This window comes from Paenibacillus sedimenti (assembly GCF_014534655.1).
GTDB classification, from domain to species: Bacteria; Bacillota; Bacilli; order Paenibacillales; family NBRC-103111; genus Paenibacillus_E; species Paenibacillus_E sedimenti.
Window position 1 is genome coordinate 1 of record NZ_JACVVD010000010.1, and the last position, 230,686, is coordinate 230,686.

The 230,686-nt window shown below is 47.3% G+C and carries 200 protein-coding genes, 1 tRNA gene, 1 rRNA gene and 11 pseudogenes (1 of these 213 cut by a window edge); 64 read left to right on the plus strand and 149 right to left on the minus strand.

Annotated elements, in window-relative coordinates; genetic code table 11:
• Together ICC18_RS23660 and ICC18_RS23665 are read right to left on the minus strand one after the other, a co-directional pair.
• Window positions 1-109 (minus strand): 16S ribosomal RNA (locus ICC18_RS23660); the annotation flags it as partial.
• A gap of 490 nt (window positions 110-599) precedes the next feature.
• A complete protein-coding gene (locus ICC18_RS23665; protein ID WP_188176934.1) occupies window positions 600-989 on the minus strand; it encodes a VOC family protein in 390 nt (129 codons plus the stop codon).
• A gap of 159 nt (window positions 990-1,148) precedes the next feature.
• Between ICC18_RS23665 and ICC18_RS23670 the strand changes: the two genes are divergently transcribed.
• Together ICC18_RS23670 and ICC18_RS23675 are read left to right on the plus strand one after the other, a co-directional pair.
• Window positions 1,149-1,427, plus strand: coding sequence for a hypothetical protein (locus ICC18_RS23670; RefSeq protein ID WP_188176935.1), 279 nt, complete (start codon window positions 1,149-1,151; stop codon window positions 1,425-1,427).
• A 147-nt stretch (window positions 1,428-1,574) separates the two neighbouring features.
• On the plus strand, window positions 1,575-3,725 hold the full coding sequence (locus ICC18_RS23675; protein ID WP_188176936.1) for a 5'-nucleotidase C-terminal domain-containing protein: 2,151 nt from the start codon (window positions 1,575-1,577) through the stop codon (window positions 3,723-3,725).
• 73 nt (window positions 3,726-3,798) lie between these two features.
• Here the strand turns inward: ICC18_RS23675 and ICC18_RS23680 are convergent, their stop codons facing one another.
• Together ICC18_RS23680 and ICC18_RS23685 are read right to left on the minus strand one after the other, a co-directional pair.
• Window positions 3,799-4,461 (minus strand): response regulator, encoded by a 663-nt coding sequence (locus tag ICC18_RS23680; protein WP_188176937.1) that lies wholly within the window; start codon window positions 4,459-4,461, stop codon window positions 3,799-3,801.
• On the minus strand, window positions 4,424-6,541 hold the full coding sequence (locus ICC18_RS23685; protein WP_188176938.1) for a sensor histidine kinase: 2,118 nt from the start codon (window positions 6,539-6,541) through the stop codon (window positions 4,424-4,426). The genes ICC18_RS23680 and ICC18_RS23685 overlap by 38 nt, the downstream gene beginning before the upstream one ends.
• Window positions 6,542-6,732: 191 nt before the next feature.
• Here ICC18_RS23685 and ICC18_RS23690 point away from each other — a divergent pair, with 191 nt between their 5' ends.
• On the plus strand, window positions 6,733-7,410 hold the full coding sequence (locus ICC18_RS23690; RefSeq protein ID WP_188176939.1) for a hypothetical protein: 678 nt from the start codon (window positions 6,733-6,735) through the stop codon (window positions 7,408-7,410).
• 76 nt (window positions 7,411-7,486) lie between these two features.
• On the opposite strand, the gene ICC18_RS23695 is transcribed toward ICC18_RS23690, so the two are convergent.
• Together ICC18_RS23695 and ICC18_RS23700 are read right to left on the minus strand one after the other, a co-directional pair.
• Window positions 7,487-8,383 (minus strand): CheR family methyltransferase, encoded by an 897-nt coding sequence (locus ICC18_RS23695; RefSeq protein WP_188176940.1) that lies wholly within the window; start codon window positions 8,381-8,383, stop codon window positions 7,487-7,489.
• Between the two features lie 14 nt (window positions 8,384-8,397).
• The gene (locus ICC18_RS23700; RefSeq protein ID WP_188176941.1) at window positions 8,398-11,112 is read right to left on the minus strand and encodes a CHASE3 domain-containing protein; all 2,715 of its coding nucleotides are present in this window, start codon (window positions 11,110-11,112) and stop codon (window positions 8,398-8,400) included.
• Window positions 11,113-11,277: 165 nt separating this feature from the next.
• Here ICC18_RS23700 and hisC point away from each other — a divergent pair, with 165 nt between their 5' ends.
• A complete protein-coding gene (gene hisC, locus ICC18_RS23705) occupies window positions 11,278-12,423 on the plus strand; it encodes a histidinol-phosphate transaminase (RefSeq protein ID WP_223192815.1) in 1,146 nt (381 codons plus the stop codon).
• Between the two features lie 73 nt (window positions 12,424-12,496).
• On the opposite strand, the gene ICC18_RS23710 is transcribed toward hisC, so the two are convergent.
• The 3 genes from ICC18_RS23710 to ICC18_RS23720 are packed head-to-tail and all read right to left on the minus strand — an operon-like array spanning window position 12,497 to window position 16,119.
• Window positions 12,497-12,745, minus strand: coding sequence for a hypothetical protein (locus ICC18_RS23710; RefSeq protein WP_188176942.1), 249 nt, complete (start codon window positions 12,743-12,745; stop codon window positions 12,497-12,499).
• Between the two features lie 35 nt (window positions 12,746-12,780).
• On the minus strand, window positions 12,781-13,947 hold the full coding sequence (gene lplT / locus ICC18_RS23715; protein ID WP_188176943.1) for a lysophospholipid transporter LplT: 1,167 nt from the start codon (window positions 13,945-13,947) through the stop codon (window positions 12,781-12,783).
• Window positions 13,948-13,965: 18 nt separating this feature from the next.
• Window positions 13,966-16,119, minus strand: coding sequence for an AMP-binding protein (locus ICC18_RS23720; protein ID WP_188176944.1), 2,154 nt, complete (start codon window positions 16,117-16,119; stop codon window positions 13,966-13,968).
• 468 nt (window positions 16,120-16,587) lie between these two features.
• Between ICC18_RS23720 and mscL the strand changes: the two genes are divergently transcribed.
• Entirely contained in the window at window positions 16,588-17,055 is a 468-nt protein-coding gene (gene mscL, locus ICC18_RS23725) for a large conductance mechanosensitive channel protein MscL (protein WP_188176945.1), read from the plus strand.
• A 24-nt stretch (window positions 17,056-17,079) separates the two neighbouring features.
• Here the strand turns inward: mscL and ICC18_RS23730 are convergent, their stop codons facing one another.
• Complete coding sequence (locus ICC18_RS23730) at window positions 17,080-17,847, minus strand: (S)-benzoin forming benzil reductase (RefSeq protein WP_188176946.1); 768 nt, start codon at window positions 17,845-17,847, stop codon at window positions 17,080-17,082.
• A 640-nt stretch (window positions 17,848-18,487) separates the two neighbouring features.
• Here ICC18_RS23730 and spoIIP point away from each other — a divergent pair.
• From spoIIP to ICC18_RS23750, 4 genes are all read left to right on the plus strand, one after another.
• On the plus strand, window positions 18,488-19,570 hold the full coding sequence (gene spoIIP / locus ICC18_RS23735; protein WP_188176947.1) for a stage II sporulation protein P: 1,083 nt from the start codon (window positions 18,488-18,490) through the stop codon (window positions 19,568-19,570).
• Between the two features lie 337 nt (window positions 19,571-19,907).
• Window positions 19,908-20,771: a cupredoxin domain-containing protein gene (locus tag ICC18_RS23740; protein ID WP_188176948.1), complete on the plus strand. Its 864-nt coding sequence runs from the start codon at window positions 19,908-19,910 to the stop codon at window positions 20,769-20,771.
• Window positions 20,772-20,851: 80 nt separating this feature from the next.
• Entirely contained in the window at window positions 20,852-21,265 is a 414-nt protein-coding gene (locus ICC18_RS23745; protein WP_188176949.1) for a MerR family transcriptional regulator, read from the plus strand.
• Window positions 21,262-21,507: a thioredoxin domain-containing protein gene (locus tag ICC18_RS23750; RefSeq protein ID WP_223192816.1), complete on the plus strand. Its 246-nt coding sequence runs from the start codon at window positions 21,262-21,264 to the stop codon at window positions 21,505-21,507. The genes ICC18_RS23745 and ICC18_RS23750 overlap by 4 nt, the downstream gene beginning before the upstream one ends.
• Window positions 21,508-21,556: 49 nt before the next feature.
• On the opposite strand, the pseudogene ICC18_RS33965 reads toward ICC18_RS23750, so the two are convergent.
• The 6 genes and pseudogenes from ICC18_RS33965 to ICC18_RS23780 all read right to left on the minus strand — a co-directional run.
• Window positions 21,557-21,640, minus strand: a pseudogene (locus ICC18_RS33965) (metal-sensing transcriptional repressor); the annotation flags it as partial.
• A complete protein-coding gene (trxA, locus tag ICC18_RS23760; protein WP_188176951.1) occupies window positions 21,639-21,953 on the minus strand; it encodes a thioredoxin in 315 nt (104 codons plus the stop codon). The pseudogene ICC18_RS33965 and the gene trxA, both read right to left, overlap by 2 nt.
• A gap of 25 nt (window positions 21,954-21,978) precedes the next feature.
• A complete protein-coding gene (locus ICC18_RS23765; protein ID WP_188176952.1) occupies window positions 21,979-24,411 on the minus strand; it encodes a heavy metal translocating P-type ATPase in 2,433 nt (810 codons plus the stop codon).
• A gap of 41 nt (window positions 24,412-24,452) precedes the next feature.
• Entirely contained in the window at window positions 24,453-24,659 is a 207-nt protein-coding gene (locus ICC18_RS23770; RefSeq protein ID WP_188176953.1) for a copper ion binding protein, read from the minus strand.
• Window positions 24,660-24,681: 22 nt separating this feature from the next.
• Window positions 24,682-25,002, minus strand: coding sequence for a metal-sensitive transcriptional regulator (locus ICC18_RS23775; protein ID WP_188176954.1), 321 nt, complete (start codon window positions 25,000-25,002; stop codon window positions 24,682-24,684).
• Window positions 25,003-25,107: 105 nt separating this feature from the next.
• A complete protein-coding gene (locus ICC18_RS23780; RefSeq protein WP_188176955.1) occupies window positions 25,108-25,968 on the minus strand; it encodes a DUF8832 domain-containing protein in 861 nt (286 codons plus the stop codon).
• 387 nt (window positions 25,969-26,355) lie between these two features.
• Between ICC18_RS23780 and ICC18_RS35060 the strand changes: the two genes are divergently transcribed.
• On the plus strand, window positions 26,356-26,694 hold the full coding sequence (locus ICC18_RS35060) for a four-helix bundle copper-binding protein (protein WP_512699404.1): 339 nt from the start codon (window positions 26,356-26,358) through the stop codon (window positions 26,692-26,694).
• A 52-nt stretch (window positions 26,695-26,746) separates the two neighbouring features.
• Here the strand turns inward: ICC18_RS35060 and ICC18_RS23785 are convergent, their stop codons facing one another.
• The 6 genes from ICC18_RS23785 to ICC18_RS23810 all read right to left on the minus strand — a co-directional run bounded on the left by ICC18_RS23785 (window position 26,747) and on the right by ICC18_RS23810 (window position 32,029).
• The gene (locus ICC18_RS23785) at window positions 26,747-27,610 is read right to left on the minus strand and encodes a DUF8832 domain-containing protein (RefSeq protein ID WP_188176956.1); all 864 of its coding nucleotides are present in this window, start codon (window positions 27,608-27,610) and stop codon (window positions 26,747-26,749) included.
• A gap of 19 nt (window positions 27,611-27,629) precedes the next feature.
• Window positions 27,630-28,421, minus strand: a complete 792-nt coding sequence (locus tag ICC18_RS23790; protein ID WP_188176957.1) for a M56 family metallopeptidase — start codon at window positions 28,419-28,421, stop codon at window positions 27,630-27,632.
• A 73-nt stretch (window positions 28,422-28,494) separates the two neighbouring features.
• Window positions 28,495-28,923 carry a BlaI/MecI/CopY family transcriptional regulator gene (locus tag ICC18_RS23795; protein WP_188176958.1) on the minus strand — a complete coding sequence of 143 codons (429 nt, stop codon included), beginning with the start codon at window positions 28,921-28,923 and terminating at the stop codon, window positions 28,495-28,497.
• Window positions 28,924-29,091: 168 nt separating this feature from the next.
• A complete protein-coding gene (locus tag ICC18_RS23800; protein ID WP_188176959.1) occupies window positions 29,092-29,970 on the minus strand; it encodes a F510_1955 family glycosylhydrolase in 879 nt (292 codons plus the stop codon).
• A gap of 110 nt (window positions 29,971-30,080) precedes the next feature.
• On the minus strand, window positions 30,081-31,133 hold the full coding sequence (gene add / locus ICC18_RS23805) for an adenosine deaminase (RefSeq protein WP_223192817.1): 1,053 nt from the start codon (window positions 31,131-31,133) through the stop codon (window positions 30,081-30,083).
• 203 nt (window positions 31,134-31,336) lie between these two features.
• Window positions 31,337-32,029: a DNA alkylation repair protein gene (locus ICC18_RS23810; RefSeq protein WP_223192818.1), complete on the minus strand. Its 693-nt coding sequence runs from the start codon at window positions 32,027-32,029 to the stop codon at window positions 31,337-31,339.
• A 121-nt stretch (window positions 32,030-32,150) separates the two neighbouring features.
• Here ICC18_RS23810 and ICC18_RS23815 point away from each other — a divergent pair, with 121 nt between their 5' ends.
• The gene (locus tag ICC18_RS23815) at window positions 32,151-32,948 is read left to right on the plus strand and encodes a Cof-type HAD-IIB family hydrolase (protein ID WP_188176960.1); all 798 of its coding nucleotides are present in this window, start codon (window positions 32,151-32,153) and stop codon (window positions 32,946-32,948) included.
• 120 nt (window positions 32,949-33,068) lie between these two features.
• A complete protein-coding gene (locus tag ICC18_RS23820; protein ID WP_188176961.1) occupies window positions 33,069-33,647 on the plus strand; it encodes a TetR/AcrR family transcriptional regulator in 579 nt (192 codons plus the stop codon).
• A 50-nt stretch (window positions 33,648-33,697) separates the two neighbouring features.
• Here the strand turns inward: ICC18_RS23820 and ICC18_RS23825 are convergent, their stop codons facing one another.
• Window positions 33,698-34,258, minus strand: coding sequence for a TetR/AcrR family transcriptional regulator (locus tag ICC18_RS23825; RefSeq protein WP_188176962.1), 561 nt, complete (start codon window positions 34,256-34,258; stop codon window positions 33,698-33,700).
• Window positions 34,259-34,308: 50 nt separating this feature from the next.
• Between ICC18_RS23825 and ICC18_RS34630 the strand changes: the two genes are divergently transcribed.
• The 10 genes and pseudogenes from ICC18_RS34630 to ICC18_RS33980 all read left to right on the plus strand — a co-directional run.
• Window positions 34,309-35,250 carry an AMP-binding protein gene (locus ICC18_RS34630; RefSeq protein ID WP_312029595.1) on the plus strand — a complete coding sequence of 314 codons (942 nt, stop codon included), beginning with the start codon at window positions 34,309-34,311 and terminating at the stop codon, window positions 35,248-35,250.
• On the plus strand, window positions 35,159-35,398 hold the full coding sequence (locus ICC18_RS33975) for an AMP-binding enzyme (RefSeq protein WP_312029596.1): 240 nt from the start codon (window positions 35,159-35,161) through the stop codon (window positions 35,396-35,398). Before ICC18_RS34630 ends, ICC18_RS33975 begins: the two co-directional genes overlap by 92 nt.
• A 7-nt stretch (window positions 35,399-35,405) precedes the next feature.
• Window positions 35,406-35,867 (plus strand): acyl-CoA thioesterase, encoded by a 462-nt coding sequence (locus ICC18_RS23835; RefSeq protein WP_188176963.1) that lies wholly within the window; start codon window positions 35,406-35,408, stop codon window positions 35,865-35,867.
• 16 nt (window positions 35,868-35,883) lie between these two features.
• Window positions 35,884-36,735 carry an SDR family oxidoreductase gene (locus ICC18_RS23840; RefSeq protein ID WP_188176964.1) on the plus strand — a complete coding sequence of 284 codons (852 nt, stop codon included), beginning with the start codon at window positions 35,884-35,886 and terminating at the stop codon, window positions 36,733-36,735.
• A gap of 377 nt (window positions 36,736-37,112) precedes the next feature.
• Window positions 37,113-37,424: a spore germination protein gene (locus tag ICC18_RS23845; protein WP_188176965.1), complete on the plus strand. Its 312-nt coding sequence runs from the start codon at window positions 37,113-37,115 to the stop codon at window positions 37,422-37,424.
• Window positions 37,421-38,992 carry a spore germination protein gene (locus tag ICC18_RS23850; protein WP_188176966.1) on the plus strand — a complete coding sequence of 524 codons (1,572 nt, stop codon included), beginning with the start codon at window positions 37,421-37,423 and terminating at the stop codon, window positions 38,990-38,992. Before ICC18_RS23845 ends, ICC18_RS23850 begins: the two co-directional genes overlap by 4 nt.
• Before the next feature lie 27 nt (window positions 38,993-39,019).
• On the plus strand, window positions 39,020-40,201 hold the full coding sequence (locus tag ICC18_RS23855; protein ID WP_188176967.1) for a Ger(x)C family spore germination protein: 1,182 nt from the start codon (window positions 39,020-39,022) through the stop codon (window positions 40,199-40,201).
• A gap of 16 nt (window positions 40,202-40,217) precedes the next feature.
• On the plus strand, window positions 40,218-41,351 hold the full coding sequence (locus tag ICC18_RS23860) for a GerAB/ArcD/ProY family transporter (protein ID WP_188176968.1): 1,134 nt from the start codon (window positions 40,218-40,220) through the stop codon (window positions 41,349-41,351).
• The gene (locus ICC18_RS23865) at window positions 41,348-41,584 is read left to right on the plus strand and encodes a hypothetical protein (protein WP_188176969.1); all 237 of its coding nucleotides are present in this window, start codon (window positions 41,348-41,350) and stop codon (window positions 41,582-41,584) included. The genes ICC18_RS23860 and ICC18_RS23865 overlap by 4 nt, the downstream gene beginning before the upstream one ends.
• Window positions 41,585-41,906: 322 nt before the next feature.
• A pseudogene (locus ICC18_RS33980) lies at window positions 41,907-42,038 on the plus strand (RidA family protein); the annotation flags it as partial.
• Window positions 42,039-42,104: 66 nt separating this feature from the next.
• On the opposite strand, the gene ICC18_RS23875 reads toward ICC18_RS33980, so the two are convergent.
• The 8 genes from ICC18_RS23875 to ICC18_RS23910 form a co-directional block, all read right to left on the minus strand.
• Window positions 42,105-44,030, minus strand: coding sequence for a hypothetical protein (locus ICC18_RS23875; RefSeq protein ID WP_188176970.1), 1,926 nt, complete (start codon window positions 44,028-44,030; stop codon window positions 42,105-42,107).
• A 471-nt stretch (window positions 44,031-44,501) separates the two neighbouring features.
• Window positions 44,502-46,232, minus strand: coding sequence for a methyl-accepting chemotaxis protein (locus ICC18_RS23880; RefSeq protein ID WP_223192820.1), 1,731 nt, complete (start codon window positions 46,230-46,232; stop codon window positions 44,502-44,504).
• 127 nt (window positions 46,233-46,359) lie between these two features.
• Window positions 46,360-47,391 carry a galactose/methyl galactoside ABC transporter permease MglC gene (gene mglC, locus ICC18_RS23885; protein WP_188176971.1) on the minus strand — a complete coding sequence of 344 codons (1,032 nt, stop codon included), beginning with the start codon at window positions 47,389-47,391 and terminating at the stop codon, window positions 46,360-46,362.
• A 20-nt stretch (window positions 47,392-47,411) separates the two neighbouring features.
• Window positions 47,412-48,929: a sugar ABC transporter ATP-binding protein gene (locus ICC18_RS23890; protein ID WP_188176972.1), complete on the minus strand. Its 1,518-nt coding sequence runs from the start codon at window positions 48,927-48,929 to the stop codon at window positions 47,412-47,414.
• A gap of 97 nt (window positions 48,930-49,026) precedes the next feature.
• Window positions 49,027-50,097 (minus strand): galactose ABC transporter substrate-binding protein, encoded by a 1,071-nt coding sequence (locus ICC18_RS23895; protein WP_188176973.1) that lies wholly within the window; start codon window positions 50,095-50,097, stop codon window positions 49,027-49,029.
• A gap of 119 nt (window positions 50,098-50,216) precedes the next feature.
• Window positions 50,217-51,200, minus strand: a complete 984-nt coding sequence (locus ICC18_RS23900; RefSeq protein WP_188176974.1) for a substrate-binding domain-containing protein — start codon at window positions 51,198-51,200, stop codon at window positions 50,217-50,219.
• A gap of 23 nt (window positions 51,201-51,223) precedes the next feature.
• Window positions 51,224-52,954: a cache domain-containing sensor histidine kinase gene (locus ICC18_RS23905; RefSeq protein ID WP_188177148.1), complete on the minus strand. Its 1,731-nt coding sequence runs from the start codon at window positions 52,952-52,954 to the stop codon at window positions 51,224-51,226.
• 60 nt (window positions 52,955-53,014) lie between these two features.
• Window positions 53,015-54,670 carry a response regulator gene (locus ICC18_RS23910; RefSeq protein ID WP_188176975.1) on the minus strand — a complete coding sequence of 552 codons (1,656 nt, stop codon included), beginning with the start codon at window positions 54,668-54,670 and terminating at the stop codon, window positions 53,015-53,017.
• Window positions 54,671-54,928: 258 nt separating this feature from the next.
• On the opposite strand from ICC18_RS23910, the gene ICC18_RS23915 reads away from it, so the two are divergent.
• The 5 genes from ICC18_RS23915 (at window position 54,929) to ICC18_RS23935 (ending at window position 59,167) form a co-directional block, all read left to right on the plus strand.
• A complete protein-coding gene (locus ICC18_RS23915; RefSeq protein ID WP_188176976.1) occupies window positions 54,929-55,429 on the plus strand; it encodes a DinB family protein in 501 nt (166 codons plus the stop codon).
• Between the two features lie 60 nt (window positions 55,430-55,489).
• Window positions 55,490-56,446, plus strand: coding sequence for an AAA family ATPase (locus ICC18_RS23920; RefSeq protein WP_188176977.1), 957 nt, complete (start codon window positions 55,490-55,492; stop codon window positions 56,444-56,446).
• A gap of 3 nt (window positions 56,447-56,449) precedes the next feature.
• Entirely contained in the window at window positions 56,450-57,577 is a 1,128-nt protein-coding gene (locus ICC18_RS23925) for a DUF58 domain-containing protein (RefSeq protein WP_188176978.1), read from the plus strand.
• Window positions 57,564-58,916 carry a DUF4129 domain-containing protein gene (locus ICC18_RS23930; RefSeq protein ID WP_188176979.1) on the plus strand — a complete coding sequence of 451 codons (1,353 nt, stop codon included), beginning with the start codon at window positions 57,564-57,566 and terminating at the stop codon, window positions 58,914-58,916. The genes ICC18_RS23925 and ICC18_RS23930 overlap by 14 nt, the downstream gene beginning before the upstream one ends.
• A gap of 80 nt (window positions 58,917-58,996) precedes the next feature.
• Entirely contained in the window at window positions 58,997-59,167 is a 171-nt protein-coding gene (locus tag ICC18_RS23935) for a hypothetical protein (RefSeq protein ID WP_188176980.1), read from the plus strand.
• Window positions 59,168-59,347: 180 nt separating this feature from the next.
• Here ICC18_RS23935 and ICC18_RS23940 read toward each other — a convergent pair whose 3' ends face one another.
• Together ICC18_RS23940 and ICC18_RS23945 are read right to left on the minus strand one after the other, a co-directional pair.
• Entirely contained in the window at window positions 59,348-61,204 is a 1,857-nt protein-coding gene (locus ICC18_RS23940) for a bifunctional diguanylate cyclase/phosphohydrolase (RefSeq protein ID WP_223192821.1), read from the minus strand.
• Window positions 61,205-61,462: 258 nt separating this feature from the next.
• Window positions 61,463-62,044, minus strand: coding sequence for a DUF5317 domain-containing protein (locus ICC18_RS23945; protein WP_188176981.1), 582 nt, complete (start codon window positions 62,042-62,044; stop codon window positions 61,463-61,465).
• 251 nt (window positions 62,045-62,295) lie between these two features.
• Here ICC18_RS23945 and hprK point away from each other — a divergent pair, with 251 nt between their 5' ends.
• Window positions 62,296-63,210, plus strand: coding sequence for an HPr(Ser) kinase/phosphatase (gene hprK / locus ICC18_RS23950; RefSeq protein ID WP_188176982.1), 915 nt, complete (start codon window positions 62,296-62,298; stop codon window positions 63,208-63,210).
• Between the two features lie 137 nt (window positions 63,211-63,347).
• Entirely contained in the window at window positions 63,348-64,298 is a 951-nt protein-coding gene (locus ICC18_RS23955; protein ID WP_188176983.1) for a hypothetical protein, read from the plus strand.
• A 342-nt stretch (window positions 64,299-64,640) separates the two neighbouring features.
• Here ICC18_RS23955 and ICC18_RS23960 read toward each other — a convergent pair whose 3' ends face one another.
• From ICC18_RS23960 to ICC18_RS23990, 7 genes are all read right to left on the minus strand, one after another.
• Window positions 64,641-66,623: a transglycosylase domain-containing protein gene (locus ICC18_RS23960; protein WP_188176984.1), complete on the minus strand. Its 1,983-nt coding sequence runs from the start codon at window positions 66,621-66,623 to the stop codon at window positions 64,641-64,643.
• A 92-nt stretch (window positions 66,624-66,715) separates the two neighbouring features.
• On the minus strand, window positions 66,716-66,868 hold the full coding sequence (locus ICC18_RS23965; protein ID WP_188176985.1) for a hypothetical protein: 153 nt from the start codon (window positions 66,866-66,868) through the stop codon (window positions 66,716-66,718).
• A 74-nt stretch (window positions 66,869-66,942) separates the two neighbouring features.
• Window positions 66,943-67,854, minus strand: a complete 912-nt coding sequence (locus ICC18_RS23970) for a helix-turn-helix transcriptional regulator (protein ID WP_188176986.1) — start codon at window positions 67,852-67,854, stop codon at window positions 66,943-66,945.
• Window positions 67,855-68,026: 172 nt separating this feature from the next.
• Window positions 68,027-68,905, minus strand: coding sequence for an aldo/keto reductase (locus tag ICC18_RS23975; protein WP_188176987.1), 879 nt, complete (start codon window positions 68,903-68,905; stop codon window positions 68,027-68,029).
• A 187-nt stretch (window positions 68,906-69,092) separates the two neighbouring features.
• Window positions 69,093-69,479 (minus strand): carboxymuconolactone decarboxylase family protein, encoded by a 387-nt coding sequence (locus ICC18_RS23980; protein WP_188176988.1) that lies wholly within the window; start codon window positions 69,477-69,479, stop codon window positions 69,093-69,095.
• A gap of 28 nt (window positions 69,480-69,507) precedes the next feature.
• Window positions 69,508-71,154: a thiamine pyrophosphate-binding protein gene (locus ICC18_RS23985; protein WP_188176989.1), complete on the minus strand. Its 1,647-nt coding sequence runs from the start codon at window positions 71,152-71,154 to the stop codon at window positions 69,508-69,510.
• A gap of 10 nt (window positions 71,155-71,164) precedes the next feature.
• The gene (locus ICC18_RS23990) at window positions 71,165-73,405 is read right to left on the minus strand and encodes an EAL domain-containing protein (protein ID WP_188176990.1); all 2,241 of its coding nucleotides are present in this window, start codon (window positions 73,403-73,405) and stop codon (window positions 71,165-71,167) included.
• 243 nt (window positions 73,406-73,648) lie between these two features.
• Here ICC18_RS23990 and ICC18_RS23995 point away from each other — a divergent pair, with 243 nt between their 5' ends.
• Window positions 73,649-73,819, plus strand: coding sequence for a hypothetical protein (locus ICC18_RS23995; protein WP_188176991.1), 171 nt, complete (start codon window positions 73,649-73,651; stop codon window positions 73,817-73,819).
• A gap of 141 nt (window positions 73,820-73,960) precedes the next feature.
• Here the strand turns inward: ICC18_RS23995 and ICC18_RS24000 are convergent, their stop codons facing one another.
• From ICC18_RS24000 to ICC18_RS24030, 7 genes are all read right to left on the minus strand, one after another.
• Window positions 73,961-75,169, minus strand: a complete 1,209-nt coding sequence (locus tag ICC18_RS24000) for a YecA family protein (RefSeq protein WP_188176992.1) — start codon at window positions 75,167-75,169, stop codon at window positions 73,961-73,963.
• A 128-nt stretch (window positions 75,170-75,297) separates the two neighbouring features.
• On the minus strand, window positions 75,298-76,365 hold the full coding sequence (locus ICC18_RS24005; protein WP_188176993.1) for an FUSC family protein: 1,068 nt from the start codon (window positions 76,363-76,365) through the stop codon (window positions 75,298-75,300).
• A 161-nt stretch (window positions 76,366-76,526) separates the two neighbouring features.
• Entirely contained in the window at window positions 76,527-77,495 is a 969-nt protein-coding gene (hutG, locus tag ICC18_RS24010) for a formimidoylglutamase (RefSeq protein ID WP_188176994.1), read from the minus strand.
• Window positions 77,492-78,793: an imidazolonepropionase gene (gene hutI / locus ICC18_RS24015; protein ID WP_188176995.1), complete on the minus strand. Its 1,302-nt coding sequence runs from the start codon at window positions 78,791-78,793 to the stop codon at window positions 77,492-77,494. The genes hutG and hutI overlap by 4 nt, the downstream gene beginning before the upstream one ends.
• Window positions 78,780-80,477: a urocanate hydratase gene (gene hutU, locus ICC18_RS24020; protein ID WP_188177150.1), complete on the minus strand. Its 1,698-nt coding sequence runs from the start codon at window positions 80,475-80,477 to the stop codon at window positions 78,780-78,782. Before hutU ends, hutI begins: the two co-directional genes overlap by 14 nt.
• Window positions 80,478-80,510: 33 nt before the next feature.
• Window positions 80,511-82,082: a histidine ammonia-lyase gene (gene hutH, locus ICC18_RS24025; protein ID WP_376745663.1), complete on the minus strand. Its 1,572-nt coding sequence runs from the start codon at window positions 82,080-82,082 to the stop codon at window positions 80,511-80,513.
• Between the two features lie 200 nt (window positions 82,083-82,282).
• Window positions 82,283-83,524, minus strand: coding sequence for an MFS transporter (locus ICC18_RS24030; RefSeq protein ID WP_188176996.1), 1,242 nt, complete (start codon window positions 83,522-83,524; stop codon window positions 82,283-82,285).
• 112 nt (window positions 83,525-83,636) lie between these two features.
• On the opposite strand from ICC18_RS24030, the gene ICC18_RS24035 reads away from it, so the two are divergent.
• Window positions 83,637-84,578, plus strand: coding sequence for a LysR family transcriptional regulator (locus ICC18_RS24035; protein WP_188176997.1), 942 nt, complete (start codon window positions 83,637-83,639; stop codon window positions 84,576-84,578).
• Here ICC18_RS24035 and ICC18_RS24040 read toward each other — a convergent pair.
• From ICC18_RS24040 to ICC18_RS24145, 22 genes are all read right to left on the minus strand, one after another.
• A complete protein-coding gene (locus tag ICC18_RS24040) occupies window positions 84,506-85,765 on the minus strand; it encodes an alpha-L-fucosidase (RefSeq protein WP_223192823.1) in 1,260 nt (419 codons plus the stop codon). The genes ICC18_RS24035 and ICC18_RS24040 overlap by 73 nt on opposite strands.
• An 88-nt stretch (window positions 85,766-85,853) precedes the next feature.
• Window positions 85,854-87,638: an extracellular solute-binding protein gene (locus ICC18_RS24045; RefSeq protein WP_188176998.1), complete on the minus strand. Its 1,785-nt coding sequence runs from the start codon at window positions 87,636-87,638 to the stop codon at window positions 85,854-85,856.
• Window positions 87,639-87,734: 96 nt separating this feature from the next.
• Window positions 87,735-88,631 (minus strand): carbohydrate ABC transporter permease, encoded by an 897-nt coding sequence (locus ICC18_RS24050; RefSeq protein WP_188176999.1) that lies wholly within the window; start codon window positions 88,629-88,631, stop codon window positions 87,735-87,737.
• A 27-nt stretch (window positions 88,632-88,658) separates the two neighbouring features.
• Entirely contained in the window at window positions 88,659-89,615 is a 957-nt protein-coding gene (locus ICC18_RS24055; RefSeq protein WP_223192824.1) for an ABC transporter permease, read from the minus strand.
• A 370-nt stretch (window positions 89,616-89,985) separates the two neighbouring features.
• Window positions 89,986-90,897 (minus strand): DMT family transporter, encoded by a 912-nt coding sequence (locus ICC18_RS24060; RefSeq protein WP_188177000.1) that lies wholly within the window; start codon window positions 90,895-90,897, stop codon window positions 89,986-89,988.
• Entirely contained in the window at window positions 90,894-91,601 is a 708-nt protein-coding gene (locus tag ICC18_RS24065; RefSeq protein WP_188177001.1) for an ABC transporter ATP-binding protein, read from the minus strand. The genes ICC18_RS24060 and ICC18_RS24065 overlap by 4 nt, the downstream gene beginning before the upstream one ends.
• Complete coding sequence (locus tag ICC18_RS24070; protein ID WP_188177002.1) at window positions 91,598-92,383, minus strand: ABC transporter ATP-binding protein; 786 nt, start codon at window positions 92,381-92,383, stop codon at window positions 91,598-91,600. Before ICC18_RS24070 ends, ICC18_RS24065 begins: the two co-directional genes overlap by 4 nt.
• Entirely contained in the window at window positions 92,380-93,621 is a 1,242-nt protein-coding gene (locus ICC18_RS24075; protein WP_188177154.1) for a branched-chain amino acid ABC transporter permease, read from the minus strand. Before ICC18_RS24075 ends, ICC18_RS24070 begins: the two co-directional genes overlap by 4 nt.
• A gap of 9 nt (window positions 93,622-93,630) precedes the next feature.
• The gene (locus ICC18_RS24080) at window positions 93,631-94,617 is read right to left on the minus strand and encodes a branched-chain amino acid ABC transporter permease (protein WP_188177003.1); all 987 of its coding nucleotides are present in this window, start codon (window positions 94,615-94,617) and stop codon (window positions 93,631-93,633) included.
• Window positions 94,618-94,643: 26 nt separating this feature from the next.
• Window positions 94,644-95,882 (minus strand): branched-chain amino acid ABC transporter substrate-binding protein, encoded by a 1,239-nt coding sequence (locus ICC18_RS24085; protein WP_188177004.1) that lies wholly within the window; start codon window positions 95,880-95,882, stop codon window positions 94,644-94,646.
• 878 nt (window positions 95,883-96,760) lie between these two features.
• Window positions 96,761-97,477 (minus strand): alpha/beta fold hydrolase, encoded by a 717-nt coding sequence (locus tag ICC18_RS24090; protein WP_188177005.1) that lies wholly within the window; start codon window positions 97,475-97,477, stop codon window positions 96,761-96,763.
• A 478-nt stretch (window positions 97,478-97,955) separates the two neighbouring features.
• Window positions 97,956-98,879, minus strand: a complete 924-nt coding sequence (locus ICC18_RS24095) for a C40 family peptidase (RefSeq protein ID WP_188177006.1) — start codon at window positions 98,877-98,879, stop codon at window positions 97,956-97,958.
• Window positions 98,876-99,976, minus strand: a complete 1,101-nt coding sequence (locus ICC18_RS24100) for a dipeptide epimerase (protein WP_188177007.1) — start codon at window positions 99,974-99,976, stop codon at window positions 98,876-98,878. The genes ICC18_RS24095 and ICC18_RS24100 overlap by 4 nt, the downstream gene beginning before the upstream one ends.
• Window positions 99,977-99,995: 19 nt before the next feature.
• Window positions 99,996-100,925, minus strand: a complete 930-nt coding sequence (locus ICC18_RS24105; RefSeq protein WP_188177008.1) for a S66 peptidase family protein — start codon at window positions 100,923-100,925, stop codon at window positions 99,996-99,998.
• A 67-nt stretch (window positions 100,926-100,992) separates the two neighbouring features.
• Window positions 100,993-102,624 carry a peptide ABC transporter substrate-binding protein gene (locus ICC18_RS24110; protein WP_188177009.1) on the minus strand — a complete coding sequence of 544 codons (1,632 nt, stop codon included), beginning with the start codon at window positions 102,622-102,624 and terminating at the stop codon, window positions 100,993-100,995.
• A 27-nt stretch (window positions 102,625-102,651) separates the two neighbouring features.
• Complete coding sequence (locus ICC18_RS24115; RefSeq protein WP_312029597.1) at window positions 102,652-103,698, minus strand: ABC transporter ATP-binding protein; 1,047 nt, start codon at window positions 103,696-103,698, stop codon at window positions 102,652-102,654.
• Between the two features lie 4 nt (window positions 103,699-103,702).
• Entirely contained in the window at window positions 103,703-104,620 is a 918-nt protein-coding gene (locus tag ICC18_RS24120) for an ABC transporter permease (RefSeq protein WP_188177011.1), read from the minus strand.
• Window positions 104,621-104,622: 2 nt separating this feature from the next.
• Window positions 104,623-105,555 carry an ABC transporter permease gene (locus ICC18_RS24125; protein WP_188177012.1) on the minus strand — a complete coding sequence of 311 codons (933 nt, stop codon included), beginning with the start codon at window positions 105,553-105,555 and terminating at the stop codon, window positions 104,623-104,625.
• Window positions 105,556-105,570: 15 nt separating this feature from the next.
• Complete coding sequence (gene dppA / locus ICC18_RS24130) at window positions 105,571-106,395, minus strand: D-aminopeptidase DppA (RefSeq protein ID WP_188177013.1); 825 nt, start codon at window positions 106,393-106,395, stop codon at window positions 105,571-105,573.
• A gap of 124 nt (window positions 106,396-106,519) precedes the next feature.
• Entirely contained in the window at window positions 106,520-106,876 is a 357-nt protein-coding gene (locus ICC18_RS24135; protein WP_188177014.1) for a DUF3870 domain-containing protein, read from the minus strand.
• 189 nt (window positions 106,877-107,065) lie between these two features.
• Window positions 107,066-108,220, minus strand: coding sequence for a serine hydrolase domain-containing protein (locus ICC18_RS24140; protein ID WP_188177015.1), 1,155 nt, complete (start codon window positions 108,218-108,220; stop codon window positions 107,066-107,068).
• A gap of 125 nt (window positions 108,221-108,345) precedes the next feature.
• Window positions 108,346-108,816: a DinB family protein gene (locus ICC18_RS24145; protein ID WP_188177016.1), complete on the minus strand. Its 471-nt coding sequence runs from the start codon at window positions 108,814-108,816 to the stop codon at window positions 108,346-108,348.
• Window positions 108,817-108,983: 167 nt separating this feature from the next.
• Between ICC18_RS24145 and ICC18_RS24150 the strand changes: the two genes are divergently transcribed.
• Both ICC18_RS24150 and ICC18_RS24155 read left to right on the plus strand, forming a co-directional pair.
• A complete protein-coding gene (locus ICC18_RS24150) occupies window positions 108,984-110,555 on the plus strand; it encodes an SWIM zinc finger family protein (RefSeq protein WP_188177017.1) in 1,572 nt (523 codons plus the stop codon).
• Window positions 110,552-113,479: a DEAD/DEAH box helicase gene (locus ICC18_RS24155; RefSeq protein ID WP_188177018.1), complete on the plus strand. Its 2,928-nt coding sequence runs from the start codon at window positions 110,552-110,554 to the stop codon at window positions 113,477-113,479. The genes ICC18_RS24150 and ICC18_RS24155 overlap by 4 nt, the downstream gene beginning before the upstream one ends.
• Window positions 113,480-113,535: 56 nt before the next feature.
• Here ICC18_RS24155 and ICC18_RS24160 read toward each other — a convergent pair whose 3' ends face one another.
• The 7 genes from ICC18_RS24160 to ICC18_RS24190 all read right to left on the minus strand — a co-directional run bounded on the left by ICC18_RS24160 (window position 113,536) and on the right by ICC18_RS24190 (window position 123,878).
• Entirely contained in the window at window positions 113,536-115,809 is a 2,274-nt protein-coding gene (locus tag ICC18_RS24160; RefSeq protein WP_188177019.1) for a cellulose biosynthesis cyclic di-GMP-binding regulatory protein BcsB, read from the minus strand.
• 33 nt (window positions 115,810-115,842) lie between these two features.
• Complete coding sequence (locus tag ICC18_RS24165) at window positions 115,843-117,120, minus strand: glycosyltransferase family 2 protein (protein ID WP_188177020.1); 1,278 nt, start codon at window positions 117,118-117,120, stop codon at window positions 115,843-115,845.
• Window positions 117,113-118,837 carry a polysaccharide deacetylase family protein gene (locus ICC18_RS24170; protein WP_188177021.1) on the minus strand — a complete coding sequence of 575 codons (1,725 nt, stop codon included), beginning with the start codon at window positions 118,835-118,837 and terminating at the stop codon, window positions 117,113-117,115. Before ICC18_RS24170 ends, ICC18_RS24165 begins: the two co-directional genes overlap by 8 nt.
• Before the next feature lie 28 nt (window positions 118,838-118,865).
• Complete coding sequence (locus ICC18_RS24175; protein ID WP_188177022.1) at window positions 118,866-119,729, minus strand: GGDEF domain-containing protein; 864 nt, start codon at window positions 119,727-119,729, stop codon at window positions 118,866-118,868.
• Window positions 119,710-120,858, minus strand: coding sequence for a glycosyl hydrolase family 8 (locus ICC18_RS24180; RefSeq protein WP_188177023.1), 1,149 nt, complete (start codon window positions 120,856-120,858; stop codon window positions 119,710-119,712). Before ICC18_RS24180 ends, ICC18_RS24175 begins: the two co-directional genes overlap by 20 nt.
• A gap of 262 nt (window positions 120,859-121,120) precedes the next feature.
• Window positions 121,121-123,001: a molecular chaperone HtpG gene (gene htpG / locus ICC18_RS24185; RefSeq protein ID WP_188177024.1), complete on the minus strand. Its 1,881-nt coding sequence runs from the start codon at window positions 122,999-123,001 to the stop codon at window positions 121,121-121,123.
• A gap of 133 nt (window positions 123,002-123,134) precedes the next feature.
• A complete protein-coding gene (locus tag ICC18_RS24190; RefSeq protein ID WP_223192825.1) occupies window positions 123,135-123,878 on the minus strand; it encodes a Fic family protein in 744 nt (247 codons plus the stop codon).
• A 243-nt stretch (window positions 123,879-124,121) separates the two neighbouring features.
• Here ICC18_RS24190 and ICC18_RS24195 point away from each other — a divergent pair, with 243 nt between their 5' ends.
• The 5 genes and pseudogenes from ICC18_RS24195 to ICC18_RS24215 all read left to right on the plus strand — a co-directional run bounded on the left by ICC18_RS24195 (window position 124,122) and on the right by ICC18_RS24215 (window position 129,718).
• Window positions 124,122-125,612, plus strand: a complete 1,491-nt coding sequence (locus tag ICC18_RS24195) for an NCS1 family nucleobase:cation symporter-1 (RefSeq protein WP_188177025.1) — start codon at window positions 124,122-124,124, stop codon at window positions 125,610-125,612.
• Between the two features lie 102 nt (window positions 125,613-125,714).
• Window positions 125,715-127,160 carry a sigma-54 interaction domain-containing protein gene (locus ICC18_RS24200; protein WP_188177026.1) on the plus strand — a complete coding sequence of 482 codons (1,446 nt, stop codon included), beginning with the start codon at window positions 125,715-125,717 and terminating at the stop codon, window positions 127,158-127,160.
• 109 nt (window positions 127,161-127,269) lie between these two features.
• Window positions 127,270-128,652 (plus strand): lysine 2,3-aminomutase, encoded by a 1,383-nt coding sequence (kamA, locus tag ICC18_RS24205; protein ID WP_188177027.1) that lies wholly within the window; start codon window positions 127,270-127,272, stop codon window positions 128,650-128,652.
• Window positions 128,653-128,726: 74 nt separating this feature from the next.
• A pseudogene (locus ICC18_RS24210) lies at window positions 128,727-129,200 on the plus strand (ATP-binding protein); the annotation flags it as partial.
• Window positions 129,201-129,355: 155 nt separating this feature from the next.
• Complete coding sequence (locus tag ICC18_RS24215; protein ID WP_188177029.1) at window positions 129,356-129,718, plus strand: nuclear transport factor 2 family protein; 363 nt, start codon at window positions 129,356-129,358, stop codon at window positions 129,716-129,718.
• A 57-nt stretch (window positions 129,719-129,775) separates the two neighbouring features.
• On the opposite strand, the gene ICC18_RS24220 is transcribed toward ICC18_RS24215, so the two are convergent.
• From ICC18_RS24220 to ICC18_RS24250, 7 genes are read right to left on the minus strand one after another with little or no spacing between them, the layout of a single operon-like run.
• A complete protein-coding gene (locus ICC18_RS24220; protein WP_188177030.1) occupies window positions 129,776-131,197 on the minus strand; it encodes an aldehyde dehydrogenase family protein in 1,422 nt (473 codons plus the stop codon).
• 21 nt (window positions 131,198-131,218) lie between these two features.
• Entirely contained in the window at window positions 131,219-132,586 is a 1,368-nt protein-coding gene (gene gabT, locus ICC18_RS24225; RefSeq protein WP_188177031.1) for a 4-aminobutyrate--2-oxoglutarate transaminase, read from the minus strand.
• A complete protein-coding gene (locus tag ICC18_RS24230) occupies window positions 132,567-133,886 on the minus strand; it encodes a peptidase (protein WP_376745664.1) in 1,320 nt (439 codons plus the stop codon). The genes gabT and ICC18_RS24230 overlap by 20 nt, the downstream gene beginning before the upstream one ends.
• Before the next feature lie 19 nt (window positions 133,887-133,905).
• Complete coding sequence (locus tag ICC18_RS24235; protein WP_188177032.1) at window positions 133,906-134,568, minus strand: 3-oxoacid CoA-transferase subunit B; 663 nt, start codon at window positions 134,566-134,568, stop codon at window positions 133,906-133,908.
• A complete protein-coding gene (locus ICC18_RS24240; protein ID WP_188177033.1) occupies window positions 134,535-135,263 on the minus strand; it encodes a CoA transferase subunit A in 729 nt (242 codons plus the stop codon). Before ICC18_RS24240 ends, ICC18_RS24235 begins: the two co-directional genes overlap by 34 nt.
• A complete protein-coding gene (locus tag ICC18_RS24245) occupies window positions 135,260-136,615 on the minus strand; it encodes an aspartate aminotransferase family protein (protein WP_188177034.1) in 1,356 nt (451 codons plus the stop codon). The genes ICC18_RS24240 and ICC18_RS24245 overlap by 4 nt, the downstream gene beginning before the upstream one ends.
• A 32-nt stretch (window positions 136,616-136,647) precedes the next feature.
• Window positions 136,648-136,911 carry a YokU family protein gene (locus ICC18_RS24250; RefSeq protein WP_188177035.1) on the minus strand — a complete coding sequence of 88 codons (264 nt, stop codon included), beginning with the start codon at window positions 136,909-136,911 and terminating at the stop codon, window positions 136,648-136,650.
• 280 nt (window positions 136,912-137,191) lie between these two features.
• Between ICC18_RS24250 and ablB the strand changes: the two genes are divergently transcribed.
• Window positions 137,192-138,049, plus strand: coding sequence for a putative beta-lysine N-acetyltransferase (gene ablB / locus ICC18_RS24255; protein WP_188177036.1), 858 nt, complete (start codon window positions 137,192-137,194; stop codon window positions 138,047-138,049).
• A 1-nt stretch (window position 138,050) separates the two neighbouring features.
• Here ablB and rpoN read toward each other — a convergent pair whose 3' ends face one another.
• The 7 genes from rpoN to ICC18_RS34830 all read right to left on the minus strand — a co-directional run bounded on the left by rpoN (window position 138,051) and on the right by ICC18_RS34830 (window position 151,151).
• A complete protein-coding gene (gene rpoN, locus ICC18_RS24260) occupies window positions 138,051-139,379 on the minus strand; it encodes an RNA polymerase factor sigma-54 (protein ID WP_188177037.1) in 1,329 nt (442 codons plus the stop codon).
• Window positions 139,380-139,700: 321 nt separating this feature from the next.
• Entirely contained in the window at window positions 139,701-140,441 is a 741-nt protein-coding gene (locus ICC18_RS24265) for a stalk domain-containing protein (protein ID WP_188177038.1), read from the minus strand.
• 467 nt (window positions 140,442-140,908) lie between these two features.
• Window positions 140,909-141,103, minus strand: coding sequence for a DUF3934 family protein (locus ICC18_RS24270; RefSeq protein WP_188177039.1), 195 nt, complete (start codon window positions 141,101-141,103; stop codon window positions 140,909-140,911).
• Window positions 141,104-141,263: 160 nt separating this feature from the next.
• Window positions 141,264-142,469, minus strand: coding sequence for a DNA-binding protein (locus tag ICC18_RS24275; RefSeq protein WP_188177040.1), 1,206 nt, complete (start codon window positions 142,467-142,469; stop codon window positions 141,264-141,266).
• A 12-nt stretch (window positions 142,470-142,481) separates the two neighbouring features.
• A complete protein-coding gene (locus tag ICC18_RS33985) occupies window positions 142,482-150,089 on the minus strand; it encodes an immunoglobulin-like domain-containing protein (protein ID WP_512699405.1) in 7,608 nt (2,535 codons plus the stop codon).
• A gap of 330 nt (window positions 150,090-150,419) precedes the next feature.
• Window positions 150,420-150,911, minus strand: coding sequence for a CYTH domain-containing protein (locus ICC18_RS24315; protein WP_188177041.1), 492 nt, complete (start codon window positions 150,909-150,911; stop codon window positions 150,420-150,422).
• 54 nt (window positions 150,912-150,965) lie between these two features.
• The gene (locus tag ICC18_RS34830; RefSeq protein WP_376745665.1) at window positions 150,966-151,151 is read right to left on the minus strand and encodes a DUF6199 family natural product biosynthesis protein; all 186 of its coding nucleotides are present in this window, start codon (window positions 151,149-151,151) and stop codon (window positions 150,966-150,968) included.
• A gap of 150 nt (window positions 151,152-151,301) precedes the next feature.
• Between ICC18_RS34830 and ICC18_RS24320 the strand changes: the two genes are divergently transcribed.
• Both ICC18_RS24320 and ICC18_RS24325 read left to right on the plus strand, forming a co-directional pair.
• Entirely contained in the window at window positions 151,302-152,441 is a 1,140-nt protein-coding gene (locus ICC18_RS24320) for a Fic family protein (RefSeq protein WP_188177042.1), read from the plus strand.
• Window positions 152,442-153,143: 702 nt separating this feature from the next.
• On the plus strand, window positions 153,144-155,969 hold the full coding sequence (locus ICC18_RS24325; RefSeq protein WP_188177043.1) for an S-layer homology domain-containing protein: 2,826 nt from the start codon (window positions 153,144-153,146) through the stop codon (window positions 155,967-155,969).
• Window positions 155,970-156,397: 428 nt separating this feature from the next.
• On the opposite strand, the gene ICC18_RS24330 is transcribed toward ICC18_RS24325, so the two are convergent.
• The 3 genes from ICC18_RS24330 to ICC18_RS34400 all read right to left on the minus strand — a co-directional run bounded on the left by ICC18_RS24330 (window position 156,398) and on the right by ICC18_RS34400 (window position 159,396).
• Window positions 156,398-158,137 (minus strand): GTP-binding protein, encoded by a 1,740-nt coding sequence (locus tag ICC18_RS24330; RefSeq protein ID WP_188177044.1) that lies wholly within the window; start codon window positions 158,135-158,137, stop codon window positions 156,398-156,400.
• 1 nt (window position 158,138) lies between these two features.
• Window positions 158,139-159,062 (minus strand): sulfate adenylyltransferase subunit CysD, encoded by a 924-nt coding sequence (cysD, locus tag ICC18_RS24335; protein WP_188177045.1) that lies wholly within the window; start codon window positions 159,060-159,062, stop codon window positions 158,139-158,141.
• Between the two features lie 199 nt (window positions 159,063-159,261).
• Window positions 159,262-159,396 (minus strand): hypothetical protein, encoded by a 135-nt coding sequence (locus ICC18_RS34400; RefSeq protein WP_262495894.1) that lies wholly within the window; start codon window positions 159,394-159,396, stop codon window positions 159,262-159,264.
• A gap of 144 nt (window positions 159,397-159,540) precedes the next feature.
• Here ICC18_RS34400 and ICC18_RS24340 point away from each other — a divergent pair, with 144 nt between their 5' ends.
• Together ICC18_RS24340 and ICC18_RS24345 are read left to right on the plus strand one after the other, a co-directional pair.
• Complete coding sequence (locus ICC18_RS24340) at window positions 159,541-160,134, plus strand: hypothetical protein (protein ID WP_188177046.1); 594 nt, start codon at window positions 159,541-159,543, stop codon at window positions 160,132-160,134.
• A 555-nt stretch (window positions 160,135-160,689) separates the two neighbouring features.
• Window positions 160,690-160,824, plus strand: a pseudogene (locus tag ICC18_RS24345) (NADAR domain-containing protein); the annotation flags it as partial.
• Between the two features lie 316 nt (window positions 160,825-161,140).
• On the opposite strand, the gene ICC18_RS24350 reads toward ICC18_RS24345, so the two are convergent.
• The 5 genes from ICC18_RS24350 to ICC18_RS24370 form a co-directional block, all read right to left on the minus strand.
• The gene (locus tag ICC18_RS24350; RefSeq protein ID WP_188177047.1) at window positions 161,141-161,398 is read right to left on the minus strand and encodes a hypothetical protein; all 258 of its coding nucleotides are present in this window, start codon (window positions 161,396-161,398) and stop codon (window positions 161,141-161,143) included.
• A gap of 144 nt (window positions 161,399-161,542) precedes the next feature.
• The gene (locus tag ICC18_RS24355) at window positions 161,543-162,055 is read right to left on the minus strand and encodes an ATP-binding protein (protein WP_188177048.1); all 513 of its coding nucleotides are present in this window, start codon (window positions 162,053-162,055) and stop codon (window positions 161,543-161,545) included.
• A 2-nt stretch (window positions 162,056-162,057) separates the two neighbouring features.
• Window positions 162,058-162,795: a tRNA(His) guanylyltransferase Thg1 family protein gene (locus tag ICC18_RS24360; RefSeq protein WP_188177049.1), complete on the minus strand. Its 738-nt coding sequence runs from the start codon at window positions 162,793-162,795 to the stop codon at window positions 162,058-162,060.
• Window positions 162,796-162,961: 166 nt separating this feature from the next.
• A complete protein-coding gene (locus ICC18_RS24365; RefSeq protein ID WP_188177050.1) occupies window positions 162,962-165,547 on the minus strand; it encodes a metallophosphoesterase in 2,586 nt (861 codons plus the stop codon).
• A gap of 3 nt (window positions 165,548-165,550) precedes the next feature.
• Window positions 165,551-166,816 carry a class I SAM-dependent methyltransferase gene (locus ICC18_RS24370; protein ID WP_188177051.1) on the minus strand — a complete coding sequence of 422 codons (1,266 nt, stop codon included), beginning with the start codon at window positions 166,814-166,816 and terminating at the stop codon, window positions 165,551-165,553.
• A gap of 635 nt (window positions 166,817-167,451) precedes the next feature.
• Between ICC18_RS24370 and ICC18_RS24375 the strand changes: the two genes are divergently transcribed.
• Both ICC18_RS24375 and ICC18_RS24380 read left to right on the plus strand, forming a co-directional pair.
• On the plus strand, window positions 167,452-169,050 hold the full coding sequence (locus tag ICC18_RS24375) for an ATP-binding protein (RefSeq protein WP_188177052.1): 1,599 nt from the start codon (window positions 167,452-167,454) through the stop codon (window positions 169,048-169,050).
• Window positions 169,031-171,172 carry a hypothetical protein gene (locus ICC18_RS24380; RefSeq protein ID WP_188177053.1) on the plus strand — a complete coding sequence of 714 codons (2,142 nt, stop codon included), beginning with the start codon at window positions 169,031-169,033 and terminating at the stop codon, window positions 171,170-171,172. The genes ICC18_RS24375 and ICC18_RS24380 overlap by 20 nt, the downstream gene beginning before the upstream one ends.
• Window positions 171,173-171,308: 136 nt before the next feature.
• On the opposite strand, the gene ICC18_RS24385 is transcribed toward ICC18_RS24380, so the two are convergent.
• Complete coding sequence (locus ICC18_RS24385; protein ID WP_188177054.1) at window positions 171,309-172,241, minus strand: DUF4928 family protein; 933 nt, start codon at window positions 172,239-172,241, stop codon at window positions 171,309-171,311.
• Window positions 172,231-173,343, minus strand: a complete 1,113-nt coding sequence (locus ICC18_RS24390; RefSeq protein ID WP_188177055.1) for a DNA cytosine methyltransferase — start codon at window positions 173,341-173,343, stop codon at window positions 172,231-172,233. Before ICC18_RS24390 ends, ICC18_RS24385 begins: the two co-directional genes overlap by 11 nt.
• A gap of 212 nt (window positions 173,344-173,555) precedes the next feature.
• Between ICC18_RS24390 and ICC18_RS24395 the strand changes: the two genes are divergently transcribed.
• Window positions 173,556-173,993: a very short patch repair endonuclease gene (locus ICC18_RS24395; RefSeq protein WP_188177056.1), complete on the plus strand. Its 438-nt coding sequence runs from the start codon at window positions 173,556-173,558 to the stop codon at window positions 173,991-173,993.
• 763 nt (window positions 173,994-174,756) lie between these two features.
• Here the strand turns inward: ICC18_RS24395 and ICC18_RS34835 are convergent.
• The 5 genes and pseudogenes from ICC18_RS34835 to ICC18_RS24415 form a co-directional block, all read right to left on the minus strand.
• Window positions 174,757-174,884, minus strand: a pseudogene (locus ICC18_RS34835) (VOC family protein); the annotation flags it as partial.
• A gap of 17 nt (window positions 174,885-174,901) precedes the next feature.
• On the minus strand, window positions 174,902-175,528 hold the full coding sequence (locus tag ICC18_RS24400) for a type 1 glutamine amidotransferase family protein (RefSeq protein WP_188177057.1): 627 nt from the start codon (window positions 175,526-175,528) through the stop codon (window positions 174,902-174,904).
• A 113-nt stretch (window positions 175,529-175,641) separates the two neighbouring features.
• Window positions 175,642-176,604: a helix-turn-helix transcriptional regulator gene (locus tag ICC18_RS24405; protein WP_188177058.1), complete on the minus strand. Its 963-nt coding sequence runs from the start codon at window positions 176,602-176,604 to the stop codon at window positions 175,642-175,644.
• A 192-nt stretch (window positions 176,605-176,796) separates the two neighbouring features.
• On the minus strand, window positions 176,797-178,287 hold the full coding sequence (locus ICC18_RS24410; protein ID WP_188177059.1) for a recombinase family protein: 1,491 nt from the start codon (window positions 178,285-178,287) through the stop codon (window positions 176,797-176,799).
• 2 nt (window positions 178,288-178,289) lie between these two features.
• Window positions 178,290-178,445: a hypothetical protein gene (locus tag ICC18_RS24415; protein ID WP_188177060.1), complete on the minus strand. Its 156-nt coding sequence runs from the start codon at window positions 178,443-178,445 to the stop codon at window positions 178,290-178,292.
• 309 nt (window positions 178,446-178,754) lie between these two features.
• Between ICC18_RS24415 and ICC18_RS24420 the strand changes: the two genes are divergently transcribed.
• Entirely contained in the window at window positions 178,755-179,504 is a 750-nt protein-coding gene (locus tag ICC18_RS24420; protein ID WP_188177061.1) for a class I SAM-dependent methyltransferase, read from the plus strand.
• 46 nt (window positions 179,505-179,550) lie between these two features.
• Here the strand turns inward: ICC18_RS24420 and ICC18_RS24425 are convergent, their stop codons facing one another.
• The 11 genes from ICC18_RS24425 to desA all read right to left on the minus strand — a co-directional run bounded on the left by ICC18_RS24425 (window position 179,551) and on the right by desA (window position 189,145).
• On the minus strand, window positions 179,551-180,399 hold the full coding sequence (locus tag ICC18_RS24425) for a hypothetical protein (protein WP_188177062.1): 849 nt from the start codon (window positions 180,397-180,399) through the stop codon (window positions 179,551-179,553).
• A 58-nt stretch (window positions 180,400-180,457) separates the two neighbouring features.
• Window positions 180,458-180,628 (minus strand): hypothetical protein, encoded by a 171-nt coding sequence (locus ICC18_RS24430; RefSeq protein ID WP_188177063.1) that lies wholly within the window; start codon window positions 180,626-180,628, stop codon window positions 180,458-180,460.
• A gap of 71 nt (window positions 180,629-180,699) precedes the next feature.
• Window positions 180,700-181,077: a helix-turn-helix domain-containing protein gene (locus ICC18_RS24435; protein ID WP_188177064.1), complete on the minus strand. Its 378-nt coding sequence runs from the start codon at window positions 181,075-181,077 to the stop codon at window positions 180,700-180,702.
• The gene (locus ICC18_RS34840) at window positions 181,061-181,246 is read right to left on the minus strand and encodes a helix-turn-helix domain-containing protein (protein ID WP_223192845.1); all 186 of its coding nucleotides are present in this window, start codon (window positions 181,244-181,246) and stop codon (window positions 181,061-181,063) included. Before ICC18_RS34840 ends, ICC18_RS24435 begins: the two co-directional genes overlap by 17 nt.
• A 735-nt stretch (window positions 181,247-181,981) precedes the next feature.
• Window positions 181,982-183,907 (minus strand): TRAP transporter permease, encoded by a 1,926-nt coding sequence (locus ICC18_RS24445; protein WP_188177158.1) that lies wholly within the window; start codon window positions 183,905-183,907, stop codon window positions 181,982-181,984.
• A 31-nt stretch (window positions 183,908-183,938) separates the two neighbouring features.
• Window positions 183,939-184,505 (minus strand): DUF1850 domain-containing protein, encoded by a 567-nt coding sequence (locus ICC18_RS24450; RefSeq protein WP_188177066.1) that lies wholly within the window; start codon window positions 184,503-184,505, stop codon window positions 183,939-183,941.
• Entirely contained in the window at window positions 184,502-185,509 is a 1,008-nt protein-coding gene (locus tag ICC18_RS24455; protein WP_188177067.1) for a TAXI family TRAP transporter solute-binding subunit, read from the minus strand. The genes ICC18_RS24450 and ICC18_RS24455 overlap by 4 nt, the downstream gene beginning before the upstream one ends.
• A 236-nt stretch (window positions 185,510-185,745) precedes the next feature.
• On the minus strand, window positions 185,746-186,189 hold the full coding sequence (locus ICC18_RS24460; protein ID WP_188177068.1) for a HEAT repeat domain-containing protein: 444 nt from the start codon (window positions 186,187-186,189) through the stop codon (window positions 185,746-185,748).
• A 94-nt stretch (window positions 186,190-186,283) separates the two neighbouring features.
• Window positions 186,284-186,883 carry a response regulator transcription factor gene (locus tag ICC18_RS24465; RefSeq protein ID WP_188177069.1) on the minus strand — a complete coding sequence of 200 codons (600 nt, stop codon included), beginning with the start codon at window positions 186,881-186,883 and terminating at the stop codon, window positions 186,284-186,286.
• Window positions 186,880-188,016, minus strand: a complete 1,137-nt coding sequence (locus ICC18_RS24470; protein ID WP_282559207.1) for a sensor histidine kinase — start codon at window positions 188,014-188,016, stop codon at window positions 186,880-186,882. Before ICC18_RS24470 ends, ICC18_RS24465 begins: the two co-directional genes overlap by 4 nt.
• Window positions 188,017-188,089: 73 nt before the next feature.
• A complete protein-coding gene (gene desA / locus ICC18_RS24475; RefSeq protein ID WP_188177071.1) occupies window positions 188,090-189,145 on the minus strand; it encodes a Delta(5) desaturase DesA in 1,056 nt (351 codons plus the stop codon).
• 344 nt (window positions 189,146-189,489) lie between these two features.
• Between desA and ICC18_RS24480 the strand changes: the two are divergent.
• Both ICC18_RS24480 and ICC18_RS24485 read left to right on the plus strand, forming a co-directional pair.
• A pseudogene (locus ICC18_RS24480) lies at window positions 189,490-189,948 on the plus strand (IS1595 family transposase); the annotation flags it as partial.
• A 77-nt stretch (window positions 189,949-190,025) separates the two neighbouring features.
• The gene (locus ICC18_RS24485) at window positions 190,026-190,493 is read left to right on the plus strand and encodes a GNAT family N-acetyltransferase (RefSeq protein WP_188177072.1); all 468 of its coding nucleotides are present in this window, start codon (window positions 190,026-190,028) and stop codon (window positions 190,491-190,493) included.
• Between the two features lie 390 nt (window positions 190,494-190,883).
• Here the strand turns inward: ICC18_RS24485 and ICC18_RS24490 are convergent, their stop codons facing one another.
• The 5 genes from ICC18_RS24490 to ICC18_RS24510 all read right to left on the minus strand — a co-directional run bounded on the left by ICC18_RS24490 (window position 190,884) and on the right by ICC18_RS24510 (window position 194,057).
• Complete coding sequence (locus tag ICC18_RS24490) at window positions 190,884-191,228, minus strand: DUF805 domain-containing protein (protein WP_188177159.1); 345 nt, start codon at window positions 191,226-191,228, stop codon at window positions 190,884-190,886.
• A gap of 127 nt (window positions 191,229-191,355) precedes the next feature.
• Window positions 191,356-192,372, minus strand: a complete 1,017-nt coding sequence (locus ICC18_RS24495) for a hypothetical protein (protein WP_188177073.1) — start codon at window positions 192,370-192,372, stop codon at window positions 191,356-191,358.
• A gap of 217 nt (window positions 192,373-192,589) precedes the next feature.
• The gene (locus tag ICC18_RS34845; RefSeq protein ID WP_188177074.1) at window positions 192,590-192,850 is read right to left on the minus strand and encodes an ATP-binding protein; all 261 of its coding nucleotides are present in this window, start codon (window positions 192,848-192,850) and stop codon (window positions 192,590-192,592) included.
• A 2-nt stretch (window positions 192,851-192,852) separates the two neighbouring features.
• Entirely contained in the window at window positions 192,853-193,560 is a 708-nt protein-coding gene (locus ICC18_RS24505; RefSeq protein ID WP_188177075.1) for a DNA alkylation repair protein, read from the minus strand.
• A gap of 56 nt (window positions 193,561-193,616) precedes the next feature.
• Window positions 193,617-194,057: an Lrp/AsnC family transcriptional regulator gene (locus ICC18_RS24510; RefSeq protein WP_188177076.1), complete on the minus strand. Its 441-nt coding sequence runs from the start codon at window positions 194,055-194,057 to the stop codon at window positions 193,617-193,619.
• 175 nt (window positions 194,058-194,232) lie between these two features.
• Here ICC18_RS24510 and ICC18_RS24515 point away from each other — a divergent pair.
• A pseudogene (locus tag ICC18_RS24515) lies at window positions 194,233-195,295 on the plus strand (oxidoreductase); the annotation flags it as partial.
• Window positions 195,296-195,333: 38 nt separating this feature from the next.
• Here ICC18_RS24515 and ICC18_RS24520 read toward each other — a convergent pair.
• Window positions 195,334-195,996, minus strand: coding sequence for a class I SAM-dependent methyltransferase (locus tag ICC18_RS24520; RefSeq protein WP_223192826.1), 663 nt, complete (start codon window positions 195,994-195,996; stop codon window positions 195,334-195,336).
• 70 nt (window positions 195,997-196,066) lie between these two features.
• Between ICC18_RS24520 and tnpA the strand changes: the two are divergent.
• From tnpA to ICC18_RS24535, 4 genes and pseudogenes are all read left to right on the plus strand, one after another.
• Window positions 196,067-196,174 (plus strand): annotated as a pseudogene (gene tnpA / locus ICC18_RS35010) (IS66 family insertion sequence element accessory protein TnpA); the annotation flags it as partial.
• A 9-nt stretch (window positions 196,175-196,183) separates the two neighbouring features.
• A pseudogene (locus ICC18_RS33995) lies at window positions 196,184-196,462 on the plus strand (IS66 family transposase); the annotation flags it as partial.
• Window positions 196,463-196,842: 380 nt separating this feature from the next.
• On the plus strand, window positions 196,843-197,400 hold the full coding sequence (locus tag ICC18_RS24530; RefSeq protein ID WP_188177078.1) for a hypothetical protein: 558 nt from the start codon (window positions 196,843-196,845) through the stop codon (window positions 197,398-197,400).
• An 18-nt stretch (window positions 197,401-197,418) separates the two neighbouring features.
• Window positions 197,419-197,550, plus strand: a pseudogene (locus ICC18_RS24535) (IS66 family transposase); the annotation flags it as partial.
• Between the two features lie 272 nt (window positions 197,551-197,822).
• Here the strand turns inward: ICC18_RS24535 and ICC18_RS24540 are convergent.
• Together ICC18_RS24540 and ICC18_RS24545 are read right to left on the minus strand one after the other, a co-directional pair.
• Complete coding sequence (locus ICC18_RS24540; protein WP_188177079.1) at window positions 197,823-198,368, minus strand: histidine phosphatase family protein; 546 nt, start codon at window positions 198,366-198,368, stop codon at window positions 197,823-197,825.
• Window positions 198,365-198,745, minus strand: coding sequence for a winged helix-turn-helix transcriptional regulator (locus tag ICC18_RS24545; protein ID WP_188177080.1), 381 nt, complete (start codon window positions 198,743-198,745; stop codon window positions 198,365-198,367). The genes ICC18_RS24540 and ICC18_RS24545 overlap by 4 nt, the downstream gene beginning before the upstream one ends.
• A gap of 222 nt (window positions 198,746-198,967) precedes the next feature.
• Here ICC18_RS24545 and ICC18_RS24550 point away from each other — a divergent pair, with 222 nt between their 5' ends.
• From ICC18_RS24550 to ICC18_RS24560, 3 genes are all read left to right on the plus strand, one after another.
• Complete coding sequence (locus ICC18_RS24550; RefSeq protein WP_188177081.1) at window positions 198,968-199,501, plus strand: NAD(P)H-dependent oxidoreductase; 534 nt, start codon at window positions 198,968-198,970, stop codon at window positions 199,499-199,501.
• A 325-nt stretch (window positions 199,502-199,826) separates the two neighbouring features.
• Complete coding sequence (locus ICC18_RS24555) at window positions 199,827-200,174, plus strand: hypothetical protein (protein ID WP_188177082.1); 348 nt, start codon at window positions 199,827-199,829, stop codon at window positions 200,172-200,174.
• A gap of 451 nt (window positions 200,175-200,625) precedes the next feature.
• Window positions 200,626-200,937: a hypothetical protein gene (locus ICC18_RS24560; RefSeq protein ID WP_188177170.1), complete on the plus strand. Its 312-nt coding sequence runs from the start codon at window positions 200,626-200,628 to the stop codon at window positions 200,935-200,937.
• Window positions 200,938-201,209: 272 nt separating this feature from the next.
• On the opposite strand, the gene ICC18_RS24565 is transcribed toward ICC18_RS24560, so the two are convergent.
• Complete coding sequence (locus tag ICC18_RS24565; protein ID WP_188177083.1) at window positions 201,210-201,398, minus strand: hypothetical protein; 189 nt, start codon at window positions 201,396-201,398, stop codon at window positions 201,210-201,212.
• 202 nt (window positions 201,399-201,600) lie between these two features.
• Between ICC18_RS24565 and ICC18_RS24570 the strand changes: the two are divergent.
• Together ICC18_RS24570 and ICC18_RS24575 are read left to right on the plus strand one after the other, a co-directional pair.
• A pseudogene (locus ICC18_RS24570) lies at window positions 201,601-201,846 on the plus strand (recombinase family protein); the annotation flags it as partial.
• A 15-nt stretch (window positions 201,847-201,861) separates the two neighbouring features.
• On the plus strand, window positions 201,862-202,356 hold the full coding sequence (locus ICC18_RS24575; RefSeq protein WP_188177085.1) for a hypothetical protein: 495 nt from the start codon (window positions 201,862-201,864) through the stop codon (window positions 202,354-202,356).
• 13 nt (window positions 202,357-202,369) lie between these two features.
• Here ICC18_RS24575 and rlmD read toward each other — a convergent pair whose 3' ends face one another.
• The 4 genes from rlmD to ICC18_RS24595 form a co-directional block, all read right to left on the minus strand.
• Window positions 202,370-203,773: a 23S rRNA (uracil(1939)-C(5))-methyltransferase RlmD gene (gene rlmD / locus ICC18_RS24580; RefSeq protein WP_223192827.1), complete on the minus strand. Its 1,404-nt coding sequence runs from the start codon at window positions 203,771-203,773 to the stop codon at window positions 202,370-202,372.
• Between the two features lie 174 nt (window positions 203,774-203,947).
• Window positions 203,948-204,937: a diacylglycerol kinase gene (locus tag ICC18_RS24585; protein WP_188177087.1), complete on the minus strand. Its 990-nt coding sequence runs from the start codon at window positions 204,935-204,937 to the stop codon at window positions 203,948-203,950.
• A gap of 8 nt (window positions 204,938-204,945) precedes the next feature.
• Window positions 204,946-205,719, minus strand: a complete 774-nt coding sequence (locus ICC18_RS24590; protein ID WP_188177088.1) for a sirohydrochlorin chelatase — start codon at window positions 205,717-205,719, stop codon at window positions 204,946-204,948.
• Window positions 205,720-205,861: 142 nt separating this feature from the next.
• Window positions 205,862-206,152 (minus strand): YerC/YecD family TrpR-related protein, encoded by a 291-nt coding sequence (locus ICC18_RS24595; protein WP_188177089.1) that lies wholly within the window; start codon window positions 206,150-206,152, stop codon window positions 205,862-205,864.
• A gap of 237 nt (window positions 206,153-206,389) precedes the next feature.
• Here ICC18_RS24595 and ICC18_RS24600 point away from each other — a divergent pair, with 237 nt between their 5' ends.
• Window positions 206,390-206,986, plus strand: a complete 597-nt coding sequence (locus ICC18_RS24600) for an aminotransferase (RefSeq protein WP_188177090.1) — start codon at window positions 206,390-206,392, stop codon at window positions 206,984-206,986.
• 76 nt (window positions 206,987-207,062) lie between these two features.
• Here the strand turns inward: ICC18_RS24600 and ICC18_RS24605 are convergent, their stop codons facing one another.
• The 5 genes from ICC18_RS24605 to ICC18_RS24625 form a co-directional block, all read right to left on the minus strand.
• Complete coding sequence (locus ICC18_RS24605; protein WP_188177091.1) at window positions 207,063-208,136, minus strand: DUF3048 domain-containing protein; 1,074 nt, start codon at window positions 208,134-208,136, stop codon at window positions 207,063-207,065.
• Window positions 208,137-208,673: 537 nt separating this feature from the next.
• Window positions 208,674-209,315, minus strand: a complete 642-nt coding sequence (locus tag ICC18_RS24610) for a hypothetical protein (RefSeq protein WP_223192828.1) — start codon at window positions 209,313-209,315, stop codon at window positions 208,674-208,676.
• A 477-nt stretch (window positions 209,316-209,792) separates the two neighbouring features.
• Window positions 209,793-209,995 (minus strand) — tRNA-Ala (locus ICC18_RS24615).
• Between the two features lie 60 nt (window positions 209,996-210,055).
• Window positions 210,056-210,439 (minus strand): Ig-like domain-containing domain, encoded by a 384-nt coding sequence (locus ICC18_RS24620; RefSeq protein WP_188177093.1) that lies wholly within the window; start codon window positions 210,437-210,439, stop codon window positions 210,056-210,058.
• A 40-nt stretch (window positions 210,440-210,479) separates the two neighbouring features.
• The gene (locus ICC18_RS24625; RefSeq protein ID WP_188177094.1) at window positions 210,480-212,561 is read right to left on the minus strand and encodes a LuxR C-terminal-related transcriptional regulator; all 2,082 of its coding nucleotides are present in this window, start codon (window positions 212,559-212,561) and stop codon (window positions 210,480-210,482) included.
• Between the two features lie 160 nt (window positions 212,562-212,721).
• Here ICC18_RS24625 and ICC18_RS24630 point away from each other — a divergent pair, with 160 nt between their 5' ends.
• The 3 genes from ICC18_RS24630 to ICC18_RS24640 all read left to right on the plus strand — a co-directional run bounded on the left by ICC18_RS24630 (window position 212,722) and on the right by ICC18_RS24640 (window position 214,425).
• On the plus strand, window positions 212,722-213,279 hold the full coding sequence (locus ICC18_RS24630) for a cupin domain-containing protein (RefSeq protein WP_188177095.1): 558 nt from the start codon (window positions 212,722-212,724) through the stop codon (window positions 213,277-213,279).
• A 23-nt stretch (window positions 213,280-213,302) separates the two neighbouring features.
• Complete coding sequence (locus tag ICC18_RS24635) at window positions 213,303-213,713, plus strand: cytochrome-c oxidase (RefSeq protein ID WP_188177096.1); 411 nt, start codon at window positions 213,303-213,305, stop codon at window positions 213,711-213,713.
• Window positions 213,714-213,999: 286 nt separating this feature from the next.
• Window positions 214,000-214,425, plus strand: a complete 426-nt coding sequence (locus tag ICC18_RS24640; RefSeq protein ID WP_188177161.1) for a thiol-disulfide oxidoreductase DCC family protein — start codon at window positions 214,000-214,002, stop codon at window positions 214,423-214,425.
• A 15-nt stretch (window positions 214,426-214,440) separates the two neighbouring features.
• On the opposite strand, the gene ICC18_RS24645 is transcribed toward ICC18_RS24640, so the two are convergent.
• Window positions 214,441-214,992 carry a hypothetical protein gene (locus tag ICC18_RS24645; RefSeq protein WP_188177097.1) on the minus strand — a complete coding sequence of 184 codons (552 nt, stop codon included), beginning with the start codon at window positions 214,990-214,992 and terminating at the stop codon, window positions 214,441-214,443.
• Window positions 214,993-215,067: 75 nt separating this feature from the next.
• Complete coding sequence (locus tag ICC18_RS24650) at window positions 215,068-215,850, minus strand: DODA-type extradiol aromatic ring-opening family dioxygenase (RefSeq protein WP_188177098.1); 783 nt, start codon at window positions 215,848-215,850, stop codon at window positions 215,068-215,070.
• A 133-nt stretch (window positions 215,851-215,983) separates the two neighbouring features.
• Here ICC18_RS24650 and ICC18_RS24655 point away from each other — a divergent pair, with 133 nt between their 5' ends.
• Window positions 215,984-216,757: a VOC family protein gene (locus ICC18_RS24655; RefSeq protein ID WP_223192830.1), complete on the plus strand. Its 774-nt coding sequence runs from the start codon at window positions 215,984-215,986 to the stop codon at window positions 216,755-216,757.
• Window positions 216,758-216,950: 193 nt separating this feature from the next.
• Here ICC18_RS24655 and ICC18_RS24660 read toward each other — a convergent pair whose 3' ends face one another.
• The 13 genes from ICC18_RS24660 to purE form a co-directional block, all read right to left on the minus strand.
• Window positions 216,951-217,106 carry a hypothetical protein gene (locus tag ICC18_RS24660; protein ID WP_188177099.1) on the minus strand — a complete coding sequence of 52 codons (156 nt, stop codon included), beginning with the start codon at window positions 217,104-217,106 and terminating at the stop codon, window positions 216,951-216,953.
• Between the two features lie 170 nt (window positions 217,107-217,276).
• The gene (purD, locus tag ICC18_RS24665; RefSeq protein ID WP_188177100.1) at window positions 217,277-218,536 is read right to left on the minus strand and encodes a phosphoribosylamine--glycine ligase; all 1,260 of its coding nucleotides are present in this window, start codon (window positions 218,534-218,536) and stop codon (window positions 217,277-217,279) included.
• Between the two features lie 98 nt (window positions 218,537-218,634).
• Window positions 218,635-220,182: a bifunctional phosphoribosylaminoimidazolecarboxamide formyltransferase/IMP cyclohydrolase gene (gene purH, locus ICC18_RS24670; RefSeq protein WP_188177101.1), complete on the minus strand. Its 1,548-nt coding sequence runs from the start codon at window positions 220,180-220,182 to the stop codon at window positions 218,635-218,637.
• A gap of 500 nt (window positions 220,183-220,682) precedes the next feature.
• Complete coding sequence (gene purN, locus ICC18_RS24675) at window positions 220,683-221,294, minus strand: phosphoribosylglycinamide formyltransferase (RefSeq protein ID WP_188177102.1); 612 nt, start codon at window positions 221,292-221,294, stop codon at window positions 220,683-220,685.
• A gap of 3 nt (window positions 221,295-221,297) precedes the next feature.
• On the minus strand, window positions 221,298-222,338 hold the full coding sequence (purM, locus tag ICC18_RS24680; RefSeq protein WP_188177103.1) for a phosphoribosylformylglycinamidine cyclo-ligase: 1,041 nt from the start codon (window positions 222,336-222,338) through the stop codon (window positions 221,298-221,300).
• A gap of 83 nt (window positions 222,339-222,421) precedes the next feature.
• Window positions 222,422-223,954 carry an amidophosphoribosyltransferase gene (gene purF / locus ICC18_RS24685; protein WP_188177104.1) on the minus strand — a complete coding sequence of 511 codons (1,533 nt, stop codon included), beginning with the start codon at window positions 223,952-223,954 and terminating at the stop codon, window positions 222,422-222,424.
• Window positions 223,939-226,185, minus strand: a complete 2,247-nt coding sequence (gene purL, locus ICC18_RS24690; protein ID WP_188177105.1) for a phosphoribosylformylglycinamidine synthase subunit PurL — start codon at window positions 226,183-226,185, stop codon at window positions 223,939-223,941. The genes purF and purL overlap by 16 nt, the downstream gene beginning before the upstream one ends.
• A complete protein-coding gene (purQ, locus tag ICC18_RS24695) occupies window positions 226,160-226,858 on the minus strand; it encodes a phosphoribosylformylglycinamidine synthase subunit PurQ (protein ID WP_188177106.1) in 699 nt (232 codons plus the stop codon). The genes purL and purQ overlap by 26 nt, the downstream gene beginning before the upstream one ends.
• Window positions 226,859-226,922: 64 nt before the next feature.
• Window positions 226,923-227,162, minus strand: a complete 240-nt coding sequence (gene purS / locus ICC18_RS24700; RefSeq protein WP_188177107.1) for a phosphoribosylformylglycinamidine synthase subunit PurS — start codon at window positions 227,160-227,162, stop codon at window positions 226,923-226,925.
• A 22-nt stretch (window positions 227,163-227,184) separates the two neighbouring features.
• A complete protein-coding gene (locus tag ICC18_RS24705; RefSeq protein WP_188177108.1) occupies window positions 227,185-228,090 on the minus strand; it encodes a phosphoribosylaminoimidazolesuccinocarboxamide synthase in 906 nt (301 codons plus the stop codon).
• Between the two features lie 3 nt (window positions 228,091-228,093).
• Complete coding sequence (gene purB / locus ICC18_RS24710; RefSeq protein WP_188177109.1) at window positions 228,094-229,386, minus strand: adenylosuccinate lyase; 1,293 nt, start codon at window positions 229,384-229,386, stop codon at window positions 228,094-228,096.
• 25 nt (window positions 229,387-229,411) lie between these two features.
• A complete protein-coding gene (gene purK / locus ICC18_RS24715; protein ID WP_188177110.1) occupies window positions 229,412-230,590 on the minus strand; it encodes a 5-(carboxyamino)imidazole ribonucleotide synthase in 1,179 nt (392 codons plus the stop codon).
• Window positions 230,587-230,686: the 3' end of a 5-(carboxyamino)imidazole ribonucleotide mutase gene (purE, locus tag ICC18_RS24720; protein ID WP_188177111.1), read on the minus strand. Its footprint extends 386 nt past the window's final position; 100 of the gene's 486 nt are visible here — the last part of the coding sequence; its start codon lies beyond the right edge, outside the window; the stop codon is at window positions 230,587-230,589. Before purE ends, purK begins: the two co-directional genes overlap by 4 nt.

Here is a 230,686-nt window from a genome sequence, read left to right on the forward strand (position 1 = left end):
CTACGTGTTACTCACCCGTCCGCCGCTATCCCCGAAGGGACCGCTCGACTTGCATGTATTAGGCACGCCGCCAGCGTTCGTCCTGAGCCAGGATCAAACTCTCCAAAAAGGATGAATCTGAATAGCTCATTTAAAGCTGACGAGATTGTTAATCTCTTAAAGTTTAGAGTCGATTTCTCGACCGTGCTTCTTCACTCGTTGTTCAGTTTTCAAAGAACAATTTCTTTCGTTTTCCGACTCGCTCTCGCGGCCGGACTTACAATGTACCACAGTTTCGACATCAATTGCAAGCTGTTTTTTCTTGGAAGTTTTAGTCGTTTAATTTTGAGATCACATCGTAACATTTTGCTGCTCGACCGCTTTTTCTAGTAATCATGTCTGCTTTCGAGGCAACGAGAAATAATGTACCACGATCCGAAAGTAATTTCAACTCTTTTAAAAATGTTCTACAATTCCAACTGTTTTGATTGTTTCTACATCTATATATGTAACGGCCAGTCGAAACAGACTTGGATTTTCGCATAAAAAAAGGCACCTTGTGCACTAGAATCATCAATTCTAGCAAAAGATGCCGCGATATACCATGTTCTTATAACCAATCAACGAGTAGATTGAAAGAATTCGATGCGCTCCCCGTCTAATCCATTAAAAAAGAAATATCTCGAACCATTAGGCAATGTTGTAATCTCAGCATCTAGCTGTTCTACTTGAAGCCCTTTGATTCTGGCGAATTCCGCTTCCGCATCATCCACGGTAAATGCCAGATGGTGAACCTTGCCTTCTTGCGGCAGTCCGGCATTGTAGCCTTCAATCAGCTCGACTTCCGTTTCCCCATTTACATCAAACCCCAGAAAACCTAATCGAATCACGCCGTTCGTGTGGATCAGTGTTCCTTTGTGTTTAAGACCGATAACTTCTTCATAAAATCGGATCGAAGCTTCAAGATTGGCGACCATGACGCCGACATGCTCCATTTTCAAAACTGCCATATGTACATACCTCCCATAATTACTCTCTCAATTGTATCGAAAAAGAAGAGGAAGAGCTAGGATATTGATCGTATTTATTAGGTTGAAAGATTTCGCTATTAGCTGAAAGAAGAGGTATACTGGTGTAAGAAGAAATGTCAGTCTAAGGAGGTTTTATGAATGAGAGTGTTAAAGCTTCTGCAAATTTACGAAGTAGATGGAATTACACCCAAACATCGTTCCGAACGATTCGATTTTGACGAGATTCAAGGGCAGACCTTTCGTGAGATGAAGCCGACCGAGATCGGATGCCCGATGATTCTATCAGGAATTGATAAATATGTACCTTTTAAAACAACCAGAGTTCAAGCTATAGATCGAGATGGTCCCGATTTTCGAGTGCTTACACGTAATACGATCTATCATTTTGAAGTTTATACCGATCGAAGAGCCACTTAACTTTTTGGAAAGTTAGTGGCTTTTTTTGTTGTTTCTACTAATAAATAATTTCTTAACTTCTCAAACTCTATCAATCTCCCTTATACTAAAAGTTGGGATTTAATTTACCAACGTTCTATTTATATAAGGGAGGAAATTTGAAACACTATGAAAAAAACACTCAAGACTCGCCTTACCGCTTTAGCTCTTGTAACTGTTCTTACCAGTTCCTTCGGTAGCAGCCTCGCATTTGCCGAAACGTCAGTTCCCGCTACCTCCGTTAAATTGAAGTCCGATATGCAGCTTGCTATTGATAACGGTGCTGTTGAAGGATATGGCGACACCGATTATCGCGGCGCTAATGCCGCTACTCGCGCTGAAGTAGTTACCATGATTAACCGCGCGGCTAAATTGAAAGATGCTGACCTTGGATCCGTTACGTTCACTGACTTGGCTAGCTGGCAAAAACAAGCGGTAGCCAACGCCGTTGCAGCTAAGCTCATTAGCGGTTTTGCAGATGGCACATTCCATCCGAATGCTCCCGTGACACGCCAAGAGCTTGCCGAATTGGTTGTTAAAACCGTTACTGGCGGCCAATTGCCGAAAGTGAATGAGAATGTACTGAACTATTTTAAAGATAACAGCTTAATTGCCAAAGAATCCCGTCCATATGTAGCTTATGCGGTTATTAGCGGTATCTTTGCTCCAACCTTGGATGGTAATTTCAATCCAACAGCGGAAGTGACTCGCGACGAAGCGGCGAAAGCTCTTAAGCCTATCCTTTTTAAAGTAGTAGATATTTTGACAACGAACGATATTCACGGAAAAATCGAAGTCGGTTTCGATAAGAAACGTAATCAAGGCCAAGGCGGTATGGAGACGCTGGGCGGTATTGTGAACGATTTCCGCGCGGTGAACCCGAAAGGAACTGTCGTCGTGGACGGTGGCGACGCATGGCAAGGTACGCTCATTTCCAATACAACCAACGGTCAATCTGTGATAGATACGATGGCTGAGGTTGAATACGATGCGGCTGCTATCGGCAACCACGAATTTGATTTCGGTCGTGATGTGCTCATCAACAACATTAAAAATGCCAAGTTCCCGATTCTCGGCGCGAACATTATCGAAGACAAAACAGGTAAACGCGTTGATTGGACGCAGCCTTACGTCATCGTTGAAAAAGACGGATTAAAAATCGGTATTATCGGCTTCGCAACTCCACAAACTACAACAACAACCAAATCAACGAATATTGAAGGACTCAGTTTCACAGATCCGATTCCTTTGGCCAAAGATCTATCGGCTGAGCTGCGTGCTAAGGGTGCAGACATCATTATGGTTACGTCTCACCTGCCTGGCGAACAAAATCAAAAATCCCAAGAAATTATGAGCGAGCTGGCTGATCTAGCAAACGGCACAGGAAACGGTACGCTGGACGCGATCGTTGGCGGTCATTCTCATATGCGCGTATCCGGTATTGTGAACGGCATTCCTGTCGTGGAAGCTCAAAGCTGGCTATACGCGGTTGGCCATATTCAATTATTTGTAGACAAAAATACGAAGAAAGTCGTTTCCTCCAATGCTAGTCTGCTTGAAACTTACACCAACTTGACTACAGCAGATGAAGAAGTTCAAAAAACCGTTAAGGACTATCAATCTAAAATTTCCGTAAAAGCCAACGAAGTTGAAGTTGTCGTTGCAGAGCCGCAGACTCGCAAGTCATTCCGTTTCGCGACAAACGGCGGGGTCGATCGCGACGGTACTTCCCAGCTCGGAAACAGCATTACCGATGCTATGCGCGCTTCAGAAAAATCGGATATCGCTTTCACGAACATCGGCGGTATTCGCGCCGACCTGGACAAAGGCGATTTGACTTACGGCAAAATGTTTGAAGTTCTTCCTTTCGGGAACTATAACGTAACAGGAACGATGACGGCTGAACAAGTTAAGAAAGCTCTGGAAGTCACTGATAAATACTCCAAGCTTCCTGCCATTCAATTCTCCGGTTTGAAAGTGGAGTGGGATGCAACGAAACCTGATGGTCAAAGATATTCCAAAATTACGCTTGTCGACGGTACTCCGGTTTATGTAGACGGCAAATTCAACACAAGCCGCACATTCAAAGTAACGACAAACGATTTCATGGCAACCGGCAGCGGTGACGGCTTCACCGTGTTTGGAGAAGTGAAAGACTGGAAAGACGGTGCGATTATGCTCGATGCATGGGTAAGCTACGCCAACTCTCTGAAAGCTGCAGGCAAAACATTGTCGGTACAAGACGATGGCCGCGACGTGCGTTTGGATCTGAAGAAGTAATTGATCGTTGAAAAAAGAGCCCTTGCTCTTCCGATAAGGAAGAGCGAAGGGCTCTTTCGCATTTAATCAGGGGTCAGTCTCCGCCAAGTCCTGCTTCACGGGCAAGCATAATGGCTTGAGCGCGGTCTACAACCTGAAGCTTATTTAATATATTAGAGACATGATTACGCACTGTCTTGAGTGTTAAGCCTAGTTTGCGGGCGATATCGGCATTGGAAGCTCCCCTAGTGATCAGCTCCAACACTTCCCGCTCCCGATCTGTGAGCTTAGGGAAAATAGGGCTGGCGGACGGCTTGCTTGTTAAGGTGTCAAAGTAATACATCATCTTTCGGGCAATAGAGGCGCTGAATATGGCCTCGCCGCTGCCCACCACGGTGATTGCCCGTACGATTTCTGTCTTGTGTGCTCCCTTTAGCATATAGCCTCTTGCCCCGGCGCGCATCGCAGAAAATACAGAGGTATCATCATCAAACATCGTCAGCATGAGAATGCCGATATGCGGACTTGTGCGAACGATCTCACGCGTGGCTTCAATGCCATTCATGCCCGGCATGCTCACATCCATGAGTATGATATCCGGCTGTACGATTTCCGCGAGCCGAACGGCTTCCTCACCGTCCTCAGCAACGCCGACCACTTCAAATTCCGCAACGGACTGCAGCGTGGAAAGCAGACCCTCGCGAAACATCGGATGGTCGTCAACCAGCAAGATTCTCAGCTTCTCCGCTTCCAGCATGGCTGTCTCCTCCCTCCAGGACAGGTAATTGAATCGATATTTGCGTACCTTGGCCGGGCTCGGAACGAATGACGAACGTTCCGCCCAGCTCTTCCGCTCTTTCCCGCATCGAGCGGATGCCGATGCCGGGCTTCGGCTGCTGCGGCAAGCCGCAGCCGTTATCGGTTATGTCCACGTGCAGCAGATCCCCCTCTGCACGCAGCCGTATGACGCACTCGCTGGCACCGGCATGACGAACGGCGTTCGTCAATGCCTCCTGCGCGATACGGTAGAGGGCCACCTCTGCAGCCGCGTGCAGCTGCAGCCCGCGATCAAACCCATCCAGCGTCACGCGCATGGATGGGTCCTCGAGCTGCATCGCCAGCTCCTGCATGGCGAAGGCGAGACCGAATTCGTCCAGCGCAGGCGGACGAAGCGCGTAGACCAGGCGGCGGATATCGGCGATCGCCGCCCGCATTTGGGCTTGCACGAGCTCTAGTGCAAGCCGCGACTTATCCGGCTCCGCCTCGTGCAGGAGCAAGGCTTCGTCGAGACGAAGCATCATGCTCGCCAGGCCGGAGCCGAGACCGTCATGGAGATCGCGCCGCAATCTCCGCCGCTCTTCCTCCCGCGCGGTGACGAGCCGCTCGCGCGAACGGTGCAGCTCGCTGGTCAGGCGCTCCGCTTGAACAGCAATGCTGACTTGACGAATGAGATCGTCAAGGAGATGACGCTTATCGGGCGGCAGCGCCCCGTGCAGATCATCGATACCGAGGATAAGCTTGCCCACGGGTTCGCCCTGTACGTTTAAGGGGATGCTGCTTACCTGCCCAGCGGCGTACTTGTTATCGCCATAGGAGGCTAATTTCTCCGTTCCCCGCTCCGTCTGAGCTTCAATTGCCACATAAGGCAGCCTAAGCGCATGTGCGGCATTTTCCACGATGGATGAGAGCAAGGATCGCTGCGTCAAAGCACTTTCGAGCCGCTCCGTTAATCCGGAAAGCACTTTATAAGGATCGTCTCGTTCGCCGTAAACAAGATGGTTAACCGCTTTTTGCACCTTTTCCCGCAAGGGGTGGAACATGACCGCAACTAAGCCGGTAGCGAGCAATGCAATGACCATGTTCACTTTGCCTTGCAGCATGACGCCGCAAATTCCGACGATCATGGCATAAAACAAGACGGTCATCGTACTGAGCACGATATAAACCAACGTACGGTTAAAAGCGATCGACATATGGCGAAGCCTCGTTTCCAGCACCACAATACCAATGGAAAACGGCATAAACAGCAGACCTGAATACATAATGCATTGGCAAATCAATCGCGTAATCCCATTGTCCACAACTGGCTCCAGAGCCCCGAAAACGCCCCCAACGCTGTAACATGCCATTCCCCAAGCAAACCACTGGATTTGTCGGCGCTGCTCTACGGAAGCGGTTTGAAAATATCGAACAAACTGCGCGGCGACAACTAGTCCGTGCATAGTCAGCATGTATGCATTTCTGATTAAAGGCGGCCACAGCCCCGAATTCAAGAATGGAAATACAGGGAGCAGAATGCTTGTAACCATTATAAGTACCCAAACTAAAGCAGGAATCATCGTCCATCGCGGGACAAATTTGCCGTATGGAAATAAGAACAAAAAGAAGATATACATGGAACCGAACGTGTTCAAAATTATGAAGCCAGTTTTGAGCAGCGAAGCATCATCAAACAGCATGTCGTCCGTACTGAATATCGTCCCTGTCACGATAAGCAGCAGAGATGCTGTTACGCAGTAAATGTCTTTCCACCCATAACGGTACAGCAGAAAACCTACGGCCCACGAAGATAAATTCTGTATGGCCAGCAAAATAACCGTTAGTCCGCCGAATAGTTCGGGGGTCAATCCAAGCTTGCCGATCTGGGCGAATTGTTCCGCATTCAATTGAAAATAGCTAACGCATCCGTCACCGCTGCAAGGAACGTTGTAAGCGCCAATGCCGTACCAATGACTGAATATCGATACATAAACGGATAAAATGGCTGCCAGCCACCAAGCGAGGTGAACAGCAACGTTCAGCGACCGATGCAAGCCCCTGCTCCGGATTCGATCCATGTTCTTACGTCCCTTCGAATTGTACATGTTTCCAACAGTATATCATGCTCCCGTTCCCGACTGATCGGGAATCTTGCGATATAAGAATTTCCCGGGCAGCTCGGGAATAACGCCCTTGTGGGCGGGACGCCTGGGAAACTATCATCAGGAACATCAAGTTCATTTCAAAAAGCGAAAGGAAGTGTCAAGTTTTGATCACTGTACCACAATCATTCTTGCGTTTCAGCGGCTGGATGCTGCTGTTAGCCGGCGTCATCATCGGCATTGTGCAGGCCGTCCACCTCGAGGATATTCCAGCAGGCATGGAGGAAATGTCCTACTTTGTGGATGTCGCCGTCTGGACGCACATCGCCTTATACATCGGCATTACGATGCTTTTAATGGGGTTGGCTGGCTTATATTTGCGTCAAGCTCATGCTTTAAAATGGTGGGGCTGGATTAGCTACGGCTTTATCTTCTTCGCATACATGGTGGATCTGACCCATGCGGCCATTCAAATTTTCGACTATCCCGTTCTGTTCGCCGACATCCAAACCGAGGAGCAGTTGAAAGCCGCTTCAGACGCCGTCTTGAAAGTGCAAATGAGCGATGGGCCCGGCTCTATGCTGATGGCAGTCGCATATCCGATGCTTCTGCTCGGTGCACTGCTCATGAGCATCTCCATGCTGCGAGCCAAGTTGCTGACCAAATGGCCAGCGATCATGAACCTCGTCTTCTTATTCTTCATGTTCTTACCCTACGGGCCTGTCACCAAGTACCTCTTCGCCTTATCTTTCCTCGTCTATTCGTGGTACGGCGCCATTCTCGCCTTTGAGAAAAGAACACAACCACAAATCCCCGCTGTGACACATGGCGCTCCTATCGTCTAGTTGCCCTTCATAGCCTCTTCTACCTCCCCGCAAGCGATCTCTAACTTAGTCCCCCATCAATAAAAGAACAGCCCCTTCATATGTGAAGTGGGCTGTTTTCCTGCGTTTTTCTTTTGCGGTACAGCTTTTCGACCTGATCAACAACCTCATAATGCCCAAAGCAATCGACAAAGGTTAACGACTCCTTGCTGCCTAATCCCAGAAATCCTCCAACGCTAAGACTTTCATGAAACAGTTCATGCGCCCGATTCTGCAAGGTCACGTTGAAGTAGATCAGCACATTGCGGCAAAGAATCACATGAAATTCGTTAAATGAACGATCCGTAACGAGATTATGTTGAAAAAATGTGACGTTCTGCATAAGGGCCGAAGCAAAAAAGGCATGCTCATCGTTCGTTGTATAGTAGGCTGAAAATTCACGGCTTCCTCCTGCCTGCAGGTAGTTCTTCGTATAAGTCTGCATACGGGACAACGGGTAAGCTCGTGTTCTGGCTTTTTCGATAACAGTTGCATTCATATCCGTAGCGAAGATGCGCGTCTTATGCAGCAGCCCCTCTTCTTCAAGCAGAATGGCCATCGACAATACTTCTTCTCCCGTTGAACAACCTGCATGCCAAACTCGAATAGCGGGCAGTTCCCTTAAGCTAGGCACCACCACGGTGCGGAACGCGCGAAAAAAGCTGGGATCCCGGTACATCTCCGTCACATTGATCGAAAAATCCTTCATTAAACGCTGCGCGACCCGTTCGTCGTGGAGCGCTCTCTCCAACAGAGCCGTAATCGATGGCAACTTCTCAAGCTTCATTCGGTTCTGAATCCGACGGCGGATCGACGTTCTCATATAATTACGGAAATCATACCCATAAAGCCGATATATACCTTCGAGCAAAAGATCGACTTCTAGTGCTTCCCGTTCCGTTTCCGCCGTATCTTCAAATTCTTCTGAAAATTCCGGGCCGGGTGAATTCAGCATCGCATCGCCTTCCCTTATTTAGTTAGCCATACTCGCATCAATGAAAACAGTTGGCTTAGGCTGAGAGGTTTACTAATATAATCTGAAGCTCCAGCTTCCAGACAGATTTCCCGATCCTGTTTCATCGCTTTTGCGGTTAAGGCAATGATAGGCATGTGCTCATAGCGTGCATCTTTTCTTATCGCCCGCATCGCCTCATAACCGTCCATCACAGGCATCATAATATCCATAAGAATCAAATCCACCTCAGGATCTTCCGCTAAAATTTCCAGGCATTCCTGACCATCGTGCGCGGCAATGACAGTTATTCCTTCATTTTCCAATGCATTGCTTAACGTAAACACATTTCTCACATCGTCATCGACAACGAGTACCTTTTTGCCTTTAAAAGCGTTCGGCTCACCGGAACTATCCGGCATAGCTTGCACTTGTTCCAAATGGTCTGAACCATACAGAGCCGCAGAATAGGCGGCTGCCGCTTCCTTTCGAAACGATACGAATTTGCTGATTTCCTTATCCAGTGTTGGAATATAGAGTGTAAAAGTGCTTCCTAACCCTTCAACGCTTTCCATCGTCAGACAGCCTCCTAGCAGCCCGGCCAGCTCTCTGCAAATGGAAAGCCCCAAGCCGGTCCCGCCATACTTGCGGTTCGTGGTACCATCCGCCTGACGGAACGGCTCAAAGATCAATTCCTGTTTGTCCTTAGGGATCCCGATACCTGTATCACGCACGGATACGGCAAGAACTTGCCTATGGCTAATCGCCGGAAGCAGAGCAGCGGCCTTTTCAGGCTCGCACATCGTCAGCTCAAGCTGGACGGAACCTTCGTGCGTAAATTTAAAGGCATTGGAGAGCAAATTCTTCATGATTTGGTAGAAGCGCTGCTCATCCGTATAAAAAGTGTCCGGAACCGATGAATCCTGCTTTATGATGAAGCCTATATTTCTTTGTTCTGCGATCTTCCCAAACTGACTCTTGAGTACGTCCGGAAGCTCATTTAAATTCATGCTGTCAATATGAATCTCCAACTTGCCCGCTTCAACTTTCGACAAGTCCAGAATATCGTTAATCAGCAGCAAAAGATCATTACCGGCACTATGAATGACCCCCGCATACTCTTGTTCTTCCTTCGTTAGCGTGCCCCTTCCGTTTTCCGCGAGCATTTGCGATAAAATCAATACGCTGTTAAGCGGCGTACGAAGCTCATGGGACATATTGGCCATGAACTCGGATTTGTATTGTGAGCTTTGCTGAAGCTGCTTGGCATACTCTTCGAGCGATACTTTAATGTGCTCAAGTTCCTTCGATTTCTCTTCCGCATAGCGGTTCTGCTCTTCCAATTGCTCGTTGGTGATTCGCAGCTCCTCTTGTTGGGTTTGAAGCTCTTCAGCTTGTGTCTGCAGTTCTTCGGTCAGCATCTGCGATTCTCGCAGGAGCCGCTCTACCTCGACACGCGTCTGCACACTATGAATAATGGTGCCAAGAACTTCGAGGATTTCCTTCAGCAAATCCATATGCAGAGGTGTAAAGACATCCAAAGTAGCCAGCTCCATCACGGCAATGGCTTCATTGTTGTATTCCACCGGAACGATCAAAATGCTGCGCGGATTCGTATTTCCCAGTCCTGAAGCAATAGATATGTAATTGTCCGGCACTTTGGTCAAATGATACATCCGTTTCGCTGCGGCACTCTGGCCGACCAGGCCTTCGCCGACCCGAAACTTAAATACCCCTATTTCATCCGAATCCCCCATGGCTGCATACGAAGCCAATTTCACCATGTATCTGTTATTCTCTTGATTACGCAAGTAAAATACGCCATAAGAAGCTCCGAATAAATCTGCCGCCTTGGTAATAAAAGTTTTGCCTAACGTCTCCAGATTAGAGATCCCCTGCAGCATACTGATAACTTCCGTTAACCTTTTCTGCTGCCATTGAATTTCCTGATGGCTCTCGAGCAAAATATTGGTGGCATCGGCAAGGTCCTTCACTTCATCATTCACATTTACACGGATGCGATGAGACATCTCACCTTTTGATGAGGCCAGCTTGATAATCGTTTTGTTCACTTGTCTCATCGTACCGACAATCGATTGAGAAATCAGTAAGGCTATCGCAAGCGAGAAAACAGAAACGATCGACAGCATAATGATTAAGGATGTACTAAGTCTCTGATGTTGAGCATCAAGCTGCTCGGACCTTTGCTTGGTCAAGCCCTTTTCTAACTTACGAAACGTTGCGAATTGAGAACGAATTTCTTCGATATCATCTTTTCCGGGATCTACCTGATACGTCTCTGTGAGAGCGCCGGACAAATTCTTCTTTTTCATCAAAATGGAAGGATCTCCAACCTCCATGATCCAATGCTCGATAGACGCCTTAATCGCTGTAAGATTTCTCAACTGACCGGGGTTATCGGAAATGAGCAGACTCAGTTCATTGTACGATTCTCTCCATTTGAGTTCGCTGTTCTTGTAAGGTTCAAGATAAGTAACGTCTCCGGTAAGTAAGTAGCCCCACTGCGCGCTTTCCATATCCATAATCAATTTCTCAATTCGATTGGTCTCTTCATGAACGGCCAAATCATGTTCGACAATATAATTTCTATCTTTTTGAATAGATGCAACCTGTTTGTTGATTAGAATAAATGAAATCATCAAACATAAAATGATGAACAGATAGCCGAGCATAATCTTTAAGCGAATGCCAAACCTCTTTTTCCTGAGCATGCTTTGAGATCCCTTCCCTTTGCCGGATTCCTTATATAAATCTATTATACTATGCATCCATATGATGCAATAGTTAAATGCATGCTATTTTACTTTACTAAATTAACGCGTTAATATATTATTTAATTATCGCATTGAAGTATAATGATTAAAGGAGTGTACTCTATGATGTCCGACAACATCCAGCCGATCCGGCCGCGTCAAGCTTTAAAGCAAATGAAGCCCTACTCGCCAGGCAAACCGATCTGGGAAGTAGAGCGAGAGTATGGCATTGAGAGAGTGACGAAACTGGCCTCCAACGAGAATCCTTTGGGGCCATCCGCCCAAGCAGTGGCCGCGATTCAGGCCTACCTGGGCGAAATCCATCGTTATCCGGATGCGGACACGGTAGATCTAAGGCTTGCTCTGGCAAATAAGCTGGGCGTGACTCCCGATCATCTCATCGTGACGAATGGCGCCGACGAACTTATCACGCTTCTATCGGAGACATTTCTGGAACCGGAGGATGAAATTATCGTGCCGTCTCCAACCTTTAGCGAATATGAGTTTGGCGCCAATCTCATGGGCACGAAAGTCGTCCCCGTTCCCCTGCAGGAAGGATATGTTTATGATGTGGATGACATACTGGCTGCCGTTACCGAGAGAACCAAGCTGCTTTACATCTGCTCGCCGAACAATCCGACAGGCACTTATATGACCCGAAACCATTTGCAGCGGTTGCTAAAAGAACTACCATCACGCATTCTTGTGATCTTTGACGGCGCGTATAGTCATTTTGTTACCGCAGATGATTACTCGGACGGATTGGAGTTTGTCCGTATGGGTTATCCCATCATGGTAACGCAAACTTTTTCCAAAATATACGGGCTTGCCGGCATTCGTGTTGGTTATGGCGTGGCGGCTCCCGGCATTATTCACACGATCCGTCAAGTGAAGGAACCGTTCAACGTTAATGCTTTGGCGCAGGTCGGCGCCATTGCAGCATTGGCCGATGACGCTCATCTTGAAGCTACCCGAGAAATGAACGCACAGGGCCGAGAACAGCTGTATAAACAGCTGCAGCAGCTTGGGATACGCTTCACGCGAAGCATGAGTAATTTCGTTCTCGTCGAACTCGGTCCCGACGCCAAAAGAATCTACGAGAAGTTGATGAGTAAAGGGATCATCGTCCGCTTCGGCGGTGGATGGAATCTTCCCGAACATATCCGGATTTCGGTAGGAACGCCTGAGGACCACGAAGCTTTAATCAGCGCATTGGTAACTGTAATGGAAGAGATTGAGCTTGAAAAGAAGCTCGGTTCATTGAAGTAATCTCAACTAAAAAAGTATTTGCCAAAGCCTCGCATAAGCGGACTCCGGCAAATACTTTTTGTATTTCTATCGGCTACTCTTGATTCATACTCGTATGCACCGTTACACTTGGACCGCTCGTACTCCAATTACCGGATGCGTCACCGGCCTCTACCATAAATGTATAATTTGTATTTACTTCTAAATCTGAGAGTGTAACTTTCTTCTCGTATTCGCTTGTTGAAGCTAAGACTTTGCCTCCTGCGACGATACGGTATCCTGTAACGCCTACAAAGTCGTCCGCAGCCAGAATGACGTAATTCGAGGGGCACCGGATCTGCATCCGGAGAGCCCCGCTTTTCGAGCTTGAAGATAGGGTTAAACGGTTTTTAACTGTTTGCGTTGAACCATGAGATAAGCCACAAATGCAGCCAATATCGCAGCTATCCCTGTAATTGACAGATCTGCTGAAATACCCGATTTGGAAATCTGCGTATACGTGCCGACACCGATCAGCATTAATGTATTTTCTATGAAGTTTTGGACGGCGATCGTTTTGCCTGCCCCGATCATCCGTTGGCCCTTGTCCTGAAGTACGGAATTCATCGGTACAATGAATACGCCGCCGCTGAAACCGACGAGCAGCAAAAGCGCAATCGTGAGATACAGATTCGATATGAGTGTAAACAACAGAATCGAAACTATCATGATGATGCCGAACACGTAGGAATTATAATATTTTCGCGCGGGAATCAGCTTAGGCGTCATGAGTGCGCCGATCATAATGCCGATTCCTGTGACGGCCACCAGCATAGAAATTTGATCGACGGCGTGTATCCCTAAATGCGCCGGGACCCATGCGATGATGGCCAGCCGAACGACGGACGATGCCATCCAGAAGGAACCGGTGCCAACGAGCGAATATCGGGTAGAACGGTCTCTCATAAGGACGAGTAGATCGGAAGCGAACGCCTTGGCTTCTCTTGCATATTGAATAACCGGATTACCCGGGATTCTAGGAATCATGAACGTCATCGCCAAAGAAATCAAATACAGAGCCAGACATACCGCGATCGATCCGGTTAACGACAATTTGGCTAAGAACCCTCCGCATACGGAACCCGTCAAAATCGCCAAGATCGTATAGCCCTCAATGCGGGCATTCGCACGCAGCAGATCTGTTTCCGAGCGAGTTAGCGAAGGCAGGATGCCATATTTGGCCGGGGAGTACACAGCGGCTCCAATTCCAACAATCCCATAGCTTACCGCCGGGTCAAGGTTGAAGAATAAAGCCAAGATTCCAATCGCCTTGATGGCATTGCCCACGAGCAGCACCCCGGCCTTCGAATGTTTATCCGCGAACGCTCCTACCAAGGGGGCCAAGACCACATAAGCGAATAAAAAGGAGGCTTGCACAACGCCAATGTAGAAACCAGGCAGAGCTTTCTGCTCAATAATGGCGAGCGTGATAAAAAGGATCATATTATCGGCGAATGCAGATAAAAACTGAGTAGAGTACAGCGTTTGCAGCGGCTTCAATTTCATTGGGGGGAACTCTCCTTTTTATAGCCCGGCATCTTGCTGCGCCATTTTTTTGATCGAAACATAATCGATTTTTCCGCTTCCGAGCAGCGGCAATTTCTCGACATATCTAAGTTCTGACGGCATGTAGATGGGAGAATGGCCCTGCTGCTTCATGAATTCTTTCACATGCTGAATATGGGCGTTGGGGTCATTGTGATAAATGACGATCCGTTCGCCTTTTTTCGGATCCGGCACACTTACGGCAGCGCATAAAGCCTGGGACATGGCGGATGCGACCAGTTCCTCCACCATAGGCAGAGATACTTTCTCCCCGCCTATCTTGGCAAAAGACTGCAGCCTCCCCTGAATCGTGATAAAACCCTGCTCATCCATATGCACGACGTCTCCGCAGCTGTACCATTCCGGACAAGGGACAAAGCCTTTTTCGTGGATCAAATAGCCTTGCATCACGTTAGGGCCTTTCACGAGCAGGTTCCCTCCGTGTTCAATGCCTTCTACGGTCTCGATGCGGTATTCCATGCCCGGGAGGATGCGGCCGACGGAACCTTTTTTCATATGGATCGGCGTGTTCAACGAAATGACCGGCGCGGTTTCCGTCGTTCCGTAACCTTCAAGGATGCGGATGCCGAACTTATCCATCCAGATTTGGCGGACTTCTTCCTTCAGCTTCTCGGCACCGGCGACCACATAGCGGAGCGAATAAGCGTAATCATACGGATGAGCGGTCCGGGCATAAGCCGAAAGGAATGTCGATGTGCCGAACAGAATCGTTATATTCCTGTCATATACCAGCTCCGGAATGACCTTGTAATGGAGCGGATTCGGATACAGTACGACTTTCATCCCGCTCAGAACCGGAAGCATCGTGCCAGCCGTCAAGCCGAAAGAATGGAATATCGGCATCGCGCCGAGTATAACATCGGTCGAGTTGAAAGCAATCACCGTCCGCGCCTGTTGAATGTTGGCATAGACGTTCCGGTGCGTTAAGACAACGCCTTTGGGCTTGCTTTCGCTGCCCGAGGTGAACAGAACGATCTCGTTCTTGCCTTCGCCCACTGGCCCCTTTGCTTTAATCAAGTAATGGCCGAATCCTGTCATTTTGTCCGCGAACCGGATGCTTGCTTTGACATCCTCCAAAAAGAGAACCGTATACCGGCCTTGTGCCGTTTGAATAAAATCGGCCAATCCCGCTTTTTCAACAAAAGCTTTGGACGTAATGATCGTCTGTACGGAAGCTGTCTCGCAGGCATCCAACATCGTTTGTTTGCCCGCTGAGTAATTCAAGATGGCCGGCGTTACGCCTAGGCGGAACATGGAGAAAAGAGTGACGACCATGGCCGCCGCGTTGGGAAGGAGGATTGCTGTACGCTGCTGCCCTTGTAAATCCCGATTCAGACGTGCAGCCATCACATAGGATGTGATGAGCAGTTTTTTGTAGCTTAGTTCGGCTTGAAGTATAAGGTCTTCACATATCGTGAAGGAAGAACCGTGCAGCTTGGCGGCTGATAGAAGCTCATTAAACAGATTCAGCTCCGGCTTCATCCGGCTATCGAACAAGCAATTCTGCATGCGGGTGCGGATCCATTCCGTCGCCCGTTCCTTTTGCAAGCGCATGGATTGTCCCTCGGTCATCTCCACTTGAAACGGCTCTCCGATCGAAATGCTGACAGCCGGGAACCAGATCAGTTTGAGCTTGCCTTTCATGTATGAAAGCTTGGAGTATTCCAAGCCATTGATCGCAACCGGCACCATACGTGCGTGCGATTTCAAAGCAATGTATCCGATACCGCCGTATACTTTCATCATCGCGCCTGTTGTCGTCACCCTGCCTTCAGGGAACACGACGAGCGGCGTTCCGGCTTGCACGGTTTTCAGCATTTTTCTGACCGAATATGGATTTAACGGATCAACGGGAATATGTTTCCGGAACATCAGGATCCAGGAGAATCGCTTGGCTATTTTGGTATTGACGACGAACGCGACCTCCTCAGGTAAAATCAGCGCCAGCAGCACAGCGTCCAGCAAGGAAACGTGATTCGGAATCAAGACGGTATGCTTGGAAAAATCCAGATGCTCCGTCCCGCTAACGCGAAGTCTGAAACAAGCCTTAATCATCGGGCTCAGAATGGGTAGAAGAAAACGCAAACCGATATAAAACAGATGTTTGAACATGGCGGCATCCCCCTAAGAGTTTTCGTAAGAAAACTGACTTCGTAAGCATAAGCATTGAGTTTAAAAACTCAGTTCGTCAAGGCATTTGACGGTACATCTTAATACCAGGTCTTAATTACATTGTATGCCGTTCTGCGATGGCGAGTAGTACTAACTTTATCTAGTACCGTGATAACGCTTTCGGATCATGCTTTATTTTATTTTGCCGGGCCTCGATATGTTCGCTTTCTGCGGGTGAAAGTTCAGGTATTGTTGAGAGATATTGGTTGGAGATACAGTGGCGGGAAGGTAAGGCAGGAAAGAATTTACTGAACACGATAAGGGGTTTGCCGGCAAAAATGCAGGGAAGAAAAACGCCTTGCTATGAAAATGGTAAAAAAATGCTAGATATAGTCGCCCCCGTAAATTTGGTAGAGACCTTCAAGTTATGCTACAATGCTAACAATTCAAGTCTTCTGGAGGTTCACCATGTTAAAAGAGTTTAAAGATTTCGCATTCAAAGGAAATATGGTTGATCTAGCGGTTGGGGTCATTATCGGGGGAGCTTTCGGTAAAGTCATCACATCGATCGTGAATGATTTGATTATGCCGCCGCTCGGTCTACTGATGGGAAAAGTGAATTTCAATGAGATGTTTATTGCTTTTGACGGCGGTCACTATGAGACGAGGGAGGCAGCCAAGCTAGCTAATGTGGCTACTTTCAATTACGGGGCCTTCATCTCTACTTTTCTTGATTTCCTTATTGTCGCTTTCGTTATCTTCATTGTTGTAAGACAGCTATCCAAATTCCGCAAAAAGGAAGAGCCGAAAGAAAAAGCGCCCGCGACTAAAGAATGTCCGCATTGCTTGTCCGACATCCCAGTGCAGGCAACGCGCTGCAAGTTCTGTACCTCGGAGCTCGCATCCGGCTCCACAGTGTCAGGCAGCATTCAATGACAGCAAAAGCCCGAATCCTCTAAGTTATGAGGATTCGGGCTTTTTCGTTCTTAGATCGGCGATCTCGCCCTGCGCGAAGGCGCAGGCTTGAAGCAGCCTAAGCAGCTGCTGCGCAGTCGCTTCCGGCGTCTGCAGATCGCCCTGCTCCTTAAGCTGGATGAATCGGCTCACCTGCGGGAAATCCGTCTCGGATGCAGCGCGAATTTCACGCTGCATATCGGTGTCCACAACACCCGGAGCGATGGAGTATACCTCCACCGGGTACGCTTGCCCCTCCTGCTCGACGCCAATGCAGCGAGTCAGCATGTCCAACCCGGCTTTGGCGGTGCAATACGCCCCCCAGCCGGGATAGGGCTTCTTGCCCGCGCCGGAGGAGATCTGGACGACCCGCTTCACGACCGGCAGCGCCTGCGTCTGCCGGATGAAGCTGTTCGTCAGCAGCATCGGCGCGACGAGATTGACCTGCATGCTGCGCTGCAGGTCCTCAGGGGCTGCTCGGCCGATCGACGTCATCGGCTCGAGCATGCCCGCATTATTGATGAGCGTGACGGAGTCCGCCTCATCGAGGCCCGCACGGCTGAGGATTCGCTCTAGGAGCGAATCCAGGCCGTCCGTTTGCGCCAAGTCGCACGCGTGGAAGGTCAGCGACCCTTCCGAGCGAAGCGCCTCTTGGCGCAAACGTTCATTTTCGCTGCGAGCGATGCAATGAATCGCAGCGCCTTGCTGCAGGAGCTGCGAGACGATCGCAGCTCCGAGGCCTTTGGAGCCTCCAGTGATGATATAGATATGCATAGCGGCCGAGACCTCTTTCCATCGTATGGTAAGACTAGTTTAGCATACTCCCGTATACGCCCGCAGCGAGTATTATGGAGCATTATTTTACCGATTTCAGCAAGTTAAGCGAAACGTGATATTTTTTTGTTTTATAGGTTTAAGTTACAATCTATATATAAGGACAAAATAATAACTGCTAACAGGGCTTGTATTGTCACTGGGTACCAAGTGAGGCTTGTTCAGGCACTATTGGATCCTGTTGAAACTAATGCTAACCATCCTTGCCACTATCGGCTTGCTGGTACATATGCAGCCAATTAGCTACTTAGCACGCGTTGCAGCAGAGACAACATTGTCTAGTAGTGATCTCAGCGTGCAGATCCAACTCGTGGTCACCGCCGGTGCCGCACTACTGGTGTTGTTCGTAACCACAACGCTCGCGGTGTATAAGCCGCGGGGCCTAACTCGATACGGGTGGCGTAAGCAGAACGAGCAGCGTAAGGACTCGTAGCTGTAGGTGTAGCGACTCCTGCTCAGCCAAAATAATTATAATCGGACCGCTTCCAAAAATGGAGCGGCTCTTTCTTTGGGTTCTATCAATCGTCCTTACTTCATAGAATAGTTAATAGATATTAATTGTTCTCCGGAGGTATAACCGATGAAATGGTATATCCTGCATCATAAAATTAAGCGATTTCTTCGTGATCTTACAATAAATTCACGAATATTTTTATTTCTATCGGTATTTTCATTCACCCTTTTTATTTTTCTTGGCATCTCTATTCTACTGCAGAGTAAGGTTTCTAGAACGCCAATTGCTAGTATGCATTCATTAATCTCAAATACTTCTCACTCTTTCTTTTATTATTTATTTTCGATGGAAGTTCCTAATAACGCCTCCGATGTCCAGAATGATACGGCAAAATTATTGGTTGGAGAAAATACATTTGACAATGATTATCCTTTAGATAATAACGATGCGCCCGCTGATGCACTTAAAACAAAACCCTCTTCCCCTCCAGAAACAGAAAAGAGTAACGACCAACTAACAGAACAAACTGAACCGCCTAGTAAAGAAGTAATGGCTTCAAAAGGCAAAGCTGTCCTTATTTACCACACCCATAATCGTGAGTCTTGGTTACCTGAATTAAAAGGTGTTAAAAACCCTGATTTTGCACTCGATCCGAATAAAAACATAACGCTTGTTGGGGAACGAATTCAGCAAAAACTTGAAAAGCGTGGAGTAGCAACCTTACATTCTGATAAGGATTACCCTTCTTCTGTGAAAGACTTTAAATATCCAAGTTCGTATAAATACTCTAAAAAAACCGTACAAGAAGCGTTTAGTTCACATCCAAACATCAATTATTTATTCGATATACACAGAGATTCACAGAAGCGTTCAAAAACCACAAAAAGGATTAACGGCAAAGATTACGCGCAAATTTATTTTGTTATTGGTGAAAAGAATCCTAAATGGGAACGAAATTTTGAATTTACGAAAAAAATTCATGATCAGTTAAATGAAAAATACCCAGGGATATCGAAAGGAATTTATCAGAAAAACTCTAATGGCAATGGTGAGTACAACCAATCTATGAACCCCAATAGCACATTAGTTGAAATAGGTGGAGTGGAAAATACAATAGCTGAATCTTACCGGACTGCCGACATTTTAGCGGAAGTTATATCCAACATTTATTTTGATGCTTTAGGAGTGAATGCCGTTGTAAAAAAATAATCGCGTGTAACGATAAGAAAAGGACAGCCTCACCTTTTACCTTTTAGGGCTGTCCTCTTCTTATTTTTTTAATCTATACCCAGTATCGATAAATCACATATACAACAACAAGGAAAATTGAATACACAGAAACTACAAGAATTACATTCCTAAGGTTCGAGCCGAGCAAATAACACAGCTAAAAATGGGTTGGCTTCAAATGTTTTTGTAAAGAATTCAACTTTCCGGTATCGGGAATCCGGTTTATTTCACTCTTGTGATCATTTATATTTTTACGAAAACTTGTACATATTGTCCATATACCCTCCATATGTATCCTATATAAGGAGGAGATACGATGACCGGATCCCTAATATTTATAACTGAATATTCCTTGCTTTCCATTTGGGTCGTAGCCTTTGTTATCCGATTTAGATCCCGAATTACCTGCATGGTAGGAATGATGAGTGCCATGTGTCTTGGCATGACGATTGGTCTTGGAGTAGGGACACTCGTTGCTGCACTATTTCCTGGTCACTTTTTTCAAGCATGTATGATTAGTATGTTACTTGCCGGCTTTATTGGCGCTATGGCGGGGATTCCAATCAGCACCATGGCTGTACTTGATGGTTTGCTATCGGGCATTATGGGCGGAATGATGGGAGCCATGCTAATTGCAATGTTACCAGCTGCGTATATTACACCCACGCTTAAAATTACAGGAGTTTTCACTGCAAGCATTATTTTTATTTTACTCATTATGCTTATAGGTGAAGTTAAGGACTTGGGTTCAAAACCACGATCACGGTTGTTCTTCTTACCGCAAACCATGTTTGCTGTTGATATTCTTTTGTTTATCTCTCTTCTCTTTTCCCACCCTCTCCCCACCCATATGGATAACATGAGCCCAGAAAAGCACCATCATAAAAAGTCAAATAGCAACTACACAAAAGAACTTGTCATCACAGCTACCGACTTTGCATTTACACCTCAAAATCTTACGATCAGGGCTCACGAAAATGTAAAAGTTACATTAGCAAATACCGGGAAAGCAGAGCATGATTTTGAAATTGAAGGTGCGAACGTCCATATCCATGCTATGCCGGGATCAAAAGATAGCGATGTCATTCGTATTGATAAACCAGGCATCTATAAAGCTGTCTGCACGCTCCCTGGCCATAAGGAATCTGGAATGGTCATCACGCTTACTGTAACTCCCTAAGACCTACAATAATGAATAGAAATAACAGATTGACTCTGTACCTTGGTACAGGGTTTATAATAAAGAAAAGGAGGATAACGATGAAAAGGTTAACGGTAAGCCAAGTAGCAAAAGCATCTAACGTGAATATAGAAACAGTTAGATATTATGAGAGGCGAGGGCTTATATCTGCCCCTCCTAGAACCCATTCAGGATACAGAATGTATGCTAACGAAGCTGTTGATGACATTCAATTTATTAAACGAGCACAGGATCTAGGATTTAGCCTTGAAGAAATAAAACATCTTTTATGCGTTTACAAAAAGGAGGACTACTTTCCGATTGAGGAAATGTCCCAATTTGCTGCGGTGAAAATTCAAGAAATCGAAGAAAAAATACATCAATTAAATAACTTTAAATCTTTGTTAGAGTCAGCAATTTCACGCCAAGAATCTGACCTTCCAAAGAATCAATGTCCGATTATTAAAAAATTATCTGAAAGTGGGGATTTATGATGGCTAAAGTCGAAATATTTACAGCCGATTGTTATTTATGCGATGATGTCGTCCAACAAGTAAATGATTTAGCATGCTCCAAATGTGAGGTTGTCGTTTATGACTTGAATAAAACAACGGTTACATCCGAATCTGAGGATAAAGCCAAAGCTTACGGCATTCAATTTGTTCCGGCTGTTGCGATTAACGGTAAGCTAATCGACCTTGAATTGCTGAAACGCAAAGACGCCCGACTAACCTGAAAAAATAAAGTGCGAAATGCTTTAAGCTAAGCATATCGCACTTCCGTATCTGTATTGATGCGATCTGATTCAGCACATCGACACAATAAGTATCTTTCTCAATCAGGCGTTTCAAGCCTCTAACCTGCCCTTCAGATCAATTGATTTATGGCAGCTTCCAGCTGGTTTTTAGGAACAAATCCCGTTACTGTTCCAACCAGCGAACCGTCTTTATAGAAGAATAATCCAGGCAAGCTTAATACGTTCAATTCCGTGGAGATCACTGTTTCTGTCTCTACGTTTATTTTTGCAATTTGTACAGCACCGTTATATTGGTTGTCTAATTCCTCCAAGATAGGTTCGAGGAGTTTGCAATAGGAACACCATGGCGCCCAGAATTCTACGATAACCAAGCCTGGTTGCCGAATCGTATCTCGGAACATTTCATCGGTAATATCAATGACCATTTTAGTTCCACTCCTTCTTACAGAATTAGAGCTTAATTCGTTGTAATCTTAGTGCGTTTAATACTACAGAAACCGAACTTAGCGCCATAGCCGCTCCCGCTAACCAAGGAGCCAAGAAGCCCAAAGCTGCGATAGGAATCCCTATTACATTGTAAGCTAACGCCCAGAATAAGTTTTGCTTAATATTCGCCATTGTCTTCTTACTCATAAAGATTGCGTCTGGAATGCTGTTAAGGTCGCCGCGCATTAAGGTTACATCTGCAGCTTCCATGGCAACATCGGTCCCTGTTCCAATCGCCATGCCGATATCGGCCGTAGCAAGTGCAGGAGCATCATTGATTCCGTCGCCGACCATCGCAACCTTCATACCTTGTTCCTGCAGTTTCTTTACTTCAGCAGCTTTACCTTCTGGCAACACCTCTGCTAGAACATTATCAATTCCTGCTTCTGCGGCAATAGCTTTAGCTGTTCGTTCATTGTCACCAGTAATCATAACAACTTTGATGCCAAGATTCTTTAAGCGATGCACGGCTTCTTTGGAAGTCTCTTTGATAGTATCAGCAACAGCAACCATGCCTGCATATGTTCGGTCGATTGCAACGAGCATAGCTGTTTTGCCCGACTCTTCAAGACGATTCATCACATCAAAAGCAGATTCAGCCTGTACGTCATACTTATTCATGAGCTTGCGAGTCCCTATAAGCATTTCTTTACCTTCTACGATCGCGCGGATTCCAAAACCAGGAATGGCCTCAAACTCTTCAGTTGCCGGTAAATCGACGCCTTTTTCTTTTATTCCGGCAACGATTGCTTCAGCGAGTGGATGCTCTGAGTTCTTTTCTGCCGCGCCTACCCAGCGCAAGAATTGCTGCTCATTTCCACCATCAGCCAAAATAACATCAGTAAGTCCCGGCTTGCCTTTTGTTACTGTTCCCGTTTTATCTAAAATGATCGCATCAACTCGATGCGTAGCTTCCAAATGCTCTCCGCCTTTAAAAAGGACGCCTAATTCAGCGGCACGACCAGAACCGGCCATAATGGAAGTAGGTGTTGCGAGTCCAAGCGCACAAGGACAAGCAATGACCAGGACAGCGATTGCTTTTTCAAGTGCATTGGCGAAGCTTCCAGGATCAACAGCGAAGTACCATATGCAAAAGGTAACAATAGCAATACCAACTACAATCGGAACGAATATCCCTGAAATGGTGTCAGCAACCCTTTGAATCGGAGCTTTGGAACCTTGCGCCTCTTCAACTACCTTAATAATTTGTGCAAGAGCCGTTTCCTTGCCTACCTTAGTCGCTTGAATTTTTAATACACCATTTTTGTTAATGGTTGCCCCGATAGCATGATCGCCCGAGCGTTTTTCAACAGGAATACTCTCGCCTGTCAACATCGATTCATCGACAGAGGATACCCCTTCACTAACAACGCCATCAACAGGAATTTTCTCACCTGGTTTTACCACAATGACATCATTAACGACTACTTCTTCGACGGGAATGCTAATTTCTTGACCCTCACGAATGACAAGCGCAGTTTTTGCCTGCAATCCCATTAGTGTTTTAATCGCTTCCGAGGATCTGCCTTTTGCCAAAGCTTCGAACAACTTGCCTAAAAGAATTAATGTAATCAAAACCGAGCTTGTCTCGTAATACATTTCAACCTGGTGATGACCATGACTGTTCAATGATTGAATCGTTAAGTAGAGGCTATAAAAATATGCCGCCGATGTTCCAAGAGCAACAAGCACATCCATGTTTGCACTGCCATTACGAAGTGCCTTATAGGCCCCAACATAGAATTGTCTGCCAATAATAAATTGCACAGGAGTAGCTAATGCTAATTGAAACCAAGGATTCATAAACAGCTCAGGTAACCAAATAAAAGATGTAAATGAGAAATGACTCACCATTGCCCATAATAATGGGAAAGATAACACTGCTGAGATAACCAATTTAGTCTTTTGCCGCTTGATTTCTTTTTTGCGGTGATCCCCTGCGTCTTTCTGTTCTTCTTGTTTAGGTGCTGCCTTATATCCCAGAGATTCAACTTTCTTAATTAAATCGTTCACGGATACACTCGATGGCGTATATTCTACATGCGCTGTCTCTAAAGCAAGATTGACTGTCGCTTTAGCTACTCCAGGCATTTTATTTAGCCCTTTCTCAATTCGAGTCGCACATGCCGCGCAAGTCATACCCGTAATTTGAAAGTCCATCGTTTCCTTTGCAGTATCATAGCCCAATGATTGAATCTTTTGTTCCATCTGGGATCGATTGACTTTCGATGGATCATATACGACAGAAGCTTGTTCCAGTGCAAAGTTCACCGTTGCCCCTTCAACGCCTTCTAATTTATTTAGACCTTTCTCAATCCTGTTTGCACAGGCGGCACATGTCATACCGGTAATTTGAAAAATGGTTTGTTGCTGCTCCAAAGATTGTGGCTTTTCCAAAATGATGACCCCCCATCTTAAAGATACCCTCGAGGGGTATCTTAGACTTCTTTAACATCGTAACCTTGATCTTCGATAGCTTCTTTAATTGCGTCCAGCTTAAGTTTACTTTCGTCAAACTCAATTGCTACTGTTTTTGAAGCCAAATCTACACGTCCCTTGGCTCCGATTTCTTTTAATGCTCCTTCGATTGAATTTACGCAGTGCCCACAGGACATTCCCTCAACGTTCAATGTAATGTTTTGCATTTCAATTTCCTCCTCGTAGTAGTTATTTCATTAATTTATTTATTGTTACCAATAACTCATCAATAATTTCAGGGTCGCCGGCTTGGATCCGTTCAATGACACAGCTCTTCATATGACCCTCAAGCAAAAGTTTCCCGACACCATTTAAAGCAGATTGTATAGCAGCAATTTGGTTAAGAACCTCGTCACAATAGGTGTCTTTTTCAATAAGTCCCTTAATGCCTCGAATTTGTCCTTCAATGCGGTTTAATCGTACTGTCAAATTTGATTTTAGCTTATCTGAGTGATGGCTCTTACGACTTACTGAACAGCAATCGTCTTCTACTAGAGCTTTTGCTTCCATTTGGCCTCCCTCCTTATCTTGGTTTTATTATACTATACCCCCCTCCCCTATGCAAGCCTTTTTTTACGAAAATTCTTTTCTTTTCACATAAATGCCAACAAGAATTTATGGCACATTTATCACGAATGGGACTACAAATAATTTCCCGTTCTGTTGAAATTGTCCCCATATTTTATAAACGCCACTTTTAGGGAAAGAGGTTGCAAATTTCGCATCCGGTCCTGTTGCCTTTTCTTCCAGTGGATGATTATGAATGTACTGTTCAACATCACTACTGATAATAACCACATGTCCAACAGCGCCTAGATAAGGTTGTAGATTGGTAATAGGTTGTTTGGAGCTGCTGTCCTTAAACGCAAATTTCATTTCAATATCTTTGCCTGCTTCTAATTTATTGAAGCTTAATGTGATTTCTTTACCATCAACAACCGTCGTCAAACTCTTGTCAAGAGTTATTGCTGCAAGTTCTGTCTTATCCCCGACCTGAATCCAATGACTTTCTGTTTTTTGCTTTCCTCCGCTTGGAATAAAATCTGCAATTAGCTTAAATTCGCCATTCTTAGGGAATTTCGTACTGATTTCAAACAGACCGGCACCCTTATAATCCGGATGTATATGGTCAAAGTACGAAAGGTCTTTATTGACTACAATAAGATGCATTTGTTTCTCATGGCTAACATCAAACTTTTCAATTTTTCCGCCTTTATCATCACTGATCTGAATGGATAACTTGACATCTTGGTTAGGTTGGGGCTTTTCAACAGACAACTTCCAATCAGTGACTATTTTAAAATCAGTACTATTACCGTGATCTTCGTGTTGCTCATGGCTTTTATTTGTGGCATCGACATTCTTTTCTGTTTTTGTTACTGCATTGTGTTCGGTATGTCCAGCTTCTGGTTTTGCTCCGCAAGCAGTTAATAATGCCGCGGCAATAATGGTTACTCCAATCGCTTTGTAAAACATGGGCTTCTCTCCTCGAATTTCGACTTTTTCTAAATTGATGAAGTTATGGACTGCTGTAACGATTTTAAGGTAATTCGATCTATAAATTTTGAGAATTTCTGATGACCATAAAGTTGGCTAAACATAATAAAAACAAAGCAGTCCATCGACGTGGATCTGGTGAAGCTGCCGCATTAGCCTGAACCGATATTTAACTACCTCCTTATATTGATTTGATTTTCAGTTGTAGGGAATAAATCCCAACTGATAATTATAGTATACCCCCCTATACTATAATGTCAACATAATTTTTCGCTATCTACTGTAATTGGGCTTACTTCCAAGTATCAGGGCATTTGTACATTGAATACCTTAACAAGGTAATCAAATACCTAGAGGAGAGTTCAAATGCCGACGCAGACAATAATACCTGGAGTACTTAGAACCTTACATGAGTGTGCAATAATGTGCGAAAGAACAGCGGATTCCTTGCTGCACCAACCAGATTCCCATATGCGAAGACACCAAATCAAGTTACTTCACGATTGCGCCTCCATATGTGAATTGTGTGCAAAATATATTGCTAGGCATAGTCTAATTATGAAATCCATTTGCGAATTTTGTGCTTATGTTTGTGAGGTATGCGGGCATGAGTGTTTAAGACACCATGACCACGAATCGCAAATGTGTGGCCATATGTGCTTAAATTGCGCAAGAGAATGTCGTGCTTTAGCTATGGCAATGTAACCAAAAAATAAAGAAACGAACTTGGAAAGATTGCCAAGTTCGTTTCATTTTATTAAGGTACTTTTACTGTGAATGGAACTGTAAACACCTTACCCTCATGTTGGAACTGTCCCCAAATTTTATAAGTGCCACTCTTAGGGAAAGTCGTCATGAATTTCGCATCAGGACCTGTTGCCTTCTCATCCATTGGGTGTACATGCAGGTATAGACCCGTATCTTCACTTATAATTACAACATGGCCTACAGCACCTAAATAAGGTTGGAGATTTGATATAGGTTGCTTCGTTGTTTCATTTTTAATGTTGAAATTAATGGTCAGCTCTTCTCCAGCTTTAAGTTTATCAAACGATAAAGTAACTTCTTTGTTTTCAATTGCTTTCGGTTTATCGGTATCTGGGTTAAGAGCAGCAACATGTGGTGCAGCTCCTTCGACAGTTACAACATGTTCTTTAACGGATTTCTCTCCACCTTTAGGAACGAAATCAGCATATAACTTATAGTCGCCGCCATTAGGGAACTTTGTCGTAATGGTGAATAATCCGTTTCCTTTATATTCTGGATGAATATGTTCAAAATAAGATAAATCTTTGCTAACAATAATCAAGTGCATGAGTTTTTCGTGTTGTATTTCAAAATCTTGGACTGGCTTTCCATCCTTGTCTTGAACTTGAATGGTTAAATCATCATTTTGATTGCTTTGTGGTTTTTCCGCGGTTAATTTCCAAGTAACTTTAAGATTGTCATCTTTGGCTGTAGTGTCTCCACCACCGTGATTTTCGCCGTGACTCATCTCCCCTGCTTGAGGAATAGCAGTATTGTTTCCTTCGTGATTCATATTCGAATGGTCCATTTTTGCTCCACAACCACTCAGTACTAGGGTAAGTGCTACGACACCAGTAAAGATTGATTTTTTCATCTGGACAGCTCCTATCTCTTTAATATAAAAATTTATGCAAAACAAACTGGCTGTCTATACAGCTTATAAAAGCTAATACATTCAAAAACAATACGATTATTGATATTACAAGTCTTTTGTTCATTCCAAACGGAACAGAAACTTCATGCTCGGGTTGAACAATTTGTTGTATTCGGTAATTAATCGAGGCTCCGGCGAAATAAGCCGTAACTTCGCTATAGGAATGTTTCACCACACGATTAGATTTAGCTATTTTTAATAAGGCAGAACCTAAAGCTAGGCTATTCTTCATTTGCTCCATAGCATATCGATCTGCTAACAATTCCCTCCAAGTTTTATAATATTCGACTAAACTTTTTAAACTGGGAATGTAAGCCATGCCTTCAAGTAGAATATGAATTGCAAGGAATTTAAGCGGGTCCCGTTTCATGCAGTGAAAGTGTTCGTGAAGTAAGATAGCTTCCACTTCTTCTTGAGTAAAATTCTTAAACCAAGCATTTGAGATCACGATCTTCGGCTTTAAAAAACCTAATGTAAGAGCAATCAAATTATCATTTTTCACGATAACGATCTTATTGTTTAACCTAGGGTATTGTTTATTTATGTTAATCGTAGCTGATAAGTCTTGATCATTTTTAAAAGCTTTTCTCCACTTCAAAAGTAACAGAATTTGCTTTCCAATTTGCCAAACCATTCTAACCAAAATGACTATAAATATACTACTAATTATTAAGCCAACTAAGGAATTCTCTTTTACTGGAAGCATTGCGGAATTCATATGAAAAGCATTCATTCCAACATGATGCAGCAAAAAGACTGCCATCTGAAATAGCATAAACATTCCTAACATGACGATCAAACTGAACGATAGTTTAGATTTTATCCTAGGAACCATTATTCTCATTCCTTTTTTTCAATTCGTTAAGCTTATCCTCCAACTGCTGAAGAAATGAAGTATCCACTTGCTCTAAAGCCTCGACAAAATGAGAAGCAACCAATCCTCCAAAATCTTCAATCAAGCCTAAAGTGACACTTTTAGTTTGCTCATGTAGAAATTCTTCCTTAGATTGCACCGCATGATAATACGTTGTTCGTCCCTTTGTATGTCTTGATAAATGTTCCTTATCTACAAGCCGGTTCATTACCGTATTTACAGCATTAAAGGAAATGGGACTTTCAAGACTTAATTTCTCTTGTACTTGTTTAATATTCTGTTCACCAGCAGCCCAAATGACTTCCATTATTTTCGCCTCCAATGCACCGAAAAAGCGATTAAGCCCCTCTTCATTAACTTTAAATTTGTTGATCGACATTTAGCAGCTCCTAACACCACACATCGTAGGGTAAATATCCATGAAGTTGTTACCCTACATATTGTAGGGTAACAATAAATTAAAGTCAAACCCCCTTCAAAGTCTACCCCCATATTTGTGTATTAAATGACGAAAAGCCGTGTAGGGCAACTGCCCTCGCGTCTCCTATCATTGGGTTTTTCCTTGATTAGCAATTTGTGACCAAGTGCTTCCATTATCATAGCTGATAAATACGTTCTTTTTAAACGTTGAAAACACCAGTTCACTTTCTTTAAGCGGGTTCTGCGAAAGGTATTGAACAGCATCGTCTTGATCAAGTTTTGGTATCTGTAATGTAGTTACTTGTTGTTGAGCATCTTGGATCACTATGGAGTTGGGACCGCCGATCAATAAATCCCCTGCCAAAGTAAACGATACCCCTGTTGTAGGAAATTGCACTGTAACTTTGTTAAAATGGTTTCCTTTATCCTTCGAAATAAAAAGGCCTGCTTTTGTTATTAAGGCAACCGTTGAAGAATCGCTTGGGTGAGCTGCTATTGCGACTGGCTCGCCACTAATGCCGTCCTGATTGCTCTTTGACCATGACCTCGCATCATCTAAAGAATAGAAAAGACCTGCAGAAGGCATTTTTTCGTTCTTCTTTGGGTTATACACATAAATGGCATGCGTTTTATAGCCGACCGCCATACCATGGAAATCCTCTACTCCGTGAAGGTCTAATATCTGTAGTTTTTTTCCGTTATCATCGCTCTTGACAATACCTAGCGGATTCTTCAAATCTGACCCTTCAGCAGGGTGCCCGCTGCTATAAAAGCCGGTGTCCACAGTATTGAATCCCATATAGTCATGTTTGTCGCCGCCAAAACTTCCCCATTTTCCATTTGAGTAACTAACTAGGCCATGATGAGCTGGAATAAGAATTTGTTTGCCATCACCTGTATAACCAAGCCCATGTACATGCGATAAGGTGATTTTACTTGATGAACTACAGCCAACAATTGCTATTACACTAATAACTAATAAGCACAACATTTGAATTTTTTTCATATAGTTCTCCTTTGCATAACAAAATAACATGTTTTATTTATTTTAAACATAGAACCTCCTTACAAGCAAAAAGAGTCTGCCGCATCAACTTCATGCAGCAGACTCCTCTTTTAATTCAGCAGCCCCAGGCTACTCAGCTCATTTTCCATTTCACGTTTCAACAATAACTTGTCGCTCTCCTCCAAAAATGCCGCTTCCACTCCGTTCATAATGAGCTTCACCAGCTCCGGAGTTGTAAATCCAAATCGATCCGCCAGCACGCTGTACTCTTTTGTAATATTCGTTCCTGATACGCTAGGATTATCCGTGTTAATCGTGACGAGCAGCCCTTGCTCCAAGTATTCGCGAATCGGGTAGGCTTCCCAACCGGGTACCGCCTTGGTTTGAATATTGCTGATCGGGCACATTTCCAGCGGGATCCGGCGGTCCTTAACCATAGCCAAAATCGATGCATTCTCCTTCAAACGTACGCCATGACCAATACGAACAGCGCCCAGATTGGCGACCGCTTCATAGACATTACCCGCTCCGGCTGCCTCTCCCGCATGAATCGTAACGGGAATGCCCAATCTTCTGGACTCGGCGAACACCTCGCGGAAAAATTCCGGCGGATAAGAGGCTTCATCCCCCGCCAAATCAACGGCGACTACGCCTTTGCCCACGAACTTCCCCGCGGCTCTGACAACCTCCAGATTGCTTGCCGCATCATGATTTCTCATACAGATTGCGATCACGCCGGCTCTCACGCCAAATTGACGCCCGCCTCGTTTCAACCCTTCCACCACGTGGTGAATCGTTTCTTCGACCGTTAATCCTTGATGACGATGCAGCTGTGGCGCGAAGCGGACTTCGACATATTTGCAATTATGTTCAGCGGATTGCTCGAGAACTTCGTAGGCGACGCGTTCCAACGCTTCCGCGGATTGAAGGAATCGCGTCGTAAAATCGAATTTGCTTAAGTATTCGGTAAGACTGCCGCACTCTTCGTTAACGCGCATATGCGGGATCAATTCATCCTTGTCATATACCGGCAGCTCCAGCCCTTGATTCAGGGCCAGCTCGAGGATCGTCTCTGGTTTCACACTTCCATCCAAGTGCAAATGAAGATCAACTTTAGGCAATCGCGATAGCAAATCTTGCGTCAGCATATTTTCCATTTTCATCTTCCCCTCTTCCTTTTCAAGTGTAGGCTGCCATAAATAATTTTATTTACTTTAAATCAATGTTATGAATATGTCAATGTTTATTACATAAATAAATTTTAATGCGTTTTATTAATATATGTGTAATATTTCCTTACGTGCATAATGCACAAAAAAATCCACGCAGCCGCGATTGCGAACCGTGTGGATTTGTATATGCCGTGTTATGTTGAAATGGATTCTTTGCGCTGAATCACCTTCAGCGCTTCCCGCACACTGAGCGGCGAGAGCTCAGTCTCAGCTACAAAAGCCCGAACAGCATCCGCATCTGTCTTCGAATACTCCCGCAGTGCCCATCCGATCGCCTTGCGGATGAAAAATTCCTTCGAATCCGCCATGCGCCGGATACAAGCGAAAAGCAGCGGAACATCCGTCTTCGTTTTGTATTTCAGCTGAAACAGGATGGCCGTACGCTGCAGCCACATGTTGCCCGAGCCCAGCCATTTCTCCACATACGACGGAATCAGCTCAGGGAATCGTTGCAAATGATAGCCGATCAAATGGTCGGCAATCGTATCGACGGTATCCCACCATGATTTCGAAACGACCAATTGCTCAAGCAGATCGATATCCTCGCGTTTCAGCCCCTTGCGTAATTGAATGAACATCATCAAGGCCGTGTAAGCAAATTCCCGCTCAGGCAGTTCCCATAGCTCTAGTGCAATAACGACGCCTTCCTCACTTTTGGGGAAACCGTGTTCCTTCCAAAATTGTTTGGTTAGCGCCACACGCTCCGGATTTTTGATCCCCAAGAAAGGGAAATTGTTCTTCATGTAGGTTTCCATCGAAGGCGCATATTCTACATTGCGATGTACCCGCAAAAAAGCCTCAAGCTTGTCCGTATAAGGGGATGCCAATGCGATCGTGTCTCCTTTTCGCCAATCATTTATAAGTAATATTATAGCAATTCTTCCGCCATTCCGTTATGCTAGTAGAAGAATTTTTATATAAAGAACTTATCGGATTGGAGAGGACTACATGACTTACAAATTAGTTGCTACCGATTTAGACGATACGCTGCTCAGGGATGACCTGACGATTTCACAGGAAACGATCGACGCTATGCATCAAGCCGTTGCCAAAGGCGTTACCGTCACGATCGCAACGGGAAGAAGCTTCCCGTCTGCCGCCAAAATTGCCAATCACATCGGGCTCAACGTGCCGATCATCACTTATCAAGGCGCCTTGATCAAAAATTTGCTGGATGAAAAAGTGCTCTACGAGCGGACTGTACCTGTGGAAAGCGCACGGCTGCTGCTCGATTTCTGCGAAAAAAGAAACCTTCACCTCCAACTGTATCATGGCGATCAGCTCTATGTCGGCGAAGACAACGATAAAATTAAAAACTACGTGCGTCTCTCCAAGACACCTTATATCGTTGGCGACTTGCGTCAGTGGATCGATATTCCACAGCCGAAGCTGCTTATCGTCGATGAACCGGAGGTTTGCGACAGACTGCGCGAAGAGCTGCTCCCGCTGCTCGGCGACAAACTGCACATCACCAAATCCAAGCCGCATTACTTGGAATTCATGCACAAGGAAGGTACTAAAGGTCATGCCATTACGTTCCTGGCCCAGCATATCGGCTGCAGCTTGGATGATGTTATCGCGCTCGGCGATGCGTGGAACGACCGAGAAATGCTTGAGGTTGCAGGACTAGGCGTAGCCATGGACAACGCACTGCCTGAGCTCAAAGAGCTGGCGAACTATATCACACGAAGCAATAACGACGATGGCGTCAGACACGTTATCGAAAAGTTTATTTTGGAGAAATAGGGACAGCAGCCTCCCTTGCTGAAGATGAGCGCTCGTGATAAACTTTGATACAGAACTGTTCCGTCATATTTTTGATAGACAAGTTCTCAACTTACATTAACGATTGGTCAGGTGAAATAAATGGCAGCACCACGCTCATCTGCACGTCAGCGCATCCTGGAAGTGGCTTCTGATTTGTTTTATCGTGAAGGCATCCGTTCGATTGGTGTGGATACGATTGTTGAACAATCCGGAGTGGGTAAAGCCACGCTCTATCGTCATTTCCCAACCAAAGATGCTTTAATTGTTGCTTATCTCGAGGCACAGGATCATATTAATTGGGAGCACTTTGATAGGGTCGTCGCTCAGCATGAAGGATCGCCAAAAGCGCAATTGTTAGCATTGATTGATGCCACCATCGAATTATTGGAGCCGGGATACCATCGCGGTTGTCACTTCTTGAATGCACTTGCTGAATTCTCTGAAGAAGACCATCCCGTACATCTGTTAGCGGTTGAATACAATCGTGCGATCCGTTTGCGGTTATCACGCTTGAGCCAACAAGCGGGTATAAATGATGAGAGTTTGACTGACCAGCTTATGCTGGTGATCAATGGGGCTCTGTCTTCTGTTCCGGTATATGGCTTTGCCGGCCCTGCCGCCCAGCTTAAAGCCATTGCCATACATCTGATAGACTTGCATCTCGAAAATAAGAATTAAAAATAAAGAGGTCCTGTCCAGCAAGCACCGCTTGCGCCGGGACCTTTTTTTTAATTTACTTCCCTTGGGGGCCGACCTTCTGAACGAGAATGATCTTTGAACATTAAAGCAGGAACCTCTAATACGGCAACGATATTGCAAAAGATCCCTCTCGCCATAAATGTAACCACCTGATCCTCGGCTTGCTCGATGCCAGCCTTCGTAAATTTATCCAATACGAGATCGCGGATGCTTAACCAGCCTTGCCGGGCGGCCTCTCGGATTGATTCCTCAGGGATAGCCATCGCTTGAAGCTGCAAGGCAATCTCGTTCGGATACGCCTCTGAAAGCTCTTCGTAAGCTGCAATCAAATCCGGAATCAAACCCTCCGATGTACTGTCCACTCGGCTAAACTCACGGTAGATACGCCCGAATGCCCGCTCCAATGCCGCAACGAACAACTCCTCCTTCGTCCCAAAAAACCGAAACACATAGGGCTGTGATATGCCGGCTTTCTGCGCAACCAGCGCGGTAGTAGCCCGATAATAACCGTGCTCCGCAAACACGGCTACCGCAGCTTCCAGTATATCCTCTTTACGATTCGCTGCAGTTTGTAATTCTTTCTTAGCCAATTCAAAACCTCCTGTACGGGCGTCAAGCACATGGCTTCTATCGTTAGTGATTGATCAATTACAATATACAGCATTGTATTCTGCCATGCAAGCTTTATTTATTAAAAATAGGGCGCCTAGAGCTTCCGCCTACTTCTTTACAGCCGGTCTATTTATATGAGAACATATTAGAGAGCAGCGATGCTTCCTTCGAGTACACCGCACAGACGAATGAAAGCGCTCCCGCAGGTATGTGCTATACGTCCGCCACCACGGGGAATCCCAACGGTGTCGTTTACTCGCACCGAGGGATCTATCTTCACTCGCTGAGTATCGGGATAACCGATTCGCTCGATCTATCCGAACGGGATACCGTCATGCCCATCGTGCCGATGTTTCACATCAATGCGTGGGGGCTTCCCTTCGCCTCGGTCTGGTTCGGCAGTAAACAGGTGCTTCCCGGACCTATGCCCACACCGTATATCTTGTTGCGTATGATCGAGGAGGAAAAAGTAACCATAGCCGCCGGTGTCCCAACGGTTTGGACGGCTGCTCTTAAGGTTCAAGAGGCGATGAAGGCTGATCTGACCAGCCTGCGCGCCGTTATATGCGGAGGATCGGCCGCGCCCCGAAGCCTCATTGAATGCTACGAGCAGAACTTGAAAGTGCCCTTCTATCATGCTTACGGAATGACCGAAACCTACCCGCTCGTCACTATTGCATGCCTGAAGAGCTATCAGCGCGAGGCGCCTTTGGAGGAGCCGTACAAGACCCGGGCTACTCAAGGATTGCTGGTCCCTAGGCTGGATATGAAGAACGTCGGACCGCGCGAAGGATTTAATCAAGAGCGGCGGCGAATGGATCTCCTCACTCGATTTGGAAAACGCTTTAATGGCTCATCCCAACGTGTTCGAAGCTTGTGTGATCGGGGTCCCTCATCCGAAATGGGACGAACGTCCTCTTGCATTTGTCATGTTGAAAGATGTGGCGCTGCAAGCTGGCGACAAAGATGAGATACTCGGCTTCCTGAGTAATAAATTCGCCAAGTGGCGGATTCCCGACGATCTGATTTTCCTGGAGGAAATCCCACGGTCTTCCGTGGGCAAATTTATGAAGCGCGAGCTTCGCGAGCAATATCAAACCTATTTTACAGGAGACTAGACTTTCTATGAAAAATGCTGAATTAGAAGGCTTCCGCTTTTATACGCCCACAAAAGTCCGGTTCTGCGAAACCGATGCCAATGGGCATTTGAGTCATGTATCTTCCGTTATTTATATGGAGCAGGCCCGTTGCGAATATATGAATGCATTGGGGTTATTTTTTGCGTTGGCTGATAACGGTCCCGCAGATAAAACATTTTTTCTTGTCAGCCAATCAGTCACTTACAAGTCACAGGCGCATTTTAACGATACCCTAGATATTTATATGAAAATTAGCCGGATCGGTACTTCCTCGGTTGAGACGCAGTATGCGATTGTGAATCGTGAGACGCAGCAGGTGGTTAGTCTTGCAACCAGCGTCGGGGTTTACGTGGATGTACATACGCAAAAGAGTACCCCGCTGCCGGCCGATTTGGCCGAACGCATCGAGGAATTCGAGGCTGCATTTATCCGGCAGCAACAATACTAGAAAGGGGGCGAGGCGCATGTTTGAACCCACATTGCTGAAGGACAAAGTGGTTCTTATCACGGGTGGCGGTACTGGGCTCGGCCGTGCTATGGGGGAGCGATTCCTGGAACTGGGCGCGAAGCTGGCCATTTCCAGCCGCCGTGAGGAAGTATTGGCTAAGGCCGCTTCTGAGATGAGCGCCGGTGGTAAAGAGGTATTTTATAAGACTTGTGACGTGCGGGATCCTGTGCAGATTAAAGATATGGTGGAAGGTGTGGAGCAGCATTACGGCCGCATTGATGTACTCATAAATAACGCGGCCGGCAACTTTGCCAGCCCAACGGAGCATCTCTCCCCGCGCGCGGTGGATGCGGTGCTGAACATCGTGCTGCACGGTACCTTTTATACGACGCTGGAAGTCGGCAAAAAGTGGATTGAGCAAGGTACCGGCGGCACGATGCTCAATATCGTGACCTCCTACGCCTCGACCGGCTCCGGCTTCGTCGTGCCGTCCGCCGCCGCTAAGGCCGGCGTGCTCGCCATGACGCGCTCGCTCGCCGTTGAGTGGGCACGGCACGGCATCCGGCAGGTCGCCATCGCGCCGGGACTGTTCCCGACCGACGGCGCGTGGAGCCGGCTGGCTCCGACGCCGGAGCTGTCGGAGAAGCTGTTAAACCGCGTGCCGCTGCGCCGCGTCGGCGACAAAGAGGAGTTGGCGAATCTCGCCGCCTACCTCATCTCGGACTACGCCGGGTACATCAACGGTGAAGTCGTCACGATTGACGGCGGCGAATGGCTGCAGGGTGCCGGGCAGTTCAACGATCTGCTCGAGGTGACCGAGGAGCAGTGGATCGGCCTTGCGGAGATGACGCGCAAGGGCAAGTCGTAGCTTAAAACGCCTCTCTAATCATGCTGCTACAGTCTGGACAGACTGTACGCAACGGGTTGGGGAGGCGTTTTTTATTGCAATTGTACAATTTTGATTCCGCATGAAAAAAATAACTGTACTTTGAAATGGATTTAGGGGATTCATATTGCCAAATGCGGGGATGTCATATTTCGTAACCTGAAAACGACGGATGATCGTCAGATACTTAATATCTATCTTAAATTCCGTACACTAAGGAATCCGGCTTAAAATTCATTAGAAATGTATAATTCCATACCTACTTCGCCCCCGTTCTCATGATAAGTTCTACTTTAACATAATCGGCATATGTATAAAAATTCCACCACAGAACACAATATAGCTAGCATTAATGGGAAGTGGAGATTTCCTCGTTAAGGGCTGATACAACTAGTCTTATTGTTGAACAAATCATAGAACCTCTTGGACAATCACTCGGTAACGTTTGGGAACCCACAGCCGAAGCTTCTGTTCGTGGACCAAGTGAAGGCTTCGTTGAGGATATAACGAGGAATGTCGATTTGATCCGGAAAAGATTGAAGAACGGGCATCTGGTGTTTGAACCAGCTGAGTCGGAGCATTGGAGGCCAAGGCCGTTCCGATCCCATTCGTTCATGTGCTTCCTTGCTAATATTTATTATAAACAAGTGCAGGGAGGAATCTTAGGATGAAACATATCTTGAAGCGATGGATGACTTCGCCCCGACATAAAGAATTGATACAGGAACTGCAGCGCAGCTTCAAGCCGGCAGAGGATTTAAACGAAAGCCTGGGTACCACTATGGCGATATTGGAAGAACATTTTGCGAATTGTTCAGACGTCGTGTTTCAGCCGGTGAAATGGAATGATTGTGAAGTGCTGCTTGTTTATGTAGAAGGAATGGTTGACCTGCAGTTCTTCGCTCAGCTGCTGCAAGCGGCACCGAACGATGTGATTACAGAAGAAGGAAAACCATGCTTAAGTCTTGCCGAACGATTAGAGCAAATTCGAACAATAGGTACAATAACGCCGGCGGGTACGTTGGACGAGCTTGTGAAAGGCGTGTTTGTCGGTAATGTGGCAATCCTGGCCGACGGTGAGCGCAGCCTTTTGATTAACGGTATGGGGAAAACACCGGAGCGCAAAATTGCAGAGCCCGAGGCGGAAACGTTGATTCGCGGTCCCCGGGAGGGTTTTATCGAGCAGCTTCAGACCAATTTGATCATGCTTCGCAGACGCTTGCCGACGCCCCATTTCAAGATGGAGTCGCTTACGTTGGGGAAGCTTACCCAAACGAAGGTCGTTATGGCCTATATCGATGGTATTGCTACCGATTCTGTCGTGCAGGAGGTGCGCAATCGCGTATCGAGTATCGATATTGACGGAATTGTCGATTCGGGCTATATCGAAGAGTTCATTGAGGATATGCCGTATTCGCCGTTTCCACAGGTGCAGAACACGGAAAGGCCGGATGTCGTCGTAGGCAATTTGCTCGAAGGCAAGATTGCTGTCCTGGCCAGCGGATCGCCAAGCGCCCTCCTTGTGCCGTTGACATTCTGGGGCGGGCTGCAAAGCTCAGAGGATTATTACGAGCGGTACATGATCGGTACGTTCTTTCGTTGGATACGGTTTCTTTTATTTGTAATCGCACTCTTTCTGCCTTCGCTCTATGTGGCAATTTCAACCTTTCATCAGGAGATGATTCCGACCAATTTGCTGTTGACTATTGCCGGGGCCCGTGAAGCGAATCCGTTCCCGGCATTAGTGGAAGCGCTGCTGATGGAAATCACCTTCGAGGCGCTTCGGGAAGCGGGAGTGCGTTTGCCAAAGCAAGTCGGCTCAGCCGTAAGCATTGTCGGGGTCCTTGTAATCGGGGAAGCTGCAGTACAAGCGGGTATCGTATCCACGCCAATGGTTATCGTCGTCTCGATTACAGGGATTGCATCATTTGCGATTCCCCGATTTAACATGCAGTATAGCGTTCGTGTCCTTCGGTTTCCGTTAATTATTCTTGGCGGGACCCTTGGATTGTTCGGAATCGGAATCGGATTTCTCGGAATACTGATCCACCTGAGCTCCCTGCGTTCCTTCGGGATTCCGTACTTCTCTCCGATTGCTCCGGTTAACTTCGGAGGTTTGAGAGACGTATTGATCCGCGCTCCTCATTGGAACATGAAGCTGCGCCCCCGGTTGACAGGTTATCAGGATCCGGTTCGCGTTCCGCAAGGACAGAAACCGGGACCGGATCGGGACAATTAGGCGGACAGGAAAGGAGAGCTGTTATTAATGATTCCTCAACGTGCAATCGGGATCTTGCTAATAGCTTTGGCTCTGGTATGCACGGGCTGCTGGGATCGTAAGGAAGTCAATGATATTGCGCTGGTGATCGCCTCTTCGATAGATCTTCACGAGGACGGCCGTTATAGTGGCATGGTACAAATGGCGATACCGGCCCGGCAAATCGGGACTGCTGCTGAGAAGACCGAAAAATACTTTGTGCTAGAGGGAGACGGCAACAATGTAATGGAATTGGTTCAGCAAGAACAACCCAAATTGTCACGCAGGTTTTTTGTATCACACCGGCGTGTGATATTTATCGGAGAGAAGCTTGCGAGAAACGGAATTAAGAATCTTCTTGACTACTTTGGCCGCAATCCGACAACACGGCTTCGCACCTATGTGTTGGTCGTTAAGGGGGGAGAAGGAAAGGATGCGCTGACTACCGATTACCCGTTGGAGTTCGTGCCGTCCGAAGCGGTCCGCGAGATGGAAAATCTGATCGGTGCAACGGCTGTGACGTTGAGGGATCTGATGAATTCCTCTGCTGCTGAAGGCGTACAGCCGATTATGGGAGCAATTGAGCTTTCCAAGAACACAAAAGAAGTACAAGCGAAGAACAGAAGCAAGCATACGTTTAACTTGAACAGTACGGCTGTTTTCAAGGACTTGAAGCTAGTGGGTTATCTGGATGCAAAGCAGACGCAGATGTTGCAGTGGGTAACCGGAAAGCTGAAACAGAGCTTAATAACTGCCTCTCTTCCGGATAACCAAGGAGTTGTCAGCGTGAGATTGATTCAAGCTTCCCGGGTTGTCGATCTATCCTTAAAGGCAGGGAAACTACATATCTCTATCCATTTGAAGGGGAATGGAGCAATTGAAGAAAACGTTAGCCAACTAAATTTGGTGAACCCGAAATATTATTACCTGGTGGAAAACGAAATGAATAAACAGATCAGCCAGCGTATGCGGAAAACGATCGAATATGTGCAAAAAAATTACAATTCCGATATATTCGGTTTTGGAGAGACGCTTCACAAGAAGGACAACAACACATGGAAGCAGCATAAAGAGCATTGGGACAAGCTGTTTGCAGAAGCGGAAATTACGGTCGATGTTACATTTGTTGTACAGCGTGCGGGCATGTCAGGTCCGGGGCTTCAGCTTCGGGAGAAAGAAATGATCAAATGACGGTGGTGGAAGAGATATGGAAAAAGGAGTCGAACGTCTGCCGAACACGGGTTTTGCAGCTGTGATGTATATGTTTCTGTTGGGAAGTACGCTAACTCTTCCGCTGGCTGCCGTAGCCGGACATGACGCATGGATTTCAATTCTTCTCGCCATTGCCGTTTCCTTAGGCATCGTATGGATGTATTCGCATCTATGCCAATTATATCCGGGGAAGAATCTCATCGAGATCGGCGAGGAACTGTTCGGCGTCTGGATCGGACGTCTCATAGGCATTTGTTACGCTTGGTACGCGTTTCACCTTGGTGTGATGGTAGTGCGTAATTTCACCGAGTTAATATTGATGGTGGCCCTTCCCAAGACGCCTCCGGTGGTTATTGCCGCTGTTATGGTGGCAACTGTGTTGTGGGCCGCGTATGCAGGCATCGAAGTGCTTGCCCGCTGTTCTATCTTTATTCTTGGTTTCGTTTTAACGGAAGGAATGTTTTCAATTATATTCATGGGGAAAGATTTTCAACCTAGCAATCTTCTGCCCGTTATCGATAAAGGCTGGACGCCGATTTTGCAGGGAATGACGGGGCTTATCGGGTTCCCATTATGCGAAACGGTGTTGTTCGCGATGATTATTCCGCAGCTTAATAAAATTGAACAAGCAAAAAAAACGGTGCTGTGGACCACCGTTGCAGGAGGTCTGCTGCTTCTGCTTATCAATATTCGAAATACGTTGATACTGGGCGAACTGTCGTCAAGATTGATCTATCCAAGCTATACGGCCTATCAGTACATTTCGATAGCCGATTTCATTGAGCGTGTGGAGCCGGCAGTGATTTTTACCTGGGTGATGGGAGGCTTTGTCAAAATCTGCGTTTGCCTGTATGTTAGCGCCAAATCCCTTACAACGATCTTGTCCTCCAAACGGTTTCGGACCTATCTGGTTCCATTGAGCATTCTTATGCTGTTGTATTCCCGTATTATTTACCGGAACAACGCAGAAATGATCTTTTTTGCAGGAGAAGTATACCAATGGTATGTCGCTCCATTTGAAATTATTATTCCACTTCTAATGCTGCTGGCGGCCGCATGGGCCAAACGAAAAAAAAAGCCTTCATCCCTGTCGGAAGAAGGTCCTATTCCGGAGGTGCCGGTTACGTGAAACCTGTGAAAATAGCGTTGTACCTGCTGTTTATAGCATGCATATGCTATGTGCAGATTGTTGAATTGATAAGGAATAAGGAGAAGAAGGATGCTTTCTTTTACACCGGATTCATGCTGACCGCGGCGGTGATTGGGTCGCTTTTTATTGCAGGTGTCCCTGTACCCAGTCCTTACCTTCCGTTGAAGGCGGTCTTCGAGCCGGTGGGAAAATGGTTTTTTCCAAAAAAATAAAGGGATTCGGATATAGAATAAACGCTTTAGGGAATTATTCATCAATCTGCATATTATTCATTATGATTCACTTCAATTGTCGGTGAATGTGGAATACTTGCTTCATGGCATATAACATCACCTCAAGAGTAATCTACCCTGGAAATTATTACATTATCCTCGGATCTGATCCTAAAGGACTGGAGCTCTGAGTTTAGTCCATTCACACCATTCATTCGGAAGTCACTGACTATGTTACAAATCGAACAACGTTTGCTGGTGCTAGGCATCATGCTTCGGCCATCGCCGGAGCCCGCTGTGATGAAAGGCTATCTTGGCGACCAACGGCGCGTCCGATCTGCTTGTCGCCGTTTTCGGCGAAAACGGAAAGCATGCCCGGTCTGCGATCGGCACTAGCGAGCTGCCTTTTCGCACGCCGGTGGAGATTGAGCTGATTGTTGAAGTGCGGGATTAAAAACGAACATAAATAAAGCCGGTTCGGGGGTGTACGTTGAGACCCGCAGAATCGGCTTTATTGCGTTTAGTTATTGGCAGGAACAGTTACCGTAAATGCCCTGTAACCCGCTGGCATAGTGCCATACGTGACTTTAAATGTAAGTGTTACAGAGACGTTCGTATTTCCTAGCATGATTTCGCCATCATGTTTTATTTTAAGAATATCAGAGCTATTTTCAATACTTACGGAGTAGCCAGCCGGAACCAGAGGCATCGGAAATTTATTTGCTCCTTTGGACGGATTTTTCACATCGAGAAAGTTAGCGACGTGCTGGGCTGTCAATTCCAAATCATGACTTGTCAGAATAGGATAGGCGTTCACATAATTGGGGGCAATAAAATCTTTACGTTGTTCATAATACTCCCCTCTGTTTACAGTAATCGTGTATGCAGAACCAGCATTCAAGTTGTCGAAAAAGTAAAATCCATTATTGTCAGTCAGCACTGATCCCACTACAATTCCATTTAACTCCAAGTTCACAAACGCAAGGGGGCGCGGCTGCTTGTTCTCGTCTCTAACGATACCCACTACCTGGTGATAAGGGAGTGGAATCTTTGTAACGTTTGTCCATTGCAATCTGGCAGTAACTGGAATCTGAGCCTGTATGAATTTCTCCGAGTTACTAAAGATGGTCACATCTCGTTCTGGAGCAGCCATTGTTTTGCCCGGAGCCGCAATAGAATCATATAAATAGATCTGACTGACAGAGCTATCCCGCAGCGCCGCATTCAATCTTTCTATATCGTCATTATTAATTGAATCCGTTCCCCCAACAAAAGCAATCTGATCCTCCGAGTCATCAGGTTTCTTCGATTTTAATAATGAATAAGTGCTCAGCGATCTTTCCACCAACCCCTCATAACCGCCAAGATTAACGTAAAACGACTTTGCCATCGTGCCAAAGGCATACTTCATTTCCAGATCGGTCGTTATCGGTGCGGAGGTCACAGTTCTGAATTCTTTTCCTACAATAGACGTATTATCCGAAGCGCTCAAGCCATCCCAACTGGCATCCATATACCCTTCTTTTTGCAGGTGCCAGGAGAAATGCATATTCGGAATAACGGAATTAAACTCGAATCGGCCGTCTTCATCGGAGGTGGCCGTTTGAATAATATCGATCCCCTGTTTCATGGTTATTGTTGCGTTGGCCAGTCCAATGCCATGTGAGTCTGCAGCTTTTCCGGAAACCGTAATGAAATTATACCCAACGTTCGTTAAGTCGATGCCGGGGTTCAATCCCTCTTGAACCTCAATCGATCCTACGATCGCATAACTCAATGGAGTCACTAGAAGCATCCGCATTCCAATCGGGACATTGTACAGCACGTATTTTCCGTCACTGTCCGTAATGGCCTTCGGGTAATCGATTCCCGGTTCCCCGCCCAAAACGCTCACTTCCACTTGACCCAGAGGCACATTCTCACTGGCATACACGGTACCCGTCACCGTACCGGTAGGCAGATCCAGCTGCAGATTATGCGTTGAAGTATCGCCGACCTTTGCTGTTACGGTGAAAGGCTGCGTTGCGGCTTGACGGCCGTATTTCTCCGCAGTCAGTATGTTCCCGCTGCCGGGAAGCACATCGTCGATATTAAACCATCCAAAGTCATCACTTTCATCAAGTGATTCTCCATTTAACCGGACTGCAGCTCCTTGAACAGGAACATGAAGCTGGTCATATACCATTCCCGTGACAACTGCACTCTGTATCGGAGACTCTACGACTTCCGGCGAGATCAGACTTAATAATTCCTTTGTATCCTGTACGTTAACCGACCCATCACCGTTAATATCCTGATCATGGTTAGACTGCATATATCTCACGATCTCGTCCAACCTGATTTTCCCATCTCCATTACTGTCGAAAGAGATCGCGGCATTCGCCATCGAAGCTCCCTGACCAAGCAGCATAGCTATCAAAACTAAACTAACCATCCACTTCCTCAAAACATTCACATCCTAAATAAAATATGTCCCCCTAAAGTGACCATTAACCATCGAAGCTTATACCGTCCGCATTGAGCTTGCTCATTCAACGTCTAAACTCAACATTCAAAGCGGTCATGCATCCAAATGACGCAGAAATCGAGCATATCACCTCTAAAGTCCGAAAAAACACAATTGCATATAAGATACATCTACCAAAACAGTTTAGAGTCCGATTTTACAAAATTGCAGCTTGGTTTGTGCAAGAGGACGTTCGATGAGCGCATTATAAGCTGGCAAAATCGAACTCCAGCCGCTAACTCCATTCACTACGTTCTTGCAATTGGGCGAAATCGGACTGCGATAAGCGCAATCGGTAACCTGAAATACTCGGTGCGAAGTGTTGTGCCACCGTAGAAAAAAATAAGACCAGGCATCTAATCCTAGTCTTATTCGTCGCAGTGCTATAAAAATCCTGTCTAGGTTTGCCATTTAAACACGAAATCTGCCGATCAGCTTCTGCAAATCTTCAGCCATGCTGTTCAGTACAGTCGCCGAGGATACGATTTCCTCCATGCTGGCATACTGGCCTTCGACGTTGGAAGAGACGACTCTTGCGCCTGCTGCGGTCTGGCCGGCGACTTCATCGATAGACCGAATGACCTCCACGGCTGCGCGGGTTTTCTCCGAAATGTCGGCGGATCGTCCGGTGACCTCCTCGATCTGGCTAGCGAGCTCGTCCATCGCGCTTTGTATGCGTTGGAAGGTATCTCTGGCTTCGCCTACAACCTCAAGCCCTGTCGCCACCTCACGACTTCCTGCTTCAGTAGAGCTGACGACCTCCGATGTTTCGGCCTGGATGCTCTCGACAAGCTCAGCGACTTCTTCGGCAGCCGCCCCGGTTTGCATCGATAGCTTGCGAATTTCGTCGGCAACGACTGCGAAACCTTTGCCTGCAGCGCCAGCGCGGGCCGCTTCAATGGAGGCATTCAGCGCAAGCATATTCGTTTGTCTTGCGATATTCGCAATCATTCCGTTCGCGTTAACGATTTGCTCGGAGCGCTGCCCGAGTCTTTGCACGGAAGCAGCGAGCTCCTTCATCTTTTGATGAATGGAGTTCATCTGGGCAATAGCCGTATCCACTGCCTCATTACCAGCCCCCGCTTCCTGCTGCGCATGGGTTGATTTCACATTAGCAGCCTGTGTCACACTGGCGATCTGATCAACGGCCGAAGACATTTCCTCCATGATCGCAACGCCCATGTGTACGCTGCGCACTTGCGCATCAGTACCGGAGGAAATCTCCTGCACGATATTGGTGATCTGTTCCGAGGACTCGCTCACTTGGCCGGAGCCAATGCTCAGCGCCTCCGACGCGGCCGCCACCTGTTTGGCGCTACTGCCAACCTGGCTGATCAGGCTGTGCAGATTTGCTTTCATTTGATTGAAAGCTATAGCCAAATCTCTTAATTCATCGCGGTTCTTCACTTGAATATCACTTACAGTCAAATCGCTTGCGGCAATTCGCTCCGCTACCCGTACCATGGAACGCATCGGAGTCACAATCATGCGTGACAGCAGAAGACCGATTGCGAGGGCAAATACGAACGCAGTCACGCTTACCCAAATTAAAGTGCGGATCGTCGAGGTTACCGCTGAATGATTCCTGGCGGAAGCTTCTTCTTGCACGGCCTTCTCCAGCTCTTCAATCTTGTCCACTGCCTGCGTCAACGTTTCCGTAGTCGGAATCGCCCACTGCATAGCTTCTGCTTTCGCCAGCGAGGCGTTGCCTTTATCGGCATATTCGGTTACCTTTTTGACCAGTCTGGCAAAAGTCTGGTTCGAGTCCATCATGGACTGAATAGCGCTCTGCTCGTCCTCATTTTTGGCAAGTTCACCCATCTCTTTAATGATCGATGACAAGGTCGCGTTCATGTCGGTCAACCGTTTTTCCTTATCCTTAGACGGATCTAGCACATAGCCGAAAAGCAAGCTATTTTGCATCTGCGTTTTCTCTTTAATTTCGGAAACATTCTTGAGAATCGCAACGTTATCGCTTAGCAGTTTAGAATAAGAGCTGTCCACTTTGTTCAAATATGTATACGATAATCCGCTCGTCACCCCGACGAGTAAAGATACAATCACAAAAGTCCCGACAATTTTACTTCTCAAAGAGACCTTAAAAACTCGTTTCTTTTGGGCTTTCAGTATGCTGCTTTCCAAATGCCGTTCCCCCTTAGGCTCTGAAAGTAATCGCTTTCATCAAGATATATTATAACGGGCTGTCGCATATTTCGACAGCCCGATTTACCTTTTTCATATAGCCAATTTCTGACAATGAATCTGGTGTTTATTTGGAATTCATGTATTTACGCATATCGAACGCTACAGCCGCTACGATAATTAATCCTTTAATGATCAATTGCCAGTAAGGGCTAATACCGATAAATGTCAAACCATAGTTGATTACGCTGAAAATCAATACTCCTGCAAGAACGCCAGGCACCGTACCGATACCGCCTGAAGTGGATACGCCGCCGACGACGCAAGCCGCAATCGCATCAAGCTCGTACATGTTACCGTAGTTATTCGTTGCTCCGCCTGTTCTCGCTGCTTCCAGCACCCCAGCCAAACCGTATAAAGCGCCTGCGATCGCATAGATGTAGATCAGATACTTGTTCACGTTAATACCCGAAACGGTAGCTGCGTGGATGTTGCCGCCGATCGCGTACATGTACTTGCCCAACTTCGTTTTGTTAAACACGACCCAAACGATTAACGAGACAACAATCGCAATGATGACAATATATGGAATGGAGTATGTTGCGTCTTTTCCGATAAAGCCTGTACCCAGATTACTGAAGTCTGCTCTCAAACCACCGATTGGCTGCGACTGGTTCGGCTTCATGTCAAAGTAAAGGGAGTTGGCACCGTACACGGCTACCATCGTACCCAACGTTGCGATAAATGGCGGTACTTTAAATTTGGCGACAATAACGCCATTAATCCAACCGATCAAAAGACCCGCTGCAATTGCGATCAAAATCGGAACAATCAAAGGCAGCTGCGGTAAATCCGGGAAAAATTTTCTGCCATATTCTTCTGTTTGCAGCATCGATGCGGAAATGACAGCCGACAAGCCGACGATACGACCGGTCGAAAGATCCGTTCCCCCCGTAATCAGGATGAACGCAGCACCCAATGCGATAATGACGCGTGTGGATGATTGAAGCAAAATATCACGTAAAATGTTCACCGATAAAAATCGCGGATCATAAATCGCGATACCGATGACCAATACGACGAGCACGATGTAAATCGCATATTTGGTCACAAACCCGCTAAAATCTCTGGTTTTCAATGTTTCTGTCTTGGTACTCATGGTTTCTTTGCCCCCTCCATTTATGCCATATGCTGTGCAGCAAGGCGCATGATCTCTTCTTCTGTTGCTTTCTTTCCGTCTACAATACCCGTAAGGCGTCCTTCACACATGACCATGATTCGGTCTGACATCCCAAGCAATTCGGGCATTTCAGAAGAGATCATGATAATACTTTTGCCTTGCTTCGCAAGGTCGGCGATGATCGAGTAAATCTCAAACTTCGCACCTACGTCAATTCCCCGTGTCGGCTCGTCAAGCAGGAGCACATCCGGTTCCGTGAGCAGCCATCTGGCGAGGAGCACTTTTTGCTGATTACCGCCCGAAAGATTTTTGATCAAAGCGTACATGTTCGGCGTTTTCACGCGAAGCATTTCGATGCTTTTCTTCACTTCTTCGCGGCGCTTCGCCTCATTAATAATGCCTAATGGATTCATATAACGACCCAGATTGGCAATAACGGTATTCTCAAGTACGGACAATACCGGGAAAATACCTGTAACACGGCGTTCCTCAGTAAGCAGGGCAATTTTATGCTTAATCGCATCAATCGGCGATTTCAGCTTCATTTCCTTGCCATGCATGGAGATCGTACCGGAAGCAATGCCGCGGAGTCCGAACAAAGCTTCAATCAGCTCGGTACGCTGTGCGCCGACAAGACCGCCGACGCCAAGAATTTCCCCTTTGCGAAGCTCGAAGGATACATTCTTGAATGATTTCGGGATAACGGAAGTGAGTCCCTCTACTTTGAGCAGCGTGCCGTTCGGTACGTTGCTTCGCTCAGGGAAACGCTCCTTCAGATCGCGTCCAACCATCTTGGAGATGATCATATCCGTCGTTAGCTCGGAGGATGACCAAGTGCCAATCTTCGTACCGTCACGCATGATCGTTACTTCATCCGAAATTTCCAAAATTTCTTCCATTTTATGTGAAATATAGATGATCGAAACGCCGCGGCTCTTCAGATCGCGAATGATTCGGAACAATTGTTCAACTTCATTGCCGGTCAGCGACGAAGTCGGCTCATCCATAACAATGACTTTCGAATTAAATGAAACTGCCTTGGCAATTTCGATGGATTGCACTTTCGAAACGGATAACGTTCCAACCAGTGTATCCGGCTTAATGTCCATTTGAAGCTGTTTAAACAAGCTCTCTGTATCTCTACGCATCTTTTTGTGGTCCACTAATTTCAAAGGTCCGATTCCTTTTAGCGGAAATCTGCCAAGCCAAATGTTCTCCATCACGTTACGGTACGGAACCGGGTGCAGCTCTTGATGAATCATCGAAATTCCATTCTCCAGCGCGTCTTTGGAATTCGTAATGGAAGCGACCTCGCCGTTCAGCTTGATCTCTCCGCCATCCGGCTTATAAATGCCGAACAAGCATTTCATCAATGTCGATTTTCCTGCGCCGTTCTCCCCCATCAGCGCATGAACGCTGCCAGGACGAACTTTGAGGGTGACGTTGTCCAGTGCTTTTACGCCAGGGAACTCTTTGGAGATTTGATTCATTTCCAGCAAATATTCATGTACAGTCATGGTAACTCCCCCTGCCATCTCACATTCCCCTATAATATTTAAGCAAGGGCGCAACGTAAGCATACATTGCCACCCTTGCCGCTTGCTTAAATCCGAATTATTTCGCTTCGTTCATGTTTTCTTTTGTAATCTTTTTGTAGGAAATCCACACATATTTACCGTCAGTTACATCGTAACCAGTAGTTTCTTTGTTAGGTGTTTTGCCGTTAGCCAGTGCTGCAGCTACGCTAGTTGTTGCTGCGCCTTGGTTTTTCGCATCGTTTAGTACTGTTCCGAGCAATGTGCCGTCGCTCAGGGCTTGAAGTGCAGGAGCAGTTGCGTCAACGCCTACAACCGGCATGTATTTGTTGTCTTTGAAGTAGCCTTTCGCTTTCAAAGCTTCGATAGCGCCTAGAGCCATATCGTCGTTGTTCGCAAGAACCGCTTCGATTTTGTTTTCGCTGGAAGCCAGGAATGCAGCCATTTTCTCTTGACCTTTAACGCGATCCCACATTGCTGTATCTTCAGCAACTTTTTCTACGCCCAGACCAGCGTCAGTAATCGCTTGGATGGAGAACTTCGTGCGAAGCTCGGCATCTTGGTGACCTGGCTCGCCTTTAAGCATAACGTATTGGATTTTACCGTCTTTGTTTTTGTCAGCCTCAGGATGAGCTTTGAAGTAGTCAACCAGCAATTGGCCTTCCATTGTACCGGATTGCTCTGCTTTTGCACCTACGTAGTAAACTTTATCCCATTTCTTCATGTCCGCTTCCAAAGGCTCGCGGTTCAAGAATACAACCGGGATGTTTGCCGCTTTAGCTTTATCGATGATAACGCCGGCTGCCGTACGGTCAACTGCGTTGATCGCAAGCGCATTTACTTTTTTCGTGATGAAAAGGTCGACTTTATCGTTCTGTGTCGGTTGGGAGTTTTGGCTGTCTACGATATCTACAGTCGCTTTATCTTTAGCAGCGTCAGCGATCGCAGCGCGAACACCGGACATGAATGTATCGTCAAATTTATAAATCGCTACACCGATTGTCGGTTTTTTGCCTGTGTCAGCTTTAGGAGTTGCTGCCGCTCCGCCAGTTGCTGCCGGAGCTGGTGTTGCTTCTTTATTAGCTGTGCCGCAACCGACTACGGATGCGACCAATGCGCCTGCTACGGCAATCGTAAGAAGTTTTTTCAAGGTAAGATCCTCCCTTTAAAGTGCGTGTTTGTATTTACATGTCTTACTATAATGGATCAAAACACCAAAACAAATGCGAAATCCTCATGTGTTCTATCAAAATTCTCATCACTTTACATTCATTTTACAAAGGGAAACAATAGCTTCTGGTTATCCGACCAGAACATGTTGTCGAGGTCAATGGCCTTAATTCCCGTATCGACGCGGGGCGGAATTTTATTGCCCTTAATCGCTTCCACCGCGTTCTTAACGCCCAGGTAGCCGATGCTGAACGGATTTTGAACGATCGTGGCCTGGATGACCCCTTCCTGTAAAAGCTCCAATTCCTCCCAGGTACTGTCAAAAGTAATAATTTTCACTTGCCCCTCAAGACCCAGCTTCTGAATCTCAGCAGCGACACTGATGGACGATATTGCATTAAGAGCGATAATCCCGTCAAGCTGAGGATGCTGCTGAATAATTTGCCGCGTCAGCTGTCCCGCCAATTCCCGATTCGTAAGGCTGTACACTTTGTCCAGCACCTTAATATCCGGATATTTCGCTATTTCCTCCAGCAAACCGAGCTCTCTCTGCTCGGCGTTGCGCTCCCCCTGCTTAAAGCTTACGATCGCAATGTTGCAGCTTGTCCCTGCCAGCTTAACCAGCTGCTTGCCGGCAAGCACTCCGGCCTCGTAATTGTTGGCGCCGATAAAGCTTTGCACCTTGCTTGTTTCCACCTCGGAATCAATCGTAATGACCGGAATGTTAAGACTCGCAGCTTGATCGACGACCGAAGTCAACCCTCTATAATCGTTGGCCGCGAGCACGATGGCATCGGGATCGATGTTAATCGATTGTTCCAAGAGGGCCACCTGCCCCTTGACATCGGCTTCATCTCCGGGGGCCCGGAAGTCCAAAGTGACATCGAATTCCTTCGCAGCTACCTCCGCTCCCATTTTAACCGTCTTCCAATAGTCGCCATTTTGGCTTCTCAGCACGACTTCCAGATGCTTCTTCTGCTCCGTCGGCAACGGTTCGGCCTGCCTCGTGCAGGAGGACATGGAGGCAACGGCTGCCAGCATGGCGAACAGAAGCAGGCGTCCCTGTTTTATTGTTTTTTCCATGGTATCCTCTCCCTATTCATCCGTTAAACTTCCTCTTCCAGCACTTTGGGAATCCAGATATTTACCATTGTTCCCTCTTCCGGCTCACTCTCGACTGTGACGCCATAGCTGGGACCGAAATACAGTTTGATTCGCTCATTCACATTGCGCAGGCCGACGCCGGAACCTTTCTCGCTTTTCGTTTGTCCGGAAAGAATTCCTTTAAGCGTCTCTTCGGGAATACCGACGCCATTGTCACGGATTTGGAATAGAATTCGTTCGCCTTCGATTCTTGCTGAAATGCGGATATGACCTTCATCCACCATGTATTCAATGCCGTGATAGAGTGCATTCTCGACAATCGGCTGCAAAATAAGCTTCAATGTCTTATACGGCAGCGCTTCCTCATCGACTTGTATCTCATAGTCGAACTTATCTTTGTAGCGCATTTTTTGAATGATTAAGTAGTTGCGGATGTGCTCGATTTCTTCCTGTACGGTAATGATATTTTTCCCTTTACTAAGCGAAATCCGGAAAAACTTGGACAGTGAGGTGATCGTCGTCACAACCTCCTCATTTTTACCGCTGCCCACCATGCGAACAACGGAATTGAGCGTATTGTAAAGAAAGTGCGGGTTAATCTGCGATTGCAGCACTTCGAGCTCATTTTTCCGCTTCACTTCCTGCTCGTGGATGCTTTGATCCATCAGCTCCCGAACCCGGCTCACCATGAGATTAAACCGCCTGGATAGCTGCTCGACCTCATCGGCGCCGCGGACATGGATATACGTATCAAAATGACCCTTCTCCACCATTTCCATCGACTTCTTCAAACGCTTGATAGGTTGTGAGATGCGGGCCGACATAAAGGCGGATATCAGCAAAATAAACACCAGGACGATGACGAACAGCCAAATCATGAATGTGCTGATTTCATTGCGTGTCGTCACGATTTCATCCAGGTAAGAGACTCCGATGATTTTCCAGCCTATATTACTAACAGTCTTAACGACATTCAGGCGGGTTTCGCCGTCCGCTTCATCCATGTACTTGCCATAGGAGAATTTCAAAGCTTGTTCCACATTCTCGTATTTGAGACCAATATAGATGAGCTGCTGCTGAGGGTGGTATACGATGTTTCCCGCTGATTCGTCGATGATATACACGTACCCTTTTTTACCTAGAGAGACGGTGCGAAATACATCATCAAGCGTCTTGAAATTCACGTCGACTAACAGGACGGCATCGACCCATTGGCCTTCCCGCTGAATCGTAACCCCCTTGCTCATGGACACGACCCATTTGTAAGGCTCTTTGAACAAGTTCTGGATGTGCGGCAGCGAGAAGGTGAGATGGTTGGGATTCTCCAGCGCCGACTTAAACCAGGACTGCTCGGTCAGCCGCGTGTTCTTGCGCATCTCGGTATTGTGAATCCCGGTCACAAGCTCGCCGTCAGCCGTAAATAAGTCAATCGAGACAATGTCCTCCCTCGTGCTTGCAATCGTGTCGAGCTGCTCCAGCAACTTGTCCGAAGGGATGCCCCGGCTCTTGGCGATTTTGGCATCGACAACTTGGAAAGTGTCGGCCATGCCCTCGATATAATTTTCCAAATTAAACTGCATTTGCTCAATGATCTGCTGCGTGTTCAAAAAGGCGTTCTCTTCAGCCGTTCTCGAAAACTTGTTATACAGCACCAATGAGACGATCAGCATGACCGTCACCGTAATAAAAATAAAAGACAATGTAATCGTAAACTGAATGCTCTTGACCCTCATTGTGTCAAGCAGTACGGTATACAATGCCTTGAAAAGAGCTTTTGTCTTTTTAATCAAACGCTACACCCCTTTGGAACTGTTTCTGTACTCTTTAGGGGAAACTCCGACATTTTTACGGAAGCTGAAGCTAAAATAGTTCGCATCGGAATAGCCGACCTTCTCCGCGATTTCAAGAGCTTTCATGTCCGTCGTACGCAGCAGCTCCTTGGCCGCTTCCATCCGAATATGGTTCAAATAATTGACGAACGTCATCTTGGTTTCTTTTTTGAAAATACTGCTGAAGTAGCCCGCGCTGATATGCAGGTGGCTACAAACTTTATTGATCGTAATATCACCCTCATGGTAGTGGCTTTTCGTATAGTCTTTGGCCATATCGACCAAGTTTTTATACGTATACTGGCGGTCCGTAGCGATATGGGTCATCATTTTGACACACAGCTCGACCAGCCAATGCTTGGCTTCTTCCAGCGAAGTGAACTTATTAATTTCGGTAAAAGGAATAAAGTTCTCGCCGAACACTTCGTCAACGTTAAGATTCGAGTCCTTGGCCGCTTTGAGGATGCACGTGAGAATTTCGAGCAGGTAAATTTGGTAATCCTTAACGGAAACACCTGCCTCTACTCCATGGAAAAGCTCATCGATCGTCTCCTTAATCTCCGGATTCGTTCCGACTTTAATGCAGCGTGTTAATGCGTGTTCTTTGAGATCGTCAAACCGAATCTTCTCGACGTTCCGCTTCTCCACATCATCGATGCAAATGACCCGATTGTTGCCCAGAATCAGCCTGTAATCGAGTGCAAGCACCGCATCTTCGTACGAATAGCTCACCTTCGTAACATCCTTCATTACCGCTCCAATGCCCACGGTAACCGAGAATTTGAGGTACTTCTCCACGTTCTGGCGAACCTCTTCCAGCACCTTCATCGTCTCCTGGAGCGCGGCTCCCCGGTCGCCTGTTTCGTGTGTGGCCAATACGACGACTTGATCGTTATGCATGAAAACAAGCCCGAGCCGGCGCTTATCCGCAATCTCCTCTGTAATGTTGAGCAGGGCAAAATATTTCAGCGCCTGATCCTCCGAATATTTCAAGGAAACGGACGTCGCCAGCTCGCTCCGGTTCTCCAGATCATCTTCATGAATGAGCACCCCGTCGATGCTGATGACCGCCACCACGAAGCTGTTTCCGTCCAACTGGATGCCGTAGTTTGCCGCTTTATCCAGAACTTCATCTCTGGGAAGCTTACGGTTCATTAACGCTGCGAGGAAAATCTCCTTGAGCACAGGCATGCTCTTGCGATAGTGCTCCTTCAGCAGCTGTACGTTTTCCCGGTGCGCCACTTCCTCCTGGATCTGGGCTTTCACTTTAAGCAACGTATTAATCAGTTCCTGCGCCGAAAAAGGTTTCAGCACATATTCGTCAATGTGCAGCTTGATGGCCTTCTGGGCATACTCAAACTCATCATGTCCTGTAAGAATGATAATCTTGATGGTTGGAAAGCGCTCTCGAATCGCTTCGGCGAATTGCAACCCATTCATGAAAGGCATCTGAATGTCCGTCACCACGACATCCGGCTGCAAACGCTCGACCATCTCCAGCGCTTCCCGGCCATTCTCCGCTTTATCTACGACCTCAAAGCCGATGGCTTCCCAGTCCACTTCGCGGACGACGCCTTCCCGCACATCTTCTTCGTCATCCACCAGTATCAGCTTGTACATATATGTCCCCCTAAAAGTTTTCGTCAGAAAACTAACTCGTAAGCATAACTTCGTAAGAGTAAGCCAAGCGTTCTCCAATAGCAAAACTTGCTGCCTTGGCATTCGCTTTTTCACCACCATTGTACTAAGTGCCTCTCGATTACACAACTGGGAGCGTCAGAGATTGATGGGAAACCTGGCATTTTTCACAAATGAAGCTTCATTTCTGTTAAAATTAGGAAAGCAATACATACAAATCCGACTTATATGGAGGCCCTTATGACTATTTCTAAAAAAGAGGTATTCTTGGATCAACTCGCAGCCAGCCACAACGATGACAGCTGGTTTCCATCGCTGCAAACCGCACTGGACCGTCTCACCGCTGACCAAGCCGCTTGGCGCGAATCGCCATCAATGAATTCAATTTGGCAGCTTGTTCGCCACCTGACTTTCTGGAATCAAACTTGGCTAAATCGCTTCCGCAATGAAATCACTTACGAAAAGATTCAAAACGATACTACATTCTTAATGGATCATATGGAGATCACCGAAGAGAATTGGAAATCGGATGTGGACGCGTTAAATCGTGTGCTAACAGATTGGAGATCTACATTGGCAGAGTGCCCGGAGACCAGACTTGACGAGGACATTCCTATGCTGGGCCAAGGTGCAAAGTGGTGGGGAGCGATTTCTAATGTTTGTACGCATAATGCCTACCACATTGGCCAAATTCTTATCATCCGCAAGAAGCAAGGATCATGGCCTCTATCCGAAACATAGTCCTTAAGCGTATGTTAGCGAAGTCATTTTCCCCGTGGAAACTTCAAGGAGGGATCATCGATGGATCTCACAAAAATTGAAAAGATAGCCGCACTTATCAAAGAAAATATAGGACTAGTCATTGTCGGAAAAGACGATACCGTCGAGCTCATGCTGATCGCCTTGATTGCTTCCGGACACATTCTGCTGGAGGATGTACCGGGAACCGGTAAAACCCAGCTTGCCAAAGCATTGGCACGCTCGCTGGACGGCACGATGAAGCGTATCCAGTTTACGCCGGACTTGCTGCCGTCGGATGTAAGCGGCATCAATTTTTTCAACCAGAAGCTGGGTGAATTCGAGTTTCGCCCAGGTCCATTGTTTGCTCACATCGTGCTCGCCGATGAGATCAATAGGGCTACGCCGCGCACACAATCCAGCCTGCTGGAGAGCATGGAGGAGCGGCAAGTGAGTATCGATGGCGAGACGCGCAGACTTGAGTCCCCGTTCCTCGTCATAGCGACGCAGAATCCTGTGGAGAATCAGGGCACGTTCCCGCTGCCGGAAGCACAGCTTGACCGCTTTCTGATGAAGATCGGGATGGGCTACCCGTCGGCGGCGGAGCAGCTGCAGATCTTGAAAATCTATCAGCAGCACGATCCCCTGGATCAGCTGCTGCCGGTTGTGAACCGAGCTGAGCTTATCGAAGCTCAGCATCTGTTCACGCAGGTGCGCGTGAGCGACGACCTGCTGCAGTACATCGTGCAGCTCGCGGAAGCGACGCGCACGCATCCCGAAGCCGCGCTTGGCGTGAGCCCGCGCGGGGTCCGCGCCTTGATGAAATCGGCGCAGGTGCACGCGGCGCTGCGCGGCCGCGATTACGTCCTGCCCGACGACATCAAGGGCATGGTCAAGCCCGTATGGGCGCATCGCGTGTTACTGCGCACGCGATCGCGCCAGCAGGACCAGCAGGTGCATGCACTGCTGGACCGCATCATGGCTTCGACTTCCGTCCCGACGGAAGTGAAGCTGGGGTAGCCGATGGGAATAAGCTGGGTTCTGCTTATTGCCGCCGTGCTAGTTTTTGCCCAGCATCGATTCTACACACGCAGGGGTTTCGCGAGACTCCGGATCGAGCGGGCTTTTAACAAATCCCGCTGCCATGTCGGGGATGAAGTAGTGATGGTCGAAACGATTGCCAATCACAAATTAGCTCCGATCCCTTGGCTGCGTCTGGAGTCTACCCTTCATGCAGGGCTCTACTTTGCGAAACAGGCCAATCTCGAGGTGAGCAGCGGAGCGATTTCTCAAAATCATCGAAGCCTGTTTAGCCTCATGCCGTATACAAAAATCGTCCGGCGCCATCAGATTCATTGTACGAAGCGAGGCTGGTATAAGCTCGAAACGGTCGCTGTATCGATCGGTGACCTCATCGGCATACAAGCAGCCGGGATGACACAGCGCTTGAATCTGGAGCTGCTGGTCTACCCTCAGCTGGAACGATGGGAAGACATCCCGCTGCCCTCCAGCAGATGGCAGGGCGATATCACAGTGAAACGTTGGATTATGCAGGATCCTTTCGTTTCTTCAGGTGTGCGCGAATACCGTTACGGCGATACGATGAACAGCATTCACTGGAAAGCCACGGCCCGAAGCCAGCGGCTGCAAGTGTACAATCGTGAATTCACTGCTGACCCGCGGCTGCTCCTTGTCGTTAATACCCAGATTACCGAATCGATGTGGGATGCGGTGACCGATCCCGAGCTAGTCGAGAGAGGTCTATCTTATGCCGCCACCCTTGCCGATCATGCCGTGAGTCAAGGCATACCGGTTGGGTTCGGATATAATGGCTCCGTGCAAGACGAACCGGGAGTCCCTGTGTTTATAGCCCCGGAGGGGGGCTTGCCCCACCTCGATGCCATGTTCGAAACGATGGCGAAGCTGACGGTCTCCTGCTGTCGAACATGTCAGGATTTCCTGGATGATTGGATCATCCATGACGGAATGGCCATGGACATCTTACTCTTGACATCCTTCGTTTCTGCAAGTATGGAGATGAGCATCCGGCAGCTGGAAGCCATGGGGCATTCCGTGTTCATCGTGCCGCTGCAGATCAGCCTTGTCGATCATATTGAACAGGAGGTCGAAACTTCCGATGCAGCAATCTAATGTGCAGCGTTGGCTTCAAGGGTTTGGAATGACATTCCTATGGGGTTCGGTTGAACTGATCGTTTGTTTCCCGATTCTTGTGCTGGTCCAATTGTACGTGGCTGATACTCCGATCTGGCTGACGTGGCTGCAACTTTTATTGTACTATTTCGCAGGATGCATCGGCGGAACCACCCGACTGTTAACCAGACGTATCTATGAACTTCTATTTGCAGCTGCCGCAAGTTATGGGATCGCCTACTTGTTGCAAGGCAACAGCTGGCAAGGCTGGGTCTTTGCTGCAATTGGCATGATGCCAGCCTTTCGAGGGATCCAATTTACGAAAGCCGGCTGGACCGAGCTGTTTCCGGCTAGCGCGTTCATCTTTCCATGCATGACATACTTCATCGGTGTCCCTATTATGGATCGCATAGATATTTTTCACCCCTGGATCGGCTGGTTGAATGGGTTTGGATTCTGCACGTTCGTTATTTTCATGTTCACACTTAATCGAACCCAATTGCTGCGCGCAACTCTGGCGAGCACCGAGCAGGCCCAAGCCGCACTCACCGAAACTGTTCGACGATTAGGCCGTATATGGCTGCTTCTACTAATCGTCGTCGTTGCCATTGTCGCTTATTTCCAGCAGTTGAAACAGGGTGCAGCCGCCATCATTCATTCGTTCTTCGCCTGGGTCATCCGTATGCTGCGTTCGGATGCGCCAGCCGAACTGCCGCCACAGCCTAGTCCAGCGGTACAGCAGCCTCTATTTCCGCCATCAGAGCCCAAGGTCGAGCCAGGCTGGTTCGACATCTTGCTTCAGTACATTCAGGTCATCTTTGGTTATGTCATTGTTATAGCCTTCATCCTTGTCGCCCTGTATTTTATTGCATCCAAACTGGCTCCTGTCATGCTGGCTTTTGTCCGCCGACTGCTCCATCGCATGCGTAATGACGAACGTTCCACGGAATCAAAGGACTTTACGGATGAAAAGGAAACCCTGCTCGAATGGAAGGAAATACCACATCTATGGTGGAAACAGCTGGTACGGAATTGGTCCAGTGAAAAAGAGCGCCAGCTGAAATGGACGCAGCTGAAGAACAACCGCGAACGCATCCGTTTTCTCTATGCCCTTTTAATCGGACACGCCGTCGGCAAAGGATATGCCTACAACAAGGCTTTAACTCCGAATGAAACGGAACGGGAATTGGAGACCAAGCTCCAAATGCCTGAGCATGCTGTTCATGCTATCACCGAGGCTTATAACCAAGTGCGCTACGGGGATATCGAAATCCATGACGACGATTTGAATCAATTGCTGAAAGCTGCGCAGCCCGTCCTGCCCAAGGGTTTGAAATAATTACATGAAAGAATGGAACATATTTTCAAACTGCTGCATATACATAATTGTTTGAATACAATCGACTGAGGTGGTTTGGGATGTTGGCAACAAAAGCAGTGTGTGAAAAAGAAGAAGTTATGAACACTTTATGCGAAATGGGCTTGGATCAAATCGCAAGATGGATTAAAGTATTGCCTGAAGACAGGTGGGAAAACATGTTTGTCTCGACTTGGCCGACACTTGCAAAAAAATGTGGCGTCTCCAGATAGCTGCATCTACATAAACACCGGTAGGTACGAACAATTAAAAACGCTTTGCGCGTAAGCCGCGCAAAGCGTTATTTGTTTTGTTATTTCACCTTCATTTGGACCAACGACCGGGCTTATGTATATTCCTTGTAAATATCCCAGTCAGAAACCGAGGAAAGCCGAACTCTACGAGCTTTTGATTTAGATGGCTTCTTCCGATCCTTCGAGCTCACGTTTTAGGCCGGTAGTCATCTTGGTTTGAATGTACTGAATGAAGGGAACGACAAGCTCGGGATCGAATTGCTTGCCCGCAAATCGGTTTAACTCCTCAATCGCTTCCTCCAGCGTCTTCGTTACTTGATAAGGGCGCTCCGTCGTCATCGCATCAAAGGAATCAATAATACACAACATCCTTGCCAGCCTCGGAATTTCTTCGTTCTTCAATCCATACGGGTAACCGTTCCCGTCGTAACGCTCATGATGCAATTCAACCAGAGGCACGAGATCCTTGTATTTGCCGGTTGCCAGTACGATCTCTTTGCCCCACAGCACGTGCTTCTTGACCATTTCCCACTCGTCGGCCGTTAGCTTCGACTTCTTGTTAAGCACGTCCCTCGGTATTTCCAGCTTACCGATATCATGAATCAAAGCGCCTAGTATAAGCAAACGGCGATCATCGTCACTCAGCTCAAGCACTTCAGCCATATCAACAGCATACGAATAGACGCGTTTGGAATGTTTAAAGGTATACACATCCTTAGACAGGAAAATCTTCAACTGCTGCCCAAGGTCATGGATTTCCTTTTCGATGCTTTGCGGCAGCTGGTTTTGCTCGCCGTAGATCATCACCGTGTTCTTCCCTTTTTCTTTGGCCATGGACAACGCGCGGTCAGCCAGATCAACCAGCTGCGATTTATAATAATTATCTTTGCTTACTTCATAAATGCCGGCCGAGAATGAAATGCAACCGTGCGGGAATACTTCTACGCCGTCGAAAGGAGTATCGTTGACTTTCTTTCTAAGCTCATTCATAAAAGCGAATGCCTTAGCTTTCGAATATTCCGGCATAATGACGGCGAACTCTTCACCGCCATACCGTGCAGCGAGGAGCTGCCTGGATTCGCATTCCGTTTTGATCAACTTGCCGAAGAAGCTCAAAAGCTTGTCGCCCTGCGGATGGCCGAAAGCGTCATTATATTTTTTGAAATCATCCAAATCCAGCAGCGCCAGCGAGAAAGAACGTTCTTGATCGCGATATTCACGTATGGCTTCTTCTAATTTTTCTTCAAAATAACTGTGGCTAAAAAGCCCTGTACGATGATCTTTATTCGCCTTTTCGCTTAATTCATTGTACATCAAAAATAAACGTCTAAAAGCATGTGAGAGCAGACAGGCGATGGCCAGGAATAAAAATAATCCGAAATATCGATTGTTTGTAACTAACACAACTAAAACAATAGAAAGCAAAAGTGTACTTAAGTAAGCAAAAAGCGAGTCTCTAAAAAAGCTCTTAATAATTTCAAATTGCTTACCTTTATGTAGAAGCAAGAAATAGAACCCAATTAATAGCACATTTATACAAAAGTACACTGTTAGTGAAAGAAAATAGACATGCGTTCGACTGGAGTCGAATTGACCAAGCTGTCCTCCAAGCAAATAGTATACTGAACTAGCCCCTGAAATCATTAAAGTATAAATAGAGAAATTGACGAGATGCTTCCACCAGGTCGTTTTTCGATCAATTAACATGGTGACAAGCTCACTGAGAAACAGAACGGTTAAAGCGAAGGTTCCACCAAAGACAAAAATCGAAGCGAGAAAAACAGAAGAGTCCAATGATTGATAGTTCCCTTCCGGGGGCAATTGAAAAATAAAATAGTGAAGGATGAGGACAGCTGCGATCATGGAGTAAATCATGACCCATTCAGTTAAAGTAAACGCATGAAAATACTTTATAAATGCTGCTACAAAAACTAGTGCACCTGTTAAGAATACTAATAATGCATAGCTTTTACTAGGTTGACGTAGTTGCGTAATAACTTTTCGTGCGGTCTCCATGAATGTATACGACCTTTCCTTGCTATTAGCTGTAAAAAGAACTAAGGGAAACAGAAGATTACCTGTTTCCCTTAATATTAACACAATTACAGATGGAGTTTAATATTTTATCTTATGGCCCACCAATTCTATAACCGGATGAAAGAGAGATAATTACGGATGCAACAATAATTGCATTTATTACAACTCTGCTGTATTTCATTTCTACTAATTTTTTCATCAAGACCCTCTCCTTTCATATCGAATAAGTATGTAGGTTTACTTTATTTCTACAAGTGCAGCTTGTACTTTATATACGAGCATCACTTTTTGTAGATAAATGAAAATACCAAAATTCATAATGACATCCCCGATGCTGATCGCCTGCCTTCTGGGATAAGGAGCCGATAGGGATATGATATCACCCAGAAACGGAAGACGAGTCGATTCAGTCATCAATATATGCTTGTATACGACAGGATCCTCTTTAAGCATTTTCAAATAGTAAGGATCCAGCACAGATGCCGCTTCTTCGGAAACCGGCATTCTGCCGCCGTTAACCAGCATAACAAGCGTATTCAGCGCGACACCGGCGAAGATGAACCAGAAGCCTTTTTCATGACGATTCAGCCAAACAACGTATAAGCCGACAAAATATACGAGGAGAAACAAATATCCGTTATTTTGCGCTAAGAATTGGCTATGATCTTGTAGAAATATCAATAGAAATTGGAAGAGCAGCAACACCGGAAATATCAATCCGCCTCGAATACGAACCTCGGACAGCGCCTGGAGACCATTCCTGAATCCGGCACGAATAAAGCCCACGATTAAACCGATTAATATCCCATCATAAACCATCAAAATGAACTCCTTCGCTGCTTCTTCACCCCATGAGAATATTGCCAACATTTGTAATTTATCTTATGAAAATTATAAATCTTCTTCTATCAGACGTCAACATTTTTCACTTATTTATACCAATTTGTAATAGCATCCATCAAGGGGCGACAGGATGACTGAAGATTCATTAGGTTTAAGCGTTTTCAGGGAGGATTTATGCCACCTATTAGCGAATCTATGAATCATGTTTGTTCAAGGAGGAACGATTGGTGAAGCCTGTCACAGTCAAAGATTTAGTAGATCGCTTCTCGCTGGAAGTGCTTGCCGGACACTCGGAATTGCACCGCACCGTTACCAAAACAAGAGCGCATCGCCCCGGTCTGGAATTTGTCGGCTATTTCGAATATTTTCCGCAAGAACACGTACAGCTATTGGGTACGAAAGAAATTACTTATCTGCATAAGCTTAGTGAGCATGAAAGAAATCACCACATCGGCAATATTGTCAAATATCACCCGCCTTGTTTTGTCGTGACGAGAAACCAGGAGGGCTTGAAATATTTAACGAAATACTGCGAGGAGGAAAAAATCCCGCTCTTGCGCACATCTTCTCCAACGACAAAGTTTCAGGAGCTGGTCGACAGTTATTTGAGCAAATCGCTTGCTCCGGAAATCGCTGTTCACGGCGTTTGCGTTAACGTGTCTGGGATCGGCATTCTGCTGCGCGGCAAATCCGGCGTAGGCAAAAGCGAAACCGCGCACACTTTAATTCGCCGGGGGCACCGGCTCGTCGCTGACGACATCGTTGTCCTTAAGAAAATCAGCCCGGAGACGATTCTCGGTACGCATAACGGAAAGACGAAAGAATTTCTGGCATTGCGCAGCATCGGACTGATCAATGTGTCGCGTCTATACGGGAGAAAAGCGTTCCAGGACGAAACTCGCGTCGTGCTCGATATTGAGTTGACCAAATGGCAGGAAGATGCGCTCAACAACGATTTGGAGCTGGAACCCAAATTCACGGAATATATGGATATCCGGATTCCCCATATCGAAATCCAGCTGCAGCCGGGCCGAGATGTGGCCGGGCTTGTCGAGGCGGCCGCCAACAGCTGGTATTTGCGCCAGCAGGGCTATAGCGCTGCAGAGGAATTCATGCAGCGTTTGCAAAGCGGGATGGATTAATCTCCCGCCTTATTCCGAACAGTTCGATTTATTCATTAAGGATTATTCGCGAGAGAGCGTTCTGTTGCTTCCTTAACTTCATACCGCCTTAAAACCGCCTCCATTGCCGAAAGTTGTTGGTGGAGGTGTATCACATCATGAACAAAAAATTACGAATCACAATACTGGCGATCACCATAGTGTTGCTGCTATTCGGCGGATGGACAGCCTATGCGTCAACCTCAGCAAGCTCCCAGGTTTCAACGGCGGTCAAGGGAACATTCAAATCCGTTGATTCCGCGGGCAATAAGGTGACCGTAACAACAGACAGCGGCGATCAAACGATCCCGTTAGCCAAATCGGTATGGGTATACCGCAACGAGCAAAAGGCGCAGCTGTCCGACTTAAAAGCAGGCGATAACATTGAATTGATACTGAATAACAAGCAGCAAGCCGCTTACGTCAAAGCCTTGTCGGAGGACGGTACTGTTCCGGAAACGCAGCAGCCAGCCCAAGTATCACCTGCGCCTTCCAGTGGAGATGAAGCCTCTACGGGAACTGTGCCGACAGCACCAGCGGGATCTGCTCCGGCTGCAAGCAACCCGCCTCAAGCACCTGCTCCTCAGGCGAATGAGGTTTATCCCGGCTTGGACGGCATCGACCTGAAAATCGATGGCAAGCATTTCAAGCTGCATATTAAGCAAGAACCCGGCAGCAATGGCGGCAAGTATTATGACCTTCATATGAAGCCGGAAGGAGCCGGAATGGTTCACTTAAAAGGCGATGAGGCCGCTGCATGGATCCAGCAACTTCTTGCCTCTGTTGACCTGAAATCTTTAAACGCCGAGCAGCAGCTCCTGAAGGAGCTAGCCGATCATTATGACCTCGATGCGAGCAAGCTGAACATCCAAATGAAATCCGAATGGAAACAAACTGCAGCCTATTCCAAGCATGATGATGACGACGATGATGACGATGACAAGGATGAGGATAGAGACGATTCTCAAGAGAGAGAACGCAAAGACCGCGATAAAAAAGACGAAAAGACAGAGAAGCACGAAAATAATAAAAAGAACGACAAAGAGCGTGGCAACAAACACGATGATTAAGGAAGAAAATTACCGCTGAGATAAAAACAAACTACATTTCATGCTGTTAATATTGATCAAATAGCCTCATTCTTCCACTTACCTGCAGATTGTGCCGTTAATTAAGCATAAAATATGGAAAATTGCCCTAATGGCTAAATTAACGGCACTTTTTGCATTTTATTCATCTCTTTAGCCCATATACGGTAAAAAAACAGGCACTTTTTGCTAGAAAAATGTTTCATGGGGACTGACAAATCTTAAAAAGGGCACACCTAGAAGATATTAAAAAAGCCGATCACATCCATTGGGGATGTGATCGGCTTTTACATATTTTACCAATCATAATTTTCATATTTATTTCTAATCATCATCTTTTTTCCCTTTGTTGTGCCATTTTTTCTTCTCGTCCTTTGTAGTCTGTTGATAATAGGAATCTGCAGATGGCGTTGTCACCTGCATCTCTTTCATAATGGGCATTTCAAAAGGGACAACAGGTGCCCTCGCCAGCGCGCGAGTCATAATCTCTCTGAATAGGACCGCCGGCACCGCTCCGCCGGATGTGGTCAAATAATGATTACGATCCGTTCGGTCGTAACCCACCCATATCGCTGCCGTTAGCTCTGGCGTGTAGCCTACGAACCAAGCATCCTTAGCACTACTGGTGCTAATTCCTTTGAATTCGTCCGTGGCCGGCAATTGTGTCGTCCCGGATTTTCCCGCTACCGGGCGGTTCATCGCCGCATTCTTACCCGTTCCGCTTGTTACCGCCTGCTGCAGCATACCTGTCATGGCATAGGCCGTCTCCGGCTTCATGACCTGCACACCTTTGGGGTTCGCTTGAATGAGCACATGACCGTCTCCGGTTTCGATTTTGGTAATCGTATGCGCTTGATGCAGAACCCCCTTGGCGGCAAAGGCACTGAACGCTTGCGCCATTTGGAGAGGCGATACCCCCTCTGATAGCCCTCCAAGCGCAATACCTAACTGACGGTCCTTGGCAGGCAGTTCAATCCCTAAGGATTGAACGAATTTGAGCCCGCTGTCGATACCCATCTCATGAAGCAGCCAGACAGCCGGTATGTTCCATGATGAAGTAACCGCCTCTTGCATCGTTACCATCCCCCGTGACTGATGATCCCAGTCCGCCGGCTTATAGCCGCCGATGTCGAGCGGACCATCGTAAAGAACCGATGATGGGGTGTAGCCTTTTTCGAGTGCCGGACCGTAAACAACGATCGGTTTGAACGCGGAGCCCGGCTGCCTCCGCAGCTGCGTTGCACGGCTAAAACCGCGAAAAACGCCATCACCGCGCCCTCCGGCAAGTGCACGAATGCCGCCCGTTTGCTGATCCAGGATGACCGCGCCGCTCTGAATGAGTTGATCCGGCTTGCTTTCCGGAAAAAAGCCATCCTTGCCATAAACGTCCATAACCGCCTGCTGCACCACAGGGTCCAGCTCCGTTGTAATCCGCAAGCCGCCTGTTAATATCTGCTCTTCCGTAAAACCATACACTTGAACGGCTTCGCTGATGACCGCGTCAACGTACGCCGGGTAACGCCCCTTCAGGTCATCCTCTTTGCCTGTTTTGACGACGCCTAGTGGAGTAGCTTTCGCTTTTTCGTAATCCTGCTGCGTGATCTTCCCTTCATTACGCATCAGCAAAAGGACCGTATTTCTTCGTTCAAGCGCCTGAGCCTCGTCTTGGAATGGGGAATACCGGCTGGGCGCTTTAGGAAGTGCGGCAAGGACCGCCGCCTCCGGCAAGGTTAAGTCCTGCACATTTTTGCTGAAATACGTTTTTGCCGCCCCCTGGACGCCCCAGCTTCCCTCCCCGAAATAGATGCTGTTCAAGTACATTTCCAGAATTTCATTCTTGCTGTAAGTCATATCGATTTTTATCGCAAAGGCAGCTTCTCTTAGTTTACGGCCCAACGTTTTTTCTGCATTCAAGAACAAGTTTCGTGCCAGTTGCTGCGTAATCGTGCTTGCTCCCTCTGAGTAACCGCCCCGGATCACATCACGCATTACTGCGCGGAGAATGGACTTCAGATCGATGCCCGGGTGCTCGAAAAATCTTCGATCTTCTACCGCCACGACGGCATCCGTCAACGCTTTGGGCATTTGCGGCAGCTGCACGGGATCAATCTTGGATGCGGATAACTGCGATGCCGGTTTACCGTATTTATCCAACACGAGAGTTGCCTCGGGAAGCGGCTGGTTAAGTTTGGAAATGTCCAATCCTCGAATGTACATGTAACTTACCAAACATAATGCGACACCCCCTGCCAGCGTCACTCCAATTAGAATCTTCCATATGCGCTTTTTCCAAATTGTCTTGCTCATCGTACCTTCCTCCTATCGCTTATAAGTATTCGCAGCGTTTATGAAGTAAGCGACGCTCAGGAGGATGGTATTTATAGCAAATTCATTTTAGCTTAGAAACCGATAAGAGCAAAAAGGCCGGACAGGAAGGTTCTAGGTTTTCGCGGAAACGACCGCGACCATTTCCAGGCATCCCGGTCAATTTCTTTGAGTTCTTGATTGTGTTGAAGTATTTTCTCCTCGAGAAAATAAGGGTGATTCGGCATCCTCATACACTCCTTTTTTAATCATTCGTTGATCAATGACCTCATTGTATAAAAAAAAGTATGACAGCTAGGTGTCATACTTCTTCGTAACGTTTTAACATTTTTGCAATTTTATTTTGAATCAGCTGCCTGAGTGTGGGCGGCTCCAGCACCTCCACATCTTCCCCAAAGCTTAAAATGGATGTCACTAACCAATCTTCGTCAGAGGGGTTAATGACCCTTATCGTTAGACTCCCGTCTTCATTAAACCTTTTATCTTCAGCGTAAAAGTAATCCAGCGCCCTTGCCATAGAGCCCGTCGTAAAGTGAAGAACGGCATCGTCCATTTTTCTCTGTCCATTATTCGCAACCGAAAGATCGCTTGGAGGCGTCGTGTGGTGCCGGTAAAAGATTTCCGGTAAAGCAGTCAGTCCCGTCATTCTAGAAAGCTTAAACATCCGATAATCCTGACGAGCTCTGCAGTACCCATGCAGAAACCAGGCATAATATTTAAACAGCAAACTGACCGGCTCAACCGTTCGAAGACTCCTCTCATCTTTCCCATTCATGTAATCGAATCTTACGACATGGCGAGAACTGATCGCTGACCGAAGCGTATACAAATCATCGTTGTTGGCCCGCCAACTGCCCAGGTCCATCGTCAAGCTCGGTGAATTCGTGTCGCTTTGGATCGTCTGAAGCCTATGAATGGTTTCCGTCGTTTTGTCATCCTTGAATACAGTCGCCGTACTGTGAAGCAACGTGATTAACGACTCAATGTCGTTAGAACCGAGCAAGCTTTTATCCATCTTATATTCTTTGATGATACCATAACCGCCATTGACGCCTTGATAAGATACGACGGGAATGCCGGCCGCACATATGGCCTCGATATCGCGGTAAATCGTTCGTTGCGAAACCTGATACTTCTCCGCCAGCTCTGATGCAGACAGGACCTCGTGATTCAACAAAGCGTAAGTAATGGAAATTAGCCGTTCCAGTTTCATTGTCATCACCATTTATCAAAAAGTGTGAAACCCATCATGCGAACATACGTTCATTCCATTATAACACACTTACAACGACGAAAAAGCCCCAATAGCCAACTATAATTTCGTGGGCCTTGAAGCTTTTGAAAAAGTCGTTCATCCAATCCTTAGATGAGATACGTTTTAAATGTTATGCAATCGATGTCGGTGCGCCGAATATCGTCGTATACCCGCTAATTGAACTCAGGATGCGCTCTGCTTCTTCATCGCTCATTAAGCCATATCGCTCCACAGCATCGACAATTTTGGGAAACAAATGAATATCCCCCGCGCTTGCAAAACCGCTTACCCCTGGAATAGACAGAACAAAATGCACGCAAGCGTCAATAATCTCCTGTTGGTCGAAAGGCTCATACCAGGTAGCGTGAGGACGGTTCTGCCCTTCTGCCCACGGAGCCTTGGCAATCGCTTTGATTACACGTACGGCTGCCGATTGTTTGCCCGCCTCTTCCATTAGGGCATCGAATGACTCACGATACTCAGGCAATCCGTACATGTAATAGTTAAGAGGCAGCAGCACTGTGGCAAACGGAAATCGGCGAAGTGCTTCCAGATGGACGATAGGCGCCTGATGTCCATGGCCCGTAATGCCAATTTCTTTAACAATCCCTTCGGCTTGTGCTTCTACAGCGGCTTCCAGAGCACCGCCTTTTTCCGTACAGCGGTCCAGTTCATCTAAGGAACCTACCGCATGCAATTGAAGGAGGTCAACTGAATCTACCCGCATACGCTCCAAGGAACGATAGATCTCTTCTTTCGCTTCCTCCTTGGAGCGTTGCCCCGTTTTCGTTGCTAAAAAAATGTCGTTGCGTACGCGGCTTATGATCGGCCCCATGCGCAACTCAGCATCCCCATAGCTTGCTGCCGTATCAAAATGATTAACGCCATGCTGCAAAGCGTAGGTAATGGATGTATCCGCTTCTTCCTGTGTGACGTTCCCTAGACTAGCGGCCCCGAACATAACGACAGAGCTCTCGTAACCCAAACGACCGATCGTTCTTTTCAGCATGGGCGAAACTCCTCCTTAATAGTCATACAAAATCACGTTCATTATATCAGATCACTCTTTTTTGTGTAAGTGCTTACAAAAGGGTGAGTTAGCTACAAGAAGGTAACTGCTGACGTCTATCGTCTTATTGATGACAAGACCCCATCTGTAAAGTCAGACGGGGTCTTGGTGATTATATTCCGCAATATTACTCTAATGTAATTTCGCGCTCTTTAAACACTTTCATCGTAACGCCCACCGCATCGACTGCCTTCGGAAAGCCTGAATACGGAATCGTATGAATAATAGCTTCAATGATTTCTTGCGGAGTAAGCCCGACATTGAGGGCGCCGTTAATATGAAAATCAAGCTGATTGGAAGCGCCTGTCGTAATTAACGCTGTAATCGTCATTAAGCTTCTTTGTTGTAAACTAAGCCCTGGGCGGGAATAAATCGTACCGAACGGGAATTCGACAATGAGATTGGCAATGTCGGGACTGAATTGCTTAACCCAGTTAATCGTCCCATTCATGATTTCTTCGTCGACCATTTTGCCTAATACTTCTATGCCTTTTTCATAGCTACTCGTTGCCATATGTACCTCCTTCGAACTACATAAACTTTTATTCCAAACTTAGTAATCTTGTAAGAATCGGCGGAATTTCCAAAGGATCTACCATGACCTCTATGACTGTAGCCGTGTTCGATTTTAAAGCTGCCAGAACTGCGTTCTTGATGTCCATTTCATTCTCACAGCGGTAAGCCACCGCGCCCATGGATAATGCAAATAGACTGACATCCAGCGGCCGCTTATACACTGCGCCGACAGATCGGCCCGTATTGTAAGACATTCCTTTATCGACCATATCTAGTCGCCCGTTATTCAGCACGAAGAAAATGACTGGCGCCCCATGGTTCACAGCCGTCGATATCTCGGTTCCGTGCATCAAGATGCAGCCATCACCGGTTACACATACCACGGGGCGGTCAGGCATAGCTATTTTAGCCCCAATGGAGTAACCAATCGCTGCACCCATGGCAATAAACACTTCGTCGAAATAGAACGTTCCGGGCTCCATGATTTCAAAATTTTGAACGGCGTGGAATGAATGACTGCCCGCATCACCGAACAGTACTGCCTCTTTCGGAAGCGCAGCGCGCAAGCTCCTGAAGGCCGCTCCCGCTGACAAAGCGTTTTCCGCTAGCGCCGACGACGTTGCGGCCACTTCTTCAAGAGCTACCAACGGTCCGTGCGCTCTGGCAGAAGCACCGCTTCGCTTGACTAATTGGCTCAGGTTGTAATGGATATCGCCGAGAATAACTTGCGTCGGCGCTTGAATCGATTTGCCCGCAAATGTCAGCTCATACTCAAACTGCAGCACCTTGTCCGGTTCCATATCGGCGGTAAAGCCGGAGAGCTGCATGTCGCACAGTTTGCTTCCGACGACGATCATCAGATCGATGCCGGATTTCATGTAAGCCGTCACTTGCTTGGAACCGCCAAGACCATATCCGCCTAGATATAATGGATGCTTAGTAGGGAAAGCACCTTTGCCTCCCGGCGATGTAACAACAGGAATCCCCCAATGCTCGGCGATGATACGCAGCTCGGCATATACATCCGACATGACGGCGCCTTTTCCAAGGAAAAGGACCGGTTTCTTCGCCTCTTCGAGCAAAGCAATCGCTTTATCGATGTCACGCGATACGACGGGAGAAATATGATCTGGCAGCGGCAGACAGAACGATTCCACTTCCTCCATCAGCACATCAAACGGGATGCACAGATGGACGGGACCTTTTTCACCGGCGTATGCTTTCTCGAGCGCATGCTTGAGGTACAAGGGAAGCAAGTCCCCCCGCTCAATACGCGCGCTGAACAAGGTAACGGGCTCGAACATTTTGACCAGATCCGTTCCGAATTGGCTGGAATCCTGACTTAACGCTCGTCCCGTATCCTTCATTGAAGGTTGTCCGGTAATGAATAGAACGGGAAGCTGGAACTCTTTGGCCTGTCCGGCTGCCGTAATGAGATTCGTTCCACCTGGTCCTGACGTACCGATGGCTACACCCATCGTTTTCTTAGCGAGCGCATAACCTGAGGCCTCAAACCCGCAGCCGGTTTCGTGACGGCCTAATACATATTCAATTTCGTGGTTTTCCAATTCTAACATAAGCGGAGAAATCGATTTTCCAGGGATGCCGAATACATGCGTGACCCCCCAGTTTTTAAAGTGCTCAACCAGTATGGTATAGACTCTCTTCTTCATCAGGTCACCTTTACGAATTAGTTTTCATTGCCGACGTTCTCGTGAATAACTGTTCAATTTCATTTGCGGGTAAAGGTCGATGGTAGTAAAACCCTTGCACTTCATGGCAATTTTGGCTCCGTAAAAAGTCCAGTTGATCCTTGTTTTCTACGCCTTCTGCGATTACATCAATTCCGAGTTTATGAGCCATAGCAATGATCGTGGCTACAATATCCGCATCATTCGTATCCGTCATAATATCCCGTACAAAGGACTGGTCGATCTTCAAACGATCAATCGAGAACAATTTCAGATAGTAGAGATTGCTATAGCCCGTTCCAAAATCGTCGATACAAATTTGTATGCCTAATTCCTTCAGCTTCCCGAGCACTTCAATCGCAATTTCAACATTCATAGTCATCGACTCTGTAATTTCCAGCTCTAGATATTGTGGATCCAACTCAGTTTCCAGCAGAATCCTTTTGACGGTGTCGACTAAATTTTGTTTTGAAAATTGACGAGAGGACAGATTGACCGACACTTTCATGGGTGCGAACCCTTTTTCTTTCCATATCTGATTTTGTCGGCATGCGGTTCTCAGTACCCATTCCCCAAGAGGGACGATGAGTCCTGTCTCTTCCGCAATCGGGATGAATTTGCCAGGAGGGACTAAGCCGAGGGTTGGGTGCTTCCAACGAACTAGCGCTTCGGTACCGATGATTTCTCCCGTTTGAAGCTTGATCTGAGGCTGGTAGTACAAAACAAATTCCTCTTGCTGCAGGGCTTTGCGGATTGAATTTTCGAGCGTAAGCCGTTCAAGGCCACCGCTATTCTGGGTAGGCTTAAAGATGGCGTAGTTGTTCTTGCCTTCGTCTTTGGCCCGGTAAAGGGCGATGTCAGCGTTCTTCATCAAGGTTTCGGCATTCATGCCGTCATGAGGATAGAAGGCGATTCCGATACTGGCTGTAATGTAGAACTCGTAACCATCTATAGCGAACGGTTTCTCAAACGTCTGAATGATTTGTTCGGCAACATGAATGGCGTCTATATGATCTGTAATTTCCTGTAAGACGATGGTAAATTCGTCCCCACCCATCCTGGATACCAATTGATTTGGTGCATGGCAGCATATCTTCAAACGATCTGCAACAAGCTTCAGCAGCGTATCCCCGTTGTTGTGTCCGAGGGTATCATTAATTTTTTTGAAGCTGTCCAAATCCAGAAACATGATGGCAAAGATACTGTTATTCTTTGCACCATGCCTTAGTAAATCCGCAACATGTCCGGCGAAATATCTCCGATTCGGCAACCCGGTTAAATCGTCATGATAGGCCAGATAGTTGATTTGCTTCTGAGTATGATAACGCTCCGTGATATCCCGAAATTGCGCAAATGCACCCATGATCTGCATATTCTCATCGTGTATCGGGAAGGCGTCAAACAGGCATACAAGCTCATCTTGTCCCTGTTTGGGATGCAGCATCAGTTCCATATCTTCGTATTCTTTGCCCGTTTGCAGAACCTCGCCGATAAACCGTTTGGTATTCACATCCGAAATAGGCTTATAGATCACATCCTGCTTAATGGAGCCTGTTAATATCTCGGCAAACTTATTAAACTCGGTAATGATACCTTCCCGATCCGTAATAATGATTCCGTTCCGAGTCGTCTCGATCACCACTTGATTCAAAATATGCAGCCTTCGGTTCTGCTTTTTCAGCAGCAGTTCCCTTTCGATTGAGTCTACAACCGTGCACAGCATCGCGAGCAAAAAAGGATTATGCTGATCGATGGTCGTCATAATCGTAATGGTACCTAGCAAATTCGATATATCCGTATATTGGAAAGGAACCGAATAACAAGCGGAGGCTGTCAGAAATTTATAATAATGCTCGTCTCCGACAAGTTGGAAAGGATACCGGTGTTCGAGGGCCAAATTAATACTGTTCGTCCCTGCTTCATGTTCCTTAAACACGAGGCCCACCCGAATGCCGGATTCGTTGACCACACTTTTGATGGCCTCATCTCCGGCCATTTCCAGGATGCAGCCTTTCTCGTCCGAGATCATGATCAGCAGCGGAATCCCCTTCATGAGCTCCAGCATTTTATGGACGAAAAAATTGATTACGGATAATATCTCCTCATATTCCCCCCGTTTTTGATTCAGGTCGGCTTCTGATAAAAAAGTTGAAAAGGAGGGGATTGAGCTGGGATCGATACCTAGCTTTTCACATCTCCACTTTGATTCTGAGATCCAAGATTCGTTATTCATCTAATCCCCCTTCTCTACTATGAAAGAGTGCAAACAATTACACTTAAAATTCAATGAAAAACCCGTATTTTATCGCTTCTTTTTCATTATGTCAATGAATATCAAATTTTGTCAATTCATTTTGAAAGAAAAACGGGCAAAGGAATAGGTCCTTCGCCCGTTCTGATTTAATGTTGATGTGTAAATCCGCTAATAGATGGAAACCATATGGGTAGATAAATCAATTTAGGAGGAGTTTTCAACTTGACTGATAAAAAAATTACTGATCAAACTGCTTTTGAAACAGCAGGTATTCCTACGCCGTCCAATCAAGAAAATATTGCATCAACCGATAAAATTAGTGAAGTAATCAAGGGCATTATGGATAATATTGAAGATGGGATTTACCCTGAAACAGATAGAAACCATAAGTAGAATTCTTATTTCAACTTTTTCCGTTCCGCCAGTTTCTCGATCGATTTCACAATCCGATTCGTCCGGGTTTCCGGTCTTTTAGCGGTTAGATAGGTCCAGTTCCCTATACACTCAGGTCTGATCAGTTCAGCTTGAAATTTATCAAGCCCCGCAGCATTTCTTATGCTTCTTGCCGCTGCCGCAAGGACAAGGGTCGTTTCGCCCGACTTTATTCCTTGTTGCAAAATCGATCACTTCCGCCTTGGCCGGAGGCTGCTGCATCAAAAGGGCAGGCGCGCTTGCCGGTGATAGTTCATTCGGCGTGTACCCCTTAAGCAACCACTGGCGGGTGTTGTTATTAAGCTCAGAAATATGACCCATAAAGCCCTGCGTCAATAACAAATCATCGATCTCCAGCTGCTGCTGCAGCTCTTTAAGCAAATAACCCGGCGAATGTCCGAGACGAATGTTATCCGTACAATCTTCGACGATAAAATCGGCTTCTTCCTGAGATATTCGATAATTTTTCCGGATAAAATCGACGAAGGCTCTATGACTTGGGTTCCGGTCAACGAAATCCGGCTCTCCTGCTTGCAGAAGCTGACTCTTGGTGAACGGATAGAAAGACAAATCCAATCTGAACTCCTGCTCCTGGACGACAGGATTAATCCCCATTAATTCATTGAAGAAGCCGGAGGAGCTAGGCCGAATCTTTCGATAGAACGGGATGGAATCCTGAATAATGGACACATATTCGTCCATCTCCACTTCCAGTCCCGTTAGTTGCTTGATCATGCTCACCAAATCGTGCAAACGAACATGTCCGTAATAAAACAGCATGCCATGGGTCAGCTTGATCCATTCCGTATTCCTTCTGATCGATTCGCTAAAAATCTTATGGTCTAGGCTTTGAAAGCTCTGCAGTACTTCCTGAGGAATTACCAGCGCGTGCTTCCCCTTGTGCTTGCCTGAGAATATCAAACCCCTGCCGTGGAAATATGCTAGCTGTTCGTTATCAATCAACGAATATGTGTAGCCGCCGCGAGCAGCAATTTGTTTCAAAACTTGGAAACGAGTCTCGTCAAATTTATGTAGAAGCTCGTGAAGCGAAGCAGGAATCTGCTGCTCCAATACGCCCGCTAATTGTTCTTTATTCATTGAGCTTACGCCTTTAACCGCCAGATTCGTCCTAATTTCCGTCAATTCATTTTTCGTCAATCCGGCAAGACCGCCCTCCAGCGCAAGCGGAACTTCAATCTCAAGCCAACGCTTTCCCTCTGCTTTAGCCGCCATTTTTTGCTGCGTCTCTCTTGCCTTAGCCACGGCATTAAGAAGCGCTTTTTGATCTTTCGCGCTCAGGCGCTTGTTCATTTCCTTCATCCTTTCCAAAACAAAAACAGTATGCGTTTAATCCATATATTGTACACACTATCGAGTACTTGCGATAGGGCTTCCCACTATTTCCCAACACGATCTACGAGCCGATAAGGTCGCAACCTTTATTTTAATCGAATACTTTTAAGCAAAATGTCCAAAGGCTCCTTCTCTTCCGTATCCCCGCGATGGACATGTTCCACGAGCTTATCCAGCCTCGTCACTTGATGGCCGTAGTCGTATAATGCCGCCGCAACAACCGACAATCGGAGCATACCCGCAGGCCGTTCGTTATAGCGCTCAATGAGTAGGGTCATGAACCGCTCGTTCTCATCTTCCATCTCCAAACCTTCAGAACTGTCAGCCTTGAGCTTGTCATCGAATTTCAACAATACATGCTCATGAAACTTGATCAGCTTCTCCAGATGACCGTCGAAATAGCTGTCAACCTCCGGCGTACGGGCGGCTTGAAAATAGTGCTCCTCCACGGCTTCCAGCACCTCGAGACCTTTATGCATCACAAGCAGCTTTTGCTTATAGATGACCAAATGACGGATGCGGCCGAGCCCGGCGCCTTTTAGCTTCTTCACTTCTTCTTCCATGAGCTTGTACTTATCCGCCAAAGCATGTAAGGCGCTCCGCAACCCTTCCTTTTCTTCACGAAATACCGTTTCCTTCATTTCATTAGAAATGACCGTCCGAAGGAGCAGCGACATAATACTAAAGGCCGTCTGAATTTGTGCAGCAAACTGTTCCTTAGGTTTAGGCGGGAAAAAGAGGACGTTGATCAGGAAAGCACAACCGATGCCGATCAAGCTCAGCAAAAAACGATTAACGGCAAAATTCCACTCCGCTGAAGCCTCCATCACCGCGACAACCGTAACTAACGTTAGCCCTATCGTTTCTTCCATACGCATTCTTAAGCAAATGATAATGACAATAATACAGACGATTCCAATCGCTATAATATTGTTGGAGAAAAACGTACCGGCCAAAAGGGCTAGCACCGCTCCCAGAATATTCGTTTGCAGCTGCTCGAGGAAATAACGCCAGGACCGGTAAATCGAGGGCTGCATCGCAAAAATCGCCGCCACTGCTGCAATAACGGGGGGCGTAAAATTCAGCCAAGCACTAATATATAAGGCCAATGTAACGGCAATGCCTGTCTTCCACACGCGCGCACCAAAAACCACAAAGCTCCTCCTCTTACTTGCATACCTATTAAGTCCTATCTTACACAGGTGCGGGGTCGGATGCAAAAAAAGGAACTGTCCCGCAGGTCTTTTCAGACCAATCGGAGCAGCTCTCTTGCCAATCAAGACGAAATGTAAACTTAAGGACAGCCTCTTCATTCTTACCCCTGGCGTGCTGCAAGTCCTGCCAAAAAGCTGAGCATGAACTGCACGGCAAGGCGTGAGGTCATGTTGCGCACATCGACGGTCGGATCGATGCAGACGAAATCCAGCCCCTGCACCTGTGGCAGCGAACCGAGACGGTACAAAGCATCAAGCGCGTCCCACGGATGCATCCCGCCGGTACCGATCGCCGGACAGCCCGGCGCATACGCTTGATCGATCACATCCACGTCAAAGCTCACATACAGCACGTCCGTGCCATGTCCCGCGAGCTGCAGAGCCTGATCGAGCACCGCATCGATGCCCATTCGCCTTACATCGCGCGAGGTGTATACATGTACGCCTTTGCTTTTTACATAATCATGGTACGGCTTGGAATTCATAAAACCGCGTATGCCGATTTGCACGATGTTAGCTCCCTGCACGACACCCGATTCGAGGATGCCTCGGAACGGGGTGCCGTTGGTCACGCCGCCATCTTCGAAATTGCGCACATCATGGTGGGCGTCAAAATGGATAATGCCGACTTTTTTCCCGGGATGGCGGTCGACAAAAGCCTTCAAAGACGGGCAGCTCGTCGAATGATCGCCGCCGAAAATGATCGGGATCAGGTTTGGCTGCGCTTTATATAGAGCGCGCAAACTTGCCTCTATGCGGCGGTGGCATTCAGCGATGTCGGTCACATGCATTTGGATATCGCCAAGATCGCGAACCGCCAAATCCTGCAGGTCGACCCCATACTCCATGGAGTATGTAGTAAAGGACTTGAAAGCCGTTCGAACCGCAGCAGGTGTCGTCGAGGCGCCTGAATGCGAGATCGACGGTTTTGACAAAGGGATGCCGATGATTCCTGCAAGCAGTTGTTCTTCACCGTCCCACCGGCGAATCCAGTGAGCGACCTTGGTTTCCATATGGTCTCTAAACGCAGCCTGATCCGGCGACTTCAGAAAAGGAATCTCGTGGCTCATTGCAAGGCCCCCTCCTTATTCGAAGTCACGATGGTGCGGTTCCATGCGATGACACTTCCGTTTTTGATGACGCCAAACGTATGGTTAACCCCAAAATGGTACGGTAAATATGCGAGATTCGGCGAATCGAAGATCGTTAAATCCGCACGCTTCCCAACCTCAATCGTTCCGATGTCATGCCCGCGTCCCAGCGCAGCCGCAGCGTTGATCGTACACGCGGTCAGGATCTCCTCCGGCGTCATCTTCAAGTTCAGCGATGCCAACATCATGATGAGTTGGATCGATTCGGTCGGACAGGAGCCCGGGTTGTAATCGGTAGAAAGGGCTACCGGCAGTTCGTATTTGTCGATCATATCTCTCGCACGCGCATGTTTTGCGAGTCCCAGGTTGAACGATGTGCCTGGCAAAAGTACCGGAACCACGCCGTGTTTGGCTAATGCAGCCAATCCTTCATCGGTCGCAGCCAGCAAATGCTCTGCGGAGATCGCACCCAGTTCGCCCGCGAGCCCTGCTCCGCCCAGCGGTTCTATTTCGTCCGCATGTATTTTCGGGACCAGGCCGTGACGCTTGCCTGCCAGCAAAATACGGCGTGATTGCTCGACGGAAAAAACGCCATGCTCACAGAACACATCGCAAAACTCCGCAAGCCCTTCTTCCGCTACTTTGGGCAGTATTTCATTTATGATGAGGTCTACAAATGCCTCCGTATGCCCTTTATATTCAGGCGGTACCGCATGCGCACCCATAAACGTCGAGACGACATCAAGCGGGTGCGTATCGTTCAATCGTTTAGCCACACGCAGCTGCTTCAATTCATCTTCCAAAGTGAGGCCATAGCCGCTCTTCGCTTCGACGGTGGTCACCCCATTCATCAGCATCTCATTTAGGCTTCGACGCGCCTTGTCATAAAGCTCCTGCTCGGTAGCCGCTCGTGTGGATGTCATCGAACTGAGAATGCCGCCCCCCTGCGCCAAAATATCCAGATACGGGACGCCGGAACGCTTCAGCGCCAGCTCATGCTCACGGGAGCCGCCATGAACTAGATGCGTGTGCGGGTCAACCAATCCAGGCGTGACCATGCGTCCGCAGACGTCGATAGTCTCTGTAATTTCGATGCTTGCAAGGAGGTCATGGACCTCTTGTTTAGGGCCTACTAGGGCGATTCTCCCTTGGCTAATGGCTACCGCTGCATCAGTGATCTCGCGGATTTCCTTCATCTCTTGACCGCAGCGCGGGACATTTCCCGGCGGCGTTACCAGGCGGCCAATCCCTGTAACAAGCAAATCAACACATTTCATCTTTCGTTGTCCTCCTCCACGATCCCTGTTCACGCATCGGGATTCGAATGCTGTGCTTCTCCGCCGTTTCAATCGCTTCGTCGTAGCCGGCATCCACGTGGCGGATAACCCCCATGCCCGGGTCGGAAGTCAAAACGCTTCTCAGTCGTTCAGCTGCCGCATCCGTTCCGTCAGCTACAACGACCATCCCTGCGTGCAGCGAGTAGCCCATCCCAACGCCGCCGCCGTGATGGATAGAGACCCAAGATGCGCCGGCCGAGGTATTGATCAGCGCATTAAGGATCGCCCAGTCGCCGACGGCATCGGAGCCGTCTTTCATCGCTTCCGTTTCACGGTTCGGTGACGCCACGGAACCGCAGTCCAGATGGTCGCGACCGATGACGATCGGCGCCTTCAGATCGCCGTTTCTCACCATCTCGTTCAAGGCGAGGCCGAATTTCTCGCGCTCGCCGAAGCCGAGCCAGCAAATTCGCGCCGGGAGACCCTGGAACGCGATACGCTCGCCTGCCATCTTGATCCAGCGGCTCAAATGATCATTGTCCGGGAACAGCTTAAGAACCAGTTCGTCTGTCTTGCGAATGTCCTCCGGATCGCCGGAAAGCGCAGCCCAGCGGAAAGGTCCTTTACCTTCGCAGAACAGCGGGCGAATATAGGCCGGTACGAAGCCCGGGAAATCGAAGGCACGGGTAACGCCCTGATCAAAAGCAACCTGGCGAATATTGTTGCCATAGTCGAAGACTACAGAGCCCATCTGCTGCAGATCGAGCATCGCTTGCACGTGAGTCGCCATACTGCTTTTGGAGAGCAACACATATTGATCTGGATCTGTGTCACGTAAAACAGCCGCTTCGTCCAGCGTAAAGCCGGCCGGGATATATCCGATCAGCGGGTCATGAGCCGATGTTTGGTCGGTTACAAAATCCGGCTTGATGCCGCGTCGTACAAACTCCGGATAAATTTCCGCCGCGTTGCCCAACAGGCCGATCGCCAGCGGTTTTTGCTCTTCCATCGCTTTATTTGCAAGCAGCAGCGCTTCATCCAGCGTTTCCGCGAGCACGTCACAGTAACGGGTATGGATACGGCGCTCAATCCGGGTTCGGTCCGCTTCAACGGCAATGACAACGCCTTCGTTCATCGTAACTGCCAGCGGTTGTGCCCCGCCCATGCCGCCTAGACCTGCGGTCAAAGTTAATGTGCCTTTAAGCGTACCGCCTGCATGCCTGCGAGCCGCTTCGGCAAATGTTTCGTAAGTGCCTTGCAGAATGCCTTGCGTCCCGATGTAAATCCAGCTTCCCGCCGTCATTTGGCCGTACATCATCAGCCCTTTTTGCTCCAGTTCGCGAAAATGCTCCCAATTTGCCCATTTCGGTACGAGAACAGAGTTAGAAAGGAGCACGCGAGGCGCGCGTTCATGGGTTTTGAAAACGCCAACCGGCTTGCCCGACTGGATGAGCAGCGTTTCATCGCTTTCCAGGCGCTGCAATTCGCGTACGATAGCGTCATAGGAAGGCCAATTGCGGGCCGCTTTGCCGATACCGCCGTAGACGACAAGATCATCCGGACGCTCTGCGACCTCCGGGTCGAGGTTATTCATCAGCATGCGCATGGCAGCTTCCTGCACCCAGCCTTTGCAGGACAATTCCGAGCCGCGAGGGGCACGGATTACTCGTTTTTGACTGTTCATATTCGTATTCATCTTCATTCCTCCTTGTATTTACTAGTACAGCGATCCTGAAACAGCCTCTACCGCTTGCAGCCACTCGCCTTCCAGAAGTGCAGTCGCCACGTTCTCGATATCACGGGAAGTGGAACGATCCTCCTTAACCGACGGAACGAGAGCACGCAATTGGTCATACAGCACGCGAGTCGCCGGAGCAAGACCTTCCGCCCCGATAAACTCTGCGGCTTCGGCTGCGCAAATGAGCTCGATGGCCAGCACTTTGGACACGTTGTCGATCACCTGCGCCGCATGCCGCGCTGCCGTAGTACCCATCGACACATGGTCTTCCTGATTCGCCGATGACGGGATCGAGTCCACGCTGGACGGATGTGCGAGCACTTTATTTTCCGAAACAAGGGATGCGCTGACATATTGGGTAATCATCATGCCGGAACCTACCCCAGGATTATGGCTTAAAAAAGCAGGCAGTCCGCCGGACAACGCCGGATTGACCAACCGCTCCGTACGGCGTTCGGATATGTTCGCGAGCTCGCTCATGCCGATTTTCAAAAAATCCATGGCAAACGCGATCGGCTGACCATGGAAGTTGCCGCCGGAGATGACGAGATCTTCCCGGACGAATAACAGCGGGTTGTCGGTAGCCGAGTTGATCTCAATGGCGATCTTATCTTGCACATAAGCAAGCACTTGGCGCGTCGCACCATGCACCTGCGGCAGGCAGCGCAACGAGTAGGCGTCTTGTACGCGAAGCTCGCCTTGGCGGGTCGTCAGCTTGCTGCCCTGCAGCAGGTTGCGCAAGTTCTTCGCCACTCCGACCTGCTCAGGATAAGGCCGTACGCGATGCACCTCTTCGGCAAAAGCATCCGGGATGCCGCGTAAGCATTCGACGGTCAAGGACGCAATCACGTCGGCGATTTTCGCGAGGTGCTGCGCTTTAATAAGCGCCAAGGTGCCGATGGACGTCATAATTTGCGTACCATTAATCAAGGCAAGCCCTTCCTTGGCTTGCAAGGTAATCGGTTTAAGTCCTGCTCTGGTAAGTGCTTCCGCGCCTGATAGTCGTTCGCCATGGAAGAATGCCTCTCCCTCGCCCATCAGCACGAGCGCCAGATGAGATAAAGGCGCCAAGTCTCCGCTAGCGCCAAGCGAGCCCTGTTCCGGCACCACCGGGTGTACGCAGCGGTTGATGCAATCGATCAATAGCTGCAGCGTTTCCGTACGGATGCCGGAATGTCCTTTGGCCAGTGCATTGGCACGGAGCATCATAAGTGCGCGAACTGTCTGTTCCGGCAGCGGTTTGCCCACGGCGCAGGCATGGCTGCGGATCAGGTTGACCTGCAGCTGCACGGCATCCTGCGGCGAAATGTGCACATCGCTGAATTTCCCAAAGCCGGTCGTAACGCCGTAGACCACTTTGCCGGCACCGATGAGTTCCTCCACCATCTTGCGGCATGAGACCACACGCCTGAATGCCTCTTCATCCAGTACGACGGGCACATGACCATAAACAACCGCCGCCACCATTTCAGGCGTCAACTGCTCCCCATCCAATAAAACCGGAGTCATTTCTACGTTACTTTCCTGCTGATGTTTGTATACCATTGCCATCGTTTCCTCAGACTCCTTTCTCGCTTTAGCAAAAGAAAGGGACCGTACGGAAGTTAGTAACTTCCATACGGTCCCTTTTTAAAAAAGAGGGTTTTATGCGATTGTCCGGTATCATGCGCTTGCCGATACAACATCGCGATCACTCACTCTATATTAGATTTTTCACCTAATCTGATTTTCACACGCCTGCTCGGAAACTGTCAAGATACCAAATGCGTAGATTTTGTTTGACCGGCTTCATATTTTGCCAGTTTGAGGTATTGGACCCTCTTTTCCTCTTGGCGCATCCGCGATGCTAACAACGCCGCCACCCCCAGGGTAAGCAGCTCCCCTATCACAACCCCTGGCCAACGGTATAGATGCCACCATAACCCAAGATACAAGCTTCCTAAGCTCCCACCCATATAGTAAGAGCACAAATACAAGCTTGCGGCGCTAGCTCGTGCGAAGGCGGCGTTTGCATTGACCCAGCCTGCCGATGCGGAATGAGCGAAGAAATATCCGAAACATTGGAGTACCACTCCTGGTATAATCACCCACAGGGATGGCACCAGGGTCATCAAGATACCTGCGCCAAACAAAGCGATGCCTAAGAGCAAAGCTTTCGTTTTTCCGTTCCGCTCAGCAAAACGTCCGCTAACTGTTGAACCGACGGTTCCGCCCAGATAAGCCAGAAACAACAGTCCAATCACTGATGCCGGCAGGTTGTACGGCGTATCGCTTAACCGAAACGTTAGATAATTGAACCCGCCGATAAAAACGGCGAAATTCAATCCGCCTATGAGAAAAGCGTTGCGCATGGATGGAGTGCCAATATGCCTTTTCATCTCATGCAGCGCTTCCCCTAAGCGCAAAGGTTTCGGGCGAAAATAGCGCGAACGAGGCAGCATCACAGTAAAGCACACCCAGAACAAGCCGCTGGCCAAACCGATAATCAGAAAAGCGGATCGCCAGCCCCACAGATCGGCAAGAATGCCCCCAATAATACGGCCTGACATGCCGCCCAAGCTGTTTGCGCTGATGTACATGCCGATAGAGATCCCTAGCGCACGCGGGGCAAATTCTTCGCTCATATAGGCCATTGCCAGAGAAGGCAGTCCTGCGAGAAACACACCTTGCAATGCTCTAAGCCCGATCAATGCAGAATACCCCGGCACCAGCGAGAGTAATAGTGTAGTGAGGATTGAGCCAAGCATCGTCCATACCATAATTGATTTACGGCCAAGTGCGTCGGACAACGGACCGTAGAAAAGCAAACATGTGCTAATACAGAAAACCACGACAGATAAAGACATGCTGGAAAGCGTCTCGCTAATGCCAAATTCTTGCGTAAACAATGGCAGCATAGGTTGAGTGAGATACACCATTGCGAAAACAAAAAAAGAAGCCAAACTAAGTGAAATCGTTGCCCGCCAGTATGCTTTCGTACCGTATTCGATCATCCCGGCACTCCCTTTACATCGAATTAATACCATGCTACCATGATCTTTATCGATTAATAAAATATATAAAAGTCATTACTTTCATAACTTTCAGGAATAGTTAGGAGGGACCATGGATACACGCAAACTGGAGTATTTTGTGGAAGTGGTACGGGCGGGGAGTTTCACGCGCGCAGCCGAGCGTTTACATGTGGCACAGCCGGCTATTAGTAAATCCATTCAGAAGCTGGAAGATGAACTGCAGTTGATCCTATTCGACCGGTCGGAGAAGTCAGTTACCCTTACGCCAGAGGGGAAAGTGCTGCTCGGCCATGCACAATCGATTCTAGGCAGCATAGAAGAAGCACGTAAAGAGATGGAGGAATTGCGGGGGTTGGAACGGGGTGAAATTCGCATCGGGCTTCCGTCGATGTACGGCAGCTTTTATTTTCCGCAGATCATTAAGGAGTTCAAAAAAAAGTACCCTTCACTCCTCATCAGTGTTGTAGAGGAAGGGACTTTGCAGGTCCGCAAGCTTATCGAGCGCAAGGAAGTCGATTTGGGGATTATTGATTTCGACCATGCCGGACCGGAGATTGAGGTCATACCGCTTCTTACGGAAGAGATGGTAGCTTGCTTTCCAATCGGTCACCCTCTAGCCGGCAGGAAGTCCATCCCGCTGCAGGAAATGATCCATGAACCGCTTATATTGTTCAAAGAGGGTTATTTTCAGAGGAACCTGATTATGGAAACGAGCCAAACCGCGAATATCGTGCCCAATATTACTTTTTCCACAAACCAGCTATCACTTATCCGTTCCCTCGTTGCGGAGGGGATTGGCGTCACCCTCTTTTTGCGCGTCGTTGCAGATTCCGATCCTCAATTGCGGTCCGTTTCGTTAAATCCGCCAGTCTTTCTTCATCTTGGAGTCGGTAGAAGCAGGAATACTTACTTGTCCAAGGCCAGCCAGATATTCCTCGAATTCTTAAAGGATCGGATTTCTCATGGTTTCTCCACTTCCGCTTCCGCCACCCTCACAACAAAATCCATCCCATACGGATACCCCGATGCATAAAAACTGAACAAATCCGCAGCCTCATTTTGAACAAACTCCAAAGCTTCTCCATTGTCCAGCCACTTGATGGAACGAACCCGCTCCTTTACCCCCGTAAACGCTCTCGGCCCGATACCGCCTCCGCCGACGGTGACATTGGAATGGCCGTTCGATCCCAAATCGTGAATAAAGAAGTACAGCTTCCCGTTATCGCCCTTCAAGGCAAAATCCGCACCCGCACCTTGGATGCCTGCCGGCGTTGCTTGATAAACAGCATCCTCATACATATGCACCCAGGCACCCATGGTTTCCAGCAGAAATTTCTGCAAGGGGTCCACCATGCCCGATCCGGTAGGACCAATGTTCAGCAAATAATTGGCGCCAACTTTTCTGCAGCTGCACATGGTTTCGATCAATTGCTTGACGGACTTGGTTTGAAAATCTTTGATTCCAAAACCCCAATGATGATTAATGGTTTGACACATCTCCGCAGCAACATACTTAGTCCGTCCACGCCGGTCGAGCGGGATCGGTCTTCCTTGTTCAAACGTCACACTGTCAATCTCCGGATGGCCATATTCTCCGCGATGGTGCAGCCCGGAATTGTTGACGATAATCGCATCGGGCTGATGTTTGCGAATCATGCCGTACAGCTCGTCCTCCCGCCAATCCGCCATCGGCTTGTCCCAGTTACCGTCAAACCAAAACCCGCCGATCTTCCCATAATGCATGCATAGCACCTCTACGGATTTGATCAAGTATTCCAGATAGGATTTAAAATCTTCCCGGTAGCTTTCCTGATACCAATCGAGTGTCGTGTGATAAAAAAAAGGGACAATCCCTTCCTCACGGCAGGCGTCTACGAATTCGGCAATGAGATCACGTCCTGCGGGACTGTGAATGGCGTCATATTCAGAAAGCCCCCTGGTATCATATAGGGAAAAGCCATCGTGATGCCGTGTCGTCAGCACGATATAGGTCATGCCGGCTTTTTTCGCCAGACGGGTAATCGCTTTTGCATCGTAATCCTCAGCCGTGAATGTATCTTTCAGCTTCCGATACTCGTCTTTGGGGATTCGATCAATGTTCATGATCCATTCCCCTCGGCCCAATTGCGAATATAACCCCCAGTGTATAAACATGCCGAAACCCATGCGCTCGAAAGCGGCTACGCGCGGATAGGGTTCGGGAATATGATTAGCATTCATGCGGGTATCTCCTCCATTAAAATGCAAAGCATCCCGTGCCCCGGCACGGGATGCTTTGCGTGGCTGGCTTCCATCGTCTAATTTGAACTTATTTCGCTGCCCATACGGTTTTCTTGGTTTGTTCAAGCTGGAAGTTTACGACCTCGTCATAGCCGAGACCTTTGGCTTTGGTCAGCAATTGCTCCTTCAATTTGTTAAACTCGGCTTCATTTTTCGCGAACACCATTTTCCAGGAATGCTCTCGGATGACCTTGCCGACTTCGCTTTGTTTTTGCTGGATGTCCGAAGGCGGAGTCACGGGAGCCGTTCCGGTAAAGACCGGCTTCTGCACGGCCACCATGTTGTGTTTGACGAAATACTCTTTCGGTGTCAATACGCCCATCGCCTCCCTCCAGCTTTTATCCGCAGGGTTCGTATTATGGGTCAACGTTGAATTCCATAAGTTATAGTCATACGGTTCTTTCGTCTCCGGGTGGATCATCGAATTTTTTAACGTCGTATTGTTGATTTGGTTCGTACCGTCCTTGAACGTTCCGCCGCCGTACTCCGCCGGAACCGGCTCCGCGTTGGCAGGGAGCGCTTTCCAGCCGTATTCGGTTACGAACGGTTTGCCGTCCTTGATATCCCAGGCAAGTCCTTTAGGTCCGTAATACGATTCCAACATGCCTTCCGGGGTATACAGCCAATTCAAGAATTGCATGATGCGGGCCGGGTCTTTTGCCTTCGAACCGATTGCCCATACGCGGACGCCGCCGTAAGGATTTTGTCCGTAAGAGAAAATTTTCTCGTCCTGGAACGGTACCAATTGGAAGGACTTCCCTTTTGAAGTGTGCTCAGGCGTATTGTATACGTTGTCCAGCCATGGGAATTGAGAGAAGAAGACTTGACCGTCTTTGAATTTGTTCGACGCATCCGAGAATTTTTGCGTGAGCGAATCCGGATCAAGCAGCCCCATTTGGTTGGCGTCGAAATAGAATTTCAAGCCTTGCATGTAATAACTGTTATCATCCAGCAAGCCTTGATGCTTGTTTTCTGTTGCGGATGTCAGAATCAAATCGCCGGGATTGAAGCCGTCGCCCTCCTGATATCCGTGGAACTGAGCAGTGACCTTGGCCAGCGTCATGAAGTTGTTGTCCCAGTCCGACCACAGTGAAAATCCGTACGTCGGGCGGCCGGATTCGCTTTTCGGCTCGAGCTCCTGCATCTTCTTCAGCAAAGGCAAGTAGTCGTTCAATGATTTGATTGGCGGACTGCCCAACTTTTGATACAGATCAAATCGGATATCGGGGCCGAAAACCATCGTTGCGCCTTCGGAAGGACCGTCTCCGGCTCCTACATCATGACCGATCCCATAGACCGCGCTGCCGCCGCCAAATTGCTTTTTGTTCGCATCGATCGCTTGACCCGCATTTTTCAAGATGTCCTTTCCGTGCTTATCAAGAATGCCGTCTTTCGTCCAATCGAGCAGTAAGCCTGCTTTAATGGCGTCTTGATAATCTTTGCCGTTGGTGCCGAAGACCACGAGGTCCCCCAGATTGCCGGACGCCATCATCGTGGCGATTTTTTGCTGGCCGCCTGCCAGGTTGGAAGCGATGATGTTCAGCTTGATGTTGAACTTGTCTTTAATCAGCTTGGCAAACCATCCGGGTTGTTCACCGGCATAGTTGGCGAGCATGGAAAAGACCGTAATCGTCAGCTCCGGGTTATTGGATTTGCCGGCATCATTTCCATTGTTCGCGCTTGCCGGGCTCGACTTTGAATCCGAAATCGGCTGCGCGGTCGAACCCCCGCCATTGCTGCTGCAAGCGGTTACGAAAACGAGTGAGATTATAACTGCGAGCGACAAGACAGACCACTTTTTCCCTTTAAGCATACTTGGGCTTCACCTCATTAAATTGATGTACTTCGCATTACAAATCGCTTTCGTGTAACGCGTCACCTCCTTGACGTAATCTGCAGTACTGCCTGACTATCCTTTTACAGCCCCGATCAAGATACCTTTAACAAAATATCGTTGAAAGAATGGATATACGAGCAAAATCGGTGTGATCGCGATCATGGAGACGGTCGTCCGGATGGATGTCGACGTCTGCATATTGGCCAGATTGATGCTGCCCCCGCCTTGCGCGCTCTTCATGAGCTGAGCTAGCGAAGTCGCCTCGTTCATATACCGATACAGAATAAATTGAAGTGTGAACAGCTTGCCGTCCGTCACCAGAAACAATGTATCTGTGAACGAATTCCACTGAGTAACCGCCGCAAAGATGGCAATCGTCGCGAGTATGGGCATAATTAAAGGAACGACGATCTTCGAGAATATGGTGAGGTAGCCGGCTCCGTCGATTTGCGCTGATTCCTGCAAAGCAACCGGTGTGGATTCGACAAACGTTTTGACCAAAATGATATAAAACGGCGCTACGATACCGGGCAGAATATAAGCGAGAAAATTATTGACCAATCCCAAATGAAGCATGGTAATGTACCAGGGAATCAGTCCCGCATTAAAATACATCGTAATCATGAGGGATCGGTACCAAAATTTTCTTCCCCACATTTCGTTCTTGGTGAACAAATATCCGAGAAAAGCCGACACGGCAACGGTAAGCGCCGTCCCGAGCACGGTGCGGGCAATCGAAACGAAGACGGCTCTCCCTAATCCGGGAATCTTGAATACTTGGACGTAATTATCAAAATGAATGCCTTTCGGATAAAACATCACCAGCCCTCTGCTGCTCCAATCGTTATTGCTGATCGTGTTGATGAACAGGTAATAGAACGGGAATATGCAAGCAAGTGTAAATAGCGCAAAAACCGTATAATTCAGGATCGAAAACGTACTAAACCGGGACGCAGATTTCGCAACCATACGATGCTCCTCTCTGGATATGGCCAATCAGATAATGCTCTCTCCGCGAACAAGTTTCGAAAGTCCGTTCGCAACGAACAGCAGGAAGATACTGATGATTGATTTAAGCAGGCTGACAGCGGTAGAGTACGAGAAGTTGGAATTCAACATCCCGATATTGTAAACGTACAAATCGAGCACTTCGATATGGCTCGTATTGATCGCATTTTGAAAGACGTAATACTGTTCAAGCCCGTTATTGATAAAATTGGCGATGGTAAGCACCAGCAGGACAAAAAACGTCGGCATCAAGCCTGGAACGGTCACATGCCACATCAGTCTAAACCTGCCTGCGCCGTCGACTTTGGCCGCTTCGTACAGTTCCTGGTCAATTCCGGTTATGGCAGCAATATACATAATTGCGCTCCAACCTAGCGTTTTCCATATATGCCATAATGTCATCGCCAGCCAGGTGTGGTTGTCTGAAGCTAGAACGTTCATGGGCCGGGTGATGAGGCCAAGATCCGTCAGGAGGTGGTTAACGAAGCCGTTATCGACCGAAAATAGCATAAAGGCAAAGGAATACACCAATACCCAACTAATGAAATTCGGCAATGTCGTCATGATTTGCACGATTTTCTTGAACCAGGCTGTGTTAACCTCCGTCAAAAAAATGGCAAAAATAACAGGCAGAATGGATGTCAGGATATTCAAAGAACTCATCGCCACCGTATTGCGAAGGACGCGAAGCACTTCCTGCCGTTGAATGGCATTGGAAAACATCGATTCGAACCAATGAAATCCCATGAAGTTCGTCTGTGACAGCGGAATTCCCGGCCGGTAGTCGTAAAAGGCGTAAATCCAACCGTACAGCGGTAAATAAGAAAACAAAAAAGCTAAAATCAAGAACGGCAGCGCCATAAAAAACAGCTTGTACTTTGCCTTATTCTGAAATCGCTTTCGGATCTGCGTATCCTGAACAGCTAGATTGGCTTCGGCCTGCATACTGCTTCCCCCTTAACATTTTTACATTCACCACATCTTTAGAAAGCGCTTCCATTCCTTATATTTTACCTTACCCGGTTTTGCATGTTATACCCCCATAACTCATCTTAAAATCATATGCAAATTGATAATTCGGCAAAAACGCCTGTCAATTAACGAGAAAAACACAATTGCATATAAGATATATCCACCAAAACAGTTTGGAGTCCGATTTTACAAAATTGCAGCTTGGTTTGTGCAAGACGATGTTCGATGAGCGCATTATAAGTTGGCAAAATCGGACTGCGATAAGCTATAGAAAAAAAGAGAACCACTCGTTTAAAGAGTGATTCTCACAGATTCTCACTTGCTTTAAACCCTGTTTACCAGATTACCTTATTTCCTTCGGCATCAAACTATGAAGGAGCATCCCTAGAACTACAGTAAGCATCCCTATCCAAGATAAGATAGAAGGAAATGCAGCTTTAAGAAGCACCAATTCTCCTATTACAGCAAAAATGATTTCACCCGCCTGAGTGGCTTCCACAGCGGCCAGTTGATGTACAGACCCCTGTACCCTATCCGTCGCCGAAAAAAAGAGTACGGTTGCAATAACTCCCGAACAAACGGCTACAATAGCAGACTGACCGATTTGCCCTGCACTCGGTGCGCCGTCGTGAACAAGCGCATAGACCGAGAGCACGATCCATAACGGAAGACTGGCTATTGTCATACCAAGAACGCGCTGATAGGCATCCAGCCGCCCTTCGCAAACGTCCATCATTTTTCGGTTGCCCAACGGATAAGCAAAAGCTGCGAAAAGAACCGGTATCACGCCTAATAGCGTTTCTTTTAGCGAAAGATGGCCAGCTTGTTCCGCCTGGATAACAGCTACGCCAACTAAGATGACGAGGGACAACAGCAGGCCTTTTACCGGGACTTTATTGCCGAACAATGGGGCAAGCAATGAGCCTGCAACAATGGTAATCTGCCAAGTTGCTGCAAGAAGCCATCCCGGTCCGTAGGCAGCTGAAAAACATACCGGCAAATAAAATAAACCGAATCCGACAAAGCTCCAGCCCATCCATACCCATAGCCGCTTTCTCATATCGATCAGCAAGGCCCGCATATTTCCCCTGATCAAGACAATCAACAGGAGGATAGGGAGCATGAATAAAAAGCGAAGCGACGCGCTCCAGATCCAATATCCGCCAGATAACTCCATAGCCCGGTTCATGATGAAAGAGAACGAGAAAAAGAATGATGCCATGATGCCGTAAAACATCGGGAGAAATCGTTTCATCCTGCCAAATAAGCTTCCTTCACTTGATTATTGACAAGCAGCAATTTGGCATCATCCTCCAGAATGATTTCACCGGTCTGTATGACATAGCCGCGATGGGCAATTTGCAGCGCTTGAAATGCGTTTTGTTCCACGAGCAGAATTGTCATCCCCGTGCGGTTCAGTTCCTGAATAATTTCAAAGATTTGATCCACGATGACCGGAGCCAATCCCATCGATGGTTCATCAAGGAGCAATAGCTTTGGTTTCATCATGAGCGCGCGGGCGATGGCAAGCATTTGTTGTTCTCCGCCGCTCATGGTGCCTCCGGTTTGGTTCAACCGTTCTTTTAAGCGGGGAAAATAGATAAAGGACTGTTCCATACGCTCTTTGATTACTTTTTTATCCTTAACCGAAAATCCGCCCATTTCCAGATTCTCTTTAACCGTAAGCCGAGGGAATATACGCCGGCCCTCCGGGACATGAGCAATGCCTTCCATTGCCGTTTGATGAGGCGGCCAGGCGGAGATGTTGGTTTCATGAAACAGGATAGAACCCTTCGTCTTCACTTGACCGCAAATCGATTTAAGCGTTGTAGATTTACCCGCTCCGTTGCAACCGATCAACGTTACAATTTCCCCTTCATTTACATGGAGCGTAATTCCCTTTAAAGCATGGATGCCGCCATAGTAAGCATGAACCTCTTGAAGCTTTAGCAAGCTCATTTCATCACCTCTTGTCCTAATGCGCTTTTACCTAAATAGGCTTCGATCACTCGCGGATTCGAACGAATCTCACGGGGAGCTCCCTCGGCTATTTTTTCGCCGTGATCCAGCACGAGAATGTGATCGGAAAGATCCATGACTAGCTTCATATCGTGCTCAATTAAAATAATCGAGATGTCCAGCTCCCGCTGAATGCTTCGGATAAGCTCGGTCAATTGTACGGTTTCGCGAGGGTTCATTCCCGCAGCCGGCTCATCCAAAAGCAGTACTTTCGGTTTGGCCGCCAGCGCCCTCGCGATTTCCAGACGTCTTTGCGCTCCGTAAGACAGGCTGTTCGCTTTTTCATTCAGCAGCCGCTCGAGACCGACATACCGCAAGATTCGGTAGGCTTCATCCATCGCTTTTTGCTCCTCAAGCCGAACTTTAGGAAGACCCAGCAGCGTGCTGAATATACCCGCTTTCAGATGAATATGCATACCGACCATCACATTTTCAAGAACAGTCATGTTTCCAAACAACCTAATATTTTGAAAGGTACGGACAATGCCCTTTTCGGTTATACGATCCGGCTTCACCTTCACGATCGACTTGCCTTCCAGTTCGATTTGGCCCTCATCAGGCGTATAAATGCCGGTGATCATATTGAAAAAGGTCGTTTTTCCGGCACCATTCGGACCGATGACAGCAGAAATCTTGCCTTTCCGAAATTCAAAATGAACACCGTTAACGGCAACCAACCCGCCAAAGCGTTTGACCAGATTGCTAACACGCAAGACAGTCATTGGACGATCCCTCCGCTCTGCTGGTTTACGCTCACCTTGCGATTCTTTGCGGAAATCAATCCATTTGACCTAAAGATGGCGATCAGGATTAAAATAGCTCCAAAAATAAACCGCTGCATTTTGGATGGGGATAAGGCATTCGGAATATGAACCACGCCTTGCAGCGTCAATTGGTTCAACCAGTTCGTGAATTCCGTCAGCACCTGCAGGTTGAGGATTGTCACGAGTGCAGCTCCGAGAATGACGCCGGGAACGCTCCCCATGCCCCCCAAAACAACCATGACTAGAATCGTAGTGGACTCGAGCAATGTAAAACTGGATGGATCAATAAATGTTTGTTTGGCGGCGAAGACGACGCCCATCATCCCTGAGAAGGAAGCCCCTACTGCGAACGCCGTTAACTTGGTGCGAATTAATGGGACCCCCATCGATTGTGCGGCAATTTCGTTCTCCCGAACGGCTTTCCAAGAACGACCCAATCGGGAGTGCTCAAATCTCCTTACTCCGAAAATAACAAAAGCCAAGATCGCGATAACAATAAAATAAAAATGATGAGGATGCGTGAATTCGAAACCGAACAAATTCGGAGGCTTAATCGATGAAATACCCATGGCTCCGTTCGTGATGTTCACCGGCTTCTCCAGGTTATTGAAGATAATCCGTATGATTTCCCCGAAGCCCAAGGTGACGATAGCGAGATAATCCCCCTTCACCCTAAGCACAGGCAAACCGAGAAGAACGCCGAACAGCGCAGCCATAAAGCCGCCGATGATAATAAAAAGCCAGAACGTGGAACCGGTGAGCGGGAATATATCCCCTGGTATGAAGTGATTCGCTTGAGCGGTGGAAAAGATGCCGTACGTATACGCCCCGATTGCGAAGAAGGCGACAAATCCCAAATCCAAAAGTCCCGCGAATCCGACAACAATGTTCAACCCTAGTGCCATCGCGATATAAATGCCGCTCTGCGTCGCGACTTCCATGTAGGAATCATAGGCGGGTCCTCCGGATGTAGCGAGAGGAATAATCAAGATGAGAAGTGTGCCGCCGATGATCCATTTGACTCTATTGCTGAATGAAGTGTAGTAAAGCATGAGGAGAGAAGCGAGTAATAATAAAAATGCAGTAACCGATTTTGCCGTCAAATATACGCTAAGCGACGTGACCGCGACAAAGATAACAAGAATCAAGGCTTGAATTTTCGCATTTTGCAGCAATACTTGTTTGATTTTATCCATCGCCATCACCTACACCTTCTCTTTGACGGCTTTACCGAACAAGCCTTCGGGTTTAAAAATCAGTACGATAATGAGGATCATGAACGAAAATACATCTTTATACTCGGCTCCGAAGCTGCCGTTCGTCAGTAAACCAAGATTGGAAGAAGCAAACATCTCTAATAGCCCGATGACGAGCCCGCCGAACATCGCTCCCCGAATGTTGCCGATACCGCCGAGCACTGCGGCAGTAAATGCTTTTAAACCCAATATATACCCGATAAACGGATCAATGGTCCCATACTGCTGTGCAAATAATACCCCTGTAGCGCCTCCTAAGGAAGAACCGATGAAAAAGGTCAACACGATGATTTTATTCACATTGATCGACATCAGCGAGGCTGTTTCACGATCTTGCGCAACGGCGCGCATGGCTACTCCCCATTTAGTGCGGTTGACGAACAAATCCAGTCCGATCATCAGTAAAACGGCTACCGCGATAATAATAATGGTGTTGATTTTCAGAGACGCGTCGCCAAGCCAAGAGCCAAGAGAGGAAGTACCGATTTTCACATTTTTATCGTATAACGTGATGCCGCTTACGATATAATTGCCTGTTTTTAACTCGGAAATAAAACGGACGAGATCTTGTACCACAAAGGAAACCCCGATAGCGGAGATGAGCGAAATCAACTTGGGCGCTTTCCTAAGAGGACGATAAGCAATTCGTTCTATCCCTACACCCATGATCCCCGTGAAAAGCATTGCTATAGCAAGGATAAGAATGTAAGCGATCCATCCCGGCATACCGTCAAGCCACCCTGTAGAGTGAAACACAAACAATACCGATGTACCGACGAATGCACCGGTCATAAAAACTTCTCCATGTGCAAAATTGATCAGCTCCAGAATGCCGTACACCATGGTATAGCCTAACGCGACGACCGCATAAATAGCGCCTAATGCAAGGCCGTCGATTAATACTTGGGGGAGTGTGTGCAGGATGTTTACAATCATGAAGCCTCTCCTTTCGGTGATTAGGCTTACTTGCTGACTTCGGAAATCATACTTCCCGGATAGGCCGGACCTCCGAATTTATAAATGAACACTTTTGCGTAAGTGTTATCACCCTTGCCGTCAAAGCTGATTTTCGTTGCTAAACCTTGGAAATCTTTCGTGGCACGAACGGCATCCCGTACCTTATCGCGGGTTGGCACTTTTCCGCCATTTGCAGCCGCTGCCGTTTTAATGCCGTTAAGTATCACAGTCATACAATCATATGCATATGCCGAGTAACCATCAGGGCTTTTACTGAACTTGGCCTTGTATTGGTCGGCCCATTTTTTGCCTTCTGCCGTTTTGGTAATATCCGTAGCGATTGAGGCGTACAAGGCATCCTTTACTTTATCTCCGGCTACATCAACCAGACCTTGCGAGTCCCAAGCATCTCCACCCATGAATGGCGCCATAATGCCTTTATCACGCGCTTGCTTGATGAGCAGACCGCCTTCCCCGTACAATCCTCCGAAGAAGACGAAGTCCGGTTTTTTGCTAAGCGCAATGTTTAGCACGCCGTTGAAATCCTTTTCGCCTACTGTTATTCCCTCATACCCGACAATGGTGGCGCCAAGCTTCGTCGCAGCATCTTTAAACGCATCTGCCAAGCCTTGTCCGTATGCGGTTTTGTCTTGTATGACAAAAATATTTTTGGCCCCCACCGTCTTCACTGCGTACTCGGCTGCTGCCGGTCCTTGGAAGTCGTCGCGGGCAACGATTCGGTTCACGACTTTCAGGTTACGGTCCGTAACCTCCGTTGCCGTATTGGATGGCGATACCATGACTGCGTTATATTTTTCATAAACGACCGATGAAGGTATGGCTACGCCGGAGTTCATATGCCCCACGATTCCGAGGATCGATTGATCCGCGCCAATGATCTCAGCATTCGCAACACCTTTCTTGGGATCTCCTTGATCGTCGTAAGGGACAAGCTGCAGCTCGAATCCAAGCTTATCGAACTCCGCTTTATGATCATCCAAGGACAGCTGGGCACCCAGTTTAATTGCTTCGCCTTGAACGGCGCTTCCTCCGGACAATGGAGATTGGGTTGCGATTTTAATGACGGTTTTCGCGCCTCCGCTGCCGGGTTTGGCCGTTTCCGCTGTTCCTGTGGCCGTACTTGTGCTTGTGCTTGTACTGGTATTTCCGTTTCCGCAACCCGCCAACAAACCTAGTGCAAGTGCCGAGACCGAGATCATAAGAGCTGTCTTCTTCAAATTCATGAAACAACCTCCCAAGATAAGTTAGTAACACAATAATTACTAGTTATGATATATATAATAACATGTAATTAACATAAAAATAGCCGATGTTGCAGTAATCAGAACTTCGATTAAAGTGCGAAATTCTTGAAAAATTACTAGATCGGCTTTGTTTTCTCTATGTTGATCTTACAAATATTATATTAATGGAATTGGATATATACGTCAATATTCCTGACATAAAATATTAAATTCAATTCTTGTGTTAGTATTATGTTAATTTTTAATTTATGTTATGTTATATTAACGTTATTTTTTAACACAACCCAACTAGCTCTCTTGTTTATTCCACACAATTCTATCCTCTATGCCCCCGGTTTTCGTTTCAAAAGATGTTTTTCATCGTTAATACGTGAAGGTGGGTGAGATTATATCCTCTAGCGATGTTTTTCATTCTTAGAGATGGGACAGGGGCGGGTTGAAGGTGCTTAGTGAGGCTGTAAAGATGTTTTTCATCGTTACAGACGTGGGGAGGGTGAAATCATTACCTCTAGCGATGTTTTTCATTCTTAGAGATGGGACAGGGGCGGGTTGAAGGTGCTTAGTGAGGCTGTGAAATCATTACCTCTAGCGATGTTTTTCATTCTTAGAGATGGGACAGGGGCGAGTTGAAGGTGCTTAGTGTGGCTGTAAAGATGTTTTTCATCGTTACAGACGTCAGAGCAGGTAGAATCATATCGCAGCATCTTGATTGGTCCATTCATAACCGCATGCGATTGATTGATTGATTGATCGATCGGTCTGGACATTGCTGTCTAATGAAATCTGGGTATCCAAATATTAACAACAAAAGAGCCTTGCCGAAGGTCATCATAGATGACTTCAGGCAGGCCCGAATTTTAGCTCGCATCCAATTGCAACAGAAACGAATTTAAAGCAAAACGAAGTTCGTCCGGTTTACTGAGCATAGGCAGATGTCCTGATTCAAGTACTTCGACATGCTGTGGGGCAAGATTGGCAATCATTTTATCCTGATGGGACGGATTCATCTCTTGGTCATTCATTAGTTTCAGATAAAGCTTAGGCACTCGCGGAGGAAGCGCTTCTATCCGATCCGTATAAACGCGTACCGACTCCGGGGCAAATCCGCGTACGACTTCATTTGCTTGGTCAGGCGAAAGATCATTACACAACCCCTTGCGAATGGCCGATTCTGGCGGTTGCGTTCCAAATGCACGTAAAAGAACACGCATCAATGTACGTTGCGCAAAGGGCAGAACGGATAGAAATGACCCGCCCTGGCTTGGAATAGTCGCCCCGACTGCCACAAAACCCACAAGCCGATCCGAAAAATCTTCGGCAATTTTAAGGGCAAGGACTCCCCCCAAAGAATGCGCGACGATGACAAATTTTAGAACATCCCAAGCTTGAATTTGCTGCTTGATATGGGTGATGTAATCTTGAAGCGATAACGACTGCCTTATCGTTTTATCACCCTCCCGCTCAGGAAAGTCTACCAGTAAACTGGGGGATTCCAGCCCAGTTACAACCTGTCCCCATATCCGGCTTTCCAGACCTGCTCCATGAATAAATACGAAACCAATCCGCTCTTTCATCTTTCAATGCCCTCCACTCGATTGCTTTTGATCCTATTATAAAAAAACTTCCCTGACAGTTATGGTCAGGGAAGTCATAGCGGGAAAACGATACAGGAGAAAGCATAAGCAAGGGTTGCCCATTATCGAACGATAGTGAGCAACACCCTCTATCGGTCAGCCTTATCATTCTTACAGCGGTAATGTATGAATTGCGCAGGAGGCTTGGGACTGCTTTGCCGAATGAACGACCTGCATTTTATACATAATAATTGGCACTAAAAGCAGCGTTATAGGATGCGACCTACAAAAGATACATCTAAATCACCTGGTTTTACTTAGTGACGGAGCTTTTCGGGCAAATGAGATGCAGGTTCTGCAGGTCAATACGTTGAAACCGGCAAATCAGCCAGAATAAAATGTACTTTTTGCAGGTCGGGTGAGTTCAGAGAAGTTCGGAGCACGGACGTTTTATTTTCAACTCATTGAGGATCTTGCACTACCCCCAGTACCGCCGAGACATACAATGCTCTTTAGCCAACTTATAGCTGCTCAAATCTACAATTTCAATCGATTTTATCGATTCAGGCGAATGGATCATCTGATTGTCACCGACATATATCCCCACATGGTGAACAGCTCCCTTTCCTTCCTCATGCGCGAAAAAGAGCAAATCCCCCGGTTCCAGCTGTTCCTTGTCAACGAGTATTCCCTGCTTGGCCTGGTCAGAGGCATCTCTTGGAATCAATATCCCAAAATACCTGTGCATATTATAGGCGAAACCGGAGCAATCGTAGCCGAAAGAGGACATGCCGCCCCATAGGTAAGGAAGATCGAGGAACCTCCTTCCCTCCTCTACGATTCCGCGTCCGATATGGTCTTCTCCAAGCTTGGGAGCCAGGGGGCTATCGATCAAACGAACCTCGTCTGCTTTTAAATATCCTGATCCCTCCGGCGTCTTCACCTCGACCCATTCTTCCGTTTCCTCAATCACAGGCAGAGAGGTCAGATAGCTCAATTCGATCCAGCGTTCGGACGGATTCCGATACAACCATGCATGAGTAGTTATAACATCAGCCCATTTCGAATCCTCGGGAGCGTCCGGTACTGAAGCCAACTGGCATCTTGGCACCCATCCAGGATAGCCCAAAGCTTCTTTCCGGGTTCCTTGCTGCGGGATGAGCACCTGAACCCAATCTTCCAATTCTTCTACAACCAGCACGGAGGTACCATACAAAATTTGCGTCTGAATCCGGTTGCCACCCCACAAGTCCAGCTTATCGTCCAGCGTCATCCGCTTTAGCCATTCTCTGATTTCAGCCGGATTCCTCAATGCTAGTTCATCCAAAGGACGTGGAGATTCCGGCTTTGTCCATACTGTTGCGACAGAAACGGCTACAGTCATTCTCGGAAATTCGCTCATGATCCCACAACACTTTCACTATGGATTACGTCTTGAATGCCAAGACCCGCTACTTTAGGGAAAGTCATCATTCTGCCGTCATACTGCACTCCGCCTACCACAATATCGTTCAACATCATCAATGGGGCATCAAAATCAAAGCGTGTAATGTTCTTCTTGCTTGCCGCAAGATGAGCCGCGGCCGTTACGGCCACACGGGATTCGATCATGCTGCCCACCATGCACTCGACGCCGAATTCTTCAGCGATATGGTTAATGATTTGCGCTTTGTAAATACCGCCGGATTTCATTAGCTTGATATTAATCAGATCGGCTGCCCGGTGTTTCAGCACTTCAAAGGCCTGTGCGGGAGAAAAGACGCTCTCGTCTGCCATAATCGGCGTTTCTACGGCATCGGTGACCGTTTTCAGCCCTTCGATGTCGTTCGCTTTCACCGGCTGTTCGACCAGTTCAATATCAAGCCCCAAGTCCTCCATACGGCGGATTGTACGAACGGCGTCCTTCACCTGCCACCCCTGATTCGCATCAATGCGAATCTTGACTCCACTCCCGACGCAGCTGCGGATTTCCTTGATTCTTTCGATATCCTCAAGGATATTATCCTTGCCCACTTTAATTTTCAGTACATTGAACCCTTCACGCACATAACGGATGGCATCTTCCCCCATCTCCTTAGGCGAATTAACGCTAACCGTAAAATCCGTCTCGATCTGATCCTTATATCCTCCCAGGAACTGGTACAATGGCAGACCGCAGTGCTGCGAGACCAGATCATATATAGCCATATCTACAGCCGCTTTAGCGCTGCTGCTGCCGATCATCGAGTGATGAATTTCCTGCAAAATGCGTTCGTAGGCCAGCAGGTTTTTGCCGATCAATAGCGGGGTAAACGTATTGACGATAGCCGATTGGATGCTCTCCAGGCTGTCTCCGGTTATGACAATGGTCGCCGGCGCCTCTCCCCAACCGACTCTGCCGTCGCTAGCCTGCATGCGGACGATAATGGATTCCGCTTCATACACGGTGCGCAGCGCTGTTTTAAACGGCTTTTTGAGCGGCGTGGACTGCCTCATTACATCTATGCTTTGTATGTTCATGCTAGTAACCTTAACCTCCTCATGCCTCTACACCGGGTTCCATACATACCAGCGACTTATCGTACGTGCTCATCTTTGCTACGATTCCGATCGGAACTGCAATATTCGGAGAGCAGTGGCCGATTTTAAATCCGGAGAGCGTCGGTTTCCCTGCGGACACGATGTGGTCGTTAAAAATCTGCTCCAATGTAAGCGATATCTTGCGTTTATTCGGCACGCAATTGTTAAAATTGCAGACCAGAATTCCCGCCGCATCGGCAAATTTACCCGCTTGCTTCAATTGATTCAACATCCGGTCTAACCGGTAAGGCTCTTCGTCGATATCTTCAATAAACAGAATTTTGCCCCGCGTGTCTAGCTCGTAAGCAGTTCCAAGCGTGCTTGCGATCAAGGAGATGTTCCCGCCGACGAGGGCCCCTACGGCTTCTCCTTCCACTAACGTTTGCAGAGGAGAAATCTCTTCCATATAGCAGAGAACGGACGGTCGGATGAGCGTCTCATAATTTTGCACCGTAAGCGGATGCACATCTTTGCCCAGATCGATCAGCATCGGACCGTGAAAAGTAACCAAACCTGCGCACTGTCCAATCGCCGAATGCAAAAAGGTAATATCGCTATAGCCCCAAAAAATTTTTGGATTGGCCCGAATGAGTTCATAGTCTAACCGATCGGCAATTCTTCCGGTACCATATCCGCCTCGCGCGCAAATGATCGCTTTAATGTCCGGGTCTGCGAACATAGCGTTCAACTCCCGAGCCCGCTCCTCATCAGTTCCCGCAAGGTAACCGTGCTGCTCGGACAAAGTATCTCCAAGCCGGACATGCAGCCCCAGCTTTTGCAGATAGGTCGAAGCCGCTATAACCTGCTCCCTGTCGACCCAGCTAGCAGGAGCCGTAATGGCTACCGTATCCCCGGGACTTAACCGCCGGGGCTTTATAAGCTCAAACATGCTGCCGCTCCTTTCCCGCTTGAAAAAAGGGGAGAAGCACCTTTCACAGGTACGTCCCCTAATCAAATCATTTCAAATTCGCCCACTTAAAGTCGACGAAACCGAAAGCGTGTCTGACTACGCCCTCCAATTTTTCGCTTTGCATATATGCCGTGTTATAGAAATAGAGCGGCAGAATCGGAGCGTCATCCATCAGAATTTTTTCCGCATCATGCATCAGAGCGAAGCGTTTTTTCTCATCTGGTTCATTGTATGCGTCTTTAATCAATTTATCATAGGAAGCATTGACCCATCCTGTACGGCTGAATGGATTCGTCGACTGGAATCCGTCCAGGAAATTGATCGGATCGGCAAAGTCCGGAAGGAACGAAGAACGGGATAGTTGAAGCTGAAGCTTCTTCTGTTCGTCCGTCATCACTTTGCCTTCTTTATTGGCCAGCTTTACATCGATGCCCAGGTTATCTTTGAACATGGCTTGAACCGCTTGTGCAATTCTTTGGCTGACATCATTCGTGTTATAGGTCAATGTGACCTCCGGCAGCGTGGTGTATTTTGCTTCCTGCATCCCTTTAGCTAATAGCTGCTTGGCCTCTGCCGCATCAAACTTGATCAGGCTGCCGCCGACTTTGCGGAAATCTCCGCCCGCAGGATCCTTTAGTCCAGGAGACACATAACCATCGGCAGGCTTCTGCTTTTGCTTCAAGACTAGATCAACAAGCTTCTGTCTGTCGACCGCAGCGATGAAAGCTTTTCGAATGTTAACGTTGTTAAATGGTTCCATCTTCGTATTAAAGCGGTAGAATGCGGTGCCTGCGGCATCTTCGACCGTTACTTTGTTCTCGGCAAACAGCTTTTCGCTCAGATCAGCCGGGATGGATCCTGTCGTATGAAGCTCACCCGTAGAGTATAGCTGATAGGCTGTATTGGAATCATTGACCATCTTGTAAGTGACACCGCCCAGTTTCACGTTAGCCGCATCCCAATACTGGTCGTTTTTCACCATTTTCAGCTCGCTGTCATGCTTCCATTCGGTAATGGTGAACGGCCCGTTGCTCACGATCGTTGCCGCTTCGCCGGCCCATTTGGCATTCTTCTCCACGACAGCCTTGTTGACCGGGAAGAACGCGGGGCTGGATACCATGCCGATCAACCAGGAAGCAGGCTGCGCCAAAGTGACTTCAAGCGTCTTATCGTCAACAGCCTTCACTTTCACATCGTCAGCCGAACCCTTACCGGAGTTGAAGGCTTCCGCACCTTCAATGGGATAAGCGAGGAAAGCGGCATCGGACGCAGTTTTCGGATCGAGCAGACGCTTCCACGCGTACTCAAAGTCGGCTGCTTTCACCGGGTCGCCGTTCGTCCATTTAATGCCGTCGCGCAGCGTGAATGTATACTTTTTGCCGTCGGGAGTGACTTTCCATTCTTTCGCCATGGCCGGCTCCGGATTGTGATCCTTGCCCAGTCGGGTCAATCCCTCAAACGCATTGTTGACAATATCATACGAAACTTGGTCAAAACCAATAGGAGGGTCGATGGATGTTGGCTCTTTTAAATTGTTATACAGGAGAATTTTAGGCTTCGTGTCTTTCCCGCTATCCGTTGCTTTGGCAGCTTCGGGACTTTGATCTTTACTGCACCCCGCTAGTATCGTACCGATAATCAATGTACAGCCGACGAGCAATGCTAAACCTTTTTTCATGGCACATCTCCCTTTTCATGTGTTTGTTTATCCTAGAACCGCTTCGACTTCCATCTTATTCGGCGGCTGGAATACAGCTTTAGCGCGCGGATCCTGCAGCCAACAGGCCACAGAGTGACTGTGGGATACCCGGGTCTGCTCGGGCTGGTACGTTCCGCAAACCTCCATAGCATAAGTGCATCGTGCTGCAAATGCGCAGCCTCGGGGCGGAGCGAACAGATCCGGCGGCGTCCCCGGAATCGGCGTAAGCGGGAGCTTCCTGTCCATATCCAGGCGCGGCATGGAAGCGAGCAGCCCCTTGGTATATGGATGCTGCGGATTGTGGAACAACTCCGTCACCGTCCCGGTTTCGACGATCTTGCCGGCGTACATGACATTGACACGATCGGCGATTTTGGCCACGACGCCAAGGTCATGCGTAATGATGATGATGGACACGCCGGTCTTCTTCTGGAGCATCCGGAACAGATCGATGATTTGCGCCTGAATCGTGACATCCAGTGCCGTCGTCGGCTCGTCTGCAATAAGGACGGAAGGATTGCAAACCGCTGCAATCGCAATCATGATCCGCTGCCGCATGCCTCCGCTGAACTCATGCAAATACTGCTTGAGGCGCATTTCCGGGTTGGTTATGCCCACGAGTCCAAGCATTTCAAGAGCTTGCTTGCGCGCTTCTGCACGCGAAAGCTTCTGATGGCGGATGATCCCTTCCATAATCTGCTCCCCGATAGAGATGGTCGGATTCAGAGCCGTCATCGCATCTTGAAAAATCATTGAAATTTCAGAGCCTCTCAGTTCCCTCAGCCGCTTTTCATTCAGCTTGGTCAGCTCCTCGCCTTTGAAGCGAATGCTGCCTTCGCCGATCTTTGAGCTGCGCTCGGGAAGCAAACGCATCAGACTGCGTGCGGTGACGCTTTTGCCGCAGCCGGATTCACCGACGATGGCGAGCGTTTCTCCCTCACTCAGCATAAAGCTGACACCGCGGACTGCCTTGATCTCTCCGCCGTAGGTAGTGAAAGAGACATGCAGATTATCCACTTCCAATAGAACGTCGGATGGGTTCGTTGGTTTCACCTCGCTACCTCCTCTGCCTCGGGTTAAAAGCATCCTGCAAACCATCGCCAAGAAGATTAAAGGCAAGCATCGTCATCGAGATGAAGAACGCCGGGTAAAACAGCCTCCACCAGTGGCCGGATAAAATGGTCGGGAGACCATCGTTGGCCATGACGCCCCAACTCGCCAAGGGCGGCTGAATTCCCAGGCCGAGAAAGCTAAGGAACGCTTCTGCAAAAATCGCCGACGGGACGGAGAACGTCACCTGCACGATAATGACGCCTAACGCGTTGGGCAGCAAATGCTTGCGAATCATGTAGCCCGCGCCTCCACCCAGCGTGCGCGCCGCCAGCACGTACTCGGATGACTTTAAACTAAGCACTTGTCCGCGAACGATGCGGGCCATGCCGATCCAGCCGGTGGCGCTGAGTGCAACGATGATGGTCAGAAGACCCGGGCCCATAACAACCATCAGCAGAATGACGATCAGCAAATAAGGAATTCCGTATAAAAGATCGACGAAGCGCATCATCAAATTGTCGATGCGACCGCCGAGGTAACCGGCGATGCCGCCGTATACGATACCGATCAGGAAATCGATCAATGCAGCCATTAAACCGATAAACAGCGAGATGCGGGCGCCGTAAAGAATGCGGGCGTATACGTCGCGCCCAAGCTCATCGGTGCCGAACCAGTGGGCCTGGCTTGGTTTCTGGTTGGCCTCCAGCAGAACCTGTTTCGAGTAGCTCTGGTCGGTCAGCATCGGACCGAAGATAGCGAGCAGCGCCATGAAAGCAATGACGATCAACCCTGCCATAGCCAGCTTGTTGGTAAACAGCCTTATCCAGGCTTCCTGCCAGAATGACAGCCGAGGCCGGACAATCGCTTCCGCACTTCCCGGCTTATTGGGCATAGCTACAAATAATGAATCCGGAATGCTCATCCTTATCCCTCTTTTCTGTGCAGCTTGATGCGGGGGTCAATGAGGCCGTAGGCGATATCCACCAAAAACATCATGAAAATTAATAGAGCGCTATAGAATACGGTCGTCCCCATAATGACCGCATAATCACGGTTATTAATGCCGTCAACAAAATATTTGCCCATGCCCGGTATGGCGAAAATTTTCTCGATGACGAAGCTCCCTGTAAGAACGTTGGCTACCAAGGCGCCCAGCAGTGTAATGACCGGCAATACTGCATTGCGAAGCGCGTGCTTGATGACAATCGTCGCCGGCGAAAGGCCTTTTGCCCTTGCCATTTCGATGTAGTCAGCCGTAAGTACTTCCACCATGTTGGCTCGTGTCAGTCTGGCAATAATTGCAAGCGGTCCGGTCGACAATGCCAGCGCCGGCAAGATCACATGCTTCCAGCTGCCCCAAGTAGCTACCGGAAGCAGCTTCCACTCTACCGCCACGTATTTGATCAGCAGGGTCGCCACGATGAAGTTAGGCACCGCAATGCCGATGACGGCAAAGATCATTGCAAAGTAATCGATCATCCGGTTCTGCCTCAGAGCCGCAACCGTTCCAAGCGCTATACCCGTTACGATGGCAAAAAGGATGGATACCATCCCGAGCTTGAAGGAGACCGGAAACCCGCGTTCGATCATGGAGTTGACACTGTCCGGGAAGTGACCGATGGAAGGTCCGAGATCTAAAGTGAGCAGCGATTTTAAATAAATCACGTATTGGACGGAAAGGGGCTTATCTAAATTGTAAAATTCCATCATGTTCTGAACGGCGGTCGGATTGGAATTCCTGCCTTCTTTATCGAAAGGCGATCCCGGCACGGCATGCATAAGGAAAAAGGTAACCGTGATAATAAGCCAAAGTGTGACGATCATGGAGATAAATCTGCGAAGAATATATTGTGCCACGTGATCACCCGTTTCTTAACAAAATGCCGTTCTCGTCGCCAATTCGGTCATGACTAGCATGGCTTGGTATGCTTCCAGAATATTTTTGGCTTGATAAGTGACAATAGGGCTACCACCTTCTATAGCCGTTCCCGGCATCAAATGAGCCCACTCGGCTTGACCGTAGTTGGCGAATTCAATCGACAGCACCGGGTTGTCCGGCGGTATGAGCGGCTTCACCTTGCCGATGTTCGCCAGCGCTTCCATCGTTTTCTCTCTAAGCAGCTGGCCGCTTTTTTGCGGGGTCAGGCACAGCGCCGAAGTCCGCGAAATCCGTTTCTTTACCACTGCTGTGGTAACTCCCGGAATAAGCTCCTCCGCTTCGATTGCGGTCTCGTCATCCCCGGCCACCAAGAGAACAGGTACGCCGTAATGTCCGGCCACAAAAGCATTGAACCCGAGCTCACCGATTGCCGTATCGTTAATATACATATTGCATACGCCGAAGATCATCGTATGACTGAGGACGCCTTTCCTTGCAGCTCTCGTGTGGTAGCCCAGAAATGCCGCTCCCGAACAGGAGGCATCCAGTCCCTGTACCATGGAAAAAGGCTTCACATCGCCTGAAATCAACTGCGTATCGGGATGGAGCTTCTCGATGAGCAGATTGTTCATTTTGGAGTGGCTGTCGTTGACAATCACTTCCTTCCAGCCTTCATCAAAAGCTGTTCCGATCACATGATTGGCTTCATCGGTCATGATATGCTGACCTCGCGTGTAGTTGTACTGCCTGGAATCGACAAACGTATTATCGACAAGTCCGGTGATGCCTTCCATATCGATGGAAATATACAGTTTCATAGGTTGGCCTCCTGTTTTATAAGATACAAAAAACCCAGCAAACAGCTTCGGGATGACTCATCCCAAATAACCATCTGCTGGGTTTTATTTACGGGTATGTTGCCATACGGATAAATAAAGCAGCTCACACTGTACCGGAAGCTTGGAAGCCCAGTTCTTCCCGGCCGTTAAGTGCTAATCTATATTTTTTTTGTGCGTCCTTGTACGCTACGATCAATGCCTTCTGGGACGATCCGTGATATCTTCGCCTGATTTCCTCCGCCACCGCTTCGAGCAGAAGCATATTATGACCGATGAAGATGGAACGGACAAAATCCGATGTTAGCGGGATTGTCGACGAACAACCTGCATCAATGATTTTATGGCTCGTCGTATCTACGACAAGTCCGATAAAAAATGCGTTGTACTGCTGCGTAATGGGATTGTTCACGGAAGCTTGCGCGTCGCCTATTATGTAAACCGTATCTTTATCGTATACCACCAGGCCACTCTCCTTCAAGTAATGCGGAGCAAAACCGGCTTCGAAACATCAGCCTAGCATTCTGTACGGGTTCTGTACGGGATGTGGGAAGAGTTGCTTCCTACGACCGCCAGACGTCAAAACACTAAGGATGTAACATATTCTAACATCAGAATAACATGTTGTAAATAACGAATCGCTATCCGAACACTACTTCAAAACAGATACATGTAAAAGCTGGGCGAGCTCTTCCTCCGCCTCAAAATAAACGCCCTGCCCTTTTCTTTGGATAAGGCCGTTCATCACCAGAATGAGACCCCACCTCTCCTGTTTATGAAAGTACATATCGCTAAGCAGTCCATAAGCGTCGCCGGCATGTCCAATAAGCCGCTGTCCCGGAATCAGATCGTCCGTGATCTGGAATTGGAGACCGCTATTGCGAAAGAATCCTTCCGTCCGATGTCCCGCCCAGTGTGGTGTATGCATGAGATCAGCCGTTTCGGTTTGCAAGATCCGAGTCCTGTTCAAAGCGCCGCCGTTGGCATGCGCCTCCATAAACCGGGTCAAATCGTTAACAGACGTCCGAAGTCCGCCTTGCGGGCTGAACAGCGCTCCATTCGTGCCAGGCACATAGCTGCTGTAATCAATGGGATCCGGCTTCCTTCCTCCGAAATCATCGGTGCCGACTGTAAACTGCCCGTCGGCCTCTGCATACTCGTACAGCGCAGCAATATCATCCATATTCGTGAAATCGCCGATATTAAAGCTTGTTTCGTTCATTCGGAGCGGTTCGAACAGATGCCGCTTGCAGTACACATCGAAGCGTTCCTCGGAAAGCTTCTCCACAATCGTAGCCAGAATAATGGACCCAAGATTCGAGTATTCAAAATGGCTCGGATCCCCAGGCGGTCCTTCACCCCAGAGGCGGTCCGAATAATATGGCCCATCCGGCAGCAGAATATCTGCAAGTCTGATCTTGGGCGGGTTCTCATTTCGCGAATCGACGACAAAACGAACATATTCGTCTTGAAGCCCCGAAGTATGGGTCATGATCTGTGAAAGCGTTACCGAAAAATCCGGGTGCTTCGGATTACGCACCCGGAAACCCAGTATTTCTCCCACATCCTGATCGATATGGCATAGCCCCTTTTCCACTAGCTGCATAACCGCCGTTGCGACCACCGTCTTGGATATGGAAGCGATCCGGAATACCGTATGCTCCGTCACAGGGATGCGCCTGGCGATATTCGCCCATCCATACCCTCCGTTCCATATCTGTTTCCCATCCTGTATCACGGAGGCTGCTAAACCAACAATCCGGTGCTTGTCCATCAGCTGCCGGATCCTTTCATCCAAAGCATTCAAGGCGAGCCTCCTTCGTCCTGACTTTATGAAAGAATCGATCAATCTATATACATTATAATAAAGTCTATTCGTACTGTGTAGAATTATTTTACATTTATAGAAAAACGATGAATGAAAAATTCAGTCTATGCACTTTTCTCTTGTTCCAAAAAGTCTTCAATTTGTTTTTTATGGTGTTCGTCATGGTGTATGAAAATATGAACAAACTTCTTATATGTATAGTTCCGGTTGTCGATAGTGAATATCGTGGTGTCATCGTATTTTTCCTCTAGCAAATCGAGTAACTGCTTCCGCGTCTTAATGAGGTCATCAATAAGTGTATCTAAGGAATTATATGTTTGAGCATATACTGCGGCTTCCTGGTTATGTTTCTCAATATCCACGAAGAATAATTTAGCATCCTCCGCCATATTGGGAACCATCATTTCTAAACTGTTCTTATCCCAATACATAATGTGAGTTAAAACCTCCCTAAGAGACCATTTCCCCGTAGATAACGGTTTCAACCATAGGTCTTTGTCGGTTTCCTTCAACTTCTCGACCCAAAGCAAAAAATCTGCAAACTGGTTCAATACTTTGTTTTGTTTAACAGCCACGGCAATTCCCCCTCATTGATAATCTTAGGAATACCATACCATAAAATACCAATAAACACAAACAAGCGTTCCTATAAATACAACCTCATCATATATCGTATTTTTATTCATACCGATCTATAATAGAGTGGATAGAATCCTTTAATTTTTAACAAGGAGCCTTCCAAATGAGTGCTGTTCCCGCTTTAAACGATGAGCAATGGTCGAAGCTGCTCGAACAAGTAGCTAAAACTTATAATGAGGTTACCCTTAGCCGAGGGTTTAATTATTTTAAACAGCAGCGCGTAGAGACCCTGATCATTTCTGAGGATCGAGTGGTGCAAGCGAGGGTAACAGGATCTGAAGATTACAAGGTTACGTTACATTTAGACAAGCTCACGTCCAGTTCGTGTTCTTGTCCGGTCCAATCCTCCTGCAAGCATATGGCAGCGGTAATGATGGAGCTTGCCGACCGAATGGGTTACCCCGCTTCCCAGATTGTCAATGCCAAGCATCATATCAGGCGGACGGCCACAGCGTCCTCTACGGGGTTTACACTCAAGCAATTACCGGATATGGATGTGTTCGGGTGGCAGGAGGCGTTGAACCAATATACGAACTACATCAAGCCCACCTATGATCAAGGCATTTACGCGGATGTGCTGCGTCATCAGGTGCAAGCGCTCCGCAAGGGAACGATTCCGTTTACGGATATCGACCGAATTTTCTTTGAGCTGCATCAGGAACTGTTCATTGTGCGAAAAATTAAAGAGCAGAACGCGCAGAACAGCATAAGCTCCTACACTTCTTTTGCGCTATACCGGATCTACGATGAGATTCATGCCTGGTTAAAGCAGAAATCCGCCGAATTTAGTTCTATGTTTGCCGACGCCGGCGTGCGCCTCGGACAAACTTTAGCTTATTTAAGACAACAGATGGCTGAAGAATCCGGACAGAAGTATCTGGATTATGGTATTTATACGGCATTGTGGAAGCACTGGATAGCGCCCCAGCCCCAGCCTGAGGCTAACCACTGGGCATCGTTGGAAATTGACGCACTCGAGAAGCAGACAACAGATTCGCATACAACATCCCTCACAGCGGCAAAAGCCTTCCTGTACCTTCAGCAATCAAGGAACAGCGAAGCCTGGGCTGCTTTAGAAGCAAGCGGCAAAGTAAATAAGGTGCCAGTGAGTCTTTATCTGCCATTTCTTAGCCATCTTCACGACACTCGGAATTGGCCGGACTTGGTTGATTGGTTGATGAAATCTGCAACTTACTTTTATGGCCAGAGAACCAAGGAACTGGATGCCTACATGGGGTACTGGAAGGAAGCCGCCGTACATTTCCCCGAAGCCGAGAATCAGATGTGGAAGGTTCTCGAGGAGATGCTGCCCCATTCATCCCGAATTATCGAGGAAGTGCTGTACGAGCAGCGAAAGTGGAAGCCATGGGTGGAAATGCAAATCCTTCACGGTCGCGATCCGCTTCACCACCGGGTCAGCGTCCTGCAGCCGATCGAGAAAGAAGCGCCGGATCTCCTGCTGCCTCTTTACCATCAAGCCATCGACCAATATGTCACCCAGAAAAACCGACATGACTACAAATTAGCGGTCAAGCTGCTGAAAAGACTGGAGAAAGTGTACAAAAAAATAAAACAAGCTGAGCGCTGGGATCGTTTCCTATCCGGCTTCATAGAGCGCTACAGCAGGTTGCGGGCGCTGCAAGAGGAACTTAAGAAAGGAAAGCTGTTGGAATGAGCACAAAATTGCATGACATGACTTTGCATGTGCTGCTAACGGATAGCGGAGATGCTTTGCTCTGGGGCTTACAGGATGGACGGGATGTCCCTGGCGATAAATTCAGGAAATTATTGTTCGCCTGGCACGAACCATCCTGCTACGGTACAACGCTGGAGCTGCAGCAGGCTGGAGAGCTGGCGGTAACGGTCCTGCCTCCGGAGATGGTGCTCCCCTTCTTCGCAGAACCGAACTTCATGGACGTCCTCCGGTGGGAGGGAGGAAATGAAGCCGTTAAGAGGTTACTTGATATAGCGCCGGTTCTTTATAGGGAAGCCCAAGCAGGTCGTTATGTACCAAGTTACCGCGCTTTCCGCAATGGGAAGCTGCAATGGACATGGGAGACCGGTTCCGAAAGCCTGGGAGAACTGGATTGGGATACGCTGAAAATAGGCGAAGAACTGTCTGGCTTGCATGCCGCTTTCTCCGCTGCCGTTTCCGCGAAGCACTACGCCGATGAAGCCGCCGTGGCGGATCTTCAGCGTGATTATCCCGCGCTGTTCCGAGGAGCACAGGCGGGAGGCACCTCTGCTGATGCACCGTTCACGGAGGAGGAATGGCTCGTAGCGCTTGGTTGGAAGCCGGATACCGCACCCTTCCGCCCTGCTTTGCAGCTGCTGGAGCCGGACGAAGAGCAGTACGATTGGCAGCTGCGGCTAGTGCTGCAAGATAAAAGCGATGGCACTGCGCTGATACCGATTCGCCTGGCTGCCGACGGCCAGGCTTCCGGCACATGGCCCAGCGATTGGAGCCCTTACATCCGGGAGCGTTCTCCCGGATGGGCGGCAAGGCTGGCCGCGTCACTGCCCGGCGAGAATAGCGGCGGCGAGCTCTTTGCCGAGCCGCTAAGCGACGAAGCGGCTTGGCGGTTCCTGACGACGGACAGCCGCGAGCTGCTGAGTGACGGCTGGAACGTCATGCTCCCCGGCTGGTGGGAGGCCGCCTCGAAGCGGAAGCCGCGCCTGCGCGCGAAGATTACGTCCGAAGCCGGAGGCCGAGGCCAGTCGCTGTTCGGGCTGAACGCCCTGGTCGACTTCGACTGGCGTATTGCCGTCGGCGATGCGGATCTCAGCGAAGCCGAGTTCGCCGAGCTGCTTAGCCGCAAACAGCGGCTGATCCGCATCCGCGGGGAATGGGTCTACCTGGACCCTGCGCTGCTGGAGCAGATCCGGAGGCTCATGGAGAGCATTTGCCCGGAAGAAGGCTTGTCCTTGCAGGATGTCCTTCAGCTGCATTTGCTTAGTGTTGGGGACAGCGGGAAACCTCCGGCTCAGGGTAGTATATCCGCAGAAGATCCCGAAGACGAAGAAGAACGGATCAAGATGGAAGTTGAATTGAATAAGCATCTTTTAGCACTGCTGCGTCAGCTTGGACAACCGTCTGAATTAAAAGAATTGCCCGTGCCGGCCGGTCTGCGCGCAGAGCTGCGCGGTTATCAACGCGAGGGCTTTACGTGGCTGAGTTATCTGAGGAAATTCGGGCTTGGCGCCTGCTTGGCCGATGATATGGGACTCGGCAAAACCGTTCAATTCATCACCTATTTACTGCATCACCGAGCAGAGTCCGAGTATCCTGCCCTGCTCGTTTGTCCCACTTCCGTGCTTGGCAACTGGCAGAAGGAGCTGGCCCGCTTTGCACCGGAATTGAAGGTCATGCTTCATTACGGGAAGGGGCGGTTAAGCGGAGAGGCGCTTGCTGCCGTTTTAAAAGAAACGGACGTTGTCATCACCTCTTACGCGACTGCGCTGTTGGATCAAGAGACCTTACAGGAAATCCAGTGGAGCTCCCTCTGTCTGGACGAAGCCCAGAACATCAAGAACGCGCAAAACAAACAATCCGCGGCCGTCCGCTCGCTCCAAGCCCGGCACCGCATTGCGCTGACCGGAACACCGATAGAAAACCGGTTGTCGGAGCTTTGGTCGATCTATGACTTCCTTAACCCCGGATACCTGGGGAACCAACGCGGGTTTCAGCACCGCTTCGCCAATCCCATCGAGAAGCATCACGACGAGGAGCGCACGGCGCAGCTGCAAAAGCTCGTTAAGCCTTTCATGCTGCGGCGCAAAAAGAAAGATCCCGCTATTCAGCTGGATCTGCCGGACAAGCAGGAGATGAAGGTTTATATTAACCTGACCGCCGAGCAGGGAGCACTCTATGAGCAGACGGTTAAAGACCTCCTGGAACGCATGAAAGAGCTGGAGGGCATCGAGCGAAAAGGCGCTATTCTCGCCGCGCTGACCAAACTGAAGCAGCTCTGCGATCACCCCGTGCTGCTGACAAAGGAAGCTGCACTGTCAGAGGAGGAGACGCTGCTGTCCGAAGAACGCCGCGAATCGTTCATCACGCGGTCCGCGAAGCTGGAGCGGCTCGTTGCGATGGTCGACGAGCTTCGGGACGAGGGCGACTCCTGCCTGATCTTCACCCAGTATGTCGGCATGGGCCGCATGCTGGCCGACGTGCTGCAGGCGCAGCGGGGCGAGCCAGTGCTGTACCTGAACGGCAGCACGCCCAAGGCGGAGCGCGACAAGATGATCGATACGTTTCAGTCGGCAGACGGAACTGGCCCCGGCATCTTTATTCTGTCGCTCAAAGCGGGCGGCGTCGGCCTCAACCTGACGGCGGCCAACCATGTGTTCCACTTCGACCGCTGGTGGAACCCGGCCGTCGAGAATCAGGCCACCGACCGCGCTTACCGGATGGGCCAGAAGCGCAACGTGCAGGTGCACAAGTTCATTTCGCTCGGCACCCTGGAGGAGAAGATCGACGAGATGCTGGAGAGCAAGATGAGCCTGAGCGAGAACGTGATCTCCACCTCCGAGAGCTGGATTACGGAGCTTTCGAACGAGGAGCTGCGCGATTTGTTTGCGCTGCGGCAGGAATGGTGATCATACAGAAAATGGGTTGGGGACATTAGTCCTCAACCCATTCCATTTTCATCCGTTTATCTACTTTTAGAGCGGCGGCGAAGCAAAATGACAAACCATATCAAACCGATCAGGAAAACAACTCCAAAAAAACCAGTAACCCAGAGCAATGCGGTTGTTCGCTTATCAGTGCCAGCAGGTTTGGCTACCGTATTTGCCAGCTGTTCGCTCTTCATTTCAAAAGACAGAACTTCACCCGAATTACTCATTACCACAACTTGGCTTGATTTCTGCTCGTTATTCAGAAACTGGAGTAAATTCGCGTGTACAAATGTATTTGTTGCTTTTTTGTTTCCTTCTCCAGCTTGGAAGACGGCCATGACTCGCTCTTTATCCCAGATGGAGGGTTGAATCCAAGCGGCATATTCAGTTGTTTCATTGATGATATTGAAATCGGCCAAATGAAATTGTCCCTTGTTGGGGTTCACCATCAATTGGTCTTTATAGCTTTGCAGCGAAACGAAAGAATTCGGATTTCCGATCACAACCACGTTGCGATCTTTAAGCTTTTTATCCAGATCCGGATCCTGATCCCGGACAATGGTGATGGCTGAATCTTTTGAAGCCTGACTCGTCATATCCTTTGTCAGAACAGCGAACTGGCTCAACATCCCTTCATTAACGTCTTTAGGAAGAAGAAAAACAGTTCGATTAAGCCCTTGGTCTCCGACAAACGGGGCAGGCCAATATTTAAAGCTGGTCTCCTGCTGGACCTCATGAGGCAGCTGGATTGAGCTGTTTTTATCAATGAATATCCATTTGCCTGTGTTCGTTTTAGGGGCACAAGCATTATATGTCTCATTCAAATGCGCCGTAAAAGAAATATTCAAAGTGCCCGTCTTGTTGTCTTTCAAATAAGGCGCGAGAGGTAAAGTAACCAGATAACTGTCGTCTTCCTTTTTAGCTTTGAGTATTTCTTCAAGCGAGATTGTCTTTGGAATATCATTAATGATCACGGTTAATCCGGTATTCATGTTAGCCGCGGCAGCTTGGCCTATACTTGTGCTTTTGCTGCTCTTCTCATTCAAGGTATCGTTCTGTAATAGCGAAGAGATACCTACTTTTAATCTCAAATTGCTTTCGCCCGTCAACTTCCAGAATGAAGGAATGGAGTAAGTTATACGCTCAGAGCTTGATTTCATGCTATCCAGCGTTATATTGGTGTAGCCTAAGGATTCTAAGGTAACCGGCTTTTCTGCCGTTTGCGTATTAGCTGCCTTTGGCAGGTCATTTACAACCAATTGATTGCCGGCCAGTTGATCGACAAAATCTTTTTCAGTAAGCAAATGGATGTGGTCCTTAACGACTTTGGCGTCTGTTCCGGTCACAAGTAGTAATTGTCTAACATCATTGTTTTTTTGATCTTTTACGGCAAAAGTATCCAGACTCAACTGCTCGCTTTGAACCTGAATCTGATTATCCTGCATCATCTGTTTGACAGGCCCGCTCCAATCGCTCATCCCGCCGAGGGCGATAGCTGGAATCAGATGATCCTTACGAATCCATTCGGATTCGGTCATGATCGGTGTCGGTCTTTTCGTTGCCGTTCTGGACGAAAAGTAGTTGGCGATCTGCAGCGCCGAAGAAATCAAATCCGCCGAAGGATGATCCGGAAGCAATACCGCCCCATACATTTCATCCTGGATGCTGGGTTCAACGAATGGAAATGGATAATTCTTCAAAGCATCATTCGTCGTCAGCGTTGTGTTTGTGTTAATAAAAATCGCGGAGGAACGATTGATTTTCAACCAATTCGCCGGATTTTCTTCATCACTGCATATCTCGTTCGAGACTGTACTATGTTTGACAATCGTAACGGAGTGGAAGCCTGGCGTTACATCATCACTTCCTAAGGGTATCCTGGTGATGAGGCGGGAGCTGGATTCTCTCGTAAGAGGAATACTTTTTAGCGGCCTGCCATCGATCTGAACCGTTATGGTGGAGCTTCCTGGGAGGAGCAAATCCGAGTAACTGATATCCAGATCGATGTAACTACCGTCACTAACGTCAGTCCTTGGGACGCTATAAAATAGTTGCTGTATACTGTCGACTTTCGTCATAGAAATATTATCATTCGTTAGCCGTGCCAAATACCCAGGGGATGCTGTAGATACATTGGAGCTAAAAGTGGCTAGCGATCCTTCCTTCAAATAAGTGGCTTGGATATCGATCTTTTTTGCAGCGGTTGAATCGACACCTTCGGCAGATACTCTGTAAAGGGGTTGTGCGGTAAGTTGTACGGCCAACAGGCTCAGACTGCTGTACAGAAATGTCTTACGAAAAAAACTCATTCGTATAAGCACCTTTCACAAAACGAATTATAATTAGGAAGTCAAATTATCTTGCTTTCTCCCTTGTTGGTAGCGCTCTGTCTTATACCACTTGGTTTCTTGCTTCAACAGAACACGCTTTAGTTCCAAGTACAAGGCGTAAAGGACAAGAAGTATCCAGAACTGTGAATAAGTAAAATACATAAGAGATACAATTAAAAAGTTTTTTCCGTTTAGTTCTGTTTTTTCAATCCCCAAGGCAATCATCACTTCCGTGATATACAAGAAGTAAGCCAGAATCCAAAGAATGATGGAGACCATTCCTACATTCAGTTGGAGGTCTACGAATAAATTAACAACAAACAAAGCGTCAGAAATGATAACTCCGAAGAAAAATAAAAAGTAAGTGAAAAAGAAGTAGATGAGATCGAATACGATGCTTTTTCTTTTAAGCGTAAACAGCTTAGCCATGAACTTCATCACAACATATTGGTTACCTCTCGCCCATCGCGTACGTTGCTTCCACCAAACTTTCCATGTTTCCGGTTCTTGCTCCCATGTAATGGCAGCCGGGAAGAAGCGGATGTGATAACCCATATTGTAAACGCGAATCGTTAACTCTGTATCCTCCGCCAGTGCCTTTTCATCCCAGCCGCCCAGTTCTTCAATGATGCTTCGTCTTATGGCAAAATTGGTCCCGGGAATGGTTGCCACACCGAACCAATTAAAGCGCCCTGCCTGAGCCATCCATTGGAAGCAGATCGTTTCGATATTGATGAAACGGGTCAGTAGAGTTTGAGCCGCATTCACAACGCGAAACTTGCCAACAATGGCTCCCGCTTTGGGATCATTCAGCATGGCAAGTACTAAATAGTAAACAGCTTTGCGTTCCGGCGTATTGTCGGCATCATAGACGACGATGACTTCTCCAGTAGCATGTTTAAAGCCATGGTTTAAGGCACCCGACTTCCCGCCACCTATGTTGGGGGGGATGAGATGAACGACTTTTAACTGCGGATAACGGCTGGCGTAGCTGTCAGCAATCTCTCCGGTTCGATCCTTGGAGTTATCATTGATCACAATAATCTCCAATAATTCAGTCGGATATTCCAGCTTTAGCATGGATTTGATCGTACGCTCGATCACGACTTCTTCGTTATGCGCGGGGATCAGAACACTGACCTTGGGTAATTTTTGTTTCTTTTTCTCCCATTCCTGAATCGGACGCCGGTAGCGAAGATAATGCATGTATCCGCCCTGCATAAGGAACATGTGGTATAACAGCATCAGCCAAATGACAGTTAACGACGAGTAGAACAATAGATTAGCCACTGATGGTTCGCTCCTCGAATAGTTGTTTGCGCAGGTTCATTCTCATGATGAGCATGTAGATGATGAACATCATGACCATGATGGTCACAAGTACAGCGACGCCCCACAGAACAAGTTGAACGCCCCCCATACGCTGGACGATTTGCACGACCTGCTGCGGTTCAGGACGAGGTTTGGCATTCTGATAATCAATTTGGCCTTGGGAGTCTGTGGAGATGGTCAGGTCTGGCGCACGTACGGAAGCGTTCATTTTCCTTAAATCCAGCCATTTGAGATTCGGTACTCGCTCGACATGGGCGATGAATGTCTTTAATTTATCTAAGCCAAGATAAGGGTGATAAAACATGCCCATCATACTGTCCTGTATAAAAAGCATTTTATTTATTTTTTCATCTAAATCCGCCTCAGGTGTGGCTGATGTATTATCGTAGAAACCGATTGTTTCAGGAAGCAGCGTCATACCATGCAGAAAAGTAGGAGTCGATATATATGGCGATACACCCATGTGTTCCCATTCCTTATCGCTGATCTGCGTTTGGCCGAGTATATAGTTAAAATAGTGAGACACAATTTCATAGCCGGATTGGCTCATTACATAGTGAGGCGCCTCAAACCCAAGCGGATATAACCCCAGATCGGTCAATTCCTCAATTCCCTTTTCGATTCTGGTATTGATGTAGGATTTCTCAAAATTTTGGAGCCCTTGCATATACTGGTCATATTCGTCTTTGGAAGCAAACTCATGCCGCTTTTTAACTTTAGTATCCGTATCCGGAGGTCCCCAGATGGGTGTATTGTTCTTGACATCCCAGAATTCAAAGCCCTCGCCCGTCTCAGACGATCTATACTGATGGGTATAGCCGTGCAGGAGAATACTCGCGCCGCGGCCTTGCAAGTAGCGCAACACTTCAACGATCTGCGGTACATCTGACAAATGGTACTGTTGCTTCGTCTCGGAATTCGTATAGATTGGAATGAGCGCGATCATAAAAGGAATCCCTTTATCAGCCAAGTAATCGCCGGTTTCCTTTAATAACTTGGGGTCAGACATCGGATGAACATCTTCCAACCGGATGTAAGCCAAATGTTCAGAGCGGAACTCGCTCCCGAAAAAGTACTTTAACCCTTCCCCCAAATACAGATTGAAAGGCGCATACAAATCGGATGAAGCATAATAAGCGCTGTTATCATATTGGGCAAATAACGGAAAAGCAAGATCGCCTTTCCAGCCTTGAAAAATCGCCCTTCCACGTTTCAATTCAACTTGGGTAATCGAATAGTTGACCTCAAGTAGATCATAGATCGGTTTATGAGTATTAGGATCTTCTTTAGACACTTGATTAATGACGGCCCCTGGCCTCGTTGTCATAAAAGAGAATCGAGAGCCCAACTGCTCTACGTTCTCACCAATAACTAAAATCGGGCCATTAAATTCAGCGACAAGCTGTATACAAGGAGAGGGAAGTTTCTTTGGAACGTTTCCATAATAGATAAGATGGGTGATCCGTCCTAAATCTTCGCTCGTTACCGCTTCATCATTTTTAAATGTGATATCTCGCGCAAACTGCCCCAACAGCATATCCAAGAGCCTGACAGATTCATTGACTAAGCCGGTTTCTGTCGAATATACGACCAATATTTTGATATTGTCTGATGTATGGCTGTTAGAGAATGCCTTCGGAATCGGCACAACAACCAGACTTATTATGGTTATCAAGCAAACAAGTCTTGACCAACGGTTTATTTTATTGCATATATTCCTCAAGCTCCTGAAAAGCATGCTGGATCAACTCCGCGTAATCATTGAACTCACGTTTAAAGCTGGCGGCCCCGAAAGATACAGTAATCGTAACTTCTTTTTTTCCATCGGCCAATTTATGATATTTGAGTTGTTCTCCGATTTTATCAAGTACGTAATGGAGGTTCTCTTCACCGGTATTAAATAAAATGACCCCGAAAGTATCATGCTCCACTCTAAATTTACGGTCACTAATCCGTGTCTGCTTCCACAATACATCCGAAAGCGATTTGACCAAATGCTTAAATTCTGTAAAGCCATACAATCGTTCATACTCTTGAAAATACTTAAATTGAATCAACAGAAGCGTAAATGGGGTACCCGTACGTAAGGAACGCTTGAATTCTTCTTCCATTTCAAGATGGAATCTCTTTTTGTTATCGAATCCGGTTACTTCATCGATGGTAACGAGTCCATCAAACTTGGCTGCCATTTCTTTATGCTCATCGATAATAGTGGTGGTCCATCGGTGGAAAATACCGCTAATTAGGGAGGAAGCAATAATCGCGATCATCCATATAACGATCTCCTTCACCGATAAAATTTCAACGGATGAGACGAAAACGCCATAGATAAGGACGGAACCGAGAATAAACATGGCGGTAAGACTGATACCCAGACCGAGCAACAGCCCGCCGGCCATGCTTACCAAAGAAATGAGCAGCACACCCGAATAAAGAATAATTGTCATCCGCGGCATTTGAAAAAACCGATCAAATCCGGTTACGTATAAAGAAAGCGTGACTAGAAACAGCAAAAGAAAGCTTTGAACAATGAAAAAAGCCCCCTTCTTATTGTAAAACCCTTGCATTATAAAGCTTCCTTTCTGCTAATAAGGGAACGAGATTGTCATAAATATGGGTGTCCAATTGCTGGTAATTCATGTAACCGCCATAGTACTCGCTAGCCGGGTTTAGCGTTTGGAAGCGAATCATCCGATAGTACAAATCTTTCGCGAGTTCAATTTCATTGTGTTCCAGTGCAACCATGATGGCCATACCGTATACAGAAGGGGATTCGTATTCCACTGACGGTTTTTTCGTTTCAAGCTCATATTTCCCGTACAGAACCCTGTTGTCTTTAAAGGTTTGCTTGAGGAAAGCCCAAAATTCCGAGTCCGTTTGACCGAATTTAGCACGTGAAGATTCAATGAAAAGCTGGTCCAACAGGTTAACCTGTTTTTGATATTCAAACCGGCCCTCATCCACCTTATAGCTGAAAGGATAGAAGCCATTTTTCACAGGAAGTTCAATCATGAACCTTTTCGTTTTTTGATATAAATCCTCGCTTATTTTACTCTGCTCGTATAGATTAATAATCGAATAAGCATCCAAATATGGAAGTGTAATCACATTGCTGGGCCACTTCTTCTCAATATCGTAAAAATCCCTGAAAGTAGAATTCACGACTTGCTTTTTCATCACACTTTTGGTGATTGTATCTGCGGTTTTCTTAAAACTTTCATCCTGCCACTTAGCCCCAGCTTTATAAAGAGCGTATGCAATCCGTAAATCATCGACAAGCGCATTCGTTACAGCAGGTTTGGAGGTTGGACCTGCTTTCCAGGCAATCCAGCCATCCGATTTCAAAAAGCTTTGTTTCAAAACTTCGGTGTATTGGCTAAACAGTGCTAAATCGCCTTTTTCATACGCATATTGGAGCCATAACCCCATAGATTCAGATAAAGCTTCATGACCCGCGGCTGTATGCGGATCAGCGGATTGACTAGGCTTCAAATATGTTCTCAGGGTCCCATCCTCATTGATCATATGTGATAGAATGAATTGCTCCCCTGGAAGAGAACGTTTTTGAGAAATTTGGCTTTGCGAACTCGCATCTGGTACGATCATGTATTTGTTATGAAAAGGAAGCAATGTGTATATGACAAGAGCACCTAGAATCACACTAAAACTTAAAATCCCTTTTTTAAATAACGTCACGCATTGCCTCCTTAAATATGTACTTAATAAAATAATACAGACCCTTCGAATCATCCACAATAGGGAAAGAGTTGGTAAAATGAACATTGCTGTAATAATTAGTCGAATTCTTTCAATGCCAATGGTTCTATTTTACTATGAATATAATATTTTGTCTTGTTGATTTAGTCCTTTGTATCTACCAACAAATAAAAAAGCTGCCTTTGGCGTAAGAGCCAAGGCAGCTTTTGATTTAAATTGGGTGCTCATTTAATCCACCTAATTAAACCATGATTTTGCAAATATCATTGGTGAATTCTACGGGATCCTGAATCGTCAATCCTTCTATAAGAAGCGCTTGATTATACAGAAGGTTCGTATACAGACTCAGCTTCTCTTTATCTTTTTGGTGTGCATCCTTTAAGGAATTGAACACCTCATGGTTGATGTTAATTTCCAGAACCTTGTCCGCTTTCACGTCTTGGTTGTTCGGCATAGCTTTCAGTATTTTTTCCATTTCGATCGTAACTTCACCCTCTGTGGACAAGCATACAGGATGGGATTTCAGTCGCTTGGAAGCTTTAACACTCTTCACTTTGCCGCCTAGAATGCTTGCCATGGATTCAAAAAGATCCTTGTTGTCGCTCTCGGCGGCTTCAGTCTCATTCTTATCTGCATCCGGCTCGATCCCCAGGTCCCCGCTCGATACAGATCTGAATTCTTTTCCCTTATAGGACATGATCATCTTGATGGCGAACTCATCGATGTCGTCGGTGAAGTATAAGATTTCATAACCCTTATCGGATACCAGCTCGGTTTGCGGGAGCTTCTCGATTCGTTCGATTGATTCTCCGGAAGCGTAGTAAATGTACTTTTGATCTTCCGGCATTTTCGATACGTATTCATCCAGGGTGACAAGCTTTTTCTCTTTGGAGGAGTAGAATAACAACAGATCTTGAAGATCGTCTTTATGTGTTCCGTAGTCGCTATAGACTCCGAATTTCAACTGTCTGCCAAAGGATTTATAGAATTTTTCATATTTCTCTCTTTCGTCCTTCAACAAGCTTAGCAGTTGGCTCTTGATTTTGTTTTTGATGTTTTTGGCGATAAGGCTTAACTGGCGATCCTGCTGCAGAATCTCCCTGGAGATGTTAAGCGATAAATTTTCCGAATCGACCATCCCTTTGACAAAACTGAAATAGTCAGGCAAGAGGTCGGCACACTTGTTCATGATCAGCACGCCATTGGAATATAACTCTAAGCCTTTCTCATATTCCTTTGTATAATAATCAAACGGCGTATTCTCCGGGATGAACAGAATCGCATTGTAGACTACCGCGCCATCGGCACTGATATGGATGTGCTTAATCGGCTTGTCGAAGCCGTAACGCTTCTCAAAATAAAAGTTCTCATAATCTTCCGGTTTGAGTTCATTTTTATTTTTGCGCCAGATCGGGACCATGCTGTTGACGGTTTGTTCTTCGCGGTAGTCCTCGAATTCGTTGTCGCTGCCTTCTTTAGGTCTCCGTCCTGTGATATCCATCTTGATCGGGTAGCGTATGAAGTCGGAGTACTTTTTGATAATCGCTTTTAGGCGATATTCATCGAGATACTCATCGTACTGCTCGTCCTCGGTGTTCTCTTTAATTTTTAAAATAATTTCCGTACCGACCGTTTCTTTGTCGCATGGCACGATCGTGTATCCATCCGCACCCTCGGACTCCCACTTGAACGCCTCGCCGCTGCCCAGCGCCTTACTGATGACCGTAACGACGTCAGCTACCATAAATGCGGAATAGAAACCAACGCCGAATTGGCCGATGATATTGTGCCCGTCTTTGGCTTCATTTTCTTTCTTGAATGCTAGAGAGCCGCTCTTGGCAATAACCCCCAGGTTATTTTCAAGGTCCTCTTTGGTCATGCCAATCCCCGTATCGGTGATGGTTAACGTTCTGCTGTCCTTGTCAGCTGCAATCTTAATGAAATAGTCCTCTTGGTTAAACACCAATTGATCGTCGGTTAACGCTTTGTAATAAATTTTGTCAATCGCATCGCTCGCATTAGAAATAAGCTCTCTTAAAAAGATTTCCTTCTGAGAATAGATGGAATTGATCATCATTTCGAGTAGTCGTTTTGATTCGGCTTGAAACTGCTTTTTTTCCATGAATGGGTCTCCTTTCGAAAATAAACGGCTAAATGAGTTGGCACTCACACAATCAGAGTGCTAATTCTTATTTTTATATAACATATACTAAAATTTGATGTCAAGCAGAGGTTCTTATCAAACGGGGTGTCCATTAGTTCAAACTTTTAGCCATTAACTCTAAACTCTGCTTAACCTCATTAGCGACTAGTTGAACAAATGGGTCTAAGTCATTGTTATCAGCAGCTTCAAGTGCCTGGTAATATTCAAAACGATTTTCGTTCCGTATCACAGCAGGCGGATATCCGTTTTTCATCAAAATAAAATTCATGCAAAGTCGGCTCACACGTCCATTGCCGTCTGGAAAAGGATGTATCGAGGCAACTCGATGGTGCAGTATAGCAGCAACTTTGACAGGATGCACCGTTAACTTACTAGCAATATACCAATCTAGCAACGATTGCATTTCTTGAGGCACGAGAATATACGAGCAATAAGGATGAATCTCCCCGCTTACGGTAAGAACATGATTATCCGTTTTTTTATATTCGCCAAGAGCAAAATTAATGTCCTTAACACCCTGAAACAAAATGGCATGAAAATCTTTAATCAATCTTTCTGTTAAATCTCTTTCTTCTAATATGTTCGTTAAATAGTCTATGGCCTCCGCATGATTGACAATTTCAAGATGCTCACGCAGTGTCTTTCCTTTAACCGTTAATCCTTCCCTCAAAAAAAAGGCTGTTTCTTGATAAGTGAACGTATTTCCTTCTATCGCATTCGAATGATAGGTCCACTCTTCCCTAAATTTTTGAATAATGATTTTCAGAAGGTCTGGTTGCAAGGGTCGCTTGCTATCGACTGCAGCTTTCAGCCGCTCAATCTGTTCCCACATCATTCTGGATCCCCCTTGGCTAACATATTTACATTATACCAAAATGATCCATCTAATATTCTTTAATCTATTAGTTTTCTCCACATAGGAGAAGGGCACCTCAATAAAACTGAACTGGTCTTAATTTTTTACAACCGCAGATATAATTTACAAGCTCTTGCATATGAATGGATTGGATTCACTCGTTCCGCTCAGCAGCTAGATCCCCTTTATGGAAAACGATTACAAATATTGGGAGGGATCACTATGCAACTGCAGGTTGAAGAGGATGGCATTGTTACACTGACTCCTGAAGGTGAACAACAGATTAAGGACAGTCCCATGTACAACGATGGATTGCGTCCGACGAGGAAAAGCGAACATGACTGGACGGCTTACAATTTTGCCAGCTTGTGGATCGGCATGTGCATTTGTCTTCCGTCTTATGCGCTTGCCGCCGGATTAATCTCTCTTGGCATGAATTGGTGGCAGGCGGTTGGGACGATTATATTGGGTAATCTGATTGTGCTCGTTCCCATTTTATTAAATGCTCATGCCGGAACGAAATTTGGTATCCCTTATCCTGTATATGCCCGTCTATGGTTCGGCTCTAGAGGCGCGCATATTCCATCCTTGGCTCGCGGCATTATTGGCGCAGGCTGGTTCGGTATTAATTGCTGGTTCGCCGGGGCCGCGCTGGACACCCTTCTATCCGCCATGAGCGGCTGGGGTAACATTACCGGACACCTTGGGATTTCTTTTGCGATCATGTGGGTTTTAAATGTCTGGATTGCTTACAGAGGACCTGAAGCTATTCGCCGGATGGAATTCTGGGCGGCTCCGACTTTAATTGTGATGAGTCTTGCTTTATTGGTATGGGCATTAACTTCCGCCGGCGGTTGGGGGCCGATGCTTTCTGCTCCTTCTACATTCAAAACCTCGGGGGAATTCTGGAAGGTTTTCTTCCCGTCTTTGACGGGCGCGATTGCTTTCTGGTCGACGCTGGCGCTGAACATTCCTGATTTTTGCCGCTATGCCAAAAGCCAAAAAGCGCAAATTGTCGGGCAATCGAGCTCGATGCCCATAACCATGGGCCTATTCTCCTTCATCGGCGTAGCCGTTGCTTCTGCCACCGTCGTTATATTTGGCGAAGCCATCTGGGATCCCGCAGCGATATTAGCTAAGTTTTCGCCATTTGTCATTTTCCTTGGGACATTAGGCATTATTTTAGCCACCGTAACGACCAACGTAGCGGCCAACGTCATCGCGCCTGCCCGCGCCGTAGAAAATCTCGCTCCGAAAAAGATGACCTACCGTATGGGTGTCCTTATTACCGGACTTGTCGCACTCCTCATGCAGCCGTGGTACATACTTGAAAACTTTAGCAACTATATTTTTGTCTGGCTTGGCACTTACGGGGCATTGCTTGGTCCCATAGACGGAATCGCGATTGCCGATTATTGGTTCGTTCGTAAGCGGAGAATCCATTTAGCAGAGCTGTATCAGCTTGACGGCCGGTACTCCTACCGGGGAGGTTTTAATCAAAAAGCCATTTACGCTCTCATTATCGGCATAATCGTCCCCGTGATTTGTAAAAACATTCCCCCCTTGCAAATCGTTTGGGATGGGGCTTGGATTTTTGGTTTAATCATCTCGATGTTCTTATATATATGGTTGATGAACGGTGATCGGTCTCTGGTTTCCTATTCAGAGTATAAATCCATCACCAAACATGCAGCCGAGAAAGCTGCCGGTTAAAGATACGATGCAGGCGTGAGTCTAACACTCTCGCCTGTTCTTTTTCTACATGCAAGTTCATAAGGTGTATTTGAACCATTCTTCGAGAGGCGGGTGAACATCGTGTCCGAACTGAACGATTATGGATCGCAATATTTTGAGAAAATGTTGAATATCATCGATGTAGGTGTTCATCTCATTGACAAAAAGGGAATTACGATTTTCTATAACGATAAGATGGCTGAAACCGATGGATTTCACCGGGAACAAGTGGTGGGGAAAAATTTCTTCGACCTCTTTCCCTCCCTGACCCATGAAACGAGCACGTTTATGAAAGTTTTACAAACAGGCAAAGAAATACGCGAGAAAATACAGACCTATGTCAATGTAGAGGGGAAACGCATCACAACGATTAATAGCACTTACCCGCTGCTTGAAAACGACGAAATTATAGGCGCCTTGGAGGTAGCAAAAGATATAACGAGTATTGTTCATCTCCACGACCAAATTCTCGATCTCAGGCATCAAATCTACGAATCCCCGAAAAAAGATAAAAAAAATGCAGGCTCCGCTTCCTATCATTTCGGTGATTTAATCGGTGAAAGCGAGCCGTTTCTCCATACCGTCTCCATGGCCAAAAAGGCGTCTCGTACAAGCTCGCCTGTTTTGATTTGCGGGCCTACCGGGACCGGCAAGGAATTGTTTGCGCAAAGCATTCACAATGCCGGCGCCCGCAGAAGCCGTCCCTTCATCGCACAAAATTGTGCGGCCGTCCCCAATGAACTGATGGAAGGCATCATGTTCGGCACGGCAAGAGGCGCGTTTACCGGCGCGATTGACCGTGCAGGCTTATTCGAGCAGGCGAACGGGGGCACGCTTTTTCTGGATGAGCTGAATAGTTTGGATTTCATGCTGCAGGCCAAGCTGCTGCGCGTGCTTCAAGACGGCATGGTTCGCCGGATTGGCGGAACCTATGAACAACAAGTAGACGTACGCATCATAACCGCCATGAATATCGATCCTAAAGAAGCTTTAGAAAAAGGATTTTTGCGTCACGATCTCTTCTTTCGGCTGAATGTCGTCAATCTGCATCTGCCTCCGCTGCAGCAAAGAAAAGAAGACATTCCGCTGCTCACGCACCATTTTATAGAAAAATTCAATGCGATGTTCGGCATGAAAATAACAAGCATCGCCCCCTCCGCGATGGACCGGTTGGTAGAGTACCATTGGCCTGGCAACATCCGCGAATTAAGCCATGCCATTGAATCGACTTACAATATGATGGAGCTTGAATGTGAAACCTTAGAGGAGCATCACCTTCCCGCTTATGTGATAGAGAATACGATGAAGGGGGCTCCTCCTCAACTCTCCGGCCCGCGGGTCGATGGAACGGTAAATATCTCTGTCGTGGGCTTAACAGATAAAGTGAAACAAATGGAAGTGGACACGATCACGTCTGCGCTGCAAACTCATCAATACAATATCACTCTCACCGCACAGGCCTTGGGCATCAAGCGCCAGGCTCTACAGTATAAATTGAACCGGTATGGCATCGCGAAAAAACCGTGAAAAGCATTTAGGCTCCTGCAGGAGCCTTTTTATTTTGGGTTCCGATAAAATCTTGGCACGCTTTTTGCTACCAAATAAGGAAGAAGACATCATTACTGGAGGTGCAAGTATGGAACTACGTCACTGGAAGCAGGTTGAGCTATGGAAGGACGTAACTGATGAGCAGTGGAACGATTGGCTTTGGCAGCTAACGCACACCATTCGCACCTTGGACGATTTGAAAAAGGTCGTGAATCTGACTCCGGAGGAAGAAGAGGGGGTTCGTATCTCAACGCAAACGATACCTTTGAACATCACACCTTACTACGCATCTTTGATGAATCCGAACGACCCTCGCTGTCCGATCCGCATGCAGTCGGTTCCCGTATCCGCCGAATTGTTGAAAACCAAATATGATTTAGAGGATCCCCTCTACGAGGACGAGGATTCCCCTACCCCCGGGTTAACTCACCGTTACCCTGACCGGGTGTTGTTTTTGGTGACGAATCAATGCTCGATGTACTGCAGATACTGCACACGGCGCCGTTTCTCCGGCCAGGTCGGCATGGGGGTGCCGAAAAAACAGTTGGATGACGCGATCGCTTATATTCGAAATACGCCGGAAGTACGCGACGTTCTGCTCTCCGGTGGGGATGGATTATTAATTAACGACAACATTTTGGAGTATATTCTGAAAAATTTGCGGGCGATTCCCCACGTCGAGATCATTCGCATCGGTACAAGGGCGCCCGTCGTTTTCCCACAGCGAATCACTGAAAATTTATGCAGCATCATCAGAAAGTATCATCCGGTTTGGCTGAATACTCATTTTAACCATCCTCTGGAAATGACAGAGGAAGCGAGAAAAGCCTGCGCCATGCTGGCGGACACCGGAGTTCCTTTAGGCAATCAGTCGGTCATTCTGGCCGGCATCAACGACAGCACCTATATCATGAAAAAGCTCATGCATGAACTTGTGAAAATGCGCGTTCGTCCTTACTATATTTATCAATGCGATCTGTCCGAAGGCATCGGCCATTTCCGGGCACCGATTTCCAAAGGTCTGGAAATTATCGAGTCGCTGCGCGGCCACACATCCGGGTATGCGGTACCGACCTTCGTCGTTGATGCCCCTGGAGGTGGCGGAAAAATTGCGCTGCAGCCCAACTATTTGATCTCGCAAAGCCAGGATAAAGTCATTCTGCGCAATTATGAAGGCGTCATCGTCGGTTACCCCGAGCCTCAAAACTATGTGCCGGACCGCGCAGACGAATATTTCAACGAAGTCTACGGTATCGACAAACAACCTGAAAGTACCGGCATTATTGCCCTCATGAAAGATGAGAAATTCAATCTGGTGCCGGAAAATTTGCGCCGGATCGGCAGGAGAAAACTTTATCAGGAAACGCCGGAACACGCGTCCCTTAAGGATCGCCGACAAAAGAGGGACGAGATGAAAGGGAAATTGATGAAGGCTCAGCAGAAGGAGAGCGTTCCAAAAGAGGATAACTAGCATGAAAAAACCGTCAGGGAAAGTACACCTGACGGTTTAATTTTACAATAAATAAAGAATAACAAGTACTCAAAGTGCTAATCGGATATAACCCTTGGTGGAATACTGGACAAGTTCCAAAAGAATTTACGCGTCCTGTAAAAAGATTAGGATTCTATGAAGCTCGAAAAATTTTTAACCATCCTTCTATTCGTAGAAAAATCATCCTGTCTGGTCCTAGAAGAGTCGGGAAAACTACGATTATGTACCAAATGATCGAAGAGCAGCTAAAAAGTTCAGCTTCAAAATCTATTATTTATGTTTCATTTGACCACCCCATGCTAAAACTTTGTGATACCGGGCAAATTCTTGAAGTTTTTCAAAATAACATTGCATCTGAACATGACCAAGTATATTTGTTTTTTGATGAGATCCAATATGCTTCCGAATGGGATGCTTGGTTAAAGATGCTTTATGACCAGCACCCCAATTATAAAATTATGGCCACAGGCTCTGCCAGCCCTATATTGGCTGCAAAAGCAACTGAAAGCGGTGTAGGTCGCTGGACTCAAATTCGGATTCCCTTTAGACAGCAAGGAATACGAGAACACAACGTCGAATAAGAAAAATATGCCGGTCGCCTCTTGCCTCTTTACTGTAAATGAGACAAACACCAGTCTTCGCCAAACATCTTTTCCTTTCTAAAAGAACGGGAGGTTTTTTTGTGGATGAAACCATAATTATTGCTTGTGAAGAACGTCTTCGGACAGCAATGCTATCCAGCAATGTAGAAGTGTTAGAGGAACTAATTGCTGACGACCTTATCTTCGTCAATCATTTCGGACAAATTTTATCAAAAGAAACAGATATTGAAGCTCACCGTTCAGGAAACTTGAAAATTACTGGAATTGATATTTTGGACCAAAGAATTAGACTCTTTGATATGTTAGCCGTAACCGTTACACGAGTGAATTTAACTGGTACATTCGGAACTCCATTTGAAGGCGAGTTCTGTTACACTCGTGTTTGGCAGTGTCGTATCGGGAAATGGCAAATTGTCTCGGGTCATTGTAGTTCCGTAGCGTGATGCTTCAGTCATTGCTCCTTCACAGGCAATCATAATCAGCTCCCTAGAGCCTTTCTTTTATTTTTTAAAACAAACCAGCTTCATCTCCGTCAATTCCCGGATCGCGTACTTCACGCCTTCGCGCCCGGTCCCGCTTTCCTTCACGCCTCCATACGGCATATGGTCCACGCGGAAGGTGGGAATATCATTAATCATGACTCCGCCTACCTCCAAGGCCTCTGCAGCGGCAAACGCCGTTCGAAGGTCCGGTGTATAAATGCCCGCTTGCAGTCCATATCGGGAGTCATTGACAAATCGTATCGCTTCATCTATCGTCGAAACTTTATTAATCATAACAATCGGGGCAAATACTTCTTGGCACGAAATTTTGGATTCCGGATGTACATAAAGCAATACGGTAGGATGAACGATATTGCCGTCTCTTCGGTTGCCGGTCGCGACCACGGCGCCAAGTTTCTCAGATTCAGCAATCCATTGCAAAGAACGCTCGGCGTCGCGAAGGCCGATTAAGGCAGACACATCGGTCTGGGGATCCAACGGATCGCCTAATACTAATTTCTCGGTCTGCGCGACGAATTTCCGGACAAATTCATCGAATAGCCGCTCATGCACATAAATACGCTGCAGCGAGATGCAAACCTGCCCCGCAAAGGAAAAAGCCCCTGTCACCGCCCTTGTCATCATGGCATCATCCAACTCGACCCCTTGATCCACAATTAACGCGGAATTGGATCCTAACTCCAAAGTTACCTTCTTTAAGCCTGCTTTATTACGAATCGCGATCCCTACTTCCGGACTTCCCGTGAAGGTCACGGCCTTAATCCGTTCATCAGTGACCAGGCAGTCCCCGATCACACCGCCGCTGCCTGTCACCACGTTGAGCGCTCCCGCCGGAAGACCCGACTGCTGCAAAAGCTCCGCCAAAAACAATGCGGTTAAAGGCGTTTGGCCGGCAGGCTTCAACACAATGGTGTTGCCCGCAGCGAGGGCAGGGCCTACCTTGTGCGCAACCAGGTTCATCGGAAAGTTAAATGGCGTGATGGCCGCTACGACCCCCAAGGGTTGGTGAACCGTATACGCTACACGTCCCTCGCCACCCGGTGCAGCGTCCATCGGAATCGTTTCGCCATGAATCCGCTTCGCCTCTTCGGCGGCAAACTTGTAGGTCGCGATCGTTCTTTCTACCTCGATCCTTGCCGTTTTCAACGGTTTGGCCGCTTCGAGTGCGATCAGGCGAGCACATTCTTCCGCCTTGTCCCGGATCTTAGACGCCAGCCTTTCCAATATCGCAGCACGTTCATGTGCCGGCATGCTGGCCATCGCCGGCCTTGCCTGTTCCGCGGCCTTAATGGCGCGATGAACTTCCGCTTTATCTGCATACGCGACTTCCGCGATTTGCTCGCCGCTGTACGGGGAAAATAGAGGACGGTACTCGCCCGCTTCCACCCAATCTCCCCCGATAAATAGATGCTTCCTCATGCAACTCCCTCCTAAACCTAATTATGAACGAACATCTTCGTTTAGGCACGCCCTTATTGCCTGTTCCAGTACATCCAGGCCTTCGGCCAGCTGCTCATTCGTGATCACCAGCGGGCTCAGCAACCGAATCACGTTGCTATACAATCCCGCCCCCATCACGATCACGCCGTGCTGATGCGCTTCCTGCAGAATCCGGGTCGTCAGCTCCTTATCCGGTTCTTTGGTCACCGGATCCTTCACCAGCTCAATCGCGCTCATCGCTCCCAAAGTGCGGACGTCTCCGATGCGGTCGCCGTATTCCTGCTTCAAACGGAGGAACCGTTCGCTAACCGCTGACCCGATCGATACCGCCCGCTCCGCCAACCGGTCCTCCTCCAGCATGTCGATAACTTTGAGGGCGGCTACGCAGCCGAGCGGACTCCCGCCGTATGTTCCCCCAATTTCGCCCACGCCAGGTGCATCCATAATCTCCGCCCGGCCCGTTACCGCGCTAATCGGGAGCCCGGCGGCAATCGATTTGGACATCGTCATCAGATCCGGCACGACTCCATAGTGCTCTACGGCGAAGTTGCGTCCTGTCCGGCCGAACCCGGTTTGCACTTCATCGGCAATGAACAAAATGCCGTATTTCTCGCACACCGCTTTCACGCCTTGGACAAACCGGACGGACGGGATCACGAAGCCCCCTTCGCCTTGAACCGGCTCCATAATGATAGCAGCGACTTCTTCGCCTGGAACCTCCACCAAAAAGAAGTCTTCGAATTTTTGCAATAGCTGATCGTCCACCTCATCTTGCGACATGCCGAAAGGAGCACGGTAGTAGTAAGGGTACGGCATTTTATAGGTGTCAGGCGCAAAAGGACCGAAGCCGTTTTTGTACGGCTTTACCTTGCTTGTTAACGACATCGCCATATAGGTTCTGCCGTGAAATCCGCGCTCGAAGGAAATCACCGCTCTTCTCCCCGTATATTTACGAGCGATTTTCACCGCATTTTCTACAGCCTCCGCGCCGCTATTCAAGAAGAACGTCTTCTTTTGATGATCCCCCGGGGTCATCCGATTGAGCTTTTCGGCCAATGCGACGTACGGTTCATACATCATTACGTGAAAGCAGGGATGCAGGTATTGATCCAGCTGTGCTTTGATCGCCTCCACCACTTTCGGCGGACAATGGCCGACATTCAAGGAGCCGATTGCACCTGCAAAATCAATAAATATATTCCCGTCGACATCGGTCAGCAGCGCCCCCTCCCCCTTGGCGGCAAAAGTGGGAACCGTATTGAACGGTCCTCTCGGAATATTCGCCATTCGTCTCTCCAGCAGCAGCTGTGCCTGAGGTCCCGGTACGGCGGTCTTCATATCAATGAATTTATTCGCTTGCCGGCTCATCGTTCAACACCTCCGTTCCATCCAGACCGCACCAGTGAATCAAGGTCAATGCGATCATCTCCGCAGCTTCAAACATATGATCGAGCACTATATGCTCGTTGGGATAATGAGCGACATGCGTGAGGCCCGGGCCGAAAACGATGCACGGCGTTTCACCCAGCAACGTCAGCAAGCCGCCATCTGTCCCCCATGGCGAAGCTTCAATGACAGGTTCCTCTCGCCTAACCTCCCGGTACTGCTGCCCCAGAATCCCCATCAAGGCATGCTCCGGATCGACGCTGCCCGGAACCCATCTTGCGCCGAACCATTCCACCGCAGCCGGATGCTCTTCAAACCAAGGGTCCTTTTCCGCCAGCCGCTCCATCCACCGGATCATTTCCTCTTTGGCCTCTTCCAGCTTTTCTTCCGGCGCAACGCCCATTCTCCCTTCCAGCTTAACGGTATCGGGTACGGACGAAGGCCAGTTCCCGCCCTGAATGACTCCGATATTTATCGGGATCGGAATGGGGTTATGTGCATATAACGGATCGACTACCCTCGCATTTCGCAGTTCCTCAAGCTCCCGGATATGCTGCACCACGGCCATGCTTTTCTCGATCGCGCTGACCCCTTCATACCGGGTTCCGCCATGAGCCGAGCGGCCTGTGACCTCAATGCGGAACCACATGGACCCCTGCTGCTTCGGAAAAATCCGCAGATTGGTCGGTTCCGGAATAAGCGCCGCATCAGCCTTATATCCTTTCAAGATCGTGGCCAGCGTGCCCGCTCCGCCGCTTTCCTCCTCAATGACGCTTTGCACGATAACGTCGCCCTTCAGCTTAATCCCAAGCCCGCGAATCGCTTCGACAGCCAGCAGCGAGGAAACGACTCCGCCTTTCATATCCGTCGCTCCGCGCCCAAACAACTTCCCGTTCTCCACTTTGCCACTGTAGGGATCATCCCGCCACTGCTCGCGGGTTCCTTCCGGAACGACATCCATATGACCATTGAGGATGATGGAGCGCCCCCCTCCGGAACCTTTCATGACCCCAACAACATTGGGACTGCCTGCGAACCGGCTCCGGGGAGAATAAAAAAACGGATGCGCTTCGAGCACCTCCCCATCCGGCTCCCACCAATCCACATCCAGCCCCATCCCGCGCAATTTATCGGCAATGAGAACCTGCACCTCCTGCTCATTGCCTTGCGTACTGGGGATCCTGACCATGCTTTGCAGCAATCGGGTTCCTTCTTCCCGATGAAGCTGTATCCACTGATGAACGTGCTTACTCAGCAATTCGGCGTTCAGATCGGCTGCCACAAGATTCCCTCCTTCAGGTTTATGAAAGGTAAGCTATTTGCTCCGGGATGATTAAAGTTGCTTCGGTATGACCGACAACATCCTCGACCGTGTACGGGGACATGATTTCTTTTAAAATCAGCCCTTGCTCCCCTACCTCCATCACGGCCATCTCGGTAATGATCAAATCGACACAGGCCCGCGCCGTCAGCGGTAAATCACATTGTTTCTTCACCTTCGATTCCCCTTGCCGGTTCACATGATTCATCAGAACGATCACTTTTTTCGCTTTTTGCGCGAGTTCCATCGCCCCTCCGATGCCTGCAACCCGCTTGCCCGGTACGATCCAATTGGCTAAATCCCCGCATTCACTGACCTCTAGCGCCCCAAGTATCGTTACGTCAATACATCCCCTGCGAATCATGGCAAAAGCTATGGAGCTGTCGCAATAGGAAGCGCCATCTACAATGGTGACCGGGTAACCCCCAGCGTTGCAGAGAAAAGCATCTTCTTCACCCGTTGCCGGGGCTCCGCCTGCGCCCAAAATCCCATTTTCGGCATGAAAAATAACTTCAACGCCATCAGGCACATAATCCGCAACCTTGGTCGGGATGCCAATTCCCAGATTGACGACCATACCGTCCGATAACTCCTGAGCAGCCCGCTTCGCTATTCGGTCGCGGTTTTCTTTTCCCATACCCATTCCCAATTCACCCCTTTGCCCAGGATCACCATATCGACGAAAATGCCCGGCGTGACAATGCATTCGGGGTCGAGCCCGCCGAGCGGGACAATCTCATCGGCTTCCACAATCGTAATTTGACCGGCCATGGCAACCAAGGGATTCAAATTCCTGCCGCTTTTATCGTAGACCAGATTGCCCAAAGGGTCAGCTTGTTTCGCATGCACAATGGCAACGTCAGCCTGTAAAGCCGATTCCACCAAATACGTCGTATCCCCGATCGAAACCGTTGCTTTGCCCTGCTCCATGATGGTGCCGACGCCGACATCGACCAGAACCCCCCCAAGGCCGACGCCGCCCGCCCGGATTTTTTCAGCCAGCGTACCTTGCGGGTAAAATTCCACCTCCATGGTACCTTCTTCCATCCTTTGACCGGCAAAAGGGTTCGAGCCTATATGGGAGGCAATAACCTTCTTGACCCGGCCTGCAGTAACTAACCGTCCAATGCCGATATGCGGGAAACCTGTATCATTCCCGATGATCGTTAGATCTTTGACCCCCTTCTGCATAATGCCCTCGATGATCGTCGGTGGCGTACCAATGCCGCCGAATCCGCCATACATCAACGTGCAACCGTCTGTAATGACTTGAAGCGCCTCGTCCAAACTTCTAATTTTCCCCACTCTCACTTCATCCGCTTTCCCATGTGGCCTCATCCAATCTCCCCCCATTCATACCCGGTAACCTCTTGCATGACTTCTCGAACCGTTTCTTCCAGCATGCTCACAAGCAGGTCGATTTCTTCTTCCGTTATCGTGAGCGGCGGGGCCACAATGATGGCATCTCCTGCCCCGTCCACCCCGCCTGCAGCCGGGTAAACGAGAAGGCCCTTTTGAAAAGCTCTTTCAATAACCCTGGAAGTAACACCTAACCCGGGTGGAAACGTTAGCTTGTTAGACCGGTCGGAGACAAATTCCATGGCCAAAAGAAGTCCAATGCCCCGCACATCGCCGATCATCTCAATTTGTTCAGCCATTTGACGCAACCGGGCCAGCAAATAGCTGCCCTTCTCCTCGGCCGCAAGGACGAGCTGATGTTTGTCTATATAATCGAGCACCGCCAGAGATACCGCCGCCGATTGCGGGTTGGCGCTGTACGTATGACCGGACATAATGCTTTTGGAGCCCTGCAAAATAGGTTCCATCACATGATCTTTAACCAGTGCAGCAGCCATCGGGGTATATCCGGCGCTCATCCCTTTGCCCAGTGCCATCAGATCCGGTTCGACGTCAAAGTGCTCCATACCGAACATGGCTCCCGTACGGGCAATACCGGTCATCACCTCATCGGCGATGAATAAGATCTCATGACGTTCGCAAATCTCCTTGATCTTCTTGTAATAGCCTTCGGGCGGCACAACGGCGCCGCCTGCAGCGCCAATGATCGGCTCCGCAATGAATGCCGCGATATGTTCGGCCCCGATCCGCTTGATGGCAGTATCCAAATCATCCGCGCAAGCCAGCTTACACTCCGGGTAAGTTTTGTTCAACGGACACCGGTAGCAATAAGGTGGCACGACGACCGGGAAGTCCTCCAATAACGGAATAAATCGTCTTCTTCTCAGTACATGGCCAGACATCGAAAGCGCGCCCATTGTAATCCCGTGATAGCTCATCCGTCGTGAGATCACCCTATTTTTGCCAAGTCGTCCCTTCTCCTGCCAATGCTGAATGGCAACCTTCATCGCCGTCTCCGTCGCTTCCGATCCGCTGTTCACGAAGAAAGCCCAGTAATCGTGACCGGGCGCCAAGTCGCTCAGCTTCTTCGCCAGCTTTTCGGCCGGTTCGCTTGTAAACTGGGAACGGTATACAAAAGAAACCTTGTTCGCCTGCTCCAGCATCGCATCGATGATCTCTTGAGCCCCATGCCCGATACTCACGGTCACCGCGCCGGATGAGGCGTCCAAATAAGCTTTGCCCTGATCATCGTACAAAAAAACGCCTTTTCCATATTCGATAGTCGGATAATAGTGATCCAATACCGGTTTGATTAAATGCTCCCGCTCCATAAGGCACCCCCGGAGATCCGCACAGGTACGGTTTATTTCAGAAAAATGTTCTTGATCCGCGGAGCTTTCATCAGCTCTTCATAACGAAACACAGATCCAAGCACGGACACGTCATGCCAATACAGCGCCTCTTCGACTTGCTGCGAGATGCCTTCGGTTACATAGATGCCGCAGCCCGCACACTCAAGCGCAGGGACTTCCATAATCTTCACCGCCGATTTGCCGTCCGGCATGATCCAGTAGCAATCTTTCACACTTTCCCGAATATCTTCCGTTTCACACCAAATGCAATTCATATGCGTCCTCCCTCTTTCATATGGGTATAGAACATTCTTGCGCCTACTTCATTACTATGCAAAATGGATGCCAACTTTTCGTGGAAGGCCTCCAACCTTCCGTCCTAGTCGTTCAGTACCTGCAAGCCGCCAGCGATTTTGCAGTGCCTATTTTTTTGCGGCAAAATATTAGATTTATACCGAATGACCGTTTGTGACACAGATCTCGTCAACGATTTGAAGCTGGCACCATTATTGCATATAGCTGACTTAGGGGAGAAAGGGAAAAGGAGGATGCCGGATGTCGAATGATTTGCCCTATTATACGAATCAGGTCGAGAAAGGCAGTGATTATACGGTAAGCTTCTGCCTTGATTTCTTTAACAAAAGATTGAGGGTGGATGATTACATGGGAAATGTTGATGCCATCTTCAGGAGAATCGCTGAAATTGCCGAAACCAATGCGATAACCAAAGTGTTTATCAAATCGAGAGAAGAGGATTGGCAGGCCTTTTTATCGAAAGGCTGGATGTTGGAGGGGATTTATAAAGGATATTTTCGCGGCTGCGACGCTTTCTGCATGGCTTACTATTTGGACCTTGAACGCCGGACTAGCGATTATTGGATGGAGGAGGATCACATTCTTAAGCAGGTACTCGCTCTCCCCCTCAAGTCCGATCGGCCCGCGGTACCGGCTAATTGCACCATGCGAATCGCCCGTGTAGAGGATGCTGAGAAGCTCGCCGCCTTATACGAGCAAATCTTTCAAACCTACCCGACACCGATGAACGATCCCGGCTATGTCGAAAAAGTCATGCGGGAGGGAACGATTTTTTATCTCATAGAATCGCCTGATGAACTGGTCAGCGCCGCCTCTGCGGAGATCAATGCGACCTACGGCAATGCAGAAATGACCGACTGCGCCACCCTCCCCTCCTACCGGAATCAGGGACTCATGAGATTGCTTGTGCATGCTTTGGAAGATGAATTGCTCGCGCGAAATATCACCTGTGCTTATTCGTTATCCCGAGCCCTTTCCTTAGGCATGAATGCGGTTTTCTACCAGATGGGGTACGGCTATTACGGCAGACTTACGAAAAATTGCGATATCTATGATAAATTCGAGGATATGAACCTGTGGGTCAAAAAACTGAAATGAACTATATTCGCTTCCGTCTCACCGATGAAGAAATGCCTAGCTCCTCCCGGTATTTCGTTACCGTTCGACGGGAAATCTGAATGCCTTCCTGCCTCATCAGGTCGGCCAATTTTTGATCGGAGTAAGGGTTCCCGTGGTTCTCCCCGCTGACCCACTCCTTGATTCTCGCTTTTACATGTTCCGAGGATGCCGAATCTCCATGGTCCGTCTGCAAGCCGGAGGGGAAAAAGAACTTCAGCTCAAAAACGCCCCACGGCGTTTGCGCATATTTGCCGGCCGTCGCCCGGCTAACCGTTGATTCATGCATACTCAATTTGTCGGCAATCTGCCTGAGCGTCATCGGTTTGAGCTGCTCCGTCGCTCCTTTCCGAAAAAAATCGATCTGCTCTTCCACAATCGCCTGTGTAACACGAAATATGGTCAATCGCCGCTGCTCCATACACTTCACGAAAAATTTCGCCGAACTTAATTTATCCAAAAGAAACTTGCGCGCTTCTTTATCCGCCATGCTCTCCTTAGCCATTCGTTCGTAAGCACCATTAACCAATAGGCGGGGCGAAGCTGCGTCGTGATTCAACACCATGAACTGTTCGCCCGTCTTTTCAATGATCACGTCCGGAATGATATATCTGATTTCTTCCGTTTGGAATGCTGCACCGGGGCGGGGATTCAATCCCTTGATCACATCGATCGCAGACTGAATCTCCTGAGAAGGCGCTTGCAAGATCACCGACAATTTATGAACGCGATAATCGGCAACATCTTGAAGATGCCTGTCAATTAATAAGGAGACCAATGGAGAGCATTCCGGCAATTGCCTAACCTGCAGCAGCAGGCATTCCTTCAAATCTCTTGCTCCCACGCCGACCGGTTCAAAGCCCTGCAGTATCCTTAGGGCCTGTTCCACTTGATCAGACTCTTCCCGAAGCATATTGACAATTTCGTTTATAGAGAGGCCGAGATATCCCTTGTTGTCCAGATTCCCGATCATAAACGCAACAATCCTGCGAACCGAAACCGCGATTTCTCTGACAAAACCTAATTGCTCCTTTAAATGCCCTTCCAAGGAAGCATCATGCCTTGCGGTGTTTTGCAGCGGATCATAATCCGGGGCGCTTGTACCGGTACCGCTATTCGTTTGGCGATAAGCACGATATGCATCCCATTCGTTATCGGCGTATTCCAATACAGGATTCTTTTCTATCTCCTGCCGGACTGCATCCAGCAATTCCGTCGATGAGAACTGAAGAATCTTGACCGCTTGCCGCAATTGCGGCGTCATGTGCATTTTCAATGCTTGCTGTTGGAACATACCGTATCCCGGGCGCATAGGTATCACCTCTTTATGGATTTATTCATACTTATTCGAGATGGAGAGCTTTTTGTCATTCTTGGGAAATAAAAAAGACAAAAACCCGAATGACAGAACTTGTCACCCGGGGCTAAGGTAAATACTTATTCCATTATTTCAGTTCCGTGATGAACCTGTTTACTTCGCCAATCGGCGTTTCACGGTTTCATATCTTTGATGGAAATTTACTGGTTTTTTGGCGTTTAGAATCGTTTCAGCATGAGCGTCGTGGAAACCCTCTCATACAATGAATAAGCCCAATATCGCTTTATCTGCGCAAGCGATATCGGGCTTTTCAACCTATTTGACGATGATTTTCCCTTTCATCGATTGGGGATGCGGCGCACAGTAATACGTATACTCCCCTGGTTCGGAAATAACTACTGTCGCGGACTCACCTTTTGCAAGAAGCGGCGTCTTGAAGGTTCCGTTATCGGCAACCGCATTGTGCTTCACGCTGTCTTGGTTCGTGAAAACGATTTTCGAACCCGCTTCTACCGTAATATCGCCATTTTTAAAGGCAAAGCCGCTAATTTCAATATTGTAGGTCTTGACTTCACCTTTCGTTGAAACGGGTTTATCGGTTGAGCCGTTTACAAGATTGACTGTTCGAGTGGACTCCTCATATAGTACGGAGATCCCGAACACTTCGGCAAGAAATCGCGAATGCACAAAAGTAGAATCGTTGATCAGCTGCGCGGGCCCAACCATGCTTACTTTTACACCGTTAACTACGGCTTCGGAAGACCCGATTTTCAGTTCCACGGTTTTACCTTCTTTTTTCACCGTTACAGTTCTAGTAGCTTCATCATACCCCACCTCTGAACCAATTCCTTCAGCAAATGCGCGATAAGGTACAAAGAGGGAGTTATTAATCAGGTAAGACTCGTCCAACTTAAGCGGATTTCCGTTTAGCGTTAATTTCATGTCGGACTTTACCTGTTGCTGCATTCCGGCCTCATGCTCATGCGCCCATGCGGGTGCTGCCCCGAATAACATGATTCCTAATCCTAACGATACCAAAAGCCGTTTCTTGCTCATCTCAAATCCTCCTCGTTGATTTCACAGATATCTATTCTCTCTAGTAAACGTAACAAATGAGAAATCGGTTCACAAGAAAATGAGTAAGTAATTGTTACCTTGCGATAAACCTTACATACAAATACCCAACAACCACCGCAGCACAAACCAACTTCTTCAATAACCCAAGCGGTATATGTGTAACTTTAAACTTACCTTTATCCCAACTGGTAATACCTTCGTTTACTAACTTCGTTTGCGCATTGATTAAACATAAAAATGAAACTAAGGGAATCCCTATCCCCATACCGCGGATGAGAACTTTGAAACTCCGATTATTCAATGCTTGTTGGATGAATTCGACACAAACTTACATAAACCTTCCAGCAAATCCTTGATGGCATGACGTTTCATGAATCTAAATAAAGGACAAAGCAAAACCTTCCAAGTAACGCATTGGAAGGTTTTTTTCTGTAATCATTTATGAATTACTGGTTTTTTCCTATCGCAGATTCAGGTTTATCGCTTTTATCGCTGCTGGAGGCCGCTACGCCATCCCCTTTTTTAGTACCTTTACTTTTATAAGGTTTTGGAGCGCTCTTTGCTCTGTTGGCACTCGCTTGCCATCTGTTCCATCCCTTTTTATCCGTTCCTCGACCTGTTCCACCTTTACCCTTAGCCATATTATCACTCCATTATCACTTGGTTATTTAACCAGTATGATGAAATATACAACGTTACATTCAATATGTACAGAAAAAAGCTCAATGCTTTGAAAAAAATAAACCCTGCCAGCTCGATTTGAAGCTGACAGAGTTTATTTACCCTTTAGAGGCGGACTACCTAGTTTGGCGCGCCGTATGAGCCGGTGCTGAATGTGCTCCGGTCCCACCACTTATAGCCGGCTGCAGGGGCCGACCATGGTTCGAATTGCGGCTCTACCGTTTGCTGCGGAATTTCATTTTCGTTGCCAGAGGTGATGATCGGTGTAGGTTGGTCGAGTACTAATCCCTGGACTTCGCTCAAATCCGTATAGTTTTCTTTCTTGCCCAACCAGTGAATCAGATTGATTAAAAGAACTTTATCGTCTTGTTCTTTATACCCGTCATACGTGGTCTTGTTCGAGCCGTTTTCTTCCCGTTTATACTTCGGCGTTATATCTTCGACCGGAGAGGAGTCGCCGATAAATCCGGCTTTGCCTAGTCCAACCTTGGCGACGGCGACGTACGGTCCCTCCGCAACCCCGCCGCCGGCGTACACGCCTTTATCCACGGCGTTGCCCCACTTGGCGTTGGTTGTCGGCACGTAGACGATCCCTTTGGCTTTTGTAGGATCGGTAATCAGCACCGTCGAGCCGGCATGCATCGCGACCGTAGATACCCCTCGCGTAATCCCGAAGGCCTGCTCCGGCTTGACAATCTGACTCGCTGTAATATCACCCAGCGCGTTATAACGGAAGCGGACGCCGAAGTTCTCGGCCAGCCAATCGGTACTGGTCACGCCTTGCATGGCGGCCGATGCCGCTTCTTCCGTGGACATGCCTTTCGCCGGATTCGTCCATGCGCCACGGCGGAAGCCGTTGAAAGCTTCGGAGGAATCCCAGCGGTTCTTATTGCGGTCGGCATTGTAATGATCGGCGATGAAGAAGATGCTGCCGCCCTTTTGTACATATTCAAGCATAGCTGCCTGCTCTGTGGTTTTGTAAGGAATATTCGCCTCTGGAATGACAAAGACGTCATAATCCTTCAGGTCATTGTAAGTGAGCGCCGTCGTCTGGCGGAGCTCCTTCACGTAGTAGCCCGCATCGGCAATCCCGTTGGCAAAATCCGAGAAGCCCCCGTCGATGACCCAGTCCGCCGCTCCCGCGGTTTGACCGTGCGTGTTATCGAACAGCACCTTCTTGCCGTTCACCGCTCCTCTCGCATCGTAATAGGGTGCCGGGTCCGTAGGACCCTCCGCCATGACGGCGGAGGTAACGGAAACGGACATGGATACGGTTAATGCTGCGGAGAGCAACGATTTTATCCATCTGTTACTTGTCATAAACATGGATTCAACTCCTTAGTTCGTATGGGTTCCTAAACCGTCAATCGTATCGATTGCGAAACCGTCCCAGTTATCCGCCGGGCTGAAAGCATCGCTTGGATTGGTATCGCCTGCTAAGGTTCCAGGCTTGCGGCGAATGGTGTTGTCTAAAGTAGATGTTAAGCCGCTGCCCCACTCAGCACCAGGGTCAAAGCCAACCTGTCCAATGACATCAATAATCGTACCGTTTTTCTTAAGCACGATGGCATCATCGCCATTATAGTTAGTTACGCCATGTAAGACATCCGCCACTGCCTTAATGGCTGCATTCGCACTGGTATTCGCGATGACATATACATCATTGTTAATCAATGTGCCGGACAACGAGAGTGTGCTGCCGGCTGTAGTGGCGCCGTTCGAATATAACTCAATTGTATAACCGGTCAAATTAACGGCTTGCCCTGTACCATTGAAGATCTCAATTGCCTTGTTATTGCTTGAGCCTTCGACGTATTCCGAGAAGAACAAGTCAGTAGATCCTGGGGATGGTTCATCTGCAATTGGACCAAATGCTGCACTTTTTACGGCTGCGCCATAAGTGACTCCTGTGACCGATAAAGGCGTAACCTCAAACTCGATCATTTTCCCGGCATCGGATGCTGCAGGCACATAAGTTTTACCATAAACACCGTCAATTACCGTACCATTCGCATACCATTTGTAAATGGAAGCTCCCTCCAGATCCCCGTCTGCATCAGTAAAAACATAGTTACCCGTCAAGGCTTCGCCTACTTGGGCAGTACCGGAAATACTCACTGCTGTTGCTGTCGGAGCCGTGTTAACCGGGGTACCGCCGCCAACGATGTTCACCTGGGTAATCGTCTCGATCGAAGGCTTCGTATTGTACGTATCAATTTTACCGCCGATTTCTACAAGAGCATTCAGGTCAGCGGCCAAAAGCTTATCTTTAAGCGCCAGGTTCGTGTAATAGCTGTTCGTTTGCGGAATTTGGATAGCGCCCGCCTGATTGGTAAAATCAATCACATCCGGCTGGTCCGCAAGCACGAAGACGGTATTGGTGTTACTTGCCGCTGTCTTGGAAGTCAAGTACCCGCGTACGAATACAATCGTGCCTACCGGGCTAGACTTTGCTTCCGCCACCGTCAAAGCCGGGGCCAGATCGTTCACCGTCAGCGTAAGCTGTACTTTAGGCGAGTAGCCCGCTACAGTTCCCTCGGCCGTTTTAACCCCAGGCGTGCTCGTATCTAGCGTTGAAGGCGTCCATGTCACATCGACTTGTTGCGTAGTACCGTCACTCATCTTTGCCGTTACTTTAGCCGGCAGCGTGTACGTCTCATTTTTGTTAACCGTTGCCGTTACGTTATCGATACTATCGATCTGTAGCGGTATTGTTTGTGCTTTCACAACGACGTTGAAATCCTTGCTTGTCGATGCGCTGCCTTTCGTGATCGTGGCTGTCAAGAGAACCACAGCGTCAGCTTCACCCATTGCCGGCCGCTTGATACCTCCGCTTGTTTGAATCGCTGTTGTATTGCTAGAGCTCCATACAATCGTCGTACCGTTCTGACCGGTAGTCGGCAATGTCAAAGGTGCGATGACTTGGCTAAGATCCACATTCGTATTCTTGATCGTTGCATCCGTCAAGGCATTTTTAGCAGCTAGTACCGCCTCTGCATCCGTCATCGAACCTGCTTCCAGCACAAGAATGAAGGCTGAACCGCTTGTGTAGCCAGTCGCCGTTGCAACCACTTCAAGAACGGTACCGTCGAGCTGAGGCGAAATAGCTACGATGAATGCGCCGGTTGTCGCGTCGGCCGTTCCCGTACCAAGCACGGTAGAACCTGTGCTAACGGTTACTGTAGAACCGGCTTTGGCCGCACCCGTTACTTGTGTGTCTCCGGCACGAACCGTGTTCACGATCGGCTTCTCTTGTACTTTTTTCACAGTTACGGTGAAGGACTTCGTATCTTGTGTCGAGTTTCTCGTAATCGTAGCAATTAGCGTTACATCAGTATCTGCAGGCAGTCCGGCTCTGGTAACCGTGCCATTGCTCACATTAATAATGCCCGCTTGACCGGCATCCTGCAGCGCCCATGTGATCATCGTACCGTCTGCGCCTGCAGCCGGCAGTGAAATTGTCGGCGCCGTACCGCTGTAGCTCACATTCAACGCCGCTTTTGCATTCGCTACCGCTTCCGCATCGCTCAGTGTCTCCGGCAATACGGTAATTGTGAATGTTTTGCTATCAGAAGCACTGCCCTTCGTAATGGAAGCTGTCAGGATCGCTTGTCCGTTCGGCTGACCCTTCGCCGGTCGAATAATGACACCTGTATTCGTTACGACTGCAGTGTTATCCGAGCTCCATGTGACTGTTGTACCACTGGGACCAGTAGATGGAAGCGTCAGGTTTGCCGTTACCGCACTTGTGTCGCCGAGCGTCAGTGCCTGCTTATCTGCGGCTACCGCATCAGCATCACTCAAGCCGCCTGTTACAACGATATCACTAGCTGTGCGAGGATAAATCTGCGGGTTGCCGCTGAAAATCCCTACGATCCCGGTAACGTTTACTACGTCGCCGTTTTTCACTACAGCGGAGCTTACGCCGTATTTGCCTAGGAACGCTTCATAGCTCGTACCGCCGAAAGTCATCGTAAACTTGTTCGAAGCCAAATTCGCAACGGTAACGTTGTTAACCGTTACCAGTTGACCGTAATAGCTGCTTAATTCGTTCAATGCTACTAACTTCGGTGCCGGTGCTGCGTTCGGATCGGATAGCTTGGTTACGACTGCACCCGCGTCGAATTCAATCTCTCCGTTGAACGTTTTCTTTTTCCCGGTTACTCTCACTGTATCGCCGATCTGAAGGGTTCCAGTGAATGTCGGCCTGAATAAATAAATGCCAGCAGTACTGTCTTGCATATAAAACGATTTGTCGCTTAACGGTGTCGTCGTAACAACACCAATCGTCGTTCCCGTTGCGTTCTCAGCCAGGTTCCGAATGTCCTGCACGGTTAAAGCCGCTTCTCCCACGGTTACCGTCGTCTTCACACTCACGTTCCCGGAGGCATCTACCGCCGTTATTTCGAGTACAGTTCCAACAGCTTGCTTCGCAATACTTACCGAGAAGGTTCCGCTGGCGCTTGCATAACTGGAGCCAACCGTCGTGGTTCCCGCCTGAACAATAACTTGTGCGCCCGCTTCCGCCAAACCGGTTACGGCGACGCTGTCGCTGTTCACAGGATTCACCGTTGGCTGTGCCGGAGGTGTCGTATCCGATGGATCAACCAGCGGTGTATAGCCGGCGGCAGCCGCTTCATCCTTCGAGTTAAAGAATACCCGCTTATCGATCGGCACATTCGCCCACAATGAAGGAGCTACATATTTCTTCGTATCAAAGTGACCGACAACGCGGAACAATTCTTTCTGTTCGTCACGGGCACGGAAAACGAATGGAAGTTCCGTCAACGGGTCGGCCGGGTTCCAGATTCCTATTTGATTTGCCTTCGCTTCTGCTACTGCAGTCGAGAACTGAACAAATTCCGAATCGTTGATCGGCCAAATGAAATACGTCGATGCAAAACCGTCTTGAACCTGCTTCAGGTTCACGTTCAGATTATCCGATTTGCGAACGATTTGCGCCAGCAATCGGCCATACCCGTCGATAGGCGAAGCGCCCGGTTTGACGATAATCGCATCGCCCGGCTGGAGGAGCAGCTTCATGTTGTTCTTCGCTCTTTCGCCGTGCGCCTTCTGATTCTTATCCATGCTCACTGCATCCGTACCGCTATAAACGGCTAGATAGTCAAAGCTTGGATCTGTGATATGATACGTCTCCGGTGTATCCATGTTTAAAAAGCGAATCGTATCCAAACCGATGACCGGTACGCCCAGCTTGATCGTATCGCCGTCAACGACCCGCTCGACGACCGACTCATAGCTTTCTTTAGGCTGCGGCTTTGCCGGTTGGTCTGGCAGCAGCGTCAAATCGGATTGAGCTGCAAGAATGACTTGATAAAGCGTATTATACTGACCCAGAATGCCCGTCACTTCGTACCATTTGTCTTTCTGAATCAGTGAGGCATCAACTGCGCCTACAGTGGCCCGTAAAGTAATGCCATAGTAATCTGTATCAACAGCGGTCACATCAAAAGCGCCGCCGGTCGCTTCCGACGCAATGCTCATCACGTACACGTTCAGCTTGACTCTTGTTCCTTCAAGAGGCTCCGCTTGTGCAGCTGTATTCAGCTGAGCCGCCGTCGTAACGGTTGGAGCCGGAACCGGGTTGCCGCTGCTGATCTTGACGACATCCGCTGCCGAAGCCGGCTTGATCTCCGTTAATTTGTTGTACTCGACAATCGTTCCCTTCACACGAACGCGATCCCCGGCCTTTAAGTCCGGATAACCGCTCGCGGAGGACGCGAAAATATTAATACCGCCTGTTGCATCCTGCATATAAGTGGACAATTTACCGCCGCCGATAGCCGAGTTGTCAGCAGTTACAATCCCTTCGATAGAAACAATTTGGTTCAGTTTGATTTTCTCGGATGCAATGGTTCCTACCACCGTCACATCGACAGGCGTACTGTTATTGCCGGCACCGTTCGAAGCAATAACTGTCAAAACGGAACCAGCCGCTTGCGCTGCAATCGGTACACTAAAGACTCCTGTTCCGTTCACCAATGCCGTACCCAGTACGGTGCTGCCCGCTTTGACAGTTACCGTTGTATTCGGTGTCGCGGTTCCAGTTACTTCTGTACTGTTCGCGTATACCGGATTCACGCTAGGAGCTGCTACAGGACCTGTTACTTCTGCGCTATATGCGACCGGGTAACGGGGACCTTCGTTCGTCCCAACAGTATTGGAGACATATACGACACCGGCAGCAGCACCTAAATCCAAGCCTGTGACCGTTGCGGACGTTTGCCCCGTTGCTACCGTAGCTTGTCCAAGAATAGTTGCAACCGTCGTGTCAGCAGTCGCATATACTTTGATTTTATTGCCTGCCGTTAATTGAGTTACGCTAACCGTATCAGCCGCACCTGCGTTGTTCGTCGCCGTCAACTGGTTCACATATTGAATGCGTCCTTCCGCCTGATAGCTGATCGGACCGCCATAATTTCTCACAAAGCTTACCAGAGCTTCCAGGTCTTCCGGACCTGTGACCGGATTTTTGCCGAGCATACCAATCGGCTTATATTTGGCTGAAGTGGACGTCGCCATGAAGTTATTGGTAACTAACGTATAAGTCGCAGCCGGATCGATTGGCGTACCATCGGCGAACGTAATGTCAACAACCTTACTGGTTGCAAAATTATACGTATACTTCAAGCCCGCAACGCTGTAATCCGGGCCGAATCTGGCACTCATCTGTGCATCCAGAATCGGTCTGAGATCTGCACCCTTGATTTCAAGCTTCATCAAAATATTGCCAAACGGCATAATGTTAAACAATTCATTCCACGTAATGTCGCCCTGGTTCAGGTTGGCACGGATACCGCCTCCGTTCATCATGGCAAAGTCGGCGTTCATCGATGCTTTCATGCTGTCCGCAATCAGGTTGCCAAGCGCATTGTCCCCGATATTGGTATAGCCTCCTGCCATCGGAATGGCTGCATAGCCGACAACTTCATTCAGCTTTGGCCCGAGCTCTGTCGTATAGTGGTCGATGATTCCTTTAACCGTCGCGTCCGGCGTTACGCCGTCTTGCTTAACATACACGAGTTCTGCGGATTTAGTCGTAATATCTTTCGTTACAGGATCGATCAGGATCTCGACATCCGAGAATGCTTTTCCATACTCGTAGGCTTGTACGATCAGTTTCCCGTCTACCAAACCGTTGTTCATAACATGATTATGAGCTGCAAAAATAATATCTACTTCGTCATCTACATTGTTTGCCAAGTCGGCTGCAGGACCGGTTAAGGTGCTGCCTGTTTGTACCGCATCCATGTGAGAAAGAACGATAATGGCTTTAATTCCTTGCGCTTTCAATTCAGCGACTGCTTCATTGACAGCAGTAGCTTCATCCGTAAAGTCAATGTCCGCAATGCCGCCCGGCATCACCATGCCTGCAGCTGCTCTTGTGACAACACCGACAAAACCGATTTTGACGCCTCCGATTTCCTTAACGGCATATGGAGGAATGACATGTTGACCGTTGGCCTTATACTTCACGTTAGCTGCAACCATCGGAAAATTGATGCCGTCGTAATTCGGCGTTCCTTTACCTTGCGGATGCGCGCCGCCGTTGATCAAACGCAGCATTTCCGCCGTACCTTCATCAAACTCGTGGTTCCCGAGCGTGCCCACCTGGAAACCGATGGCTTCCATGACTTCTACAGTCGGCTCATCCTGAAAAAGTGCAGATACCGGAGGGGAACCGCCGACCATGTCCCCTGCATGAACGATTAATGTGTTCGGGTTCGTTGCTTTGCGTTCTTTCAAGTAAGTCGCTGCGTAATCCATCCGGCCTACTTTTTCTTTAATCCCGTCAGCGTTCGTATCGATCTCTTCGGTTTGATCGATTTTCCCGTGCAGGTCATTCACACTAAGGATCTGTATAGAAATAGGTCCAGGCGTTGCTTTTACCTCTGCCGACTTCGCCGACTCGTTACCCGCGTTGTCTACCGCGCTGATCTGGAACGAGTACTCCGTGCCGTCCGTCAAGCCGGTAACCGTGTGGGTCGCGCCCACAACATTAGATGCAATAACTGAACCGCCTTGATAAATGTTATAGCCTTTCAAATCGGACTCGGCGTTCGCCGTCCAAGTCAATGTCACTTCCGCATTGCCCGCCGCTGCTTGCAGCCCTGCCGGTACGGCCGGTCCTATCGTGTCTACCGGCGTTGCTTGCGCAGCCGTCGACTTCGCCGACTCGTTACCCGCGTTGTCTACCGCGCTGACCTGGAACGAATACGCTGTACCGTTCGTCAAGCCGGTTACCGTGTGGGTAGCGGTCAATACATTTTGTGCAATGATCGTGCTGTCTTGGTAGATATTATATCCCTTCAAATCGGACTCGGTGTTCGCCGTCCAAGTCAAGGTTACCACCGAATCACCTGCTGCCGTTTGCAGTCCTGCAGGTACAGCTGGCGCTGTCATATCTACTGGCGTTGCTTTGACAGCCGCTGTCTTCGCCGATTCCCTACCCTTTTTATCTACCGCGCTGATCTGGAACGAATACTCGGTACCATTGTTCAGACCGTTAACGGTGTAAGTAGTTGACAGCAATGGCTTCGTGTTCAGCTTAATACTTCCTTGGTACACGTTATAACCTATCAAATCTTTTTCCGTGTTAGCGTTCCATGTCAGCGTAACACTGGTGTCCCCTGCTAAAGTAGTCAATCCCGTAGGCTGCTGGGGTAACTTCCGGTTGTCATTGTGGTCACCGTTGTTTCCATTGTTGTTTCCATTGTTGTTTCCGTTGTTGTTTCCGTTGTTACCATTGTTTCCGTTGTTTCCATTACCATTTCCTTTACCTTCCTTACCGCTATCGTTAGCCGAGAAGTCCGAAGCTGCTGCGGCTGAAACGGTCGTCGTTACCGGCAGTATCAAACCGACAACCAACGACAAAGAAACGATCATGCTTAGCGTTTTCTTCAGCGTTTTCCAATAAAACAACATGTTTTCCTCCTTTTTTCCCACAACAAATATGAGTGTGATTATTTTCCAGTATATGAAATGCCAATACTAGACTAGAATAAACAGTCTCTGTTAAGAGACTTTAAGAGTTATAATAAGTTTACATAAATTTATTTGAGAATACTGTCACAAATTGCACCTTTCGGAACTAGCATTTACAAAAAATTTACCCTTGTTCGATAAAATTCGAGTCCTTGGGCTCATATTGATTAACTCATTGCTGCAACGTACAAAAAAAAGCCCGCATGAGCTATGAAAAATGCTCGTGCAAGCTTGAGTATGGCCAGTCAGATAAATGTCAATATAGACTTACTATTTTCTCTGCAGTTGAATCCACATTGTCTTATTCCCAAACTCTTCCTCTTGACCTAACTCTCTGCCAAACCAACTCGGTACTATAAAGCGGTTCGCGGCATCCACATCAGGAAACTCAACCTCTATAACCATGAGATCAATATGTTTATATTCATCAATTTCAAAAAGCATCCCCTGACAATCTACCGTCGTACGAATTTTCTCTAGAGGTATTAACCCCGTACGGTCTAATAGCTGCTTATAAATATGTTCTGAAATCTTGTACTCTATCTCTTCCCTGACTAATCCATGCCCTGATTTGAAAGTATGCGTATAATCCGATACTCCACTGCTGTCAACCAATTGGCGCACTCTAATTTCCTGATCAGCCGAAAAGGCTAAATACGTTTGATATATGTACTTTCTTGATACCAAAGTAATTTCATTATTGCTCAACTCAGCCGTAGGGAACGCTGGCAGCAGCCACTTTCTTTCGATTTCGGAACTCATGGGTAAGGCCTCTTTTCTATTAATAATATTTCTATAAAGATACTGCAATTTTACTTACATTACTATTGAAATAATAATGCCTGCTAAGCCGATTATGAAACAAATTCCCCCGCCGATCCGGGTGTTCAATATATACAGGTCTGAAGGTTCGTCAGCGTCCTTGGACGTCCATCGTTCTGTGACGGACCAAAATAGAGTCGTCTTCCACAACATCAATATTCCGGCTAACAGCAGAAACACACTAAGGAAAATCAACGATGATACCCCCTTGTTTCCCAAGCTAGTTTATCTGTATTTAAATATGTACACAATAAGTGTAATGGCATATAATAATTATCAGCCAAAACCCTTGATTTAAAAGCATTTTCAAGTGTAAAGGAGTGATGTAAAATGACGTATACTTTTTCATCTGAACATTTCAAATATGAAGGGGAACGATTAGTGTTTCGCCCTAATTTTAACCCCTTCGACTATGAGATTCAGCAACTTATTCTAGAAGCAGAAAGAAATATCGGAGCACTGGCAAGATTGGGCCTCAAAAACCACCCGTTAAAGCCAACCATCCTGCGTAATTCAATGGTTAAGACAGCGCACTTCACAACCAAAATAGAACAAAACAAATTAGAATATAAAGAAGTTGAACAACTCTACCAAAATTATAAGAGAAATCCATTAACAATTAAACAGAAGGCACAACTTGAAGTGAGAAATGTCTTTGAGACGTACGAGTTCATCTATGATTTAAACCCGTCCAGAGACTTCTCAGATATGGATGAGCCTATATTAAAAAAATTACAACAACTACTAATGAAAGATTTAACGGGGTATCCGGAAGGGTATAGGCAAATTCCTGTTGCCCTTCAAGACAGCGATGGAATCGTTAGTTATCAACCTCCCCCTTTTAATCAGGTTCCCCATTTAATGAACGCATTCTTCTCGTGGTTGTACACTAGTGTAACGGGACATATACATGCATATGATTCAAAAATAAATCAAGAGAAAAAGCTTCATCCACTACTAATATCCGGTATTACCCACCACCTGATAGGATACGTCCATCCATTTCCTGACGGTAACGGACGAACGGCTCGAGCATTTTCGACTTTAGTAGGATTAATTCATAACGATCTCTCTAAGATAAAAGATGCATTTAGTGTTGAAGAGTATTTCGACAAACGAATTGAAGATTATTACGATACTCTCATGTTGGCTACACAAGGCGACCTAAAACCCTTCCTCATTTTTTATCTGGACTGTGTCAATGCCTCACTCACAAAAGTACTTAATGAGCTACAAAGATATGACAAAATTAAACACATTCGAGAGATACTTGGGAAGGGCCATGCAAAGACCATGTTTGAGCTAATAGCTAGGATGGAAGATGGCGAGATGTTCCACAGGCAGTTATTTGATGATACCTTAGATGCATCCCCATCAAGTATTGCTAAAAATTTATCAAGGCTGAAAGATCTAGGAGTGATTCGATCTGGTGAAAATCGGGGAGAGTATATGATCTCTATATTGGATTGAGTAAAGAGCAAAGAAAAAGGGAGATTCGTAAAAAAACGTATCTCCTTTCCTTGTATAATTTTGAGCTACTAATTCATGAATCCCAATCCTCGCGCGATTTGTTCACCTCATTAAGTAATTCTTTGCCTCTTTCAGGAGATAACGTCCCAGCAACTTCAAGAAGATCATCAATGGAATAATCATCTTGGGCTTCAAATGGTATTTGTTTGACGGTAAGGGTTGGTGTAAGAGATTTTACATGGAGATAACCGAGCCCTTCTAGCTGGCCGTAAACTCGTCCGGAATTTCGATCTTCGCGGCTTTTTTGAACCTGTCGAATAAGATCTGCATCTTCAGGTTTACCCCCACCTTTCGATTACTGTTACCATTATACCACCACGGTAATAACATCTAATCACTCGCTTACATTATTCAACCCTTGCAGGTTAACCGGAGAAAATGCAAGGACGAGGAGTGAGGAGGCTCCATACCTTGATGGCATGTCATTTTTGCGATGAAGTTAAAAAAAGGAAATATAAAGCAGGGTTTCCCATATTTTATGGGCATAAAGTACTATATTTGTAAAAAGATGACGAAAAACCAGTGTCATTCTACATTTTTTGTTATATAATCTCAGATGTTGTCTGATTTCGTCTGTTATATTTTACAGGAGGTCTATCGGACGATGCTCATTGAAAACTACATAATGAAGGAGAGAAGACAATGCTATTCAATGCAGTACGTCGTAAACTCAGCACGATTCTAGTTTTTGCCTTACTCTTGAGTACCTTTATGCCACTTTCGGCATTTGGTGCGGCTGCGCAGTTCCAGGACATCGCTGATTCTTACGCGCAAAAGGAGATTCAAACTTTAGTAGAATCGGGCATTATCTCCGGATACGAAGACCATTCGTTTCAACCGAAGAAAGCAATGACACGCGCCGAACTGGCGAAAATCATCGTCCTCTCACTAGGACTGAAAGAGAGTGCGGATAAGGCAGCGCCATTCAAAGACGTGGATGCGAACAGCTGGTACCGCGGTTTCGTAGGTGCGCTGGTGGAATCCGGTATCACCCAAGGGACATCGGCTGCTACGTTCAGTCCGGATTCGAAAGTAACCCGCGAAGAATTAGTCGTGTTCTTCATTCGGGCGTTCGGGCTGGAAGATACGGCGAAGAAGCTTCCTGTTGACGCCAAATTGTCGGATGTATCCGACGTATCAGAATGGGCTAAAGCTCATGTATCGCTGGCGTTCAAAATGGGTTTCGTTAACGGGGTCGAAGGTGCTAACGGAACGCTTAAGTTCAATCCGAAGGACCAAGCGGAGCGTCAAGCTTTAGCCCGACTGGCTTATGAATTTAAAGCTAATACGTCGAAGTATGTGGAGAAAGCGAATGAGCTCGCTGCAGCGGTTGATAAGGGTACGAAGCCCGAAGAAAAACCGGCAGCTGGCGGTGGTACCCCATCCCGAAGCCAGAATCAGGATGAACAGAATCATGATAGCGGGGATGATGACGATGATCAGGGCAATCCTGGAGGGAGTCCTTCTACGCCATTGACAGGCAGCATCCAGGCTTTAGTGAACGGACAAAGTGTGGATACCATTTTTGCCGCAGAGCCGACGGAAGTGACATTCAGAGCTTCGCTTAACACTAACGTTGCGACCGGTCTAAAACTTTACAAAGTGGATAACAACAACAATGTGATTGCTGAACTCACATCCCTTTATGACGACGGTCAAGAAAGTCACGGGGACAGCTTAAAAGCGGATGGGATCTATAGCGGAACCGTATCGCTGACCGAAAGCGCGGAAGGTTATATCCGTGTACAAGCCTTATCGGGAGGTGTATCCAGTAACGTACTGAAACTGTCCGTTGTGAACCATCTTACGGATCAACAGTTTACACAAGTGAGCAGCATGTCGAATGACACACAGGCAAAGTATAGCCAGTTGATTAGTGAACTCGGCGATACGCAGCAAGCGAAGGAAGAAACCGTAGCTTGGCTTGAAGCCCAACCTGAAGTCGAAAGTGCAGGTATCTCAGGATCCGGCGGAAGTATCTGGTATGTAATGGATTCCGGGATTTTGGGAGGCATTTCTGCAGCTCCTCAAAACTCGAAAGGACTTAGCGCAGCAGATGGACAAGTTGAAAGTTCAGGTGATGCACTTCAAACAGTTACACCTATGCTGCAGAGTTTAGAACAAGCAAGCACGTCGGTGGGAAGCAAACGGGCAGCCGTCATCTCTCCATTTTACAGCAAGCTTGCGTCAGCAACAGTTTACGATGCTGTATATAACATCATCGATCAATCCGAGTATCCTTTCGAAGCCGAAAGAATTAAAGATGCTGTTGCAGATGTAAACTTCTTTAAAGGATTAAAGAACTATGGAGTCGTAGTGTTAGATACACACGGGGATACGTTCTATAATGAGACCGTACTCCAGACACTTTATGTAAAGTACGGCATTGAATTTCAAACGGTCGGCCCTCAAGTGATGTTCTTGACAGGAGAAATGGCAACTAGCGAGAATAAACAAAAACACGAAATGGATCTGAAAAAAGGAAGATTAGCCATTATCTCCGGTTATTATGCCATAACGCCTTCTTTTATCACTCGCTATAATGACTCGATGCCGGAAACGATTGTATATAACGGTAGCTGCCGAAGCTTATTCAATAACTCCATGGCGGATGCATTCATCAATAATGGGGCTAGAACTTACTATGGTTACACAGATTATGTTTCATTGAATTATGATCAGGCGATCGTTCAATCTTTATTCAATTCCTTGATCAATCAGAATATGACCACGGATGAAGCGTTTAATGCGGTTGTTGCAGAACATGGCGCAAATGACGGCTTGGCCTCTTTCGCAATGAAGGGAAGCAGCATTGGCGTCAAAACCGAGGGAGTCATCAACGGAACGTTCGAAGACGAAACTTGGAACGGTTGGAATGGAAAAGGCGATGTAAGAGTCATTTCCCAACTGGGACCATTAAAACCGACTGCGGGCAATTATATGGCAATTATTAGTACGGGTCTTGGATTTGAGAACAACGATTTCAACGGTTACGATTTAAATTCGAATAGTTATATCGAGCAGAATTTCCTTGTTCCGGTAGGAACCAAGACGCTTTCATTCGATTATAATTTCATCTCCGAGGAACCGAAAGAATTTGTAGGCAGTATCTATAATGACACATTTAAAGCGACAGTAACTTCCAGCGTGTACATATCATCAGATTCTATTACCTCTAATGTCTATGGAGGGGATTCCGTAACATCAGATGTATATGGAGAACAAACTATCCTTATCGCAACAGAATCGATTAATGGCTCTCAATCTTACTGGATTGATGAGAATAAAGTCGCGATTGATTTCTATGGCGGTGATGACACGACTTACATGACGAATTGGAAACACGTAGATTTTGATGTAAGTCAATTTGCCGGCATGGAACCGATTGTCCTTCGCTTCCATGTTTGGGACCAGGGAGACAGCATCTATGATACAGCTGTGCTGATTGATAATATTAAATTGCAGTAGATCGAATAGAGCGTAGTAACCATCAGTAAACAGTTTCCCTTCTAAGTAGACAGAAAGACAACAGGTCTGTTCTGACTACTTAGAAGGGATTTTTTTATGTGATTTCCAACCCGAATATAGTCCGGTAAGATAGGACTTGTATTTAGTACGGCATCGATAGCGGATTCGGATGTGGGTCTGCCGGAATCTGTTACAATGTCCGTAAATCCTTGATACGACTGGGTTTTTCGCGTTCGTATATCCCTAATTTATCGTCAACGCCTCCGCTGCCGCGGACACAAGAAAAATATCCCTACATCACTATTCACGATGATGTAGGGATATTATTTTCCAAAGACTATTTCGCCTAAGTCGATTTGTTTAAGCATGTATACGGGAGACTTTCGCTTCTTGCTCGATTGCGCTACCATACACGGGTTTTGTTCACATTAGAAATTAAGGAATTGTCCACGACTACTCTCATTGATTAAATATTTGATAATTCGTTTCACTACATAATTTGCAGCTTCTTCGATTGAAAACTTGCTTGTATTGATTTCGATTTCCGGGTTCCCAGGTGTATCATTTGTGCCCCGGCTGCCTGCAAGCGGTCTGTTTACATAAACTTCAATATATTCTTTGCCAATGATGTCTCGCGCGGTTTCTCGGTCGTTTTCGATCGGGGAATCATTCGCTACCAATGCAATAAGTCCAGCATCGTTCATCAATTTGGCAACTTCTGCTAATCGCTGCAACGATTCTCCCTGGCCATTCCCCAGTAACATGGTATGGTGGCCTGTCGATACCAAACGTTTTTCGACTTCCTTCGCAAGGATTGATTGATCCGGAACCGTACCGGTGAACCAGAGGGTTAATGGATTCTGACCTTTTTGCTGGGCACGAACATCTCTGGTGATTTCCGTATCTAGCCGTACCAAACTGTCGGAGCTTTGAAGGGTTTGGTCAATCACTCCACAAGCGGATGTCATATTGGTTACACGATCGATCAGAATAAATCCGCCAATGCTTTTATTTTGTTCAAAAGAATCAATAACGATGTAGTCCGATAAAGAAAATTCACATTTTGCCACTTCATTTTTGACAATATGATCGGTTGGAACCGTATTTCCAGTATTAATATCGACTTTATGAGTAATTGCCGTCACAGTACCGGGTAGGATTTTTGTACCTACTTTTACCAAATAATTTTTACCGGGAGTCAGTACGGAATCATCCATCCAAAGAATCGTGGCGCTAAAACTATCCGCCTCATGGATGTTGTCGTCTTTCGTGAATACACAGCCCCGCGAAACGTCGACTTCACGATCCAATTGAATGGTTACGGGTTGTCCAGCAAAGGCTGAATCCCTATCTTGGTCCGTCACTAAGATACGTTTGACTTTCGCTTTTTCACGACTGGGTAGAGTCGTCAACTCATCGCCGACCGCTATGCTCCCAGCCTCAATCTGGCCTTGGAAACCGCGAAACGTATGGTCCGGTCGACATACACGCTGAACTGGCATCATAAATGGTTTCGTATCGTCGGTATGATGAACATCCACATTTTCTAAATACGACAACAATGGAAGACCTTCATACCAAGGTGTATGTTGTGATTTTTTAGTAATGTTATCCCCTTCTGTGGCAGAAACAGGGATCACCTGTATGCTTTGAAAATGAAATTCAGCGGTCGTTCGGGAGAAATCTTCTTTAATCTCATCAAATATCTTTTGATCAAAATGAACTAAATCCATTTTGTTCACAGCTAATACAAGATGTTTAATCCCCATGAGTGCGCAAATCCGGGTATGGCGTTTGGTTTGGGTAATGACCCCTTTGGTTGCGTCCACAAGAATGACGGCCAGATCCGCAAAGGATGCGCCTACTGCCATGTTACGTGTATATTCTTCATGTCCCGGCGTGTCCGCTACAATGAACGAACGGTGATCCGTCGTAAAATACCGATACGCCACATCAATCGTTATCCCTTGTTCACGCTCGGCCAGCAATCCGTCAAGAAGCAAGGAATAGTCAATTTTGCCGCCGCGACTGCCGAGTCTGCTATCCAGCTCTAATGCTTTTTCTTGGTCGGCGAACAAAAGCTTCGCATCATAAAGCATATGTCCAATTAGGGTAGATTTTCCGTCGTCTACACTTCCGCATGTAATAAATTTAAGCAGACTTTTCATATTAAAAATAGCCCTCCCGTTTACGTCTTTCCATGCTTCCAGCCGCTTCTTGGTCAATAACCCGAGTAGTCCGTTCGGATGAAACCGCACCAAGCGTTTCTTCGATAATGGCATCTAGCGTATCCGCTTCCGACTCGGCACCGCCAGTAAGAGGATAGCAGCCTAAAGTGCGGAACCGCATCTTCTTCATCTCAATTTTCTCATGTGGTTCGAGCTTCATGCGGTCATCATCCACCATGATGAGATGTCCATCGCGTTCGAGGACGGGTCTTTCCTTTGCAAAATAGAGAGGTACAATATCAATGTTTTCTCTTCGAATGTATTGCCAGATATCTTTTTCCGTCCAATTGGATATTGGGAAGACGCGGATGCTTTCGCCTTTATTAATTCTTGTGTTGAAAAGTTTCCACATTTCCGGTCGTTGGTTTTTCGGATCCCACGCATGATTCTTATTCCGGAACGAAAAAATCCGTTCTTTCGCACGCGACTTTTCCTCGTCACGTCTTCCGCCGCCGAACGCAGCCGTAAATCCGTATTTGTCCAATCCCTGTTTTAATGCTTGAGTTTTCATAATATCGGTGTACGCGGAACCATGATCAAATGGGTTGATCCCTTGTTTAACACCTTCCTCGTTCGAGTGAACAATCATTTCGATCCCGAATTCTTTCGCTTTGCGATCGCGGAATTCGATCATCTCTTTGAACTTCCACGTTGTATCGATATGCATGAAAGGAAATGGCGGTTTCTCAGGATAAAAAGCCTTCAGCGCCAAATGCAGCATCACCGAGCTATCCTTCCCGATCGAATACAGCATCACGGGATTTTCACATTCCGCCGCTACTTCTCGAATAATATAAATCGCTTCAGCCTCGAGTTGATCCAGATGCGTCATTTCATGTATGGAATCAAGCATCGTTTTTTGCATGGAAAGGTGCCTCCTTTTAATTCACACTAAATCTATCGTATTTCTATATATCCTATCAGATTCTGGCTTTTATGCAAAGTGGAAGAAAGTGAAAATCTCTATATTTTTATCATTTTCGTCGAACTGTGTCAGTACTTTTTGGAAAAAGAGGCATTCTCTTTAGCACAATAATCCCTGTGCGACATTAAAGTTCACTTCGTCACGCCTGAACATGAGACTTTAAGCATAATATTGCCGCGACGGCAAGGAAATGCTTCAAAGGACCATCGGCAAAGAAATGCTTCAAATCACGAAAAACGGGAGCCGCAACCGCAGCTCCCGTTTCAATTTTCAACTATCTTTCCTCGTTAGTGCAAAGATTTTTGAAAAATGTGGCTATATCAATCGTTTTTTAAGAAGGGGGTGAAAAAAAATCATACTCCCGCCATTTTCCACCCCCTCTTATAATTCAGTAATCACCAATCAGGAGGTTATAGAAATGACGAAGGAACAAGGAATCATCGGTTTTGCAAAAGTAGGCAGTATTGGGGCACTCATATTTATGACGGTTCCCCTGTGGCGCGGACTCATGGGAGAGTCGATGTTTGTTACATCCGTAGATGTCTTTGCGCATATTTTGCTGCAAGTAGGATTAGCAGGTTTATATTTGGGGTACGCCGATAAGCTCGGCAAATTCGGATTTATTTCGACGCTCATGACGATGATCGGCTTTATTTTCATGGTGTTCATGAAGATGGCCAGCGGATTCTTCAGGCCGATTCTGATGGAATATGCCCCGGAAGCGATGGTCGGACAAATGGCTCCGTCACCGCTGGGAGAAATCATCGGAGCGACGTTGCTGTATTTCCCGCTGAGCACGGTCCTCTTCGGTGTTTCCGTCTTTATTTCCAAGCTGCCGCGAAGCAAGCTGCTCGGGGCGTTTCTGATCGTCGGGCCGTTCGGATTCGTCTTGCAGCCTTTCGGAATTTATGTCACTCCGGTGTTGTTTGCAATCGCCTTTTTCTACCTGACTTACTCCTTATGGAGCGGGAAAAAGAAACCGTACAATATCTCCGCCGTAACATCGTCATAAAGAACAAAAAAAGGGCCTCGTCGCCCTTTTTTTCATTCAAATTTGTGACCGGAAGGTCATGGATGGTTAGTTTAGCAAACACTTCAATACCTGCAGCAAAGGAATGCTTCAACACCCGGCAATATGATAATTCAAGTTACAGAACAGCGGGTTCTTCACGTTGGAAAAAGGACTGGGTCGAAAGGATTACCTCAGAGAGCTCTTAATGTACCAATAAGTGTGTATTTGCATGGAAAGGGTTCAGAAAAGCAGGGGAGTCGAACTCCTGTTCATTATCCATGCGAACATTAAATATTCTGCTCGTAATACATTAAACTTTCTTCACATAAATAATGGGGACGCAACATTCCGCGCCCCCATTCAATCCACAACCCTATTAACCTTTTACTCAATCAGATGTTTATCAATTTGGTGATATATGGGTGCATGTAATTTTCTTTAAATAATATTCACGAAAATCTTCTATGGCCAGAGTAAATAAGTCTTACGGGTTCGATTAGAGAGCCATCCGGTTGTACTGTTTTAAAAAGCAAGCAGTCGGAACTACCGTAGTGTGAAGCGAGTCCGGACGATGCGATCTGGGGGATTGGTCTCGCCGAAGATCATCCCGATGCACTCGACCGGAAGACCTGGAGAGGAACTAATTGGTTGGGTGAAATATTAACCAAGCTGCGCGAGGATTTGCTATGAGAGTGGCCCTTGTAGATACGTTGATCAAAAATGAGTAAGTAACATTGAAAACAAACACTTGGGATCACTTTTTAGGATGCTTTATCGGTCTGGCAGTCGGGGATGCACTAGGATATCTATGTCATACCATATTAACGCGGTAAATAAAGAATTAGAACAAAGAATAGCCTGTTGAGGTTTCTCAACAGGCTGCAACCCTATCTTATAGATAGGTCTAATCATATCCAATATTCATTTTTTTCCATATTAATCGTTTGTTCCTGATAGGTTAACGAAAATGAAATTATCGGAAGACCATTCTCAAGTCTAAGCTCCATCATGATTTTCGAATCCCCGTAAAATACTCCTCGATAACTTCGATTTCTTGTTTACTGGTATGAAAGACGTAAAATTCACGCTCAGGATTTTCCTTATGGTGAAGCTTATAACCTTCCCAAGCATTCATTGGGTTATCGTATTCTTCTACAACTGTCATTTCTTCAATCGTGCGTAAGCGATTATTCGATACCGCTTTAATTGCTTCAACTAAAACAAATCGACTGGGGTAATGGCTACAAATTTCAGACCATTTCATATCACAAATCCCCCTTCCAATAGCAGTTTTAATTATTATAACATACAAGGTCTAGATATTCTTAAAACGGAGAAATGATTATTGACCTTCATCGGATGCAAATGTATCGGGGGACGTCCATTGAATACTTTGCTCAGAAGCATCCTATAAATCTGACTTTTCTTCCTTCAAAATTTCCGGTACGATTATCGCTGAACTCTTGAGTGAGCCTTCTATTCTCTCATGCATCTCTTCAACATAAAACTTCCCATCTTCAGTTCTTACTCGATATAACGTATCAAATCCTTCACTGAAACCAGGTGTCTGTAATCTTTTCATTACACTCTTAATTCCGACCTCCGGAACTTTTTCTCTCCCTAAACGCACTTCATTTCTTTTTATTGACTCAGCAAAATCCGGTTCAAAGTAATAACCCACTACTCTGAACTTGTGTTCTTTTGCGAGTGATATATACTTACTCCTATCCTCAATCGTTGGATTCGTATTGTCCACAACAAAAGGCTGCTTAGCTTGGAAGGATGCAGCTAAATATATGTTTTCCCTGTGCCTGGTTATAAGCATATCCATGTTGATTCTGATGTGGGAATTGAAAAATCGCTCCTTAAAGAACGTTGATTTGCCTGAAGCCTGAATACCGACAAAGATCACACACTCCATAGTTACTCATTCCTATTCAGATAGACGTATTGATTGATATACTCTCTATTTTGCGAAAAAATCGGAGTATCCATATCAACATCCCACTTATTTCTTTGTGCATCTCCTTTTAAATAGGACTGTTTTGTTATGCAAACCCCTCGTTTTTGCCATACAGGAAGGTCATTCCAATTAAATCCCTTTTCCACGAATAGCTTGTCCTGAAGCTGTTTTCCATCAAGACCTTGTAGTTCTTTTTGCGGGAAGTGGGCCTGAGAAACCATAGAAATACTGTTCTTCGTCGCATCCTGCTGGCGCCAGAGAAAGTAGTTCGTGACCTCATCATGCGGCAATACCCATACTCTGCTGTCAAATGTCGCCAGTTCCTTATCGGGATAATACTTTCTGATCTCCTCATTGAACTTAGCCGTGGCCATTGATGCAGACACAGACACCATTTTTTGTATGTTATTATCAAACCACGATTGAGTGGTCAATTTATCATAATTCGTGAGCAAGATTGAAATCTCGTCACTTTGGTGGTAAACCAATTTGCAACCCATCATATTTTGAGCGAGATACTTACAGGTCTCCCATAACGCTTTGGTTAACAGCTCATCAAACGGTTTGGCCATTCCCCGCGTAAAGGTATGAAAGTGGCACCCATCAATTCTCAAGATTACAGGCAGACGCCGCGGCAAACTGTGCCGGAATACATTCTCGTAATCCTTCATTCGATTTCCGAAATCGTCTTTATTCATTGCTACAACTCCTTACTTGAAGGCGATAATAGTACTAGTTTAATCCAAGTTCTCGAATATCATAAGCCTGATCCTCTTGCTCTGCGAGTAGTCAACATTTTCAGTGTTTAAATTGGGGGCTATCCTTCAGCTATTTTAAGCTTTACGGATAGTCCCCTAAATAACCTTACAACCGAGGATCAATCTCCCTCTCCCCAGCAACCTCAAACAACAAATTCGCCACAACTTCCTTAAAAGCATCATTATCCGGCGTAATCTCATCAAACCTAATCGCAAGCATCCTGTTCCCCAACCGATACTCATTCATCGAGGTGCGAAGCTTTTGGCTAACATTCTTCTGCTTCATCAGCTTCTTGTACTTATGCGGGAAACGGTAGTCATAACCGTAGATGATCGACAAATAATCCTTATTACGGACCTTCATATAGGGTACCACTCTGCCTTCCACTGCCTCAGGCTTGATGACAACGCCCTCCATGTAGTTATCCACAGTTAACCTGGAAAAGTAGCGCTCCGCCCTTTCGTAACAGTCCGCATCAGTCAGATCCAGCAAAAGAAACTCATCGTCGGACAAAAAGCTATATACTTCGGATGTCTTCCAATCCGGCAGCTCTTCCTCGCCATTCTCATATACGACTTTCAACAAGCCAAAAGGTTTATACTCGAGCTCCCCGTCTTCCGCATAAATCTCCAACTGTCTCTTGTAGGTTTCGTACGCCTGTAGATGCACGTCTAAAGGCACATACGTCTCCAGTATGTCATGGACATATTTATAGTTCTGATATACGTGCGAACCATACTTGTCACTGAGCGCATTCTTAGCCATGGTAAACTGATCCTTCTCAAATCCGCTTGCCCGATACGCATCGGTCAACTTGCCGAGAGCCTGCTCGAATCCATTTTGCTTCAGAAAATGAAGCTCGCTCTCCAACGCTTTCTCGATCGGCTTGAACTGCCGTTGAATCAGCCCGTCTCCGATGGCTTTCCATGGCAGCAGCTCTCCATCCAGGATCAGCATCGCAATCCCATTTTCACCCATATAGCCACTGAACTTCCGAAGCAGCCCCTCGTAAATTCCCGTCAAATCAATCTGATTGATTTTGTACCCGTTACGGCTGACCGCAAAGCATTGTTCCACGTCCTTATGCAGGTAAATGTTACAGCGCGAACCCATATACTTCGGTTGCAAAACAACCTGCTGAACGCCCCGCTCCGCAAAATAATCCAAACCGCGCTGCAAGGACTCCAGGTCCTGAGCCGCCTCATCCTTATCGGCCGGAGACATCGTCCCCGAGATGAAATTCACCCTATTCCGCGAAACATAATGCAATCTGCGGATTTCATCCTCATCCAACTCCCCAATGGACACTTTTCTCTCTTCTTGGAACAAAGTCGGCAGTTCATCCGTCATCACGGCTTGCGCGGACTTTTGCGATTTCATGAACGGCTTATAAGAAATACTTACAGACGTGAGCACATTGCCGTGCGCGCTGCCTGTGTCAATATGGATTTTGTTTTTAATCCGGAACGCATTCCGGGCAGCAACGTGACCGAATACGTGGTACGGATGATTTTTCACCGCTTCTTCTTGGAGAAAAGCCAGCTGAGCCTCTAAAGGAGCATCACGATCAATCCGATAATTCCGCTGATGACGAATCGAATTCGCATCCAGCTTGCCAACATATTTGTTTCTGCACGGTGCATGAGTCACGTAAAAAGACGGCCCATTCGAACCAATCAATCGATAAAACGGCTGAGCCAGCGAAACCAAATGATTAAACTTCTCCAGCAGCTCCGCATCCTGCGACAGCACTTGAGTGGAATCGAAATACGTGTGAAGCAGCTCTTGATCGACCCCACTGATCTCTCCGCGCATGAACTTATGAACGAAATTCTCATGATTCCCCATGACGAATAAGAAATGCTCCCGATTTTCGTATAAAAACTCAACGGTTTCCTTCGTCTTCTTCCCTTTGTCGATCCAGTCGCCGACCGAGATGATTTTCGTATTGCGCACTTTGTCCGTAACCACTAGCTGATTGCCCTCGATCCGGTAACCATGGCTTAGCAAAAGACCTTTAAGTTCATCCACGCACTCATGGATATCGCCGACCAGGATATATTTCGAATCATGCGGGAGAATCGTCGACAGGTACTCGTCCTTATCTTCAATAACCACTTTGTATGCAGGATTGGCCCGACCGTCAGTCACCGATAAAAAGTCTTTATAACGCACCTTATGAATTTTGTCGTAGCCTTCACGCGACAGCGAACCTAGCACTTCTTTTCTCAATCGATTGATGTGGTTCGTAATCAGCTTTTTCGAGCGGTCCGAAGCATAGTAGTCTTCGCGCTTGCGATAATCAAACACAATCACTTCCAAGTTGTAATTGTTGGCCGTAGCAATCTCCCGAACCTTCGCGCGGAAATCCTCCGCCAATCCAGTCGTATCCACGACCACGAACTCGGCGTTGACCGGGAACGAAGTCACCATCTTCAGCCTCTCAAACAACAGGTGAAAAGCCTGCTCGCTCGCCTCCAACATCACTTGATCATACTTATCGTAATCATAGCCAAGCACCTCTTGGCGGATGCTATCGGAAGACAGATACTGTACGTTTGCTATCAGATTCTTAGTCTCATCGGCGAACTTCAGCCCGGGAATCAGAACTTCCTTGGCAAAAGTCGTTTTGCCGCACTCTGTTGACCCAATCAACATGAAAATCGTATGAACTTTCGTTTGAATCTCCACTCCCTATGCCCCCCTTTTCTTAAGAATAACGCCCTGCGTCGTCTGAATATGGTTGACCCCATCGCCGATGGACACGAATTCATAGTCGTGCTTCGTTTCACGAATGACATCCATCAGCCACCTTTGAAAAGCTTCCTGCCCCATTTCCCACTTATGATCATCATGCCGGAAGCCCGTCAACTCATAGAAAACATTGAAATCCGAATTAGGCGTCGTAATAATAAAATGCTCAAAATCAACATGCTGACAAATCTGCCGAATCAGCCCTTTGGCCTCATCTTCACTCATATGTTCAATCACTTCCGTCAAAATAACATCCACCTGCTCGCCGTTATAGGCTTCCAGGAAACGATCGATCGAGCTGAACAGGACGATGTTGTCGATATCCTTCAATCGCGCTTTCCGGCTAACGGATTCCAGCAGCTCCTCATTGATGTCAATGGCATAGTAACTTCCCTCGATCTTCGCCGAGAAAGGAATCGCATAAAATCCTTCCCCGCAACCTACGTCCAGAATCGACTTATCGAACGGCAGCGCATTCGCGATATAATTCCTCCGCTGCAGCCCCGTGCCTCCATAATCAAACCGAATGTCGTAACGGCTCGTGTCCTCCAGCTCTGTTTTGTAAGTGCGGAAGCGCTCTTTGGAAGAGAGGAAATTGCGAACAAACAAGCTGCGAATATAAAACGGCGCGTCAATCACATGAATACTCTTGATATATTTGTCCAAAATGCTATCCGAAATATCGATATATTCGTTGCCGATCATCGACAAGAACAAACACAGCACACTCACAGCGTGCATCAGATGGTACAGACTTCGCCGCGTCGTAATCGTAAGCGAGTAGCTTTTATGAGCTTGATGCTGGATTTCAAACGTGAAATCAGTCAGATGCTTTTGGAAAAACTCCACGTACCGCACCATTTCGATGTGAATCATATTGATATAAAACGTGTTCTCGTACCCTTCCACATCCCGTTCATCCTGCGCCTTAAGCGGAGCGGAAAAGAACTCGTTAATCGCGTTAAGCGGAAATAAAGGCGTGTTATACCGGGACACATTGAGATATTCAAAATTATCATTTTCATTCTGTTTGTATGATATTTCATTATCCGCATCCTTAAAATACACATTGAATGTGGAATCATCCGTGTACCAGCCATAAGCAATTCCCTTACGGATGGATCTCAGTATCGCGCCGGATTCGGGATTCTTTTTGATGATGAAAGAAAGCTTCGGGTTGGTGGATCTCACTTGAACAATAGCCATCGTTATCTTCCCCTTAAGTAAATAAATATAAAAAAAGGCCATGGACTCAAAAGTCCATGACCGGGTAAATACAGCTAACACAGAGGAACCAGCACGAGTTGCTAGTCTAATCCGTATTCGCAAATACCAGATGAGCAGATGAGAGATGATTGGGGTATACAGCTGTCAATATGAAAATTACTTTGTTCATCATGTTTTGAGTTGAATAACTGTACCAAATTCATCTTCGCCGTGCTCCTTTCGTTGTCGTTTTAGATATTGAAATATTAACTTCGTGACCAGATATTGTCAATGAAAAATTTGGAATCGGGAAACGTGCGCCTAGTTCGTAAGAGGTAAGTAACCTAGAAGTATCATAGCCTTCTTGTCATATCTCAGCAGGTCTTGTCTAATTTATAGCTATAGGAATATTCGAGTATCCCACTTGCTTCACCAAATTCTCCTTAATCTGTCTCAACGGTTAGCCCAAAAAACATAATCGATTATCTGAACCCAATACCCTACAGTCCTCTTCAATAGGAATTAAAATTCTTTTATCGAGATTGTATTAAATACAGAATTGTGGAGATAATTGAAGCCATAACTCATTAACCAAAAATTAATTAACGGTTAATGATTAAAAGGAGCGGTTAAAAATGGCAATAAGCAACTTAGCATACGAAGGTTTCCTTGCGAAATTAGGAAGACCGATTGGACAAGTTATTTTTGATGGAAATGGCCCAAATTTATCCGATGCGAGGATGAGGATACGACCAAAATATACTACAACATTCGGAAGAATGGTCGTTATACCAACAACTGATGAGAATGGTCGCATTGTTGTTATCTTGGGAAGGGTCGATAATGTAAAAGATGTCAATCCTCACGAAGACGCATTGAGTTCCACGGTTAGCGATGTAATACCATTTGAGACAAAATATTCGCCAGAAGGGCAATCGACAATTATTTATAGGGTTGCAGAGCTTGAATTATTGGAGGAGGCTATCGTTTCGAATATAGGCGAGGTTCTTGAAGTTCACTCTGTTGAGTCACTTCCAAGAGCCGGGCTTTATGTATTTGAGGCTCCTTCGGAAATAGTAGCACCTTCTCTTGGTCTTGAAAAGGACGAAACCTTTGGTATTAATATTGGAAAAGTAAGGGGAACAGCTGTAACGGCAATATTGAAGAGGAATATCATTCAGCGCCACATCTTTATTGGAGGTGGCATTGGTACAGGCAAGAGTTACACAAGAGGGGTTCTTGCAGAAGAATTAGCAAGTTTAGGTGTTCCTCAAATAAATATCGATGTTCAAGGCGAAATGATTGAAGCCACCCAAGAGCTTGGAGGTATAAACTTACAACCCGGAAAAGATGGGTTTACCTTGCCTCTAAGTGCGCTGACAGGTGAAGACATCATTAATGCTATTCCCGCGATAAATCGGGGCACAAATATAGAAACACTTGTTAAATATGCACACGAAGTTTTAGTAAAGCAGAAAACGTTAGCCCTCGGAGTGCATTTTGATGTGGACGATTTATGCAGGAAAATAGAAGAATTGGCCCCCGATTTGGATATGAAGGCTAATACCTACAAGCCCGCATCTTTACGTGCTGAAAGTCTTAGCAAAGTTCCTTACATTGGAGAACCTTTTTCATGGGAAAATGAAATCAGACCAGGTAGGATAATAAATATTGACTGCAGGGGACTGCTTGTAACAGATTTGCGATTAATCGTTGCTTCTATTGCTCGTGATTTACAGAGATTAGCCAAAGAAAAGAAGATCCCTTTCACCATGTTATCCATTGACGAATTTCATTTGGTTGCTCCAAAGGATGATTCTTCAATTACAACACAGGTGCTACGAGAAATTGCAAGAATTGGACGTCACTACAGATTAGGATTGATTTTAACAACTCAAAGTCCAGCAGACGTGGATACTTCCGTTTTAAAACGGTTGTTAACCAGATTTCTTCATGCAATCGAACCTGATCAACTTAATGCCTTACGCGGTGTTTTTTCGGACGCATCTGACTATTTAATTAAAGGATTGCCGAAGATGCCGGTGGGAACTTGTATTATTACTGGCGCGGCTGAAACCATTAAGCACGCCACGGTAGTTAATATTCGCAAAAGAAATACTACTCATGGAGGAGCCACACCAGACATTTGGTCAGACTTCGAAAAGCGGGGCTGGACCAAGAAAAGAAATCTTGAAGTTGAACGGAGAGATGTAAATGGCCCAGAAAGTTATTGAGATGCCCTATAGAGAAGCTTCAATAATTCGTTATTTACGGTGGAAAATGCCTGTAGGGGCACCTATTCGTGAAGTATGGGAGACTTTGAGCCGAGCAAACGACCCTGAACATTTTCCTTTCGGAATCGGTGACAATATTACATTGCAGGCATATCATCGAATCTTTACAAAGATGATTTCAAGGGGCAAGATTGAAGAAACAGAGAATGCGGATACAACAATTCGCTTCTACAAACCAACCCCCTACCTAATTCCAGAAAATTCGATGACACTCAATGATATTAATGAGAACCTTTTGTCGTTAACCGCACCCGAAGCACTTGCTAAGTACATTGATGCATTGGATTATTTTGAACGAAATCAATCGGAAGCTTTGCACAAAGCTGCAGAAGCGCTCTTAGAAGAAGAGCCTGTACAACTAGTTCTTGAAATGCTCCAAGATGAAGTAAGAAAGCTAAACGAAACTCTTGACGATTTCAACGATGCCGAGACAAGAGATGACTCTGTTGAAACTGAACTTGAACAAAGGCATAAACGTCTTAGTACAATCGTACACAGTTATTATGGGATTCCAGTATCGATATTAGATACTCAAGATCTAAATCGCTTAATGAAGAATAGAACCACTATTAAACCAAATTGGAACAAAGTGAAGGATACATTAAAAAAACGTGTGTTTGGGGATAGGTGTATCTATCAGGTTGATGTTAGCGATTTTCTTCAATCTGACGATGCTAAAAAGCTTACTGTTTCTGGAAGTGATGGAAGCATGCATGCTGGGTTGGTCCGAGGAGTAACTGCACAGGCATATTCAGAGGATGATAATAACTCGGTATTAACCTTTAACAACAGTATTGCATATGTTTCAATTGCAGAAAATAATCAACCTAACGAGTATGAATTCCCTTATCACGGAGTGCCGATGACAAGAGCTGCCCTCGAGGAACCTAGTAATAGAGGGATGGTTCTTAGTCCTTCTTGGTTCCCTGAACTTGAACAATCTGAATATGAACACATGAAGAAGTCTGCGCTAGATGTTATTCAGTACAGAATTGATGAGCGAATTATCACAGGAACAGCTCGCGCACTTGGTAGCGATTCCTCTCGAGGTGCAGGAAAACTGTTGCCACGCTCCCAAGTTCATTTTAGGGATGGATCAGTTGTTCCTCAAGAACGAGAGCTTAATCACTATGAAAGATTAGATTCTTACGGAGAAATGAGTCAAGAAGGCATTCGATTGAGCCACAACATTTTACGAATTGTTAAAGAATCCTCAAGCACTGTATTTGCGGGAACCGTCAAATCCACACAATTGAAAGCTTTTTCTGAGTTGTTAAATTGGTATATATCATGCGGCTCTAAACGTAGATTTGGCAGACCTATCGATCCGTTTTGGGATTTGTCTAGGGCAGCAAATATTTCTGATAATGTTGCAATGACTAAATTGCTCTCGACACTTGGGAAACCAGAGGAAGGTGTTTTTTGGGTAACTTTCTCCATCCTTCGACCTTTTCCGCAATTAGTTACTCATTTCTCCAGAAGGAAGTACGAGGATGATAACTGGGTTGATTTTTTTGAGGATCGTAAAAACAAGCAACTTGTGGAGTATAATAAATATGGTGGCAGTAGACCGTATTTTGATGGTGTGGGCATTGAAGATGATGCTTACGTCCGTATGTTAAAAGAAGCTGATTATGTGATGTTCTATATTGGTCACACTTGGGGAAATCCGCCCATTATTTTACCGAGATACGAATTTATGGATTCGTTGAGGAAACGTGATCTAAAGGATGCAGCTACACGGGTCTCTCGAAAAATAAAGCTAATCGTTCAAGCCATCGCATTAACAAAACTCGCCCAGGATACAGATCACAATTTTATGACTGGTAAAAAATTTGTTAAAGTTGTGCCTTTTGTTGTCTATGAGGCGCATGAAAAAGGCAAAGTATTCGGACATAAGTTAGAGGCCGAATTAAAATCGGCGATTTTTGCTCGTTTGGCCGAATTGAAAAGAGTGCGCGGTAATGTTCCAGCTTTATCGGAATTGTACCCCGTACCAATTCGAGGTTACTTCGAGCAAATGCAAAAACTACTTCCTGCATCAGTAAAAGATAATGAATGATAAAAAGATACTTCCCGCAGCCATGCGGGAAGTATCTTCAAATTATGATGTGGAGTTGCTGATTTGCTAAATGCAATAAAAAATCGAGACGTAACTAACAATTTTAAATCATCTGCTACGACGTTTCTAAAGTGTACTATCCTATCGTTACCTTAATACTTGGATCAGTTTCACAGAGTTCTACAATCTCATTATATTTATCGATTAGTTTCTCGACTGTAAATTTCCGGTCAGCTGTTTGAAATTTACTCAACTCATAAACGTTTGTCGCGATAAACTGTTCTGCTTCAAGCAAATCTATACGTCCATCAATCTCTTGAATTCGTGCAAGCGATTCAGCGCCAGCCATACTACTGTATGTAGTAACGATAATTGGCCTAGCTCCAGATTCGAGGTTTCGCTTGCATTTACGCATAAGCGCTTCTCCTGGGGCAGTTGTAACGTGAATAATGACATCGTCGATAATAAAATCGCCACTCCTACCGCTTACAGAATCAGAAACGGAAAATCCATGATGCTCAACTTGCTTATCTGTTAAAACAAGAGAAAGCTTGGCACCAACAAGATGCTGCAATACAGCCCCTTCATACATTGTTCCTGGATTTTCCTTTTGACGTTTTATTGCTTGTGAAAGGAGATCACGGACAATTGCCCGTATTGATTTACTTGTATCATAACGCAATGTAAAAGGTTGGGAACTGAAATAATCTCGAACCCGTTGAATCCACCAATTTTCTATGATTTCAAGATTCGCCAAGGAAGATGCATGAAGATTGTTCAAGAAGGCAACATAATCCTGCATGTTTCCAACGCTCCCCCTACTTGTTCTACCACCTTCCTCCGCAAGTACTCTGTTAATTCCATGATCTTTTAGAATAGATTGCACCGCTGCTTTCCCAAGTCCTAGAACTTGTCCTTTACTTTCTGCTACAAGAGTACTTGGATCTAATGGAAGTCCATTATTTTTAGCCAAGCGTGATACATGGAGGATAACAGCAAGTTGACCTTTAGAGGTCAAACCTTTTTCTGTTCTATATTTCTCTAACTCCTGGAACAACTTATCCGACATTAACATTAAACTCCCTTTCTTTCAGCTGCCTGCTCTGTTCGGCTAGGGGGAAGAGAAGATGTTCTGATAGATATTGAGCAACTGGTGCAGCTACTGCATCACCCATTGCCTTATATCCATTGTTGTATGTTCCGGGCAACTTATAGCTGTCTGGCGCACCCATTAATCTTGCTGTTTCACGTGTGGTTAGTAGCCGTGTTTTTAATGCCCCATTTTGGTTTAAGACGACATATTGACGGCTACTTCCTCCTTCTGGAGTTCTTAAACAACCTGCAACCCCATCAACCCGTAATTCAAGTACCTGTTTTTTGTTTCTCGTGCGTTTGTACCCAGCAGCTACACGAAAACCTTCTTTGAGTTTTGCTAAATGTAGCGGAGGGACTAAACTAAGATTGTAGGAAGTCGTGTCTTCGTTGTCTACTGGAGCATCCCATTCAATAATATCTGCCAGTACGTTTTTCCGTATGTCTGGCTCTGGGATTCGCCACCATATCCAGTCTTTTAAGTCATTAGATGCTTTCTTTACCGCTTCATTATGTAGCCAATTCGGGGTATCGGATATCAGGCTCTCCGGAATTTTAATTTCTTTTTTTACTGCAATAACAAATACTCTTGGCCTTGATTGAGGAACCCATCTAACAGCATCAAGAATAATAGCACCTGCCTTATAGCCTCTCGTCCGAAGTGCTTCGTGAAGGAGTTTATAATTTTGTCCGCCCTTAGAGGAAACCAGGCCAACAACGTTTTCTGCTACCAAAATAGGTGGCATCTTGGGCATTTCGTCCATAATGCGCAGCCATTCCCAAACAAGGCCGCTGCGCTTACCTTCAATACCAGCAATTAAACCAGCAAGAGAAAGATCTTGACAAGGGAAACTCGCCCAAGATAAATCTGCATGTGGAAGACCAAGCCCACACACATGTTGAATATCGTTTAGGTGGAAGTGTTTCTTACCATGATTCGCTACATAAACTGCTGCTTTTTTCTCGCATATATCGTTGGCCCATACTGCTTTAAAATAAGGCTTTAGTGCGTGTGCGACTAGCCCGCTTCCTGCAAAAAATTCAAGGAATGAATAGGTATTCTGATGTAATGATTCCATGTCGGACCTCCAAGTAACAAAACAAATGTTCTATCTTTTAATTCTAACATTTAACCCGTATTTTTTCGATAGTTAAAACTAATAAATATTAACCTCATACTAATGTTAGATTTAGGTCAAAAATTTTATTGTCAATTAAGACTTGTAGTAGAACCATTGTTGGGAAATAATTGTATTTAGATCTGCAATTCATGCCAAGCGGGTAGGGGAATATGACTGATACATTTTCTAAGGAAAAAAGAAGTGAAATCATGAGAGCTGTTAGAGGGAAAAAAACTACTTTGGAAACGAAAGTATCGAAGGCTCTCTGGAAAAGAGGAATTAGATTTAGGCAAAATGTTAAAGATCTACGAGGAAAACCCGATATAGCCATAAAAAAATATAAGATAGTTATTTTTATCGATTCTTGTTTTTGGCACGGTTGTGAAGAACACTGCCGAATACCCTCATCGAATATCAATTACTGGACTAGCAAAATAGCTCGAAATGTTAGAAGAGATCATGAAACCACACAATACTATGTTGAAAATGGTTGGAACATTTTGCGAATCTGGGAACACGATATAAAGAAAAGATTTGACGAAACAATCAATACCTTAGAGGAGATTATTCTCAAAACAAAATATACAAAAAAAACTGGAGCCAAATAAATTTCTTCCTCCTTTTCATTTTCAACTGTTTTCAACTCAGTTTTAGAACAACAATTTTCGAGGTTGATTCAGGATTCCATTTAAAACTCAATGGATCAAACAGTTCCGCTCAGCATTCCCGGGGGCGAATTTTCGAAGCTTAAGTGGAACACATCCTGTCATTCGCTCCCACAACGTTTATCAGTTAGCATTTGTTCGCATAAAAAAAGTCCCCACTGTGGATCAGTGAGGGATAATAGAACAACATTATAAATTTTTAAATCATTAATATCGCCCTAATTTCAACTTTATGAAATCAAATAATTTTATCTTGATCAGCGGTTTTTAATTTACCAAAATGTAGCAGTATGTTAGCCTCTTTTTCATTGATGCCTCTGATTCCAAAAGCCTTACCTGCAGAACTCATTGAACCCAAAAGTATCCATTCAACATCCGCCTCGAATCCTTCAACAATTGCAGGATGGTATCAACCGTAGGCTTATATTTGTCTTGTTCCAACTCGCTAAGCGTAGCCTGAGAAACCAATTCGATTAGAGAAATCAACTTGATTAATCTTATTCATCTTTCTGATCATTCTAATACGGCTGCCTATTTTTTTTGATATGTATCACTCCCGTTAAAAAGAAAGTCCCAATGACTTTTTACATCATCGGGACTGGCTAAGGGGTTCACGACTTTTTTATCACCAGACAACCACCCTGCACTAACAAAGCCACCCGACTCCACATGACTTGAGTGTCGGTCACTGTAATTTAAGCCGTAAGTAACACGCATTGTCTTCATCTGGCGGCAAGGCCAATTTATATGCCGGATTCACTGCTCCCAGCTGAAAAAACCATTTCCAAAATCTAATTCCACATGAACAATTATTTTATTGCCTGTTATAAATGGGGTTTATGCTTATACCTTCATTGGAGTGAATTCATCAACTCATAGAAATATTTGGATTCATGAGTCTTATTAAGACTATACCAGGCATCTAATGTTTTTGAATTAAACACACCCAGAGCTTTCAAGACGTGTACAGAAAATTCCAACGGAGCTATTCCAGATGCAGTGATCAGTTTTCCATCAGTTACAACAGACTCCATTTTGTAATACTTTTCGCCCGTGTAAGTGGGACAGATCATTTTAAGGTATTCCAGATCATTGCTTGTATGCCAACGTGAATTCAGCAATCCTGTCTGGGCAAGTCCCATTGTAGCACCACAAATCGCTGCAACCAATATACCTTCCTTTAAACACCTCTCAACGATTTTTAAGATGGGTTGGTGAATGGTTTCTGTCCATGTATCTCCACCGGGTAAAATTAATGTATCTGTGCTTTCAATGCTGCACTCATCCAGTTTGATGTCAGGCAGTATTTTCAATCCGCCCATTGTAGTTACAGGAGTCTTTTCAATTCCCACGGTAACTATTTTTGATGCGGCCAGCCCCTTTTTATAATATCTTCCCGAGTTCAATTCGGCAGTTAAGTAACCTATTTCCCAGTCTGACATTGTGTCAAACACATAAAGATATACCGTATTATTCATTTGCAAGTTCTCCTTATTTTACAATTCATCAAGGGATACCAACCGTCCATCGGTAATCATTGATTATCATCATTATAGAATAGCTTCACTGACATCTGCTGTCAGTGAAGCTATTAAAGTTGATAATATTCCATTAACTCCGACGCAACAGCAACAAGTTTTTCCTTCAAACTCTGTGGTTCGATTACTTGAATCGATTTCCCGTAGGATAGGAGAAGATAAGGGACATATGTATGAATTGATTGTTCCTCAAGTAAAAAGATTGCTTGGTTTGATGCCCGCTCTTTCAGATGATGCCCCAAAAACCAATGTAGGCATAAGTCATCCAATGCTTCTGACCTGCCTCGGATAATTAAAGAAATTAACCCGTCCTTGCCCACTAAATCAGGCAACAGATTCTGCATAAAAAATTCACGGGCCGAAAAAGCTTCGGAACGCTTAAATATTATTTGAGTACGCTTGATTTGTAGAATCCGTTCTGCCCGAAAGCTGCGGATCTCATTCCTTAGGTGGCAAAATGCAACAGTATACCATTTATTGTTCCAGTAAACCATTCCATAGGGGTCTATCACCCTATTCTTGGGTTGTTCTTCATGGCGTGTGCGATAATCAATTTCTACAGAGAATTCATTTGCTACAGCCTGCTCCAATTCCGCCAATACCAGCTGAACAGAAGGGTCTCCCATACGGTTTATAACTTCAAATCCGGCTAAATGACGGCTAAGTATACTTTCCTGCTCCTGATTCGAATACATTTTCAATTTTGATGTCGCATTGCCTAATGCCTCACTCAAAGGGTATCCGGCTTCTTTTGCAAAAACAGCAGCATGAAGGAGTGCCTTTTTTTCTTCAATATCAAATAGCAGAGGTGCTCTGATAAAATTATTTAGCAAGCTATACCCGCCATTATGACCTGTGTCGGATATTATAGGCACTCCACTAGTACATAGTGCATCAATATACCGATAAACTGTCCTTATATTTATTTCTAACTTTTCGGATATTTGTTTTGCAGTCATTTTTACGCCCGCATTCAACATCCATAGAATTGCAAGCATATTATCGTTTTTTGGCATAACATGAACCTCATCTTTTATTAAACCTCTATATTTTATAAATATCTTTTTTATCTACTCAAGTATCGCACGAAATTATTAGCTTTGCGAATCGCCTGCCTATCTTTCAACTTCCTTGACCAGTACTGTCACATCTCTTTTCGTACCATCAATATTAGACACTCCACATGACTTGAGTGTCGGTCACTTAATTTAAGCCGTAAGAAGAGCGGTGGCGGTAAACTTGTAATGAATGTTTACCGAGCCATCCGCCTGTACTTCAATCTTATCAATAAACCTATGCACCATCTCAGAAGTCAGTTCGTCCAACTTCATGAACTGCTTGAGTTCCTTCTTCAATCGAACGATACTTTCCCCTGTACTACTACTTGCTTGTAGAGACTGGAAGCCTTTTAACTGGTCTTGTAGGCTACAGAGTTCTGCATTGCCACTCTCCGCTGCTTCCTTATAATCGGACTCATCAATCGTACCGCTTGCCAATAGTCTGATTAACCCTGTCTTTTGTTCCTTCAGCTTTTCAATACGCCTTTGTAAAGACTGTATTTGCTTCTCTGATTGCTTTCTTGCTTGTAAGGTCTTTACCTCTAGCCGCCCCATTATTTCTTTCTCATTGAGGGTATTAGCCATGTTACGAATATCATCAAGGATTACGCCTATGAGTACTTTTTCCTTAACGCTATGCTGACTGCACACGTGCTTCCCATGCTTGTAATAGTTTCCGCATACATAGCCCTTTCGATAATGGACATACCATAGAGCCTTGCCGCAATCGGCGCAGAAGAGATAGTTAGTAAATAGGTGCTTCTTAGCCTTGGGCTTTGCTTGTTGCCGCTTTCGCCCCTCCATGTACTGTTGTACGGCTTCAAAATCTTCCCTAGAGATAATAGCATGGTGAGCGTCTTCAGTAATAATTTGCTTATCCCTTGGTACTTCTTCACGTACTTTTGATGTAACGCTTACTGTTGTCTGCCGCCCTTGAACTAAGTCGCCAACATAATGTGGGTTATTTAGAATTTTCTTAATAGAAGTACCTTGCCAGTACAGCCCAGCATTCTTCTTACCAATAACCTGTGCAGGTGTAGGACAGCCTTCACGGGTTAAAGTACGTGCAATAGCATCAAAGCCCTTTCCATCTAAGTACATTCGAAATATCCGTTTTACATTGTTCGGTGTGTCGTCCTCAGCAAGAACAAGTTTCCCGCTATTTAGTCTGTAACCATATGGTGGTACAGAGCCTTTGAACTCACCCTTCTTTGCCTTACTGCTAAGAGAGGCTTTTATTCTGGTGGACGTACGCTGTGATTCCTGTTCATACATCCAAGCATACAGCCCAAACATTTCACCGTTGCCTTCAATTGTATTAATGGCATTGTCTAGTGTAACAATATGAACACTGTTGTCCCTAGCCATATCTCTAATTTGATAGGATAGTCCTCCGTTACGAGCAAGCCGTGAAAGTTCTTTTGCAACAATAACATCAAATTTTCGAGTCTTTGCATCTCGTATCAAGCGTTGCAGGTTTTCCCTCTTACCAGTTGTCCCGCTTTCAACATCAACATAGAAGTCAAATACATCCCAACCCCTATCTTCTAGGTACTGATAGAATAAACTTCTTTGATTCTCTAAAGACGATTTTTGTTCCTCTTTATCTGTCGAAACACGGATATATACTGCACATCTCATAGTTACGCCACCTCTTCACTATGAGATGTATTGGCGTTACCTGCATTATACTTGATGTCTTCTTGGCGTTCTATTGTTCTGTCAATCTCTGCTTCAATAAACGGCATAAAAAGTGCTAGGAATGAATCTTTTCCGACATAGGTTCTTTCAATTTTCATGTTGTCATCGCCCCCTACTCTCAGTGGTCGTTCTATGCAGAGGAAAAGGTGCGAGAATAAAACATACAGAATCACATTCACAAATTATTTTTACTTCTTGATTGACAAACTCTCTTCGAACTATAATTGAATCAATCTTTCAAATGGGGTGTATTGAATGTCTTTCCGTATCGTTCGAGGTATTTAGTTTTCGGGCTGGAAAAAACGCGTACCAGCCATCAAGGGGGTAGTCTGCCCTTTGGTCTCATGAAGCTAAAACATTGAATGTTATCGGTCAACATTTTAACCTCATTGGAAGGTGGAATAAAAATGAATTCATTGGATTACAAAGAATTTTATGATAAGGTCGGCAAAATCAACGGTTGGGATTTCAGCAATGTGAAATGTGTTTCTGAAGGAACGAGATGGGACTTGTATCGTGAAGTAACGAAGTTCTGCAAGAAATCAGATATATTGCTTGACATTGGTACTGGCGGCGGGGAAGCGATATTATCAATAGCCGAATCTGCACTACTTCTAGTTGGGATTGATCAATCTACTGGAATGATTGAAACCGCAACTAAAAATTCTGCTAAATCAGGCATACCTAATGTACGTTTTCTAAAGATGGAAGCTGAAAAATTGGATTTTCCTGACGACTTTTTTAATGTAGTCTCGTGCAGACATTCGGAATTTTTCGCAAAAGAAGTCGCAAAAGTTTTAATTAAGGGCGGTACATTCCTCACTCAGCAAGTAAGCGAAAACGATAAATCAAATATTAAAGAAGCGTTTGGAAGAGGTCAGGCATTTGGAACAAAGGCAGGTACATTAAAGCATCAATATATTACTGAATTGAGCGAAGCGGGCTTTAGCGACATTCAAGCATTTGAATTTAATGTTATTGAATATTACCAAACGGCTGCAGACCTGATTTTTTTACTAAAACACACTCCAATTATTCCCGACTTTGGACGGACTGATGTTGATTTCCAAATACTCCAACAGTTTATTAATGAAAATCAAACTCAGAAGGGTATTAGGACAAATTCGGAACGCTTTATAATAGTTGCTAAGTACTAGAGATTGAATGCAAAAAGGATACTCGTTAATCGGGTATCCTTTTTGTTTATAACGCTTTATAAAATAGAGAATTTTGAAGTGCAGGAATAAATACTTCGTGAATTTGCCTTTGCAAATCTTCTTTATAAAGTTCAAATACATCAGCGGGGTGAGGGTCTAAACTTGTTGAAGCCTGTATGTGCAGGTCTCGCAACCGTTCTTTCACCTTCCGCCCCAACTCGCTCCATAACTCAGGCTGTTGTTGCAGACCTATAAGCATTGCTTTGTCAGCCGCCTTCATATCAGGCGGGAAGGAAGCGGGGAGGGTAAAGGTCATACCTTCAAATGGGTTGGTAAAATAGTCTTCCTCATTCTTAAACCTTGACCTCTGCATTTCAATGCGCCACCAATGGGGATGGTTTTTCGGTAAGAACTTACGTTCCTTATATCCCTTGTCATAGAAGTTTATTCGCTTGTCCCCGTTGCCACTTCCGATAGTTATGGATTCCAGCTTGTCTGAAGGAGCGTAATAGACCGCCTTCTTCATGGAACGGGGTGTACTGATTGAAAGACTGGACAAGTCATAGCCGTGGTAATCAATCGCAAAATCAATTCCTGTCATGCGGGGATGCTTCATAAAGGCAATGATTTTCTGCATTTCTACAAAGGTATCCCGCCCGTGTAATGTGTTGGGATTGAAGTCTACCCTAACATTTTCCTCCCCTTTTTCTCTGCTATTTATCTGTATAAAACTTCCATCAACACACTTGATATTTGTATCATAGTCGCCCTGTCTAGTGCTTCTGTAGATTGTTTCAATGTAAGGATTCAATTCCAGTGACTTAGAAAAGTATGATAGGTCAGAAATGTATGCCAATGCAGAAACACGGTCTATCGAGCATGTCACGTCTTTCAATTTTTTCCCCCCCCCCATGTCCAAAAAGTACATTATTTACGGATGTTATAGTGCCGTTTTAGCCCGCCATTGGACAGACAGCTTCAACGTCGAACCCCTTCTCCTGTAAAAACTGTTTCAATTCGTCCTCACGAATCCATACAGGCTTGTAAGAAGCCCCACGAATCCCGTTAGGAATCGCTTCATAGCGTAGCCCCTCATTTTGACACCAATTCCAGATACGTTGCATTGTGTAAACTCTCGTAGGACTTGCTTTCGTTAGTAAATTTGAAATCTCATTCAATGTATACATTCGCATGATTAGCACCGCCCCGTAACATAGTCGTGTAAACTTTGGGCATTAACAACGTAAGCCCCGCCCTCAAAACCTGCCTTAAGTTTCCCCGCCTGTATCAGCTTGTGTACCGCCGCTTCAGTTTGCAATCCTAGCTTGGTCATTGTCTCACCAATGGTAAGACTCCCTGAACGTGTTACAACGGGCGTAAGGGTTTCCTGAAGAGCTTTCCCGCTTCGACTAGCGTACTTCTTAAGACTGCTCACGATAATTCGTGTCTTGCCATTCTCAGGCTTAGATTGCTCCAAGTACCCGTGCTGTCTAAGCTGTAGAATCTTCTGTTCGCTCATGCCTAGCATTGCAGCGGCTTCAGTGAGTGAGACCGTCTTACTGTTGATAATCATTGCCGCTACCTCCTGACGTATCGTTAAGAATGAACTTCTTTAACCCCGATTGTGGGATTCTAATGACCCGCCCAACCTTCACAGATGGAATAATGTTGTTCGAGACAAGCCTATGAATCGTTCGATAGGAAACCCGTAGTAGGGCTTTAGCTTCCTGCATTGTCAGCATCTGCTCCAATGCTTCCAACTCCTTTCAAATATTGTCACCTACAATATAGGTAATTGGGGCAGTTACGGAACAGACAGAGCGTAAAGAGGAGTAGAGACGTGTAATAAGTCTTTAATAAGAATCGATTATATTCCGTTCTCATGAAGAAAAGCGGGACATAAGCAAGCTAAGGTAATTGAAGGCTGTATGATGGTATCTATGAAAATTCAGTCATTGGGCTGAGGAAGAGATTTAAGAATAGGGATACTTTCTAAAGCATTTTAGTTTGGTAGGGAGATAGTATATTAGCTATGTTCATGTTAATAATAGAAGTATCACGCTCCTTTATTTGCCCCGCCGATATGGTTGGGGCTTCCTTTGTGCGTACAGATGATATTTGCAGAAATTTCAGGCGGGTATGACAAGCCTTAACATCGACTCAGATGTAATGACTAATTCATCAGGCAATGGGTGGGGGGTACAACAAAGGACGACTATCAATAGCCGCCCCTAATTGAACTTATTGTCAAAAAAAAGAAGCGGGATTTCTCCCGCTCCGTTGCTGTATACGCCAATACACCTCAACTATTAGTCTTTCCTGACCAACAGTGAGCAACACTCCACATGCACCGTATGCGGGAACATTTGTGTTTGGAATGGAATCATATCAAAAGACGTGGACCGAAAAAGTCACACGTCTCCTTTTACGTACCTCTTTTCTCTTCTTGATGCTTCAATTTACGCTATATACTTCATCTAATTAAGACTCCCCTTCCGCCTCTTCCCCTGAACATACTGCAAACTGAACATGACCCCGAGCGTACCCATACCGATAAGATCGGTAACAAGCCCTGGGATAATGAGCAGAAGCCCCGCTGCGATAACGATAAGCCGTTCGACTGCGTTCAATGGCCGCAACCAGAATCCGATCATCCCCGCCCCGACGCCGATCATGCCGATGACAGCGGTAACCGTAACGCCGACAGCTTCAGCCCAGGTGGTATCGATTAGCAGCAGCTGCGGCTGATACACGAAGATGAAAGGAATGATGAAAGCGGCAATCGCGACACGTGTCGATTCCAGGCCTGTTTTCATCGGGTTGGAATCGGCGATGCCGGAAGCTGCGAAGGATGCTAGCGCAACAGGTGGCGTAATATCGGCTACGATCCCAAAATAGAACACAAACATGTGAGCGGCCAGCAGGGGGACAGGGTAATCCAGTGCGATAATGGCCGGCGCAGCGATCGTAGAGGTGATGATATAGTTGGCCGTAGTCGGCGTGCCCATACCAAGCACCAAGCTTGCCAGCATGGTCAGGATAAGCGTAGGCAGCAGCAAGCCTCCCGCCAGCTCCAACAAGCCGTTCGCGAATTTTAAGCCTATACCCGTCAATGTGATAACGCCGACGATGATCCCCGCACAAGCGGTTGCAGCAACCACGCCGAGAGCGGATCTTGCCCCATCTTCCAAAGCCGATAAAATGTCCTTAAAGGACATACGGGTGGCCTTTCGGACGGCGCCCACAACGATAACAGACAATATTCCGTAGATGGCCGAACGCATGGGGGACATACCTGACATCAAAAAGCCGATAATCGCCAAGATCGGGATCAATAAATACAGCTTTTGCAGAACCTCTTTGCGCCTCGGAAGTTCTTCCGGAAGAAGCCCCCTCAGTCCAAGCCGCTTCGCCTCAAAGTGTACCATAATCCAAATCCCGGTAAAAAACAGCAGCGCCGGAATTAAAGCGGCCAGTGCCACCTGGGAATAAGGAATGTTCGTGAATTCGGCCATTAGAAAGGCAGCCGCTCCCATGATCGGGGGCATAATTTGGCCGCCTGTTGAAGAGGACGCTTCGACAGCTCCGGCAAATTCGCGCCGGTAACCAAGACGCTTCATCATCGGGATCGTGAAGGCTCCGGATGTCACAACGTTGGCGACGGAACTGCCGCTGATCGTCCCCTGTAAGGCGCTGGAGAATATCGTTACCTTGGCCGGTCCTCCGATTCTCCTTCCCGCTACGACTAAGGACAGATCGTTGAAGTATTCGCCGACCCCCGTTTTGTCCAAAAAAGAACCAAATAAAATGAAAAGAAAAATAAAGCTGGCAGAAACCATCAGCGGAGTCCCCAAAATCCCTTCAGATGTGAAATACATCTGGCTGATCAACCGTTCCAGCGACACGCCCCGATGCTCTAAAAATCCAGGCATATGATTGCCGAAATAGGCATAAAGCAGAAACACCGCCGCAATCGTCACGATGGGAATACCGACCACACGCAGCGCTGCAATCAGTACCAGAATCATCGCAAGTCCGCCGACGATAAAATCGGTTACCGTAAAATTACCGATACGGTTAAACAGTTCCTCATAGTTCAGTAGCCAGTACAGCCCCACCCCGATACCAAGCGCCGCCAAAACATAGTCGTACCACGGGATTCGGCTGCCCCGCCCTTTTTTGGTAGAAGGATATAAAAGAAAAATGAGGCCTAATCCAAAAGATAGGTGCACCGCACGATGAACTTGGTCAGGGAACGGGGTAAAAAAGCTGACATACAGCTGATACAAGGAAAACAATACGGCAAACGCGAACGTAAAGGCTCTCATCACTCCCTCAAGCCGTCGAAAGGCGAAATCGGGATCATATTTGCCGATCATTTCCTGTATTTCTTCCTGGCTCATGGTTTCCTTTTCGATTTCTGACGCCTTTGGGCTATCGGCCAATGTGGAGCACTCCTTTCAAATAAACCCATACATTCAGACTGCTGATTTCAAACCGTACCGCCGAACCCGGCATACTGAGTTGCGAAAGAGGGATCACTTGATCTCGCAGAAGCAGTTTATGGTCGGCAATCACCTGCCCGATTCGAAGCTCAAACATGTCCAGGTTCCGATGGATGTTCTCAATCCGCATTTTTCCGTTTTCCATTCGAAAGGTTTCGTTTCCTTCGAGCGAGGATGGAATCCCGACCCCATAGGATTCAAATACCATGGAGTCCAGAACCATTTGCCTTTTCTCATTAATGAAAAAACGCTCCTCAATCGGCGTGCGGTGAATCGAATGAATATACGTAAGCGAGAATCGTCCATTCTTTTCCATCCGTGATTGAAAGACGACTTGGCCGTCTGCCACCTGCCTGATCGTTAAGGCCGGGATGGTAGAGGCCCATAACCATATGGCTGCAGAAACAACGGTTACGAAAAGGATAGGCCACAGCCATATTCGAAGAAAAACAGGTGCGGGAGCCCACTCCCACACCCTTGGTTTTAAGTACATCATTTTATAACGCCTTTTTCTTTGAGGTACTTCTGTGCACCCGGATGCAGCGGTATACTGATACCTTCCAGCGCTTTGTCGGTTTGGATTTCTTTCGCCTTGGCGTTGATGGCGATCAGCGGCTGCGTATTTTCATATATCGTCTTGGTGATGTCATAGACGAGCTGCGTATCCAGCTCAGCACGAATGGACATAATCGCTTTAACCGCGACCGTTTTTACTTCGGCGTCCTGTTTAGGGTAGGTTTTGGAAGGAATCACTTGCTGACTGTAATACTTGTATTTATCCGTAATGGCCTTCATTTTGTCAGCTTCGATCGTTAGAATCTGTACGCCTGTAGTTGCAGCCAGCTCGTTAATCGCTGCCGTTGGCGCTCCCGCCGTTACGAATGCCGCATCCAAGCCGCCGTCCTGGATTTTTTTCGCCGAATCGCCGAAGGACAGACGCTCTGTGCTAAAATCGTTAAAGGTAAGACCATAAGCTTCAAGAATTTGTCTGGCGTTCACTTCTGTTCCGCTGCCCGGTGCGCCTACGGAAACTTTTTTGCCTTTCAGCTCCGACACGGATTTAATTCCGCTTTTTTCCGATACCACGACTTGAATGGTTTCCTGGTAAAGCGCGCCAATGGCCTGCAGGTTCTTGACCGCGCCGTCTTTAAACATTTCCGTGCCCAGAGCCGCGTAATCCGCGATGTCGCCTTGCGTAATCGCCAGATCGACTTCTTTCTTGCTGATTAAGCGCATATTTTCAACTGCTGCGCCGGTCACCTGTGCCGTGGCGTTCGTTTTTGCCTTTTCTTTAATCAGGTTGGCGATACCGCCGCCTAGCGGATAATAGGTGCCAGCCGTGCCGCCTGTCGCAATAACCAGGCTGGACGGTTTCTCTCCCGCATTCTGCGCTTCAGATGCTTTGGGCACAGATGCTTCCTGCGGCGTACCTCCGCAAGCGGTTAAAGCCATGATACAAACAATGGCAATAACGAATCCTTTGCTCACACGTCTGATCATTGTCATCCCCTCCAATAATAGATAAATCTTTTTTATGTAGATAATTGCATCTCGGTAGTATGTATATGTTTGTGGTGCGGAAAAAATCAAGATAGAAATTGATTTTGGAAAATAAACAGTACGAAGAGATTCTGAATCTAATTTTGAGGTCTGTATATGAAAAAAAGATGACTCCCGATGTTCGGGAGCCACCTTTTTCCAGTATCAGCACTTGGTGTGTTATGATCGTTTTCAGCCTATCTTATCGTTAAAGAAGCCCATGCGTTTTCAAGCCACTTATCAAAGTCGGCGCCCTTTTCACCTTCGTAGGTATCATATAAATCGCTTCTCGTCTTTTTCAACTTCTCTTTGAATTCTTCATATGTATGCCCTTCTGGCAAACTCTTCTTAATTCTTACCAAGATTTTTGTTGCTCCTTTAATCAAGTCGCCTTTTTTCCTTGGCGGTAATTGAACATCTTCACCAAATTTTCGGAGCTCATGGAAGGCCGCCTCTTGAACTGTATAAACCGCATCGCCCTTCATTACATGCATGAGTACGTTGATGGTTGGGCTGCTATTCCACTGACCTAACTCTTCAACCGCATCCAAACGCTCTCTCCAATTTGATGTTCGATTGGCAGCTTTTTTGAGCTCCTCAAAGTTTGGAGGCAACTCACTTTTAACTTCTATATGATTCAACTGCTTCACTCTCCTTTTGCTTCTATATTGTACTACTTTCTTACTTGCAGCATACAAAGAAAAAAGCAGGTCGACTAAGCTCCGTCACCTCCTGCTATTTGAACCAACCCTTCTCTTTAAACCGCTTTATAGCTTCGATCCGGTTATTCACATCAAGCTTATCAAGGATGCCTGAGATATAATTGCGGACAGTTCCGGTGGTAATATACATCTGGTTGGCGATTTCCTTCGTATTTTTGCCGTCGGCCATAAGGACCAGCACCTCATTCTCCCTCTCCGTTAACGGGTTTTCCTGGCCATACGCCTCATCCACCAGCTCCGATGCATAAATGCGTCGACCGGCCATAACGCTGCGGATTGAGTCTGCCAGCTCCTCGCTGGGACTATCCTTCAACAAATACCCGTTTACCCCCGCCTTGATCGCACGTTCAAAATATCCGGTACGGGCAAAGGTAGTAAGGATCATCACCTTACAGCCTAATCCCTTTAATTCCTCGGCCGCGTCAAGCCCGCTCTTCACTGGCATCTCAATATCCATGATGCAAATATCCGGCTTATGCAGGTGAACCAGCTTCACAGCCTCCTCGCCATTGCCGGCTTTTCCAACGACGATCATATCCTCTTCCAAATCGAGCAAGGAAGCAAGAGCGCCCAGCAGCATCCGCTGATCTTCGGCGATGACAATTCGAATCATGCTCCAGCCTCCTTTTCCGGTTGCTTGGTGATATTCGGCACTTTAATCACGACCATCGTTCCTTGGTCTGAGACGATTTCCAGACTCCCGTTCACAAATTCGAGCCGCTCTTTCATGCCCCGCAATCCATTTCCTGTACAGAAGCTGGAAGAATCCGCGATACCGATCCCGTTATCCCGCACACTTACAACCAGATCGGAGGGCGATGGCTCAATGGTGACAGAACACGAAGAAGCGCTGCTATGTTTCACAATATTCGTAACAGCTTCCTTGAGGCACATGCTCACCACATTTTCGTTCATTAAGGAGGTGTTGGCCAGCTTCGGGTCCCCTTCCAGGTTGAAGTCGATTTGAGCGGCTTTCAGTATCTGCTTTACTCGAAATACTTCATCCTCTACCCTTGCACCACGCATCTTGGTGACCATTTCCCTAACCTCTTTTAACGCGCTTCTGGCCGTCTGACGAACATCGTTGATTTCAGCCTGAGCCCTGATCGGATTCTTAGTCATCAATTTCCCCGCTAAATCACTCTTTATACCAATCAAAGAAAGCTTCTGACCAAGCGTATCGTGCAGATCCCGGGCAATCCTTTGACGTTCTTCCAGCTTGATCAGCTCAGAAATACGTTTATTGGCATCCTCCAGCTGTCCCTGTAATTGTTCCCGTTTATTCTTATTGTAAGTATTGACCGGAAGGAGTATGACAGCAATCAGACTAACAAAGACAAATGGCAGCTGGCTAATGAATACGGGGTTCTTGGTTGCGAATCCGACGTTAATCGCGACGAACGTGCTAATCAAATGAATGGCGTACAACGTAAAAAAACCGATTCGATTTTGGATATTTCCAATAAAAAAAGCCAAGAACAGTGAGAAATACACATAGCCGAACAGCAAGCTCATGGCGACTGAAATCACAATCTGCATACTCGTCCAAAAGTAGACCAGCCACCCCTTGGAAACAAAGGAGAGTACGTAACAAATAAAAAACACAACAATCATACTAATGCCGATCACAATTTCGTACATGGATGAAGAACGAAAAATAAAATAAAAAGGGAGGATATAAAAGACGACCCACACATAAGGACTAAGTCCTGTCTTTTTTTGAAAAATATGAAACCAATTCTTCAAGGCCACTCCCCCCTCCCTTTTATCATCACCCATAGATTTACTTGTATTTTAACATAAACAGATAGACCTGAAATTATTTTCCTTGAAGACTCGGTTTGCGGGTATTTAAGTTATTTCCTACAGAATCGGGCTCGCGGAGCAAATGCTTCATTTGTTTGAAACTGACAAACGTTTTGTTCTGCTCATCCCAAAGGTTGAAACGGATCGACTCCAGACTGGTAGCGATTGTAATGGTTGTCGCTTTATGAAGAGGCGGCGTTGCATCATGCACCTTTTCCAAGTTGTAGTTCGGCACTTTCGGACTCAAATGATGAACGTGATGAAATCCGATATTCCCCGTTATCCACTGCAAAAGCTTGGGAAGCTTGTAATAAGAACTGCCATCCACCGCAGCCTTCACATAACTCCACTCGTCTTCGTTCTCAAAATAGGAATCTTCAAACTGATGCTGTACATAAAACAGCCAGATCCCCAACATACCGGATACGAAAAAGATCGGACCCTGAACCATAACGAATGCCTGCCAGCCAATTGCCCAGCACATAAACGCATACAGAGAAACGAGGGCTGCATTGGTCAAATACGTGTTGATTTTTTCCTTCCGCTTCGCGCCGCTGCGGTTAAAGCGATATTGAAAGACGAATACGAAGATCGGTCCGAGTACGAACAGCGTGATCGGATTCCGATACAAGCGATAAGCTATTCTCTTTAATAAGGGAGCTGCGGCATACTCGTCCACAGTCAGCATCCAAATATCTCCGGTTCCCCGTTTGTCTAAGTTAGAGCTTGTTGCATGATGAATGGCATGACTGTTTTTCCATTGCAGATACGGAACGAGTGTGAGTATACCCGTTATATTGCCGAGTATATCATTGGCCACTTGGCTTTTGAAGAAAGATTGGTGACAGCAGTCATGAAATATGATAAAAGTACGGATCACAAACCCGGCTGCGATGATTGCGATAGGGAGTGTCAGCCAGAACGATACGGAAAGGCTTACATACGCAGCATAATAGAGCGCAAGAAGAGGCCCTAAGGTGTTGATAAGCTGTCGAATACTCGACTTGGTATCGGTTTTCTCAAAGGGAGCGATATCTTTTTTCAAATTGGTTAGCTTAGACTGGCTCATGTGGTTTCCTCCTAGATATAGCGCCTGAGAACATATTCGATCACAGCGGCAGTTCGTTCAATATATTCATTATAGAAAATGAAATCAGTTCGATGTAGTCATAAACGTCAAGTAGAAGACATGACAAATGTCATATATAAAATGTCGAATTAGCAAATACTTCCATCCAACTATTTCTTTTAGCAATATCTCCATGACTTTATGACTTTTTTCTTCTTAATTAGGCTATGTTAAACCGCATTGGACGATAGTGGAAAGCGAGCTTATCTACTTTTTGCAGTCCCGAACCAAGGGAATGGCAACTCCAGTTCGAGCAATAGATGAAATTCAAGAGCAGAAGCATACAAATTTGTGTGTTGGTTGCCCGTGACCGTCAGATGATGACTTACTCTGGCGTCCTTGGACGTGGGCGGATTCGGACAGCGAAATTGGATGAAGCGGTTGGCGGTCATTTATCTGATTCAAACGTGCTTTGCACCGATTCGTGGAGAGCATTCAGCTCCTATGCAAATACGAAACGTTTGGCTCATTACCGTTTCAAGTCCGATGGGAAACAGCGTGTGAAAGGTGTGTACCATATCCAAAACGTCAACAGTTACCATAGCCGCCTAAAAAAATGGATGGACCGCTTTAATGGTGTTGCGACAAAGTATTTGCAGCATTATCTGGCTTGGTTCCGTTATTTGGACAGCAAGGAATATGAGAATACGGCGTCGAATAAGAAACATATGTTGGTTAACTCTTGCCTATTTACTGTAACGGTTACGAACACCAAACTTCGACGTGCAGCTTTTTCTTGCTGAACAAACGGGCAGGTTTGTTGAAGAAGAAAGAGAATAATAAGAGGTATTCAAAGTATTAGGATAGGGTGATAAAGAGTATGTCTCAAGTAACTCTGAAAAGAATAACTTCTGAAAACTGGAGAGAGGCTCTTGGACTTTCCGTAAATGTTGAGCAGCAAGAGTTTGTTGCCGCTGTCACACCTCCTGTTGCAATTGCTCTTGCCAAGGCGTACATCAGACCAGATGGCAGGATAGTCGAACCTTATGGGGTCTACCAGCAGCATAAAATGGTGGGTTTCTTCAATTTGCACTATACACCTGATAGCAAGGAAGACTATTGGCTTTTTCATTTTTTCATTGATAAAAGGTTTCAAAGAAGGGGATTAGGGTCAGCTTCAATTGACGTGTTGATTAAGCACATCAAAAACGACCATCGTTCTTGCCATCGCATTCGCTTGACTGTACATCCTGAAAACGATGCAGGCAAAAGATTCTACACGAGGCTTGGATTTACCGATGATAATATTCTTACATACGGTGAACCAACATACTCCATTTACATTTAGGCGTATCTTGTTCAACTAAATTAACCGCCCTTTCAGTGGGGCGGTTTTCCTTTGGTCGAAAAATCAACATTAAGGTTTAACATAGCCCAAAAGCGCCCGAATCGTAATGCCTGTCAACGAATAATGTATTCAAAAAACAACACAGGCGCCAAACAGCCTGTGTTGATCATTTCTAGGAGGAATACAATCTCTGATAATTAACTATAATTACTCTGGCAAGCTATAAGGGTTCAAGAATTATCACCAAATTCTGTGTATTCCTCTATTCTAAACCGAAAATGACCGTTCGCATATTAAAAGACGCGTTTAATGCAGCATGGCTTCCCGCAAAAACAAAAAAAGGAAGACATTGAGGGCCACCCCTCCCGTCTTCCTTTTCCCATTCAAAAACTAATCTTTAGGATTTGGTCCATATTGATTATCATTCACATCACTATCTTGACACATAAATACAAGCAGAATAATGGTACCAATAAGGGGAATCAGACTAATTAAGAGCCACCATCCGGTTCTTCCGGTATCGTGGAGTCTCCTAACTCCAACAGCTAAAGACGGTAATAGAACAGCTAAAGAATAGAGTCCTGTTAAAACGTTGGTTGCGTTTAGGAGTGACTCCACAATGGCAAGTACGATGGAAACAATGAAATTGAAAAGAACAAACATCCAGTATTCCTTACGCCGTGCTCTCCCTTGAAACCCTACGTAATTTTTTAACACCATTAAATACCATTCCAGTAACGATCCCTCCCTCATTTAGCACATGCGAATAAAACGCTTATTGGGCCGTTCATGCTTAAAATTATATGTCACGTATTCATGTAAAATGACCAGCCTTCCGATTCTTGATAAGCAAATCGACTCATTATGCCCCTCCACACTCCTGACACTGTTCTCTTCTCCGCAAATAATAGGCAAGTGTTGCTGCTCCAAGCGCCAACCCCCAGATAGGCCAGGTAAGCTCAGGAGCATAGGTTGCAATATTCCCCTCCGGAAAGGCTCCTTTTAACCACAGGCGGTTATACATCAAACCTGTTATAACGACAACAATGGATATGAATGTTGCGGGTATAATCGCGAGAGCAGGCGGAACCCTTTTCCCGTGAATAAACGGGAACCAATGTGGAAATATCTCACCCCAACGGCTAATCAGACCTAAAGTCAAGACGGCCCCCATTGCCCCCACCGTCCCAAGCGCCGCTCCGAATAACCAAATTCCCGGAGTATCTCGTTCCCCTTCGATCAGAAACTGTTTACTAACACCCAAAGGAATACCAAATGCCCATGCCCATCGAGTCAAAGAGTAGATAAGCGGCAGACATACCGCCGTATATGTTGCCCATTTCCCCCATTTTGCTACTGTTATCGGCTGCAGCCATTTTGAAACCTTAGTCGTGCGTCCGCATTTGTCGCATACTTCCTGCGCTTTCTTATTGTAGGTGATAGCTGCGCTTCCCCAAAGGATGCCTCCCGTGAGACAAATGAACTGGTTAACCGCAGGCCAATCAACAAACTCGAATTTTAAGAGCAGTGTATATGCGATAAGCGCTAGTACCCTATAATCACAAACCACGCATAAAAGTATAATCGCAAAGCTCCAAGCAACTAGAAGGGGCATTCTACGAGGAATAAGTCGCCGCTTCCAAAATCCGATTATAATCAGCGCAGTAATAACTCCTATTATGCCTGCGACGACAATAACAAGAGCACCTTCCTCCTTTTGGACTTGAGCGAACATAGAAATGTCGACACCGTACGGGTCCCCTTTTCCGTAGGGAAAACCCGCGCCACCCATCAGCCAAAATAGCCCTAACCCTCCGTATACAAACGACCACAACAACGCGCCATATCCAGACAATACCTTTTTAACTACATATTTCATATTTATCCCCCTTCCGAAGCTTTAGTTCCTCAACAAAATCAGCTTTTATAAGCGCACAAAAAACCCGCAAGCTTCATAGTCAGCGGGTTCGTCCGATAATATCAAATCTCGCACGTGGCTGCCCCCTATAACTGCAACGGTCGATCGCTCATCGTCCCGTTAACATCATTATAGAGAGCACAGGTAAACATAAGGTAAACAGCACACAAACAATAGCTTAACTCGGATCTGTAGGCAGTCGGATAGTGATGATTGTCCCTTTCCTTGGCTGACTTCTGATTGCTAATTCTCCGCCATGGGCTTGAATGAGCTGTTTGGCAATCGAAAGTCCCAGTCCGGAACGGGGCAATGTAGGTGAATCTTGATACGTATAACCTTCTTTCCGAAGGAGGCTTTCTAACATCATCAATATGCCTTCTTCATCATCGATCAGCAATATCGGTTCACTAAGCAAATACATCCGCCCTTTACTCACCATCCTTAACACCTTACATGTTTGCGTTTGAAACCAAGCTGCCCTTTATCCACTGCCTTTTGAATACTTTCGAAAGCGTGCAGGAAACTGCTTTTTTTCTTGTCTCGTTTGAATTCTACCGGACCTACCGTCTTTGCAGTCTCGACCGCCTTATCATGGAGCGGCAAATAGGATACCCCTACTGTGTACATAAAATTATTCATCGCGGATTTCGCCCGTTCGGGAGCATCGTAAATCGTATTTTTTACCATTTCAAGCATCTCGGCAAGCTTGCTTTCGGAAAATTCGAAGTCCGGCCGGCTGCCCAACAGCCAGCAATAACAACTCCAGCCCGCTGACATTCTCAGCTCTTCGCCGCTCGAGATCCATTTGTCGGCAATCTCTTGCGCAATATCGGCTTCCGCCAAAGTCACCGCAACCACAAAATCGGACAGCATATAAAAATAAGCCCCATCCATCCAACGATCATAATCCGCTTCCGTCATCGCTTTCGGATCTGCAATGATACCGGCAAAGTACATGGCATCGTAGTTCCCAGTGGCGTAAAGCTGCTCCGCCAAAGGCTGATTGATTTTGATTTTTCTGAATAGCGGCTTCATTTCGCCAGTAGCCACGCCAAAAAGCGGTTCGCGCGCTCCATTAGACATGTACATTTTCTTGAGCCGCTCCTTGCCGAGTGCTTCAAGCTCCTGCATGACCATTTCGACATTCATGGTTTGACACTTCCTTCTTTGGAGGATTGTTCTTATAGGATAACCAAAATCAGTGGCTATGCTTCAACGACAGAAGGATCGATCATTCTCTGTTCGAGTGGTGATGACATGACGATCAATGTGGTCGAATCCCCATGCTCTCCGCTGGCATTGATAAACGCTTCCAGGGACTGCATGGAATCGGTTACGACCTTCAACAAGTAATTATATTGTCCGCTGATCCTGTGAAGTTCCAACACATCGGGATATTTCTTGCAAAACTCGATAAATTTTTCACATCGCTTGGTATGGAACAGCAGATAGGCACTGACGTGTTTATTCACTTTGTCCGGGGAGACAATGGCACGGTATTGTTTGATAATACCTTTCTCCTCCATCCTGTGCACCCTTTCCGTAACTGCTGGTTGGGACAAACCTACTTTTTTTCCCAATTCAGTCATGGAAATGCGTGCTTGGTCTTGCAAAATGATCAGGATTTCTTTGTCCACGTGATCCATCTGAACAGCTCCTTTTAATTATAGGCAATGATCAACAATTAACTTGTATTTCAAATTAATTATAGCATATTACCTATATAATCATCTGTAAGAATTGATCACTATCCTTTACGATTAGAGTAATCGGTTTTTATTGAAATTTCTTGTAAAGAATAGGGTGTGGCATATGATAAAAGAGAAACTTTCGCTTTTGCAACCAATCAGCATGGGGTCGAGGAAGCTTCGGAACCGAATCGCGATGGCTCCAATGACACGCAGCTTCGCCGATGATCGAACGGGGGTAGTCGGTCAGGATGTGGTCGAATATTACCGGAAACGGGCGGCGGATGGCGTTGGTCTGATCATTACAGAGGGCATTATCATTAGTCCTCGTGCGAAAGGAACTACAGGCGTTCCTGGTTTGTTTACCAGAGAACAAACAGAGAGTTGGAAAAATGTAACGGATGCGGTTCATCGGGAGGGAGGGACAATTGTCGCACAAATATGGCATGTGGGGCGGCTGACACACCACGAGATCGCAGGAGGACTCCCTCCGCAAGCGCCCTCCGCAAGCGCCTTCCGCATTGCGCGCGGGCGGTCATGTTCATCGTTTTGGAAAACCATACGATACTCCGGAAGAGATGTCGATTGTTGATATTCAGAAAGTCATTCATCAATATGCGGCAGCCGCCCGCAACGCAATGATCGCTGGTTTCGACGGTGTTGAAATTCATGGTGCGCATGGGTATCTGATCGATCAATTTAATTCAGATGTATCGAATTACCGTCAAGACAGATATGGAGGCGATCTGCGCCAGCGTTTAACTTTCATGAAAGAAGTGACGAAGGCCGTTATTGCGGAAATCGGTCAAGAAAGAACGATCATGCGTTTTTCCGCCTTGAAGGACGATCAACCGGCGTACATGTGGAGCGATCCGGAAGCGGCCATTCAAACCTTCGTGGATGCTTTTAAGGAATGCGGGTTAACAATGCTTCATCCGTCCACTAATGATTTTGGTCAAGTGATTGCGAATGGCATGACTATGCATCAGCTCGTCCGTAAATATTGGGACGGTCTCATCATTGGAGTCGGAAATATGACCCTTGAACGTGCAGAACAGGCTATGCAAGAAGGAACCATTGATATGGCTGCATTCGGACGTCCGTTCCTTGCCAATTCGGATTTGGTGAGCCGCTTGAAACAAGGGGAAGAATTAATCGCTTACGATCGGCGAAAACATCTTGATCGTTTGATATAAGTAAAAAGGAGGGGCTCGCCCCCCCTCTGCCTTAACGTTTATTTTTGAGCATCTAGGATGAATAGAGATGCATCATGACCCATGAATATTTTACTTCCGGTATAAAAAGTTTTAGATTGAATTTCTCTGTACCCTATATTTTTCATGAGGTCAATAAGCTTATCTTGATCAAAACCGTTATGAACCATATCAGAGACTATTTCTTCATTTTTATTATAATCTACGATGATTAAATGCCCTCCTGGATTTAGAACATCATATAATCTCGATAAAACGAACTCAACATCATTAATATGGAGTAAAACCTGAGCCATAAAAATATAGTCTGCATGTATATCCGATCGATTTTCCTTTTCGAAATCAAAACATAATGTATCAACATTCTGAATATTAAAGTCAGCAATTTTCTGTTTTATTTGATTAATCATATTTTGCGATGTATCCAGAAAAAGCATAGAATTGAAATCATTTAACAAATTCATTCCAACAAGGCCAGTTCCACACCCAAAATCAATAGCATTCTTATTATTAGCGTCAACTAAATATTCACGAATGGCATCTGATGATACCTTTGCTATATGAACTCTTTCAGAAGTATCATAACTACTAGCTATCATTTCAAACTTATCAGTATTTCCCATTATTATCTCTCCAATCTGAGTTAATAAAATAACTGAATACATACCATGAGTAAGCGTCAAATCCTCCCCACCTTCAACATTCTAGGTACCTATGAGATCATGAGGGCATCCTACTCCGGGAGGTTGCCTTATGACTGCTAAAGAACAACGCCGAAACGTCTGGATCGCGCGTATCGCAGACTATCGAGCGAGCGGCCTAACAATGTCTGCTTGGTGTACCGCTAATCAGTGTTCAAAAGATCAACTGACAGCTCAAACGAAGTCGTACCTGTGTCTGTATCGCACCGGACGAGTCGGTCCGGACATCATCCTGTACGACTATCAGACGAGACGCGGCGGCGAATATCCGGGCACCCGACTTGCTGAGAGTCGGCCGATTTTGGACGCGTTCTCGGCTTGGTTAGAAGCCCAGCGGTCGCGTGTACTGCCCAAAAGCCTGTTGGGTACGGCGATCACCTAATGTATGAACCAGTGGGAGAAGCTGAACGTATTCTTGCAGGACGGACGGCTGGAGATCGATAACAATATTCGGCGTTCCTTCAATACTCGCATCTTTTCGCTTGCGCGTAACTTTCAGCTGCGAACATGATCTCATGGGTCCCGTCGCTTTACTAGGTGTGCGGACGTTTACATTTACTCGTTTACCATCGCAAGGAGTATCGTTTTCAACTGTCCTAATAAGATAGTACCCTTCGAGCGTGGCCTTGTCCGTCAGTCAGGTAAAGTTTTGGTTAGTCACTTAACAGGCCATGCGAGAAATATACGGTGATCCAAAAGCTGGCCGATAGTCCGCTTTTTCTTTTACCAAATTTGATTCTGGTTATTTTCCTCTCATCCAATAATCCAAGCAAATTGCATTACTTTGAATCTAATGTAGAAATGTAAAATTTATTGGAGGATGATTCAATGCAAGCTAAACGCCGGAAGCGTATTGTCAGATTTAGATATGAAATGGAAAAATTAACGAAAAATCGGCTAAAAAGAAAAGTTAAACAACCTAAAGCAAGAATCAGCCAAATAGTTAGCAATGGCGGGTTTGAGACTGGTGGTTTTTTTCCTTGGCGAGATGTAGGTAATGTCTCTGTTACTAGCGGTTTTCCCCGTACAGGGCGTTTCGCAGCCTTCTTTAATGTTCTTCCGAATAGAACTGCATCAATTACTCAACAGGTTAGATTACCACCTCCAGGCCCAAGAGGAATTTACTTGGTATCGTTATGGGTAGCAAGAACTACTTTCAATACCAACGGTACCTATGTAATTAGTTTGTCTAGCTCTGTTCAACCGCCTGCAATACTTCAAATGAAGTTCCTTATTCCAGAATTGAGTTATAAAAGGCGAGGCCTATCAGTTCCTGCAAGTGCGTTACGATCAAGAACAAATGACTTGAGAATTGAGCTCAATGCTGGACCAGGCACGAGTAGTGTTGGTCTTGAAGTAGATGATGTTCAAATTGAAGTACTATAGGTACAAATCGCATACCTTATAAAGGTGCTGCGGGAGCACGGACGGTCGGCACAAGCGAAGTCGTACCTGTGGCTCTATCGTACAGGACGTATCGGACCTGCGATCATCCTGTATGATTATCAGCCGACCCGAAGTGGTGAGAATCCGCGTTTCTTGCCTTTTGCAATCAGCTGTTCGAGGTAGAACGTATCCGATGACTTGTCGTATCTTTTCTAAATAAGCGTAACGTAGCTCTCATCTTTTCACAAGGTGTGGGCTATTTGACGCTTACTACCATGAATAGTTTCAGTAAATCGCCCATACCGCTTATTATTTAATATTTTTTTCACTCTTAAGCATGCAAACCATCTCCACGTGTGTTGAGTAGACAGTGACAACAAACATGTACGTGTCCGAGGGAATGTGTTTGCTCTAATATAAACTCACCCTGCCCATATTCGATGAATATTAGGCTTATCTTCTGCTGTGAAGGTAAGATGAAATAAATCGGGATTAGACATGGCTTCCCATTCTTCAAACCCGATACGGTTATCAAAATGCTTAAGCAGGAGGGAGATCAGGTTGCCGTGTGAGACGATGACGATGTTCTTCTTGCCGCTGTTTAGAGCCTCCAAAACTACACTTACCGCACGGTTCATTGCCATATTACTGGATTCCCCGCCCTCATAACATAAATCCAAATCCTCGTAAGTCTTGCGCAGCCTGTCACGCCAATCCGCATGATTCTCGCTGAAAAGGACCCTCTCGGCCAATCGATTATCCAGAGCGACCTCCATACCAAGCTTGTCAGCCAACGGTAAGATGGTTCGATAAGCCCTTTCGAAAGGGCTTGATAGAATAAGATCAACTTCTTTTTTGAAGAAAAACTTCACGAGTTCTTCAGCCTGCTGGACACCTGCCTCCGTTAATGGAGCATCCGGCTCCTGCCCGGCAGCCTTGCAATGACGCACGATATAAACACACTTCATCCGGTTATCTTCTCCTTTACCCCAGAGACTCCTTCCTCCAGCAATACGATTTCTTCTCCTTGCTGTTGTCTCATTTTGATATTCTCTTTTCCCCAAGAACACATTACTTCAACGATACGATTGGCTGTAACGCCATATTCCGTCAGGCTGTATTCGACTTTTGGCGGCATCTGCTGGTACACATATCTTGTGACCAGTCCGTCCCTCTCAAGTTCTCGAAGCTGCTGGATCAGAACCTTTTGCGAGATGCCTTGAATATTGCGCTGTAACTCACTTGTTCTCTTAACACCGGTCATTAATAAGCATATGATCAGAGCTTTCCACTTTCCGCCGATTACTTCAAGTGTTGCCTCTATGCCCATATGATATTGTTTCATAGAATAACACCTCGTTCATAACAACTTTATTGAGTCAGATTAAAAACTCATTGTTGCATATATTTTTTTCGCAGTCCAGTACGTACCTTGAGGTAACCACCTTACTTTATTGTGTGTATTTTCTTTTTCTCGAGCCTGCAAGATAATGATGGTGTTCCACAAATTAAGGCAAGCATGTTGAAGACACACTCTTGAACATGGGCTTGAGAAGGAGATTTCATAATGAAAACACTGGTCATTTTGGCACACCCGAACCTTGAGACTTCAAGGGTAAACCAGCGGTGGAAAGAAGAATTGCTGCAGTATCCAAACGACATTACCATTCATGAAATATACAAAGAGTACCCTAACTGGAATATTGATGTTCCTAGGGAACAAGAGTTACTAGAAGCTTATGATCATGTCATCTTTCAATTTCCGTTATATTGGTACAGCTATCCACCTTTATTAAAGAAGTGGTTAGACGATGTATTTGCATACGGATGGGCTTATGGATCAAAGGGCGATAAGCTTAAAGGGAAAAAGCTGGGGCTTGCAATGTCCATCGGCGATAAAAAAGAAAACTATAGACCAGAGGGCTCCGTTTCCTTTACCGTGGATCAAGTGACTACGCCATTCAAAGCAAGTACCGTTCATGTTGGCGCGGTGGCACTCCCCTACTTTGCTGTCTTTGGAGCTTCATTTCAGGCCAGTGATGAGGAAATCAATCAAAGTGCAAAAGAATATATCGACTATATTATTAATCATCAGCAATAACCTAACTGGGCTATCCCAGGCTTTATCTAAGCCCTTAGGATAGCCCATACCTTTTCACCAATACTTCTCAGCTTTTATTTTTTCCATTCCAAACTAGCAATTACACACGCTCCACAATGTCTTCCAAATTCTTTAAAGAAAGCAAGTTTTCATTAAGCTATTCACATTCTATCGGATCGTTGCGATAATATATATACAAGGGGGTAAGCTTAGAAATGAAAAGCTGTTCTGCATCGTTAGCTTATTATTCTTCATCAGTCTTTTGGTTTCTTGTTCCAACGACGAGAAAGAAATAACTACATTAGCAAGGGACTCTTTTATTAAAATGACTGGAAATGATGAATTTCTAGAATATATTGCGAAAGTAAGTGAAAATGAAGCAATTCTTTGGATGCCCATTTCAAAGTACTTCACTTTAAATGAGGGAAAACGAAACTTGGAAAGGTCTCTAAAAGTAGATGGATATTTCTTTTGTTACATAAAAGATAAAAACGCTTTGTATTTTATCGGTAAAGGAAGCAAAAATATCTCGAAGGATGCATATAGAGATACTATACAACCATTAACTTCAATTTATAGTGAAGAGAAAATAAAACTACTACAGCAAGAATTCATAGAAAAACACACCAAACAGGTTGAGTTTTATGGTCCGCAAGTAACTAATATGAAATAATCGCCGGAATACCGAACATTCTTAAATATAAACATAACATGCCAGCGCATCACTTCAATTAGTATAGGATTGATGATACTCTGTTTTTTTATAATTCTACCATTGTGACGTATAAATTATGAAAAAGGCTGATTTTGATAATCCTTTAAGCGTAGTCACTTTCATAGAAAATACCCCCTATAAAGAGGGGCAACCCAAAAACAATATTTGAATACACTTCTTTTTCTGTTATATATTGCGAATCGTCACGGATTAAAGTATAGCTTTAATCTATGAAACTGCACCTCGAACCATTCTTTTACAAGCCAAACGAAAGCGAGGCCAAGTAATTTTTCAGTTTCTGTGGACGCACCGATATAAATATATCATTTAAGCGAAGGGTGATGGATATGACTATATCCAAGACGCCCCTTGTTTTTTGTAGGTAGAATCTATTAGCGGGGGAGATAATATGGAAACCCAACAAGAACGTAATCGCAGATTAAAACAAGAGGCTATTCAGCGTCAAAGCCGTGAAATTGCAGATTACGTCCGAAACCAACAAAACCAACCCAGACAATATTTTGATTCGCCACCCTCTTCGCCTCCTGAAGTAACATGCCCGAAATGTCAATCTAATCAAATCTCGGCGGGAACAAAAGGATTCAGTGTAGGCAAAGCAGCAGCGGGCGGGTTACTACTTGGAGGAGTCGGCTTACTCGGAGGATTTCTAGGAAGTAACAAGCACGTCCGTACTTGTGTGCGCTGCGGATACCGTTGGTAAGGATAGCCCCAGCGGGAGGAGGGGCAGCACTCGCAGTTCATGCTGTTCCCTCGTCTACTGAACTGCACACTAGGCTAACCATGCCAGTAGTGTAACCACTATTTATACTCTGGCTGTTCCTCCCCCGCTCCGCTGACGCAGGGCGGGGAAGAGTTATGAAGATATTACCTTCCCCTGAGATTAAGCTTCAAACCCAGCATGCCCCAGTCTCAGGATCAAACACCTGAACATTAGAGCAGTGCATGTGCCCTCTGAACTCGTATCATAAAATCTTATTGATCCTCAATAGATAATTTAGCCAACCACTCATCTTCACCAAAGTGTCCAGATGCCTTCACCTTCACCCCCCACTTCTCACCAAACCATATATAGAGACGCTGAAGATGCTCGTTACCGTTGAAGGAACGTACAATTTCGCTATATAGTTCTGACTGCCTATACTCTTTGACATCGGGAAACATCTTTTCTTCTCCCCAAACGCATGTTGACAAAGACCTGAATAGAGTTGTTTAGCTCCTACGGAAAGAAACAAGCAGTTGCTTACTACTGAAGGAATCTGGGAAGTTTTTTGCCAGTTGAAATTCAATTTTTGATTGCTGTGTTCTGTTTTTTGCCAACTGAAATTCAAATTTTGAATCATCGGACTTCAGTAATGCAGGGAAGCTCTGGCACGAAAACAGTGTCAGGACGATCTTGGAGAATCCAAGCTATACCGGAAATCTGCACTTTCATCGTGAAGAGAACATAGATTTCATTACGAAAAAACGACGTCAAGTGGAGCCAGACCGGCAGATTATTCTCGAAAACACCCATCCTGCCATCATCACGCTGGACGAACATTTGGCCGTTCTTAAACGAATTAGTATTAAGGGGGCGAACAAAAGTAACGGTCAGGAGTTGCACATCTAGCAGTCTGTGCAGATTGTGGTCATAGAATTGATTATAAAGAACGATCTTAAAGAGTTAACTTCAAACCATGTCAAGCTGGAGAAGCTGTATAAATCAGCTTGTGGCATGATCGAGATTACCCAGGATAAACATACAACGGAACTAAAACGAGTCGAGAAACGCCTCTCCCAGCTTCAAAACGAATTCCAGAAGTTATTCCAGGCTTACAGCCAGAGCATCATTAGCTTGGAGCAGTTCCAGGCACAGAACCAGCTCATCATAGCGGAGCAGAACTCTATGAATCAGCGAAAAGCCGACCTAGAAAAACAGGTCGGCGAACGTGATATTATGGAAGAGCAGCTTAAAGACTTCAAAAAGCAAGTCAGCAAGGTAGCTCGACTGGACTTTGATAACGAACAAATTCTGAAAATAGTTATCCACAGGGTCGTTCAAAAAATCGAAATATCTGACACTGGTACAGTTAAAGAAATTCATTACAATTTCATAAATCCCTTGTCCCACGGGACCTGAGAAGGGCGCAGTATTATTCTGCGCCCGCCCATTTTAGTAACACACAGCACTCCACATGTGTCGTATGCGGAAACATATCCACCGGCTGCACCTCGGCGACGGTGTAGCCGCCGTCGGCGAGCACGCGCAAGTCGCGCGCGAGGGTTGAGGCGCTGCACGACACGTAGACGACGCGGCGCGGGCGCAGCTCAAGGATCGTCGCGAGCAGCGCGGGGTCGCAGCCCTTGCGCGGCGGGTCGACGACGATCACGTCAGGACGGACGCCCTGACGTGTCCACTCGGGCAGGACCACTTCGGCCGGGCCTGCCTCGAAGTGCACGTTGGACATGCCGTTTAACTCGGCATTCTTACGTGCATCGGAGATCGCCTCTTCGACGATCTCCACGCCGTACACCTGTCCCGCGCGCTGCGCCAGGAACAGGGAGATCGTGCCGATGCCGCAGTAGGCATCGACGACCGTCTCGCCGCCGGTCAGCGCGGCGTATTCAAGTGCCTTCCCGTACAGCACTTCCGTTTGTACGGGGTTCACTTGAAAGAACGATCGCGCGGAAATGGCAAATTTCACATCGCCGATGTAGTCATAGATGACCTCGCTGCCCCACAGGAGGCGGGTCTCATCCCCAAAAATAACGTTGGTCTGCTTCATATTCACGTTATGGCAAATGCTCTTCACGCCCGGCACGGCTTCCCGGATGCCGGCTACCCATTCCTCTACGCGCGGAATTACTCTACTATTGGTCACCAGTACGACCATGATCTCACCCGTGCGGTAGCCGACTTTGACGACGACGTGGCGCAGCAGTCCGGTGTGAAGCTCTTCTTTATACGCGCGGATACCAAGACGCGCGCCGATCTCTTTCACCCGGGCGACGACTTCGTCATTCGACTCGTGCTGGATCAGGCACTCATCCATATCGATAATGCGATGGCTGCCCTGCGCATAAAAGCCGCCGATGAGGCCGCCCTGCTCTTCGCCAAAAGGGACCTGCGCCTTGTTGCGGTACCGCCACGGATTTGCCATCCCAAGTGTAGGATGAACAATAATTCCCTCAGTCGCTCCAGCTTCCCCCAACACTTGCAGCTTACCAATCCGCTGCAAATTATCCACCACCTGTTGGCGCTTCACGCGCAGCTGCGCCTCGTAGCCGAGGTGCTGCAGCTGGCAGCCGCCGCACTGCTCATAAATCCCACAGTCTGGAACGACCCGATCCGGGCTCTCCTCCAAAACGCGCTCCAACTTAGCATAGCCGTACTGCTTCTTCAGGTGCTCCACCCGCACGAGCGCATGCTCGCCCGGCAGCGCGCCACCGACAAAAAGGGTAAAGCCGTTCACACGGCCTACCCCTTCCCCGTCATGGCTGATCCCGATGATCTCAGCCTCGTATTGCTGCCCGATTTGCACCGGCAGCTCAGCCATCCATGTTGGCGCTGCTTTAGCCGCGAATACTGCTTTTTCGGCTCTTCCGGCTCTCCCCGCACTTCCAGCTTTACCCGGCGCCTTTGCCCCGCCATTTCGATCTCTATCTTTACCCGGCCGCAAACCGGAACCACTCTTTTTCATAAAACCCTCACTTTATGACTAGTCCGTTACTTACTCTTTATCCGTCTCTTCATCATGATGCCCAGTTCCCTTCAACTGAAACGGCGTCGTCAACGTATCGAGCAAAGTTTTCTTATAAGTCGACTGCCCCGACTCATCCACGATGATCTGCAAATGACTCTGCAGGTTCGTCATCACGCACGGCAGCGTGCCGCCAAACTCGCCGTCGAGGTTGAGCTGGACGTAGTCCGGCGAATTGATCTCGATATGATCCGTCTGGAAGTAGATCACGTTCGGATCGTTCAAATGCTCGCCGCGCAGCGCGAGCGTCACCACCCGAATGAACTCCGCGAGGTTACACTTTTTCAGTATCAATACATCAAACAATCCATCATTCAAATTCGCGTCTGGCGCGAGCTTCTCGAAGCCGCCGACGGAGTTGGAGTTGCCGACGAGGAACAGCATGACTTCCTCATGAAATTCGGCTTCGCCTGCCTTGACGAACAATTCGATAGGACGCAGGCGAGGCAATTTCTCGAGGCCCTTCATATAATAGGCCAACTGGCCGATCATCGTTTTCAGCTTGCTGGGTACCTCGTAGGTCAGCTCGGTCATGGAGCCTCCGCCGGCGATATTGATGAAGTAGCGGTTGTTGATTTTGCCTACGTCGATGTAGCGCGTGTACTGCTGGATGATCAGGTCGACGGCCTGCTCCCAGTTTTTGGGGATATTCAGTGCACGGGCAAAATCGTTGGTCGTCCCCAGCGGCAAAATGCCCAGCGGCGGCCGGTTCTCTTTCTCGGCCATGCCGTTCACGACTTCGCACAGGGTGCCGTCGCCGCCGGCTGCGATAATTAAATCGAAGCCCCGCTCCACAGCAATGGCGGCCGCCAATGTCGCATCGCCTTCGCCGATCGTCGCATGCGCGGAAGTCTCGAACCCTCCGCGCTCGAGGCGCTGGAGGATTTCCGGCAGACGCTTTTTCATTTCCTCGCGGCCGGAGGTTGGATTGTAGATCAGTCTTGCTCTTTTGACCACCATCGTTCTCATCACCTGTTCGCAGTTGTGATCCGTGAAGCGATCTGCTTCTCGATCCATAGGGAAATCTGCGGACTTGGCAGCAGTGCCCGTCCATTATATCGATATTCGAACCCTTCCATCCGGGAAGGAATGACTATGCTTGTGAAATACCCTTCGCTTAAAAATAGCGGCGCCACCACGACCGTATGCTCCGGCTTATGCTCAGCCCACCAGGTCATTTTCCGTTTCACTTGATCCGGCAAAAGCATCGCAACATCCGCCTCGTTGTAGCCGCCTAACGCTTTTAACCGCTCTGCGAGCTGCTCCAGCCCCTGGCGCCACTTGAGATGAAAGCCTTCTTCAACGCTGCCGTGACCGATGAGCAGGACAATCTCCCGGCTCGGGTTGTCGGACAGCTCTTTGATTTTCTCATAAATAATCTCGGCAATGACAGGATCGTCATCGATCGGGGATGTGAAATGAATCCGCGCCCGAATATCGAATCGCTCCAAATCGGTTTCCAGCGTAGGCTCCGGAATGACCCCCAGCGCATAGCTGATTTCATCGATATGTGTACTCCCGGAGGACACGAACAAAGGAACGACGACGATATCCGTGACGCCCTGCGCCTCTAGACTGTAGATTCCGTCTTGAATGAGCCTGCCTTCGACCAGCTCCAGATAGGATGCGTAAATCGGCGTCTCCGCCGGCATCCGGACTGCCGATACGGCATCATCGACAAGCTTGACCCAGCCCTCATCGCGAGAGCCGTGGCTAATTACCAATACGCCATATTTGTTCATTGTGCTAGACCCCACCCGTTCCTAACCATACCATGTGATTCCTATGCTAACCAATGTGTTCGTGCATGTCAATTGAACAAGAAAAATCCCGCTTTACACGAGGTAAGGCAGGATGTTTGTACGATTGAAAAAAGCATTCATCTTAACGATTCAAACGGTCAAGCGTCAGGACATAGCCGTCATTGCCATAGTTCAAGCAGCGTTTGACGCGCGAGATGGTCGCCGTGCTGGCGCCGGTCTCGGCTTCGATCTGGTTATACGTACAGCCTTTGCGCAGCATGCGCGCCACTTCCAGGCGTTGGGAGAGCGATTGAATCTCGTTGACCGTACATAAGTCATCAAAGAAAACGTAGCACTCTTCCATGTCTTTTAGCGTCAATATGGCCTCAAACAGCTGGTCTATAGCTTTATCATTTAATTTTTTTAATTGCATGCGGTATCAACTCCCGGTAGAACATCATCGTAGCTCATGAGTAAAGTAAGCTCTGTTGTAAGTTTCGACACGACTTTTATAATTCCTTCCTTTAGGTTTGCGAAACGTTAAAATTTCTATGCGTCACCGAGGTAAATCGTGACAATTTCCCGGACCCGTGACATTCGTCCATACCACCCGTAGGCAAGTGACATATCTTATATTAGTCTAATCTGATAAAAAGGGTTGTGAATACGAGTGAGTAACCACAGACAAACGATTGGCAATGGCGGCAATGTCCCTCAAGTAGTGCATACACGCAGTTTCTCCGGAGCACCGCAAATCGGCGACGGCTTCAGTCAATTCCCTGGGATCGGCGGCAATCCGTTCCCGCAAGGCGGCGGGCTTCCTGCTCCTTTTGAAGGCGGGGGTGGCGGCGGTTTCTTCGGAGGCAGTCCCAGCGGTAATACCAGCGGATTCTTCGGAGGCGGCGGCAGTGCCGGCGGTGGCGGCGGATTGCTAGGCGGTCTGTTCGGCGGAGGCGGTGGGGCTGGAGGTTCATCCAACCCCCTAAGCGGGTTGAACTTTAAGCAAATTGCCGGCTTTGTTGACCGCATGGGCGGCATCGACGGCATCATCGGAACGATGGGCAAAGTACAGAAGTTCATGAACAGTTTTCAGCAAATGGCGCCGATGATGAAGGTGCTCTTCAATTCCTTCGGCAAAGGCAAGGTGGCTTCAGAATCAAACCTCGAAGATCTGCTCCCACGCAAACGCAAACGCCGCAAAAAATCCGGCACCGCCCGCAGAAGAAGCGGCAGCAGACCTACAGCCAGAACAAGCAAACGCAGATAGGTCAAAATAAAACCACAAGCCGCCTTGCTTGGCTCTTCCTCGCCAAGCAGGGCGGCTTGCCTGCGTCTCTAACCGGTTACTCCATCTTTACCGCTGTGCCCTCAGGCACGATCTGCACCCACGTATTGCCCGGCAGGAGCGGCACTTCCTTTCCATCGGCGTAGGCCCTGATCATCCCGCCCTTACGCTCCCAAGTAATCTGCTGGGATTTCCCCTGCTGCAGGATGAGGCCTTTGCCGGGCCCGAATACATCGACCGTGCGGCGTCCCTCTTTATCCAAAATCTTATGCTTGCTCTCCAGCACAAGCAGGTTCGTCGTCTGCAGCTGCTTGCCGGTTTCCTTATCGACATGCGGTTTGCCTTCCATGCTGCGTTTATATACACCTTCAGCCGTACTATATTCATACGCAACGAAATACCCTTGTATGTACGGAATCTGGATGTTCGTTGCGGCTGCGCCGGTCAGCTTGCTTTGCCCATCCTTGGCGAAAGTGAGCAGCGGCCCGTTCCATTCGGAGCGGAATTTGCGCGCCTCGGCGCCCTGCTTCATTTTATCCACAGAGGTATAGAGATTGTGTGGTGCTTTGCGGTCGGTCGCGCGCCAGTAGTAGGCGCCGTCGCCATAGACCTCATCGAGATGGGCGAGTTTGCGGCCAGCCATCATGTTCATCGCATCCTGACTCCATCCCGCATGGACGAGAACGGCATCGAACGAATCGCCGAGCTCTACAAAATAAGGCCGAATGCTGCGCACAGGACCGATGGCCTTCGCTTCAATGCTTTGAAAAATCGAAACGAATCTCGTAATCTCGCCCTCTGCTAGAATCTCATAGACAATATCCGCCTGATCCAGCCCGGTCTGGGGCCTGGCTTGCGGAGAATTTTCGACCATGACCATGAACGGCCTGCTCTTCACTTCTTTATCGCTCGGGAGACCCGTCAGCGGGAACTTATAAGGCGCCTCTGGCTTCACCTCTGCGGAAACCGGTTGGACAGTGGGAGACGAAACAGATGTCGTCGCGGTTGGCACCGGACTCGCCGTTTGCGTAGCCGAAGGCGTATCGCTGCAACCCGATAGGGCTATGACAGAGCATCCAAGGACGAGCCAGGCGCTGAGGTTTCTTTTTCCACGCAATTTCAATGATTTCATTACAGGCTGCACCTCTTCTTCTATTTCGTTCTAGTAAAATGTATATTCTAGTGAATAAGAATTTAGAAGACTTGGTTCATGCAACACTCCAATAATCATTATATTATAACACTTATATTGCTACAGATAACAATAAAGCGAAAAGCGAAGTCCATATACTACACAGCAGGATTACGGCATGACCATATTTCTTTCCATAGGTCCAACGAGCACCTTTAGAAGAATTAGACATACACCGATAATTTCCTTTATTTGGATTTATTAATGACGGCTATATAGAAACTGCATAAACCATTTTTCTGTCAAAAAATCAGGTTGGCGTATCCTAATCGTGTACTTCAAATTGTATTTGTCCGTCGCGGGCTTGGTCCGATCAAGTAAGTGGCAAATTCCTCGCCGTTAGGGTCTCCAGAACCACTGACCATAAAATACGGTACCTCTTATCGAATGAGAATTAGGAGAGTTGCGGTACTCCTTTAGAGCAAACTCGACAGCGGAATTCGGTTTGCGAGAGCAATCGTCTCAGGTAAGAAATAATCACAATAAATCGGGACTTTGAAGCGGACCTATGTATTCGTACTGATAGATCTTTCCAGTGGAACCCGTCGGAATTGCACGGAATTTGCCTTCTTCCACCAGTTTACGGCAATACTTCATAACAGTTTGCTTGTGGATCTCCAATTCTTTCGAGGCTATCGGCGGGTAAACGATACGATTGTGCCGAATCGCCAGACGCATTAGTTGGCGTTCGATTTTTCCAAATTTGTGACGAAGCTCTCCGGTTTTCTCATTCGCTGCCGCAAGATAAGGTCCTAATATACTTCGAACCATAGTCAGTATGAACGATGGATTTTCTTTCATCTCATCCAATGATATCCAGATCATATGACATTCTTGGGACTGCAGGAACAATCCCCGATTCAGATCAATTCGATATTTCGAACGATCCTTGCCATGTGAACCATAGTCCATAATTTCGAATACAAAACGAAGTCCGCCTAAGATCCAAATAAAGTCTACAAAATACGACCGTCCTCGCCAATCTTTAATCTCATACTCGGGATGCAAACCTGTAAAATGACCCATTAGGGTCCAACATATTTTTTCTGCAAACAAACGATTACCATACCCATGCCCCCTTTTCAAAGCATCTTTTCGTTCACCATGACGTTTCGACATGTGGTACTTTATCCACTTTTCATGCTCGATTTCAAAACTCAACCCTATCACCCTTTCTGAGCAAATAAAAAGCCCCGACATGCCTTCGCTTTGGAAGGTATATCGGGGCGTGCTTCGCCACATTTATTATCAGTGCATCTGTATTTTAACCAAATCAGTCCCTTGTTGCAATGAACTTTTTCAAATACGCCGGAATTTTGAGTGATTTATCGTACAAAGTCCTTTTATCTGACCATTATCTGATCAATTTGAATGAGTATTCGTACAAAATTACTACCTCAACCTTCTCTTGGCTCGATATTATACGATATTTCGTTCAAAGTTCCTGTATCAGACGGTTATGTACACAATATTATACGACTTTTCGTACAAAACCTACGAGTCCGGTTCGGAATACCTGCCAGTGCCTGTTCGCCCCTTGCGAGGCTCTATATAGCAAAACGCTACCACATCATGTGATGACGTTCTTATGCTATATGGAGCCAAGGGGGATGTTGAATTCCCGATTCAACTTGCTGACGATGCCTACTCGACGATGACAACCTTAGCGGTAGAATTCAACGCCGTGCTCCCCCACTTGAAGCCAACCCTCCGAAGCGTCTCACCCGTTCCGTCCGCGCGGACGAACCCCTAACCTCATCGCTGCCAGCGATGCGCTCTCCCAATTGAGCTACGGCCCCCTGATCATGTAGACTCTGTGGAGTAGGAATCAAATTAAAGAGGAAATCCTGAACTTTCCGCTAATTCTCTGCCGTCGTAAACGTAAAAGTATGACGCCGCCTTCCGGCTTCCACGGTTACGATCACCTTTCTGCCGGGGGCAAATTGCCCTTCTGGTTGAAAGGACATACCGGACTCGCTCCCGCCGGTAACTCCGGGTATATGTGCTTCCGGGTTATCTGCGTATCGGATCGGCATGCCTAAGTTGTTCCCGCGGGTACCCTTCCAAATAGCGACTATTGTTGCATCCCTTGGCACGTCGGTCGCTCCATCGACCGGATAGGTCCAAACCATCCAGTTCTTTGATTGATACCAGTCCCATCCGATCCAACCGGCAATAAGAAGGGCTATGATTGCTAGAGATCGGGTTCTCCCAAATCGCGGATTTGCATGTCCCCGTATCAACGCTGACACTCCTTTAGGCTCGCTTTATTAGATTCCCTATTTACTGCAAAACTGCCTTGATGAGTTGACTGCGGTTTTTCACCTGCATTTTCGCATAGACGGAGCTTAAATGCTTTTTTACCGTAATTTCGCTAACAAACAGCCGTGCCGCGATTTCGAGGTTGGAGCAGCCTTCAATAACGCATAAGGTGACTTCCCGCTCGCGCTCCGTCAGCCCGAATCTGAGAAGCGGATCCTCCTTCTCTTCGCTCCCCGATCTCTCTGTACCGGCGACTTCGGCAGGCTCCAGCTGTATGCCTATACGGTGCAGCATAGCTGCCAGAAAAGCGTCCAGCTTCTTCCCTCTTGTATCCAGCACAAAAGTAGGCGTTGGGGTCTTTCCGTCGTAGCTGCAATGGAACACATCAGGAACCGCTTCGAACCCGAAGCCGAGATGAGAATCGTAGAACATCGGGAGCGGTGGCGGGGAAGCAAAAAACAGTTTGCCTGAGCACATGTAATTGTACATTTGGGAACCGCCTTCCATGAGAAGAGCGGAATCGGTCCATTCAAGGACATCGATGCTTTTAATAAACCAGCCGGCCTGTTCCGACTCCGGAACGTCAAGCTCCTTACGCTCTGCTGCCGACAGACTGCGAATATAAGGGCCTGAGAAAGGATTTTGCTCCAAATAATCCAGCGTCCCCCGGTTAATCGGAATGATAGCCGACAGCCCCTGTACCGATCCGTCCTGCGCCTTCAACAGCATAACCGATTGCTGCCCTAAGCTAAGCAGCTCTTCCAGATCCAGTCCTTCGATGGCATACAGCATCTCCGCTTTCGAAAGCGTTAACTCCAGCAGGTCCCCTGTCATAGGGTCGACACCTCTTCGGGTAACCGTTCTCGCCTCATTACGGCGCCGCTGCAAGTACTGAAGACCTTCCCCAAGATTAGCGGCCGATAACGGCTCCCAAATAAACTCTTCCTTCCAAGACGTGTTCAGGTGCGCCCGGATAAAGGCATCTCCGATATAACCAAACAGCTCCCCCACTTCCCAGGCCACGTCCCGCTTCCCATGGGACCCTCTGATGATAGAGGCATAATAGCGGACGCAGCGCTCCATAAGCTTACCAAACTGCCCGGGCGCCCGTTCCCTCAAATAACTTCGCGTGGACTCCCTCATCAGATCGTGCAGTCTCCAACCCCTATCTATCTTCCGTACAAAAGAAAGCGCCGTGAGCCTCCCGAAGGCATCTGCGCTTATATCCCGCTCCACGACATACGCAAGGAGCTCCTGATTGAACTGCCTTAGCATCGATGCCGCCTCTACGAGCTGCCTGAGCTCTTCGTCCGCCACCTCTTTCAGCCAGGATGAAGCGAGCTCCGAGGACCATCCAGCGTCGTTCAACGGGCCGCTCCCTTCGAGAAGCTCCGTCGACACGGCCAGCGATAGCGAGAGCCCATGCCCTCTCGTACGTTCCCAAAGCCGCTCTCCCTGTGCTTCTTCGGTTAGACCGCATTTGCGTGCATAATTCAATACGTCCGTCCGGGTCAAATGATCGATGGCGAGCCAGAGGGTACGCTCTCTCCAGGCCGGGGATAACAGCCACTGTCCCTTAAGCGGGTACCGTCCCGCCAGGAGAACGAGGATTCCCGGATCTAATTCTCTCAAGAATTGCTCTCTCAGCCAGCCCTCCATGCCGGTCATTTCCTCAAACGTATCCAGCGCCACGACGACCTGGCGGTCCTGCGCCAACCGGTTCAGCCTGCGCAGCACGGCATCGAGCGGCTCTTCATCCCTGCTGCCCTTTTCTTTTGCGGATGGAAGCTGCAGGAGCAGCTGCTTGCAGAAATCGTTCCCCGTCCTCCTGAATTCCCGGCTGTCGAGCAGCAGGAAAACAGCATTGAGCCTTCTCGCTTGCCTGCGGAACGCATCGAGCAGCGTGCTTTTGCCTACGCCGCCTGTACCATACAGATTCCAAATGTGTTTGCTCATCGGCTCGCCGGCCAAAAACCGTTCAAAAAGCGCTCTCTCCTTCTCGCGGCCCACCAGAAATTCTTCTTCGCGGTCGTCTATGCTTGAGGCAGCCTGCGGCCCGGTTATCGCCTTGCCCCGCTCGAATCTTATAACGTCTCCCTTCATGCCGAACCTCCCGTTTTTAACCTAAATACTGACATCCGCGCCTAAATTCAACTAAAGTATACTACCAAATTATACTGCGGTATAGTAGTCTGACCTGCGATTCAGGTGATAACTTTGAAGCATGAGAAAACTGCTGAGTCTTGAAAGGAGGCATACGGATGTGTCTCATGCAAGATTATCGAGAACGATCGAAAACCCGCTCGTTCAAGACAGGGTTACCTTCATCACGACCGGAGCTGAATCAGGCGGATCTTTTGAGTATGTAGAGGTCGAGCTGGCCCCTGGAGGAGGCGTGGACCTTCACTACCATCTCGCCTTTACGGAGCACTTTGAGGCTGTGCATGGAGTGCTTCACCTGGAGCTGGACGGACTCTTTCGCGAGCTCCTTCCCGGTCAGACCGTTTCGGCTCCGCCAGGATCGCTGCACCGCTTTTTTAACCCTGGCCATGAGAAGATCATTTTCCATGTCAAGATTGCTCCGGCCAGACGGTTTGAGCAGATGCTCCGAATCTCATACGGTCTGGCCCGGGATGGCAAAGTAAGGGGAAAGACTGGAATTCCCCGCAATGTCCTCGATCTGGCCGTTATCTTCGAGCTCGGCGAAACGTATATGAAGGGGATCCCGATAGGGCTGCAAAAAGGGATTTTCGGCACGCTATACCGAATCGCCAAGTGGCGCGGTGTGGAAGAACGTTTGCTAGATACGTATTGCAGATGAATGAAAAGAAAGGGTGATCCCCAATGGGCATTCGCATGTTAAAAATCGCATCGTTTTATTTTCTGGTCGGAGTCGTGATGGGAATGGGCATGTCCATGACCGAAAGCTTTAGTCTCAGCCCCGTCCACGTCCATTTGAACTTGATCGGATGGGTGTCCATGGCTATCGGCGGCCTCGTGTATGACCGCTTCCCCGCGGCTGCGCGTACTCTCGGCAAGCTGCACTTCTGGATGCACAATATCGGGGTTCCCCTCATGATGGGCGGACTTGCCGCCTATATTCTCGGCTTCGCAAGCCTTGCTCCGCTAATCCCTGTCGGGGGTGTTCTGATTGTGATTGGCACTCTGTTATTCTTCATCAATATCGTGCGTAATGTGCATGCCTCCAAGGAAGCACATGCTGACCGTTCGGCAACTCATCACACTGCCGGTTAATCCGGACGGACCCGCTCGGCTCCGCCCCGCTTCTCCTCTCCTCTCACCTCTCCTCTCCTCACGCTTATACAAAACCTCTTAAAAGCCCCTTAAACAACAAATCCCTGCTCTGGACTGAACCGCATGCGCGGTACAGGACAGCAGGGATTTCGTTGTATCTTTTAAGGTAATCAAGTTTATTTCTATTTGACTGTCATGATCTTGAAAAGGTACTGTTAATTTAGCAGATCTCACCAAGATCTCATCTTGAAAAAGCATGCATAAAACGGGCTTAAGGGGGATTAACATGGACGACCGCCACCCGCACCAACCGGATGAAGGGGCTATCGTGCTGTTCGACGGGGTATGTAACCTCTGCAATGGGGCTGTGCAGTTCATTCTTCACCGTGACCCGCAGGGTGTGTTTCGTTTTGCTTCTTTGCAATCCGAGGTTGGGCAAAAGCTGCTCCGGCAGCACCTGCTGCCTGCGGATGTCATCAATACCATCGTCCTGATCGAGCATGGACGTTCCTATACGCAATCCACGGCTGCGCTTCGCATTGCACGTCGGCTGCGTGGCGCTTGGAAGGCGGCCTATGCGGCCATCCTTATTCCCGCCCCGTGGCGGAATGCCGCCTATCGCTTCGTTGCGCGCAATCGCTACCGCTGGTTCGGCCAAGCGGAGCACTGCATACTGCCGAGGCCTGAGTTCAAGCAGCGATTTCTTGAATAGCAGGGCGAGTCAGAATCAGGCCATTTCGGCCAAATCCAGACGGATCATGGTGACCCGCTCATCGAATAGCCAAAACTCTAAGGCGATCATCGCTTCTTTGTCCAGATAACCAAAGATAGTTGCGCCTTGCTCGCTCCTGCGGTAACTAGGTTCTCCATAAGCGGTTTTGATCTCGTCCGCCTTACTATCGATACCGATTCCTTTGGTTGTGGTACGGGAAGAGCCGGCATTTGCAGCGATCATAATGCGAACGATGGCTTCACTGCCCGCCTTCGTGGCTACGATGGCACCATTGTCGACATTGTAATAGTGGTAGTTATCATTATCCTGTTTGCGCATGATTGTAGGAGAAGGCAGCACGTTTTTGATCTTTTTGATGCTTTGCCCAAGTGTGATGCCGCCGAAGTGTTCATGCTGCAAGGACTGGCTCGGTGCCAATGTATAGTGGGCCTGCCTGGGTCCTAGAAGTAAGTAAAATCGATATGCTGTCTGACTAAGCAAGACTACTGCTACTCCAATCAATATCATTTGTATCCATTTGCTTCGTAGAAAGCTTGCTGCTTGCATGCAGCCCCACCCATCCTTCTCCGGCTCCTTGCCAGCCCATTTGTATCATTGTCTATCGCCGGTTATCAGCTCTGATTAATTGGTTTCCGCTCCAAACATCCAGCAGCTTAAGCTGAGCGTCCCCATCTGAAAGCTATGATGCAGCAGCCTCGCTTTATGCGAGGTATCAGCAGCACCAAGAGCAATGAGCAGCGGAACAAAATGCTCCGGGGTCGGCACCGCCTCAGCGGCAAAAGGCGCCCTGTCCTCATAGCTGAACAGCGCCTCCAGATTCCACGTCTCCAGCTGCTCCGCGAGCCATTCATCAAACTTCAACGCCCATACCTGGGGCGCAGGATTGCGGCGGTCAAGCCGACGCAGATTGTGCACCGTTCCCCCGCTGCCGAGGATGAGAACCTGCTGCTCTCTGAGAGCAGATAAAGCCGCACCTACCCGATAATGCTCCTCCGGCGTCAGCCTTGGATTCACGGATAATGCGACTACCGGGATCGATGCATCCGGATACATAATATGCAGCGGTGCCCATGATCCATGGTCCAACCCCCGCTGATCATTCATTTCACAATCAATACCCTCATCCTGAAAAAGCTGCTGTATATGTAAGCTAAGCGTCAAATCCCCTTTGGCGGGATACTTAATGGCATAAAGTTCTTCCGGAAATCCGGTAAAATCGTAGATCGTTTCCAGCTGTATCGCCGAGCTGATCTGCTGCAACCGGCTCTCCCAATGCGCGCTGAACAGCACGATGGCTTTGGGCCGTGGAATGCTTGACGCAAGCTTCCGCAAAAATTCCGTATAAGCATGCTGCTCGATCGCCAAGCTCGGTGCGCCATGCGCAATAAAAAAAGAAGGCAGCATCGCCATTCCTCCCTCGATCCCTCGAACATAGTCTCATTTTACATGGATTAATCTTCCTATTATACCCCTATTCTTCAAACCCAATTAATGGTATGATACGAATGTATATTCGCATATCGGGGAGATGATTCTTATGCCAAGACAAATCAGCAGCTCTTTAACCGCAATCATGGTGTCCGATCTTGAGCGTTCCAAACAATTTTATCGGGATGTGCTAGGCTTTGACGTTACGGACTGGTGGGCCGTGAGAGACGGCTTGCAAGGGATCGCTCTTAAACTTTTGCAAGCGCCTACTCCTCAGGATGTGAAACCGAATCCTGCTGAAAATGAGTGGTCGCGCGCGTTTGACGTGTACGCCTATACCGACGATTGGGCATCGCTGGACAGTTTGTATGAAGAGTTTCGCAGTAAGGGCGCTATCATATCCGGAGAACCTGTCATTTCGCCCGATTTTGGCCCATGGAAAGAATTTATCGTGCAGGATCCCGATGGGTATCATATCGCTTTCGGCGGCGTGGACGGGCGCAAAGCTAACAGCTATGTACAAGATCATGTCGATTCCGTGTTTCTTTGGGTTAGGAATCTCGACAAATCCGTTAAACTTTATGCAGCTCTATTAGGATTGGAGATTCGCGAGCAGGACCGTAACGATCATTTGCACCTGTTCAAATTATCGAACGGCACGAGTCTCATTCTCGATTCCAATGGAATGTCCGAAATCCCGGTCCCGGAAGTCGGTCCGGTCCTATTCAAGCTGAATACGGTAGACATTGAAGGTGCGCACCGCCATGCAGAGGAACTCGGATTCCAAGTTGTCTACGGCATCGCACGGTACCCGCAGGTTTCGTTCTTTAACATTCGGGATGAAGACGGCAACATCATTACCATTTCACAGAATCATGCCTAACTAATCTGTCTATGCATGAAAAAGCCTCCTTCTGCCAAAACTACCTTTAAATCAACCTCTCTTAATGTAGTAGACAGAAGGAGGCACATCCATGAATACCCTCTGGGATTTCATTTCCCGCCATTGGTTATCAATCATTTTACTTATAGGAGCATTCTATTCGGTTTGGCTTGTATACAAACACAAAGATAAGCTATTTATGGGTAACGGCGGCAAGTAATACGTGTTCGACCACCTCGCCCATCCGTTTCGAGTCCGCGCGAATCATTCCCGCAGACTGCGATATAACCTTCACAAGCCCGAAAACATCCTCTACTGCTTCGTCACTTTGAATACTTTTCAGCTTCATCTTCATGATCCCCCAGTATCTGTTTTTTCCTAAAAATTTCGTATAAAATTCGACAAATTCCTCTTTAATTCAATATTAATGAACGATAAATAAAAAAAGCACAACCTTTTCATGATAAAAGGCTGTGCTTTGAGTTTTACGAACTTTACTAACTTTACGAGCTATTCTTGCTATTTCAATGCTTTCATCGCAATATCCGTGCGGTAATGCTTTCCGTCAAAATGAATCCGGTCCGCGTTAGCGTACGCTTTCTGACGCGCTTCCACGATGTCTCTGCCAAGGCCGGTAATGCCAAGCACACGTCCGCCGTTCGTTACGATTTGTCCGTCCTTCAGCGCGGTTCCGGCGTGGAAAACGATAGCGTCCTGGACTTGATCCAATCCGGAGATTGGCAAACCTTTCGGATACGACCCCGGGTATCCTTCTGAGGCAACGATCACGCAAACCGCTGCTTCGTCGCTCCATTCGATCGGCTGCTCGGCCAACGTGCCGTTATTGATCGCAAGGAATATATCGAGCAGATCCGTTTTCAGACGAGGTAAAATAACCTGCGTCTCCGGATCGCCGAAGCGTGCGTTGAACTCGATCGTTTTTACGCCGTTCTGCGTGAGGATGAGCCCAGCGTAGAGTACGCCCTTGAAAGGCCGGCCTTCTTTCACCATCGCATCGGCCGTCGGCTGCACGATGTTGTCAATCGCTTCCTGCACGATCGATTGCGGGATGTGCGGCAGCGGCGAGTAGGTGCCCATGCCGCCTGTATTCGGGCCTTTGTCGTTGTCGAAGACCGGCTTATGGTCCTGCGAAGGCACCATCGGACGAACGGTCGAGCCATCGACGAAAGCGAGCAGCGACATCTCTTGACCGGTCAGGAATTCCTCGATGACCACACTCGCCCCGGACGCACCGAACACTTGATCCACCATGATGTCGTGCAGCGCCGCTTCGGCTTCTTCCATGGTGTGGGCGACAGTTACGCCTTTACCCGCGGCTAATCCGTCGGCTTTAATCACAATCGGCGCCGATTGGCTGCGGAGATAGGCGAGCGCCGGCTCATATGCGTTGAACGTCTCATACTTCGCCGTCGGAATGTTATACTTCTTTAGCAGCTCCTTCATGAACACCTTGCTGCCTTCAATGATCGCGGCATTGGCGCGCGGTCCGAACGCTGCGATGCCTTTGCCTTCCAGATGGTCGACAAGACCCGCTGCAAGCGGATCGTCAGGCGCGACCATGACGAGGTCGATCTGCTGCTCTTTCGCAAACGTGCTGATCTCCTCGAACTGCAGCTCCGTAATGGGCACGCACTCGGCAAGCTCAGCGATTCCGCCATTACCAGGCGCACAGAATAGCTTGCTCACCTTCGGACTTTTGCTAAGCGACCAAACGATCGCATGCTCGCGGCCGCCCCGGCCAATAACTAAAATACGCATATGGTCATACCCCTCTCTCATGGGGAATGCCCACGGTCCGCGTGTCTGCCGATCGTGAGCATTCTTAATTATAATCCTGGTTTAAACAAACAATTGAATTAATGTTTGAAGTGTCTTACGCCTGTCATAATCATAGCGATGCCGTTCTCGTTCGCTACGCGGATGGATTCCTCGTCCTTGATTGAACCCCCCGGCTGAATAACAGCCGTGATGCCGGCTTTTGCCGCCATTTCGAGCGTGTCTCCCATTGGGAAGAACGCATCGGAAGCGAGTACGGAGCCTTTGGCTTTGTCGCCGGCTTGCTCGATGGCGATTTTCGCCGCGCCTACGCGGTTCATTTGTCCGGCGCCTACGCCGACTGTCATATCGTCAGCCGCGAGTACGATTGCGTTAGATTTAACGTGCTTAACTACTTTCCACGCGAAAAGCAGCTGTTTCAGTTCCTCTTCCGTCGGCTGACGTTCGGTGACGACCTTCAGGTCGGCGTCTGTAAGCTGGTAAGCATCGCTGTCTTGAACGAGCATGCCGCCTTCAACGGAAGTGATCACCGGCTCCGCTTTGCGGCCGGTTACTGTATCTAAGCCGCTTACTTTGAGCAAGCGAATGTTTTTCTTTTTCTCGAGGATTTCGAGTGCTCCCGGCGTGAAATCCGGAGCGATGACGATTTCCAAAAAGATTTCGTGCAGCAGCTGCGCCGTCGCTTCATCAACCGTGCGGTTCGCTGCCACGATGCCGCCGAAAATCGAAGTCGGATCGGCCGCGTATGCTTTTTGGTACGCTTCAAGTACCGTTGTACCGATGCCTACGCCGCAAGGATTCATGTGCTTAACGGCAACAACCGCAGGCTCGCTGAATTCTTTAACGATCTGAAGCGCCGTATTCGCATCGTTAATATTGTTGTAGGATAACTCTTTACCGTGCAATTGTTCTGCTGTCGTAATGTTGCCTGCAGCCGCGTTCGGCTTGCGGTAGAAAGCAGCTTTTTGGTGAGGATTTTCTCCGTAACGAAGTTCCTGCACTTTTTCGTAAGTAACTGTGTAACGTTCTGGGTAAGGCTCGCCCACTTGCTTGGACAAGTAGTCGGAGATCAGGGCATCGTAAGAGCCTGTGTGGCGGAACACTTTCGCAGCCAAGCGTTTGCGGGTATCAAGGGTCGTGTCGCCGCCCTCTTGCACTTCTTCCAGCACCTGCGCGTAATCCGCCGCATCCACAACAACCGTTACGAACGCGTGGTTTTTCGCTGCTGAACGAAGCATTGTCGGTCCGCCGATATCGATGTTCTCGATCGCATCCTCATACGTTACATTCGGCTTCGCAATCGTCTCGGCAAAAGGATACAAATTCACGACGACCAGATCGATATAGTCAAGTCCGAGCTGCTTCATGCTCTCTTGATGCTCAACGTTATCGCGTACCGCAAGCAGACCGCTGTGTACGGCCGGATGCAGCGTTTTAACGCGGCCGTCCATGATTTCCGGGAACCCAGTAACCTCGGAGATTCCGATGACCGGCACCCCTTTTTCCTTCAACAAACTTTGCGTACCGCCTGTGGAAATGATCTCGACGCCCAGCTTCGCCAGCTCGCCGGCGAATTCAACGATACCCGTTTTGTCGGACACGCTGATCAGTGCTCTTTTGATAGCCACTTTGCTTCCTCCCAGAAAATGATTTTTATATATAAAAATAGTACATGCCGCCGAAAACGGAAACTCGACTATACCTCTTTACTTGCTCGCCTTCGCTGATACTCCAAAACTCAGCAAGTTACGCTCTGCCGATCATGTTACTCAAAATCGTTAATTTACTGAATTACTACCACTCATGCTTATTCAAAACCGCTGGCAAATTACGTTCTACCGTTAATGTTACTTAAAAGCGATAATTTATTGCTTAAACCTCACACTAGTTAGGCCCTTATATCGAGTTACTAACAGCAAAAAATGCTGTTAAAAACATCCAAGCCTGTGCCCTAGTCAATTTACCTGCAAAAAATGCTGTAAATTCCGCATAAATGTGTTCTGAGTACAAGTACACTGTGAATTAACAGCACTTTTTGCAAGATTCAACGCTAATAAGCTGAAATAAGCTAAATTACAGGCACTTATTGCTATTAATTGTATAAGATGACCCGCCCGGCATATAACACCTACAACCGAAGGCTCACCCGGCGCCCGTCGATGCTGACGCGGCCCTCGCGCAGCCAGCGGATGACCTGCGGCAGCAGCACATGCTCAGCCGCATGGATGCGCTCGGCGAGCGAGTCCGCGGTCTCGTGCTCGTGAATCTCGACGCTGCGCTGGGCGATGATCGGTCCGGAATCCAGCCCGCCGTCCACGAAGTGAACGGTCACGCCGGTTTGCTTCACGCCGTACTCCACCGCCTGCTCGATGGCGCGGACGCCAGGGAACGAAGGCAGCAGCGAGGGATGAATGTTGATCATTCGGCCGTAATAAGGCACGACCAGCACATTCGTGATGATCCGCATGTATCCCGCCATGACGATCAGATCCACTTGGCGCTCCTGCAGTTCCTGCAGAATCAAAGACTCATAGGCTTCCCTGCTGGCATACTCCTTCGGCCGAAACGCAAACACCGGCACCTTCGCTTCTTTTGCGCGTTCCACCACGAACGCATTCGGACGATCACAGACAAGAAGCTCGATGCTGACATCAAGCTTCCCCTTCTGTACCTGATCGACGATTGCTTGAAAATTCGAGCCGCTGCCTGAGGCAAAGACGGCAATCCGATAAGGCTGCATGACTTACACCTCGGCTCCTTGGAAGGTAACCACGCGCTCGCCTTCAGTTACGACGCCGAGCCGGTATACCTTCTCGCCTTGTTTTTCAGCAGCTGCGATTGCTTTCTCCGCATCATCCGCGCCAACGATAATCACCATGCCGATACCCATGTTAAACGTGCGGAACATATCGTTGTTGCTAATGCCGCCCTCGCGCTGCATCAATTCAAAAATCGGCAGAATCGGCCATGAGCCGTATTGGATTTCTACATTCACGCCATCCGGAAGGACGCGAGGAATATTTTCGATAAAACCGCCGCCCGTAATATGCGCCATGCCTTTAATGCTGACTTCCTCCAACATCCCCAGCACCGGCTTCACATATAAACGAGTTGGCTCCAGCAGCACATTGCCAAGCTTATCCCCAAGCTCTTCCACATGCCCTTGAAGCGTATACCCTTTATCCTCCAGCAAAAGCTTGCGCACAAGAGAGAACCCGTTGCTGTGCACACCGCTAGAAGCCAGACCCAGAACGACGTCTCCGGGACAGATGGTGGTGCCGTCGATGATTTTTTTCTTGTCGACGATCCCTACGGTAAAGCCGGCAATGTCATACTCCCCCGACGCATACATGCCCGGCATTTCCGCCGTTTCGCCGCCGATCAGCGCACAGCCTGACTCCGCGCAGCCGTCAGCGATCCCTTTGACAATCGCTTCAATCTTCTCTGGAACTACACGATCACATGCGAGATAGTCGAGGAAAAAAAGCGGCTCCGCGCCCTGAACTATAATATCGTTCACGCACATCGCGACCGCATCGATCCCGATCGTATCGTGCTTGTCCATCGCAAAAGCGATTTTCAGCTTGGTGCCCACGCCGTCCGTTCCGGATACGAGCACTGGCTCCTCGTACTTGTCCTTGTTCAAACCGAACAGCCCGCCGAAGCCGCCGAGGTCAGTCAGCACTTCAGGACGGAATGTCCGTTTCACGTGTTTCTTCATCCGTTCTACTGCTTCGTTCCCCGCCGCGATATCGACTCCAGCCTTTTTGTAAGCATCCGACACTTCGCTTCCACTCCTTATATTTGTCTATGAAAGGGAGGTTACCCTCCCGTTTTTCCGAATTTCCACTCATCTTACCCGCAGCTTTAATCGCAAGCGCAGCCCACTTTTCCTGTATCAACAATTTCCGTCGGATAATTGTTGTTGAAGCAGGCCATGCAGTAGCCGCTTTGGTCGCCGGCAGAACCTGTCCCGATGGAATCGAGCAGCCCTTCTTGCGTGAGGAAATGCAACGAATCCGCATTAATCGCTTTGCGAATTTCTTCGACGGAATTCATCGCGGCGATCAACTCTTTGCGGCTGGGTGTATCGATCCCATAATAGCAAGGGTTCATAAAAGGCGGCGAAGAGATGCGCACATGCACTTCCGTTGCGCCCGCTTCACGAAGCAGATTCACGATGCGCAAGCTGGTCGTCCCGCGCACGATTGAATCGTCGATCATGACGACGCGTTTACCTTCGACCACTTTGCGAACGGCGCTGAGCTTCATTTTCACGCCTTGCTCCCGAAGCTCTTGGCTCGGTTGAATGAACGTACGGCCCGTATAGCGGTTCTTGATCAAACCAAGCTCGTAAGGAATACCCGTCTGTTCCGCATAACCGATCGCAGCTGAAATACTCGAATCCGGCACGCCAGTCACAACGTCGGCATCCACGAACGATTCCATGGCGAGACGCTTGCCCATCCGCTTTCGCGCGGAGTGGATGTTGATCGCGTCAATATCGCTGTCCGGACGCGCGAAGTAGATGTACTCCATCGCGCAAATCGAACGCTTGCCGCTTTCAGCGAAACGATCTTCATGGAATCCGTCACGATCCAGAACAAGGATTTCACCTGGTTGAACATCACGGAGATACGTGCCGCCAACGGCGTCAAAAGCACAGGACTCCGAAGCGAACAAGTATGCATCGCCAAGTCTGCCCATCATTAAAGGACGCAAACCGTTCGGATCGAGCGCAGCAATCAGCTTATCGTTGGTCATGATCAGGAAGGCAAAGCCTCCGATCACTTGCTTCAAAGCATCTTTGACCGCATCCAAGATGTCATCGTGCTCGGAACGGGCGATCAGATGCGCAAGCACTTCTGTATCGCTCGTCGTTTGGAAGATCGAGCCTTTGCGCTCCAGCTCCCGCTTAATAATGTTCGCATTGTCGAGATTTCCGTTCGTCGCAATGGCCAGTTCGCCCTCGCGGTATTTGAACACGAGCGGCTGTGCGTTAGCCAGCTTGCTTTCGCCCGCTGTTGAGTAGCGCACATGCGCGATGGCAGAAGAACCCGTCAATGGAGGCAATGTCTCATTGTTGAACACTTCTTTGGCAAGTCCCATACCGCGGTAATAGTTGAACTTTTCGCCATCTGTCGTACAAATGCCCGCGCTTTCCTGTCCGCGATGCTGAAGGGCGTGAAGCCCGTAATAACAAAGCGAGGAAGCGTCGGGATGACCATACACCCCGAACACCCCGCACTCTTCATTCAGCTTGTCAAACAACCCGCCATGGCCAGCTACACCTTCGTTGTAATATTCACCTGTCCAAAGCTCATGCTGCCCATTGCCCAATTCAACACTAGGAGCAGCAGGAAGCTTCAGGGCCCCGGTTTGTTTCACGCCATTAGACATGGAATCGCATCCTTCCAGACCTTTTCCAGCTCGCTTACCGGAGACTGGATTCGCTGTTCGCCGTTAACCGATATGTTTAGTTCTGTACCTGTGACTGTTCCGATTTCCTGATAAGGGACGCCCTGCGAAGCGATCCAGTGTTTCAAAGCGTCTGCTTTATCTGGAGCAGCTGTCAGCAGGATACGGGATTGGCTTTCGCTGAACAGCGCGAAGTCTGCGCGAAGCTCAGTTTTAACAGCTACTTGTGCGCCCAGGCGTCCGCTGATGCTGCTCTCTGCGAGCGCTACAGCAAGTCCGCCCTCAGACAAGTCATGTGCCGAAGCAACCAGACCTTCTTGAATCGCCTTCAACACTGCGCCTTGCAGGCGTTTCTCAACAGCCAAGTCCAACTCAGGCGGACGGCCTTCCGTAACGCCATGTACAACATATTGGAATTCGCTGCCGCCGAGTTCTGCTTTCGTCTCGCCGAGCAGGATGATGATGTCGCCTTCGTTCTTGAAGCTTTGTGTCGTAATGTGATCGATGTCATGAACCAAACCTACCATCCCGATAACCGGAGTCGGGTAGATTGCGCCTTTGGCGTTCTCATTGTACAAAGACACGTTACCGCCGATAACCGGAGCGTCCAGCACGCGGCAAGCTTCAGCCATACCGTCAGTCGCTTTCTCCAGCTGCCAGAAAATCTCCGGCTTATCCGGACTGCCGAAGTTCAGGTTGTCCGTCACAGCCAGCGGCTCGGCGCCGGAGCAAACGACGTTGCGCGCTGCTTCGGAGACAGCGATCCGTCCGCCCACTTCCGGATCGAGGTACACGTAACGCCCGTTGCAGTCGGTCGTCATCGCCAGCCCCTTGCGGGTGCCGCGAATGGTTACGACCGCTGCGTCCGAACCCGGGCGCACTGCCGTATCCGTACGAACCATGTAGTCATACTGGTTGTACACCCACTCTTTGTTCGCGACCGTCGGAGACGCGAGCACTTGCTTCAACGCATCCGTCAAATCCGTTACCTCAGGGTAACGAGTCGTGTCGATGGATGCGTTCGCCTCGTAGTAAGCCGGCACCTTGCTCGGCTTATTGTACACCGGGCACTCGTCGACGAGTGCCCCTACAGGCATGTCACCCACGACCTCGCCGTGGTGGATCAAACGCAAGCGACCGTCATCGGTCACCTTTCCGACTTTCGCGCAGTGCAAGCCCCAGCGCTCAAAAATCCCCTTCGCTTGCGCCTCATGCTTCGGCTCAACGACGAACAGCATGCGCTCCTGCGACTCGGACAGCATCATTTCATAGGCTGTCATGCCCTCTTCGCGCTGCGGCACCTCATCGAGGTAAAGCTCCATGCCGTTCCCCGCTTTACTTGCCATCTCGGCGCTGGAGCATGTAAGCCCCGCTGCGCCCATATCTTGAATTCCGAGCACGATGCCAGAATTGATAAGCTCCAAGCACGCTTCCAGCACGAGCTTTTCCATGAACGGATCGCCCACTTGCACCGCCGGGCGCTTCGCTTCGGACTCTGCCGTCAGCTCTTCCGACGCGAACGTCGCGCCGTGGATACCGTCGCGGCCTGTCGCCGGGCCGACGTAGAATACCGGGTTGCCAACGCCTTTGGCAACGCCGCGTTGGATCTTGTCGTGGTCGATGAGACCGACGCACATGGCGTTAACGAGCGGGTTCCCCTCGTAGCTCTCGTCGAACATCACTTCGCCGCCTACAGTCGGAATGCCGATACAGTTCCCGTATCCGGCGATTCCCGAGACGACGTGCTCGAACAAATACTTCACGCGGTCGTTTTGCAGCTTACCGAACCTGAGTGAGTTCAGCAGCGCTACCGGACGCGCGCCCATCGAGAAGATATCGCGGATAATCCCGCCAACGCCCGTCGCTGCGCCTTGATATGGCTCAATCGCCGATGGGTGGTTGTGACTTTCGATTTTGAAAACAACGGCTTGGTTGTCGCCGATATCTACGATCCCTGCGCCTTCGCCGGGTCCCATCAGGACGCGAGGTCCTGTCGTCGGGAACTTGCGAAGCACAGGTTTGGAATTTTTATAAGAGCAATGTTCGGACCACATGACGCTGAATACGCCGATCTCCACATAGTTCGGATTGCGTCCGAGGAAGCCGCAGATTTTGGCGTACTCGTCATCGGTTACGCCCATCTGCTTGTAAATTTTCTGCTCCGCGATTTGCTCGGCTGTTGGTTCCTTAGCGGATAGCTGCTGCTGCGCCATGTTTCTCCCTCCAAGTGTTCAGAATCGATGTGAACATTCTTTTGCCGTCCGCCGACCCGAGGAGCTCATGAATGGCGCGCTCCGGATGGGGCATCATACCTACTACGTTACCGGCTTTATTACAAATTCCGGCAATATCGTCTACCGAACCGTTCGGGTTATTGCCTGCTTCATAACGGAATACGATCTGATTGTTCTCTTGCAGTTCTTTCAGCGTTGCATCGTCACAGTAGTAGTTCCCTTCACCGTGCGCAATCGGAATATTGATCAGCTCACCTTCCGCATAATCCCGCGTAAATGGCGTTGCATTGTTCTCAACACGCAAAAGCGCCTGATGACAGCGGAATTTCATGCCGTTGTTGCGGAGCAGTGCTCCCGGCAACAATCTTGCTTCCGTCAGCACTTGGAATCCGTTGCAAATACCAAGAATGTATTTGCCCTCTTCAGCTGCTTTTACTACAGCTTTCATCACGTTCGTGAACTGTGCAATCGCTCCGCAGCGCAGATAGTCTCCATAGGAGAATCCGCCCGGCACGAGGATGCAGTCGTATTTGGACAAATCGTCCGCCGTATGCCATACATAGTCGACCGGTTGGCCGATCGTATCTTCAACTGCTTTGTAGCAGTCAATGTCGCAGTTCGATCCCGGAAACACAAGAACCGCAAAATTCATGTCGATCTCTCCTTAGAGTTTTGCTTTAGCAAAACTAGCATCGTAAGCATATTCTTATGGTTTGTTACGCCAACTCGTAGCGGTAGTCTTCGATAACCGTGTTCGCCAGCAGCTTCTCGCACATGGCTTTCACGCGTGCTTCCGCTTCCGCTTTATCCGTTGTGTTCAGCTCTAGCTCCAAGTATTTACCTATGCGAACCTTTCCAACTTCCTCAAAACCCATCGAATGAAGCGCACCTTGCACCGCAGTTCCTTGAACGTCCAAAACGTTTTGCTTGATCGTTACGTAAACCGTTGCTTTCATTTCTAATCTCTCCTCCTCTAAATTAATCCACCAAACGGTGTAGAATTTCTTTGTATCTGTTTGCCGTTTCTTCTACAACGGAAGCCGGCAGCTCGTCCGGTTCGCTGTTTTTATCCCAGCCCGAGTTCGCCAGGTACGTACGCACAGGCTCTTTATCCATCGAATCGATTTCAATATCGAGCGCGTATTTGTCTTGTGCCCAGTACCGCGAAGAGTCCGGCGTGAAAATTTCATCAATAATAATGAGTTCACCGTTATAAATGCCGAATTCAAATTTCGTATCCGCTAAAATAATGCCTTTTTGCTCACAGATCGCATGCGCCAGCGTGTAGAGCATAATGCTTCTCTTCTGCAGCTCATACGTGATTTCTTCACCGATCAATTCACACATTTGCTGGACGGAAATATCTTCGTCATGACCCACATCATTTTTCGCTGCAGGCGTGAAAATCGGATGCTCCAAACGTTGGTTTTTCCGCAATCCCTCAAGAAGCTTCTGTCCGTTAATCTCGCCGGTCTTCTCATATTGTCTCCAGCCGTTGCCCGTAATGTACCCGCGAACGACGCACTCAATGGAGATGCGCTCCGCTTTTTTCGCTACAATAATTCGTTCTTTCAGCAGTTCTCTTGCCGCTGCATCCGGAATCACATCTTGCAATTGTTCCACGTCCGTGTGCACGATGTGGTTGTTCATGTAGCCGCTTGTGATACCGAACCAGTATTTGCTCAGTGCGTTCAGCACGTAGCCTTTGTCAGGCACACCGGGCTTCAAAATGTAATCAAACGCCGAAATCCGATCCGTTACGACGATCAAAAAATGCTCGCCCAAATCATACAGTTCACGCACTTTGCCTTTGTGCACCAAAGGCGCCTTGACCAGCCCTGCCGCTGTGTCCAGTATATTACTCACCAAAACACGTCCCCTCATTTATTACAAACCAAGTCGGTCAAAAATCGTATCCACATGCTTCAGGTGCCAGCTAGGATCAAAGCAATCCGCAATTTCTTCCGCGCTTAGCACATCTGTGATAACAGATGCATTTTCCACGATCTCACGGAAGGAACGCTGCTCTTCCCAAGCCTGCATCGCTCTTGGCTGCACGGTGTCGTAAGCTTGCTCGCGGCTGAAGCCTTTGTCGATCAGCTTCGTCATGACGCGGCCGGAGAAAGGCACATCGTACGTGCTGCGCATGTTGCGCTTCATATTTTCAGGGAACACGGTCAGGTTCTTGATGATGTTGCCCAGACGGTTCAACATGTAGTTCAGCAGCTGCGTTGCATCCGGAAGGATGATGCGCTCAACGGAGGAGTGCGAAATATCGCGCTCATGCCACAGCGTCACGTTCTCGTAAGCGGAAACCATGTGTCCGCGGATCACGCGGGACAGACCGGAAATGCTCTCGCAACCAATCGGGTTGCGCTTGTGCGGCATGGCCGAGGAACCCTTTTGGCCTTTCGCAAAAGGCTCTTCCACTTCGCGGAACTCACTCTTTTGAAGGGCGCGAATTTCGGTTGCGAACTTGTCCAGGGAAGTAGCAACCAGCGCAAGTGTTGCCATATATTCAGCGTGACGGTCGCGTTGGAGCGTTTGCGTTGAGATCGGAGCCGCTTTTGTACCCAATTTGCCGCATACATACTGCTCAACGAACGGATCGATGTTCGCGTAAGTGCCTACCGCGCCAGAGATTTTACCGTACTGCACGCCATCGGCCGCATAGCGGAAACGCTCCAGGTTACGTTTCATTTCCTCGTACCAAAGCGCCATTTTCAGGCCAAAAGTCGTTGGCTCCGCATGCACGCCATGCGTTCTGCCCATCATTGCCGTGTGTTTATATTGAACCGCTTTTTCTTTTAAAATCTCGATGAAGTTCTGGATATCTTTCTCCAGAATTTCATTAGCTTGTCTCAGCAAGTAGCCTAGCGCCGTATCAACAACGTCCGTTGAAGTCAGACCGTAGTGTACCCATTTGCGCTCAGGACCGAGTGTCTCGGATACCGCTCTTGTGAAGGCGATCACGTCGTGGCGAGTCTCTTGTTCGATTTCGTAAATGCGGTCGATGTTGAAGCTGGCGTTCTCGCGAAGCACTTTCACATCTTCCTTAGGGATAACGCCAAGCTCTGACCAAGCTTCGCAAGAGAGGATTTCCACCTCAAGCCATGCTTTGAATTTGTTTTCCTCTGTCCAAATGCGTGCCATCTCCGGGCGTGTATAACGTTCAATCATGATTCCGTTCCTCCGTTTATCTCATTTACTTACTTTCCCAAATGCCTGTACGTTCTATCCAAGCCAATGCTTGATTGACATCGCCGGCCAGCAAGTTGATGTGACCCATCTTGCGTTTCTCTTTCGCTTCCAGTTTACCGTAAAGATGAACTTTTGCGCTAACCCCGCGCTCTTCGCTCTCCAGGAATCCGGGCTTGTCCATTTGCTGCAGCAGCGGCTCCATATGCTCCCCGAGCAAATTGACCATCACGACGGGCGACAAGAGCTCCGTTGAACCTAAAGGCAAGTTGCAAATAGCGCGAACATGCTGCTCGAATTGCGACGTGCGGCACGCTTCCATCGTGTAATGTCCCGAGTTGTGCGGACGCGGCGCAAGTTCGTTGACGTAAAGCTGTCCATCCTTGGTCAGGAATAGCTCTACGGCGATCAATCCGATCACGCCGAGGCTATCTGCGATGCGAACCGCCAGCTTCTCGGCCTCCTGCTGCACTTCCGAAGGGATGCGAGCCGGAACGATGGATTGATGCAGAATGTTATGTACATGTATATTTTCCGCAGCAGGAAAAGCTTTCACCTCACCGCGGGGACTTCTCGCTGCAATAACGGATAATTCTTTATCAAAATGAATGAATTGCTCGAGCACCAGCTCGGTCTTCGCACGGCTCAGCGTTTCGTAGGCTTCCTCAACCTCATCCAGTGAACGGATGACCCATTGACCCTTGCCGTCGTAGCCGCCGGTTGCCGTTTTGAGCACACATGGCGTGCCGAAACGAAGGACCGTTTCGCGCAGCTGCTCGGGGCTGCCGATCTCTGCGTAAGGTGCCACAGGTACTCCCGCCGCTTCAATTGCTCTTTTTTCTCGAAGCCGATGCTGGGTTGTGTATAAAAGCTTGCTTCCTTGCGGGACGTAGGACTCTTTCATTAATATGTCGGTCACGTGAGCGTCCACGTTTTCGAATTCATACGTGATAACGTCCGATTTCGCAGCCAGCTTTCTGGCCGCTTCCACGTCGTCGTAACCCGCCTTGATCTGCTCGTCGGCGACTTGTCCGCAGGGCGCGTCTTCCGTCGGATCGAGCGTGACGAAGCGATAGCCCAAGTTGCGTCCGGCGAGTGCGAGCATCCGGCCAAGCTGGCCTCCGCCTAGAATGCCGATCGTGCCGCCCGGCTTAATGACCTTGCCTTCTATACCGGTTGCCGTCATGACAGGTCACTGCTTTCAATCACGGTTTGCGCGATCCGCTCGCGGCGCGCTTTGATTTTCGCTTGAAGCTCCGGATCGAATGCGCCCAGGATTTGC

Bases quoted from the DNA above. Each gene is read 5' to 3' on its own strand.
- ICC18_RS23900 (WP_188176974.1), bottom strand. From the start codon at position 51,200: ATGGAAAAAACAATAAAACAGGGACGCCTGCTTCTGTTCGCCATGCTG.
- ICC18_RS24265 (WP_188177038.1), bottom strand. From the start codon at position 140,441: ATGAGCAAGAAACGGCTTTTGGTATCGTTAGGATTAGGAATCATGTTA.
- ICC18_RS23835 (WP_188176963.1), top strand. From the start codon at position 35,406: ATGAAAAATGCTGAATTAGAAGGCTTCCGCTTTTATACGCCCACAAAA.
- ICC18_RS24405 (WP_188177058.1), bottom strand. From the start codon at position 176,604: ATGCCAAAAAACGATAATATGCTTGCAATTCTATGGATGTTGAATGCG.
- ICC18_RS24585 (WP_188177087.1), bottom strand. From the start codon at position 204,937: ATGGTGGTCAAAAGAGCAAGACTGATCTACAATCCAACCTCCGGCCGC.
- ICC18_RS24085 (WP_188177004.1), bottom strand. From the start codon at position 95,882: ATGAATTTGAAGAAGACAGCTCTTATGATCTCGGTCTCGGCACTTGCA.
- hutU (WP_188177150.1), bottom strand. From the start codon at position 80,477: ATGAACAGTCAAAAACGAGTAATCCGTGCCCCTCGCGGCTCGGAATTG.
- ICC18_RS24190 (WP_223192825.1), bottom strand. From the start codon at position 123,878: ATGATGTGGGAACAGATTGAGCGGCTGAAAGCTGCAGTCGATAGCAAG.
- ICC18_RS24505 (WP_188177075.1), bottom strand. From the start codon at position 193,560: ATGAATGTCGAAATGGTCATGCAGGAGCTTGAAGCACTCGGCAAGGAG.
- ICC18_RS23840 (WP_188176964.1), top strand. From the start codon at position 35,884: ATGTTTGAACCCACATTGCTGAAGGACAAAGTGGTTCTTATCACGGGT.
- ICC18_RS24415 (WP_188177060.1), bottom strand. From the start codon at position 178,445: ATGAAAATTGAAAGAACCTATGTCGGAAAAGATTCATTCCTAGCACTT.
- ICC18_RS24220 (WP_188177030.1), bottom strand. From the start codon at position 131,197: ATGAGGAAGCATCTATTTATCGGGGGAGATTGGGTGGAAGCGGGCGAG.
- ICC18_RS23945 (WP_188176981.1), bottom strand. From the start codon at position 62,044: ATGGTTTATGATGGGATATTAATCGGTTTAATCGTGGGCTTTATTCGT.
- ICC18_RS23925 (WP_188176978.1), top strand. From the start codon at position 56,450: ATGGGAATAAGCTGGGTTCTGCTTATTGCCGCCGTGCTAGTTTTTGCC.
- ICC18_RS24645 (WP_188177097.1), bottom strand. From the start codon at position 214,992: ATGCAAGCAGCAAGCTTTCTACGAAGCAAATGGATACAAATGATATTG.
- ICC18_RS24095 (WP_188177006.1), bottom strand. From the start codon at position 98,879: ATGAGCGAATTTCCGAGAATGACTGTAGCCGTTTCTGTCGCAACAGTA.
- rlmD (WP_223192827.1), bottom strand. From the start codon at position 203,773: ATGGCTGAGCTGCCGGTGCAAATCGGGCAGCAATACGAGGCTGAGATC.
- add (WP_223192817.1), bottom strand. From the start codon at position 31,133: ATGAAAATGGAAAATATGCTGACGCAAGATTTGCTATCGCGATTGCCT.
- hutG (WP_188176994.1), bottom strand. From the start codon at position 77,495: ATGAGCCACGAGATTCCTTTTCTGAAGTCGCCGGATCAGGCTGCGTTT.
- ICC18_RS24320 (WP_188177042.1), top strand. From the start codon at position 151,302: ATGACGTATACTTTTTCATCTGAACATTTCAAATATGAAGGGGAACGA.
- purL (WP_188177105.1), bottom strand. From the start codon at position 226,185: ATGGCGCAGCAGCAGCTATCCGCTAAGGAACCAACAGCCGAGCAAATC.
- ICC18_RS23815 (WP_188176960.1), top strand. From the start codon at position 32,151: ATGACTTACAAATTAGTTGCTACCGATTTAGACGATACGCTGCTCAGG.
- purB (WP_188177109.1), bottom strand. From the start codon at position 229,386: ATGATTGAACGTTATACACGCCCGGAGATGGCACGCATTTGGACAGAG.
- ICC18_RS23955 (WP_188176983.1), top strand. From the start codon at position 63,348: ATGAACAAAAAATTACGAATCACAATACTGGCGATCACCATAGTGTTG.
- ICC18_RS24045 (WP_188176998.1), bottom strand. From the start codon at position 87,638: ATGCTTAAAGGGAAAAAGTGGTCTGTCTTGTCGCTCGCAGTTATAATC.
- ICC18_RS24245 (WP_188177034.1), bottom strand. From the start codon at position 136,615: ATGGAGCGGGAGCATTTAATCAAACCGGTATTGGATCACTATTATCCG.
- ICC18_RS23860 (WP_188176968.1), top strand. From the start codon at position 40,218: ATGGAAAAAGGAGTCGAACGTCTGCCGAACACGGGTTTTGCAGCTGTG.
- ICC18_RS23670 (WP_188176935.1), top strand. From the start codon at position 1,149: ATGAGAGTGTTAAAGCTTCTGCAAATTTACGAAGTAGATGGAATTACA.
- purD (WP_188177100.1), bottom strand. From the start codon at position 218,536: ATGCGTATTTTAGTTATTGGCCGGGGCGGCCGCGAGCATGCGATCGTT.
- ICC18_RS24090 (WP_188177005.1), bottom strand. From the start codon at position 97,477: ATGAAAGAGCGGATTGGTTTCGTATTTATTCATGGAGCAGGTCTGGAA.
- ICC18_RS23975 (WP_188176987.1), bottom strand. From the start codon at position 68,905: ATGCTGAAAAGAACGATCGGTCGTTTGGGTTACGAGAGCTCTGTCGTT.
- ICC18_RS23855 (WP_188176967.1), top strand. From the start codon at position 39,020: ATGATTCCTCAACGTGCAATCGGGATCTTGCTAATAGCTTTGGCTCTG.
- lplT (WP_188176943.1), bottom strand. From the start codon at position 13,947: ATGAAATTGAAGCCGCTGCAAACGCTGTACTCTACTCAGTTTTTATCT.
- ICC18_RS24370 (WP_188177051.1), bottom strand. From the start codon at position 166,816: ATGGCTATTGTTCAAGTGAGATCCACCAACCCGAAGCTTTCTTTCATC.
- ICC18_RS24455 (WP_188177067.1), bottom strand. From the start codon at position 185,509: ATGATCAGACGTGTGAGCAAAGGATTCGTTATTGCCATTGTTTGTATC.
- ICC18_RS23850 (WP_188176966.1), top strand. From the start codon at position 37,421: ATGAAACATATCTTGAAGCGATGGATGACTTCGCCCCGACATAAAGAA.
- ICC18_RS23795 (WP_188176958.1), bottom strand. From the start codon at position 28,923: ATGTCGATCAACAAATTTAAAGTTAATGAAGAGGGGCTTAATCGCTTT.
- gabT (WP_188177031.1), bottom strand. From the start codon at position 132,586: ATGAGCCGGCAAGCGAATAAATTCATTGATATGAAGACCGCCGTACCG.
- ICC18_RS24445 (WP_188177158.1), bottom strand. From the start codon at position 183,907: ATGAGCCAGGAAGAAATACAGGAAATGATCGGCAAATATGATCCCGAT.
- ICC18_RS24385 (WP_188177054.1), bottom strand. From the start codon at position 172,241: ATGTCGGATAAGTTGTTCCAGGAGTTAGAGAAATATAGAACAGAAAAA.
- ICC18_RS24075 (WP_188177154.1), bottom strand. From the start codon at position 93,621: ATGGATAAAATCAAACAAGTATTGCTGCAAAATGCGAAAATTCAAGCC.
- ICC18_RS24315 (WP_188177041.1), bottom strand. From the start codon at position 150,911: ATGAGTTCCGAAATCGAAAGAAAGTGGCTGCTGCCAGCGTTCCCTACG.
- ICC18_RS23740 (WP_188176948.1), top strand. From the start codon at position 19,908: ATGACCGGATCCCTAATATTTATAACTGAATATTCCTTGCTTTCCATT.
- ICC18_RS24660 (WP_188177099.1), bottom strand. From the start codon at position 217,106: ATGAAGCTGAAAAGTATTCAAAGTGACGAAGCAGTAGAGGATGTTTTC.
- ICC18_RS24655 (WP_223192830.1), top strand. From the start codon at position 215,984: ATGCCAAGACAAATCAGCAGCTCTTTAACCGCAATCATGGTGTCCGAT.
- ICC18_RS24650 (WP_188177098.1), bottom strand. From the start codon at position 215,850: ATGCTGCCTTCTTTTTTTATTGCGCATGGCGCACCGAGCTTGGCGATC.
- ICC18_RS24105 (WP_188177008.1), bottom strand. From the start codon at position 100,925: ATGTTTGAGCTTATAAAGCCCCGGCGGTTAAGTCCCGGGGATACGGTA.
- cysD (WP_188177045.1), bottom strand. From the start codon at position 159,062: ATGCAAAAAACGATGCTTGATTCCATACATGAAATGACGCATCTGGAT.
- ICC18_RS24065 (WP_188177001.1), bottom strand. From the start codon at position 91,601: ATGAGCTTGCTAAAGCTTCAAGAGGTTCATGCTTACTATGGCGGCATC.
- ICC18_RS24235 (WP_188177032.1), bottom strand. From the start codon at position 134,568: ATGGGTATGGGAAAAGAAAACCGCGACCGAATAGCGAAGCGGGCTGCT.
- ICC18_RS23675 (WP_188176936.1), top strand. From the start codon at position 1,575: ATGAAAAAAACACTCAAGACTCGCCTTACCGCTTTAGCTCTTGTAACT.
- ICC18_RS23935 (WP_188176980.1), top strand. From the start codon at position 58,997: ATGTTGGCAACAAAAGCAGTGTGTGAAAAAGAAGAAGTTATGAACACT.
- ICC18_RS24485 (WP_188177072.1), top strand. From the start codon at position 190,026: ATGTCTCAAGTAACTCTGAAAAGAATAACTTCTGAAAACTGGAGAGAG.
- ICC18_RS24540 (WP_188177079.1), bottom strand. From the start codon at position 198,368: ATGAAGTGTGTTTATATCGTGCGTCATTGCAAGGCTGCCGGGCAGGAG.
- ICC18_RS24530 (WP_188177078.1), top strand. From the start codon at position 196,843: ATGCAAGCTAAACGCCGGAAGCGTATTGTCAGATTTAGATATGAAATG.
- ICC18_RS24055 (WP_223192824.1), bottom strand. From the start codon at position 89,615: ATGCAGGCCGAAGCCAATCTAGCTGTTCAGGATACGCAGATCCGAAAG.
- purF (WP_188177104.1), bottom strand. From the start codon at position 223,954: ATGTCTAATGGCGTGAAACAAACCGGGGCCCTGAAGCTTCCTGCTGCT.
- ICC18_RS23785 (WP_188176956.1), bottom strand. From the start codon at position 27,610: ATGAAAAAATCAATCTTTACTGGTGTCGTAGCACTTACCCTAGTACTG.
- ICC18_RS24560 (WP_188177170.1), top strand. From the start codon at position 200,626: ATGGAAACCCAACAAGAACGTAATCGCAGATTAAAACAAGAGGCTATT.
- ICC18_RS24465 (WP_188177069.1), bottom strand. From the start codon at position 186,883: ATGATTCGAATTGTCATCGCCGAAGATCAGCGGATGCTGCTGGGCGCT.
- ICC18_RS24565 (WP_188177083.1), bottom strand. From the start codon at position 201,398: ATGTTTCCCGATGTCAAAGAGTATAGGCAGTCAGAACTATATAGCGAA.
- ICC18_RS23775 (WP_188176954.1), bottom strand. From the start codon at position 25,002: ATGGAAGCAAAAGCTCTAGTAGAAGACGATTGCTGTTCAGTAAGTCGT.
- ICC18_RS24110 (WP_188177009.1), bottom strand. From the start codon at position 102,624: ATGAAAAAAGGTTTAGCATTGCTCGTCGGCTGTACATTGATTATCGGT.
- hisC (WP_223192815.1), top strand. From the start codon at position 11,278: ATGATGTCCGACAACATCCAGCCGATCCGGCCGCGTCAAGCTTTAAAG.
- hutI (WP_188176995.1), bottom strand. From the start codon at position 78,793: ATGAAATGTGTTGATTTGCTTGTTACAGGGATTGGCCGCCTGGTAACG.
- ICC18_RS24120 (WP_188177011.1), bottom strand. From the start codon at position 104,620: ATGAGCATTCCGGATTCATTATTTGTAGCTATGCCCAATAAGCCGGGA.
- ICC18_RS24610 (WP_223192828.1), bottom strand. From the start codon at position 209,315: ATGTCGAAACGTCATGGTGAACGAAAAGATGCTTTGAAAAGGGGGCAT.
- ICC18_RS24240 (WP_188177033.1), bottom strand. From the start codon at position 135,263: ATGAGGCCACATGGGAAAGCGGATGAAGTGAGAGTGGGGAAAATTAGA.
- ICC18_RS24195 (WP_188177025.1), top strand. From the start codon at position 124,122: ATGCAACTGCAGGTTGAAGAGGATGGCATTGTTACACTGACTCCTGAA.
- ICC18_RS23710 (WP_188176942.1), bottom strand. From the start codon at position 12,745: ATGCAGATCCGGTGCCCCTCGAATTACGTCATTCTGGCTGCGGACGAC.
- purQ (WP_188177106.1), bottom strand. From the start codon at position 226,858: ATGAATTTTGCGGTTCTTGTGTTTCCGGGATCGAACTGCGACATTGAC.
- ICC18_RS23930 (WP_188176979.1), top strand. From the start codon at position 57,564: ATGCAGCAATCTAATGTGCAGCGTTGGCTTCAAGGGTTTGGAATGACA.
- ICC18_RS24510 (WP_188177076.1), bottom strand. From the start codon at position 194,057: ATGGATCACGTGGACAAAGAAATCCTGATCATTTTGCAAGACCAAGCA.
- ICC18_RS23905 (WP_188177148.1), bottom strand. From the start codon at position 52,954: ATGAGGGTCAAGAGCATTCAGTTTACGATTACATTGTCTTTTATTTTT.
- ICC18_RS24705 (WP_188177108.1), bottom strand. From the start codon at position 228,090: ATGAGGGGACGTGTTTTGGTGAGTAATATACTGGACACAGCGGCAGGG.
- mglC (WP_188176971.1), bottom strand. From the start codon at position 47,391: ATGAGTACCAAGACAGAAACATTGAAAACCAGAGATTTTAGCGGGTTT.
- ICC18_RS24250 (WP_188177035.1), bottom strand. From the start codon at position 136,911: ATGAATTGCATTTGGTGTGAAACGGAAGATATTCGGGAAAGTGTGAAA.
- ICC18_RS23910 (WP_188176975.1), bottom strand. From the start codon at position 54,670: ATGTACAAGCTGATACTGGTGGATGACGAAGAAGATGTGCGGGAAGGC.
- ICC18_RS23750 (WP_223192816.1), top strand. From the start codon at position 21,262: ATGATGGCTAAAGTCGAAATATTTACAGCCGATTGTTATTTATGCGAT.
- ICC18_RS24590 (WP_188177088.1), bottom strand. From the start codon at position 205,719: ATGAACAAATATGGCGTATTGGTAATTAGCCACGGCTCTCGCGATGAG.
- ICC18_RS23980 (WP_188176988.1), bottom strand. From the start codon at position 69,479: ATGGCAACGAGTAGCTATGAAAAAGGCATAGAAGTATTAGGCAAAATG.
- mscL (WP_188176945.1), top strand. From the start codon at position 16,588: ATGTTAAAAGAGTTTAAAGATTTCGCATTCAAAGGAAATATGGTTGAT.
- ICC18_RS24605 (WP_188177091.1), bottom strand. From the start codon at position 208,136: ATGAAATCATTGAAATTGCGTGGAAAAAGAAACCTCAGCGCCTGGCTC.
- ICC18_RS24155 (WP_188177018.1), top strand. From the start codon at position 110,552: ATGAGCACAAAATTGCATGACATGACTTTGCATGTGCTGCTAACGGAT.
- kamA (WP_188177027.1), top strand. From the start codon at position 127,270: ATGGAACTACGTCACTGGAAGCAGGTTGAGCTATGGAAGGACGTAACT.
- ICC18_RS24275 (WP_188177040.1), bottom strand. From the start codon at position 142,469: ATGTTTATGACAAGTAACAGATGGATAAAATCGTTGCTCTCCGCAGCA.
- purK (WP_188177110.1), bottom strand. From the start codon at position 230,590: ATGACGGCAACCGGTATAGAAGGCAAGGTCATTAAGCCGGGCGGCACG.
- ICC18_RS24435 (WP_188177064.1), bottom strand. From the start codon at position 181,077: ATGATTATCAACAGTAAGACGGTCTCACTCACTGAAGCCGCTGCAATG.
- ICC18_RS24325 (WP_188177043.1), top strand. From the start codon at position 153,144: ATGCTATTCAATGCAGTACGTCGTAAACTCAGCACGATTCTAGTTTTT.
- ICC18_RS24375 (WP_188177052.1), top strand. From the start codon at position 167,452: ATGGCAATAAGCAACTTAGCATACGAAGGTTTCCTTGCGAAATTAGGA.
- ICC18_RS35060 (WP_512699404.1), top strand. From the start codon at position 26,356: ATGCCGACGCAGACAATAATACCTGGAGTACTTAGAACCTTACATGAG.
- ICC18_RS24410 (WP_188177059.1), bottom strand. From the start codon at position 178,287: ATGAGATGTGCAGTATATATCCGTGTTTCGACAGATAAAGAGGAACAA.
- ICC18_RS24420 (WP_188177061.1), top strand. From the start codon at position 178,755: ATGAATTCATTGGATTACAAAGAATTTTATGATAAGGTCGGCAAAATC.
- ICC18_RS24355 (WP_188177048.1), bottom strand. From the start codon at position 162,055: ATGGAGTGTGTGATCTTTGTCGGTATTCAGGCTTCAGGCAAATCAACG.
- ICC18_RS24030 (WP_188176996.1), bottom strand. From the start codon at position 83,524: ATGATCGAATACGGTACGAAAGCATACTGGCGGGCAACGATTTCACTT.
- ICC18_RS23960 (WP_188176984.1), bottom strand. From the start codon at position 66,623: ATGAGCAAGACAATTTGGAAAAAGCGCATATGGAAGATTCTAATTGGA.
- ICC18_RS23965 (WP_188176985.1), bottom strand. From the start codon at position 66,868: ATGCCGAATCACCCTTATTTTCTCGAGGAGAAAATACTTCAACACAAT.
- ICC18_RS24625 (WP_188177094.1), bottom strand. From the start codon at position 212,561: ATGAAGGGAGACGTTATAAGATTCGAGCGGGGCAAGGCGATAACCGGG.
- ICC18_RS24550 (WP_188177081.1), top strand. From the start codon at position 198,968: ATGAAAACACTGGTCATTTTGGCACACCCGAACCTTGAGACTTCAAGG.
- desA (WP_188177071.1), bottom strand. From the start codon at position 189,145: ATGAGCCAGTCTAAGCTAACCAATTTGAAAAAAGATATCGCTCCCTTT.
- ICC18_RS24150 (WP_188177017.1), top strand. From the start codon at position 108,984: ATGAGTGCTGTTCCCGCTTTAAACGATGAGCAATGGTCGAAGCTGCTC.
- ICC18_RS24160 (WP_188177019.1), bottom strand. From the start codon at position 115,809: ATGAGTTTTTTTCGTAAGACATTTCTGTACAGCAGTCTGAGCCTGTTG.
- ICC18_RS24430 (WP_188177063.1), bottom strand. From the start codon at position 180,628: ATGCAACGTATCTGGAATTGGTGTCAAAATGAGGGGCTACGCTATGAA.
- ICC18_RS23890 (WP_188176972.1), bottom strand. From the start codon at position 48,929: ATGACTGTACATGAATATTTGCTGGAAATGAATCAAATCTCCAAAGAG.
- ICC18_RS24340 (WP_188177046.1), top strand. From the start codon at position 159,541: ATGACGAAGGAACAAGGAATCATCGGTTTTGCAAAAGTAGGCAGTATT.
- ICC18_RS24060 (WP_188177000.1), bottom strand. From the start codon at position 90,897: ATGAAACGATTTCTCCCGATGTTTTACGGCATCATGGCATCATTCTTT.
- ICC18_RS24040 (WP_223192823.1), bottom strand. From the start codon at position 85,765: ATGAATGCTAATCATATTCCCGAACCCTATCCGCGCGTAGCCGCTTTC.
- ICC18_RS24080 (WP_188177003.1), bottom strand. From the start codon at position 94,617: ATGATTGTAAACATCCTGCACACACTCCCCCAAGTATTAATCGACGGC.
- ICC18_RS23920 (WP_188176977.1), top strand. From the start codon at position 55,490: ATGGATCTCACAAAAATTGAAAAGATAGCCGCACTTATCAAAGAAAAT.
- ICC18_RS24350 (WP_188177047.1), bottom strand. From the start codon at position 161,398: ATGAAATGGTCTGAAATTTGTAGCCATTACCCCAGTCGATTTGTTTTA.
- ICC18_RS23800 (WP_188176959.1), bottom strand. From the start codon at position 29,970: ATGAAAAAAATTCAAATGTTGTGCTTATTAGTTATTAGTGTAATAGCA.
- ICC18_RS23820 (WP_188176961.1), top strand. From the start codon at position 33,069: ATGGCAGCACCACGCTCATCTGCACGTCAGCGCATCCTGGAAGTGGCT.
- ICC18_RS24000 (WP_188176992.1), bottom strand. From the start codon at position 75,169: ATGAACAAGCGCCTGAGCGCGAAAGATCAAAAAGCGCTTCTTAATGCC.
- ICC18_RS23700 (WP_188176941.1), bottom strand. From the start codon at position 11,112: ATGCTCAGGAAAAAGAGGTTTGGCATTCGCTTAAAGATTATGCTCGGC.
- ICC18_RS24545 (WP_188177080.1), bottom strand. From the start codon at position 198,745: ATGAAACAATATCATATGGGCATAGAGGCAACACTTGAAGTAATCGGC.
- ICC18_RS24495 (WP_188177073.1), bottom strand. From the start codon at position 192,372: ATGAAATATGTAGTTAAAAAGGTATTGTCTGGATATGGCGCGTTGTTG.
- ICC18_RS23680 (WP_188176937.1), bottom strand. From the start codon at position 4,461: ATGCTGGAAGCGGAGAAGCTGAGAATCTTGCTGGTTGACGACCATCCG.
- purN (WP_188177102.1), bottom strand. From the start codon at position 221,294: ATGCAGCCTTATCGGATTGCCGTCTTTGCCTCAGGCAGCGGCTCGAAT.
- ICC18_RS23745 (WP_188176949.1), top strand. From the start codon at position 20,852: ATGAAAAGGTTAACGGTAAGCCAAGTAGCAAAAGCATCTAACGTGAAT.
- ICC18_RS24175 (WP_188177022.1), bottom strand. From the start codon at position 119,729: ATGCAAGGGTTTTACAATAAGAAGGGGGCTTTTTTCATTGTTCAAAGC.
- ICC18_RS23940 (WP_223192821.1), bottom strand. From the start codon at position 61,204: ATGGAGACCGCACGAAAAGTTATTACGCAACTACGTCAACCTAGTAAA.
- ICC18_RS23695 (WP_188176940.1), bottom strand. From the start codon at position 8,383: ATGCTGAATTCACCCGGCCCGGAATTTTCAGAAGAATTTGAAGATACG.
- ICC18_RS23970 (WP_188176986.1), bottom strand. From the start codon at position 67,854: ATGAAACTGGAACGGCTAATTTCCATTACTTACGCTTTGTTGAATCAC.
- rpoN (WP_188177037.1), bottom strand. From the start codon at position 139,379: ATGCGCCCGGGATACGGTATGTTCCAACAGCAAGCATTGAAAATGCAC.
- ICC18_RS23990 (WP_188176990.1), bottom strand. From the start codon at position 73,405: ATGAATAACGAATCTTGGATCTCAGAATCAAAGTGGAGATGTGAAAAG.
- ICC18_RS23730 (WP_188176946.1), bottom strand. From the start codon at position 17,847: ATGCATATCTATATCATCACTGGAGGCTCCAAAGGCCTCGGAGCTGCG.
- ICC18_RS23665 (WP_188176934.1), bottom strand. From the start codon at position 989: ATGGCAGTTTTGAAAATGGAGCATGTCGGCGTCATGGTCGCCAATCTT.
- ICC18_RS24450 (WP_188177066.1), bottom strand. From the start codon at position 184,505: ATGATGTACTTAAAACCAAGGGTGTGGGAGTGGGCTCCCGCACCTGTT.
- ICC18_RS23780 (WP_188176955.1), bottom strand. From the start codon at position 25,968: ATGTTTTACAAAGCGATTGGAGTAACCATTATTGCCGCGGCATTATTA.
- ICC18_RS24555 (WP_188177082.1), top strand. From the start codon at position 199,827: ATGACTGGAAATGATGAATTTCTAGAATATATTGCGAAAGTAAGTGAA.
- ICC18_RS23915 (WP_188176976.1), top strand. From the start codon at position 54,929: ATGACTATTTCTAAAAAAGAGGTATTCTTGGATCAACTCGCAGCCAGC.
- ICC18_RS24360 (WP_188177049.1), bottom strand. From the start codon at position 162,795: ATGAATAAAGACGATTTCGGAAATCGAATGAAGGATTACGAGAATGTA.
- ICC18_RS24395 (WP_188177056.1), top strand. From the start codon at position 173,556: ATGACTGATACATTTTCTAAGGAAAAAAGAAGTGAAATCATGAGAGCT.
- ICC18_RS24330 (WP_188177044.1), bottom strand. From the start codon at position 158,137: ATGAAAAGTCTGCTTAAATTTATTACATGCGGAAGTGTAGACGACGGA.
- ICC18_RS24100 (WP_188177007.1), bottom strand. From the start codon at position 99,976: ATGAACATACAAAGCATAGATGTAATGAGGCAGTCCACGCCGCTCAAA.
- ICC18_RS23720 (WP_188176944.1), bottom strand. From the start codon at position 16,119: ATGTTCAAACATCTGTTTTATATCGGTTTGCGTTTTCTTCTACCCATT.
- ICC18_RS24400 (WP_188177057.1), bottom strand. From the start codon at position 175,528: ATGAATAATACGGTATATCTTTATGTGTTTGACACAATGTCAGACTGG.
- htpG (WP_188177024.1), bottom strand. From the start codon at position 123,001: ATGGAAAAAAAGCAGTTTCAAGCCGAATCAAAACGACTACTCGAAATG.
- dppA (WP_188177013.1), bottom strand. From the start codon at position 106,395: ATGAAACTGTATATTTCCATCGATATGGAAGGCATCACCGGACTTGTC.
- trxA (WP_188176951.1), bottom strand. From the start codon at position 21,953: ATGGTCATTGATATTACCGATGAAATGTTCCGAGATACGATTCGGCAA.
- ICC18_RS34840 (WP_223192845.1), bottom strand. From the start codon at position 181,246: ATGCTGACAATGCAGGAAGCTAAAGCCCTACTACGGGTTTCCTATCGA.
- ICC18_RS24380 (WP_188177053.1), top strand. From the start codon at position 169,031: ATGGCCCAGAAAGTTATTGAGATGCCCTATAGAGAAGCTTCAATAATT.
- purS (WP_188177107.1), bottom strand. From the start codon at position 227,162: ATGAAAGCAACGGTTTACGTAACGATCAAGCAAAACGTTTTGGACGTT.
- ICC18_RS34845 (WP_188177074.1), bottom strand. From the start codon at position 192,850: ATGGTGAGTAAAGGGCGGATGTATTTGCTTAGTGAACCGATATTGCTG.
- ICC18_RS23685 (WP_188176938.1), bottom strand. From the start codon at position 6,541: ATGGATCGAATCCGGAGCAGGGGCTTGCATCGGTCGCTGAACGTTGCT.
- ICC18_RS24390 (WP_188177055.1), bottom strand. From the start codon at position 173,343: ATGGAATCATTACATCAGAATACCTATTCATTCCTTGAATTTTTTGCA.
- ICC18_RS24640 (WP_188177161.1), top strand. From the start codon at position 214,000: ATGGACGACCGCCACCCGCACCAACCGGATGAAGGGGCTATCGTGCTG.
- ICC18_RS24635 (WP_188177096.1), top strand. From the start codon at position 213,303: ATGGGCATTCGCATGTTAAAAATCGCATCGTTTTATTTTCTGGTCGGA.
- ICC18_RS23985 (WP_188176989.1), bottom strand. From the start codon at position 71,154: ATGAAGAAGAGAGTCTATACCATACTGGTTGAGCACTTTAAAAACTGG.
- ablB (WP_188177036.1), top strand. From the start codon at position 137,192: ATGTCGAATGATTTGCCCTATTATACGAATCAGGTCGAGAAAGGCAGT.
- ICC18_RS24035 (WP_188176997.1), top strand. From the start codon at position 83,637: ATGGATACACGCAAACTGGAGTATTTTGTGGAAGTGGTACGGGCGGGG.
- ICC18_RS24070 (WP_188177002.1), bottom strand. From the start codon at position 92,383: ATGACTGTCTTGCGTGTTAGCAATCTGGTCAAACGCTTTGGCGGGTTG.
- spoIIP (WP_188176947.1), top strand. From the start codon at position 18,488: ATGAAATGGTATATCCTGCATCATAAAATTAAGCGATTTCTTCGTGAT.
- ICC18_RS24270 (WP_188177039.1), bottom strand. From the start codon at position 141,103: ATGGCTAAGGGTAAAGGTGGAACAGGTCGAGGAACGGATAAAAAGGGA.
- ICC18_RS24595 (WP_188177089.1), bottom strand. From the start codon at position 206,152: ATGCAATTAAAAAAATTAAATGATAAAGCTATAGACCAGCTGTTTGAG.
- ICC18_RS23770 (WP_188176953.1), bottom strand. From the start codon at position 24,659: ATGCAAAACATTACATTGAACGTTGAGGGAATGTCCTGTGGGCACTGC.
- ICC18_RS33985 (WP_512699405.1), bottom strand. From the start codon at position 150,089: ATGTTGTTTTATTGGAAAACGCTGAAGAAAACGCTAAGCATGATCGTT.
- ICC18_RS24050 (WP_188176999.1), bottom strand. From the start codon at position 88,631: ATGGTTGCGAAATCTGCGTCCCGGTTTAGTACGTTTTCGATCCTGAAT.
- hutH (WP_376745663.1), bottom strand. From the start codon at position 82,082: ATGGCAATGGTATACAAACATCAGCAGGAAAGTAACGTAGAAATGACT.